Origin of the sequence: Paenibacillus chondroitinus NBRC 15376 (assembly GCF_004000765.1) — a bacterium.
GTDB classification, from domain to species: domain Bacteria; phylum Bacillota; class Bacilli; order Paenibacillales; family NBRC-103111; genus Paenibacillus_E; species Paenibacillus_E chondroitinus.
Genome location: NZ_BILW01000002.1, coordinates 173,014 through 403,699, shown reverse-complemented (window position 1 = coordinate 403,699; position 230,686 = coordinate 173,014). Strand labels below are relative to the sequence as shown.

At 46.9% G+C, this 230,686-nt stretch carries 202 protein-coding genes, 3 pseudogenes and 1 riboswitch (2 of these 206 running past the window's edge); of the genes and pseudogenes, 161 read left to right on the top strand and 44 right to left on the bottom strand.

Going from position 1 to position 230,686, the window contains the following annotated elements:
- The 6 genes from PCH02S_RS04265 to PCH02S_RS04240 all read left to right on the top strand — a co-directional run.
- A protein-coding gene (locus PCH02S_RS04265) for a helix-turn-helix domain-containing protein (protein WP_127450387.1) crosses the window boundary here: on the top strand, positions 1–100 show its 3' end. 782 nt of this gene lie to the left of the window's left edge; only the last 100 of its 882 coding nucleotides appear in the window; the start codon falls outside the window, past its left edge; it ends in the stop codon at positions 98–100.
- Positions 101–155: 55 nt separating this feature from the next.
- Positions 156–1,892, top strand: a complete 1,737-nt coding sequence (locus PCH02S_RS04260; RefSeq protein ID WP_127450551.1) for a sensor histidine kinase — start codon at positions 156–158, stop codon at positions 1,890–1,892.
- Complete coding sequence (locus PCH02S_RS04255; RefSeq protein WP_127450385.1) at positions 1,885–2,988, top strand: response regulator; 1,104 nt, start codon at positions 1,885–1,887, stop codon at positions 2,986–2,988. The genes PCH02S_RS04260 and PCH02S_RS04255 overlap by 8 nt, the downstream gene beginning before the upstream one ends.
- 160 nt (positions 2,989–3,148) lie before the next feature.
- The gene (locus PCH02S_RS04250; RefSeq protein WP_127450383.1) at positions 3,149–4,858 is read left to right on the top strand and encodes an extracellular solute-binding protein; all 1,710 of its coding nucleotides are present in this window, start codon (positions 3,149–3,151) and stop codon (positions 4,856–4,858) included.
- 75 nt (positions 4,859–4,933) lie between these two features.
- A complete protein-coding gene (locus tag PCH02S_RS04245; protein ID WP_127450381.1) occupies positions 4,934–5,824 on the top strand; it encodes an ABC transporter permease in 891 nt (296 codons plus the stop codon).
- A 17-nt stretch (positions 5,825–5,841) separates the two neighbouring features.
- Positions 5,842–6,726, top strand: a complete 885-nt coding sequence (locus PCH02S_RS04240) for a carbohydrate ABC transporter permease (RefSeq protein WP_127450379.1) — start codon at positions 5,842–5,844, stop codon at positions 6,724–6,726.
- 66 nt (positions 6,727–6,792) lie between these two features.
- On the opposite strand, the gene PCH02S_RS04235 is transcribed toward PCH02S_RS04240, so the two are convergent.
- Positions 6,793–7,779: a LacI family DNA-binding transcriptional regulator gene (locus PCH02S_RS04235; RefSeq protein WP_164819434.1), complete on the bottom strand. Its 987-nt coding sequence runs from the start codon at positions 7,777–7,779 to the stop codon at positions 6,793–6,795.
- Between the two features lie 173 nt (positions 7,780–7,952).
- On the opposite strand from PCH02S_RS04235, the gene PCH02S_RS04230 reads away from it, so the two are divergent.
- The 5 genes from PCH02S_RS04230 to PCH02S_RS04210 all read left to right on the top strand — a co-directional run bounded on the left by PCH02S_RS04230 (position 7,953) and on the right by PCH02S_RS04210 (position 14,829).
- Positions 7,953–9,440: an ABC transporter substrate-binding protein gene (locus tag PCH02S_RS04230; protein ID WP_127450375.1), complete on the top strand. Its 1,488-nt coding sequence runs from the start codon at positions 7,953–7,955 to the stop codon at positions 9,438–9,440.
- Between the two features lie 73 nt (positions 9,441–9,513).
- Complete coding sequence (locus tag PCH02S_RS04225) at positions 9,514–10,407, top strand: carbohydrate ABC transporter permease (RefSeq protein ID WP_218033140.1); 894 nt, start codon at positions 9,514–9,516, stop codon at positions 10,405–10,407.
- Between the two features lie 17 nt (positions 10,408–10,424).
- The gene (locus PCH02S_RS04220) at positions 10,425–11,303 is read left to right on the top strand and encodes a carbohydrate ABC transporter permease (protein WP_127450373.1); all 879 of its coding nucleotides are present in this window, start codon (positions 10,425–10,427) and stop codon (positions 11,301–11,303) included.
- A gap of 51 nt (positions 11,304–11,354) precedes the next feature.
- A complete protein-coding gene (locus tag PCH02S_RS04215; protein ID WP_127450371.1) occupies positions 11,355–13,970 on the top strand; it encodes a GH116 family glycosyl-hydrolase in 2,616 nt (871 codons plus the stop codon).
- Between the two features lie 22 nt (positions 13,971–13,992).
- Positions 13,993–14,829, top strand: coding sequence for a nucleotidyltransferase domain-containing protein (locus tag PCH02S_RS04210; protein WP_127450369.1), 837 nt, complete (start codon positions 13,993–13,995; stop codon positions 14,827–14,829).
- Positions 14,830–15,879: 1,050 nt separating this feature from the next.
- Here the strand turns inward: PCH02S_RS04210 and PCH02S_RS35570 are convergent.
- On the bottom strand, positions 15,880–16,140 hold the full coding sequence (locus tag PCH02S_RS35570; protein ID WP_164819433.1) for a hypothetical protein: 261 nt from the start codon (positions 16,138–16,140) through the stop codon (positions 15,880–15,882).
- Between the two features lie 160 nt (positions 16,141–16,300).
- Between PCH02S_RS35570 and PCH02S_RS04200 the strand changes: the two genes are divergently transcribed.
- Entirely contained in the window at positions 16,301–16,756 is a 456-nt protein-coding gene (locus PCH02S_RS04200) for a GNAT family N-acetyltransferase (RefSeq protein WP_127450547.1), read from the top strand.
- 59 nt (positions 16,757–16,815) lie between these two features.
- Here the strand turns inward: PCH02S_RS04200 and PCH02S_RS04195 are convergent, their stop codons facing one another.
- Positions 16,816–17,232: a GNAT family N-acetyltransferase gene (locus PCH02S_RS04195; RefSeq protein ID WP_127450367.1), complete on the bottom strand. Its 417-nt coding sequence runs from the start codon at positions 17,230–17,232 to the stop codon at positions 16,816–16,818.
- Positions 17,233–17,377: 145 nt separating this feature from the next.
- On the opposite strand from PCH02S_RS04195, the gene PCH02S_RS04190 reads away from it, so the two are divergent.
- The 8 genes from PCH02S_RS04190 to PCH02S_RS04155 all read left to right on the top strand — a co-directional run bounded on the left by PCH02S_RS04190 (position 17,378) and on the right by PCH02S_RS04155 (position 27,394).
- Positions 17,378–19,525: an ABC transporter transmembrane domain-containing protein gene (locus PCH02S_RS04190; RefSeq protein WP_164819432.1), complete on the top strand. Its 2,148-nt coding sequence runs from the start codon at positions 17,378–17,380 to the stop codon at positions 19,523–19,525.
- A gap of 34 nt (positions 19,526–19,559) precedes the next feature.
- Positions 19,560–20,081: a hypothetical protein gene (locus PCH02S_RS04185; protein WP_127450364.1), complete on the top strand. Its 522-nt coding sequence runs from the start codon at positions 19,560–19,562 to the stop codon at positions 20,079–20,081.
- A 142-nt stretch (positions 20,082–20,223) separates the two neighbouring features.
- Complete coding sequence (locus tag PCH02S_RS04180) at positions 20,224–20,754, top strand: hypothetical protein (RefSeq protein WP_127450362.1); 531 nt, start codon at positions 20,224–20,226, stop codon at positions 20,752–20,754.
- A 58-nt stretch (positions 20,755–20,812) separates the two neighbouring features.
- Positions 20,813–20,891: riboswitch (ZMP/ZTP riboswitch) on the top strand.
- 56 nt (positions 20,892–20,947) lie between these two features.
- Entirely contained in the window at positions 20,948–21,799 is an 852-nt protein-coding gene (locus tag PCH02S_RS04175) for a bifunctional 5,10-methylenetetrahydrofolate dehydrogenase/5,10-methenyltetrahydrofolate cyclohydrolase (RefSeq protein ID WP_127450360.1), read from the top strand.
- Positions 21,800–21,893: 94 nt separating this feature from the next.
- A complete protein-coding gene (locus PCH02S_RS04170) occupies positions 21,894–22,349 on the top strand; it encodes a CBO0543 family protein (protein ID WP_127450358.1) in 456 nt (151 codons plus the stop codon).
- A 132-nt stretch (positions 22,350–22,481) separates the two neighbouring features.
- Entirely contained in the window at positions 22,482–23,720 is a 1,239-nt protein-coding gene (locus PCH02S_RS04165) for a TolB family protein (protein WP_127450356.1), read from the top strand.
- Positions 23,721–23,839: 119 nt separating this feature from the next.
- Positions 23,840–25,438 (top strand): sensor domain-containing diguanylate cyclase, encoded by a 1,599-nt coding sequence (locus PCH02S_RS04160; RefSeq protein ID WP_164819431.1) that lies wholly within the window; start codon positions 23,840–23,842, stop codon positions 25,436–25,438.
- Positions 25,439–25,705: 267 nt separating this feature from the next.
- Positions 25,706–27,394 (top strand): methyl-accepting chemotaxis protein, encoded by a 1,689-nt coding sequence (locus tag PCH02S_RS04155; protein WP_127450352.1) that lies wholly within the window; start codon positions 25,706–25,708, stop codon positions 27,392–27,394.
- Positions 27,395–27,443: 49 nt separating this feature from the next.
- On the opposite strand, the gene PCH02S_RS04150 is transcribed toward PCH02S_RS04155, so the two are convergent.
- Entirely contained in the window at positions 27,444–28,025 is a 582-nt protein-coding gene (locus PCH02S_RS04150; protein WP_127450350.1) for a TetR/AcrR family transcriptional regulator, read from the bottom strand.
- A gap of 175 nt (positions 28,026–28,200) precedes the next feature.
- On the opposite strand from PCH02S_RS04150, the gene PCH02S_RS04145 reads away from it, so the two are divergent.
- Complete coding sequence (locus tag PCH02S_RS04145) at positions 28,201–28,941, top strand: SDR family oxidoreductase (RefSeq protein WP_127450349.1); 741 nt, start codon at positions 28,201–28,203, stop codon at positions 28,939–28,941.
- A 59-nt stretch (positions 28,942–29,000) separates the two neighbouring features.
- Here PCH02S_RS04145 and PCH02S_RS04140 read toward each other — a convergent pair whose 3' ends face one another.
- A complete protein-coding gene (locus PCH02S_RS04140) occupies positions 29,001–29,636 on the bottom strand; it encodes an NAD(P)-dependent oxidoreductase (protein WP_127450347.1) in 636 nt (211 codons plus the stop codon).
- A 73-nt stretch (positions 29,637–29,709) separates the two neighbouring features.
- Positions 29,710–30,114, bottom strand: a complete 405-nt coding sequence (locus PCH02S_RS04135) for an Rrf2 family transcriptional regulator (protein ID WP_127450345.1) — start codon at positions 30,112–30,114, stop codon at positions 29,710–29,712.
- Positions 30,115–30,472: 358 nt separating this feature from the next.
- Here PCH02S_RS04135 and PCH02S_RS04130 point away from each other — a divergent pair, with 358 nt between their 5' ends.
- From PCH02S_RS04130 to PCH02S_RS35560, 9 genes and pseudogenes are all read left to right on the top strand, one after another.
- On the top strand, positions 30,473–31,165 hold the full coding sequence (locus PCH02S_RS04130) for a response regulator transcription factor (RefSeq protein ID WP_127450343.1): 693 nt from the start codon (positions 30,473–30,475) through the stop codon (positions 31,163–31,165).
- Positions 31,158–32,246, top strand: coding sequence for a HAMP domain-containing sensor histidine kinase (locus PCH02S_RS04125; protein WP_127450340.1), 1,089 nt, complete (start codon positions 31,158–31,160; stop codon positions 32,244–32,246). Before PCH02S_RS04130 ends, PCH02S_RS04125 begins: the two co-directional genes overlap by 8 nt.
- 116 nt (positions 32,247–32,362) lie before the next feature.
- A complete protein-coding gene (locus PCH02S_RS04120; RefSeq protein WP_127450338.1) occupies positions 32,363–33,226 on the top strand; it encodes a carbohydrate ABC transporter permease in 864 nt (287 codons plus the stop codon).
- A gap of 12 nt (positions 33,227–33,238) precedes the next feature.
- Positions 33,239–34,099, top strand: a complete 861-nt coding sequence (locus tag PCH02S_RS04115) for a carbohydrate ABC transporter permease (RefSeq protein ID WP_127450336.1) — start codon at positions 33,239–33,241, stop codon at positions 34,097–34,099.
- Between the two features lie 42 nt (positions 34,100–34,141).
- On the top strand, positions 34,142–35,296 hold the full coding sequence (locus tag PCH02S_RS04110) for an efflux RND transporter periplasmic adaptor subunit (protein ID WP_246068938.1): 1,155 nt from the start codon (positions 34,142–34,144) through the stop codon (positions 35,294–35,296).
- A gap of 42 nt (positions 35,297–35,338) precedes the next feature.
- Entirely contained in the window at positions 35,339–36,637 is a 1,299-nt protein-coding gene (locus PCH02S_RS04105; protein ID WP_127450334.1) for an ABC transporter substrate-binding protein, read from the top strand.
- A 188-nt stretch (positions 36,638–36,825) separates the two neighbouring features.
- Positions 36,826–37,485, top strand: a complete 660-nt coding sequence (locus tag PCH02S_RS04100) for a hypothetical protein (RefSeq protein ID WP_127450332.1) — start codon at positions 36,826–36,828, stop codon at positions 37,483–37,485.
- Between the two features lie 65 nt (positions 37,486–37,550).
- Positions 37,551–38,750, top strand: a pseudogene (locus tag PCH02S_RS35565) (MFS transporter); the annotation flags it as partial.
- A gap of 51 nt (positions 38,751–38,801) precedes the next feature.
- Entirely contained in the window at positions 38,802–39,770 is a 969-nt protein-coding gene (locus PCH02S_RS35560) for a 2-hydroxyacid dehydrogenase (protein ID WP_164819443.1), read from the top strand.
- 42 nt (positions 39,771–39,812) lie between these two features.
- On the opposite strand, the gene PCH02S_RS04090 is transcribed toward PCH02S_RS35560, so the two are convergent.
- From PCH02S_RS04090 to PCH02S_RS04070, 5 genes are read right to left on the bottom strand one after another with little or no spacing between them, the layout of a single operon-like run.
- Positions 39,813–40,910 (bottom strand): GerAB/ArcD/ProY family transporter, encoded by a 1,098-nt coding sequence (locus tag PCH02S_RS04090; RefSeq protein ID WP_127450330.1) that lies wholly within the window; start codon positions 40,908–40,910, stop codon positions 39,813–39,815.
- A 16-nt stretch (positions 40,911–40,926) separates the two neighbouring features.
- Positions 40,927–42,030, bottom strand: coding sequence for a GerAB/ArcD/ProY family transporter (locus tag PCH02S_RS04085; protein WP_127450328.1), 1,104 nt, complete (start codon positions 42,028–42,030; stop codon positions 40,927–40,929).
- A 27-nt stretch (positions 42,031–42,057) separates the two neighbouring features.
- The gene (locus PCH02S_RS04080; RefSeq protein ID WP_127450326.1) at positions 42,058–42,297 is read right to left on the bottom strand and encodes a hypothetical protein; all 240 of its coding nucleotides are present in this window, start codon (positions 42,295–42,297) and stop codon (positions 42,058–42,060) included.
- A gap of 5 nt (positions 42,298–42,302) precedes the next feature.
- Positions 42,303–43,496: a Ger(x)C family spore germination protein gene (locus PCH02S_RS04075; protein WP_127450324.1), complete on the bottom strand. Its 1,194-nt coding sequence runs from the start codon at positions 43,494–43,496 to the stop codon at positions 42,303–42,305.
- A 17-nt stretch (positions 43,497–43,513) separates the two neighbouring features.
- On the bottom strand, positions 43,514–45,073 hold the full coding sequence (locus PCH02S_RS04070; protein WP_127450322.1) for a spore germination protein: 1,560 nt from the start codon (positions 45,071–45,073) through the stop codon (positions 43,514–43,516).
- A gap of 170 nt (positions 45,074–45,243) precedes the next feature.
- On the opposite strand from PCH02S_RS04070, the gene PCH02S_RS04065 reads away from it, so the two are divergent.
- A complete protein-coding gene (locus PCH02S_RS04065; protein WP_164819430.1) occupies positions 45,244–45,666 on the top strand; it encodes a universal stress protein in 423 nt (140 codons plus the stop codon).
- Positions 45,667–45,959: 293 nt separating this feature from the next.
- Here PCH02S_RS04065 and PCH02S_RS04060 read toward each other — a convergent pair whose 3' ends face one another.
- Complete coding sequence (locus PCH02S_RS04060; protein WP_174806724.1) at positions 45,960–47,009, bottom strand: LacI family DNA-binding transcriptional regulator; 1,050 nt, start codon at positions 47,007–47,009, stop codon at positions 45,960–45,962.
- A gap of 273 nt (positions 47,010–47,282) precedes the next feature.
- On the opposite strand from PCH02S_RS04060, the gene PCH02S_RS04055 reads away from it, so the two are divergent.
- The 5 genes from PCH02S_RS04055 to PCH02S_RS04035 are packed head-to-tail and all read left to right on the top strand — an operon-like array spanning position 47,283 to position 52,976.
- On the top strand, positions 47,283–48,716 hold the full coding sequence (locus PCH02S_RS04055; protein WP_127450316.1) for an L-fucose/L-arabinose isomerase family protein: 1,434 nt from the start codon (positions 47,283–47,285) through the stop codon (positions 48,714–48,716).
- Between the two features lie 13 nt (positions 48,717–48,729).
- Positions 48,730–49,575 (top strand): transketolase, encoded by an 846-nt coding sequence (locus PCH02S_RS04050; RefSeq protein WP_127450314.1) that lies wholly within the window; start codon positions 48,730–48,732, stop codon positions 49,573–49,575.
- 1 nt (position 49,576) lies between these two features.
- Positions 49,577–50,518 (top strand): transketolase family protein, encoded by a 942-nt coding sequence (locus PCH02S_RS04045; protein ID WP_127450312.1) that lies wholly within the window; start codon positions 49,577–49,579, stop codon positions 50,516–50,518.
- On the top strand, positions 50,518–52,023 hold the full coding sequence (glpK, locus tag PCH02S_RS04040; protein WP_127450310.1) for a glycerol kinase GlpK: 1,506 nt from the start codon (positions 50,518–50,520) through the stop codon (positions 52,021–52,023). Before PCH02S_RS04045 ends, glpK begins: the two co-directional genes overlap by 1 nt.
- 23 nt (positions 52,024–52,046) lie before the next feature.
- Entirely contained in the window at positions 52,047–52,976 is a 930-nt protein-coding gene (locus tag PCH02S_RS04035; RefSeq protein ID WP_246068937.1) for a nucleoside hydrolase, read from the top strand.
- 374 nt (positions 52,977–53,350) lie between these two features.
- On the opposite strand, the gene PCH02S_RS36670 is transcribed toward PCH02S_RS04035, so the two are convergent.
- On the bottom strand, positions 53,351–53,485 hold the full coding sequence (locus PCH02S_RS36670) for a hypothetical protein (RefSeq protein WP_268597382.1): 135 nt from the start codon (positions 53,483–53,485) through the stop codon (positions 53,351–53,353).
- 352 nt (positions 53,486–53,837) lie between these two features.
- Here PCH02S_RS36670 and PCH02S_RS04030 point away from each other — a divergent pair, with 352 nt between their 5' ends.
- The 27 genes from PCH02S_RS04030 to PCH02S_RS03900 all read left to right on the top strand — a co-directional run bounded on the left by PCH02S_RS04030 (position 53,838) and on the right by PCH02S_RS03900 (position 86,283).
- On the top strand, positions 53,838–54,281 hold the full coding sequence (locus PCH02S_RS04030; RefSeq protein ID WP_127450308.1) for a MarR family winged helix-turn-helix transcriptional regulator: 444 nt from the start codon (positions 53,838–53,840) through the stop codon (positions 54,279–54,281).
- Complete coding sequence (locus PCH02S_RS04025) at positions 54,278–54,937, top strand: HlyD family secretion protein (RefSeq protein ID WP_127450306.1); 660 nt, start codon at positions 54,278–54,280, stop codon at positions 54,935–54,937. The genes PCH02S_RS04030 and PCH02S_RS04025 overlap by 4 nt, the downstream gene beginning before the upstream one ends.
- Positions 54,938–54,946: 9 nt before the next feature.
- Complete coding sequence (locus PCH02S_RS04020; protein ID WP_127450304.1) at positions 54,947–56,263, top strand: efflux RND transporter periplasmic adaptor subunit; 1,317 nt, start codon at positions 54,947–54,949, stop codon at positions 56,261–56,263.
- Between the two features lie 14 nt (positions 56,264–56,277).
- Positions 56,278–57,906: a DHA2 family efflux MFS transporter permease subunit gene (locus PCH02S_RS04015; RefSeq protein WP_127450302.1), complete on the top strand. Its 1,629-nt coding sequence runs from the start codon at positions 56,278–56,280 to the stop codon at positions 57,904–57,906.
- A 33-nt stretch (positions 57,907–57,939) separates the two neighbouring features.
- Positions 57,940–59,688, top strand: a complete 1,749-nt coding sequence (locus tag PCH02S_RS04010) for a hypothetical protein (protein ID WP_127450300.1) — start codon at positions 57,940–57,942, stop codon at positions 59,686–59,688.
- Positions 59,689–59,899: 211 nt separating this feature from the next.
- Positions 59,900–60,685 (top strand): DeoR/GlpR family DNA-binding transcription regulator, encoded by a 786-nt coding sequence (locus PCH02S_RS04005; protein ID WP_127450298.1) that lies wholly within the window; start codon positions 59,900–59,902, stop codon positions 60,683–60,685.
- Positions 60,686–60,877: 192 nt separating this feature from the next.
- A complete protein-coding gene (locus tag PCH02S_RS04000) occupies positions 60,878–62,356 on the top strand; it encodes a sugar ABC transporter ATP-binding protein (protein WP_127450539.1) in 1,479 nt (492 codons plus the stop codon).
- 16 nt (positions 62,357–62,372) lie between these two features.
- Positions 62,373–63,371, top strand: coding sequence for an ABC transporter permease (locus PCH02S_RS03995; RefSeq protein ID WP_127450296.1), 999 nt, complete (start codon positions 62,373–62,375; stop codon positions 63,369–63,371).
- A 67-nt stretch (positions 63,372–63,438) separates the two neighbouring features.
- The gene (locus PCH02S_RS03990; protein WP_218033139.1) at positions 63,439–64,446 is read left to right on the top strand and encodes an ABC transporter substrate-binding protein; all 1,008 of its coding nucleotides are present in this window, start codon (positions 63,439–63,441) and stop codon (positions 64,444–64,446) included.
- 128 nt (positions 64,447–64,574) lie between these two features.
- The gene (locus tag PCH02S_RS03985) at positions 64,575–66,188 is read left to right on the top strand and encodes a response regulator (protein ID WP_127450294.1); all 1,614 of its coding nucleotides are present in this window, start codon (positions 64,575–64,577) and stop codon (positions 66,186–66,188) included.
- On the top strand, positions 66,181–67,974 hold the full coding sequence (locus PCH02S_RS03980; protein ID WP_127450292.1) for a sensor histidine kinase: 1,794 nt from the start codon (positions 66,181–66,183) through the stop codon (positions 67,972–67,974). The genes PCH02S_RS03985 and PCH02S_RS03980 overlap by 8 nt, the downstream gene beginning before the upstream one ends.
- Positions 67,971–68,945: a substrate-binding domain-containing protein gene (locus tag PCH02S_RS03975; protein ID WP_127450290.1), complete on the top strand. Its 975-nt coding sequence runs from the start codon at positions 67,971–67,973 to the stop codon at positions 68,943–68,945. Before PCH02S_RS03980 ends, PCH02S_RS03975 begins: the two co-directional genes overlap by 4 nt.
- 392 nt (positions 68,946–69,337) lie before the next feature.
- On the top strand, positions 69,338–71,311 hold the full coding sequence (locus tag PCH02S_RS03970) for an ABC transporter substrate-binding protein (RefSeq protein ID WP_246068936.1): 1,974 nt from the start codon (positions 69,338–69,340) through the stop codon (positions 71,309–71,311).
- Positions 71,312–71,399: 88 nt separating this feature from the next.
- Positions 71,400–72,398, top strand: coding sequence for an ABC transporter permease (locus PCH02S_RS03965; protein ID WP_127450288.1), 999 nt, complete (start codon positions 71,400–71,402; stop codon positions 72,396–72,398).
- 2 nt (positions 72,399–72,400) lie between these two features.
- Positions 72,401–73,546 (top strand): ABC transporter permease, encoded by a 1,146-nt coding sequence (locus tag PCH02S_RS03960; RefSeq protein ID WP_127450286.1) that lies wholly within the window; start codon positions 72,401–72,403, stop codon positions 73,544–73,546.
- Positions 73,547–73,650: 104 nt separating this feature from the next.
- Positions 73,651–74,619, top strand: a complete 969-nt coding sequence (locus PCH02S_RS03955; RefSeq protein ID WP_246068935.1) for an ABC transporter ATP-binding protein — start codon at positions 73,651–73,653, stop codon at positions 74,617–74,619.
- 2 nt (positions 74,620–74,621) lie between these two features.
- Positions 74,622–75,647 carry an ABC transporter ATP-binding protein gene (locus PCH02S_RS03950; RefSeq protein WP_127450282.1) on the top strand — a complete coding sequence of 342 codons (1,026 nt, stop codon included), beginning with the start codon at positions 74,622–74,624 and terminating at the stop codon, positions 75,645–75,647.
- Entirely contained in the window at positions 75,637–76,191 is a 555-nt protein-coding gene (locus tag PCH02S_RS03945) for an HAD family hydrolase (RefSeq protein WP_127450280.1), read from the top strand. Before PCH02S_RS03950 ends, PCH02S_RS03945 begins: the two co-directional genes overlap by 11 nt.
- A gap of 34 nt (positions 76,192–76,225) precedes the next feature.
- Entirely contained in the window at positions 76,226–77,266 is a 1,041-nt protein-coding gene (locus PCH02S_RS03940) for a LacI family DNA-binding transcriptional regulator (protein ID WP_127450278.1), read from the top strand.
- Positions 77,267–77,629: 363 nt separating this feature from the next.
- Entirely contained in the window at positions 77,630–78,724 is a 1,095-nt protein-coding gene (locus PCH02S_RS03935; protein ID WP_127450276.1) for a putative 2-aminoethylphosphonate ABC transporter substrate-binding protein, read from the top strand.
- Between the two features lie 91 nt (positions 78,725–78,815).
- Complete coding sequence (locus PCH02S_RS03930) at positions 78,816–79,853, top strand: putative 2-aminoethylphosphonate ABC transporter ATP-binding protein (RefSeq protein WP_127450274.1); 1,038 nt, start codon at positions 78,816–78,818, stop codon at positions 79,851–79,853.
- Positions 79,853–81,577: a putative 2-aminoethylphosphonate ABC transporter permease subunit gene (locus PCH02S_RS03925; RefSeq protein WP_127450272.1), complete on the top strand. Its 1,725-nt coding sequence runs from the start codon at positions 79,853–79,855 to the stop codon at positions 81,575–81,577. The genes PCH02S_RS03930 and PCH02S_RS03925 overlap by 1 nt, the downstream gene beginning before the upstream one ends.
- A 47-nt stretch (positions 81,578–81,624) precedes the next feature.
- Positions 81,625–82,410, top strand: a complete 786-nt coding sequence (locus PCH02S_RS03920; protein ID WP_127450270.1) for a DeoR/GlpR family DNA-binding transcription regulator — start codon at positions 81,625–81,627, stop codon at positions 82,408–82,410.
- Between the two features lie 32 nt (positions 82,411–82,442).
- On the top strand, positions 82,443–83,261 hold the full coding sequence (phnX, locus tag PCH02S_RS03915) for a phosphonoacetaldehyde hydrolase (RefSeq protein ID WP_127450268.1): 819 nt from the start codon (positions 82,443–82,445) through the stop codon (positions 83,259–83,261).
- A gap of 42 nt (positions 83,262–83,303) precedes the next feature.
- The gene (phnW, locus tag PCH02S_RS03910) at positions 83,304–84,404 is read left to right on the top strand and encodes a 2-aminoethylphosphonate--pyruvate transaminase (RefSeq protein ID WP_218033143.1); all 1,101 of its coding nucleotides are present in this window, start codon (positions 83,304–83,306) and stop codon (positions 84,402–84,404) included.
- Between the two features lie 19 nt (positions 84,405–84,423).
- Entirely contained in the window at positions 84,424–85,557 is a 1,134-nt protein-coding gene (gene ald / locus PCH02S_RS03905; RefSeq protein ID WP_127450264.1) for an alanine dehydrogenase, read from the top strand.
- A gap of 48 nt (positions 85,558–85,605) precedes the next feature.
- Positions 85,606–86,283 (top strand): MgtC/SapB family protein, encoded by a 678-nt coding sequence (locus PCH02S_RS03900; protein WP_127450533.1) that lies wholly within the window; start codon positions 85,606–85,608, stop codon positions 86,281–86,283.
- Between the two features lie 58 nt (positions 86,284–86,341).
- On the opposite strand, the gene PCH02S_RS03895 is transcribed toward PCH02S_RS03900, so the two are convergent.
- Positions 86,342–87,670, bottom strand: coding sequence for a UDP-glucose dehydrogenase family protein (locus PCH02S_RS03895; RefSeq protein WP_127450262.1), 1,329 nt, complete (start codon positions 87,668–87,670; stop codon positions 86,342–86,344).
- 14 nt (positions 87,671–87,684) lie between these two features.
- Positions 87,685–88,842 (bottom strand): glycosyltransferase family 4 protein, encoded by a 1,158-nt coding sequence (locus PCH02S_RS03890; protein ID WP_127450260.1) that lies wholly within the window; start codon positions 88,840–88,842, stop codon positions 87,685–87,687.
- A gap of 234 nt (positions 88,843–89,076) precedes the next feature.
- On the opposite strand from PCH02S_RS03890, the gene PCH02S_RS03885 reads away from it, so the two are divergent.
- Positions 89,077–90,276, top strand: coding sequence for an ATP-binding protein (locus PCH02S_RS03885; RefSeq protein ID WP_164819428.1), 1,200 nt, complete (start codon positions 89,077–89,079; stop codon positions 90,274–90,276).
- A 13-nt stretch (positions 90,277–90,289) separates the two neighbouring features.
- On the opposite strand, the gene PCH02S_RS03880 is transcribed toward PCH02S_RS03885, so the two are convergent.
- Positions 90,290–91,150 carry an AraC family transcriptional regulator gene (locus PCH02S_RS03880; RefSeq protein WP_127450256.1) on the bottom strand — a complete coding sequence of 287 codons (861 nt, stop codon included), beginning with the start codon at positions 91,148–91,150 and terminating at the stop codon, positions 90,290–90,292.
- A 172-nt stretch (positions 91,151–91,322) separates the two neighbouring features.
- Here PCH02S_RS03880 and PCH02S_RS03875 point away from each other — a divergent pair, with 172 nt between their 5' ends.
- The 5 genes from PCH02S_RS03875 to PCH02S_RS03855 all read left to right on the top strand — a co-directional run bounded on the left by PCH02S_RS03875 (position 91,323) and on the right by PCH02S_RS03855 (position 97,323).
- Positions 91,323–92,201: a phytanoyl-CoA dioxygenase family protein gene (locus PCH02S_RS03875; protein WP_164819427.1), complete on the top strand. Its 879-nt coding sequence runs from the start codon at positions 91,323–91,325 to the stop codon at positions 92,199–92,201.
- 226 nt (positions 92,202–92,427) lie between these two features.
- Entirely contained in the window at positions 92,428–94,269 is a 1,842-nt protein-coding gene (locus PCH02S_RS03870; protein ID WP_164819426.1) for a PAS domain-containing sensor histidine kinase, read from the top strand.
- 149 nt (positions 94,270–94,418) lie between these two features.
- On the top strand, positions 94,419–94,565 hold the full coding sequence (locus PCH02S_RS03865) for an aspartyl-phosphate phosphatase Spo0E family protein (protein ID WP_127450250.1): 147 nt from the start codon (positions 94,419–94,421) through the stop codon (positions 94,563–94,565).
- A 163-nt stretch (positions 94,566–94,728) separates the two neighbouring features.
- Positions 94,729–95,730: an aldo/keto reductase gene (locus PCH02S_RS03860; RefSeq protein WP_127450248.1), complete on the top strand. Its 1,002-nt coding sequence runs from the start codon at positions 94,729–94,731 to the stop codon at positions 95,728–95,730.
- A gap of 315 nt (positions 95,731–96,045) precedes the next feature.
- Positions 96,046–97,323 (top strand): polysaccharide lyase family 7 protein, encoded by a 1,278-nt coding sequence (locus tag PCH02S_RS03855; protein ID WP_127450246.1) that lies wholly within the window; start codon positions 96,046–96,048, stop codon positions 97,321–97,323.
- A 4-nt stretch (positions 97,324–97,327) separates the two neighbouring features.
- On the opposite strand, the gene PCH02S_RS03850 is transcribed toward PCH02S_RS03855, so the two are convergent.
- Positions 97,328–98,212 carry a helix-turn-helix domain-containing protein gene (locus tag PCH02S_RS03850; protein ID WP_127450244.1) on the bottom strand — a complete coding sequence of 295 codons (885 nt, stop codon included), beginning with the start codon at positions 98,210–98,212 and terminating at the stop codon, positions 97,328–97,330.
- 167 nt (positions 98,213–98,379) lie between these two features.
- On the opposite strand from PCH02S_RS03850, the gene PCH02S_RS03845 reads away from it, so the two are divergent.
- The 16 genes from PCH02S_RS03845 to PCH02S_RS03775 all read left to right on the top strand — a co-directional run bounded on the left by PCH02S_RS03845 (position 98,380) and on the right by PCH02S_RS03775 (position 115,997).
- Entirely contained in the window at positions 98,380–99,519 is a 1,140-nt protein-coding gene (locus PCH02S_RS03845) for a fatty acid desaturase family protein (protein WP_127450242.1), read from the top strand.
- A complete protein-coding gene (locus tag PCH02S_RS03840; RefSeq protein ID WP_127450241.1) occupies positions 99,509–99,826 on the top strand; it encodes a MocE family 2Fe-2S type ferredoxin in 318 nt (105 codons plus the stop codon). Before PCH02S_RS03845 ends, PCH02S_RS03840 begins: the two co-directional genes overlap by 11 nt.
- A gap of 42 nt (positions 99,827–99,868) precedes the next feature.
- Complete coding sequence (locus PCH02S_RS03835) at positions 99,869–100,816, top strand: aldose epimerase family protein (protein WP_127450239.1); 948 nt, start codon at positions 99,869–99,871, stop codon at positions 100,814–100,816.
- Positions 100,817–101,054: 238 nt separating this feature from the next.
- Positions 101,055–102,269 (top strand): formaldehyde dehydrogenase, glutathione-independent, encoded by a 1,215-nt coding sequence (fdhA, locus tag PCH02S_RS03830; protein ID WP_127450237.1) that lies wholly within the window; start codon positions 101,055–101,057, stop codon positions 102,267–102,269.
- Positions 102,270–102,408: 139 nt separating this feature from the next.
- Positions 102,409–103,287, top strand: a complete 879-nt coding sequence (locus PCH02S_RS03825; RefSeq protein WP_127450235.1) for a TolB family protein — start codon at positions 102,409–102,411, stop codon at positions 103,285–103,287.
- 707 nt (positions 103,288–103,994) lie between these two features.
- Positions 103,995–105,860 carry a 3D-(3,5/4)-trihydroxycyclohexane-1,2-dione acylhydrolase (decyclizing) gene (gene iolD / locus PCH02S_RS03820; RefSeq protein ID WP_127450233.1) on the top strand — a complete coding sequence of 622 codons (1,866 nt, stop codon included), beginning with the start codon at positions 103,995–103,997 and terminating at the stop codon, positions 105,858–105,860.
- Positions 105,861–105,878: 18 nt separating this feature from the next.
- Positions 105,879–106,787 (top strand): myo-inosose-2 dehydratase, encoded by a 909-nt coding sequence (gene iolE / locus PCH02S_RS03815; protein ID WP_127450232.1) that lies wholly within the window; start codon positions 105,879–105,881, stop codon positions 106,785–106,787.
- Between the two features lie 7 nt (positions 106,788–106,794).
- On the top strand, positions 106,795–107,805 hold the full coding sequence (iolC, locus tag PCH02S_RS03810) for a 5-dehydro-2-deoxygluconokinase (RefSeq protein WP_127450230.1): 1,011 nt from the start codon (positions 106,795–106,797) through the stop codon (positions 107,803–107,805).
- Between the two features lie 42 nt (positions 107,806–107,847).
- On the top strand, positions 107,848–109,293 hold the full coding sequence (locus PCH02S_RS03805) for a CoA-acylating methylmalonate-semialdehyde dehydrogenase (RefSeq protein WP_127450228.1): 1,446 nt from the start codon (positions 107,848–107,850) through the stop codon (positions 109,291–109,293).
- A 43-nt stretch (positions 109,294–109,336) separates the two neighbouring features.
- Entirely contained in the window at positions 109,337–110,215 is an 879-nt protein-coding gene (fba, locus tag PCH02S_RS03800; protein WP_127450226.1) for a class II fructose-1,6-bisphosphate aldolase, read from the top strand.
- On the top strand, positions 110,212–111,255 hold the full coding sequence (iolG, locus tag PCH02S_RS03795; RefSeq protein WP_127450225.1) for an inositol 2-dehydrogenase: 1,044 nt from the start codon (positions 110,212–110,214) through the stop codon (positions 111,253–111,255). The genes fba and iolG overlap by 4 nt, the downstream gene beginning before the upstream one ends.
- 23 nt (positions 111,256–111,278) lie before the next feature.
- A complete protein-coding gene (gene iolB, locus PCH02S_RS03790; RefSeq protein ID WP_127450223.1) occupies positions 111,279–112,097 on the top strand; it encodes a 5-deoxy-glucuronate isomerase in 819 nt (272 codons plus the stop codon).
- 83 nt (positions 112,098–112,180) lie between these two features.
- A complete protein-coding gene (locus PCH02S_RS03785; protein WP_127450221.1) occupies positions 112,181–113,191 on the top strand; it encodes a LacI family DNA-binding transcriptional regulator in 1,011 nt (336 codons plus the stop codon).
- A 116-nt stretch (positions 113,192–113,307) separates the two neighbouring features.
- Positions 113,308–114,291: a formylglycine-generating enzyme family protein gene (locus PCH02S_RS03780; RefSeq protein WP_127450220.1), complete on the top strand. Its 984-nt coding sequence runs from the start codon at positions 113,308–113,310 to the stop codon at positions 114,289–114,291.
- 34 nt (positions 114,292–114,325) lie between these two features.
- Positions 114,326–114,496 (top strand): hypothetical protein, encoded by a 171-nt coding sequence (locus tag PCH02S_RS35555; protein WP_157322049.1) that lies wholly within the window; start codon positions 114,326–114,328, stop codon positions 114,494–114,496.
- 349 nt (positions 114,497–114,845) lie between these two features.
- Complete coding sequence (locus PCH02S_RS03775; protein ID WP_127450218.1) at positions 114,846–115,997, top strand: Gfo/Idh/MocA family protein; 1,152 nt, start codon at positions 114,846–114,848, stop codon at positions 115,995–115,997.
- Between the two features lie 37 nt (positions 115,998–116,034).
- Here the strand turns inward: PCH02S_RS03775 and PCH02S_RS03770 are convergent, their stop codons facing one another.
- From PCH02S_RS03770 to PCH02S_RS03755, 5 genes are all read right to left on the bottom strand, one after another.
- Positions 116,035–116,910 carry a helix-turn-helix transcriptional regulator gene (locus tag PCH02S_RS03770; RefSeq protein WP_127450216.1) on the bottom strand — a complete coding sequence of 292 codons (876 nt, stop codon included), beginning with the start codon at positions 116,908–116,910 and terminating at the stop codon, positions 116,035–116,037.
- 89 nt (positions 116,911–116,999) lie between these two features.
- Positions 117,000–117,749 carry a hypothetical protein gene (locus PCH02S_RS03765; RefSeq protein WP_127450214.1) on the bottom strand — a complete coding sequence of 250 codons (750 nt, stop codon included), beginning with the start codon at positions 117,747–117,749 and terminating at the stop codon, positions 117,000–117,002.
- A gap of 41 nt (positions 117,750–117,790) precedes the next feature.
- Positions 117,791–117,967, bottom strand: coding sequence for a hypothetical protein (locus tag PCH02S_RS35550; protein WP_164819425.1), 177 nt, complete (start codon positions 117,965–117,967; stop codon positions 117,791–117,793).
- Positions 117,968–118,124: 157 nt separating this feature from the next.
- Entirely contained in the window at positions 118,125–118,457 is a 333-nt protein-coding gene (locus PCH02S_RS03760; RefSeq protein ID WP_127450213.1) for an S-Ena type endospore appendage, read from the bottom strand.
- A gap of 131 nt (positions 118,458–118,588) precedes the next feature.
- The gene (locus tag PCH02S_RS03755; RefSeq protein WP_127450211.1) at positions 118,589–119,146 is read right to left on the bottom strand and encodes an S-Ena type endospore appendage; all 558 of its coding nucleotides are present in this window, start codon (positions 119,144–119,146) and stop codon (positions 118,589–118,591) included.
- 221 nt (positions 119,147–119,367) lie between these two features.
- Between PCH02S_RS03755 and PCH02S_RS03750 the strand changes: the two genes are divergently transcribed.
- From PCH02S_RS03750 to trhA, 3 genes are all read left to right on the top strand, one after another.
- Positions 119,368–120,462: a glycosyltransferase gene (locus PCH02S_RS03750; protein ID WP_127450209.1), complete on the top strand. Its 1,095-nt coding sequence runs from the start codon at positions 119,368–119,370 to the stop codon at positions 120,460–120,462.
- Entirely contained in the window at positions 120,459–121,091 is a 633-nt protein-coding gene (locus PCH02S_RS03745; RefSeq protein ID WP_127450208.1) for a glycerol-3-phosphate acyltransferase, read from the top strand. Before PCH02S_RS03750 ends, PCH02S_RS03745 begins: the two co-directional genes overlap by 4 nt.
- Positions 121,092–121,203: 112 nt before the next feature.
- On the top strand, positions 121,204–121,848 hold the full coding sequence (gene trhA / locus PCH02S_RS03740; RefSeq protein WP_127450206.1) for a PAQR family membrane homeostasis protein TrhA: 645 nt from the start codon (positions 121,204–121,206) through the stop codon (positions 121,846–121,848).
- 25 nt (positions 121,849–121,873) lie between these two features.
- Here the strand turns inward: trhA and PCH02S_RS03735 are convergent, their stop codons facing one another.
- Positions 121,874–122,767 (bottom strand): helix-turn-helix transcriptional regulator, encoded by an 894-nt coding sequence (locus PCH02S_RS03735; protein ID WP_127450204.1) that lies wholly within the window; start codon positions 122,765–122,767, stop codon positions 121,874–121,876.
- Between the two features lie 192 nt (positions 122,768–122,959).
- On the opposite strand from PCH02S_RS03735, the gene PCH02S_RS36815 reads away from it, so the two are divergent.
- Complete coding sequence (locus PCH02S_RS36815; protein WP_307719922.1) at positions 122,960–124,192, top strand: HAD-IA family hydrolase; 1,233 nt, start codon at positions 122,960–122,962, stop codon at positions 124,190–124,192.
- A gap of 118 nt (positions 124,193–124,310) precedes the next feature.
- Entirely contained in the window at positions 124,311–125,720 is a 1,410-nt protein-coding gene (locus PCH02S_RS03725; RefSeq protein ID WP_127450203.1) for a HEAT repeat domain-containing protein, read from the top strand.
- 87 nt (positions 125,721–125,807) lie between these two features.
- Here the strand turns inward: PCH02S_RS03725 and PCH02S_RS03720 are convergent, their stop codons facing one another.
- The 4 genes from PCH02S_RS03720 to PCH02S_RS03705 form a co-directional block, all read right to left on the bottom strand.
- Positions 125,808–126,665, bottom strand: a complete 858-nt coding sequence (locus tag PCH02S_RS03720) for an AraC family transcriptional regulator (protein WP_127450201.1) — start codon at positions 126,663–126,665, stop codon at positions 125,808–125,810.
- A gap of 67 nt (positions 126,666–126,732) precedes the next feature.
- The gene (uraA, locus tag PCH02S_RS03715) at positions 126,733–128,001 is read right to left on the bottom strand and encodes a uracil permease (RefSeq protein WP_246068934.1); all 1,269 of its coding nucleotides are present in this window, start codon (positions 127,999–128,001) and stop codon (positions 126,733–126,735) included.
- Positions 128,002–128,068: 67 nt separating this feature from the next.
- Positions 128,069–130,981, bottom strand: a complete 2,913-nt coding sequence (locus PCH02S_RS03710; RefSeq protein WP_127450197.1) for a DEAD/DEAH box helicase — start codon at positions 130,979–130,981, stop codon at positions 128,069–128,071.
- Entirely contained in the window at positions 130,978–132,546 is a 1,569-nt protein-coding gene (locus PCH02S_RS03705; protein ID WP_127450195.1) for an SWIM zinc finger family protein, read from the bottom strand. The genes PCH02S_RS03710 and PCH02S_RS03705 overlap by 4 nt, the downstream gene beginning before the upstream one ends.
- Positions 132,547–132,668: 122 nt before the next feature.
- On the opposite strand from PCH02S_RS03705, the pseudogene PCH02S_RS03700 reads away from it, so the two are divergent.
- A pseudogene (locus PCH02S_RS03700) lies at positions 132,669–133,208 on the top strand (polysaccharide deacetylase family protein).
- 99 nt (positions 133,209–133,307) lie between these two features.
- A complete protein-coding gene (locus tag PCH02S_RS03695; RefSeq protein ID WP_127450193.1) occupies positions 133,308–133,685 on the top strand; it encodes a hypothetical protein in 378 nt (125 codons plus the stop codon).
- 296 nt (positions 133,686–133,981) lie between these two features.
- On the opposite strand, the gene PCH02S_RS03690 is transcribed toward PCH02S_RS03695, so the two are convergent.
- Positions 133,982–134,761, bottom strand: a complete 780-nt coding sequence (locus tag PCH02S_RS03690; RefSeq protein ID WP_127450191.1) for a 3'-5' exonuclease — start codon at positions 134,759–134,761, stop codon at positions 133,982–133,984.
- A 48-nt stretch (positions 134,762–134,809) separates the two neighbouring features.
- On the bottom strand, positions 134,810–135,961 hold the full coding sequence (locus tag PCH02S_RS03685) for an MFS transporter (protein WP_246068933.1): 1,152 nt from the start codon (positions 135,959–135,961) through the stop codon (positions 134,810–134,812).
- 510 nt (positions 135,962–136,471) lie between these two features.
- Here PCH02S_RS03685 and PCH02S_RS03680 point away from each other — a divergent pair.
- The 25 genes from PCH02S_RS03680 (at position 136,472) to PCH02S_RS03565 (ending at position 164,702) form a co-directional block, all read left to right on the top strand.
- Positions 136,472–140,374 carry a polysaccharide lyase family 8 super-sandwich domain-containing protein gene (locus PCH02S_RS03680; protein WP_246068946.1) on the top strand — a complete coding sequence of 1,301 codons (3,903 nt, stop codon included), beginning with the start codon at positions 136,472–136,474 and terminating at the stop codon, positions 140,372–140,374.
- 136 nt (positions 140,375–140,510) lie between these two features.
- The gene (locus tag PCH02S_RS36665; RefSeq protein WP_281282246.1) at positions 140,511–140,786 is read left to right on the top strand and encodes an SMP-30/gluconolactonase/LRE family protein; all 276 of its coding nucleotides are present in this window, start codon (positions 140,511–140,513) and stop codon (positions 140,784–140,786) included.
- A gap of 13 nt (positions 140,787–140,799) precedes the next feature.
- Positions 140,800–141,414 carry an SMP-30/gluconolactonase/LRE family protein gene (locus PCH02S_RS03675; RefSeq protein ID WP_281282245.1) on the top strand — a complete coding sequence of 205 codons (615 nt, stop codon included), beginning with the start codon at positions 140,800–140,802 and terminating at the stop codon, positions 141,412–141,414.
- 4 nt (positions 141,415–141,418) lie between these two features.
- The gene (locus PCH02S_RS03670) at positions 141,419–142,231 is read left to right on the top strand and encodes an MBL fold metallo-hydrolase (protein WP_164819424.1); all 813 of its coding nucleotides are present in this window, start codon (positions 141,419–141,421) and stop codon (positions 142,229–142,231) included.
- A gap of 221 nt (positions 142,232–142,452) precedes the next feature.
- Positions 142,453–143,313, top strand: a complete 861-nt coding sequence (locus tag PCH02S_RS03665) for an AraC family transcriptional regulator (protein ID WP_127450184.1) — start codon at positions 142,453–142,455, stop codon at positions 143,311–143,313.
- Between the two features lie 839 nt (positions 143,314–144,152).
- Positions 144,153–146,114: an ABC transporter substrate-binding protein gene (locus PCH02S_RS03660; protein ID WP_127450182.1), complete on the top strand. Its 1,962-nt coding sequence runs from the start codon at positions 144,153–144,155 to the stop codon at positions 146,112–146,114.
- 100 nt (positions 146,115–146,214) lie between these two features.
- Positions 146,215–147,213 (top strand): ABC transporter permease, encoded by a 999-nt coding sequence (locus PCH02S_RS03655; protein ID WP_127450180.1) that lies wholly within the window; start codon positions 146,215–146,217, stop codon positions 147,211–147,213.
- Complete coding sequence (locus tag PCH02S_RS03650; RefSeq protein ID WP_127450179.1) at positions 147,210–148,370, top strand: ABC transporter permease; 1,161 nt, start codon at positions 147,210–147,212, stop codon at positions 148,368–148,370. Before PCH02S_RS03655 ends, PCH02S_RS03650 begins: the two co-directional genes overlap by 4 nt.
- A 12-nt stretch (positions 148,371–148,382) precedes the next feature.
- Entirely contained in the window at positions 148,383–149,417 is a 1,035-nt protein-coding gene (locus PCH02S_RS03645; RefSeq protein WP_127450177.1) for an ABC transporter ATP-binding protein, read from the top strand.
- Entirely contained in the window at positions 149,414–150,439 is a 1,026-nt protein-coding gene (locus tag PCH02S_RS03640; protein ID WP_127450174.1) for an ABC transporter ATP-binding protein, read from the top strand. Before PCH02S_RS03645 ends, PCH02S_RS03640 begins: the two co-directional genes overlap by 4 nt.
- Complete coding sequence (locus PCH02S_RS03635) at positions 150,436–150,834, top strand: hypothetical protein (RefSeq protein WP_127450172.1); 399 nt, start codon at positions 150,436–150,438, stop codon at positions 150,832–150,834. The genes PCH02S_RS03640 and PCH02S_RS03635 overlap by 4 nt, the downstream gene beginning before the upstream one ends.
- Positions 150,818–151,273, top strand: a complete 456-nt coding sequence (locus PCH02S_RS03630) for a hypothetical protein (RefSeq protein WP_127450170.1) — start codon at positions 150,818–150,820, stop codon at positions 151,271–151,273. Before PCH02S_RS03635 ends, PCH02S_RS03630 begins: the two co-directional genes overlap by 17 nt.
- Before the next feature lie 27 nt (positions 151,274–151,300).
- Positions 151,301–152,122 carry a sugar phosphate isomerase/epimerase family protein gene (locus PCH02S_RS03625; RefSeq protein ID WP_127450168.1) on the top strand — a complete coding sequence of 274 codons (822 nt, stop codon included), beginning with the start codon at positions 151,301–151,303 and terminating at the stop codon, positions 152,120–152,122.
- Between the two features lie 50 nt (positions 152,123–152,172).
- Positions 152,173–152,931, top strand: coding sequence for a DeoR/GlpR family DNA-binding transcription regulator (locus PCH02S_RS03620; protein ID WP_127450529.1), 759 nt, complete (start codon positions 152,173–152,175; stop codon positions 152,929–152,931).
- A 71-nt stretch (positions 152,932–153,002) separates the two neighbouring features.
- Entirely contained in the window at positions 153,003–153,962 is a 960-nt protein-coding gene (locus PCH02S_RS03615; protein WP_127450166.1) for an AraC family transcriptional regulator, read from the top strand.
- A gap of 21 nt (positions 153,963–153,983) precedes the next feature.
- Complete coding sequence (locus PCH02S_RS03610) at positions 153,984–154,973, top strand: Gfo/Idh/MocA family protein (RefSeq protein ID WP_127450165.1); 990 nt, start codon at positions 153,984–153,986, stop codon at positions 154,971–154,973.
- Positions 154,974–154,992: 19 nt separating this feature from the next.
- Positions 154,993–155,793 carry a sugar phosphate isomerase/epimerase family protein gene (locus PCH02S_RS03605; RefSeq protein WP_127450163.1) on the top strand — a complete coding sequence of 267 codons (801 nt, stop codon included), beginning with the start codon at positions 154,993–154,995 and terminating at the stop codon, positions 155,791–155,793.
- Positions 155,794–155,824: 31 nt separating this feature from the next.
- Positions 155,825–157,273: a sulfatase gene (locus PCH02S_RS03600; protein ID WP_127450161.1), complete on the top strand. Its 1,449-nt coding sequence runs from the start codon at positions 155,825–155,827 to the stop codon at positions 157,271–157,273.
- Positions 157,267–158,262, top strand: coding sequence for a Gfo/Idh/MocA family protein (locus tag PCH02S_RS03595; RefSeq protein ID WP_127450159.1), 996 nt, complete (start codon positions 157,267–157,269; stop codon positions 158,260–158,262). The genes PCH02S_RS03600 and PCH02S_RS03595 overlap by 7 nt, the downstream gene beginning before the upstream one ends.
- A gap of 24 nt (positions 158,263–158,286) precedes the next feature.
- Positions 158,287–158,826 (top strand): adenylyl-sulfate kinase, encoded by a 540-nt coding sequence (gene cysC / locus PCH02S_RS03590; protein ID WP_127450158.1) that lies wholly within the window; start codon positions 158,287–158,289, stop codon positions 158,824–158,826.
- Positions 158,823–160,214 (top strand): sulfatase family protein, encoded by a 1,392-nt coding sequence (locus PCH02S_RS03585; RefSeq protein WP_127450156.1) that lies wholly within the window; start codon positions 158,823–158,825, stop codon positions 160,212–160,214. Before cysC ends, PCH02S_RS03585 begins: the two co-directional genes overlap by 4 nt.
- Before the next feature lie 14 nt (positions 160,215–160,228).
- Entirely contained in the window at positions 160,229–161,635 is a 1,407-nt protein-coding gene (locus PCH02S_RS03580; protein WP_246068945.1) for a sulfatase-like hydrolase/transferase, read from the top strand.
- Between the two features lie 1,343 nt (positions 161,636–162,978).
- Entirely contained in the window at positions 162,979–163,425 is a 447-nt protein-coding gene (locus tag PCH02S_RS03575; protein ID WP_127450153.1) for an oxidoreductase, read from the top strand.
- A gap of 107 nt (positions 163,426–163,532) precedes the next feature.
- Positions 163,533–164,087: a hypothetical protein gene (locus PCH02S_RS03570; RefSeq protein ID WP_127450151.1), complete on the top strand. Its 555-nt coding sequence runs from the start codon at positions 163,533–163,535 to the stop codon at positions 164,085–164,087.
- Positions 164,088–164,141: 54 nt separating this feature from the next.
- Positions 164,142–164,702: a suppressor of fused domain protein gene (locus tag PCH02S_RS03565; protein ID WP_127450149.1), complete on the top strand. Its 561-nt coding sequence runs from the start codon at positions 164,142–164,144 to the stop codon at positions 164,700–164,702.
- 253 nt (positions 164,703–164,955) lie between these two features.
- Here the strand turns inward: PCH02S_RS03565 and PCH02S_RS03560 are convergent, their stop codons facing one another.
- The gene (locus PCH02S_RS03560; protein WP_164819423.1) at positions 164,956–165,888 is read right to left on the bottom strand and encodes an NHL repeat-containing protein; all 933 of its coding nucleotides are present in this window, start codon (positions 165,886–165,888) and stop codon (positions 164,956–164,958) included.
- A 185-nt stretch (positions 165,889–166,073) separates the two neighbouring features.
- On the opposite strand from PCH02S_RS03560, the gene PCH02S_RS03555 reads away from it, so the two are divergent.
- Positions 166,074–166,886, top strand: coding sequence for a phytanoyl-CoA dioxygenase family protein (locus tag PCH02S_RS03555; protein WP_127450145.1), 813 nt, complete (start codon positions 166,074–166,076; stop codon positions 166,884–166,886).
- Between the two features lie 76 nt (positions 166,887–166,962).
- Complete coding sequence (locus tag PCH02S_RS03550; protein ID WP_164819422.1) at positions 166,963–167,697, top strand: nucleotidyltransferase domain-containing protein; 735 nt, start codon at positions 166,963–166,965, stop codon at positions 167,695–167,697.
- Positions 167,698–167,746: 49 nt separating this feature from the next.
- On the opposite strand, the gene PCH02S_RS03545 is transcribed toward PCH02S_RS03550, so the two are convergent.
- Positions 167,747–169,477, bottom strand: a complete 1,731-nt coding sequence (locus tag PCH02S_RS03545; RefSeq protein WP_127450141.1) for a sigma-54 interaction domain-containing protein — start codon at positions 169,475–169,477, stop codon at positions 167,747–167,749.
- 230 nt (positions 169,478–169,707) lie between these two features.
- On the opposite strand from PCH02S_RS03545, the gene PCH02S_RS03540 reads away from it, so the two are divergent.
- The 8 genes from PCH02S_RS03540 to murI all read left to right on the top strand — a co-directional run bounded on the left by PCH02S_RS03540 (position 169,708) and on the right by murI (position 178,272).
- Entirely contained in the window at positions 169,708–170,622 is a 915-nt protein-coding gene (locus tag PCH02S_RS03540) for a proline dehydrogenase family protein (RefSeq protein ID WP_127450140.1), read from the top strand.
- Between the two features lie 27 nt (positions 170,623–170,649).
- Entirely contained in the window at positions 170,650–172,218 is a 1,569-nt protein-coding gene (gene pruA / locus PCH02S_RS03535) for an L-glutamate gamma-semialdehyde dehydrogenase (RefSeq protein ID WP_127450138.1), read from the top strand.
- A gap of 171 nt (positions 172,219–172,389) precedes the next feature.
- Positions 172,390–173,472 carry a lactonase family protein gene (locus PCH02S_RS03530; RefSeq protein WP_127450136.1) on the top strand — a complete coding sequence of 361 codons (1,083 nt, stop codon included), beginning with the start codon at positions 172,390–172,392 and terminating at the stop codon, positions 173,470–173,472.
- Between the two features lies 1 nt (position 173,473).
- Positions 173,474–173,791 (top strand): MGMT family protein, encoded by a 318-nt coding sequence (locus PCH02S_RS03525; protein ID WP_127450135.1) that lies wholly within the window; start codon positions 173,474–173,476, stop codon positions 173,789–173,791.
- A 94-nt stretch (positions 173,792–173,885) separates the two neighbouring features.
- Positions 173,886–175,886 (top strand): MASE4 domain-containing protein, encoded by a 2,001-nt coding sequence (locus PCH02S_RS03520; RefSeq protein ID WP_127450133.1) that lies wholly within the window; start codon positions 173,886–173,888, stop codon positions 175,884–175,886.
- A gap of 151 nt (positions 175,887–176,037) precedes the next feature.
- A complete protein-coding gene (locus PCH02S_RS03515) occupies positions 176,038–176,568 on the top strand; it encodes an ATP-dependent Clp protease proteolytic subunit (RefSeq protein ID WP_127450131.1) in 531 nt (176 codons plus the stop codon).
- A 125-nt stretch (positions 176,569–176,693) separates the two neighbouring features.
- Positions 176,694–177,464, top strand: coding sequence for a Cof-type HAD-IIB family hydrolase (locus PCH02S_RS03510; protein WP_127450129.1), 771 nt, complete (start codon positions 176,694–176,696; stop codon positions 177,462–177,464).
- A 31-nt stretch (positions 177,465–177,495) separates the two neighbouring features.
- Positions 177,496–178,272 (top strand): glutamate racemase, encoded by a 777-nt coding sequence (murI, locus tag PCH02S_RS03505; protein ID WP_127450127.1) that lies wholly within the window; start codon positions 177,496–177,498, stop codon positions 178,270–178,272.
- 79 nt (positions 178,273–178,351) lie between these two features.
- Here murI and greA read toward each other — a convergent pair whose 3' ends face one another.
- Positions 178,352–178,822, bottom strand: a complete 471-nt coding sequence (greA, locus tag PCH02S_RS03500) for a transcription elongation factor GreA (protein ID WP_127450125.1) — start codon at positions 178,820–178,822, stop codon at positions 178,352–178,354.
- A 153-nt stretch (positions 178,823–178,975) separates the two neighbouring features.
- On the opposite strand from greA, the gene PCH02S_RS03495 reads away from it, so the two are divergent.
- Positions 178,976–180,961, top strand: a complete 1,986-nt coding sequence (locus PCH02S_RS03495; protein WP_127450123.1) for a stalk domain-containing protein — start codon at positions 178,976–178,978, stop codon at positions 180,959–180,961.
- 483 nt (positions 180,962–181,444) lie between these two features.
- Positions 181,445–183,196, top strand: a complete 1,752-nt coding sequence (locus PCH02S_RS03490) for a sensor histidine kinase (protein ID WP_127450121.1) — start codon at positions 181,445–181,447, stop codon at positions 183,194–183,196.
- A 51-nt stretch (positions 183,197–183,247) separates the two neighbouring features.
- Here the strand turns inward: PCH02S_RS03490 and PCH02S_RS03485 are convergent, their stop codons facing one another.
- Positions 183,248–183,757 (bottom strand): metal-dependent hydrolase, encoded by a 510-nt coding sequence (locus PCH02S_RS03485; protein WP_127450119.1) that lies wholly within the window; start codon positions 183,755–183,757, stop codon positions 183,248–183,250.
- 300 nt (positions 183,758–184,057) lie between these two features.
- Here PCH02S_RS03485 and PCH02S_RS03480 point away from each other — a divergent pair, with 300 nt between their 5' ends.
- The 7 genes from PCH02S_RS03480 (at position 184,058) to PCH02S_RS03450 (ending at position 190,567) form a co-directional block, all read left to right on the top strand.
- A complete protein-coding gene (locus tag PCH02S_RS03480) occupies positions 184,058–184,327 on the top strand; it encodes a late competence development ComFB family protein (RefSeq protein WP_127450117.1) in 270 nt (89 codons plus the stop codon).
- Positions 184,328–184,555: 228 nt separating this feature from the next.
- Positions 184,556–185,587, top strand: a complete 1,032-nt coding sequence (locus PCH02S_RS03475; RefSeq protein ID WP_127450115.1) for a BMP family lipoprotein — start codon at positions 184,556–184,558, stop codon at positions 185,585–185,587.
- A 90-nt stretch (positions 185,588–185,677) separates the two neighbouring features.
- Positions 185,678–187,177 carry an ABC transporter ATP-binding protein gene (locus tag PCH02S_RS03470; RefSeq protein ID WP_127450113.1) on the top strand — a complete coding sequence of 500 codons (1,500 nt, stop codon included), beginning with the start codon at positions 185,678–185,680 and terminating at the stop codon, positions 187,175–187,177.
- Complete coding sequence (locus PCH02S_RS03465) at positions 187,170–188,237, top strand: ABC transporter permease (protein WP_127450111.1); 1,068 nt, start codon at positions 187,170–187,172, stop codon at positions 188,235–188,237. Before PCH02S_RS03470 ends, PCH02S_RS03465 begins: the two co-directional genes overlap by 8 nt.
- Positions 188,221–189,144 (top strand): ABC transporter permease, encoded by a 924-nt coding sequence (locus tag PCH02S_RS03460; RefSeq protein WP_127450109.1) that lies wholly within the window; start codon positions 188,221–188,223, stop codon positions 189,142–189,144. Before PCH02S_RS03465 ends, PCH02S_RS03460 begins: the two co-directional genes overlap by 17 nt.
- A gap of 21 nt (positions 189,145–189,165) precedes the next feature.
- The gene (locus tag PCH02S_RS03455) at positions 189,166–189,843 is read left to right on the top strand and encodes a sulfite oxidase-like oxidoreductase (RefSeq protein ID WP_127450107.1); all 678 of its coding nucleotides are present in this window, start codon (positions 189,166–189,168) and stop codon (positions 189,841–189,843) included.
- A 1-nt stretch (position 189,844) separates the two neighbouring features.
- Positions 189,845–190,567 carry a nucleoside phosphorylase gene (locus PCH02S_RS03450; protein ID WP_127450105.1) on the top strand — a complete coding sequence of 241 codons (723 nt, stop codon included), beginning with the start codon at positions 189,845–189,847 and terminating at the stop codon, positions 190,565–190,567.
- Positions 190,568–190,676: 109 nt separating this feature from the next.
- On the opposite strand, the gene PCH02S_RS03445 is transcribed toward PCH02S_RS03450, so the two are convergent.
- Complete coding sequence (locus PCH02S_RS03445) at positions 190,677–191,324, bottom strand: response regulator transcription factor (protein WP_127450103.1); 648 nt, start codon at positions 191,322–191,324, stop codon at positions 190,677–190,679.
- Complete coding sequence (locus PCH02S_RS03440; protein ID WP_127450101.1) at positions 191,321–193,645, bottom strand: sensor histidine kinase; 2,325 nt, start codon at positions 193,643–193,645, stop codon at positions 191,321–191,323. The genes PCH02S_RS03445 and PCH02S_RS03440 overlap by 4 nt, the downstream gene beginning before the upstream one ends.
- A gap of 74 nt (positions 193,646–193,719) precedes the next feature.
- Between PCH02S_RS03440 and PCH02S_RS03435 the strand changes: the two genes are divergently transcribed.
- The 4 genes from PCH02S_RS03435 (at position 193,720) to PCH02S_RS03425 (ending at position 196,597) form a co-directional block, all read left to right on the top strand.
- Entirely contained in the window at positions 193,720–193,905 is a 186-nt protein-coding gene (locus tag PCH02S_RS03435; protein WP_127450099.1) for a hypothetical protein, read from the top strand.
- Positions 193,906–194,129: 224 nt separating this feature from the next.
- The gene (locus PCH02S_RS35545) at positions 194,130–194,300 is read left to right on the top strand and encodes a hypothetical protein (protein WP_157321945.1); all 171 of its coding nucleotides are present in this window, start codon (positions 194,130–194,132) and stop codon (positions 194,298–194,300) included.
- Entirely contained in the window at positions 194,290–194,664 is a 375-nt protein-coding gene (locus PCH02S_RS03430; RefSeq protein ID WP_127450097.1) for a hypothetical protein, read from the top strand. The genes PCH02S_RS35545 and PCH02S_RS03430 overlap by 11 nt, the downstream gene beginning before the upstream one ends.
- 166 nt (positions 194,665–194,830) lie before the next feature.
- Positions 194,831–196,597 (top strand): methyl-accepting chemotaxis protein, encoded by a 1,767-nt coding sequence (locus PCH02S_RS03425; protein ID WP_127450095.1) that lies wholly within the window; start codon positions 194,831–194,833, stop codon positions 196,595–196,597.
- 55 nt (positions 196,598–196,652) lie between these two features.
- Here PCH02S_RS03425 and PCH02S_RS03420 read toward each other — a convergent pair whose 3' ends face one another.
- Positions 196,653–197,870, bottom strand: a complete 1,218-nt coding sequence (locus PCH02S_RS03420) for a PASTA domain-containing protein (RefSeq protein WP_164819421.1) — start codon at positions 197,868–197,870, stop codon at positions 196,653–196,655.
- Positions 197,871–198,336: 466 nt separating this feature from the next.
- On the opposite strand from PCH02S_RS03420, the gene PCH02S_RS03415 reads away from it, so the two are divergent.
- From PCH02S_RS03415 to PCH02S_RS36915, 3 genes and pseudogenes are all read left to right on the top strand, one after another.
- Positions 198,337–199,989 carry a hydroxysqualene dehydroxylase gene (locus tag PCH02S_RS03415; protein ID WP_127450091.1) on the top strand — a complete coding sequence of 551 codons (1,653 nt, stop codon included), beginning with the start codon at positions 198,337–198,339 and terminating at the stop codon, positions 199,987–199,989.
- Positions 199,990–200,092: 103 nt separating this feature from the next.
- A pseudogene (locus PCH02S_RS03410) lies at positions 200,093–204,781 on the top strand (AAA family ATPase); the annotation flags it as partial.
- Between the two features lie 54 nt (positions 204,782–204,835).
- Complete coding sequence (locus tag PCH02S_RS36915) at positions 204,836–205,288, top strand: sensor histidine kinase (protein ID WP_397369258.1); 453 nt, start codon at positions 204,836–204,838, stop codon at positions 205,286–205,288.
- A gap of 73 nt (positions 205,289–205,361) precedes the next feature.
- Here the strand turns inward: PCH02S_RS36915 and PCH02S_RS03405 are convergent, their stop codons facing one another.
- Positions 205,362–205,700, bottom strand: a complete 339-nt coding sequence (locus PCH02S_RS03405; RefSeq protein WP_127450087.1) for a L,D-transpeptidase — start codon at positions 205,698–205,700, stop codon at positions 205,362–205,364.
- A 138-nt stretch (positions 205,701–205,838) separates the two neighbouring features.
- Here PCH02S_RS03405 and PCH02S_RS03400 point away from each other — a divergent pair, with 138 nt between their 5' ends.
- The 7 genes from PCH02S_RS03400 to PCH02S_RS03370 all read left to right on the top strand — a co-directional run bounded on the left by PCH02S_RS03400 (position 205,839) and on the right by PCH02S_RS03370 (position 212,267).
- Entirely contained in the window at positions 205,839–207,005 is a 1,167-nt protein-coding gene (locus tag PCH02S_RS03400; RefSeq protein ID WP_127450085.1) for an iron-containing alcohol dehydrogenase, read from the top strand.
- Positions 207,002–207,925, top strand: coding sequence for an EamA family transporter (locus PCH02S_RS03395; protein WP_127450082.1), 924 nt, complete (start codon positions 207,002–207,004; stop codon positions 207,923–207,925). Before PCH02S_RS03400 ends, PCH02S_RS03395 begins: the two co-directional genes overlap by 4 nt.
- 250 nt (positions 207,926–208,175) lie before the next feature.
- Positions 208,176–208,949, top strand: coding sequence for an SDR family NAD(P)-dependent oxidoreductase (locus PCH02S_RS03390; protein ID WP_127450080.1), 774 nt, complete (start codon positions 208,176–208,178; stop codon positions 208,947–208,949).
- A 28-nt stretch (positions 208,950–208,977) separates the two neighbouring features.
- Positions 208,978–210,180: an enolase C-terminal domain-like protein gene (locus tag PCH02S_RS03385; protein WP_127450078.1), complete on the top strand. Its 1,203-nt coding sequence runs from the start codon at positions 208,978–208,980 to the stop codon at positions 210,178–210,180.
- Positions 210,181–210,271: 91 nt separating this feature from the next.
- The gene (locus PCH02S_RS03380; protein ID WP_246068932.1) at positions 210,272–210,688 is read left to right on the top strand and encodes a pentapeptide repeat-containing protein; all 417 of its coding nucleotides are present in this window, start codon (positions 210,272–210,274) and stop codon (positions 210,686–210,688) included.
- A 23-nt stretch (positions 210,689–210,711) separates the two neighbouring features.
- Entirely contained in the window at positions 210,712–211,470 is a 759-nt protein-coding gene (locus PCH02S_RS03375; RefSeq protein WP_127450076.1) for an AAA family ATPase, read from the top strand.
- Positions 211,471–211,472: 2 nt separating this feature from the next.
- Entirely contained in the window at positions 211,473–212,267 is a 795-nt protein-coding gene (locus PCH02S_RS03370) for a sporulation protein (protein ID WP_127450074.1), read from the top strand.
- 36 nt (positions 212,268–212,303) lie between these two features.
- On the opposite strand, the gene PCH02S_RS03365 is transcribed toward PCH02S_RS03370, so the two are convergent.
- Together PCH02S_RS03365 and PCH02S_RS03360 are read right to left on the bottom strand one after the other, a co-directional pair.
- On the bottom strand, positions 212,304–214,118 hold the full coding sequence (locus PCH02S_RS03365) for a cache domain-containing sensor histidine kinase (RefSeq protein WP_127450072.1): 1,815 nt from the start codon (positions 214,116–214,118) through the stop codon (positions 212,304–212,306).
- A complete protein-coding gene (locus tag PCH02S_RS03360) occupies positions 214,119–215,762 on the bottom strand; it encodes a response regulator (protein ID WP_127450070.1) in 1,644 nt (547 codons plus the stop codon).
- A 220-nt stretch (positions 215,763–215,982) separates the two neighbouring features.
- Between PCH02S_RS03360 and PCH02S_RS03355 the strand changes: the two genes are divergently transcribed.
- The 6 genes from PCH02S_RS03355 (at position 215,983) to PCH02S_RS03330 (ending at position 221,873) form a co-directional block, all read left to right on the top strand.
- Positions 215,983–217,368, top strand: a complete 1,386-nt coding sequence (locus tag PCH02S_RS03355) for an ABC transporter substrate-binding protein (protein WP_127450068.1) — start codon at positions 215,983–215,985, stop codon at positions 217,366–217,368.
- A 75-nt stretch (positions 217,369–217,443) separates the two neighbouring features.
- Positions 217,444–218,340: a carbohydrate ABC transporter permease gene (locus PCH02S_RS03350; protein WP_127450066.1), complete on the top strand. Its 897-nt coding sequence runs from the start codon at positions 217,444–217,446 to the stop codon at positions 218,338–218,340.
- Positions 218,341–218,349: 9 nt separating this feature from the next.
- Complete coding sequence (locus PCH02S_RS03345) at positions 218,350–219,243, top strand: carbohydrate ABC transporter permease (RefSeq protein WP_127450064.1); 894 nt, start codon at positions 218,350–218,352, stop codon at positions 219,241–219,243.
- Between the two features lie 29 nt (positions 219,244–219,272).
- Positions 219,273–220,199 (top strand): dihydrodipicolinate synthase family protein, encoded by a 927-nt coding sequence (locus PCH02S_RS03340; protein WP_127450062.1) that lies wholly within the window; start codon positions 219,273–219,275, stop codon positions 220,197–220,199.
- Positions 220,196–220,879: an N-acetylmannosamine-6-phosphate 2-epimerase gene (locus PCH02S_RS03335; protein WP_246068931.1), complete on the top strand. Its 684-nt coding sequence runs from the start codon at positions 220,196–220,198 to the stop codon at positions 220,877–220,879. The genes PCH02S_RS03340 and PCH02S_RS03335 overlap by 4 nt, the downstream gene beginning before the upstream one ends.
- A 16-nt stretch (positions 220,880–220,895) precedes the next feature.
- The gene (locus PCH02S_RS03330; protein ID WP_127450060.1) at positions 220,896–221,873 is read left to right on the top strand and encodes an ROK family protein; all 978 of its coding nucleotides are present in this window, start codon (positions 220,896–220,898) and stop codon (positions 221,871–221,873) included.
- Positions 221,874–222,144: 271 nt separating this feature from the next.
- Here the strand turns inward: PCH02S_RS03330 and PCH02S_RS36180 are convergent, their stop codons facing one another.
- Both PCH02S_RS36180 and PCH02S_RS03320 read right to left on the bottom strand, forming a co-directional pair.
- Positions 222,145–223,569, bottom strand: coding sequence for a discoidin domain-containing protein (locus PCH02S_RS36180; protein WP_164819420.1), 1,425 nt, complete (start codon positions 223,567–223,569; stop codon positions 222,145–222,147).
- A 179-nt stretch (positions 223,570–223,748) separates the two neighbouring features.
- Positions 223,749–224,156 (bottom strand): hypothetical protein, encoded by a 408-nt coding sequence (locus PCH02S_RS03320; protein WP_164819419.1) that lies wholly within the window; start codon positions 224,154–224,156, stop codon positions 223,749–223,751.
- A gap of 289 nt (positions 224,157–224,445) precedes the next feature.
- Between PCH02S_RS03320 and PCH02S_RS03315 the strand changes: the two genes are divergently transcribed.
- Positions 224,446–225,777, top strand: coding sequence for an APC family permease (locus PCH02S_RS03315; RefSeq protein ID WP_164819418.1), 1,332 nt, complete (start codon positions 224,446–224,448; stop codon positions 225,775–225,777).
- Here PCH02S_RS03315 and PCH02S_RS03310 read toward each other — a convergent pair.
- From PCH02S_RS03310 to PCH02S_RS03300, 3 genes are all read right to left on the bottom strand, one after another.
- Positions 225,761–226,648, bottom strand: a complete 888-nt coding sequence (locus PCH02S_RS03310) for a LysR family transcriptional regulator (protein WP_127450054.1) — start codon at positions 226,646–226,648, stop codon at positions 225,761–225,763. The two genes, PCH02S_RS03315 and PCH02S_RS03310, sit on opposite strands and share 17 nt — an antisense overlap.
- An 81-nt stretch (positions 226,649–226,729) precedes the next feature.
- Positions 226,730–227,488 (bottom strand): twin-arginine translocase subunit TatC, encoded by a 759-nt coding sequence (gene tatC / locus PCH02S_RS03305; RefSeq protein WP_127450052.1) that lies wholly within the window; start codon positions 227,486–227,488, stop codon positions 226,730–226,732.
- Positions 227,489–227,516: 28 nt separating this feature from the next.
- Positions 227,517–227,744: a MerR family transcriptional regulator gene (locus PCH02S_RS03300; protein ID WP_127450523.1), complete on the bottom strand. Its 228-nt coding sequence runs from the start codon at positions 227,742–227,744 to the stop codon at positions 227,517–227,519.
- A 231-nt stretch (positions 227,745–227,975) separates the two neighbouring features.
- On the opposite strand from PCH02S_RS03300, the gene PCH02S_RS03295 reads away from it, so the two are divergent.
- The 4 genes from PCH02S_RS03295 to PCH02S_RS03280 all read left to right on the top strand — a co-directional run.
- Positions 227,976–229,583 (top strand): flavin monoamine oxidase family protein, encoded by a 1,608-nt coding sequence (locus tag PCH02S_RS03295; RefSeq protein WP_127450050.1) that lies wholly within the window; start codon positions 227,976–227,978, stop codon positions 229,581–229,583.
- Between the two features lie 20 nt (positions 229,584–229,603).
- A complete protein-coding gene (locus PCH02S_RS03290) occupies positions 229,604–230,164 on the top strand; it encodes a RidA family protein (protein WP_127450048.1) in 561 nt (186 codons plus the stop codon).
- Between the two features lie 20 nt (positions 230,165–230,184).
- Positions 230,185–230,397 (top strand): twin-arginine translocase TatA/TatE family subunit, encoded by a 213-nt coding sequence (gene tatA, locus PCH02S_RS03285; protein WP_127450046.1) that lies wholly within the window; start codon positions 230,185–230,187, stop codon positions 230,395–230,397.
- A 190-nt stretch (positions 230,398–230,587) separates the two neighbouring features.
- Positions 230,588–230,686 carry the 5' portion of a helix-turn-helix domain-containing protein gene (locus PCH02S_RS03280; RefSeq protein ID WP_127450044.1) on the top strand. The gene runs 747 nt beyond the window's last position, so the window shows 99 of its 846 coding nt (coding positions 1–99); it begins with the start codon at positions 230,588–230,590; its stop codon lies beyond the right edge, outside the window.

Below are 230,686 nucleotides of genomic sequence, written 5' to 3'. Positions count from 1 at the left end.
GCTGGATGTGGGGTTTAATACGCTAAGTTATTTTATTGGTGTGTTCAAAGCGCATTTTGGTTGCACGCCTTCCGAATATCGCAGAAAAGCCCATGCATAAGGAATGGAAACAGAATCAGGGGTGAAGTCATGTGTTTGCTAAGCTAAGAGATTATATGAAGTCGTGGATGTACGATTATTTAACTTTAAAAAAGCGGATATTTATCATCTTTCTCTGCAGTACGCTGATACCGTTTATTTGTATCGTTCTCATCTCTTATTACACGATTTACTCCATCCTGACGAATAAAATTCAGAACGGGATACAGAGCAATCTGAAGCAAGTCGAGCTCTCCTTGGAAAGCACGATCAGCAATTTAAATCACGTTTCTCAGCAGCTTGCTTTTCCAGGAAGCGTAGGGAAAAAGCTGGATCAGATGTTATCGCTTCCGCCTAGCCAAACCTATGAACGATCACAAATGATCAGCAATTTAAGAGATGAATTAAGCTTAGTTACCTTTACGAATCCAAATATCGGTCTAACCTTGTATTATTTTCAAAAGGATAATACCTATGATCTCGAAAATGTAGGGGTCAAAGATAATTTCTCTCCTGAAAAGCTGCCGTTGCTGGCGGAATACTCAGGAATTTCGTATTATGGCCCTCATATCAGCAACAACCGGTTCGATAACAACTTTGTTTTTTCGGCACTGAGGAAGGTGGATTTGCCCATGCGCGATGACGTGTATGTCTACATTGAATCGGGGTTCCATCTGACGCAAAACATTCTGAACAATGATCAATTCGGCGGCGGGAATTATCATATTTTTCTCGACAATAATGGTCGAATCGCCTATACGGAGCTGCCCAATGCGTTCGTGAAGGATACGATCTTCCCGAATTTTTCCAGTGAGAGCACGCACGGCAAGCTGAATGAATTTATTTGGTTTCGGCAGGCGAGCAATCAAGGTTGGAGTATCGTATCCGTCATTCCGAAAGCTGATTACAATAAGGAAATGAATCGGTGGTTTCTGCAAATTTTAATGTTTGCGCTTATTTTTCTGGGGATTAGCCTGCTGATGGCATGGCTTTTATGGAAAATGGTTTATGTTCCTTTGAATGGATTTAATCGAGAAATCAAGCTGATGGCGCAAAATCGCGCGCAAACGCTTAACGTAAAAACCAAAATACCGGAGTTTGACTTCCTTTTGAACCAATTTAGACAGATGAGGGGGCAGATTTGGGAGTTGTTCGCCGAGGTTGAACATAAGGAGAAGCGGCGAGTGGATCTTGAAGTTGAGAAGCTGCTGTATCAAATAAATCCTCATTTTCTGATGAATACGCTCGATACGGTGCACTGGTTAGCCCTTATGAATGGTCAAACTGAGATCGATCGTCTTGTTTCTTCCCTTAATAAGCTGCTGCATTACAATTTAGGCAAGCTGGGAACGGCTTCTACGATTAATGAAGAAATTGAGGCCTTGAAGCAATATTTGACACTGCAGCAAATCCGTTATGATTTTAAGTTTGATGTCCAAATGCACGTTGATGAAGATGTTTGGAGCATGCCGGTGCCACGGTTTATCCTCCAACCGCTGGTGGAAAACTCTCTTTATCATGGGCTCAGCGACGATGGGTATATTCGGGTAGATGTGAATCTAACGAATACCATTCTCATTTCTATTCAGGATAACGGTTCAGGGATGTCGGAAGAAACGATTCAAAACCTCCTGCATAACCCGGAAATCGAGAACAAAAAAGTCGGCATGGGGATTGGGCTGAATTATGTGAAGCGGATGCTCGAATCGCAATATGGCGATAAGGCGGAGCTGCGTATACAGAGTGTGATCGGCAAAGGGACAACGATATTTGTAACGATACCTATTAGGGAGGGGAACCGCCGTCATGATTAAAGTGATGATTGTCGATGACGATAAGTTGGTGCGTAAAGGGCTGATATCTGCCATGCCTTGGAGCGAGTTTGATATGGAGGTTGTCGGAGAAGCGAGCAACGGCGAGAAGGCGTTGGAATTCATGGCTGACCATGCCGTCGATTTACTGCTCACGGATTTAGCGATGCCCGTCATGTCGGGGATTGAGCTATTGAAGATTGTGCGCAAGCAATATCCGGCTATGTATACCGTTGTGCTCACTTTCCACCAGGATTTTGAATATATCCAAGAGGCGCTGAGGCTTGGCGCTATTGATTATATTGCCAAGGTGCAGCTGGAAAAGGAGCGCTTTGAAGAAGTATTGGGGAGAATTCATAAACGGATTCTGGAGGAACAAAAGCCTGCTCTGCCAGCACCGGACGTCTTCTACGAGGGGGTTGGCTCACAAGACGAAACCGTTCCGCAAGTGGACAAGGCTGTGCCGGATCTAGATCAGGTGAAGGAACAATGGTCGGGGCACGAATGGATTCATCAAGATCCGTTATTCGCTGATCAGGTCAAACAGTTAAAATATTTGCGTTTGCCGCAAACGAAGCTAATCGGGCTTTTATATACGTTAACGGATAAATGGAATCTCTTATTCCACCCTGTTCATATGGCGAAAATTGCGCTGCCGGACGCTTTTGAGAACTGGCCGGAGGTTGAAGCGTGGTTAACCGATACGCGTGACATGATCCGCAAGGCGATGGACAAACCGGCGTTCTCGCAAGAGGTCGTCGAATGCGTGATGAAAGCCGTTCACATCGTCAGCGAAGAGATGCAGGAGCAGATTACTGCGGCCATCATTGCGAAGCGGGTGAATATGAGCAGAAGCTACTTCAGCCAGTGTTTCAAAGAAATTATCGGCATTAATTTTAGCGAGTTTTTGCGCAATAACCGAATCGACAAGGCGAAGGAGTATTTGCTCTATACGAATAAGACGATTTTGTGGATTGCTGAGCATGTAGGCTATATGGATGAGAAGTATTTTAGCCGCAGCTTCCGGGAGCAAACCGGACTATTGCCAAGCGAGTATCGGCAGAGGCATGCATCAGGTAGAGAAATGTCCGAAAGTTAGGGGGTCAAATGCCGGAAATTCCGATGATGGGATGTGAATGCCAGTAAAATCTCGGTCAATTACCCATCTAAGGTGTAACCGTTTTCTCTCCTTGCAGGGGCATAATTCATGTTATTTTTATCGTGTAGACAAATTATATAAACGAAAGAAGGGGATTTATATGAGCAAGCCTAAAAAAAGCATGCTGCTTTTACTTGCAGGAATGCTAGTTGTCTTATCTGCCTGTTCGGAAGCGAATACGGCTAAGGAATCACCTAAAGCTTCAACAGCGGCTACACAAACTGCGGGTGCACAAACAGCAGCAGCAGGCCCTTTCACCAAATCAGAGAAACCGATTACGATTAAAATCGGGAAAGATGTTGACGCAGCGGACAAAAGCTTGCCAGCCGGAGATTCGCCGGAAAGCAACCAGTATACCCGCTATATTAAAGACAATTTGAATATTGATACCAAAATTGTTTGGCAAGCGGCAAGCGGGAAGGATTACGATCAAAAAGTTAACCTATCTATTGCCAGCAATGATTTGCCGGACGCTCTTGTTGTGAAAGACACGCAGTTCAGACAAATGGTGAAAAGCGGTCAGCTGGCAGATTTGACAGAGGTTTATAACAAATATGCCTCACCGGCGCTCAAAAGCATCATTGATAGTACAAAAGGTCTTGCGCTTAAATCCGTTACTGTAGATGGAAAAATGTATGCCCTTCCAAACGTAACGACGGAATCGGATATGGTTCATATGATGTGGATTCGCAAGGATTGGCTGGATAAATTAGGCTTGCAGCCGCCGAAAACGATGGATGAACTGGAGAAGGTAGCCAAAGCCTTTGTCGAACAAGATCCAGACGGAAACGGCAAAGCGGATACGATCGGGATTTCAGGCCCGCAATTAGGCGGCTTGTTGAATGCAGATTTTATCAACCCTAACAATAATAACTATGGTTTCGATCCGATTTTCGCTTCCTACCATTCTTATCCAGGATTTTGGCTAAAAGGTGCTGACGGTAAAACAACGTACGGTTCCCTTCAGCCAGAAACGAAGCAAGCGCTCTCTAAGCTGCGTGATCTGTATTCCAAAGGCTTGATTGACAAGGAAATGACCATTCGTAAGGATGCGCAAGAGTTGATCAAAAATGGAACTTCCGGTATTTACTTCGGTCTATGGTGGGCTGGCGGATACGGTCCATTGGCGGATGCCATCAAAAATAACCCGAAAGCGAACTGGCAGGCTTATGCGGCACCTCTGGATGTAAATGGCGAATTTACGCCACACATGGGGAACCCGACGAATCAGTATCTCGTTGTTCGGAAAGGGTATGAGCACCCGGAAGCTGCTATTCAAATGGAAAACTTGTTGCTGCGTGACGAGTCCAAATTCGATGTGAAAGTAGCCATTGGCAACTATCCATTACGTATCGTATATGCTCCAATGGATGAGATGGACGTTACGTACAAAATGATGAAAGAAGTGCTTGCCGGTACCAAAAAACCGGAGGATTTGGATCTCCCAGGATACAAATTGCTGAAATCCGATGCGGAAAAAGTGAAAAAAGTGAAGTTGGAGCCTTACGATAAATACGATATTCAGTATTGGGATCCGAATGCGGATTTAGGAACATGGAAACGGATGTATTCAACACTTGTAGGGATCTCCGCGCTCCAGCTGCCGTATAAGAAAACCTACAGCGTAACGTACTCCCAGACGAAAACGATGGAAAGCCGATGGGCTGCGCTGGATAAATTGGAAAAAGAAACGTTCCTCAAAATTATTATGGGCGCTGCGCCGTTGGAATCCTTCGACAAGTTCGTCGAGGACTGGAAAAAGCAGGGCGGAGATCAGATTATTAGTGAAATTGAAGCGAACTTGAAATAGTCGCAAGGGCACACCAGGCGCCAGACTACTCTGGCGCCTTTCCCTTAACAATAAAGAATGGAAGTGATTGATAGGATGGTTACGAAGGGTTTTGCCAAACATTACTATCTCATGCTTCTTCCTGGCTTTATATGGTTGACGCTGTTTAGTATCGTGCCTATGTTCGGCATTGTCATTGCTTTTCAGGATTTTAATCCAGGTTTAGGCATTTTTCATTCCGAGTGGGTCGGGCTGGAAAATTTCAAGTACATGTTTTCATTGAACGACAGTAAAACGGTGTTTTTCAATACCTTGTTCATTGCTGTTATGAAAATTATTGCGAATATGATTGTTCCGTTGGTCTTCGCGTTATTGTTGAATGAATTGCGCATTGCGGTGTTGAAGAAATGGGTTCAGACGATTGTTTATTTACCACACTTTTTATCTTGGGTTATTCTTTCCGGTATTTTGCTTGATATCTTGTCCTATAAAGGACCTGTTAACGGGTTGCTGGGGTTCTTCGGCATCAGTCCTACGCTGTTTTTCGGCAAGGCGGAGTTGTTTCCTTTTATCATCGTTGGAAGTGATGTTTGGAAGGAATTTGGTTTTAACACCATTATTTTTTTGGCGGCTTTAACGGGGATTAATCCGGCACTGTACGAAGCGGCTGCGATTGACGGCGCTACGCGCTGGCAGCGATTGCTTCACGTCACGCTTCCCGGCATGATGACAACGGTCATTTTACTTTCGGTGCTTAGCTTAGGGAATGTCTTAAATGCGGGTTTTGACCAAATTTTTAACTTGTACAATCCACTTGTGTATTCAAGCGGTGATATTATTGACACTTGGGTCTATCGGACAGGTTTATTGAATCTGCAGTATGGATTGGCTACGGCAATGGGGCTTTTGAAATCCATCATTAGTTTTGCGTTAATTACGACTTCCTATGTGCTAGCCGCTAAGTTTGCAAATTATCGTATTTTTTAATATAAAGGAGCAGGATTATGGTCAGAGAAACAACAATAGGCTCCAGAGTGTTCGATCTTTTCCTTATCGTGCTGCTGGTTGGCATCGCTCTTTTGTGTGTGCTTCCTCTCTGGTACACGCTGGCTGTTTCGTTAAGCGACAATGCGGCAGCGTCCTCGGGGCAGGTCAGTTTCTGGCCGGTGGGATTTAACTTGAATTCCTATCATGAAATTATGGGCGATAGCAAATTTTTCAATTCCTTTTGGATCTCGATTCAACGTGTTGTTCTGGGATCGACCCTGAACTTTGTTATTATAGTGTTGATGGGGTATCCTTTATCGAAAAATACAAAAGATTTGCCGTTTCGCAATGTCTTGATGTGGATTTTGGTATTCACGATGTTATTTAACGGCGGCTTGATTCCTTGGTATCAAACGGTTAAATCACTAGGTCTGATTAATAATATTTGGGCGTTAGTCCTCGGGAACAGCGTTCCGATCTTCAGCGTTATTCTGGTCATTAACTATTTCCGGAATTTGCCGAAGGAGCTGGAGGAAGCGGCACTCGTCGACGGTGCAGGTCCTTGGTATATGCTTGTAAAAATATTCATTCCGCTGGCTGTTCCTGTACTCGCGACTGTGACTTTGTTCAGTATCGTTTATCACTGGAATGAGTTCTTTAACGGTCTGGTGTTGATGTCGAATGCGGATCATTATCCACTGCAGACCTACATTCAACAGCTGGTGGTCATTGTGGATGCCAATACCATGACTGCGGAGCAAATTCAGAAGATGAGCGAGCTGTCCAACCAGACGTTGAATGCGGCGAAAATCTTTATTGCGATGATCCCGGTGCTTGTCATCTACCCGTTCTTGCAGCGCTTTTTCATTCATGGGATTACGCTTGGTTCTGTGAAAGAGTAATGAGAAAAATGGCTGGCTCTGTGTAAACAGAGCAGCCGTTTTGTGTTATATGGGGGTGGCGGTGTCTCAGACGGACTCCCCTTGCAGTACATGATGGTCGATCAATGTCTCGGGCGGCACTTCCTCATCGTTAATGCGGCGAATTAATAAATCAGCGAGTTTGGTACCGATTTCGTTCACATTATAATCCACCGTCGTGAGGGAGGGATTCATATATTTTAGAAACTCAATATTATCGAACCCCATGAGTCCGACTTGGTCGGGTACGCGGATTTTACGTGCTTTCAGCCATTTCAAGACTTCCAATGCGTACACATCGCTGGAGCATAGAATGGCGCATTTGCTGTCGATTGTTTCCATTAGTGTTTCTAATTCCGCCAAATATTGCTTCTGAGCAATGATGTTAAACCGCATATCCGGAATTTGCGCACAGGCTTGTACGAAACCTTGATATCGCTGCTCAGGCACATAAATATTTTCTTTGCCTTTGCGCATCAAGGGAGGGCTTAAGTAGATGAGATGGCGATAGCCCTGTTCGGCAAGAAAGGCAACAGAATCACAGATCGCCTGTTTATCGTTAATCCAAATATAGGGAAACGGGCCGGCCAGCCGGTTGCCAAATGTTACAATCGGTGTGCGTGAGCGAAGAAGAAAAGACTCGAATTTTTTGTTGTCATTTGCCGGCAGCAGGGCAATGCCGTCGACACGACGATCCAATAAATTGTTGAGATATTCCATTTCGAGCTCCTTGTCGCGATTGGAAAGTACCAAATAGACGATATAACCTCGTTTCCGAGCTTCAGCCTCGAAAGCATGGAAGAGCTGGGAGAAAATTTGGTTATGGATGTCGAATAACACGATGCCAAGTGTTTTCGTATGTCCTTTGACAAGGCTCTGAGCCAAGAAATGCGGTCGGTAGCCAAGCTCTTCAGCGACGCGCATGATCTTATCGCGTGTGTCCGGATGAATGCCGGGACGGTTGTTCAATGCGCGATCTACGGTCCCTCGGGTAACGCCGCACAATTCGGCGATTTGTTTGCTGGTAACGTTCATAGGCATGGACCTCCGTGAAAGGCTCTAGTGGTCTAATCGTAGCGTATCTCGGCGTGTAGGTCAAGATCCGTGCTCGTGAACGTAAAGGAGATGCGTGCATATAGGCACTAGGAACGAATTTTGTATAAAGCGTTTACAAAATAAAGCTTATTTGTTAAGATGAGTTCGTTCACGTGCACGATGCAGGTGAGTGGAGCTCCGATGCAGGATTAGCCGAAGCGGGGGACGCCCCGGATGGCGCAGTTGCTTTGTTGCAAATTTTTTTAGCCTTTACCGTGCACGTGCACGGAATGGACGTGGACCATGAATCGCAACGTAGAAAGGCATCAGGCCGCACCGGTTATGCCAACCCGGGAGCGCGGCGTCACATTCTGTTAAGGATGGTGTCCTGTATGAGAAAGGTTTGGGTCTTCTTATTAATTTTTGCACTCGGGTGGTCACTGGTTGCATGCAGCTCCAATTCAACACCGGCGTCATCGAAATCAGGCAAAGCCGAATTAACGTTAGTATGGAGTAAAAATGAAGCCTCTGATGAGCAGTTAACGAATATTTTGGCCGAATTCAATAAGCAAAACCCGGATATCACGGTCAAAAGGGTGGAAGTCGTCAGCAGCGGTTGGGCCGACTATTTCAATAAAATTCAGACGATGATTGCCGGCGGCAATTCGCCTGACGTCATTCGCGTTGCTATCGAAGGCATCCAGATGTTTGCGAAGCAGGATTTGCTTCTCCCGTTGGATACCTACATGAAAGCCGATCCGGCTGCACTGGACAATTACAATGATTTGCATCCGAAGCTTCAGTCTCCTTTTGTCATCGACAAAAAAACGTACGGTTTTGTCTGGGACTGGAACAATGTCGTGATGCATTTTAATACGGATATGCTCAAGCAAGCAGGCTTGTCGATGCCGAATAAAGACTGGACGAAGGACGACTTTCTCCAGTATGCGCAAAAGCTGACTACGGAAAAAGACGGCAAAAAACAATACGGATTTGCGATTCCGAATTATTATTTTGGCGCCTCTGCTTGGTTGTTTAACAATAACGCAAGCGTTCTGAATGATGACATGACAACCAGTAAATTAGACGATCCGAATGCCATCGAAATGATGCAGTTTTTCCAGGATCTCATTTACAAATATAAAGTGGCCCCGGTTCCAGGACCGAAGGATGATCAAATCCAGATGCTCATGAATGGTCAGGTAGCGATGATATCTGCTGGCAAATGGCCATTCGGCACGTATGACAAAAATAAGTTTACGAATATCGATGTGCAGTTCTTGCCGACGTTCAAGACGAACAAAGTGATTTTTGGTTCCGGAGCGTTCCCTGTCCTTAAATCCACCAAATATCCGGAAGCCGCCTACAAGCTTTCAGCTTTCTTGAGCGGTGTCTACTCGCAGAAAACGACGCTTTCCAATACTTCAATTCCGACACGCATATCGGTTATGAACGAAGTGCTGCCAAAAACACCGGCTCAAAACTGGAAAGTATACGCAGAAAGCGCCGATGTCGCCAAAGCGGTAGAAGCGCCTATGCAATATGGCGAAATTCAAGGCGTATTCGACCGTCACGTATCGGAGATCCTGTCTAATCAATCCGATGCGGCGACAGCCATGAAAAAGGCCAAACAAGAAATCGACGCTATCCTGAAAAAATGACGCCGAATCGTTGGCAGTCCGTCGGCGATCCGGAGGGATCGCCCGGCTCCACGGTTCATGGGAGGAGTCTAGCGTGGGAACCTATCGCAAGATGTCTAATACAGTTGTCGGCTTGTTATTTCTGGCGCCAGCCTTGCTATTTTTTGTACTCTTCATTGGCGAACCGGTTGTAGCGACTCTATATTTAAGCTTTACCAAATACAACGTGATCACGTCGGCCAAATGGATCGGTTTTGACAATATCAAGCATTTGTTCGCGGATGATCGTTTATGGCTGACGTATGGAAATACGCTCAAGTATGTATTGATTTTAACCCCTATGCATGCGATTCTCGGTTTATTGATTGCTTTGGCGGTCAATCGGAATATCGGCAAAGGGTGGAAATATTTGTACCGTACGATTTTTTATTTCCCCGTACTTGCGACTTCGGCGGCGGTTGCGGTTGCTTGGCAGTTCATCTTCAGCAAGGATTTCGGCATCCTGAATTTCTTGTTAGGCAAATTTGGTGTCAGTCCTATTGCCTGGATGCAGTCCCCGCAGTGGGTTTACGTGGCTGTAGCGATCTATAGCTTCTGGAAATTTATCGGTAATGCGTTCTTGTATTACTTAATCGGGCTTCAAAGCATACCTGCTGCACTGTATGAAGCCGCCGAAATTGACGGAGCGAATAAGACACAGCGCTTTTTCTCTATCACGCTGCCTATGCTTTCGCCGACGATTTTCTTTGTCTTGGTGACGACTCTGATTGGGGCGACCCAAATCTTTGATGAGCCGTACCTCATTACGTCGGGCGGACCAGGAGACGCCTCCCGTTCCGTGAATATGTATATTTATGAAGTGGCGTTCCAGCATCATGAGATGGGATATGCCTCTACACTCTCGCTCAGCTTGTTCTTAATCATACTTTGTGTAACGGTGTTTCAATTTTCCATTAGTAAGAAATGGGTCAACTATGACAGGGATTAAAAGAGGAGTTGATACAAGTGGAGGCTTCCAATCTTCAAGCAGCAGGGACCGGGGCTAAAATCGGCGCCATGCGGGGGTTAGGGCCGGGACGCATTCTGCTGGACGGCGTGCTGCTGCTCTTATCCTTTCTTATGCTGACCCCGTTCCTGTGGATATTCTCCACCTCGCTGCGGCTGCCAAAGGATTCGTTTTCACTGCCGCCTGCCATCTTTCCGACAGCGTGGCATATTGGCAACTACGCCGAGGTGTTTGCGAAGGTACCGTTTTTCGATTTTATTTCCAACAGCTTGAAAATTTGCTTGATCATCGTGCTGGGACATATTTTTATCTCCAGCATGGCGGCCTTTGCCTTTTCCCGCATCGCTTTTCCGGGACGCAACGCGCTATTTCTCATTTTTCTATCCGGGCTTATGATTCCGGGGCAAGTAACGATCATCCCGCAGTTTATTCTGATGTCGAAGCTGGGGCTTGTTGATACGCATCTGGCGCTTATTTTGCCGGGACTTATTAATCCGTTCGGTATTTTCATGATTCGGCAGACGATGATGTCGATCTCCAGCGCGTATGATGAAGCCGCCTATATGGATGGAGCCAGCCGGATTTGGGTGTTTCTGAAGGTCATTCTCCCGATGTCCTACCCAGCTGTCGCCGTTACTTCGGTCATTAGCTTCATCGGACATTGGAACGATTTTTTCCGACCGCTTATTTTTCTGAATTCATTTGAGAAAATGACGCTGCCGATCGGGATGACCGCATTAACCGGAGCTTTTGGAACCGGGAATCTTTCCGCCATTCTAGCAGGGGTGACATTGTCGCTTTTCGTGCCACTGCTTTTTTACATATTCGGACAAAAATATTTGCTCGATGGCATCACTGCGGGTGGACTTAAAATGTAAGTGAGCACAACGAACGATTTTATATCATGAGGAGTTTGAGGAGGGCGTTCTATGGGTACGAATCAGTCAAATGCGCAATTTGGTATGGAGAAAAATTTTGAATATACAGGTGCCAAAACGAATCAAATCTCGTTTCCGCTTGGTGGTATCGGGACGGGCAGCATTGGTCTGGCCGGGAATGGCCGGCTAATTGATTGGGAGATTTTCAATCGTCCGAATAAGCTAAGCTTTAACGGATTTTCTTTTTTTGCTGTAAAAGCAGAGCGTCAAGGCGAGGTGATCCTGACCAAAGTGTTGAACGGGGATTTGCAGACACCTTATACCGGCGAAGGAAAAGGGAAATTTGAGGGCTACGGCTACGGTCCTAGACGGGAGAATATGTCGGGATTTCCACATTTTAAAAATACCTCGTTTCGTGGAGAATTTCCGTTTGCGGAAATGACGTTCGATGACCACGATGATCCCATCCATGTCAAGTTGACGGCATTCAATCCGTTCATCCCGCTGAACGATCGGGATTCGTCGATCCCGTGTGCGATTTTCGAATATGAAGTGACGAATCGTTCCAAGGATGAATTAGATCTTAGCGTGGTAGGCAACTTGACGAACCCACTTCGCAAAGGAGCCATAAACGAAGCAACAGAGGTAGATGGCAGACGAGCGATTCGGCTTTCTTCTGTACAGTATAAGGAGGATGAAGCGGATTTCGGCGATTTGACGCTGCTTGCCGATCATGATGACGTCAGTTATCAGTCTTATTGGTTCCGTGGGAATTGGTTCGATAACTTGACCGTGTTCTGGAAAGATTTCCGTCGGCCAGGCCGCTTTCAGGAGCGAAATTATGAAACTGCAAGTGAATTAGATCCGAGAAGAGTGCATGAAAAGCACCAGGATGTCGGCTTGCTGAGCGGGCATCGTACGGTACCGGCTGGCGGTAAAGCGACATTTCGCTTCATCCTTACATGGAGTTTTCCGAATTATGTAAACTTCTGGAACCCGGGCGGTGATCAACTGCCTTCATGGAAAAATTATTATTCAACGTTATTCGAGGATTCGACGGCTACGGCTAAATATGTGATGACGAACTACGAGCGGCTTTATGCGGAATCACAACTGTTTAAGGATACGTTGTTTGGGTCTACGCTGCCTGATACGGTCGTTGATGCTATTAGCAGCAATATTTCTATTTTAAAATCGCCTACTGTACTGCGTTTAACCGATGGGACTTTGTACGGGTTTGAAGGCGTGCATACGAACGAAGGCTCATGCGAAGGCTCTTGCACCCACGTATGGAATTACGAGCAAGCGACAGCTTTCCTATTCCCGGCGCTGGCACGTTCGATGCGGAAGATCGACTATACGTATGCCCAGTTTGAAAATGGGAAAATGGCGTTCCGCCTCATGCTGCCTGCAGAGCGGACAACACGCGATAACAAGTTCAGAGCTGCTGCCGATGGTCAAATGGGCGGCATCATTAAGTCTTATCGCGAATGGAAGATATCCGGCGATACAGCGTGGCTGCGCTCACTGTGGCCTAACATTCGCAAAGCGCTCGAGTTTGCCTGGGAGCCGACCAACGAGGATCAGTGGGATGCTGACAAAGACGGCGTGATGGAAGGGCGGCAGCACCATACGCTCGATATGGAGCTGTTCGGCCCGAACTCCTGGCTGACAAGTATGTATTTGGCTGCTTTGAAAGCTGCAGCTGAGATGGCGAATGCGCTGGGAGAGCCTGAGACAGCGGCGGAATACGATGCGATCAGGCTCAAAGGATCGGCTTGGACGAATGAGCATTTGTTCAATGGGCGTTATTTTCATCAAATGGTAGACCTCAAAGACCGTTCTGTGCTTGAAAAGTATGGTGCAGAAGAGGTGTACTGGAATGAGGAGGCAGGGGAGCATAAATATCAGATTGGCGAGGGCTGCGGCATCGATCAGGTGCTCGGACAGTGGTTTGCTCATCTGGTTGGTTTAGGGTACGTACTGGATTCAGAGAAAGTAAAATGTGCGGTTCATTCCATCTATGAGAACAACTTTATTGAACAATTAGGCGACCACCCGAATGCTTGCCGCATTTATGGGTTGAACGACGAGGCGGGTCTCGTCATCTGCTCATGGCCTGATGCGAACTCTCCAATTGTGCCAGTTCCTTATGCGGAAGAGTGCATGAATGGCTTTGAATACCAGGCTGCTTGCCATATGATTTATGAGGGATATGTAACGGAAGGGCTGCGTGTGGTGAAAGCGATTCGCGACCGGTATGACGGCGAACGCCGGAATCCGTGGAATGAATTCGAATGCGGCAGCAATTATGCTCGCTCTATGGCTTCCTTCGGATTACTGCTGGCGCTAAGCGGATTCGAGTATGATATGGTCGAAGGACATATTGGTTTTAGTCCGAAATGGCAGGTAGATGAGTTCAGCAGTTTCTGGAGCTTGAATGACGGATGGGGTGAGTTCCGCAGCGCGGATGGACAGCTGGAGCTGGAGGTTAAAATGGGGACACTGACGTTATCCAGCTTTGGCAGCGAATTGTTGAAGGGGCGCGACATTCGGAGCGTCTTGCTTGGAGGGAACGAAGTAGCCGTAGACCATGCGGAGGGAAAAGTATTTTTTAAAGAAAAGATCACTCTTGATCCGTTATCTACTCTCATCGTAAAGTTTTAGTATCAAGGTAGGTGATACGTCTATGGAAGCAAATCAAGTTATTCAATCAGCTGTAGAGCAACTGCAAAAAGTAGAAGGAATCGCTGCTATCGTGTTAGGCGGTTCACGTGCCTGCGGCACCGAAACACCGGAGTCTGATATTGACATCGGCGTCTACTACCGCCCTGAGCGGCCGGTTGACATTGCCGCTTTGGAGAAAGCTGCGGAGTCATTGGATGATCAGCACCGCAGCGGTCTTATCACGCCGATTTGCGGATGGGGGCCGTGGATCAATGGCGGCGGCTGGCTTAGCAGCGGCGGCTTTCCCTTGGATGTGCTGTATCGGGATGCTGCGAAAGTGTCCGGCATCATCGAGGATTGCCGGCACGGCCGGATCGATATTCATTATCAGCCGGGCCATCCGCATGGCTTCTGCACATCAATCTACATGGGAGAAGTCGCGCGCTGCCGGCCGCTCTGGGATCCGGAGGGTCTCGTCGCTGAAATGAAGGCGAAGACATGGCCGTACCCGGAAGCGCTGCGGCAAGCGACCCTCGCGAAATTTATGTGGGAAGCGGATTTTTCCATCGCTAACGCTAAAAAGGCTTTGGGGCGTAAAGATGTTTCTTACGCAGCAGGGCATTTGTTTCGAACGGTAAGCTGCCTCGTTCAAGTATTGTTCGCGTGCAATGGGCAGTATTTGCTGAACGAAAAAGGAGCCGTCGCCCAGTGCAGCCAATTTGCAGCAGCACCTGCTGATTTCGAGAGGCGAATCCAGGAGGGATTCGCTTGCCTGACGGCCGATCGCGTGGATTTAACGAGGGCGATTGCTTCTTTTACAGCGCTTGCCGGTGAGGTACAGGCGATTGCTAGGCTTTAACGCCGATTCCTCCTGCTATTAATTATGCCAAGTATAACCAATTCTCTTCTCCTATTGATTTAGCTGGAGCTTCTACCGTTAATTCGTTCCCTGCTGCTGAGCAGGGAAGATTAACGGTAGTTTTTCCATCTACCGCAGCTTGGGGCGGCTTAGTGGATCGTCCGCACGAAGCAATGGCAGCGTTTTCGGTCAAAGTGAAGAGGGGCTGCTCACCATACTGACTGTTTGCTTCACATAGCAGTACCTGGGGGCGCTATTTCTGCCCTATTGTTCCATTTCAAATTCTTGGGGAACGACTCCTTGGTGCCACACAGCACTATATTGCAGTTTGTACAACCAGATGGGCGTCTATCTGGCTTTTTACTCGTCTATGTTGTAGTTTATACAACCATTTGGCATGAAATGGGCACTTTTTTGTCATCTCGGGTTCAAATGATTGTATTTTGTGCAATGAAGATGAGATTGCAGCGTAAAAAGCGTCTGTATGTTGTAAAAAATACAATGGGGGAGTTGGCTTTTATTGTATGACGGCCGATCGCGCGAATTTAACGAGGGCGATTGCTTCTTATGTGGCGTTTGCCGGTGAGGTACAAGCAAGCGATTGCTAAGCTTTAACGCTGATTCCTCCTGCTAATTGCTGCAATTGTTCCACTTTTTCCTAAGTAGCTGGATTTATTGGCGTTAATTATGCCAAGGATAACCAATTCTCGCTACTGAGTAGGGAAGATTAACGGTCGTTTTTCCATCTACCGCAGCTTGGGGGCGGATTAGTGGATTGTCGCTGCACGCCATACATTACATAGCGGAACCTGAGGGCGCTATTTCTGCCCTATCGGTCCATTTCAAATTCTTGGGGAACTGCAGGGCTTTATTTCAACGTTTTTGGCTGTGTTTCAGCCTAATCCGTTGAAATAAGGGACGGTAGTTCCCCTCCCGTGCGTAAAAGGGCCCATTTCGCAGAAATAGCGCCCCGTAGTTCCCCTCGGCCGAGTCTCAACCGAGGCAACAGGCTCTGGTCCCGAGGTGGAGCTACACCCTCGGCCTCGAGCCCTAATCGCGCGGCAGCTCCGCCGTCCCCGCCAGCTCCGTCCGCTCCGCCGTCCCCGCCAGCTCCGTCCGCTCCGTCGTCTCCGCCAGCTTCACCAGCTCCGTCCGCTTTGTCGCTCCGCCGTCCCCGTCCGCTCCGCCGTCTCCGCCAGCTCCGCCAGCTTCGCCAGCTCCGGCCGCTCCAGTATAATTTGTCTTTGGCAGGTGAGGAGGAGTTGCAGATCTGATGAGTACTATGATGGGACGGAGCGACGAGTCTAACATCAAGCCTGCCGGTGTTTAGCCTGTTAGGTTTTCGGTATTTAATCGGTTAGGTTTTCACTTAAATTTCCTTTACAAAAAAGGTTTTGACCTTATGCGAATTCATGTAAAATATAACTTAGAAATAGAGAGTAATGAGAAGGAGAGATTCACGATGGCTTTGTTGGACATTAAGGTTGATGACTTAACGGGTGCTGAGGTAAGGGCATTAATTCTGGAGCATCTGAAAGGAATGTCAGAGCTTTCTCCACCGGAAAGCATGCATGCCCTGAATATTGATGGGCTCAAAAAACCGGAAGTTACCTTCTGGAGTGCGTGGGACCAAGGAGAATTAGCCGGCTGCGGCGCAATGAAAGAACTTGACCCCGGGCACGGTGAGATAAAATCCATGCGAACCTCTTCTGACCATCTAAGAAAAGGGGTTGCCAAACAGCTTCTTGAGCACATTATCGCGGAAGCCAAGCGACGTGGCTATCAGCGTTTAAGTCTGGAAACTGGCTCCTTTGAAGCCTTCGAGCCGGCAAGAAAGCTGTATGAGAAATCGGGTTTCGAGTATTGCCAACCGTTTGCGGATTACACCGAAGACCCGCTTAGCTCATTTATGACGTTGAAATTATAGAAAAAAGGCTGCTGGACCCATGGATTGAACAGGTCTGGACAGCCTTTTTTTTCGCCGGTTTAAGGCGTTTTCGAATAAACAAAAAAACCGCTTCTTTTTTCCCAACCTGCAGCCGTCCAGAAAGAATGGCCCAAATCATTATTTTCGAGTACAAAAATGTGACATTTCTCAATGCCTATCTCTCTTAACTGAGCAAGACTCGCTTCTACAAGACGATGCCCGATCCTTTGTTTGCGATATTCCGGATTCACAGCTAGATGATAGATAAATCCTCTTTTGCCATCGTGCCCAGCCAAAATAGTTCCAACCACCTGATTGTCCGCTTCGCAAACGAAACAAAATCCTTTATTTCTAGCTAAATAACTCGCGATATTTGGTTTAGAATCCGCCTCACTTAATACAAGACCTTCAATCTGATCCCAGAGTAAAAAGGCTTGCTCATAATCTTCGATTGTCATTTCTCGAATAAGGGACATCGATGCATCCTCCTTTGAATAGTGCATGTATGAAACTCTATTTTATTATCAGAGATTTTACTCTTTTATTTGCAGGATTGCTAGAACGATTTACAGTCTAAAGGATCTAAGGTAATCTATGAATAGCAGGAGGTGGCGATATTCATTGCCTTTCATCAAGACAATATTGCGTCATTTTGCACAGTATAAATTATTAACTGCTATATTCATAGGCAGTATTTTCATCGAAATTGCGTATTCTATTGCCTCACCCTTAAGTTTGAAATATTTGGTAGATGACGCTTTCATGCCTAAGGATCTCCACGCATTTATTTTCATACTTTCGGTGTTGCTCAGCGGAGGGTTATTGAACATTTGTGCTAGCGCTTTTGGCGACTACTCGTTAGGCAAGCTCAGCGGGGAAATGATCCGGAAGATGCGCAGTGAGCTTTTCGACCATATGCAAAAGCAGTCGCTCCCTTTTTATGAACGGTTCAAGGTTGGTGATTTGGTTACTCGGTTTGCGGCCGATATGGGTGCAATGGAGAGAGTTGTACGTATATCGTATCCTTTCCTGTTGAAGGAAACGTTAAGTGTGACGCTCGGACTTGTTATGCTTTTTTCAATCAATTGGAAGTTAACCCTTGCTATGCTGGCTGGTTCTTCGCTCATGTTTATCGGGCCGAAATTGCTGCAGGGGCGTGCGGAGGCTGCCAACACAGGATACAAGGAAGCGCAGGAGCACTTTGCAAATACGATTGATGAGATGGTCAAAGGGCATAAAACGATCAAAGGCCTTCACTTGCGGGCGAGTATCCGGGATCGCGCGCGCAAACAGATGAACGACTTGTTCACTTTCGGATTCAAGCTGCATATGGCAGGGGCCTTGATCGAACGGCTGCCGCTCACGGCGCTGTTGATTCTAAACGGTATCATGATCGGTTTCGGTGGGTATTTCATATTTCATGACGAAATTACGGTTGGCGGTTTTATGGCGTTTTTTACGTTGTTTTTATCCGTAGGTCAATCAGTTACAAATTTGTCGGTCCTTATTCCAAATCTAATTGATTCGAGTATCAGTTTCCGCCGGGTGAAGGAGATATTGGAGCAGCAGCCGGACGTTCCTGACGCGGAGAATCCTGTGCCCTTATCATCATCTTTTACTTCAATTCAGATGAATCGGGTAACGTTTGGATATAACGGTGAAGCGGAGCAATTGAAGGAAGTGAGCATGCGCATTACGGAAGGCATGTATGTGGCTTTTGTTGGGCCAAGCGGATCGGGCAAAAGTACGGCTTTACAGCTGCTTTCACGGTTTTATGACCCGAACCAAGGGGCAATCTTAATTAATGACTGCGATTTGCGCCAAGTAAGTGAAGCGTCGCTAAGAAAGCTGACTACGCTTGTTGCGCAGGATACATTTCTGTTTAACGCTTCAATTCGTGATAATTTGCTGATAAATAATGAAGCTGCGACGGAAGCAGAAATGATAGAAGCGGCGAAGCAGGCGCGGATCCACGATACCATTGTCAACTGGTCAGATGGATACGACACGCTGATTCACCACGAAGGGGGCTCTCTGTCGGGTGGAGAGCGGCAGCGACTGTCCATAGCGAGAGCGCTTCTGCGGAAGCCGAAGTTGTTGCTGCTCGATGAAGTCACATCGGCGCTAGACCCGGCGACAGAGGCCGATATTAATGAGTTAATCGTACAAAGTCGGAAAGACAAAACGATTATTTCCGTTACACATAGACTGTCTTCAGTCGTGCATGCCGATGTCATTTATGTATTCAAAGACGGACGGATCATCGAAAGCGGCACCCATCATGAGCTTCTGGATCAGAAGGGGGAGTATGCGAATCTTTGGGAGAAACAGATCGGGTTTCATCTATCTCACGACGGTCTACATGCGACTGTGGATGTAAATCGGCTTGCTAAACTGCCATTCTTCCAAGGCATAGAGCCAGCGCTTTTAAGTGATATCGCTACCTTGTTCTCAACAGAAACGTGTAAGGAAGGCGAAGTAATTGTTCGTGAGGGCGAAGAGGGTAATAAATGCTACATTATCGTTCGAGGCAAATTTGAAATAGTGAAAAATATACCGGACAAAGGCGAAATACGTGTTGCCGTTCTGCAGGATGGCGATCATTTCGGGGAAATTGCTCTGCTCCGCAACACGCTAAGGAACGCAACAGTGAAGGCACTGAGTCCTGCGGTATTGCTATCGGTCAGACGAGAGGCTTTTCACCGGTTGACGGCAGAGTATCCACAAATTTTACAAACATTGCAGATGACATTATTGAGTCGAATGTAGAGGCTTCGTTACGGAAGGTGTGAAGGTTAACGTTATGACAGCAAGTATTTACAAACGGTGCGTCACTGATGATGATTTGGCTAAAGTGAGTTTGTTCATTCTGGAAAACCGGCGGGATATGCATCCATCGTATTCGGCCACAGACACGATAGCGATGTTGTATTCGTTCATCAAGTATGGTCAGTTGATTCAGGTGGTGGATCATAACGCACAACGTATTATTGCGGCAAGTGCTTATTACCTTGGGACACCAGAGTGCGACTACGAAGATAAACACATCGCTTTTATAGAGATGGCCATAGCCGACCGTGCTTATCGAGGATCAAGGCTCTTCATTAAGGGCTTGCGCTTCCTGGTAAGCGAGATTATATCCGACAATCCGGACGTCCAAGAGGTGAGATTCGCAGCACTTGCAGAAAATGTATATTTATGCAAATTGTACGCGAAATTTGCCGACAGAAGCCATGAAGAGGATAGCATACTTGGAAAACAAATGAAATTTGGTGTCAAAATTAACAATCTGAGGGCTTTCTTAGATAAATTCGTGAAGGTATAATATACATATGACAGACAACTATCCTTGATAAGGAGGCGTTATGCATGATTGTAATTCCACCAAGCATTAAAAAAGATACGAACAAAGGCGGTTTCGGTAAAATCGTCAAAGACAACGAGAACTTGCGAGCTAATCCGGTATAATGGGTTTCGAATTCCGTACTTGTAAGTTCGAGATGGATTTCGAAGCTTACATCCGTTTTTTGATTCAGCAACAAGCCTTTTTAAACTTGCCGTACCCTTTTGCGATGAAGCTCGCTTTCATGGGCAGTCCGCTGCAGTTCGGGCAAGCCATGCTGATTTTCAACGAAGAGACTTACGATATCGTAGGTTCGGCAGGTTTCGTGTACGGCACAGGGGCAAATGATTACGAAGATCGAGAGATTTGTCAGGTTGAGATTGCCTTTATTTTGGAACAATATCGGCGTACACCGTTATTTCTACGCGGTCTTGAAGCGTTATTGAGTCTTATTAAAGCTGGTAACCCCGACGTAAAGCAGCTCCAGTTCTGGAGTTCTTCTGACAATAAGGAGATACAACCAATTGTTTCTAGGTGGAGCAGCTTGCCGGGATTTCACTCATCGGTTGTGAAAGATTTAACCTTCTACAAGTTTTCATTCGATGAGTTGGAAGCTTATTGCAGGCGAATTGGAACGGCAGTAAGGTCTCCGTAGTCTTTTTTCCATACGCATTGAAAACTATGGCTTTAATTGTTATTATGATTGCATACAAAAAACTGTGTGTGACTGGCGGAACATGGGGAACCATGAGGGAGCACATGGATAATCAGCCGTACGCCTGGGCAGAGGTAAGGGGAATTCCCCTTACCTTTTTGCGTTTCAAATTTACTCAAAAGGGATGATTAAAATGTCAGCAGAAACATTAATCTTGGATGGTAACCGGGTCGCAGACGCCATGAAGGCATCGCTGAGCAACAGAATCAAAAACTTGTCCGATCAAGACATCGTTCCTTGTTTAGCGACCGTGTTGGTCGGCGACGATCCTGCTTCAGCGACTTACGTACGGATGAAAGGAAACGCGTGCAAGCGGCTTGGAATTCAATCTATTCGTGTTGTTCTTCCTGAGCACACAACTACGGAGGAGTTAATTGCAGCCATTCACAAGCTTAATGATGACAGCAGTGTGCATGGGATCTTGCTGCAGCACCCAGTTCCGAGGCATATTGATGAAAGGGCAGCTTTTGAGGCGATTCATATCGATAAAGATGTCGATGGCGTCACGACGTTGGGATTTGCTCAAAATGCTTTTGGATTTGCCGAGTTCCCTTCCTGTACGCCGGCGGCAATCATGGCCATTTTGGACTATTATAAAATTCCGGTCGAAGGCAAACACGCGGTTGTAATTGGAAGAAGTCCAATTCTCGGTAAACCGGTCTCTCTGATGCTGCTAAATAAGAACGCAACCGTTACGACCTGCCACTCGAAAACAGCGAATTTGGCCGATATCGTGCGTCTGGGAGATATTGTAGTAGCTGCTGTGGGTAAACCTCGATTTGTTCAAGGTGATTGGCTAAAACCAGGCGCTATTGTCTTAGATGCAGGTTACAATCCCGGAAACGTTGGCGATGTTGATTATGACGCTTGTTGTGAGGTGGCTTCGGCCATTACACCGGTTCCTGCCGGGGTTGGTCCAGTGACCATTGCAACCTTGCTCAAGCATACGGTCGATGCGGCTGAAAACATAGCAAACAAGCGATAAGTGTAGAGCACCTGTGCCTGCAACGTTTTGTAAACATCATATTTTCACCGACAAATGGTCATACTAGGGGATCTAGAGTAAAGAGGTGAACATCATGTTATTTAACATTATTGCAGGCTTTCTCATCCCCTGGGTGTTTGGGATTTATCTGTACAGGAAGTCTCGAGTTATTGTGGTTCTAATCTTTCCAATAACGGTCACGATATCTAGCTTAATCAATGATACAGGGTATCATTTGGATTTTTGGGATTTTACCCCATTGATTGAGAATGATGAGACACTTTCAGCACTGCCGCTTGATATTGGGCTTTATCCCATTATGGCCGGCTATATGATTTATTGGATTCGAAAAAATAATCAGTTTGCGCTTTGGAAAATAAGCTGTTTTTGCTTGGCTACGACTGCGCTGGAATATTTGGCGTTTATTTTTGGGAAAGTAGAATACAGCAATCATTGGAATATAGGTTGGACCTTTGTATCTTATATACTTGCTTATAGCCTAGTCTATTTGTATTACAGGCTTTTGGTAAGATACGGTTATTGGAAATGAAAAACGCTTAATTACTCTTCTGGCCAGTGGTCATAGGCAGTTGTTAGGCGTTTTTTTGTTGTTATTCCTAGAGGAATAATTTGGATCAACCTGCTAAAAATATTTCTGAACGATTTGAAAAGGGGGCAACCAATGAAAATTAAAATGTTGTTCATTAGCCTGGTGCTTTCAGTTTTATGCGCTAATGTCGGATTTGCTGAACCAAGGCAATCTATACAAGCTGCGTTCGTTCGCGGCGGCGATCTATGGGTCAAAAAAGACGATAAAGAGCTGCAAGTTACGCTACATCAAAAGGTAAGCGAACCCAAATGGTCGGCAGACGGGAAGTTCATTGCCTACTCACTTGCTCTTGGCGAACAGCAGCATGAGATATGGGTGTACAGCTTGGAGGCGAAAAAACATAATCGCGTCTATCCAGGCGGCGACAATTTTCAGTGGTCTCCCAATAGGAATGATCTTGCTTTTAAAATAGATGGCGTTCTGAATACCGCAAAGATTGGCCGCGATAAAGTGGAACCCTTTAAGAATGTAACTCTGGGTGTGGATAACTACTCATGGGTACCTGATGGCAGTGGATTTCTGGTATCATCACCTGCTCAGCTGCGGCCATCCGGTTGGACGAATGTGGAGTTGTATATGGTTCCGGCCGACGCCAAAATGGACCCCAATAAGAGTAAGCATTTTTATACGCTTCCTACGGAGTCTCCTGGCTTTTTCGCTGTTGGCACAAGCTTATTCAAATGGTCCAGTGATAAAAAGTGGATCTCGTTTACTGCGCATCCAACGGCATCTTTGTCGGCGGACGGCAATGCGTTGTGCGTATTGTCTTCGGATGGCGAACAGTTCCAGCAATTGGATAACATGCTTCACTACCCGCAATGGTTTGCCTGGTCGCCAACGAAGGCAAGGCTCGCCTATATTGCAGGGGAAGGCCGAGTGGCGGTGCAGAATAAGCATTTGAAGCTCAAGGATCTGCCCGCTCTGAAGCCGGCTTCTTATACGCCTCAAGGATATGCGGATCGTGATTTTACATGGGAAAACGACCGTTTGATCATTGTTTCCAGGTCGAAGGAATCCAAAGAGGATGCTGTATGGCCGCTTCCCGCTTTATATCAGCTGAGCCTTTCAAATAAAGAGCAAAAGCAGCTCACACATCCTCCGGAAAAAAACGGAGACTTCGGTCCGTACATGCTAAGGAAGAGCAATAGACTAACCTGGATCCGTTCAGACGGAAGCCATGCGGAAGTATGGAGCTCGAATCCGGATGGAAGCAAAGCGGAGATCTGGATTTCCGAGTTAGATGTAGGCGTTCCTTATTATGGATGGAGTAACTGGAGCACTGTTTTAGCTTGGTATGACCCTCATCGATAGCGTTAATTTACATGCTGCCCGTTCGCTTTTCTAGCGTTCGGGTTGTTGTATTTTTATGAGATTTGGAATAACATTAAACGATAAATGATATGGTTAATCTCCATGAAAAGGACTTCCAGATGAACGAAATATCGCTTGATTTTCTGACGATTTTATTACCCTCCTACATGTTTTTTTATATGGCTATTTCAATGTATGCCCGGAATAAACAAAACCTGGTGAACCGCGTGGCCTCGCTGCTTATGCTTTCATTACTCTTTTATTTTCTAGGTGAATATATCAAAACAGCGCTTTTCCCAAGATATGAGAGTTTGATTGTGCTTTTTTGGAATGCTCCTATGCTGCTATTAACGATTAGCAACCTTGTGCATCTTAGCGTGCTTGTTGCGGGTAAGACGAGTTCGAAAATAAGACAATTTGTCTTATGGATATATTTGACTCCGCTGCTTTCGTTGGCGTTGATGCTGCTGATCTTTGGTCCTCAACATCTCTATCAGCCAAGGGTAGATGGACCTAGTCCCTTAAGTCCGCTTATGCTTGGTTTAGCGGTTTTTTTTGTAGGAAGTTATATTTTATTATCCGTAGGTATTTTGTTAATTGCCTGGCTGACTACCCAACTTGTGAAACGTAAAAAGATGCTCATAAGGCTTTTAGCGGGATTACTATCGCTTTTTGCCTGGATACTTATTGTGACTTTCCTTCTTTCTCTAGCAGTTATTACGAGTTCAGTTTCTATTGCTCTTTATTTTTCCGGAACTCTTCTGTGGGTGGTGTCGCTAAGAAGGCTCATTACGAAATACGACTTTTTGCCCAGTTACCGCGATCTGTTTCACACCTTGTTCCAATCCGCTCCGACCGCAATCTTCCTTCTGGATCTAGTGGGGATTGTCAAAGAAATGAATCCGCGCGCGAAGAGTTTGTTTGGCCTACTTACGGAAGACATGGAACGCATCGATGTGATCTCAAGTCTATCGTTTTACGATGATACGAGTTTCAAAGATCGGTGGAACGAGTTTCAGACGAATGAAACCAAGAATAGGCAGTGGGAAATGAAACTGAATATTCAAGATCAGGCGCAGCTGGATATGATCGTCAGCATGGAGAATATCGAAGGGGCGGAGGAAGGAATGGTCATCCTGAATATGACGGACATCACCTCCCTGAAAGCTACGGAACGCCAGCTGGTTGAGTCGGAAAGGAAGTATCGCCATTTGGCTTACCATGATCCCCTCACGGGTCTCTTGAATCGGGCTGCCGTGCAGGAGCATGCGAACGTTAAAATAGCTGCGGGCGAGCCGTTTGCACTCATTTTAATAGACTTGGATAATTTCAAAACCGTGAATGATACGCATGGGCACTTGATTGGCGATGACTATTTAAAGCATATCGCGGATTTGTTGAAACTGCATGCAAGGCCCGGAGATCTAGCGGGAAGAATCGGCGGGGACGAATTTGTCCTGTTGATGCCTTTCGATTCGGCTCAAATGCAAGTGTACGAGGAAGCACATTCGCGCTTATTCCCGCTTTCTGCCAATCCTTTTCGCATCCATCAGAAGTCGATTCCCGTTTCTTTTAGCGCTGGGGTGAGCCTATACGCCGACCATGCTTCAGATCTTACAGGGCTGCTGCAAAAGGCGGACGAGGCCATGTATGAGGTGAAGAGAAGCGGGAAGAATGCGATTTCTGTAGCGAGTAACGGAGTAAGTCATACGAAATAAAGAGAGGTTGTCTCACAAGGTAAATTACCTTCTGGACAGCCTTTTTGTTTTTGTAAATAAGATGCTAGCGACGCTTCTCAAAGCAATGGAAAATAAAAAAAAAATATTTTGCAACGATCGCTCCAAGGTTTCCAGGAACCAGGAGCGATCGTTTTTCATGAAAGAATGGATCACCGCAGATTGAAAAAGTAGTTTATCTTTAATGGTAAAAGATGTATCATATAATCTGTCGTATATATAATACAAAATAGTGATGGAGAGCTGACAATGAAGAAATTGAAGAGTTTACGTCTTAAAATTTTACTTGGTTTCTCGGCTGTTTTGGTGTTGTTCGTTGTAATGTCTGTTTTTATTTACATGCAAGTAAACGTTTTCAATGGGAGTGTCAAACAAATCGTAACGAGTGATGTCACGAAGTTGGTTATTGATGAAAAGCTAAGCGGAAATATACAAAAACGTATAGCCTTGGTAAGGGGTTATATCATATTCGGGGACCCGGATTATAAAAAAAGGTTCTTGGAAACTACGGAAGAGAGCAAGGCGTTCCAGGAGCAACTTTTAGCCATAACGAATTCGCAAGAAGCGAAAGATCTAGTAGCAAAAAGTGTGCAGTGGAGGCAGGTCATTGAACAAAAGTTATTTCCTGCTTACGACAGCGGCAATAAGGAATTGGCGATCCAAATTTTAAAAGATGAAGTTACTACTACAGGGCGTGAAATTGACGAAGGCTTTAACAAACTAGCGCTGACCAGAGAATCGGAGATTCATGAACTGGGAAGTATTTTGTTATCTAGCGGAAACCGTTTGGAGTTGAACATTGGAACTCTTTCTATCATCGCGATAATCATAGGAGTAATACTGGCTCTTTTCATTGCCAATCAAATTGTATCCCCGATTATTAAAGTTGTTTCCAGAATGAAATCCATTTCTGCAGGCAATTTAACGGAGGATAAAATGATAACGAATGTGAAGGACGAAATCGGCCAATTAGTCCACGCTTTGAATCATATGGCGGAAAGCTTGCGTGACATTATTGTGCAAGTGAGAATAAATTCTGAGCAAGTGGCTGCAGCAGCGGAAGAGTTAACAACAAGTGCTGAACAAACGAGTCATGCCACAGAGATGATCTCCATCACAATGCAAGATATTGCGTCGAGTACGGAAAAAGAAGTTCAAAGTGCGGAGGAAACTTTAGAAACGGTGAGTGAAATATCCGATCGTGTGCAGCAAATTGCGAGAAATGCGCACTCTGTCACAGATGCGGCTATGGAAGCGGCTGAGAAGGCAGCTCAAGGAGGGGGCGCCATAGAGACGGTTGGTAAACAGATGAGTGCCATTCATCAGACCGTTAATGGTTTATCGAAAAATATCAAAGGTCTAGGCGAACGTTCCCAAGAAATAGGGCAAATTATTGAAGTTATGGCCGGCATCTCCATGCAGACGAATCTACTGGCCTTGAATGCAGCGATTGAAGCAGCTAGAGCAGGAGAGCAAGGACGCGGATTTTCGATTGTTGCGAATGAGGTTCGTAAGTTAGCGGAACAATCGGGCAATTCCGCTGAGCGTATTTCTCAATTAATCGGTATGATTCAGGAGGAGGCAGCTAAGGCTGTTCAATCCGTGGAATTTACAACGAAGGAAGTAGCTGTAGGCATCGAAGTGGTTAATACGGCAGGAGAGTCGTTCGAGCATATTGAGACTGCTATCCATGAAGTGTCAACTCAAATCCAAGAAGTTTCTTCTGCGGTTCTTCATGCAGCCTCGGGCACAGAACAATTGGTTCACGCTATGCAGTTCATTTCCGAAGCGTCGGGAAATATTGCTGCAGGTACGCAAGAGGCATCCGCATCAGCCGAGGAGCAATTAGCATCCATGGAGGATATTTCGTCCTCAGCTGCAAATTTATCTACGATTGCTGAAGAATTACATGTCATAATTAGACAGTTTAACGTTTAAATCATGATGGTGTCCTAAACCCAAGATGTTGGCGTGAGGGGCACTTTTTTTATTTATTAGCCAGGTAGACTTGATTATTTTCAAATAAACTCTTGACTTGGTCGGCCATGAATTGAGTGGAATGCGGCATTTGATGGCGTATCCACCACTCCACAATGCCAATGAAAGCAGAGGCCATGAATTGCGCTTTCAGCTCAAGATCGATGTCGGGCTGATCGTCCGGCTTTTTCATTTTAACCATCAGATTGACAGAAATAAAATTCAGCAGTTGTTCCCGGAAAAGAAAAACTCTTTGATTGGAAAACATGGCGGAGAAGAAGGGAAAGTTATCGCGAAAATAATCAAAAATCGGCTTGGGCTCCTGCACCATGCCTTGCGAAACCGAAGGATTCTCCTGCTTCGTGCAGAGCGAAATCAATTCGTTGATATGATCTTCGATGCATTTGTCCAAAAGGTCGTATTTGTCACTGTAGTGCAGATAAATGGTGCCGCGGTTCACATTGGCACGCTCGGCGATCTCGTTGATGGTGATCTGTTCAAAATCTTTTTCCGAAAAAAGTTCCAGAAACGACTTGGTGATGGCTTGCTTCGTTCTGAGAATGCGGCGGTCGGTTTTAACTACGTTCTCCAAACTTATTGTTACCTCCTTTCAGATAATCAACAATCGTAAGCGTGATGTTGGATATCTAACAAATCCGCATCAATCAACCATTGAGTAATCCGAGCTTCTGTCTATAATATTAATCAACGGCCGTTAAATATTCAACACGTGTTAAATATATTCAACATTGAAGGAGTGTTTAACGATGGAAAATGTACAAGGTAAAGTGGTCATTATTACAGGAGCATCCAGTGGAATAGGTGAAGCTGCAGCGAAAATGTTGGCGCAACATGGGGCAAAGGTGGTATTGGCCGCCAGACGAGAGGAACGCTTGCACACGATTGTGGATGAAATCAAACAGGCTGGTGGCGAGGCTGTTTCTGCAAAAGCCGACGTCGCTTCAGCTGAAGATATGCAGCAGTTGGCCAAGTTTGCTTTGCGTTTATATGGCCGAATTGATGTGCTGGTGAACAATGCAGGCGTCATGCCGAGTTCCAGGATGAATGAATTAAGAGTAACCGAGTGGGATCAAATGATCGATGTGAATATCAAAGGCGTTTTATATGGTATCGCCGCGGTACTGCCTGCCATGAGGGAGCAGCGGTCTGGACATATCATCAACCTGTCCTCTACGTCGGGTTATCAGGTGTCACCAACATCAGCTGTATACGCAGCTACCAAGTTCGCGGTAAGAGCCATCTCGGAAGGACTGCGGCTTGAAGAATCCGCGGCTTCGAATATCCGATCGACCGTGATTGCTCCGGGTCTGACGAAAACCGAATTGTTTGATAGCATTACGAGCCCTGAAGTGCAGGCGATAGCCGGTCAAATAAGCGGGTTGGGGATTTCCCCTGATCGCATTGCCAGAGCCATTGCATTCGCCATTAACGAACCGGATGACACGCTAATCAGTGAAATTATGGTTAGACCCACCGCTTTAGCTTAACCAAAAAGAGGCTGCCGATAACATACGATCGGCAGCCTCATCCCTTTTTATAGAAATGCTTATTTCGATCCAACCGTAAATCTTTGGTTGACATGCTTAGGATTTTCGATTTCATCGAGTAGCGCAATTGCGTAATCAGCATAGCTGATATAGCTTTGTCCTTGCGAATTGACAAGTAAATGATCTTTTCCTGCTGTATATTCTCCAGTCCGAATGCCCTCTGAATCAAAAAAGGCGGAAGGGCTGATATAGGTCCATACGATGTTAGCCGCGCTTAGCAGTTCGTTAAGGTTTTCTCCCATATTTTTGGCGGTACTCAGGTATAAAGCCGGGAAATTTTCCGTATCGAAAAGTCGTGTTGTTTTCTCCTGGTCAACGAATAAACTGCCTGCTCCGCCCACCACGACTAATTTGGTATGCGTGTTAGCTTGTAAGGCTTGAATCAACACTTTACCAGCCTCCACATGCTGATGCTCAAGCCCTGGCGCGGCGTTGAAGGCATTTACAACAACATCATATGGCTTCAAATCGTCAGCTGTGAGATCAAAAATATTCTTTTCTACAGCGTGTACATTGCTTTCTTGTACTTTGGACACACTTCTAACAAAGGCCGTTACTTCATGCCCTCTTGAAAGGGCTTCTTGCATAATGACTTTACCCGCTTTTCCTGTTGCTCCGATGATGGCGATTTTCATTGTTTTTCCTCCTAAAATGTTTTGGTGATTCTGTAATAATTATTGTTACAACATGGACGAAAAAAAGCCCGTACTACTTGAAGATATGATAAATAACATCTTGTAGTGTTTTATTTCTAAGCTCGTTTTCCATGGCTGCTTTTACACTTTCAAAGGTCACATCCAAAGTTTGTTGGATTTCCCTGCCGACCGTACAATTCGGATTCGGATTATCATGGATATTGAAAATCTCAGACTCCAATTGGACGGATTTATAGATATCATATAAGGTGATTTCGCTTGGACTTTTGGTCAAGGCAAACCCCGCAACGCCTACTCTTGAAGATAGTAAGCCGGATTTTTTCAACATGCTGGTAATTCTGCGAATAACAACTGGATTCGTTGAGACGCTTCCTGCAATCATATCGGAAGAAGCCTTAGGGTTCGTATGAACTAGAGCCATTATATGAATGGCAACGGAAAGACGTGTGTTAACCATGACTATCACCTCACGAAGGAAGTGTCTTGATGAAAGGATGAAGTTTCTTTCCATTCGACACGTTTACCCCATTATAGCAGATAAATGAGCTTCTAGCTTCTCCATGGTCATGGCAATGCCGGCAATTTTAAAATACACTACATAAATATTCACTCCCTTTTGTTAATCATGCCCTACATGTAACAATAATAGTTACATGATTCATTTTTGTCAACCACCCCCGCTATCCTTAATAATTTAAGAAAGTTTTAATTTTTACACGCATATCTTTTTAAATATTTTTCCTTATCCTTGAGTGAGCGGCTGGCTATAGCTGCAATTGGACTAGTGAAAAAGTTTATAGAGGTGGGAAAGAAGGATGTCAATGACCATTTTGATAGCTGATGATGAGACGGAGATTGCCGATCTTATCGAACTTCATTTAGAGAAAGAGGGCTATCGATGCTTGAAAGCAGCTGACGGTCAGGATGCTATAGCTGTCTGTGACGCGCATGTCATTGATTTGGCGATTTTGGATATTATGATGCCTAAACACGATGGTTATGAAGTAACCAGACAGATACGAGAGAAGCATCAATTTCCTATCATTTTTTTAAGCGCCAAAACGTCCGATCTCGACAAGATTGCGGGTTTGGTAAGAGGGGCGGATGATTATGTGACCAAGCCATTCAATCCGATGGAGTTGGTAGCGCGAGTCAACGCGCAGTTGAGGCGATCTAAGCAATTCAATCAGTCGACGCAAACAGCTAGACCCGTTTTGGAGGCTGGTGGATTGTTCATCTATCCCGAAGAACGTACTGTTTTTTTATACGGCCAACCCATTGAATTAACTCCGAAAGAGTTTGATATCTTACACCTGCTGGCCAGACATCCCAAGAAAGTGTTTAGCTCGGAACATATTTTTGAACAAGTGTGGCGTGAGACTTACTATGAGGGCAGCAATACGGTCATGGTGCATATTCGCTCTCTGCGGAAAAAGCTGGAGGAAGACGTGCATAAAACCAAACGGATAAAAACCGTCTGGGGGGTGGGGTACTCATTCCATGGCTAGCATGTTCCGCAGTTTTCGATTTAGAATGATTTTATGGTTTGGCTTAAGTATGTCTATTTCAGCGGTGATCACTTACATCCTTTTTAAAGTCCTTCAATCTTACTACTACACGACCAGGTATGAAAATCCCTTAACGAAAGTACGTTATTTCATAAGAGATATCGGGGATATCAATTTCTTTCTGCTCATCTTCCTTCCTCTCTCCTTTTATTTCTTCTATCACTTCACAAAACGATATGCGGCCTATTTTCATGTCATATCCAATGGAATTAACCAGCTCTCGAAAGGTGATTTCAACAGTCGTATTCGCCTGTCCTCCAATGATGAATTCGGTGATGTCGCGAGAAACATTAATCGGGCAAGCGAGAAGCTGCAACAAGCGATGGAAAGGGGCGATTTTGCGGAAACCAGCAAGGAGCAATTGGTACTGAATTTGGCTCATGATTTGCGTACTCCTCTGACTTCTGTGATTGGTTATTTGGATTTCATCCTTCAATCGGATGGACTAACGGGCGATCAAACGAATCACTATACACGCATCGCCCACACCAAAGCACAACGGTTGGAAAGGCTGATTGACGAGCTTTTTGAAATCGCTCGAATGAACTATGGCACGCTTCCTCTCGAAACAAGAACGATCGATCTCAATGAGCTTCTCATCCAATTAACTGAGGAATTATTTCCTGTCATAACTAAAAAAAACTTATTGACCAGATTGAAAATGACACCGCATATGCTCGTTTGGGGTGACGGAGATCTGCTTGCACGCGTATTTGAGAATCTTCTGACGAATGCCATTCGCTATGGTGCAGACGGGCTGTTTATCGATATTATTGGCCATTCGGACGGTCGAGAGGCTGTGATCCAAGTGGTCAACTATGGAGATTGTATTCCGCAGGAGGAGCTGCCGCATCTCTTTGATATGTTTTTTACAGGGGATATGGCCCGAACGCATGAAGAAGGCGGCTCCGGTTTAGGCCTGTTCATCGTAAAGAATATTGTAGAGCAGCATCATGGCACAATTACAGTTCAAAGCAATTTAATTCGTACACTATTTGAAGTCCGTATACCCCAAGGTTGACATCGCCTTCCAAGGCGGTGTTTTTTTTCTGCATAGACTTTAGAAAAACTTTAAGTTTTACCCTGCTTTTTTTTAAAAAGTTCATCTTAGTCTACATGTAAGAGAGGAGGGAGTAGATGAAAGGTTTACGTAAGGATGCTTCAGTAGCATGGATGTTTCTTGCGCCGAGCGGTATCGGATTTGCGCTATTCTACCTGATTCCGTTTGCTATGGTTTTGTACAATTCCTTCATGGACGGTACGATAGATAGCCGCTTTGTGGGATTGGATAATTACCGTGCGCTGCTTGCAAGCGACTCCTTCCGGAAGGCAGCTTTCAATACGTTTTACTTCAGTGTTGTTAGTGTTCCGCTCATGCTTGTGCTTTCGCTTAGCTTGGCGCTGTTGTTAAACCAAAATATTTATTTTCGTAACTGGCTTCGTATGGCATATGTGCTGCCGCTTGTCGTTCCTGTCGCTTCCATACTGCTTGTCTGGCAGATTTTATTGGACTGGAACGGCTCTTTGAATGCCTGGTTGAGCAGCTACGGGATTGCACGTGTGGATTGGATGAAAACGGATGATGCCCGAACGGTCATCATTGTTGTGTATATATGGAAGAACATCGGCTATAACGTGATTCTTTTCTTAGCGGGACTTCAGCAAATTCCGAAGGATTATTACGAAACCGCCAAAATCGAAGGCGCTGGGCGATTACGGCAGTTTGGCAGTATTACGATGGTCTATCTAACATCCACCATGTTTTTTGTAGTCATCATGTCGATTATTAATTCGTTTAAAGTGTTCCGGGAAACGTACCTGATTGCGGGTGATTATCCGCATGACAGTATTTATATGCTGCAGCATTATATGAACAACATGTTTACGTCGTTGGATATTCAAAAGCTGACTGCATCGGCGATTTTGATGGCCGGCTGTATTCTTCTGATTGTCATAGGCATGTTTATACTAGAGCGCCGGTATCGGCAGTTTATGGAGTAGGGGGAAGGAGTCGTGTTTGTTGCTAGTATCCTGAGAAAAATTGCGTTAACGATGGTTATGGGCGTCATAGCCTTCGTGTTGTTATTTCCTATTGTTATTACTTTTACCAATTCATTAATGACTGCCCAAGAAATCGGCATCAACTACAGTCCTATTGGGCAGATGAATAAAGCGGCTCGTTTCGTGAACATCAAATTACTCCCGGATCAAGTGACCTTGGAACAGTATGGCAAGGTGTTAGTAGGCAGTCCTAGATATTTGAAAATGTTCTGGAATTCGGCTTTTATGGTCATACCGATTATCGCAGGCCAGACCTTGGTAGCATCGCTTGCTGCTTATGCCTTCTCCAAGCTGCGATTTCCCGGGCGAGAGCCCTTGTTTCTCGTATATGTTTTTACGATGCTGATGCCGTTTCAAGTGACTCTGGTGCCCAATTATATGATGGCGGATAAGCTGGGGCTTTTGAATAGTCCGATTGCGATCATTTTACCAGGTATTTTCGCAGCTTTCGGCGTGTTCATGCTTAGACAGTTCATGCTGGAAATTCCCTATGCTTATATGGAAGCGGCCAAGATGGATGGAGCCAGTCATTTGCGGATTTTCTACACTATCATTGTCCCCATGATTATGCCGGGTTTGGCAGCCCTAATTCTTCTTCTATTCGTTGACTATTGGAACATGGTGGAGCAGCCGATTGTTTTTCTGGACGATCCGTTCAAGCAGCCCTTGTCTGTGTATTTATCCAGGATAAACGGCGAGCCAGGGATCGCTTTTGCTGCATCCGTGCTCTATATGGCTCCGATGGTGCTGCTGTTTCTGTACGCAGAATCGTACTTCATAGAAGGTATTCAATTGTCTGGTCTCAAGGGTTAGTCTTGCGAAAAGATTATTCGAGAGAAGAAAGGGGGAACGGGGTTGGAAAAGGAGCCGGCTGTATTTGGCCGAAAGAAAAGCATTCAAGTTGTATTCCTTGTTTTTATGGGATTACTTGTGTTCTTTTCGCTATTCAGCAATACCTTGCAGTCGTTAGCATTACCGAAAGTGAGAACGGAAAAGCCGGTGAAAGGGAGTCTTTTATTTTCAATTGAAGGCAGCGGCAGCCTACAACCGTTCTATGAGGCTAAACTGTCGAATACGGCCGGGTGGAAAGTGCAGGAGATTCTCGTTAAAGGAGGTGATCATGTGAAAAAGGGGCAACCGCTCATCCGTTATCACAGCAAAGTGGCGGAACATGAGTTGGAAGACGCTATAACCAACCTGGACAAGCAAAACATCGAACTTCAGAATGTGCAGGACCAGTTCATCCAGTCGACCATGGACGGGGACGACATCAAGATTCGAACGGCAAGGCGTGATCTTGAGACAAGAAAGCTCGATCTGGCTGCGCAGGAGCGCAAAATTAACGAATTGAGAGATGGGCTGGCAACCCATAAGGAAATGACGGCTCCGTTCGATGGCCTGATAACGAAGGTAAATGCTACGGAAGGGCTGGTTTCAGCGGGAGGACCGGAGATCCTTATCACGAACAGCAGCCTTGGCTACCGCTTCGATCTATCCGTTGATTCAACTCTTCTGTCCAGCTTAGGGATGTCGACGGGAGAGAAGGTAGAGGTCGAAGTACACGCGAGTCAGGAACCCTATACGCGTATCATCAACGGCACAATTGATGAAATGGCGGATGCAGAACCTCGAGCCGTAAGCTCCTCTGATGGAGAGGCAGGCAAGACGATAACAGTGCCTCAGAAGGTTCTTAGCGTGAAGGTCGTTGATGCTGAAGTGAAGGGGGGTGAGCAGGTTCGAATCAAGCTCGAGAAGCGATCGCGTGAAGAGGGTTGGATGATATCGAATGAAGCGATTCATCAGGATCGAGACGGTATGTTTGTTTATAAATTGGAAGAGATGAGAAATGCGTTGGGCAACGAATTCATAGTCCGTAAAGTCAGGTTGCAATACAGCGAAAGAAATAGCAAAGAAACGATGGTTCAATCCGATAGCCTTTATGAGGAAGACATGGTGATCTTGGAGAGCAGTGAGCCTTTACAAGATGGAAACCGAGTACGTCTGGAGTAATTAAACATGCAGATGAGAGAGAATGATAGGAGGATTCATACGATGAAGAAGTGTCAATCAATCATAATTATGAGTTTTTTAATGGCGGTAGCGACCGCGTGCAGCTCAGGAAGCCGTGATGACTCAGCGGCAAGCAAGGAGGTCACAGGATCAGGGTCGGCAAAGGGGAAAACCGTCGTTACGATGTCTTTACAAGCGGCAAATCCTTATTACCAGACAGTAGAGAAGAAGTTTGAGGAAAAATATCCTGACATCGACCTTCAAATTCAGTTTACGAATGAGTATGAGAAATACCAGAAGACGACGAATGCAGCTCTGCTATCAGGAAAAGGGCCTGATATCTTCGAAATCAGTTCACTGCCGATCGGCGATTATTTGGACAAAAAGCTTCTGCTGAACATGAATGACAACATGCAACAAGACCAAACAGTGAATAAAAGTGATTTGCAAACAAATGTGTTGGATGCCTTAAAGTTAAATGGAGGTTTGTATACGATTCCTTCCGGTTTTTTCCTGCGGGCTTTCGTCGGTGATGGAGACATTCTTGATAAAATGAAGGTTGACGATAAGAATTGGACCTGGAAGCAGTTTGCGGAGACCTCGAAGAAAATGGGGCAAAGCGGCACGGAGCGACGTTACGCGTTAGCTAATGATCCGCCAGAAATTCTACTGCAAGAAATGATGGTCGATCATTACGCACAATTTGTTGATCATACAGCGAAAAAGGCAACATTTGACTCCCCTTTATTCATTGAAGCGATGCAGCAAATTAAGAAAATGTATAGTGACAAAGTCATGACCTCGGAACCTGCGGATGTAGGCAAGCAAATGTTCTATTCTACTGTTTTGCGATCACCCGTAGATTTTGTAGATGGTTTGCATCAGTTTTTCGCCAATCCGAAGCTGCTGCAAAAACCCGAGCAAACAAGTGGAACCCGGATTGTTACCTCGACCCAGCTTGCGATTCAAGCCAAGTCTCAAGTGAAAGAGGAGGCTTGGAAAGTAATTACCTACTTGTTATCGGAAGAGGGGCAGTCTCTACAAGAGAGAGAGGGCTTTTCGCTGCTTAAGTCTGTGAATGAGAAGAAATTAAACAGCATTCAGGAGCAGGTGAAAAGCGGTACGTACAAGCTGAAGGACGGGAAAGTGCCTAAGGTATCGGATGAAGAATTCAAAAAGTTCAAACAGCTCCTAAGTACTGCGGATAATTATCCCATGGTAGACGGCAGTGTAATTGCCATGATAGGGGATGAGGCTAGAGCTTTCTTTGGTGAGCAGAAGACTGCGCTCGAAGTAGCAAAGCTGATCCAGAGTAAGGCAACAACTTTCTTGAACGAGTAGGGTACATGACAGAGCAGTACCTGTATATAAAAGGTCATCACAATCAATGGAAATTGAATGTCATGGCTTTTTTAAAAGATCCTCAGCACCTCGGTGTGGAGCTTTTTTTGTCGCGCCGCACCTTGGTGAACAGTGGTATAATCAGTTTTGTTGATCATGTTCTCATAGAAAGTTGAGGCAGAGTTTAAATGATTACAAGAATGATTTATCGAGCGGAATTTCAAGCGGGGCAAGTATCAACGGGTGTAAAAGCGTTAGAAAGTAGTGAGCAAGCCGAGCAACGCGTCATACAAGGTGAGTTGATGACCGCTGCAGCTTATGTGTGGAGAAATAGTCTATTCCTCTATTATGAGTGCATAGACGGCCAGTTAAGTCCTGATGGAATCGCCGGTGCAGCCGTGCCCTATCTGAAGGACTGGCCTGGTCAATCGGAACCGCGCAAGTGGATTCCAATGATTGACGTGTTTCACTTTAATGAGCCGGCTGATCGTGAGCACTGGCTGCGCAAGAAGCGGGTAGAGAAACGTGTCGGGCGAGTTGCGCATTTGAAACCTGAAATGATCAGCAGTTATATCTATTATCATTATCAGCTTCAGGAAGAGCGATCGTTCACAGGGGACAAATACGAAATCATAGCGATGCACGAGAACCTGCTGTTTGGTTATCAAGAATTTCCAAAGGTTATCGAAGAGCCGGTTGTGCCCGGTCGTTTGAAGACGAAAGGAACTCCCGAGAACTGGCAGGATTCGCGCATGGATCTGCACTTCCAGCCTTGGGAAGAAGACGGCTATCTGTACTTCAAACCGATTGAACCTATCTTTGCGTATTACATTGGCGACTACAAATGAATTAAGCTGCATGGAGGAATAACAACGTGGAACAACGTTTGGAACAGTCCAAAAAGGTCTACGCCATGCAACTGGCTACGATTTTTCTAGGCTTTATTGTGTTTGGCTTTTCAGAAAATATTAAGGGACCCGCGATCCCGCGCATTCAATTCGATTTTATGCTGAATGAATCGCAGCTTGGGACATTGCTGTCTCTCAATGCGCTGGGTTATCTTATCGCTTGCTCCTTCACGGCTTTTTTAACCCGTCTATGGGGGATCAAAATCGTCAGTATCGCAGCCTTTGGCGTGATGATCCTTTCAGGTATGTGTATCTATTTATCCAATAGTTTTCCAATGTTTTCCTCGTCTTATTTTCTCATGTATATCGGCAACGGGATGCTGGAGATTGCACTCGCGATTCTGGGGGCGAGAATTTTTGTGAAAAATACGGGGACGATGATGAATCTTACGCACGGCTTCTATGGACTCAGCTCCACGGTTGCCCCGTTGATTGCAACAGGACTTATGTCTGTAAGCGTATTCGGGCATATACTCGATTGGCGCGGCATGTATGTGGCCATGCTTTCGTTGTCCATACTTCCCATCCTTTTTGCAATGCGCAGCTCGTTTCCTTCCGACGAAGTTGCCCATGAAGACCGGGTTCCTTTGAAATCACTGATGCGTGATCGCGTTCTGTGGTTCATGGTCCTGATTCTTTCATTTGGCGTTGTATCGGAGCTCGCGGTAGGCGGGTGGTTAGTCAATTTCTTGGAGAAAGCGTACAAGTGGGAAGATGTGAAGGCTTCCGGCATGCTTTCTGCCTTTTTTCTCTGTTTTACACTTGCAAGGCTGATTTTGGGTCCTGTTACGGATAAAATCGGATTCATTTTGTCACTGATTATTTTCTCTGGATTTTCTGCTCTATGCACGTTTGGTGCCATCGTAGGTGGGGAACCGCTTGCCTTCCTATTCGCTGCTGCGGGAATCGGTATCGCGATGATTTATCCGACCGTTATGGCCTTTATTGCCAAAAGATACCCGAACGGAACCGATACGGCAATTACATTCACGGTTACGCTCATGGGCGTCGGCAGTGTCATTGGCAACTATCTCATTGGCGGCGTTATCGAATTGGTCAAAAACGGGGTTGGATCGGACACCCAAATAGGCTTGATTCGCGGCCTCCAGACCGGATATGGGTTCATTGGACTATGCGCGGCAATCTGCGCCGTGTGCAGTTTCATTTTGTACCTCATTTTAAAAAAGCAAAAGAACTTATCTGAATCTAGCAATTTGTGGTACGATTCTTACATAGTATGGAGAGGAGTTTTGAAGATGAGACCGAAAGTTTTTCTTGCAAAGCGAGTTCCAAGTGAAGTAGAAGCGTATATTGCACAGCACTGCGATTATCGAAAATGGGACAGGGAAGAAGAAATTCCTCGTCAACAGCTTTTAGAGGAGCTGTCCGATATGGACGGACTCTTAATCTCCGGCGGAAGCATCGATCAAGAATTACTGGATCATGCGCCGAAGCTCAAAATTGTAAGCAATGTGTCAGTAGGCTACAACAATTTAGATACGGCGGCCATGAAAGCCAGAGGCGTCATGGGAACGCATACACCGGGCGTATTGGATGAAACGGTGGCCGATACGGTTTTCGGCCTTATTCTAGGCGCAGCAAGGCGAATACCGGAGCTTGACGCTTACGTGAAAGCCGGCAAGTGGAAAAAAGGAAGCGATGACCACATTTTCGGCATCGATGTTCATCACGCCAAACTCGGGATTATTGGCATGGGGCGCATCGGGGAGGCCATAGCCAGACGGGCGAAGTTTGGTTTTAATATGGAGGTTATGTACTACAATCGCAGCCGGAAAGAAGAAGCTGAACAGAAGCTGGGTGTGGTTTACCGGTCACTGCAGGAGCTGCTTCAGGAGTCTGACTTTGTCGTGTTAATGACGCCGCTAACAGCTGAAACGACCCGTTTAATCGGCCGCGAAGAGCTGGCGCTTATGAAGAAGACCGCCATCTTTATCAACACGTCCCGCGGTCAAACCGTGGATGAAGAAGCACTCATTGACGCATTGGAAAAAGGGCAGATTCGCGGAGCGGGTCTGGATGTTTTCGAGCAAGAACCGGTAGATCCGGAGAACAAGCTATTGAAAATGCCGAATGTCGTCACCTTGCCGCACATCGGCTCGGCCACGCATCAAACACGTGCTGATATGGCGATGCTTGCCGCAACGAATTTGGTGAAGGGTGTTCAAGGGGAAGTGCCGCCGAATCTTGTGGCGGAGTTGAAGTAATGAATGCCTGACGGGGCCGATTTAAACTCCGTCAGGCTTTTTTTATTTTGTGGCCAACCGACCTCTCACCCAACCCATCAGTAAAACACATAGCGGATAAACAATGCCTATGAGGAGGGCGAGAGGAATGTAAGTGTGGTTATCCCATTTTTGTTCGAATGCGCCATTTGGGTATACAACAAGTGCAAGGACGGTAACAATTAGCCCGATGGGCGTACAGAGAGATTTGTAGTCGCGTAGTTGGAAGGCGTGCGCTAAACCTCGAAGTGTTGTATGAAAGTACATCGATGTTTTGAAAAAAATCGAAACCAGCCATAAAAAGGCTACGACAACTTCGATGCGCTGCAAGAAATTGCCGATGCTGATTCTTTGCGCCAAGGCATAACTGGGGAACGATTCCATGGCGGTCGTGTCTGGCCCTAACACCAACACACTGGATACCACGAGCAAGAGTAAGACCAGTCCGCTAATCACAACACCAACAAGATACCCCTTTGCAGCTCTTTTTACATTTGAAACTTGATTGATAATAGGGCCAATCGTAATAAATAAAGGAATATACGTAAAACAAAGGATTCTGATCACACACCTGGTAATCGGAATGGAGGTTGCCTCTCCAATCGGCAAGAGATTGTTCGTGTCCATATTCGGGATATTCATGGTCATAAATAAGGCAAACAACAGGATGAGCCAAGGAAAGAAAATTTCAGCCGTTCTCAGAAAAACAACCAGTCCCAGCTTGGCTCCCATCATGACTACCAGCATGAACAGGATATTAATCGCCTGGATCGGTGTTGAAGGCATAATTTGATTGCTCATGAAATGGCCGACGTAAAAAACGTCCTGAGCGCCAAAAATAAGCGTCAGAAAGGTCAGGCCCAAGGTGATCATACGGCCCAGCCACTTGCCAAAAACGAGGTCGTTGATCTCGAAGAGAGAGGAGACCGCATATTTTTTCGCCACTGCTGTATAAAGGAGGGTCAAGATTGCGCCCAGACCTATGCACAGCACAAGCGGGATCCAGGCATCCTGTTTGGCATCCGCGGCTATCGACGCTGGTATGACCAGGATAGCTGTACCTATGGAATAAAGGATGACGATGATCATGAGTTGCCGTGGTGTGATGGACTCTTTGCCCATGCAAGCACATCCTTGTTTAGCTGTTTTTAACTTTTTTTCTGCGCATGTAGCCGATGATGATGAGCAGACCGGGATGCAGGCAGCCGAAGCATAAGCCCAGAGGTACCCAAGTATGTTGGTCCCATTCGTGGATGTAAGCTACATTGGGGTATACCATTAAAGAAAGCACGATCACGATGAGACCTGTAGGCGTTGCAAGTGATTTATAATCTTGGAGTTGAAAAAGGGAGGCAACGGCTTTGAGCACTACGTGAAAATAGAGCGTCAGCTTGAAATAAATGGATATAAACCATAGGAAAGCGACCGTAACCTCAATCCGTTGCAGAAAATTCCCAACGCTAATTTTTTTGGCTAGCGCATAGGTGGCATATACATGCCGTGATGATTGGTCCGCCCCCATCACCAGAATGCCAAGTAATGTGACGATGATCATCATGACGCCGCTTGTTATCCCCCCGTAGAAGAAGGATTTGGCGAACCTTGCAGGGAATCTGGCCTCTTTGGAGGTTAAACAGAGCGTGAAAACAATTGGGAAAAACGAGTACACGATCATAAACATAGCCGAACGAGCAATGGACATGAAGCTTGCTTCACCAATTGGAAGCAGATTTTTAATATTGGACTGGGGAGCTACAAAGATCACCAATAAGAAAAACAGCAAGACCATCCATGGAAAAAAGATTTCCCCGGTTCTCGCTAGGATGACCACACCCAGCTTTGCGCCAATAACAGTGAAAGTGATCATGAGTAAATGAATGGATTGAATAGGTGTCGTAGGCATGATCTGGGTCGTCATGAAGGCACCAATATAGAAAAGCACCTGCGCACTTATAATGAACATGATGTAGATGTAGAGAAGCGTTACCGCTTTGCCCAGCCATTTGCCTAATACGTACTCATTCATATCAAATAAGGTCATATCCGGATACATCCGGGCTAACTTAACATACATCCAAATGAAGAGCATCCCTGCGCATACTGCCGTAATTCCGGAGATCCAGGCATCCTGTTTGGATTGTGCAGCCAAAATGGAGGGGACGACAAGGATCGTTGTCCCCAGCGAAATCAAGAAAATAAATATCATGAGCTGCCGAGCGGTTAAAGTACTCTCGTTGTTCATGCTCTGCCTCCCTATGCCGAGCCCAACTTATTTGATTAACCCCATCTGCAATAACAGCTTGCTTAATGGAGCCATAAGAAACGTAATGCCATCGCCTGGATTTGGCAGTATTTTGCCCATTCCTTTGAGCGTAGCAAGCGCATTGCCGATCAGCATGAGAATAACGTACAACCAAACCGTCTTCCTGCATCCTTGCGACCACAAACGCGGAAGTTCATACCACGCAATCAGGATGGAAATCAAAAGTATACTGAGGCCAATTAACATGACGGCTACTCCTTTGCATCATTGACTACAGAATCTCCCAAGGTACCTGTACCTCTCACTTTGGCATCCACATTCATATGGGGATCGATCTGCTTAAAGACCTGTTCCCAATTATCCTTGACTTTGTTCCAATAGGTCGGATCAGCCCGATGGACAGCTTCCCCGAAACCATAAATATCCGTCCCTAACTGCTGCGTCTTCTTAATGGTTCTCTCCATATTGGATTTAAAAAAATCAGCGTATTGTGCATCCAAATAGGCGATCGTTTCTGTTTTGAATAGATTAATTTTACACTCTACATCAGAGACATTCCCTTCCGTCCGGGTATTGATGAAAATTTCAGGTTTATCGTTTTTGACGACAGCGTGTATCTTGCTTTTGACGCGGGCGATATCGATCCCAATGTTCCCGCCGTCGGGACAGCGTAGATGGATCGAAGAGCGCATGGATTGATTCGTAATGACGGAGTAAGCGCGCGACTCTCTCTCATTCAACCATCCAACGAGTTTATCTTTTTTAAAGACCGCATTGCCCGAATATTGCAGCTTCACGCGAGGGGACGTGTAGTCGATATTGTTATTACTTTTGCCCGTCGTAGGATCACCTACAATTTCTATGCCGGAGACAACGGAACTTTTTCCTGGGGTTACGAGACCGCTCGATAATTGATCGAGTTTGATGGTGACCGCAGAAGTCCACTCTTTTTTAGCTGCTTCGAGAGAATTGAAGATATAGTTGGCCGGAACTTTCTCTAGCGGTGTCATGACGCTTAATAAGTCCTTGGCTGTGCTTTCTCTGGCAATGACAACGTCGAAATCCGTGCGGAATTCGCTTCCTCGCATTAGATAATCCATCGCTTTGACGATGCCTTTGGAGGCCAGATCTTCTGAAATGACAAGAATTCGTATATGGGCGAAATAAATATTCCTTGAGATCGAAGATGTCAATCTTCTGACGGCTTCATTCAAGGTCACGCCTTTCGAAGAATAGACGATAATGGGAACTTCGGCATTCCCTTTTTCCTTTGTCACACTCCTCGGGTTCACAATTTGAACGGTTAATTCAAACTGACCATCTGAGATATCGATGCCGACCCCCTCTGCGATCGCGATATCGTTCAGTTCTCTGCGGCTCCAACAACCGCTTAATAGGAAAATGATGAGGAGTAAGCAGGCGGTTAGCCGCATCCGGGATATCAAATGACCTCGTGCCTCCCTTAAGGTCGGAATGGTTTTCTTTTTGCTTTCTTCACAACGTTATTGGTATGGATCGTACGAACTCGGGAAAATAACGACTGAAAAGGCATACGAAACAAGGCATCCTTTTGTTTGTTTAGTTCCAGAGGAGCAAAAGGGCTTAGATAAGGTACACCAAATGATTGTAAACTGTTCAAATGTAAAATTAACCCAAGAAGTCCCGCCAGTATCCCGAAAAATCCGAAGGAAGCCGCTAAAGCCATCAAGGGAAACCGCAAGATGCGAATGGCGTTCGATAAGTCATAAGAAGGAAAAACGAAGCTGGCTATCGCGGTAATGGATACCACGATCACCATCGCCGCTGAAACAATGCCGGCTTCGACCGCTGCTTGCCCAATGACCAATGTCCCGACGAAGGACAGCGCCGAACCGATGCTTCGCGGCATACGCAAGGCGGCCTCCCGCAGTACTTCGAAGGTGATTTCCATCAGCAGCGCTTCGATGAAAGCCGGGAAGGGAATGCCTTCTCGCTGCGCAGCAAGGGATATGAGCAGCTGCGTCGGGAGCATTTCCTGATGAAACGTCGTGATTGCCACATAAAAGGATGGTGCTAATAAAGCGATAAGAAACCCGGCATAACGGAGTATCCGGACCAACGTGCTGATATCCACGCGATGATAGTAATCCTCGGAAGCTTTGAGGAAGGTTTCAAACAAGGCGGGAGCGATCAGCACGAAGGGTGTGCCGTCGACGAGAATGGCGACTTTGCCTTGAATCAATTCAAGCGCGACAACGTCCGGACGTTCCGAGTTATAAACGGTTGGAAAAGGCGTGATGACTTCATCCTGGATAAGCTCCTCGATATTGCTGCTTTCGAAGATTCCGTCAATTTGGATCTGATTCAGCCGATTGCGCGCTTCGATAATAAGCGAGTCCTGGGCGATGCCGTGGAGATACATCAGCACGACGTCGGTTTGGGTCACATTGCCGATTTGAAAAGTTTCCACCCATAAATTCGGATCTTTAATTTTTCGGCGGATGAGTGCCGTATTCGTTCGAATCGATTCCGAGAAAGATTCGCGCGGTCCGCGGACAACAGTTTCAACATTTGTCTCCGTTACACCACGGTCTTTCCAGCCTTTCGTGCTTGCTGCAAGACCTGTCGTGTAACCGTTCATCAGGATGACTGAATCGCCGGACAGGATATGATGAAACAATTTTTTCATATCGGAAACTTTCTGAATTTCACCAATCGTCAACGTATGTAATTCCAAGACGTCAAAAGGGTTTTGAGCAGGATCAATGTCCATGGTATCTGTCATCATAGCTCGCATAACGAAATCGTTAATGACATTCCCATCCACAAGGCCATCAGTGTATAAAATAGCGACGTCCTCTGTTATCGAGTTATAGGTAAACTCTCTAATCACAATATCCGTGCTGTTTCCGAGAGCTTGCCTGACATAATCCGTATTTTCCTGGATGGTTGCGAATAAAGGCATGGAAGCCGACGGTTCTACGATGGTGTTTGGTTGAGGAAGACTCGGATGTTTTTTGGAGCTCAGCCAACGAGCGAACATATGGTATTTTCTCCAAGCTCTAGGATGTTGTGCTAGTAGCTTTTCCTTAAGTTTCCTGAGGTATGCGTGAGAGCAAAAAAGCGCGGCGTGAATATGTGGGTTTCAAGGAACACGGATTCGGGTATGTATGCTTAGGATGGTTCAGGCAACGATCAAAGGAGGAAAAACCTATGTACAACCATATTCTTGTTCCTATCGACGGTTCGCAGCAATCCGATCGGGCATTGGATCATGCGATTAAACTTTCCATGCACGGATATCCGAATGCGCGTATAACGATTATTCATGTGAGTCCTCAGATCATCTTGAACGAACCACTGATGAGTGTTCCGCTTAGCGACACACTGGCCGAAGAAGGACAGAAGATTATTGAACCTGCTTCGGCGAAATTGATGGAGAATAGGGTAGCTTTCAAAAGTGTGACGTTGACCGGTGACCCGTCAACGACCATCTGCCATCAGGCAGATACAGATGGCCACGACTTGATCGTGATGGGCTGCCGGGGTGTTGGCCTCATGTCGGAAATTCTCCTCGGCAGTGTAAGCCACGGTGTGATCAAACATGCGAACTGCCCGGTCTTGATCATAAAATGAAGAAAAGCTGCACCTTCGGTTTGATGGCCGAAAGGTGCAGCTTTTTTGTGCTAGATGCCGAAGAATAGGTGGAGAGAGCAGTAGGAAGAGAACTAGGAGCCTCTATTCTCTATGAAATCAGTGATTCGTGTTGGTTTGGGGAACTACGGTCCTTTATTTTGCCAGTATCGGCTCACATTTCGGCTTCCTAAGGGGAATAAGACCCTGTAGTTCTCTCGAATTGCATAAATCGCGCATTTCGTGTCAAATAACGGCGTTTAGTTCCCCTAAATCGCCGGGGGCACAATCCAGCATCAATTTGCGCTCCTGCGCGGCGGGTGAGAGGAGTGCCGCTCAACAAAACGGGTATCCACCCTGATTTTGGAGGTGGCCTCGACACCTTGCTCGATGGATTCGATCAGCAGATCAACAGCCAATTGAGCCATGCGTTTTTTCTCGACGTGAACAGTGGTTAACTCCGGTGAAATGATTCGTGACTCCGAAATGTTGTCAAACCCAACGACGGATACTTGCTCGGGCACACGGATGCCTAGCTCCGATAACGTCTTCATAGCGCTAATGGCGATGTAATCACATTCGCAGAAGATAGCGGTCGGCAGCTCTCGGCCCGTTTCCATATACGCCTTGATTTGTTTCTTAAGATCTTCCTGAGACGATAACATGGTTGGCGCTACAGCAAAGATATGATCGGGATGGATTTCGAGTCCCTGTTCATGCAAAGCCTCATAAAAGCCAACTTTACGCTCCTCAAAGTTCTGAATCCGAACATTGGAAGCTATATAGCCAATTTCTGTATGTCCGATGCTGCATAGATGAGCACCCGCTTGATAGGCTCCCATGAAGTTATTCATGCTTACAAAATGAACAGGCAGCTTATCAAAGCAATTGTCAAGCACCACGAGGTGAGGTCCCAGGCGATTTGAAATATCCAGAATCTCCTCCGGACTAAGGTTATTGCCAAGTAAAATAATGCCGTCGCTTTGATTATCCTCCGCAAGCATCTTAATTTCGCGTTCAAAATACTCCATATCTACCGAAGAGAAAAGCAAGGAATAACCTTTGGAGCGGCAGCGATCCTCAATATAATGAATCAGCTCTCTAAAAAAGGGCTGCTGGTAATACGCTTCAAGCACGATACCCGAGTTGGTGAAAACGAGAAATGAGAGTGATTTCACGGCGTTTTCGACAGCGGATGCCCGAGGCTTCGGAGAATAACCGCTTTCTCTGGCAATTTCAAGTACACGGTCGCGAGTCTCCGAGCTAATCCCCGTTTTCCCGTTTAGAGCCAGTGATACCGCAGATTTGGAAACCCCGGCCATTTTCGCAATGTCTTCCATTTTCAAATCAAACATTCCCCATTTACTAAATTAGTTGAGTGAGTTTAGTTTATATTTAACGACGTGAAAATGCAACAATCCATTTAAATTTCACTAAACTTTTTACATAAAAATAACTAAACTTTCGTAAAAAACAGCATTGACGTCTCAATTTTGGCATGTTAGATTAAGTTTATTCATAAAATCAACTAAACGTAGATGAGAAAAAGTATATGCATTTTAGTTTTGTTATTACTCAAAAATTTAGTTGTTTAGCTAAACTAATCAGGAGGCACATCCATGAAAAAATTAAAGCTGGGCTACGCACCAACTCGCCGATTCGTTTTTAGCGCGGAAGATGCGTTTAAGTACAAAGTGCTCATTAGGGAAAAAATTCAAAACTTCGGATTGGACATCGATATTGTCGATCTGGAGGGGATCAATTCAGAAGGTCTTCTCTATGACGATAACATTAACGCGGATCTCATCATCAATCGGTTCAAGCAAGAGGAAGTAGATGCGGTATTTTTCCCGCACTGTAACTTCGGTACCGAAGACACCGTTGCACGGGTAGGCAAAGCGCTGGGCAAGCCTGTACTGCTATGGGGGCCGCGTGATGAAGCTCCGCTTGAGGATGGCATGCGGCTTCGAGATACACAGTGCGGACTATTTGCAACAGGTAAGGTGCTTAGGCGCTTTAACGTGCCATTTTCCTATGTGACGAATACGCGTGTGAATGATCCTGTTTTTGAAAGGGGTTTCTCAAATTTCATCTCGGCGGCGAATGTGGTTCGCCAGTTCCGTTCGCTGCGCATCTTGCAAATCGGGCCGAGACCGTCGTCGTTTTGGACGATGATGTGTAATGAAGGGGAATTGCTGGAGCGATTCGGTATTGAACTGCACCCGATTACGCTCGTTGACATCCAGCGTGCTACCAAGCGCATCGAAAACGGCAAATCCTCAGAATTGGCGCAAGCGATGGACTACATCAAGGAGAAGCTGGACTGGTCGGAAGTGACGGAGGAGGACGTAAGACGGATTGCCGCACTGAAAGTAGCCATGAAGCAGTACGCACAGCAAACAGGCAGCACGGCGATTGCCATTCAATGCTGGTCAGCGCTGCAGGAAGCGATGGGCATTATGCCTTGTCTGGCGAACGCGATTTTGACGGATGAACAGATCCCGGTAACGTGCGAGACCGACATCCATGGCGCGATTACCTCCGTTATGGTTCAAGCTGCTGCGATGAATGAGGCGCCGACCTTTTTTGCCGATTTAACGGTACGCCATCCGGAGAACGCCAATGGTGAATTGTTGTTCCATTGCGGGAACTTTCCAGTTTCTCTCTCCATTGAAAATAAGCCTAAGCTGCGCAAGCATTTCTTGTTCGATGATCATGCGCCTGGCACTCACGAAGGTGAGATTAAAGGAGGCGGCATGACGTTGGCCCGTTTTGACGGCGATCATGGCGATTATCAATTATTCCTTGGGAAAGCCAAGGGAATTCAAGGGCCTTATACACGTGGATCTTATGTATGGGTTGAAGTGAACGATTGGCCGCTATGGGAAGAGAAGCTTGTGAAGGGGCCGTATGTGCATCATTCCGTAGGCATTCATGCCAATGTCATTCCTGCTTTATATGAAGCATGCTCCTATATCCCGGGACTATCCCCTGATCCTGTTGATCCGACGGAAAGCGAAATTCAGGCTTGGCTGCGAGGCAAAGGCCTGTAAATAAGGAGGATTTATGGAAATCTCAGCGCTTCAAGCGAAAGCAACGCAAATCAGGATGGATTTATTGCAAATGATTGCGCAGGCTCAAACCGGCCACACGGGCGGTTCACTTAGCAATACAGATATTTTAACCGCACTCTATTATCGTGTGATGAATATTGATCCTGCGAAGCCAAAGGCGGCAGATCGCGACAGATTTATTTTGAGCAAGGGGCATTCGGTGGAATCGCTATGGTCAATCCTTGCTGACCGTGGTTTTTTTCCGAAAGAGGAGCTGGCTACCTTCAGTAAATTCGGCACGAAGCTCATCGGACACCCGAACAATAAGGTGCCGGGCATCGAGATGAATACAGGTGCGCTTGGCCATGGACTTGCGGTGGCTGTAGGTATGGCGCTTGCCGCGAAAAAGGACGGCGCTGCCTATCGAACTTACTGCCTTATGGGAGACGGCGAGCAGGCGGAAGGTTCGGTATGGGAGGCCGCGATGGCAGGATCTCACTACAAGCTAGATAATTTGATTGGGATCATCGACCGCAATCGCCTTCAGATCAGCGGCTCAACGGAAGACGTTATGGGCTTGGATCCCCTCGAGGATAAATGGGCGGCTTTTGGCTGGCATGTTGTTTCGATTGACGGCAACGACATGCAGGCTTTGATCGAGGCTTTTGAGGCCGTACCTGCAATAAATGGCAAACCGACGCTTGTCATGGCAAATACGGTGAAGGGCAAAGGTGTTTCTTTTGCCGAAAATGTTCCACACTGGCATCATCATGTGCCTAACCAGGTTGAGTTGGAGAAAGCTCTGGCAGAGCTCGCCGCCACATTCGACAACTACGAGCAGAAAGGGCAGGTGGGTTAAGATGAACACCATTCCAAATCGGCAGGTCATATGCGAGACATTGCTCGAAAAGGCGCAGCATGACCGCTCTATTATGGTGCTTGCCAGCGATTCGCGGGGTTCGGCGGCGATGGGGCCTTTCGCCAAAGCGTTTCCGGAGCAATTCGTTGAGGTGGGCATCGCCGAGCAAAATATCGTCGGGATTTCCGCCGGGCTTGCCCACAGCGGCAAAAAGCCGTTCGTTACCTCGCCGGCCTGTTTCCTTAGCATGCGCAGCATTGAGCAAATCAAAGTGGACGTAGCGTACTCGGCAACGAACGTGAAGCTGGTGGGAATTAGTGGCGGCATCAGCTACGGCGCGCTTGGCATGTCCCACCATTCCGTACAGGACGTAGCCGTTATGCGGGCGATACCGGGCATCGCAGTGATAATGCCGGCTGATCGGCATGAAACGAAGCGGATGACGGAAGCGCTTGTGCAGCACGAAGGCGGCGTTTATGTGCGAATTGGCCGCAACGCAGTAGAAGATGTTTATGATTCGGACGATTATGAATTCATCATCGGCAAATCCGTGCAAATGCGCGAAGGCAGCGACATAACGATCATTGCGGCAGGTGAAACGGTACGCGTGGCTCTGGATGCGCATCAAGCCCTGAAGGAAGCGGGCGTATCTTGCCGAGTGATCAATATGCACACGATAAAACCTCTGGATGTGGAGGCCATTATTCAGGCGGCGAAGGAAACCGGGCACATCATCACAGTGGAAGAGCACAGCATTCATGGCGGGCTTGGCGCAGCTGTGTCGGAAGTGGTCGTTCAACATCAGCCCGTACCGATGCGGATTATCGGCATCCCGGACGAACCGGCGATTGCCGGGAAAACGGCTGAGGTTTTTGGCCATTATGGCATTAGCAGCAGCAATCTTAAGCGTGTGGCGCTTGACATGCTCGGCAGACAGGAGTAATGACGATGGAAAAATCCTATCTGCTCGCGATTGATCAAAGCACATCAGGAACGAAAGCGCTCATTATTGACCGCGCAGGACAGATAACGGCTCAAAGCGCGATTCCGCATCGCCAGTATTATCCCCGTCCGGGTTGGGTCGAGCACGATCCTATGGAAATTTACGCAAATTGCATTCGCGCTGCGCAAGAAGTTTTGGCGATAGCCGAAGTCGGGCCGGAGTCTTTAGCTGCCTTAACGATCACGAATCAACGGGAGACAGCCGTGTTGTGGGATGTAACGACAGGGCTTCCCGTGCATGCCGCGATCGTGTGGCAGTGCCAGCGAACGGCTGACCAGTGCGCCGCCTATCAGCAGGCTGGACACGAGGAGAGTGTGCGCAGCAAAACGGGCTTGATGCTCGATCCGTATTTCTCCGCTGCGAAATGGGGCTGGATCCTGGAGCATGCCGAGGGTGTGCGCGAAAAGCTGGCCGACGGCAAGCTGCTCGCAGGCACAATCGACAGCTGGCTGCTGTGGAAGCTTAGCGGGGGTAAGGCGCATGCAACGGATTACACGAACGCCAGCCGCACCTCGCTTTTTAATATCCACACGTTACAGTGGGATGAGGAGTTATGCGGCCTCTTTGGCGTGCCGCTGCAGCTTCTTCCCGAGGTCAAGGGCTCGGATGAGATTTTTGGCTACACGGAAGATAGCGAATTATTCGGCGATTGCCGTGTTCCCATCACGGGGGTCATCGGCGACTCGCAGGGAGCGTTATTCGGCAACCAGTGTTTTGAGAGCGGCATGGCGAAAGCCACCTACGGCACAGGTACTTCCGTGCTGATGAATGTCGGCGAGAGTCCGATTTCATCGGGCAACGGTCTTGTGAGCGCTATTGCCTGGGGCAGAGGCGGCAAAGTGACTTATGCCGTTGAAGCTGTTATCCGCACTTCAGGTGACAGTTTGACCTGGGTTCGGGATAATTTGGGCTTGTTTCGTACGTTCGAGGAGATGGAGATGATGCTTGAGCACACGCCGGATAGTGAAGGCGTATATTTGGTGCCGGCATTCGTCGGGCTTGGCGCGCCTTACTGGGACTCTTATGCCAGAGCATCCATCACGGGCATGAATCGGGGGACGACGAAAGCGCACATCATTCGGGCTGCCATTGAAAGCATTGCTTTTCAAGTACACGACGCTGTTAAACTGATGGAAAATGAAACGGCCGTTGCGCTGCAAGAACTGCGGGCAGACGGCGGTGCTTCTGATAATGTAAAGTTAATGCAATTCCAAGCTGATTTGTTAGGTAAAAGGGTCGTGAAATCGGAAATTGCGGAATTGTCCGCGCTAGGCTCCGCTTATTTGGGCGGTGTCGGAATCGGCTTTTGGCCTTCACTAGAAGCGATAGGTACAGCCCGAGAAGGAGCTATATCGTATCAGCCGAAAATGCGGCCGGAACTGCGCGAAGCCCATTGTTCAGGCTGGCAAAAGGCCGTTTCCTCGGTATTAACCCGGAATGCTTAGTTGCAAAAAAGGAGAGAACATAAATGCCGCATCATTTTATGCCGTATGAGGTTCCAGAGCAAAAGCAGGTTCGTGTCATTATCAATACCGATGCCAAATGTGAAGCGGACGATCAATACGCGATTGTGCATGCGATTTTATCACAACGCTTACAAATCAAAGGCTTTATCGGTGCCCACTTCGGTCCAAGAAGCGCCGCTCCGATGGAAGAATCCTATGAGGAAGTGGAGCACGTGCTCCAGCTCATGGGGATGAGAGAGCAATATGGCGTCTATCGGGGTGCTCCGCACAAAATTCCTGACGTGCATACACCCGTGCCTTCGGAAGGCAGTCAACTCATTATTGACGAAGCGATGAAGGACGATCCGAGGCCTTTATTCGTCACTTTTCAAGGGCCGTTAACCGATCTGGCCAGCGCTTATTTGCAGGAGCCGCGCATTGCGGATCGGCTTATCGCCGTTTGGATCGGCGGAGGTGCGTATCCTGAGGGACATGATGAATTTAATTTATCCAATGATGTCGACGCAGTGAATGTCGTTTTCAATTCGCCGATTCCGCTATGGCAGGTTCCTAAAAATGTGTACGAAATGGTGCGCGTTAGCCTCGCCGAGCTTGCTGTAAAGGTTCGTCCTCATGGCCGCATCGGCAGCTATTTGTATGATTATCTCGTCAATCACAATATGAACAACGGGCATCGCCCGCAGTGGCCGAAAGGGGAGACTTGGGTGCTCGGCGATTCGCCGGCCGTTTCTCTGCTGCTCGAGGAGCAAAGGTTCGATTATGAGTTGATCGAAGCGCCGAATGTAGACGCCGAAATGCGCTATATCGCGAAGCCGGGCAACCGTAAAATCCGTGTCTATCGGAGTGTGGATTCCCGATTTATTTTGGAGGATTTTTACGCGAAATTGGCGTTGTTTGCTCTCTTTGAGAAGGGGCGGGATTCACAGGAGTAGCGCGAGGGGGGCTATTTACGTGGCTAATGTAACCACTCCCCCCCCCGACTCTAGCTGAGAAAGCTAAATAGGCCGTCTCGCAGTCGTAAAATCTCCTATTCCCAAATGAGAGTACTAAAAAGGCCGTCTCGCATTGCAATATAGGCATAATTCCGCCATATCTCTGGCGAGAAGGTCAAAAAATTCGTCTCGTAGTCGTAAAATCCGGCAATTCATTGCGAGAAAGCCTATTAGGCTTTCTCGCACCTTCAAAAGTACCTAGAACCTGCTTAAGTGCTCGCCGCAGCTGCCTTCCACCACAAAGACATGCTGTAACGTTGTTTTATGTCGCTAACGTAGCTACAAACTGCACTCGTTAGCATTGTAGAACAAGCTTAAATTCTGCGAGAAACCCCAATCCACGCCCACGACACGCCGTAACGTTTTTTGTCGCCGCTAAAGTAGCAAAGCTTCCCCCGCACAACCATAAAATCTTTTACCCCTTCCGAGAAAGCCTGCCAGGCTGTCACGTATTCCACATTCCTTTACTCAAGGATCCACAGTTCCATCAAATCGCAATTTCCACTTCAAACGATTCTAACCGCGTTGAAATGCCAGGATTGGCAGAGTGAAAATGAAAGCGTTTCAGCGAAAATTACTTCAAGCTGAGCTTTTGCTATTTTCAAGCAGATAATGTGAAATACTTCAAATCTCCATTCGTTTTCCTCCCTCATAAGCTTTAAAACATAGGTTTTTAGCTCCTAGAAGGGGTTTTTATAAATTGCAATTCTACATATATCCAGTTTCATAAAAGCGTGGTATGATGTGTGATGTCACAATATTTCGTATACGAAAGATTTTGGTGTGTAGGGGGGGCGCGTTTTGGAAGAGGTTAAAGAACTTGTGGCTGAACTTACGAGGCTGCATAAAGTACGGGCTTCTTTACTGTATCGAGAACTTCAGCGGGAAGAGCTTACAGGACCTCAGTTATTTATCTTGCGTGAATTGTTTCAGAAGCAACCTAGAAAGCTTGGTGACCTTGCCCAGTCTGTGCAACTTAGCAATAGCACTGTGTCGGGTATTGTCGACAGGCTTGAACGTGATGGGATGGTGGAACGCAAAAGAGATGAACAAGATCGCAGGGTGGTCTGGATCGGTACGACGGATTTCTGCCAACAAATGAAGAAATCGAAGGTCGAGACGATGAATAATGAGTTTTATGCAGGTCTAGAAAACGTCTTTACACCCGAGCAGATTGCGACTTGCAAAGAAGTAGTGGGTACACTGATTAAACATTTGGAGAAAAAGCTGGAGGGAACGGAATGAAACGTAAATTAATTTTAATTGTTATTCTGGCTGTTATTGTGCTTAGCGGAGCCTTTATCGGCAGTTATTACTGGTATCAAGGCGCTAACTATGTAGCGACGGACAATGCCCGTATCTCTGCGGATATTTACCGTGTCATGCCTCGAATTTCCGGCAAAATCAATACGCTGGGCATTAAGATGGGCGATACGGTTGTGGCGGACCAAATCGTTGGGCAGCAGGATATTACGAACTTATCCAATAGCTTATTAGATCAAGCATCACTGCGTGCTCCGATTAGCGGAACGGTCATTCAAACTTCTGCCAAGGTCGGCGAAGTCGTGGCTCCTGGGCAATCGGTAGCCATGATTGTGGATAAAAATGCGCTTTTCGTATCCGCAGATATCGATGAAACGAAGATCAAAAAAGTCCATGTGGGGCAAGTGGTAACATTTGATGTCGATACATATGGCAAAACGGAATTTCAAGGGAAAGTAATGGAGATTGGTCAAGCGACAGCGTCCACGTTCTCTTTGCTTCCAACAACAAGTTCAAGCGGGAATTTCACCAAAGTAACACAAAGAATGAGTGTAAAAATTTCTATAGACGATAATAAAGGATTGGATCTAGCGCCAGGAATGAATGCTTCGATCAAAATCCATATCAAAGGGGAGTAAGGATTGCCCATGAAAAAACATCTTAACGTCGTTATATCTTTAAGTGTTCTGGCCGGTTCCATGATACTTGCGAGCGGTTGTACATCCTCGTCGGCTACTACTGTGCAGTCATCCGTACCTTCTGTCAAGGTGATTACGATCAACAGCGCGAATGCCGTAGGCGCAAGCGGTAAACTGGCATCGGATCAAACCGTTCAAGTCGTGTCCAAAATTGGCGGTAAAATTGCCGCAGTTTCCGTTGAAGAAGGCGCAAAAGTGAAAAAGGGCGATCTGCTTGTGCAGCTTGATACGGAAGATTTGCTCCAGCAGTTGGATCAAGCGCAAGCAGGACTAACGGCTTCGCAAGCCAAATTGGCTGATACGGAAGCCGGTGCCCGCTCGCAGGATGTGCAGGCGGCAATGTCAGGCGTTGATCAAGCCAAAGCAGCAGTTAACCAAGCGAAAGCAGGGGTAGCGCAAGCGCAAGCAGCCTATGATCTTGTGACCAAAGGCTACAATCATGCTAAGAACTTTTATGACCAAGGCGATGTAACTTCGGATGAATTGGATAAAGTAACGCTTGATTATGAAAAGGCCAAGTCAGCCAATGATGCTGCCCTTTCACAACAACAGGCTGCGAATGCGCAATTGACTGCGGCTGAAGCGAAACTTGGTTTGCTCAGAGAAGGTGCAACAGCAAATACGTTAGAACAATTAAAAGCCGATGTTACTGCTAAACAAGCTGCACTAAATCTCGTTCAGATTGCAGTGAAAAATGCGGGAGTCGTATCTCCCATCGATGGCGTCATTGTTAAAAAGAACGTAAACGCAGGAGAAATGGCGCAAGCGGGCGCTGCTTTATTGACCGTTGTAAATGTAGACAAAGTGAAAGTTGAAGTTAGCGTACCTGAAGGAATGATCAATTCGATCAAGGAAGGTGGCAAAGGTAACGTTGTTGTCCCTAGTGTTCCTGGTAAAACATTTGAAGGAACGGTTTCCTTTGTAAGCCCGGTATCTGACACGAATAATAATACATTTCCGGTTAAGTTGACAGTAAACAACCCGGATGGAACGTTGCATGCAGGTGCTGTAGCAAGTGTTGATTTCGGAGGCAGCAGCAGCGAAAGTCGCGTTGAAGTGCCTAAAGTAGCGCTAGTTCAAAAAGATGGGAAATCCGTCGCTTTCAAACTTAACGGTGACGCCGTGCAATCCGTTGTTCTTCAGACCGAAGACAAGAATCAGGATTGGGTATACCTTAAAGGAGACTCGGCTCTGAAACCGGGAGATAAAATCGTCTTGAACCCGGGTGACAAGCTGACAGACGGAGCTAAGGTTCATGCCGAGTAAAGGAGGCTGCTACAATGTCAACAACAACGGCAGATACAGCTACTCCGGCAGTTGAGCAAAAAGAGGAGCAGATTACAGTCTACCAGTGGTTAGCACTGTTAGTACTCATTCTAGGCACATTTCTAGCCATTTTGGACAATAGTTTAATGAACGTTGCGATACCGAAACTGATGGCTGTATTCGGTTCAACATCTACGGAAATCGAATGGGTTGTTACGGGATATATGCTCGCTTCAGCTGTCGTTGTTCCGATGGGTGGCTTCTTGGCGGACCGATTCGGTTACAAAACAACGTTTCTGACCACGGTGAGCGCGTTTATCGTCGGTTCGGTATTATGCGGGATCGCTTGGAGCGACACGAGTCTTATTATTTTCCGAATTATTCAAGGACTTGGCGGCGGCTTTATTATGCCGGTCGGGATGGCCATGCTTTACCAGATCATGCCTCGCAGCAAAATCCAAGTAGCGATGGGGATCTGGGGGATTTCGGCGATGGCTGCTCCTGCGATGGGGCCAACGTTAAGCGGATATTTAATTGATAATTTCAGCTGGCGCTATTTATTTTACATCAACGTTCCCATTGGGATTGTTGCCGTAGGTCTTGGTTTGATTATCTTGAAAGAGACGCCTAAACGTGCAGGGCTGAAATTTGATTACGTTGGCAGTATCTTATGTATGATTGTTTTCAGCACGCTGCTTCTTGCATTAACGGACGGTCAAGCAGACGGGTGGACTTCCTTCTATATCGTTAGTTTGTTCTTCATCTCTATTTCCTGTTTTATTCTATTAGTTTATATCGAGTTGGGTAAAGATAATCCGATTATGGATTTTCGCTTGTTTAAAAACTCCGTCTTTACGATCAGCTTGGCAGCTTCAAGTTTCGTTATGATTTCCATGCAGGGCGGGATCTATATGATGCCAATTTTTCTGCAAAATGTAACGGGGCTGACGCCTATGCAGACAGGGTTAGTCATGATGCCGCAGTCGATCGCCATGGCTTTCATGATGCCAGTTGCAGGGAAACTTGTTTCCAAATACGGCGTCGTACCTCTAAGTATCGTAGGTTTGGCTATTATTGGTTTTACAACGCTGGAAATGCATGTTCTTTCGCAGCAAACGTCTACACATTGGATTAGCGGTTTGCTTGTTATCCGTGGGATTGGTATCGGTTTGTGTATGATGCCGCTGTCTTCAGCCGGGATGAATACGTTGCCCAATCATTTGATCGGCAGAGCTTCCTCCGTATCCAACGTTGTGCGTAACGTAATGGCATCGCTTGGTATCGCCTTGCTGACCAGTATTATGAATAACAAATCTACGCAGTTTGGAGTAAGATTCAATGAATCCATTTCTACGAATACGCCTGCGTATGCTGATTTTCAGACAAATGTCGTTCATCGTTACTTAGAACTCGGAACGGACGCGAGTTCAGCTTCCGGCGGTGTTATCGGCGTTTTATATGGACTCGTACAGAAAGAGGCTTTGACAAGAGCGATTGCTGACACCTTAATGGTATCTGCGGTTCCTGCTTTCATTGCGATCGTCTTGGTCATTTTTATGCGGAAGAAAAAGAAAAGTGAGGCAGCCGAGCAGCAATCCGCCAAAGATTCTGATGCTCAGCACCATGTGATGATTGAAATGTAATCGCAAAACTCACTCTTGGGAGGAACGGGAAAAATGAAAATTCAATTTAAACAAGCAGCAATGACGCTCGTTCTGTCATCAGCACTGCTGATGACGGGACTTCCGGCATTTGCAGAAGGAACAGATGCTGCTGTTGCTCAAACAGTCGCAGCTCCGGTCTATCAAATAAGCGACAGCCTGCAAGTTGTCATCGAAGGCGTCTCTAGCGAGAAAACAGCAAACGGCGTGCGTCTTGGTTCTGTCATAAGAATCATAAACACCAGCAATCAGACCCTGCGCATCCCAGACTATGAGCTTAAAGTAAAAACGACGGATGGTACCATCTACACGCTGCGTCCAAGCAGCAGCAATGCACACGGGGTGCAGCCGGAGTCGGAAGTCGAATTGACTTATTTGAAAGTCATTAACCGTCAAACAGAAGTGGATTTAAGCAATCTATCACTGATTGATGTGAATTATGATGTGTATCCGAAACAAGAGACTTTGCTTCTTTCTGCTCCAATCGATGGGGTAGTATGGAACGGAAATCGCGGAGAGTTTAAGAAGGCTCCAGGTTCCATTAAGTGGGGAGAAACGTTCAGCATCCCAACTGTGGCATCGCCACTGCAATACAAAACAGTGGATATTACCAGAAGCAACAGCAATGAAGGTGCTGTGTATGTTGTGAAACTTTTGGTAACCAATCCGAATGATCAAGCCGAAACTTTGCCAGCTATTGAATTGGATGGCAAGTCCAAAACGAATCTGTATGCGGGCAAACAGGTTGAATCAGATCCTGTCGTGCTGGATGCAGGGCAAAGTAAATATGTTCATTATGCAATTCATGCCGATATGGATACTGTGCTGAGCAGCATCAATGTGCTGACATCCGAAAGCTTCACGCAAGCAGATGCAGCAGGCAATGTAAAAACTTCAGCATTCACGATCGGGAAACTGAATGTGGAGATGCCAGGCGCTGCTGGTGCTACAGGCAGTTATACGTACGGAACGCCGATTACTTTTGAGAAATGGAATGACGTTATTAATCAGGATCTTGATGTAGCCCTGGTAGAACTGCATGTTACGGACAACAAAGATCAAGGCAGCAAAGTCGCTTTTGCTAAGTTTACTTTGACGAACAAGGGCGTAAGTGACATTCCTGTTCCAGCTTTCCAAACGATGTTGTCTAGTCCGACCGGCTATGATTACACAGGTTCCCGACAAAATGATGCGCAGAAGTCGATCGCGCCAGGAACTTCAACGGTTGTCAGCTATGCATTTGTACTGCCTGTGTCTGAGACAAGCGATACATACACGATGAAGGTGCAAAACGAAATCAAAGGACAAACGGGCGGAGAATCCAAACCAGCGTTCAAGTCAACGATTGCTTCTTACCAGGTAGCTGTACAGGAGCCAGAGGATAGACACGAAATCTCTTTGTATCCTTATAAGGTTAATTTGAAAGACTATATGTTGTCTCAAATTACAGTGCCTGGACAAACGATTGCTCTCAATTACACCTACAAATTGCAGCTGTATATGGATCTCGTTCGTGATCCTAAGGTGTTGGTAGATAACAGCTTCTCCAAATTGAAATTTGAGCTGGTTGATCGATCGGGCACGATTCTGGGCTCTAAAATCTTCCCGTTCACCGGCACTGACCGCTTGGTTAATGGCAAACAAACGTTAACTTTCAGCAACTTAACGACAGATCAACTTCAAAATAATGTACTGGTTAATGTATATGAAGTGTTGAACACACCTTCAGGCGAAGTAGATCGACTGATTGCAGAGTTGAAATAAATAATAGAAGAGGGTGTCTCAATAGCCATGTACATGGTGAGGGCACCTTCTTTGTTTTAAATGCTTGGATTATCTGATAGAATGTCTGATATCATGTCTGGAGGGTTACCGCTTACCCTTCCTGTTATTTTTTTAAATACAGATAGGCAAACGATTCGTAAAGCCATATAATGAGGAAGGACAATCAAAGTTATTCAGGAGGAAGGGAATCATGTCATTAATTGGAGAAGAACGCAAAGACTATATACTGAACCTGCTTAACCTTGAAGGTAAAGTAAAAACGACAGACCTGGTTGACAATCTGAATGTATCTTCTGAAACGATTCGCAGATATCTGGAGGAATTGGAAGAAGAAAACAAATTGAAGCGGGTATATGGCGGCGCTGTGAAAATCAATCTCTCCCGTGAGGAACCCTCCCATCTGAAGAGAGAAGTTTTGCATGCGGAAGAAAAACGAATCATCGGCCGTTCTGCAGCTACTTTAGTGGAAGATAACGAGGTCATTTTCATCGATGATGGATCAACGACTTTGCACATCATTGATTATTTGCTTAATAAGAAAAATATAACAGTACTTACAAATTCAGTTCCTGCTCTTTACCTGCTTATTGATTACAAGAACAAGGAACTCCTTTCCGGCGACATCTTCTTCATCGGAGGGAAAGTAAGTTCATTACAGTCTCGTGTTGTCGGCTCTATGGCTGAAAAAATGATCGAGAACTTTTATGTGGATAAAGCTTTTATTTCGATTGACGGCATTATGTTGGACAAGGGGATCACAGCTTTTGATGAAGATCGCGGACAATTTGCCAGAAAATTAATTGACCAATCGAAGATTAGCGTTGTGGTAACGGACGATTCGAAATTTGGGCAAGTGCAATTTTACAAAATTGCGGACTTGAACAAGATTGATATTATCGTCAGCAATGTGGACGCTCCTAAAGAGTGGAAAGAACAGTTAGTACAAAAAGATATTACCTGGATTCAGGCAGAATAAAAAATAGGTAGTAAGAGAAGCATCTGAGGCAGCGGCCTTGGGTGCTTTTTTGTATTGCTTACAACCATTTATCGGTAATTTTTCGACTTTTATATGAAAATACTCCACTCTCAAGTGAAGCGTTTACAGCTAAGATGAAAGCAGTAAACGATATTGAGGTGAACAACCAAAGTGATACATCCACTTGTACAAATGGAAGGTATTGATAAGCATTTCCCCGGCGTACAGGCGCTTTCCGGCTGCCAATTTGAACTAATGCCAGGTGAGGTCCATGCCTTGGTTGGTGAGAATGGTGCAGGCAAGTCGACCATGATGAAGATCCTGACCGGCATTTATCAGAAAGACGGCGGACGCCTCCTGTTGAAAGGGAAGGAGGTTCAGATTCCGGATACCAAAACCGCTCAACAACTAGGCATCAGCATCATTCATCAAGAGCTCAATTTGATACCCGATTTGACGATCGCTCAGAATATGTTCATTGGGCGGGAGCCGCGGAAAAAACTGCGATTTCTTTTAGATGAAAAGAAAATGAATGATGACACGAAGGCGCTTCTGGAACAGCTGAACCTGAACTTGGATCCTCGAATGAAAATATCGGAGCTGAGTGTCGCCAAACAGCAAATGATTGAGATCGCCAAGGCGTTGTCTTTCCATTCCGAGGTGCTCATCATGGATGAACCGACTGCGGCGCTGACGGAAGCGGAAATAAACGAGCTGTTCCGGATGATTGAGAAGCTGCGGCATAACGGTGTAGGTATTGTGTATATTTCCCATCGCATGGAAGAGTTAAGAAGAATTAGCAACCGAATTACGGTCATGCGGGACGGGCGTTACATTACGACTGTGAAGACGCAAGAAACATCCATGAATGCGATCATTTCAATGATGGTTGGAAGGGAAATCGTCGTTGAGAAACGGCCAAGCTTGCAAGTCGGATCGCAGGATACGGTCTTGAAAGTCGATAATCTGAGCCGAGGGAATGCCTTCAAGGATATTCATTTCACTGTGAATGCCGGTGAGATCGTGGGCGTTGCCGGTTTAATGGGAGCAGGCCGAACGGAGATGGCGCGAGCGATTTTTGGAGCCGATCGTATGGATACTGGCGAAGTCTATGTGCACGGGGAAAAAGTGAAAATTCGCGGAACGCATGACGCGGTGAAACACGGCATCGGGTATCTCTCCGAAGATCGCAAGCGATATGGACTTGTCGTGGATATGGAGCTGGGTGCCAACATTGCACTGCCCTCTTTGAAGAAATTCCGCAACCGCTTCGGGTGGATGAAAGATGGTCGCATTGAACAAGTATCGGGCCAATATGTGGAATCTTTGAAAATAAAAACGCCGAGTGTGCAGCAGAAAGCGAAATTTCTGTCAGGAGGCAATCAGCAAAAGGTCGTCATCGGGAAATGGTTGCATCGCGATTGCCAGATTCTTATCTTTGATGAGCCGACAAGAGGGATTGATGTGGGGGCAAAATCGGAGATTTATGCGCTGCTAGAGGATTTAGCCAAGCAAGGAAAGGCGATTTTGATGATTTCCTCCGAGCTTCCCGAAATTTTGCGATTAAGCCATCGTGTGCTGGTGATGTGTGAAGGCCGAATTACCGGTGAGCTTCCAGGGGATCTGGCCAACCAAGAAGAGATTATGAAATTAGCAACAAGCCGCAATTAAGAAAGGATGGAATTTCATGCAATTAAGCAGCTTGAAATCTTCAAAGCCTATGCTTCCAAAGACAGCCGCTACACAGAAATTATTAGCTTTCGCCAGCTTAGCGCTTTTAGTTATTATTTTCTCGCTCTCCTCCAGCAATTTCTTGCAATTCACGAATATCGTCGGGATTCTTCTATCAACGGCTGTCATAGGTGTCCTGGCGCTAGGCTCAACGTTCGTAATTATTGCAGGCGGCATTGATCTCAGCGTCGGCACGGTCATGACTTTCTCGGCGGTGATGACCGGCGTGTTCATTACAAACTGGCATTTGCCGATCCCGATTGGGATTCTGGCAGGAATTTTGACAGGCGTCCTATGCGGATTATTCAGCGGTTTTGCGGTAGCGAAGATGAATATTCCACCGTTTATTGCGACACTGGCCGTCATGATGATGACAAAAGGTTTGTCACTTGTGATCTCGCATGCGAAACCGATTTATTTCAATGAAACGCCTGCATTTCGTGAAATTGTGATGGGCACCGCGCTGGAGAAGGTGATTCCCGGCTTTGCGGTTCCGAATGCGATTCTGATCTTTTTCGGTCTTGCCATTGTTTCAAGCCTGGTGCTGACGAAAACGGTGATTGGGCGCTATAACTTTGCATTAGGCAGCAATGAGGAAGCAACGCGGCTATCCGGTGTAAACATCCGTTTCTGGAAAATCTCCATCTATGTATTAACCGGTTTATTTAGTGGAATTGCGGGTGTCATGATTGCTTCGAGACTTGATTCCGCTCAACCGGCGCTTGGGATGGGGTATGAATTGGAAGCGATCGCAGCCGTCGTCATCGGAGGCACTTCGTTAAGCGGAGGCCAGGGTTCTATTCTCGGAACCGTGATCGGGGCTTTGATTATGAGTGTGATGACCAACGGGTTAAGGATCTTGTCCGTTCCTCAAGAATGGCAAACGGTTATCGTAGGTATTGTGGTTTTACTTGCGGTGTATGCAGACATTCTGCGTCGGCGCAAGGCGAGGTAATGACTTCAGGTGTTCCTTCTTTGTAAGAATTCCTATACCAAATTCCATGTAAAAGGGAGACGACAAAATGAAAAACAAAATGAGTAAAGTTGTCATGGTCACCGTTGCGCTTACACTTTCTGCATCTCTTCTCGCTGCTTGCGGCTCAAGCTCAACCTCCAGTACAACAACATCATCTTCAGCCAAGCCTGCTTCTTCGAACGCTTCCAAACCTTACATTCCTGTAATTTCCAAAGGTTTCCAGCATCAATTCTGGCAAGCGGTGAAGCAAGGCGCTGAAAAGGCGGCCAAAGAATTCGACGTGAATATTACGTTCGAAGGCCCGGAAACCGAAGCGCAGGTCGATAAACAGATAGAAATGCTGCAAGCTGCGCTGGATAAAAAACCAACGGCCATCGCCTTCGCAGCGCTGGACAGCAAAGCATCCGTTTCGCTTCTGCAGAAAGCGAAGTCCGCGAATATACCGGTTATCGGCTTCGATTCCGGCGTAGACAGCGACATCCCCGTCACGACAGCGGCGACGGATAACAAGAAAGCCGCAGCGCTCGCCGCTGACAAAATGGCGGAGAAGATTGGCGATGCCGGTGAAGTTGCGCTTGTTGTGCATGACCAAACGAGCCGCACCGGCGTTGATCGCAGAGACGGCTTCGTTGATCAGATGAAAGCGAAGCATCCCAACATCAAAATCGTTGATATTCAATATGGCGGCGGCGACCAATTGAAATCAACCGATTTGGCCAAGGCGATCATTCAAGGGCACCCGAACTTGAAAGGTATTTTTGGAGCCAATGAAGGCTCGGCGATTGGTGTCGTTAATGCGGTGACGGAACTCAAAAACGATAAGATTGTCATTATCGGCTATGACTCGGGCAAAGCGCAAATTGACGCCATCAAGAGCGGCAAAATGGCTGGGGCTATTACCCAAGACCCGATCGGAATCGGCTATTGGTCCGTCAAAGCGGCGGTAATGGCGAGCAAAGGCGAAAAAGTAGAGAAAACCATCGATACTGGCTTCCACTGGTATGATAAAACAAACATTGACTCTGCTGAAATTAAGGCGCTGCTGTATAACTAAGATTAGATGAGGTTGCTCTTAAGTGGGCAACCTCTTTCCCAAAAAGAAATTCCAGACCACTACAGGAAATGTAAGCGCTATTCTCGAATAAAGTTGAGGTTCAGATTTGTAAAACCTGAGGTGGTAAGGTGTATACCCTGATCATAGTTGATGACGAAGAAGCAGTACGGGAAAGTATTCGTGAAAAAATAGATTGGGAGGCCTATGGCTTTGAGTTAATTGGTTCTTATGGTGATGGGAGAGAGGCCTTGGATTCCCTCGAAATCCGTGTGCCGGATGTGATTATTACGGATATTTCGATGCCTCACATGGATGGACTGGCGCTTGCCGCAGCCATTGCTGATCGTTACCGGGATATTACCGTCATTATTATGACGGGGTTCGGTGAATTCGAATACGCCAAGCAGGCCGTGAAACTGAAGGTTTATGAATATGTGATGAAACCCGTTGGCCATCACGAATTTACGGGCATTTTGCAGCATTTGAGAAAAGAGCTGGATGAGAAGCGGTTAAGGAATGAAGATCTGTCCAGGCTCCAAAGCCAATTAAATATGAGCATGCCTTTATTGCGCGAGCAATTTTTAGAACGCATGGTCACCAGTGAAGTGAAGAAAGAGCAGATTCTGAATAAATTTGCTCTGTTTCATTTGTCACTCCCTGGGCCGCACTATATGGCGGCAACGTTAGATGTGGAAGAGTTTATGTATCCAATGGCTGCGAAAATAAGCTCGGAGACCGAATTGCTGCGGTTTGCCGTGTATAATATTGTTCACGAAATTTTTGAGTTAGAGCAAGGCGGTATTGTCTTTCGAACGAGAGACGAGCGAATCGGCATCATTTTCTCAGGGGAAATGCCTTATTTGATTCTGGCTGTCCAGAAATACGCCGAGCAAGCCCTGCAGTGCATAGAAAAGTATGTGAGAGTTCGCGTTTCGATTGGGATTGGCAGACCGTACCGAACGATGGAGGAGCTGTCCAAATCGTATTCCGAAGCGGGATCGGCGCTCGATTATCGATTTATGGTCGGCAAAAATAAGATTATTTCCATTGAAGATATCGTGCATGGGAAAGGCAAATTGCAGGTGCATCATGCAGAATGGGAGCGCAAGCTGATCGCGGCGTTGAAAACAGGGAATAAAGAGCTTTTTGCCAGGCTCTTGAATGACTGGATGCATGAGCTGCGCGCTTCGCAATCCTCGGTAGACCGCTGCTACATTTATGTGCAAAGGCTTCTTGTCGCCATCATTCAAGTATTTGAGGACTCCGGCCATGACGCCCTGGAGGCTGCGGATATTCTCGGACAGGTTCGAGCCTACAAAACCTTAGATGAAATAAAAGGGTGGCTGGAGTTGATATGCCTGCAGTTGTTTGAACAGGTCATGATGAAAATGGCGCAAGATGTAGACTCTTTGTTGATCCGGTCTGAAATGTATATTCTCGAAAACTATCATAATGAGAACTTATCGCTGAATGAAGTGGCCCAACACGTCTACATGAGCATGAATTATTTCAGCGGGCTGTTCAAGCAAAAGAAAGGCCAGTCCTTCATTGAATATGTCACATGGATACGCCTTGCCAAAGCAAAGGAACTGTTAACCGAGACGAATTTGAAAGCCTATGAAATTGCCGCGAAAATTGGATACAGTGACCCGCAGTATTTCAGCGTGATTTTTAAGCGGCATCATGGGATGACGCCCAAAGAATATAGATCAGCAAGCAGAGAGGGGAGCTCTCTTGAATAAAAGGCGTTTCTTTCGATTTAAAAGCATTCACACAAGCATAGCTGTCGCTTTCTCCTGTTTGATCATAGGCACTACGCTTATCCTGAGCTACAACACATACCGCCAGTCGTCGGACTCCGTTACCGAAAACTCGGTACAGTATACGAATGAGCTGATCAATCAGGTTGGAACAACGATTGAGACGTATATTGACAATATGAAGAGTATTTCGTCCCTGCTATATAACAATGGGCAAATCAGACAATATCTGACGATGACGGACCCACATTCAGAAGTCGGACAAAGCCTGGTCAACGCGATTGAAAGCTCCCTGCAAGTTATCGTTCAATCCAGAAATGACATTAGCGCAATTCTTTTTATAGGCTCCAATGGGGCTGTCATCTCCGACCGGGAGCAGAGCGCCCTGAAGAGTTATCCGGAGTTAATTGCGCAGGATTGGTATACGAAAGCGAAAAATGACGCCATCTATATTTCTTCCTCAGAAGTTGAACACGTCTATCACAACGAATATCCCTGGGTCATCTCCATGAGCCAGCAGTTTCGGGGCGACGATCGAATCAACAAGACCGGCGTGCTGCTGATCGATTTGAATTACACGATTATTAATGACCTCTGCAGCCATATTCAACTAGGCAAGAGAGGGTATGTGTTTATTGTCAATTCCGAAGGAGACCTCGTTTATCACCCTCAGCAGCAGATCATCCATACGAATTTGAAAAGTGAACCTATTAAAGCGATTCTGGCCTCGGGAGACGGGCAGTTATCCTTGAAAGAAAATGAGCATGAAAAAATCTTATCGATTCGAACGACGAATTTTGGTTGGAAAATTGTTGGTGTCACGTATCCCGAAGAGCTGGTTGGCAATAAAAAAAAGATGCAGCTGTCAACGGTTCTGTGGGGCAGCGTGTGTTTGATCATCGCGCTCGGCATTTCGATCGTGCTATCGTTTACACTCAGCCGGCCGATCAAGAAGCTGGAAGCGAATATGAAACAGGTGGAACAGGGCAACTTTGACATTCGGGCTGATATTACGCAAGCCGATGAGATTGGGAAATTAGCAAGGAGCTTCAATGTCATGCTGGTCAAAATAAAGGACCTCATGAAGCAAATTGTTCATGAAGAGGCGCTGCTCCGGACAAGTGAAATCAAAGCGCTCCAATCCCAGATCAACCCGCATTTCTTGTATAACACGCTGGAATCGATCATTTGGATGGCCGAAACGAACAAAATGAGAGAAGTCGTGAAAATGACCATGGCCCTCTCCAAAATGCTGCGTTACAGTATAGGCAAAGGGGAACAAGAAGTTTCCGTATCCATGGAAATGGAGCACTTGGCTAACTATCTAACGGTGCAATCCATGCGATACACCAATAAATTTTCGTACGCGATTGAGGTTGAACCCGAACTGCAAGGCTGCCGTATGCTAAGGATAATGCTTCAACCGCTCGTGGAAAATGCGATATACCATGGCATCAGGCGTATGGAAGAACGGGGGCATATCCGCATCGTAGGGCGGATGGTTGACGGCGTCATCCAAATTACGGTAAGTGATAACGGGTTAGGGATGGATAAAGCCAAGCTGCAAGGCTTGCTTGGAGCGGGACCAGGACAAGGACCAGATTCGGAATCTTCCAAGGATCAGGGGCTAGGTGTTTGGAATGTGCATCATCGTATTCAGCTGTTCTATGGTACAGCGTATGGCTTGTCTTTCGAAAGCGAACCGGAAGAAGGGACGACAGTCACATTGCGAATTCCTTGCTCCGAGTTGGAGGTGAAAGACGAATGAAGCGCTGGTTACTTTTAATTGTCATAGCGATCCTATCAATGGTTGTTTATGTGTTTGGTTTAAAAGCGGCAGGTAAAAATAATCAGCCCATCGTTTTTGTGCCCAAGACGATTGATAAGCAAATTGAGTTTTGGCAGGTCGTCGAGCAAGGCGTCAATGCCGCTGGCGCAGAGATGGGGAGCACAGTGAAGGTTGTCGGCACAGACACGGAAAAAGATGTCGATGGTCAAATTCGGTTGCTGCGTGAAGTCATAGCGATGAAGCCGAAGGCGATTGTCTTGTCGGCTTTAGATTTCGAGCGAACGGTGCCTATTGCGCACGAGATTGTAAAAGCCGGTATTCCCTTAATTACCGTGGATTCCGGTCTTAAGGGAGGCATTTCCAAGTCGTTTATCGCTACGGATAATGTGGAAGCGGGGAAAAAAGCGGGTGAAGCGCTGATCCAGACGCTGCCGAATCGCGGGCAAGTAGCCATTATAAATTTCATTAAAGGGTCATCTACTTCCATTGAAAGAGAAAACGGGCTTCGCTCTGCCATTCAGAGGGACACGGGCTTCCAAATCCTGAATACCTACTACAGCGAGGGATCTTCGGAGAAAGCGTACGACATTACGATGCAGCTGCTGAAGGATTACCCGAATCTGCAAGGAATAGTCGGATTAAATGAGCCTTCGACCCTTGGCGCGGCCAAAGCGCTTCACGATTGGAAGAAGCCAGGAGAGATCAAGCTGATTGGCTTCGACAGTTCTATGGAAGAAATCGGTTTCCTGGAAGAGGAAATCATCCAGGCCATGGTCGTCCAGAAGCCGTTCAATATGGGCTATGTGGCATTGAAGACGGCAGTTCAACTGAGCAGTGGGCAGAAGGTGGAAGGAAGGATCGATACGGGGTCGGAGGTTATCTGGAAAACGAACATGTATACGAAACCGAATCAGAAGCTGCTTTTTCCAATCCTGGATAAGCGTCCTTAGTGGACGCTTTCAGGATTTTTTCTTTTCGACAACATTTGACACCAAATTTTCCCAAAAAAAGTTGTTGCATTTTCCAATATTACACGGTACGATACAGATAATAGTTAAGCGCTTACATAATGAGCGAGCACGATTAAATCAGTTTAACATAATCCATACCATACGTTTAATTCCACTCAAAAGAGGAGATTACCCGATTGTTATGTACGTTGTTAAACCGGTTTAATATGTTGTTTATCGTTTTTTATTGCTTTGTTAGGAAAGCGCTTTCCCTAGTCCCCGCATACTTAAACCGGTTTAAGCTTGAATCTATCTAGGGGGTGGATAGGAATCAATTTCCAGCTCGTGATGAGGAAGATTGAAATACCAGATGAATGATGGAGGGGATAGCTTTGAAAACGAATCGCCTATTTTTGGGCATAATGCTGATGGTGTTCGCTGTTGTTTTTGCTGCCTGCGAGAGTGCAAGTGAAGTTAGTCCAACGGCAAGCTCATCTGTTAAAGAGGCAACGGCGGCTCCCGTAGCACCCGCTCCTGCAAAGACAGACGGATTCAAAGAAGCTCCTATGCTGACTAAGCTAGTAAGCGCAGGTACGTTAAAGCCGGTGGCTGAGCGTATGCCTGCCAAGGAAGATATTATGGTTGAAACCGTATCCGAGGAAATTGGTAAATACGGTGGAGATTGGAAGTTGCCATGGACCGGACCGAATGACCGGTGGACAGTAGGTCAGCCTACGGAGGAAGCTCTGTTCCGTTTTAAAAAAGATGGAAGCACGATTGAACCTAATGTGGCCAAAAGTTATGAGGTCAACAAAGATTCTACAGAATTTACGATTCATTTAAGAAAGGGTATGAAATGGTCGGACGGGGTGCCGTTTACCGCCGATGACGTGCTGTTTTACTGGGAGCACATGCTGACCAAAGAAACGTTTGGTAAAAAAATATATGACGCTTATTATTCCGTAGACCCTGTATCGGGGGAGAAGGCTTTGGCGACGGTTACGAAGATAGATGACTACACCTTTAAGGTTGTACATAAGTATCCAAGCGTACAATTCCTGGAACGTGTTGCGATAGACAACAAATGGTTCTTCGCGCCGGCGCACTTCCAAAAAACGATACTCCCTGAATTTGTAGGTCAAGAGAAGGCACTTGAGATTGCGAAAAAATGGGGCTTCGAAGACGTAAAAACATTCTTAGTCGCAACAGGCTACTATTATTGGGTTAATCCGCAAATCCCGACATTGCGGGCTTGGGTGGCCAAAAATGACCCCAACAGCGATCAGTTTATTATGGAACGTAACCCCTATTACTGGAAAACGGACAAAGAGGGTAATCAGCTTCCGTATATGGATCGTATCGTTGCAACCAAAGTACAGGATCCTGCTCAACGTATTCTAGGTGCGCTCGCTGGAGATTACAATTTGCTTGACTTCGATTTTAAAGACTTCACTGTGCTCAAGGAAAATGAGAAAAAAGCAGGGTTTCGCGTTTTGTCTTGGACGACGCCCAATTGGTCGAGCGCTGGCCTGCAGTTGAATCAGACGATTGCAGATCCGAATCTGCGCAAGCTGTTTCAGGATATTAGATTTAGAGAGGCCCTGTCGGTTGCTGTAGATCGGAAAGAAATTTCGGAAATCGTAACGAATGGCTTGGGTGCTCCTCAGCAGGCATCGGTTCCTGAAGGGCTGGTTGGCTATCAAGCAGGATGGGCAGATCAATGGAGTAAGTTCGATGTGAATCGAGCTAATCAGCTGCTGGATGAGATTGGCTTGACCAAACGCGATAAGAATAATTTCCGGCTCAATGCAGATGGTTCTGATCTAACCATTACGATCATTGAAGGCAGTACGAGTACAGCAAGCTTCCTTGAACTTGTCAAAAAGTATTATGAAGCAGTGGGCATTAAAGTAGACCTTAAAGTTGTGGATCAAGGAACTCATCAGGAACTCAAATATGCTAACAAAATTCCTGCGACGACTGAAAATATCTCACTGGTTAACGTAGCTTTCCGTCCGGATACGCTCGTTCCTCTGAGGGTGCTGACGCCTTGGTATGGACATTACGGGTTGTACTCGTCTTCCAATGGCAAAGAAGGGGTCAAACCGGAAGGCGATGTAGCTTTAATTCTCGACTACTGGAACAAAGTTAAAGCGTCAACAAGTAAAGAGGAGATCGAGAAGTGGAGCAATGAGATTGTGAAGCTGCATCAGAAAAATCAATGGATTATCGGTTACGCCGGTCCTACACCGCGCCTTGTAGTAGCTTCCAATAAAATGGGCAACGTACCCAAAGACTTAGTCTATTCCGATGAATTCCGCAGCTTGGGGCACGGTCATCCCGCGCAATTTTTTATCAAACCATAAGTAAGCTTTGGGCGAAAATAGGGGGATCCCGAATCCCCCTGTATCGTTTAGCGGTATTCTTGAATTAAACGGAGAGGATAGGGTAGAGATGCTTCACTATATTTTAAAAAGAATCGTCTTGGTTATACCGGTTATTTTCTTTATCTCCATGATTGTCTTCTACATTATTCAGCTTCCCCCAGGTGACTACGTGTCGACTTATGCGGCTAAAATGTCGGTTGCCGGTGATGTCATGTCAGACGCTGATATAGCTGCAATGCGCGCAAGTCTGAAATTGGATCAGCCCTGGTTTTTTCAATATCTGGCTTGGATGAGCAATATGATAACGAACTTCGACTTCGGCTATTCTTTCAGCTATAACAAGCCGGTTACGACGGTTATCTCGCAATATATGGGGTTAACGATTGTCGTCTCTTTGGTCACGATGGCATTCACATACGCAGTGGCGGTTCCGATCGGCATTTACTGCGCCGTAAAGCAATATTCGATTGGTGATTATATTTTTTCGGCTGTTGGCTTTCTTGGCATGGCAACGCCGCATTTCTTGATGGCCATCATCTTAATGTATTTGTCGTATGTTTACTTTGGCGATCCCTTATTAGGTCTCTTTTCAAGTGAGTTCGTTCATGCAGGCTGGTCGTTCGATAAGGTATTGGATTTACTCAAGCATATGATCATTCCTGTTATCGTCATTGGGCTAGCGAATACGGCAGAATTGATTCGAGTTATGAGAGGCCAGATGCTGGACGAATTGAATAAGCCGAATGTGGTGACGGCGAGAGCAAAGGGCTTATCGGAAACAAAAATATTAATCAAATATCCGACACGCGCAGCTATGAATCCGATCGTGAGCACAATTGGTTGGTCACTCACCTCTATATTTACAGGTTCTACTATTACGGCGATTGTTCTCAATCTTCCCATCCAAGGGCCGGTCATGTATAACGCTCTCTTAGCGCAGGATATGTACTTGGCGGGTACATGGCTGTTGTTTATGGCTGTTTTGACGGTTCTGGGTACATTGATTTCAGATATTTTATTGGCATGGCTCGATCCAAAAATTCGCACAGAGTTCAGAGGTATGTGACCATGAAAACGATTCCAATTGTCGGAAGACAGAAGATAGCGCCAGTAAAAGAAGCTCCCAAAAGTGATCTTTCCCACAGCTCACAATGGCGGCTCATGTATCGTCGTTTAAAAAAGCATAAATTGGCCCGGATTAGCCTGGCGATTCTTGCGTGCTTTTATGTAGCGGCCCTATTTGCACAGTTTATTGCGCCTTATGGCTTGCAAAGTTATGACAGTAAATACGTGAACGCTCCACCAGTGAAAGTGAGCTTTAAGGACGCAGATGGCCAGTTCCATTTGAGACCGTTTGTGAATGAGCTGAAATCAGGAAGAGATCCTGTGACACTCCGTAAAATATTTGTGCAGGACGAGAACGTTCGTCACCCTGTTCGTTTCTTTGTAGAAGGTGAAACCTACAGGTTTTTAGGACTGTTTTCTACAAATATTCATCTATTTGGCGTCGATGCTCCGGGACGTATCTTTTTATTCGGTACGGATGGTATGGGCAGGGATTTACTTTCCCGTGTATTTCTGGGGAGCCAAGTTTCATTAAGCATTCCTCTCATCGGCGTATCAATAAGCTTCGTTTTGGGATTATTTATCGGAGGGGTGTCCGGTTATTTCGGAGGTTGGTTAGACTCGATTATACAGCGGAGTATTGAAATTATTAGGTCTTTTCCGACGCTGCCTCTCTGGATGGCATTGTCAGCCGCCATTCCTGCCAGAGTTCCTATCGTTACGATGTATCTGTATATTGTTATCATTTTCGCCTTTATCGGGTGGACGGAATTAGCCAGGGTTGCGAGAGGAAAGTTCATCTCTTTGAAAAATGAGGAGTATGTGTTGGCAGCCAAAATTGCCGGCGTGAGTGACGCGAAAATCATTATTAGACATTTATTGCCTGGTTTTATTTCCTATTTGGTTGTGGCAACAACCTTAGCCATACCTGGCATGATTCTTGGTGAAACCGCAATGAGCTTCCTGGGGCTCGGAATACGCTCGCCTGCTACGAGTTGGGGCGTTCTGCTCCAAGAAGCACAACAGATCGAGAATGTTGCTTTGTATCCCTGGAAACTGATTCCTTTAGGTTTTGTCATTGTGACGGTTTTAACCTTTAACTTTCTCGGCGACGGATTGCGCGATGCTGCCGATCCATACAAGAAGTAATACACTCTAGTCCAAAGTGAGGGGATAATATGACATCGCAAGCCACCGTTTCACAATCTGAACACCCCCTTCTGTCAGTCCAAGACCTCAGGATTCGCATTCAAATGGATAATGGAGAAATGAAGGCTGTTGATGGCGTTGACTTTGACATAAAAAAGGGGAAGACGCTGGGCCTTGTTGGCGAGTCTGGCTGTGGGAAAAGCTTGACGAGCAGAGCGATTATTAGCATTAATCCCAAAGAGTGCGAAACCACCGGAAAGATCGTGTATCACTCCGAATCGGAGAAGGCTTTAAATCAGTTGGATTTGTTATCGTTACCTGCACGGAGTAAACAAATACGTTCCATTCGTGGCAGGAAAATAGCGATGATTTTTCAAGAGCCGATGACTGCTTTTTCACCGATGTACACGATTGGAAATCAGATTATGGAAGCTATATTAATTCACCGAACGAAGAACAAAAAAGAGGCTAAAAAAATAGCGCTTGAAATGCTTGGCAAAGTCGGAATCTCGGATCAGGAGAAACGTTTTGACCAATTTCCGCATGAATTCTCCGGGGGGATGCGTCAACGGGCGATGATTTCAATGGCCTTGTCCTGCAACCCGGAATTGCTAATTGCCGACGAGCCTACTACTGCGCTCGATGTCACGATTCAAGCACAAGTGTTGGAGCTTATGAAAGAGCTTCAACGTGAATTTGGTATGGCGATCCTGCTGGTCACTCATGATCTTGGGATTATTGCCGAAATGTGTGATGAAGTAGCTGTCATGTACTTGGGGAAAATAGTCGAACAGTCTACAGTGAAGGAGATTTTCAATAACCCTAAACATCCTTACACCAAAGGGTTGCTCAAATCCATGCCCAAATTATCCGGAAACAGGCATGCAAGGTTGGAATCCATCGATGGAACAGTTCCCATGGCAACCAATATGCCGCCGATGTGTGGTTTCTACGAGCGCTGTTCAGATCGAATCGAGGGTGTATGTAATAGGCAGAACGTTCCCAAAACGTATATCTCCGATAACCATATGGTGAGATGTTTTCTCTACAAGGCTGAGGGTGAGGGAGAATAAGGATGTCTAAACCAATATTACAAGTAAATCAATTGAACAAGGATTTTCAGGTGAAATCCAAAAATAAGCTGTTTAGCAAACCTTCCTCCATCCGCGTGCTGAATAATGTTTCTTTTGAGCTTTTGGAAGGAGAGACATTAAGCATTGTTGGTGAGTCGGGCTGCGGTAAAACGACATTAGGACGTTGTATTGTGAGAGGGATGGATGCAACATCCGGGCAAGTTCTCTATCGTCCGGAGGGAGAAGAGCAAGTCGACTTTTTGGGATTAAGGGGAAAAGCATTCAAGAAATATCGGAAAGATATTCAAATGATTTTTCAGGACCCTTTTTCGTCTCTTAGTCCTAGAATGAGCGTGTATGACATTATATCCGAACCACTTTTGGCCAATTTCAAGTTGTCGAAATCGCAATTGGATGAGAAAGTGACGTTCATCGCTGAAAAAACGGGTTTAAATGTCAGTTATCTCAAACGTTATCCTCACGCCTTCTCTGGGGGACAAAGGCAGCGGATAGCGATTGCGCGATCTCTCATTTCCCAGCCAAGACTCATTGTCTGCGACGAAGCGGTGTCGGCCTTGGATGTCTCGATTAAAGCGCAAATTATTAATTTGCTGAAGGATTTGCAAGAGCAGCTTCAAATTACGTATATCTTCATTTCTCATGACTTATCTATCGTACAAAACATATCCGATCGGGTCGCGGTCATGCACCTGGGTAAAATTGTAGAGCTGGCGCCTGTTGATTCGTTATTTACCCATCCGATGCACCCGTATACCGAAGCGCTTTTGTCAGCCGTACCAGAGCCAGATCCCGATACAAAGAAGGATCGGATTATTCTGGAAGGAGAAGTTCCTAATCCGGCTAATCCTCCAAGCGGTTGTCATTTTCACCCAAGATGCAGGTATAAAACGGACAAATGCGTGCAGCAGGAACCTGAGCTGCAAACTGTGGACAATGACAATAACCATTTTGCTGCGTGTCACTACGCAAACCAATTAAATTTGAGAGGTGTCATTCATGAATCCTAATACGACCAATAGTTCAGCACCAAAGAAATTGATTGTTTTTCTGGATTGCGGCGACACCATTATCGATGAAGGCACGGAAATTAGAGATGATCACGATATTGTCATTCAAGCTAATGTGATTCCAGGAGCCGATGTCATGGTAAAAACGCTGGCTGAACGAGGGTATACTTTAGCTATTGTAGCCGACGGCAATGCGCAATCCTTCAAAAATATTTTGACGCAAAATGGTTTGTACGATTATTTTACAACGATGGTGTATTCGGAAACGGTTAAAGCCTCCAAGCCGAGTCCTCGGATGTTCAAAGCAGCGATTGGCGCATTGGATCTCAGCGAGCAGGATTGCTACCGAATTGTCATGGTCGGCAACAACTTGAGCAGGGATGTCAAAGGGGCTAACCAAATGGGAATCACAAGCGTCTTCTTGAGCTGGACGCCACGTTATCCGAAGCTGCACGCAGACGAAAGCGAAATCCCTCAATATACAATTAGTCATCCACTGGAGTTAATTGAATTAGTCGAGCAGCTCAATGACAAATTAGCATAAATGGATGGTTTTCTGAAGGGATGTTAATAAGGATATGGCTAAAATAGATGACGTTGCCAAATTAGCTCGAGTTTCGAAGGGAACTGTTTCCAATGTTTTTAGCCAAAAGAGGCCTACAAGTAATGAAGTGAAAGAGCGGGTATTACGTATTTCCAAGCAGCTGAATTATGTGCCGAATCATATCGCACGCAGCTTGGTGACGAAGAAAACGATGGCGATCGGGTTAACCATTCCGCATGGTAACTTCTTTTTTAGCGCATTTCATACGCAATTTATCAATGGGGTCATACTCGAAGCCTCTTATTACGGATACCGGGTGCTGCTTGATATGATTCCTTTGCAAAAGGTTCAAACCCCTTTCTTGTCTAGTTATCCAATCGATGGGGCTGTTGTCATGCGACCAACTACCAATGACGAGCGAATACATCTGTTGGCTTCGGAAAATATTCCATTTGTTACGGTTGGCAGGGTAATGAATCCAACGGTACTTAATGCTTATAGTGTGGATAACGACAATCAAGCGGTTAGTTATCATATTTGTAAATATTTGATTGAAAAAGGTCACCGGAATATCATGTTTTTAAATGCCAACGAGTTAATGACGGTATCCATTGATAGAAAAGAGGGCTTCATCAAAGCGATGGAAGATCACGATCTTCACGTAGAAGAGCACATGATCCATCATAAGCCCGATTTAAGTTCAAACGTATACATGGATTATGGCTACGAGGAAACGATGACTACTTTAGGTAAGCTTGGGAAAGGGGTAACCGCGATCATTGCGGATGATGACCACGCGGCCTTCAGTGCCATCAATGCAATGAAAGATCTTAATCTCAAAGTCGCTGAAGATGTTTCAGTCTTCGTTATCTGTGGTGATCTTTCCATGATGGTTCAATCAAACCCGTCTCTAACCAGTATGGATTTGCAGCCTTCGGAATTAGGTGCTCAATCCGTCAGATTGTTAATGAAACAATTAGGCGTGCTGCCCAATGACTTCCAAAGAAATGTCATTATTCAAAGTAAAATAGTTGAAAGAAATTCTTGCTCCACGCCGGGGAACTTGGTTAAATGAATAAAAGGTCTGCTCCGAAACGGGGGCAGACCTTTTATTCATTCGTAGGGAATCTTCCAGCTAGTCCGTATAGTTCAGTGGCTTTGCGTGATGTTAATGTTATATTTCGTGACATTAAAGTATTGACACATTCGCAGAGGAAAGATTATAATTCTATTATAAAAACAACCAAAAACAATTAAAATCAATTAATTAAAGTTGTTTTTATGTTTGTTAATGAAGCAAACGATGTGGGGGGGATCTTTGATCGATTGCCGATCAGCGAAAACAACGTTTTGCATCCAGAGCATACAAAATTAAAGCAGAGAGAAGCGTGTGTATTATCGGAAGGAACAGATTATAACCAGGAGAGGAATCGGAACAATGAAAAAATTAACTAGAGGTTTAGTCGTTGCGGTGACATTTGTTTCTATATTATCGGCATGTGGCAAATCCGCAACCATCAATCAGTCGACACCTGGAGCAGTCACAAGTCCTGCTGGAACAGGCAGCGTAGATTCAGCCAGTAAGGAATTGACGGTATATACGGCACTGGAAGATGATGCGATCAAGAGCTATCTAGCTAGTTACAAGAAGAAATATCCTGATATTAAACTTAACATTGTCCGAGATTCGACGGGGGTAATCACGGCCAAGCTGCTGGCCGAGAAAGACAATCCGCAAGCAGATATCGTGTGGGGATTAGCGGCAACAAGCTTGTTGGTGCTCGATCAGAACAATCAGTTAGAACCTTATGCTCCGCAAGGGATAGAACGCATACTGCCTGAATTTAAAGATAAAAATGTACCGGCGCATTGGGTGGGTATCGATGCTTGGGAAACAGCCTTCATCGTCAACAAAACAGAGATGGATAAACGTAAATTGCCAATTCCTGAATCCTATGCTGATTTGATTAAACCGGAGTATAAAGGGCTTATTACCATGCCTAACCCATCCTCCTCAGGCACAGGTTTCTTGACGGTATCCGGATTGATTCAATTGGAGGGCCAAGACAAAGCATGGAACTATATGAACAAACTGCATGATAATGTTGCCATGTATGTCCACTCCGGGTCGAAGCCGGCCAAGTTGGCGGGTACGGGCGAGTACCCAATCGGCATTTCTTTTGGATATCGCGGCTTGCAGGAGAAGAAAAACGGTTCCCCGGTCGAGGTTGTGTTCCCGAAAGAGGGCTCCGGCTGGGATGTAGAAGCCAATGCACTGATTAAGAAGAAAACGATTAAACAAGTGTCTCAGCAGTTCCTGGACTGGGCAATTACAGATGAAGCTATGAAAGAATACAACAAAAATTATGCGATTTTGGCAATCAAAACCGACAATTCGCAGCTTCCTGAAGGCTACAAAGTGGACCCGATAAAACAATTGATCAAAAATGATCTCAATGAAATTGCGAAGAATCGGGCAAGCATTCTGGCTGAGTGGGATCAACGTTATAACACGAAGAGCGAACCGAAATAACTCGCCATCAAGTTAATAAAACGGCTGCTGTCCGGATCTGCCAAGGTCAGCAGTCGCTTCCTTCTCAAATCTAAGTTCAAGGAGGCAGCTTATGCCAGAAGCCTATTTATCCATTCAAGGTGTGAACAAAACATTTGACTCCTTTACAGCGCTTAGAGAAATAAATATTGATATTAAAAAGAATGAATTCATTTGCTTGCTTGGCCCAAGCGGCTGTGGCAAAACAACCTTGCTGCGCATTATCGCCGGTCTTGAGAAACCGACGCGCGGGCGAATCACGGTTGGAGGCAAGGACATCACAGATTTGCCGCCATCCAAACGAAACTTCGGCATGGTCTTTCAATCTTATGCTTTATTTCCAAATTTAACGGCTGCTCAGAATTTGGCTTATGGCTTGCAGGGGAGGAAACTTACGAAAAAGGAAATTAGCGACAAAGTAAACGAGGCGCTTTCACTAGTCGATTTACTACATTTGAAAGAACGTTATCCAGCCCAGCTTTCAGGAGGCCAACAGCAACGGGTTGCACTTGCCAGGGCTGTTGTTTTATCGCCTGATTTTCTCTTGCTGGATGAACCATTATCAGCGTTAGATGCCAAAGTGAGGACCAAACTGCGTGAAGAAATTTGCAGTTTGCAAGAAAAGTTGGGCATTACAACCATCATGGTAACGCATGATCAAGAAGAGGCATTGACCATGGCGGATCGGATTGTCGTTATGAATAATGCTGAAATTATGCAAGTGGGAAGCCCTCAGCAAGTGTATGATCAACCGGAATCGCCTTTTGTAGCGGATTTTATAGGTTCCATTAATTTCTTGGCCTATGGGCCTCGCAAAGGAAACTTGCCGCTCACCAATTTTGCTGTCAGACCCGAACATATTCGTATATCTTCTTCAGGTTCAGGATACCAGGCTGTCGTTAAGCATATGGAGTTTAGGGGGCCGTTTTATAGATTGATTTTGCAGCCCATTCGTGAGCTGAAAGATCTGCTAGGAAATCAGCTGCTTTCCGTGGATGTCTCTGCACAACATGCGCACAAATTGAACTTGATGAAGTTTGCTGAAGTATCGGTTGAGTTTCCGCAAGATAGAGTCATTACCTTTACGCCGGATGATGTGGTGACTGCGTGATGGAGAAGCAAAGCGCTGCCTGGACACCGTCTGTTCGCCGAAACTGGGGAGAAATCCTCAATTTGCAAAATTTCCTTATTGTCTTACTCGTCATCACTTTATCGTTCACGATTTTAGTGCCGCTCTGTTTACTGTTTAGCAAAGCTTTTTTTAATACGAATGCAGAATTCATCGGGCTCCAGAATTTCATCAAGTATTTTACGACACCTTCCTTGGCGCAATCCTTGTGGAATACAGTGTGGGTTTCCTTGCTTTCCACTAGTATTGCCGTCACCCTGGCTTTCCTGTATGCGTATGGGATTAGCCGGACGGCGATTCGAGGCAAAGCCTACTTGCATTATGTCGCCATGCTGCCGCTTTTTGAGCCGACCATGATGCACGGAATTGCTTTAACGTATCTTTTTGGCAATCAAGGGATTTTGACATCCGGTTTTTTCGGATTATTGCCCAGCGGTATTCGTATCCCGATTTACGGGCCTGTGGGGATTGTAATTTCTGAGGTCATTTATTTGTTCCCGCAAGCGTTCCTCATTTTTATTACCGCATTATCCATCACGGATCAGCGGCTGTATGAAGCGGCAGAGACTTTAGGGGCAAGTAAGCTGAGAATGTTCCTGACAGTTACATTGCCTTCTGTCAAATATGGATTAATCAGTGCAATCTTCGTTTGTTTCACGGCTTGTTTTACGGATTTCGGGGCCCCACAAGCCATTGGCGGTAAATTCAACGTACTTGCCACGGATATTTATAAGCAAGTCATCGGACAGCAAAATATGTCAATGGGCGCTACAGTGGGCATTTTGTTAACCATTCCGGCAATCATCGCTTTTGTTGTTGACCGAATGGTCGAGAGAAAACAGCGTTCCATGCTTTCTTCCAAATCAACTCCCTATCGGATAGCCGGGGGGAAAGTTCGAGACACCATCTTTCAATTGTTCGGAGTAGTCATTTCGATTTTAATTCTCATTCCTTTAATAACAATCGCATGTGCTTCGTTAATTAAAGTTTGGCCTTATAACTTAAATTTCAGCTTCAAACATTATGATTTTTCCGGTGTCGCAGGCTCAGGACTTGATCCGTTCTGGACCAGTTTGCAGGTGTCATTTTTTACAGCAATCGTCGGGACCATCGTCACGTTTTTATTCGCCTATCTCATTGAGAAATCGCGTCATTTGAACGGACTTAGGCAGATTGGTTATTTTCTGTCGGTATTACCGCTAGCGCTGCCAGGGATGGTCATTGGTTTAGCTTACATTTTCTTCTTTAATAATCCGAACAATCCCATGAACTGGATTTATGGATCGATGATTATCCTTGTACTCGCCAATATCACTCACTTCTATGGCGTGCCGTTCATCACGGCGACGACAGCCTTGAAGAAGCTGGATAAAGAATTCGAGCTCGTTTCTGAATCGATGCGCGTGCCATTTTACAAAACATTGCTGAGAGTCACGGTTCCTATGTGTCTACCGGCAATTATAGAAATTGCCATGTACCTCTTTGTCAACTCCATGGTTACGGTTTCTGCTGTAGTATTTCTGCGGTCAGCGGATTTGAACTTAGCGGCAGTAGCGCTGGTGAGTATGGAGGATGCAGGTGATGTAGCAGCAGCTGCAGCTATGGCGGTGCTCATCGTGATTACGAATATTATCGTAAGGCTGCTTTACACGCTCCTTTCCAAAAAAGTTAGAAAGAAAACGGAAGCTTGGCAAATTCGAAAGTAGCCGCTATGAGCAAACAATGAGGCAATTGTGCAAGGAGGTTCACGTTCGTGTCACTTATCGGGGAAGAACGTAAGGAGTATATCCTTAATCAGATCAATGCCGAAGGCAAAGTGATTACCAATGAGCTTGTCGAGGTGCTCCAGGTTTCTTCGGAGACTGTACGCAGGTATTTGGAGGACCTTGAAGAGGCTAACAAGCTGAAACGGGTCTACGGCGGAGCGGTGAAAGTGAATCGTTCCCGGGAAGAACCCTCCCATTTGAACAGAAAAGTACTGAATGTGGAGGAGAAACGTAAAATAGGCAAATGGGCCGCAGCTCTTGTCCAGGACAATGAAGTGATTTTTATCGATGATGGCTCAACGACAATGCAGATAATCGAACACTTGCTTGATAAGCAAAATCTCACGATCTTGACTAACTCCATTCCAGCGTTACATTTGCTAATTGAGTATAAGAACAGGGAATTGTACGCCGGGGAAATATTTTTTATCGGAGGCAAAGTAAGCTCTCTGCAATCCAGGGTTGTTGGCTCATTGGCGGAGAAAATGGTGGAGTACTTCTACGCGGACAAAGCGTTTATCTCCATCGATGGGATGATGATTGACAAAGGGATCACCTCTTTTGATGAAAAACGCGGTCAATTAGCGAAGAAGATGATGGAACATGCCAAAGTGAGCATTGTGGTCTCCGATCACTCCAAAATAGGCATGGTGCAATTTTATAAAATGGCGGATTTGCGGGATATCGATGTCATCGTCAGCAATGTTCCTGCACCGGAAGAATGGGAAGTTGAATTGGAACAAATGCATGTCGAGTGGATGACATCAGAATGAATATCGATTTACGAACTATGAGAGGAATGGTTATGTTGCCGAAAAATTATGAAGGTCATATTCAAGCTGTTATTTTTGATTGGGCAGGTACGATGGTTGATTATGGATGTTTTGCGCCACTGGACGTATTTCTGCGGATATTTGAGAAACGGGGTATTGCCATTACAGCTGAAGAAGCACGCGGTCCGATGGGACTATTGAAATGGGATCATATCCATACCTTATGCAGCATTCCGAGAATCGCTCAGTTGTGGAAAGATAAATTCGGGGCTTTGCCGACGAATGCGGATGTGGATGATCTGTATGCCGATTTCGAACCTTTGTTATTTGAAATTTTACCGAATTATACGGATCCGATCCCTGGCGCGCTGGACTTAGTGAAGGAACTGCGAAACAGAGGACTGAAAATTGGCTCTACAACTGGATATACGGCGGAAATGATGGAAGTGGTGAGCCGGGAGGCCAAGTTGAAAGGGTATGAGCCGGATTCCTTGGTTACTCCTTCCGAAGTGAAAGCCGGACGGCCGTATCCGTGGATGTGTTACGCGAATGCTGCGAATTTAGGGGTTTATCCGTTCCAGGCGATTGTCAAAGTAGGCGATACGGTCAGCGATATTCAAGAGGGTGTTAATGCCGGGGCTTGGAGTGTAGGGGTTGTAAAAGGAGGAAGCGAGCTCGGTCTTACCGAGGAGGAAGTCAACACGATGCCAGCTGCGGAGTTGGCAGCGAAAATGGCCGTTGTAGAAGAACGGTTCCGTCAAGCCGGGGCTGATTATGTGATTCCGACGATCGGCGATCTTGTGAAAGTCATTGACGATATTAACGCCCGGTTAACAAAATCCGGTCAATAGATGAATAAAACGAAGGAGGACGTAACGATGAATATTGATTTGATTGAGGATAACCCGTATTTGCTTTTGACGCCTGGCCCCCTCTCGACGAGCAAAAGGGTAAAAGCGGCGATGCTGAAAGACTGGTGTACATGGGATGATGATTATAATCGAATTGTGCAGGATATTCGCACTAAACTTGTCCAATTAGCGACCAAGGAGACTTCGCTTTATACCTCCGTTCTTATGCAGGGCAGCGGTTCATTTTGTGTAGAATCGGTGATCGGAAGCGTTATTCCACAGGATGGCAATATTCTGGTTATGGCAAATGGCGCTTATGGCCAACGGATGGCCCAAATGGCGAAAATGCTGAATATACCGCTCGTTCTCTTGGATAACGGGGAGGTTCATCCTCCAGACTTGGATCAACTTGAATATACGCTTCGCAAAGAAACGGATATCACACATGTGGCTGTTGTTCATTGCGAGACGACGACAGGCATGTTGAACCCGATAGAAGCTGTTGGCCGCATTGTCAAAAAATATAACAAAACTTATATCGTAGATGCCATGAGCTCCTTCGGCGGAATTCCAATGGATATCGCGGAACTGCAGATCGATTTCTTGATCAGCAGCGCTAACAAATGTATCCAGGGTGTTCCCGGATTTGGTTTTATTATCGCCAAAATTGATGAAATGAAAAAGTGCGCCGGATGGGCGCGTTCCCATTCCCTCGATTTGTTTGACCAATGGGATAAAATGGAGAATTACAATGGAAAATGGCGTTTTACATCGCCAACTCACGTTGTCCGTGCTTTCTATGAAGCATTGAAAGAACTGGCGGATGAAGGTGGCGTTGTCGCCAGATACAATCGTTACAAAACAAGCCAGCGGGCACTCGTCAAAGGAATGAAGGTCCTCGGTTTTGAGACCTTGCTGCCGGAGGCGCTGCAATCGCCGATCATCACTTCCTTCCTGTATCCGGAAAGCGATCAGTTCCAGTTCCAAACGTTATATGAGAAGTTGAAGCGCAGAGGTTTTGTGATTTATCCGGGGAAAATTACGAACGCCAACACGTTCCGAATCGGCAACATCGGTGAAGTGGAAGCGGTTGATATGATTCGTCTTGTTGATGCCATACAGCAAGAACAATTTTGGACATAGGCGAAGGAGAGGTGAGAATATGATTATTGGTGTGCCGAAAGAAATTAAAAACAATGAAAATCGAGTTGGGATTACACCTGCGGGTGTGGCCACTTTTAAACATTACGGACATGAGGTTTGGATTGAAGCCGGCGCTGGTTTGGGGAGCGGCTTCGAGGATGAGGAATATTTGACGGCAGGCGCCATAATCGTACCTACGGCTGCGGATGCTTGGTCGGCGGATATGGTGCTTAAAGTAAAAGAACCACTGGCAGAGGAGTATGGGTTTTTCCGGGAAGGTTTGATTCTGTTCACTTATCTGCATCTAGCGGCAGAGTCCGAGTTGACCCGGGCGTTAACGGACAAGAAAGTCGTCGCAATCGCATATGAAACGATTCAACTAAATAACGGTTCCCTTCCGCTTCTGACCCCGATGAGTGAAGTAGCCGGCAGAATGTCTATACAAATCGGCGCACAATTTTTGGAAAAGTCCAAGGGTGGAAAAGGTATTCTTCTTGGCGGAGTTCCAGGGGTAGCGCCAGCTGAAGTCGTCATTATCGGTGGGGGCGTGGTGGGTACGCAAGCGGCGAAAATGGCGGTGGGTCTAGGAGCGAGCGTTACGCTGCTGGATGTAAATCCAGAGCGGCTGCGCCAATTGGATGATCAGTTCCAAGGACGGCTGCGCACGTTGATGTCGCATGGCAGCAATATTGCCGAGGCGGTTAAGAAAGCGGATCTGCTGATCGGCGCCGTGTTGATCCCGGGCAGCAGAGCACCGCGCCTGGTAACCGAAGCCGCCGTCAAAACGATGAAACCGGGTTCCGTTATTGTGGACGTAGCCATTGATCAAGGCGGCTCGATAGAGACTATCGACCGGATTACGACACACAGCAATCCGACCTACGTGAAACATGGTGTTGTGCATTATGCAGTTGCCAATATGCCTGGCGCGGTCGCACAGACATCGACGGTTGCTTTAACGAACGTGACCGTAGGTTATGGCTTGCAAATTGCCAATAAAGGCTATCGCGAAGCCGGGTTGCAGCATCAAGATTTAGCCAAAGGATTTAATACAATTGAAGGGAAAGTCACGTATAAAGCTGTTGCTGAAGCGCATGGTTATCCTTACGTTGAAATTGACGCGGTATTAAACGGTCTTCCCGTATCTGTATAACAAGTCCCGCACTATAGACGGGGGCATGTTGAGAGGAGAAACACAGTGTTGATATCTCCCTTTGTTATTAAGTTAGGCATTGCTTTATTTCTTGGCATGTTAATCGGTATTGATCGCCAATTGAAACATAAGCCAGTAGGCATGAAAACAAACATGGTTATTGCTGTTGCCAGCTGCTTAATTACGATGGTTTCGATTGAATCCGTAAGCCGATTTTCTATTCCAGGTCATACCAACATGGACCCCATGCGGCTTGCTGCACAAATTATCAGCGGCGTCGGTTTCTTGGGCGCAGGCGTCATTTTAAGAAAAAACAATGATGAAATTTCCGGTTTAACGACAGCCTCAATGGTGTGGTCAGCATCTGCGCTTGGCATTGCAACCGGTGCTGGATATTATATGCAGGCACTCGTAGCCGTCATTTTCATCATTTTTTCTGTCAATTTTTTCCCAATTATAATTAAGTGGATCGGCCCCCGCTCTCTCAAACAACGTTATTTGGAAGTACGAATCATCTGTCATGAAAGTCAGGATCCCAACCGGATTTTCAAAAGGCTAAAAGAACTAAATATTCAGATTGAACGCGTGAAAGTAAAGGATGTAGAAGGCAGCTCTAATCAAATGGAATTAAAGCTGCTGACGTACGAAAAAGTGCAGGCAACAGATATCTATGCTTCGTTGAAATCTGTTGAGCATGTTACTTTTGTGGAAGTTGAAAGCAGATAGCCGTATGGCGGAGCGGAAAAACCCCAGTCCTATTTCGGAGGACTGGGGTTTATTTCGTTTATTCCGGCGAGGAGACTCCTGCCCAAGGGTTGGGGCTGCACTCCATTGACCTTCCTACCGGCATATAGATAGCCCCATCAACTTCAACTATTTGTGAGATGATTTGGCTTGGCAAGAGATTCCGACCGTCAAGCACATAAGGCCGACGCATAAGGTGAAGCAGGTAAGGCCAATCGAGTTCAGCGAACTGCGGCCATTCCGTCATGATCATAATAGCATCAGCCTGAGCGGCTGCAGCATAAGGGGAATCCATCACGTGAACGGTTTTGGCTCCAACTTGTCTGACGACAGGATCGAAAGCTTGAACCTCGATGCCATGGCGCTCACACTGAGCTAATAAGGTGAGAAATGGCGCGTCGCGAACATCATTGGTATTTGGCTTGAATGAGATGCCTAATACGCAGAGACGTTTGCCTAAAGGATTGCCCCAAAGCGAGATAAGTTTGGCGATCATCCTTGGAATGCGCTGGTCATTGACTTTGGCGACTGCTTCCAAAATCGGAAGCGAGCTGCCGATCAGCTTCCCGGTCGTCAGCAGGGACTGCAAATCTTTGGAGAAGCAGGAGCCTCCATAACCAACGCCTGCGGACAGGAATTCAAGCCCGATGCGCTGATCGGCGCCAACTCCGCTCATCACATGGCGGATATCTGCGCCATAGCCCTCACACACATCGGACATCATGTTCGCGAATGAGATTTTCATCGCAAGAAAGGCGTTCGATGCATATTTGATGAGTTCGGCGCTTCGCCTGTCGCAGACATGAACAGGAGCCTCGATCCCCTCATATAATTGGCGAAGCAGGGATTCGGCTTGCGGCGTTTTACAACCGAATACGATGCGATCGGGTTCCATGAAGTCTTTGAAGGCGCTGCCTTGCCTTAAAAATTCAGGGTTAAAGGCGACTTCTGTATGAAGGCCAGCCGCCAGCAAAGTAGCTTCCAGTTCATCGCAGGTGCCTACGGGAACGGTACTTTTTATGATCACAAGAGGAGGACAGGTGCCGGCTTGCATCAAGTGAGACAGCACTTCATGCACATGACCCAGATCCGCATGACCGTCTGATCGCGTAGGCGTGCCTACGGCAATCATCAAAGCGTCCGTGTCCGATGAGGCTCGGACCAGATCTGTTTCGAAGCTCAATAACCTTTTTGCATAGACATCGGCCAGCTCTGGCTCCAGCTGAGGTTCCCATACAGTCAGCTTATTTTCCTTCAGCCCGCGAATGACGGGCTCACGGTCAACGGCAATGACTTCGTGCCCCAGTTTCGCAAAGCACACAGCAGCAACCAAGCCCACATATCCTGTTCCGACTAATGTTATTCGCATGGATGTCCCCTCCTTTAAGCTGTATAGAATCCCAGTTTACTTCCAATTCGGCGAGCATCGATAATTTGTTCGTAATCCTCCAGCAATCTGTCGAAGATAGCGTCCCATGAGCGTCCAAGGGCAAATCCTCTTGCTGCTTTTCGAAAATCTGCCCATTGTTCCGGGGCATTGATGAAAGCATCAATAGCTTGAATGAAAGATTCCGGCTGGCGGGGCTCACATAAAGTTCCCGTCTGTCCGGGAACAATCATATCCCGCACGCCACCGCTATTTGCGGCAATAACAGGAAGGCCGGAGGCCATCGCTTCTTGGACGACATTGCCAAATGTTTCGGTACTGGAAGGGAAGAAGAAGAGATCGGATGAGGCATAGATTTCTGCAAGCTCTTCCCCTTGCTTGTAACCGGCAAATGTCACATTGTTCGGAGCTTGCTCGCGCAGTTCCTCCAGTTGCGGTCCGTCTCCTACGATGAGCCAGTGAACACGCTCTTTCAGTGAATCAGGCAAAGTACGCATGACGGCCGATAAGGTATCTATATCTTTCTCCGGGGCGATGCGCCCCACATAGAGGAGGAGGTAAGGGGCTGTAATTCCGTAACGCTCACGAACTGCGATCGTGTGCTTATCGGGGGTATAGAGCGCACAATCAACACCTCTGGACCACAAAAGCATGCGGTCAAAGCCTTGGGCATGCAGGTGCTGCATCGTATCGGTCGAAGGGACGAAAGTGGCGTCACAAGATTGGTGAAACCATTTCATGTATGTCCAATACAACGGAACGGCTCTTTTCATTCGATAGTAGGTTAAATAGCGATCAAAGTGGGTGTGATAGGAGGCTACGTGCGAAATCCGATGCTTGCGGGCATAGTGGAGACCGCACAAACCAATGTTAAACGGAGTTGCCATATGGAGCAGATGGGGCCGGAAGCGGTCAAGCTCAGAACGCAGAGAAATAATGTTGGGCAAGGCAATCCGGCATTCGGGGTAGAGAAAAAAAGGAACGGAAGGTACGGGGCGAATCAGTTCGGAGTAAGCCATTTCATCGGTGCATTTCGGCGTGAACACGAGGTGCTCAACACCACGGCGATTTAAATAATCCGTAAGACGTCCTAACGTGAGTGCAACGCCATTCATTTGAGGAACGTAGGTATCGGTAAACAACGCGAGGCGCATAAGAATCCCTCCTGTAGTTCCTAGATACCTTAAGGGTAACATTCGATTATTCGTGGAACGTTAACCGTGTGTTAATTCTTTTTTAAAACAGCAAGGGCTTGACTACAGGCGTAGAATCCTCATTTTGTCGAAAATCAATGGTGAAAGGGTTGCAGAAATCGACATACAGCAATGAGAGATTTGGAATATGATAGAAAGGAAGGCAGAGTTCACTCGTAGAAGGGGCTGATCGTTGTGGGCAAAATACAAATATCCTCAAAAGGGATCGAAAAAACGCTTCGTAAATTTGATTATTTGCAGGCGATTTCCGAATATATTTGGAACGGCTTCGATGCGCAAGCTACAGTGGTAGACGTTAAGCTTCATTTAAATGTGCTCGGCGGTGTTGATCATATCGTGATCTCGGATAATGGTTACGGAATTGATCGGCGTGAATTGGAACGGAAATTCACACCTTTTTTTGAGTCGGAGAAGCAGATAGATCCCGAGAAGCGGACAAGAACAACATCGGCGATGCACGGTAAAAATGGAATCGGCCGATTAACCTTTCATCGCTTTGCTTCCGATGCGACATGGAAAACGACCTATACAGACGGCTTATTGAAAAATACGTATACCATTCAAATTGGCGCGAACCATTTGGATGACTATAAGGTTTCGAGCATCAAATTGACGGATGGAGAGCCAGGAACGAGTGTAACTTTTCATAATATTATGCAGGACTTCATCCTTGAGGATTTGTCGGCTTATCTCTGCAAGGAATTTGGCTGGTTTCTGGAGCTTCATGCAGACAAAGATTTCGATCTTCGCCTGGATGGACAATCTCTGGATTATTCAAGTCTGATTGGGGAAAAAGAGTGCTTCGACCTCGTTCATGCTGGCAGCCAAACAGCCTTTCAAGTTAAATTCATTCGTTGGCAGGACCGGATCAACCACGAATATTCCAAGCTGTATTTCATCGACTCCCATTTGGAAGAAAAATATAAACAACCGACCACCTTTAATAATAAAGGGGACTCCTTTTACCATAGTGTCTACATTCAAAGCAAACTGTTCGACTACTTTGATTTTGAAAGTGATGATCAAAGCGGCCAACTCGAAGCAGCTTTTGGCGTGAGCAAGAAAAGCGACGCTTTCCAATTTTTGCTGGAAGAAATCAATGCGTTTATTAAGCAGAAAAGAAAGCCTTATTTAGAAATACTGTCTGACCATGTCATTCAAGAATTTGCGGAAGCGAAGGCTTTTCCGGATTTCACGGACGGCCCTGAGGACTCGATGAAGAAAAATGAGCTGGAATCCGTCATCCGGGAGCTCTGTCAGCTGGAACCCCGAGTGTTCGCTAGATTAAATGTGGAACAGAAGAAATTGATGGCGCATCTGATTCATTTGGCGATGGGCTCGGCAGAACGGAAGCGCTTGTTGGAGGCGTTATAAGAGCTTCGCTGGTTTATGACCGCTGCCGATTCCGGTACTCCGAAGGAGAGATGCCATAATACAGCGTGAATTGCTTGCTGAAATGGTGGATAGACGAATACCCCAGATCTTCGGCGATGTCAGTGACCGATCGTGCGCTCTCTTTTAATGCGGCAGCGGCTTGCTTCATGATAACGGAAGTCCAGTAGGCCTTGGGCGACATGCCTGTGGCCTGTTTGAACAGCTGATGGAATTGTGTTTTCTTCAGCTTGCATTGTTCCAGCCAGGCTTCATAACTGGCCCCCATATAGGCTTTCTGGTGAATATTATCGAGCAGAGGCTTGATACGGAAATCAATGAACGGCAGATAGGTATGCAGTTGAACAATTTTTAGCAGCAAGGCTTGGAGAAGGCTTTTGCCGATAGCGTCTGAGTAGGGGGCAGCATTCTGATGCTGCTCTACAACTAGGGCGAACAGGTCGGTAATGGCGCTTTGATGTTGGAAATGGAGCAGATTAGGCAAGTTGTCCAAGTCGGAATTCGGCTCCATAGCTGTCAACAGGTGAGGATCGAAGTCGGCTTCTTTCCAAACAAGATGCTTCTGCCCAGCGTCCGGGCGCGTAGCCCATATGTCGCAATAAAGGTTATAGGTCGATAGCGCATGTGCAGCATCAGAATGGAAGGAATGCTGGAGCTTAGGCGGAAAATAGAGCAGATCACCTTTGGCAATGGGGAATGTTCCTGTTGGGAGGGTAACGGTTCCTTTGCCGCCGGTCACTAGGTGGAAGGCATAACAATATCCTAATCGGAAAGATTCGCTGCCATTTTTCTCATAAGGAAAGCGGTAGTGGTGAGCGGTTCTTACGGATGGATTCATTGCTGTCAAAATTGGCATCGGACAGTCTCCCTTTGCTGGCAGGTTATCATCTAATTGTATGTCATAATGTTCTGGCTGAAAAGAAATAACCGGAAGTATTGATCAATCCTTGAACAGCCGGATAAATACGTTTTAACTCAAAGGTGCTAAATTTATAAGTGTAGATCAACTTTGAGGAGGAATGAACACAATGAACGTGAACCAAATCGGCGGAAGTTTGAGCAAAGAGCAAGTCGACTTTTATAACACGGAAGGCTATCTCGTAATTCCCAATTTGCTTCAGGAAGAAGATCTCGCGCAGGCGATTGAAGCGATGACGACGAAGGTCTCGGCCATTGCGGAGGAGCTTATGCAGGCTGGGCTCATTCAGGACAAATTAGAAGATCGCCCTTTTAAATATCGCTTGGCGGAATTGTTCAAAGATTTGACGGCTGAGCATTTCCTGAAATATGGGCGCAGCTGGCGGGACAGGATTCCAGGATATTTTCAATTAATGAGCAATCCCAAAATTTTGGATGCGGTTGAATCGCTAATCGGCGGCGAGCTGTTTTCCAATCCGGTCTATAACACGCGACCCAAAATACCAAAGGTTGCCGCAGGCGCAGTACCTTGGCACCAAGATAAATCCTATTGGCCCGATGCCAATTCCAATCCCGTGATTACGGTTTGGATTCCGCTTGTTGATGCAAATGAGATTAACGGTTGTCTGCATATTAAACCGCGCACGCACCGTAAGCGCTTACTGAAATGGCACCGGGAAGAGGATACAGGAACAGGATATACGGCTTTGCATGAAAGCCAATTGGGCAAAACAGAGACTGTCGTTCTACCGGTCTCTGCAGGAAGCGCAATCCTGTTTAATGACCGTTGTCTGCACATGTCAACGCCTAATTTATCCGATGAGGTGCGTTGGAGTGTAGACCTGCGCTATCAGCCCACGGACCAAGACCCGATGCCGGGACATGGAGCGGGATTCCTGGCGAGAAGTTACAAATATCCCGATCGCGTTGCGAACTTGGAGGATTGGCTGGAGAATCGGATGGAGCATATCCCCGTCACACCGGCCTAATCTGTTGGGCGGGATCGATTTTATCTGGGAATATATGCTCGTTATTTATACGATTCTGTCCCTAAAAAAGGAGTTGGCTCTTGCTGAGCCGCTCCTTTTTGTGCATTCGACATTATCCATGAAATGGAAAATCACTTTTTACCCTTTTATGGAAAGGAAAATGCTTAAGAACATAGAATTGTTACTAAAAACACATGCGTTTATTGATAGGGTGAGGACTAACAACATGGATAATAGGGTAGAGAGTAAACCAATACCGACAAATTGGATGCAGCAAATTAACCAACTATTCGACCTTTGCTTTCACCATACAAATGCCAGCATTGCGGTTATTGATCTTCAACATCATATTTTGCAGGTGAACAAAGCGTATGAAGAGATGTATGGTTGGACGAATGATGAGGTTTTTGAAAAGTGCTTAAAGACAGTTCCCTCATACGAAGTCGACCGAGTAAGAAATATCCATTCCCGTGTGATTTATCATGACCAGGCTGAATGTTATGAGACGCATAAACTTCGCAAAAATGGCGATTCTTTTTTTGCCAGCATGACCATATCCCCGCTGAAGGATAGCGAAGGCCGCATTTTTGCGCTGGTGGAAGTAGCGAGAGACATTTCCAGACGTAAAATGGAAGCGGTGAAGCTGAAAGAAAGCGAAGAACGCTATCGCAATTTGGTCGAACACTCACCGGAGCCGATTATTGTATACACGGAATCTGTTATCGTATATGCAAATCCTGCCGCATTAAAACTCGTAGGTGCTGAAAGTGAACATCAGCTGCGAGGGAAGTTAGCCATAGCATTTATTCATCCGGATGAAAGAGACGAGCTTCAAGCGCAGGTAGAGGATTTAATGAAAGCTGAGAAGCCTACGGATATTATTGAGAAGAAGTTGGTAAGGCTGGATCATCAACTGATCAATGTTGAAATCAGAGCCGTTCCGGTTGAATATTTGGGCAAACCATCGGTTCAATTATTGTGCAGAGATATTACACATAAAAAAGTGATGGAAAACATCGTTCGCGAACGGGATGAAGAGTACAGGCGTATGATTAAACTGCTCCCTGAGCCGATTGTTGTGCATCAGGAAGGCATTATTTGTTATATCAATGATATCGGCTTGAAGCTTTTAGGGGCGGTAACGCAGAATGAGGTTATAGGTAAAAGCGTGATTGAGTTCATCCACCCTGATTTTCATGAGATTTTTAAAGAGAGAGTCAAATCCGTTGAGTTCGTCGATCAATATATCCCATTTATTGAATTGAATTTGTTAGGTCTGCACGGAGACCGCATCGCCATTGAGGCATCATCTGTCGTACTTCATAAATATTTGGATCGTCCTGTTATCCAGACTGTGCTTAGAGATATCACCGAACGCAAGACAGCGGAGGAGATGCTGCTCCAATCGGAAAAACTCTCCGTAGTCGGACAATTAGCGGCAGGAATCGCGCATGAGATTCGAAATCCCTTAACCTCGCTTGTAGGGTTTTTAAAGCTTATCAAGTGTGCTCCTACCCAAAAAATTGTCGAGTATACAGACATCATGTTGGTAGAATTAAATCGAATCAACAGCATTGTAAACGAATTCATGCTCATTTCGAAGCCGCAAAGAAGCCGATTTGAAGATAAAAATATTTGCGAGATTATTGAGAACGTGGTCTCTCTGCTCCAACCCCAGGCGCTTCTGCATAATGTTGAGATTGATTTTAATAGGATGAACGGTGGCGTACATATGGTTAAAAGCGATGAAGGCCAGTTGAAACAGGTCTTTATCAATTTATTGAAAAATTCCGTGGAAGCCATGCCAGGCGGCGGAATGATTCATATCGCTATTCAACGTTTAGGAAATAAGAAGATGTTGATTAAGCTCAAAGACAATGGGATTGGGATCGCTGAGGAGCTAATACCTAGACTGGGTGACCCCTTTTTTACAACAAAAGAAGAAGGTACCGGGCTCGGACTGATGGTTTGTTATCGGATTATTCAAGCGCACCATGGGAATATGCAGATTCAAAGTAAACTGGGAGTAGGAACAGTCATCGATATTGAACTCCCTTTTGTGCTATAAAAAGAGTGCTTTCAACGTCTTTTTCATCTTGAAATAAAATTTCACAAATTCTTCAAAGCATGTCGACAAAGTTTTACAAACTTCTGCGGAATCATGATTTATAATAAAGACACTAACGATACTGAACAGAATTGGTGTGAATTGTTGAGATGGAACTATTGTTGCAGAAAATTGAAGCATTACGCATGAAGATGATAGAGGAAGCCGAGCGTCACGGCTGTTTTACCCATGAAAAGGTCGTTGCGATTAGCCAACAATTGGATGAATATATTATCCGATATCACGTGCTGAAATAACGAATCGGCAGGTTGACGATTAGACATCGTGGTGATAATATGGGATTAATCCAAGTGGTTAACTTGGTTTAAGTAAAGCAGTTTGACCGACCGTAAAAAACGGAGGCGATCCTTTGAGGGATTGCTCTTTTTTTTTAATACCAACAGACAGGGAGATGTGGATATGAGTATTGGACAAAGACGTCTTGGCCGAACAGGCTTGCGCGTTTCAGAGGTAAGTCTGGGCACGATGGCTTTCGGCAGATGGATCGGGGAGAAGGAATCTGCAGAAGTGCTGGATACGGCGCTTGACGCGGGAATTACCCTGATTGATACAGCTGATGTGTATGGCTCCGGGATGGACAAGGATAACCCGCTTGAAACCGGCGAGTCCGAAACGATTCTCGGCAATTTGCTTGGCGCGCGCCGCCATGAAATCGTGCTTGCGACCAAAGTTCACGGACGTGTCGGACTAGGCCCAAATGATGCTGGTCAAAGCCGATACCATATTTACCGTGCTGTTGAAAATAGTCTTAAACGATTGAAAACCGACTATATCGATTTGTACCAAGTACATAGATTCGACGAACAAACACCGCTGGAAGAAACATTGCGCGCTCTGGACGACCTTGTTCGCCAAGGAAAAGTTCGCTACATCGGCGCATCGAACTATGCGGCGTGGCAGATCGCCAAAGCGCATGGCATCTCTGCGCTGCAGCGGCTTGAACGCTTCGAAAGCGTTCAGCCGGAATACAGCCTGATTGCCCGAGGAATCGAGCAGGAGCTGCTGCCGTTCGCCATCTCGGAAGGCGTAGGCGTTATCGTGTACAGCCCGCTGGGGCGCGGCCTTTTGACGGGGAAATACGCCTACGGCCAGCAACCGCCAGCAGGAACTCGCGGCGCTGCCAATGAGAAACGGCTGCAAGTGCTGCTGGAGCAAGAGCGGCATTTCCACATTGTGGAGCAGTTGAAACCAATCGCAGCACGCAAGGGCTGGACGCTTGCTCAGCTTGCGCTAAGCTGGGTTCTGAGCACTCAGGGAGTTACATCTGCGATTCTGGGTGTATCCAAACCGCATCACATCACGGATATTTTGGCAACGGTTGCTGAGAAGTTGACTCAGGAGGAACTGAAAGAGCTTGATGCGGTGACGAAAAACCCCCAAGCGAATCTAGTTAGGAATTAAGACGGTGAATAGGGCTGCTCCAGGAAGATGATCTTCTGAGGGGCGGCCCTTTTTGTGCTGACTCTAGGAATAACACAAGTGGATCTAAAAAAAACGCCACAGGGGCAGGAAAAATTTAACTATAATGAACATTGTTAAGCGCTTACACGGAAATAAAAGTTAGTATTCAAACATGAAAGGAGGTCGCCACAGGTCAACTGCACCAAAGATTCCGTTCACCTTCAGCACGCCTCACGACTGTTTATCTGATGAACCGCATTGCGTACTGCTTCGAACACAGAACACAAAAGTTAATCATTCACTAGGAGGATTATTATGCGAAAAAAGATGCTAAAACCCATTCATTACTTAGTCATGCTTTCCTTGCTGTTGTCGACCGCACTCATTTTCAGCAATGTGACATCGGTAACAGCCGCATCCATTGCGATCACTAATCCTGGCTTTGAAAGCGACGCAACCGGATGGACGAAAGTCGGCTCCGCTGCGATCTCAACGAGCGATCATCACTCGGGTACTCGTTCGGCCAAATCCACAGCTAACGGCGGCGGTTATACGCAAACCATATCCGGTCTTACGGCAAACACCGATTATACGCTGAAAGCCTGGATTCTCGGCCAAGGGGTGATTGGCGCTAATACCTTTGGCGGCAGTGAAGTTACGGTTGGCGGCAATACCTCAACTTGGACGCAATTTACTGTCAACTTTACGACAGGGGCGACGAATACCAGCGCCGTCATTTTCACTAGAAGCACGGGCTCTTCCGATGTACGCTTTGATGACTTTACCCTTGACAGCGGCACTAGCTCGACGCCAACGCCTACCGCAACGCCAACAACGACTCCAACACCAACGCCACCTACAACTCCAACACTTCCATCTGATGTCCTATACTTGAAAAATTGGAAAATCACTTTGCCGATTCCGAAGCAATCCGGCTCCACTAGTCCATTAGAAGTTTTACAACCAGCGTTAAATACGTATTCCATCGACCCTTGGTTTAAAGTTGTGCATGATGCGGATGGCTATGCCGTTCAATTTCGCGCGAACCATGGCGCTGTGTCAACATCAGGGTCCAGCAACCCTAGAAGTGAGCTGCGCGAGATGAAGGATAACTATACGACTGGAGACTCCAGCAATCTGATGTCTTGGGGCAGTAATGACGGGAAAACACATACGATGTACATTAAGCAAAAAGTGACGCATCTGACAACGGTGAAACCGCAAACGGTCGTTGGCCAAATTCACGATGCCGATGATGATGTGACTGTCTTCCGTGTCGAAGGCAATAATCCTGGCGGCGTTTCTACGACGGCCAAAATTTACATTACAGACGGGAACAATACGCATGGTTATTTGCTCGACAGCAACTATACGCTGGGAACTTTATTTACGGTTAAAATCATTGTAGCCAATGGCGTCATTTCCTATGAATACAATGGTCAAACTGTACCATACACGCAAACGAAAAATGTAACAGGCTGTTTCTTCAAAATTGGAAACTATACGCAATCCAATGATTCAACTGCTCCTGGCGAAAGTCCGGACGCCTACGCAGAGAACTGGGTGTACGACTATTCGGTCACACACCAATAAGCTGCTATTGATCCGGTGTGTCTTTGAAAAGCGTAGCGCAAAATTGACTAAGACTCATACCTGTTTTTCGCTTGAAAATTTTCCCGAATGCATGGATATTCGTGTAGCCGACTCTATTTGCGATTTCGCCAAATGATTGCCCGGATTGAAGCGCCAGTTCCTTGGCCTTCTCCAATCGGACCCAGACCAAATATTGCACGGGTGACATGCCGAATGCCGTGCGAAATTGCGTAATGATGTAGTTCCGACTCCAACCGGTCAGTTTCTCCAGATCTTGATGCGTAAATCCGGCCTGCAAGTGGTTGGAGATATAGTTGCGTATCAGAATGAGCTTCGCCTTGTTAGCATCTTCTTTTTTCGAAGGGCTGACAGCGAGCTCTTTTTTTTGTCTGGATATCTGAAGCAAAACCTGTGTCAGCAGACTTTGACAGAGGAAGTGGTCCGTTACCTCCGGCATCCGGTAATGATGTACAAGTTCAGTCAGCTTATGCTCGATAGTGTGATTTTGGTAATTTCCCATGTAATGAGGGCCGATTTCACTGGAGTTATCCAGGATTTGTTGGATGGGGAAACCGGATTCGCCGAAATGGAAAACAAGTGAGATGCAGACATAAGGCTCGTTCGGGCGTGTTGTGACATAATGGGGCTCGTTTGGTCTGTGATAGATCAAATCCCCGCGCTCCGTTACATAATCGTGCCCGCTAATATGATAATCTGCGACTCCTTCAACCACATACTGAAGTTGATATTGCTTCAATGAGCGCGGTTTCAATTTCCAGCCGTTAGGAGCATGGAACATATGTGCAAGCGTAATATACGGCGGAAAATAATACTGCTTTAACTGTTCAAGCGTTTCGCTTGGCTCCATAAAATAAAGCTTGGTCGTCATCGTTCGCCTCCGCATGATCCGTCCGAGTGCCTATTTCCATTATACAAATTTATGGGAATCTACCATAGTGTGATTTTGGTAACCATTTTGTTACTTTGGGATAAATACTTCCGCAGGGCGGGTCTGTACAATGAAAGCATAATCATCACGGAGAAGGAGGCGCTCAGATGTCTTCAGCCAATGGAGGAAGAGATTACAGCCTTACAGGCAAGGAGAACCAGCGAGCCCAAGAGAGAGGCCTTGTGACCACCGAATGGTACACATCTCCTATTCCTCGTCAGAGGATGAAGGAATTAATGAAGCGTAAAGACGGGCCGGCGATACGGGATACCCTTATTTTATTCGCGCTTCTCATAGGCACAGGCATCCTTGCGTATTATTCGTGGGGAACGTGGTGGGCTGTTCCAGCATTTTTTATCTATGGCACCTTGTACGCCTCCCCGGGAGATTCACGTTGGCATGAGTGCGGGCATGGAACGGCTTTTAAAACACCTTGGATGAATGAAGTGATGTATCAGATTGCCTCCTTCATGGTGCTGCGGTCTGCAACACCTTGGCGCTGGAGCCACACGCGACATCATAGCGATACGTATATTGTGGGGCGTGATCCCGAGATTTTTATGGAAAGACCACCGATATGGCGCATTCTTGTTATGGAGATTTTTCATCTGTACGGCGGACCGAAGGAAATAAAACGCTTTTTTCTGCATTGCGCAGGGAAAGTGGATCGTACTGAAAATGAGTACATTCCCCTGTCAGAGCGCCCCAAAGCATATCTGGAAGCACGCATATACCTGCTTATTTTAGCTACTGTTATCGGACTTGCGATTTATAAAATGAGCTTTCTACCGCTAATGTTTATCGGCCTGCCGACGTTCTACGGTACCTTGCTGATGCTGCTATTTGGATTATCGCAGCATTTGGGACTGCATGAAGATGTCTTGGATCATCGTTTGAATACCCGCACGGTATATCTGAATCCCGTGTTTAGATTTCTCTACTGGAATATGAATTATCACGTTGAGCATCATATGTTTCCGATGGTGCCTTATCATGCCCTTCCTGCGCTTCATAAAGAAATGCAGGGAGATTGTCCGAAGCCGTGCAGCAGTCTGGGCGCTGCGCTCAAAGAAGTCATGATCGCGCTCATCAAACAGGGCAAAGATCCGTCGTATACGATTGAGAAGCCGCTGCCCAGCACGGCGCGTCCTTATTATTATGGACCGGCGGCTACTTCCGACCCCAATAAACGGAAAAGCACGGACACGAAACCTGCAATGACCGGAGGAATGACACATGGCGCCTGAGGAATGGATTGAAGCATGCAGAACGGACGAGATTGAACAGGAAGACGTGATTCGGTTTGATTATAGCGAGCGTTCCTTCGCGATATACCGAACGGATCGAAATGACTACTATGCGACGGATGGGTTTTGTACCCATGGGAAGTTTCACCTGTCAGAGGGGCTTGTCATGGGAAACATCATCGAATGTCCGAAGCATAACGGGAGATTCGATGTGATTACCGGGCAAGCGAAGCGGGCGCCGGTATGTATTGATTTGAAAACATATCCCGTAAAAGTAGAAGCGGGGAAAGTTTTCATTAGGCTCTGAGAGAGTAAGGGAGCATCGGGTAGTTTTGGGAGGAGAATGCGTGTGAAGGACAAAGATGCAGCGAAGGTTCAGGCAGGAACATATAAAGGGCACTTCTCTCTTGCCATTGAAAATGAACAGCTCAAAATAGAACTAGTCCCGCAGCTCGGAGGGAAGCTGGTCTCCATGCTGTATAAGCCAACGGGAAAAGAGTGGCTGCTTGATTCAGGTACACGTCCTCTCAGGCAGCCGGAGTTTGGCTCCACCTTCACGGATTGGGACATGAGCGGGTGGGACGAGTGTTTTCCAACCATTATTGCCTGTCCTTCCGGCGGAGATGACCCTATTCTCCTGCCGGATCATGGAGAGCTTTGGTCGCTTCCAGGAAGCTGTCAGATCGAAGAGGGGACGGTTAACTGTGTCATTAAGAGTCCGCAGTGGCCCTACCATTTTTCAAGACGAATATCCATAATGGACATTAACAAAATTAAGCTGGCATATCGCGTAGAAAATGAGGGGGATAAGCCGCTCCCCTTCCTGTGGGTCCCGCATCCTCAGTTTGCGATTACAGAACGGACACGCCTGCTTCTTCCAGACTCTATGGAGCGTATGTTGTGTGTTTTTGGAGGTGAAAAACTTACAGCCGGCAATTCCTATTCCTGGGAGGAGGTCTCACGGCTTATACCCGAGGCTACTGGAGATGCGCGCAAGTTTTATTACGAAGGGAAAATAACTGCTGGATGGTCAGGTTTGTATGAGGAAGTAAGCGGTAATTATTTCATTATGTCTGTATCGGCTGACCAAGTTCCCTATATCGGCATTTGGATTGACGAAGGTTTGATTAATGATCGTGTAACGTGTGCATTGGAGCCAAGTATCGGCTATTATGATTCACTGGAGAAAGCGATAAGTAATGGAACGGCACAGGTCATTCCGGCAAAAGGTTGTTTCGAATGGGAAATGGAGCTTTCTTTCGGTGTCGGTGAGTGGTTAAAGGCAGTTCAACCGTAGATTTATGGACAAAATGCCTACAGAAGGAGCAGATGTAAGTGTGGATACAACTTTGTTGCGCGATGCGGTATACTTCACTGGGCTTGTCTCATATAATGGAAATAGATGGAATGGGAGTTTGGTCAGCCTATTTATACATTTGTGAAATGAAAGCGTTTCCCCTATGCAAAAAATGATGAATGTTCCACGGATGTTCGAATGACGAAAGTGACATTTCAATTTTGGGAGGAATACGAAGATGACAGGAAACAGAGCGGTCGTTTACAACAAACCAGGCAGTGTTGAAATCCGGGATACGGCTTATCCGGATCTGATTTTACGCGATGGTCCGGGCGTGAATCCGTTGAACGTTGGACGTAAATGTGAACATGGCGTCATTCTGAAAGTTGTCACGACGAACATTTGCGGCAGCGACCAGCATATGGTCAGGGGCAGAACGACAGCGCCGTCAGGGCTTATTTTGGGACATGAAATCACGGGTGAAGTTATTGAGGTTGGTCGGGATGTGGAATTTATCCAAAAAGGGGACCTGGTCTCTGTTCCGTTCAATATTGCCTGCGGACGCTGCCGCAATTGCAAAGAGCGCCATACGAATGTATGTCTGAATGTGAATCCGGATCGTCCAGGCTCTGCTTATGGCTATGTGGATATGGGCGGTTGGGTAGGCGGTCAGTCCGAATACGTCATGGTGCCCTATGCAGATTTTCAACTGCTGAAATTTCCAGACAAAGCGCAAGCGATGGAAAAAATTCTGGATCTAACGATGTTATCCGATATTTTTCCAACGGGCTACCATGGTGCAGTTAGCGCCGGTGTCCGTCCTGGCTCGACCGTATACGTTGCCGGTGCGGGTCCAGTCGGTTTGGCGGCAGCGCATTCCGCACAACTGCTGGGCGCAGCGGTCGTTATTGTCGGCGATTTGAACGCCGAACGGTTAGCTCAAGCGAAAAGCTTCGGCTGCGAGACCGTCAATTTGCGTGAGCATGCCAATTTGGCCGAGCAGATCGAGCAAATTTTGGGCACACCGGAAGTGGATTGCGCGATTGACTGTGTCGGCTTCGAAGCCCACGGACATGGCAAGGCGCATGGCGAGGCGCCGGCGACTGTGCTCAATTCCATCATGGAGGTTACGCGTGCGGGCGGCAGTCTGGGTATTCCAGGGTTATATGTGACAGGCGATCCTGGTGCTGTAGATGAGGACTCCAAAATCGGTACGCTAAAAATCCGGTTTGGGCTTGGCTGGGCCAAATCGCATACGTTTGTCACCGGCCAAACGCCGGTCATGAAATACCATCGTGACTTGATGATGGCGATCCTCAGCGGTCGCGCGCAAATCGCGAAAGCAGTGAACGCGACGAAAATCTCTTTAGAGGATGCGCATAGCGCGTATCAGGAATTCGATCGCGGAGTTTCACGGAAATTCGTGATCGATCCGCATGGGCTTGTGAGATAGAAGGTTTTGGTTAAGACATCCTCAGTCGTTGGACTGGGGATGTCTTTTTGGGCTGCGGAAAATCAGGCAGGTTTAAACGTGCCAACATCGAAGTATTTAAGAGATGAAGTTGCATCCTATAGACTACGGAGGAAAGCAAATGAATACATTAAAAGAACCGCTGACGAATAAAGGCCGCAACGTGAGGAGCATCCTTGAAGTCGTCGATATCTATACGGGTGAGCGCACGCAGCTGGCTTATTACGATTACCTGATCGAAGCTCCGAATTGGACGAGTGACGGTAACCGACTCATTTATAATAGTTTGGGCCGCCTCTATTCTTTTGATATCTTGGAAAGTGAAAGCACGTTAATTGATTCGGGATACATTGATCATTGTAATAACGATCACGTGCTATCGCCCGATCAAACGCAAATTGCCGTAAGTCATCATACGCAGGAAGACGGCCAGTCTCGCATTTACATCGTACCGCTGGAGGAAGGACATCCGGTTCTCGTTACCCCTATGGCGCCGAGTTATTTGCACGGGTGGTCACCAGACGGCAGTGAGCTAGCCTACTGTGCAGAACGGAACGGACAATATGACATTTATACAATTCCTGCTGCCGGTGGTGTGGAAAGACAGCTAACGGATAGTCCGGGTCTGAATGACGGTCCTGAATATTCGCCGGATGGCAAGCATATCTGGTTTAATTCCGTGCGATCGGGTCTGATGCAAGTATGGCGCATGAACGTAGATGGCAGCGAGCAGACGCAGATGACGTTTGATGAAAGTAACAACTGGTTTCCGCATGTGTCCCCCGACGGCGAGCTTGTTGCTTATATCTCTTACAAAAAAGGCGATGTTGAACCCGGCGATCATCCCCCGAACAAGCAGGTGGAAATACGCTTGATGCCAAGCGGTGGCGGCGAAGCTAGAACACTGGTTCAACTGTTTGGAGGACAAGGCACGATTAATGTCAACTCTTGGTCTCCGGATAGCAGCAAGCTGGCGTTTGTCAGCTACGCATTGATTTGACCCTGATTTTGTATAACCATAATCCAATTAATCCCGTAATCACCATGCTAAACACTCCATCGGGACTTGGCATCATCAGAAATGAATAACCCTCTTGAATTACGATAAATTTTTTAAAAATTAAAGTATCGAAAAAAGCATTACCTATGGTATGCATGACTACGGCTGGTCAGACACTATTCGTCAACAGCCGTATTTCGCCATATACAACGGACAAGATGACGACGCCTCTCCATGTAAATGAAGCTGGGCAAGATCGCCATTCCAACCGCAGAGAAAAATAGGGGAGACAAGGGTGTTGTATCCAACAGTGTGCCATGGCCAATTAGAAAGCGGGGTGACAATCCAGATGAGCTGTCCCAGGCTGCCGTTGGCATCCGTGTCTGTTTTCAAATCGACAAGCCGACCTACCCACCCGCAGCTAGTTGCAAGGAATGAAAAAGTAGAATGTTCCTGAACCTTTTATCGGAAATGAACTTCATCATCGCTTCTCCATAGCTTGAATATATATGTAAAAACTTATTTTCTCATGGAGACAATTAGACTTTTTTTAGCTGTAAAAATGACGTTGGAAAATAATTGTTGAAGCATTTGAAATCCTGTAGTAATATCAAATTAAGCGCTTAACCTCGATGAGGATTAAGTGCTTAAAACAGGAGAGATTAAGCGCTTAATCCCTCGGGATAGCAAAGGAGATCGAGATACCCATGAGCACAATCCGTTTAACGATGGCACAGGCTTTGCTTCGATTCTTGGACAGTCAGTACATATCGGTTGATGGTAGAGAGCAGAAGTTTGTTGAAGGTGTTTTCGGTATTTTTGGGCATGGCAACGTGACGGGCATCGGCGAAGCGTTGGAACGAAGCGCGGGCAGTCTTACTTATCGGCAAGGTAAAAATGAACAAGGCATGGTACATTCTGCAATCGCTTTCGCCAAACAGCGGAATCGGCAGCAAATCTATGCCTGCACGAGCTCGATCGGCCCGGGTGCGTTGAATATGGTCACAGCCGCAGCAACAGCGACGGTTAACCGCATTCCGGTGCTGCTGCTGCCCGGAGACAACTTTGCCTCCAGACAGCCAGACCCCGTGCTGCAGCAATTGGAATCTATTCAGGATTACACCATATCGGCTACGGATGCTTTCAAAACAGTAAGCAAATATTGGGACCGGATCGTCAGACCGGAACAATTGATGACAGCTGCCGTTCAGGCTATCCGTGTTTTAACAGATCCGGCTGAGACCGGAGCAGTCACTTTGGCTCTGCCGCAGGATGTACAGGCGGAGGCCTATGATTATCCTTTAGCTTTCTTTGATAAGAAAGTCCATTATATCGATCGTCGGCCAGCCGCAGAGGGCGCGATCAAACGTGCAGCGGAGCTGCTGAAAGGCAAGCGCAAGCCGCTCATCATCGCCGGCGGAGGCGTGCTGTACGCTTCCGCTTCGCAGGAGCTTGCTGCGTTCGCCGAAGCTTTCGGCATTCCCGTAGCCGAAACGCAAGCCGGCAAAAGCGCGCTGCCTTGGAACCATCCGCTGCAGGTCGGTGCAATCGGCGTCACAGGGTCGCTGGCAGCCAACCGGCTCGCGCAAGAGGCGGACGTCATTATCGGCGTCGGAACGCGATATTCCGATTTTACAACATCGTCGAAATCGGCTTTTACGCATCCTGACGTGCAGTTCGTCAACATTAATGTCAGCGGATTTGATGCGGCGAAGTTAAATGGCGTGGGGATTACCGCAGATGCGAGAGAAGGTCTTATCGCCTTGAAGGAAGCGCTTACACAGTTTGCTTATAGAACCGCATACGAAAGCGGGGAAATTGACGGGCTCAGACAGCAATGGATAGCTGAAGTGGACCGCTTATACGCAGCTGAGCATGAGGCTGGACTGGCACAAACGCGTGCATTGGGTGTCATTAACGCGGCAATTGACCCATCCTCGGTGATCGTTTGTGCGGCAGGCAGCCTGCCGGGTGATTTGCATCGATTGTGGCGGCCGGTGGAGCCCAAAACCTATCACATGGAGTATGGCTTCTCCTGTATGGGGTACGAAATTGCCGGAGCCTTCGGGGCTGCCCTGGCAGAACCTGAACGTGACGTATACGCCATGGTAGGCGACGGCAGTTACCTGATGATGCATTCCGAGATGGTCACCAGCTTGCAAGAAGGACGCAAAATTACGGTTTTGCTATTTGACAACCACGGCTTTCAATGTATTCATAACCTTCAAAGAAGCCAAGGCAGTGATGGTTTCGGTAACGAATTCCGCTACCGCACCGAAGCAACAGGCGGTTTGACGGGTGCCTATATGCCTATTGATTTTGCCGCGCATGCTCGCAGTTTGGGGGCTAAGGCTTATAAGGCAAATACGGCTGAGGAGCTTCAGACAGCGCTGCAGCAGGCCAAACAGGAGAGTGTAACTACACTCATTGAAATTTCTGTTGTTCCAGGCACGAATACCGATGGGTATGAATCCTGGTGGAATGTGGGCGTACCAGAGGTTTCCGTCTCAAGCAAGGTGGTTCAAGCGCACGAAAACATGAAGGCCCGCATTCAGGCGGTCACGATTATTTAGCGAGAGGGGATACGCTGCATGGGAAAACAACCTTTTAAACTTGGCATACATCCAATTAACTGGGTTGGCGAAGATGTGAAAGAGCACGGCGCTGATACTACATTTGAGCAAATTGTTGACGACATCCAGGCTTTAGGGTTGACGGGAACCGAGATGGGACGGAAATATCCGACAGATCCGACCGTTCTAAAGGCTGAGCTTGCGAAGCGCGGCATTCAGCTGACATCGCAGTGGAAATCGGTGCTTTTTTCCGACCCGGCTTACCGCGAGGCGGAACTTGAAGCGTACCGCAAACATGTGGAGTTTCTTCATGAGATGGGAAGCACCGTCATCTCCACGTGCGAAGTGGGAGGTTCCCTGCACTTTGATCCGCGGCGTACGCCTAACGAGAAGGAAGTGCTGCGTTTCGATGAAGCAGCCTGGCATTCGCTGGCAGAAGGTCTGAATGCAGCCGGAGCCATCGCTCAGGAGTACGGTCTCAAACTGACGTATCATCATCACGGTGGAACGGCTGTCGAACAGCCGGAAGAAATCGATCGCTTAATGGAGCTGACCGATCCGAATCTGGTGTATTTATTGTTTGATACAGGCCACGCGTATTATGGCGGAGCCGACCCGCTTGCAGTTTTGCGTAAGCATTACGATCGTATCGCATATATTCATTTAAAGGACATTCGGCAAGAAATACTCGACCAAGCTCGCGCGTCGAACGCCGATTTCGTGACTTGCATTCGGCAAGGCGTGTTCACGGTACCGGGTGACGGATGTCTGGATTTTGCCCCGATTTTCAGGGAGCTGCTAGAGCGCAACTACAGTGGTTGGGCGATGCTCGAAGGCGAGCAAGATCCCGCTGAACATCCAGCATACGAATACGCGAAGAAATCACTTGATTTTATCCAAACGTTCATATCCCAAGAAAGCAGGTAGAGAAGCCATGACTTATGTATCTTTTCCGACGAATAAGCCGCTTGATTTTGTAGCTATTGGACGCTTGTGCATCGATTTGAATGCGAATGAAATTCATCGCCCCATGGAAGAAACGATGACGTTTACGAAATATGTCGGCGGATCGCCTGCGAATATCACGATTGGAATGTCGCGTTTAGGTCTGAATACGGCTTTCATCGGGAAAGTGGCCAACGATCAAATGGGCCGATTTATTACCGATTATTTACAGCGCAACAAGATTGACACCGCCGGTGTTGTAACGGATACAACCGGAGCGGTGACGGGGCTTGCTTTTACAGAGATTAAAAGTCCTACCGATTGCAGCATTCTGATGTACCGTGACAACGCAGCCGACCTGAAATTGACGCCTAACGAGGTGCAAGAAGAGCTGATCGGCCAGGCTAAAGTGCTGCTAATTTCCGGGACGGCGCTTGCCAAAAGCCCATCGCGAGAAGCCGTATTCCAGGCATTGAATTATGCGAAAAAGCACGGCGCCGTCATCGTTTTCGATCTGGATTATCGCCCTTATACATGGACATCACCGGAAGAAACGGCGGTTTATTACAATCTTGCCGCTGAAAAATGCGACATCATCCTCGGAACGCGTGAAGAGTTCGATATGATGGAATGCTTCGAAAATAATGAGTCCTCCGACGATAAAGTTACGGCTTCCAAGTGGTTTAACCATTCGGCGAAAATCGTCATCATCAAGCATGGGAAAGAAGGCTCCATCGCTTATACACAGGATGATGAGGGGCACCGGGCGAAAAGCTTCCCGGCCAAAGTCGTCAAAACCTTCGGGGCGGGTGATTCCTATGCTGCAGGATTCCTGTATGGCGTTATGCAAGGCTGGACGCTTGAGAAAAGCATGGAATTCGGAAGCGCTGCCGCATGTATCGTTATTTCCAGCCATAGCTGCTCGGATGCGATGCCTACCGTTAATCAAGTAGAAGATTATATTGAGCGCTGCAATCGCAATGAAATTACTGCCTCATAGGCGATATTTAGATACCAGGCAATTTTGAAAGGGGAAACCACAATGACACAAGTATTGAAAAACTTGATTGGCGGAGCATGGGTAGAATCCGCTGCAACGCAGAACGAAGCCGTGATGAATCCGGCAACCGAAGAAATCATTGCTTATGTGCCGTTTTCAACAAAAGAGGATGTAAATCAAGCTGTTCAAGCGGCAAACGCTGCTTTTAAAACATGGAGCGCTACACCTGTTCCGCGCAGAGCCCGCGTTCTTTTCAAGTACCAGCAGCTCCTGGTTGATCATTGGGAAGAGCTGGCGCGCCTCGTAACCAAAGAAAACGGCAAAAGCTACACGGAAGCTTACGGTGAAGTGCTTCGCGGGATCGAATGCGTCGAGTTCGCAGCGGGTGCGCCGAATCTGATGATGGGCAAGCAGCTTCCGGATATCGCAACGGGGCTCGAGTCCGGCATGTATCGCTATCCGGTTGGCGTTGTTGGCGGCATCACGCCTTTCAACTTCCCGATGATGGTGCCTTGCTGGATGTTCCCGCTGGCGATTGCTTGCGGCAATACGTTTGTTTTGAAGCCGTCCGAGCGGACGCCGCTGCTGGCTAATCGTCTGGCTGAGCTATTTATGGAAGCCGGCTTGCCGGAAGGTGTGCTCAACATCGTTCATGGCGCGCATGATGTGGTGAACGGCATTTTGGAGCATAAAGACATTAAGGCGGTTTCGTTCGTAGGGTCACAGCCTGTTGCAGAATATGTGTATAAAACGGCTTCCGCGCACGGGAAACGCGTGCAGGCGCTGGCTGGCGCCAAAAACCATTCCATCGTCCTGCCGGATGCGAATTTGGACCTAGCGGTGAAAGAAATTATTAATGCTTCCTTCGGTTCTGCCGGCGAGCGTTGTATGGCTTGTTCGGTAGTTGTCGCTGTGGGAGATGTAGGCGATAAGCTCGTAGAGAAGCTAGTGGAAGCTGCGGATAAAATTACGATCGGCAACGGCAACGAAGAAGGCATCTTCCTTGGTCCTGTCATTCGCGGGCCGCATAAGGAGCGCACACTGCAATATATTCAGACCGGAGAGCAAGAGGGAGCTTTGCTGCTGCGCGATGGACGTAAAGATGCGGCTGCGGGCGGTGAAGGCTATTTCGTTGGACCAACGATTTTTGACAACGTGCAATGTGATATGAAAATTTGGAAAGACGAAATTTTTGCTCCTGTGCTTTCTATTGTGCGGGTAGACTCTCTGGAAGAAGCGATTGATTTGGCCAATCGTTCGGATTTTGCGAATGGCGCTTGTATCTTCACCGATAGCGGAAGCGCTGTAAGACAATTCCGGGATACGATTGATGCCGGCATGCTTGGTGTCAACCTTGGCGTACCTGCGCCAATGGCGTTCTTCCCTTTCTCGGGATGGAAGAAATCTTTCTACGGAGATCTGCATGCGAACGGCACGGATGGCGTTGAATTTTATACACGGAAGAAAATGGTGACCGCACGCTGGTAATGTAAGAAGAAAACGTGATGGAGACAGAGAAGGAGTGGAAGGTATGGCGCTGGTTTCGATGAAAGACATGCTGCAAAAGGCCCTTGAAGAACAGTATGCCGTTGGACAGTTTAATTTGAACAACCTGGAATTTACTCAGGCAATTCTGCAAGCGGCCCAGGAAGAGAAGGCACCCGTCATTCTCGGTGTCAGCGAGCCTTATATTCCTTACATGGGCGGGCTTCCCTGCATTGTAGGAATGGTCAATGCGCTCATCGAGCATTACGGAATTACGGTGCCGGTTGCTCTTCACCTGGATCATGGCACAACGTATGAGGTGTGTGTACGGGCCATTCATGCCGGGTTTACCTCTGTGATGATCGATGCTTCACACCACACTTTGGAGGCGAACATTGAAGTGACGCAGCGGGTCACTCAGATGGCTCATGTCCTTGGGGCAACCGTTGAAGCAGAGCTTGGAAGAATCACGGGACGTGAGGACGACTTGGTAGTGGACGAAGCCGAGGGGATGTATGCCGTGCCGGAGGATTGCGTCAAGCTGGTGTACGAGACCGGGATTGACTGCTTGGCACCTGCGTTAGGTTCCGTGCATGGGCCCTACAGGGGGCAGCCGAAATTAGGCTTTGACCGCATGGGCGAAATTCAGCGAATCACGGGCTTGCCGCTTGTTCTGCACGGCGGCAGCGGCCTGCCGGAGAGCGAAATTCGGCAAGCGATTGCTTTGGGGACTTCTAAAATCAATGTCAATACAGATAACCAATCGGCCTGTACAGCAGCGATTCGCAGCTATTTGCAAGAGCATCCGGAAGCTTACGATCCGCGCAATTATTTGATCCCGGCGCGGGAAGCGATCAAGGCTTCTGTGAAGGCGAAAATTCGTTTGTTTGGCAGCGATGGAAAAGCGGGAGGACATGCACAATGAAGAAGATCAGAGTTGGCATCATCGGAGCGGGACGAATCGGAAAAATCCATACCGATAATCTGTTGAAACTGCCGCAAGTAGAAGTTGTTGCGGTGAGTGATTTATTTGCCGGAGAGGAGCTTACAGCTTGGGCAGCGGAAAGAGGCATCGACCAAGTCGTACAGGATAGCCAGGTGCTAATCGCCAATCCCGACATTGACGCTGTGTTTATTTGCTCGTCAACGGATACGCACGTACCTTTGATTAAGCAAGCGGCGAAAGCCGGCAAACACATTTTCTGCGAGAAGCCGGTTTCCATGGACATTACGCAAACGGAAGAAGCGCTGGAAGTGGTGCGTCAAGCCGGCGTTCAGCTGCAAATCGGATTTAACCGCCGGTTCGATCATAACTTTAAACGTGTGCGCGAGCACGTGCAGAACGGAACGATCGGAGATCCTCACATCGTGAAAATTACATCGCGCGATCCGAATCCTCCGCATCCGGATTACATCAAAGTGTCCGGCGGCATTTTCATGGATATGATGATCCACGACTTTGATATGGCCAGGTTCGTAACCGGCAGCGAAGTGGAAGAGGTATATGCACAGGGGAATGTGCTGATCAATCCGGTTTTCGCTGAGCATGGCGATGTTGATACGGCGATTGTGACGCTTCGTTTCGCAAACGGTGCGCTTGGCGTCATCGATAACAGCCGCCAGGCTGTGTACGGTTACGATCAGCGAGTGGAAGTATTCGGTTCCAAAGGCAGTGTCGCTGTGACCAATGATCACCCGAATACGGCGGAGATTTCCACAGCCGAAGGCATTATGCGGGATAAACCGCTGCATTTCTTCTTGGAACGCTACAATGCAGCGTATATCCTTGAGACACAAATGTTCATCGATAGCCTTGTGAAGGGCCATGCCCTCCCGGTTGAAGGCTTTGACGGGCTGCAAGCAGAACGGATTGCGCTGGCTGCGAAATTCTCGCGAGAGCTGCAGCGTCCGGTAAAAATCAGCGAAATCAGCCAGCTGTTGTCGCAGCAGTCAGTAGCTCAATAATGCAGTAGGGAGGCAGGGATAACATGTCGGATTCCAATCTAATCGTTAAAGCCCATGAGGCAGATAAAGAGGGTGTCGTCCTTACCGTCACTCCCGAATCTGCAGGGTGGGAGTATGTAGGGTTTCAAGTCGTCAAGCTGGCGGAAGGCCAGGTTCTGCATCGTGAAACAGGCAGCCATGAAGTTTGCCTGGTCCTTTTAAGCGGGAAAGCGGACGTGTCCACCAAGCTCCAATCGTGGCAAGGAATCGGGGAACGGATGAGCGTTTTTGAGAAAATCGCCCCTTATTCCGTGTATGTGCCGAATGACGACGTGTACGAAGTTAAAGCTCTAACGGACGTGGAGTTGGCGGTTTGCGCCGCTCCCTGCTTAGGCACCTACCCGGCCCGTTTGATTGAACCGGCGCAGGTTGGCATCGAGACTCGCGGATATGGCAATATCGAGCGTCGGATTCATAATATCCTCCCCGAACAGGAGTCAGCAGACAGCTTACTCGTTGTTGAGGTTTTTACCCCGGATGGACATTGGTCCAGCTACCCGCCTCATAAGCATGACCGGGATTCACTGCCCGATGAGTCACTGCTGGAGGAGACCTATTACTTCCATGTTCAGCCTGAGCAGGGCTTCGCAATTCAACGCGTGTATACGGATGACCGATCTTTGGATGAGACGCTCGTTGTTCGTGACGGTCAAACGGTGCTGGTGCCGAGAGGTTATCATCCGGTGTGTGCGCCGCCTGGGTACGAAGTGTATTACTTGAACGTCATGGCAGGGCCAACGCGGACGTGGAAGTTCCATAATGATCCCGATCATGCTTGGCTCATGACCAAACCTCGCGAATAACGGCTGTACGACCGGGTTGCAACTTGGATGCCTTCTAAGCATAATAGAGACTAATGTGGAAGAAACAACGATGGGAGAAGCAAATGAAGGCAACCATATATGATGTAGCCCGTGAAGCCGGTGTATCGATTGCAGCCGTTTCGCAGGTAATCAACGGAAAAGGTAAAATCAGCGAGGAGCGCCGCAACGAAATTTTTCTCGTGATGGAACGGTTAAATTATCGACCGAGCGTTATTGCTGCGGCTTTGACCGGCAAAAAGACATACACTCTCGGGCTGTTGGTCCCCGATATTTCAAATCCTTTTTTTGCTGAAATCGCGCATGCGGTTGAAGATCAAGGACATAAGCTCGGTTATAGCATTGTCATTTGCTCAACGCATAACGAAGACGAGCGAATTGAGCGGTATTTAACGCTGCTGCAGCAAAAAAGCGTGGACGGCATGATCATCGGTACTGGCATGGACAATTTGGAACTTTTATCGCCCTTGGTCGATAAGTCGATTCCCATTGTTTCCATAGCCAGGGAGATGGCAAGTCCCTATGTACAAACCGTGCATGTAGGCGACTTCGAAGGAGGCAAATTAGCAGCGCAGCATTTGCTTGAGCTCGGACATACCCGGATTGCCGTGTTGGCCGAGCATCTGAAGGTCAGTTCCTCCCGGGAGCGCATTCGCGGGTTCCGTGAAGCGCTGGCGGGCGCGGGGCTCGAACTGCCGGAAGCCTCGGTGAAGTCCGGCGGCTACGATCTGCTTCGCGACGGCAAGCGCCAAACGATGGAGCTGCTCCAGCAGGAGGGGCGACCTTCGGCGCTCTTCTGCTGTAACGATCTGCTCGCCATTGGCGCGCTGCAAGCGGCCAAAGCTTTGGGTCTGCGCGTGCCGGAAGACGTATCGATCGTCGGTTTCGACGATACGATTTTGGCCTCGGTCACAGACCCGCCTTTGACCACGATCGCCCAGCCGATCGAGGCGATGGGGAAGCTGGCGGTTGATCTTGTGATCGCGCAGCTCGCGAACAAGGCGGACGCCAAGCCGGAGCAAGTGCTTAAACCGGAGCTCGTCGTGCGCAAGTCTACCGGAGCGATAAGCAAGTAAACAGGCAGGGACCAGTCGACGATTGTCGAATGGTCCTTTCTTGTTTACCTGGAAGGTGATATTCTTGTCTTATAACGTTGTTTTGGCATTCATGATAAAATGGGGGGGAGATTTTTATGGAAGCTAATAAGTCCTGTTGTTCAGCAAGTCGAGATTCAGCTACACAAGCTCACTCCGACGCTCCGACACCTGTTCAGGCTCAAGCTCAAACGGTTGACCTTAACGATCGTCAAGTTTCGGACAAGTCGGGTATGATCTATCTGGAGGGAGGCACGTTCCTGATGGGAACGGACGACCAAGAGGGTTTCCCGGCCGATGGTGAAGGACCGGTACGTGAGGTAACCATCAAGCCTTTTTACATAGATCCATGTACGGTAACCAATGCGGAATTTAAGCAATTCGTTGATCAAACGGGGTATCGCACCGAAGCGGAATCGTTTGGTTGGTCGTTTGTTTTTCATTTATTTGTCTCCGAAGCGACAGCTCAAAAGGTGAAATCCGCCGTGCAGCAAACGCCGTGGTGGTGGGTTGTCGAGGGTGCCGATTGGCAGCATCCGGAAGGACCGGACTCCCATGTGGAAGACAGATGGGATCATCCGGTCATCCACGTGTCCTATCAAGATGCGCTGGCTTATTGCAAATGGTCAGGCAAACGTCTTCCTACTGAAGCCGAATGGGAGTATGCCGCTCGAGGCGGTTTGGTGCAAAAGCGCTATCCCTGGGGCGATGAACTGAAGCCGGGAGGACAGCATAGATGCAACATTTGGCAGGGGAAATTCCCGATTAAGAATAACGCTAGCGACGGTTATGCAGGCACAGCGCCGGTTCGAGCATTCGAGCCTAATGGCTACGGATTGTATAATGTTTCGGGCAACGTTTGGGAGTGGTGCTCGGACTGGTTCAGCCCGGATTATCATGTGAAAGCCAAACGAGTGAACCCGGTTGGACCTCCGTCCGGTCAAGCCCGTGTGATGCGTGGCGGCTCCTATTTGTGCCACAAATCGTATTGCAACCGGTACCGCGTAGCTGCGCGAAGCAAAAACACACCGGACAGCTCGACAGGAAATATTGGATTCCGCTGCGCTTCGGATGCTGAATAGAGACGATGCTTCACGATAGGAGGTTCGGCTTACTGTGATCAAGTGTAGACATTGTTTCAAAATGACAGATCTTCAATTGCAGAAATGTACGCATTGCGGCGTGGTGCTCGGTTATTCCGTTGCTGAGAAATTCGATCTAATGGCTGAATCGGTTGAGCATGCACTGAAAAAGGAATTGGAAGCGAGAAGAAAGCTGAAGCATTGAAGCGTTTAAAGGAAATAGTCACATGAAAGGTCGCCTACAGGGCGGCCTTTTTTTGATTTGCATGTAGTTAGTTATAAGCGCTGATTACTCCAGTTATTTCATGCGAACAATCCATTTTTCAACCTAATAACTGGAAAATCATCCGCTAATTTCACGTGTGTATCAGTTTTCGGGCAATCATCGACGATTTAGCTGGAGCTTCCACCGTTATTTATCCATTTGTATTAAATCAGAAGGCTGTTGGCTGCTATTCAACCGCAAAATAGTCGTATTTTTGCACAAGATGTGTGCACATTTCGCAGGCGAATATTGGTAAGCTTGTACCAATAAGCTGAAGGAGGAAATAAGCATGCTCAAAGTAGCTATTATTGGTGCAGGAGCTATATCGAACGCACATATCGAAGCCTATTTGAAATTTCCGGAGCGCTGCCAAATTGTGGCGATTAGTGATATCTATGTAGACAAGGCGCAGGAACGTATTGACCAGCATGGGCTGAATGCCAAGGCTGTCAAGGATTATAAAGAATTGCTCACGGGGGAGATTGACCTCGTTTCCATTTGTACACCACCGTATACGCATGCTTCATTGGCTGTTGAATTTATGGAGGCTAACACGCATGTCATGGTGGAGAAGCCGATGGCATCTTCGCTCGAAGAGTGCGATACGATGAATGAAGTGTCGCAGCGCACAGGCAAGCTGTTGTCCGTTGTGGCTCAAAATCGGTTCAAAACGCCGATGATGAAAATGAAGTCTGTCCTGGAAAGCGGACTCATGGGGAATATTTTGCACGTGCAGGTCGATTCGTTCTGGTGGCGCGGCCATTCGTATTATGATCTCTGGTGGCGCGGCACATGGGAAAAAGAAGGCGGCGGCCCGACACTGAACCACGCCGTGCATCATATCGATGCGCTGCTGTGGATGATGGGCAGCCCGAGTGAAGTGCAGGCATTCATGAGCAATGTTGCGCATGATAATGCCGAAGTGGAGGATCTTTCGATCGGTATGCTGCGTTACGCCAACGGATCGCTCGGTCAATTGACCTCCTCTGTTGTTCATCACGGGGAGGAGCAGCAGTTGATTTTCCAAGGCGCTAAAGCACGCGTCTCCACACCTTGGAAGGTGAAAGCATCCAACTCAAAAGCGAACGGTTTCCCTGAGCCGAACCCAGCATTGGAGTCACAGCTGCAGGCTTTCTATGATGCCCTGCCAGACGTTGTGCATGAAGGCCATGCGGGCCAAATTGATAATGTGCTTACCGCCATTGAGACAGGAGCGCCTCTCTTAATTGATGGGAGCAGCGGCAGACAAACACTTGAATTAATTACAGCTATTTATAAATCGGCGAGCACTGGACAATTGGTAAAATTCCCGATCGGCCCTGAGGATGCTTTCTATACCCGTGAAGGTGTTCAGGCGAATGCAACCCATTTCTATGAGAAAAATAAGTCGATCGAGAATTTTGCAACGACTGCCATCTCGACTGGAAGCAGCTACAAATAAGAAGCAGCTACAAATAAGAAGCTGCTTGCCATGGCTGTCAGCGCTGCTTCTGCCATTGCAGGCGAAATTGATGGGGCGTGCTGCCCATACGGCTTTTAAACATTTTACAGAAGTAGGAACTGTTCGTAATCCCGATATTTTCGGCGATTTGTGCGATCGACTGCTCGGTTGAAGTTAAAAGCATAACAGCTTGCTGCATTCTGCGCGCGGTCACATAATCGGAAATGCTGCTGCCTGTACATTCCTTGAACAGATGAGAGAGATGGTAAGGGGACAGGTGGAGCTCGCTAGCCATGTGCTCAAGTCGAAGCGGTTCCGTGTAATGCCCTTCGAGCCAGCCGAGAATGCGCTCGGCCTGATGCTTATGGCGCTTGTGGCCGGAGTCGAACTGCACATCGCTTCGTTCCCATATTTGCCGCAAAGCTCGGAAAAAAGCAACGAGGAATAACGAGAATTCCTCCAGCTCGTCTTTCTTGGCTAACGTCGGAATTTTCTCTTCCAGGCTTGGAAAAAGCGAAAGCAGCGGCTCCGGCTCGCCGACATGGTAAATGCATGGCGCAGGCAGCTTGCTGGTGTGCATTTGCTTGAAAAACGTAAGCAGCTTCGGCCATCTCTCAAAATAAGATTCATAGAGATAGGGCTCGAAGTGCACAATCGAGCGGATGAAAGGCGTGTCGGGACTCACTTGGATATGGTGCAGCTGATAGGGTTGGAAAACGCAGAGCATGCCGGCGGTAACCTCATAGCTTTGTTGATCCACAATCAGCGTGCCTTGCCCTTCGTGTACAAACAAAATCTCTACGCCTTGATGAGCATGAAACGTGCCATGAAACTGTTCGTTGCCGATCGTTTGCCGGCGGTACGCAAAGTAAAGCGGGCTTTCGCTGAAGCTAAGATTCTGAATATACGTCATCTGAAGCACGTCCCTCTGCTGCCGCGGCAGCGTTAAAAGAGCTTAATCCCAGCTTGCTGAGGCTGAAGGATTAAGCTTTTTTGGTCTTCTTATTCCGCCGTTACCTTTTGCATTTTGGCAGGGTTGTTGATTTTGTAAGCTACAGGATGCTTGCTAAGCTTCTTGGCTACGATTTTGCACTCGAAGGTGACGGTATCTCCGACTTCAAGCTCCAGCTTTTTGAGCGTGTTGCTGTGACTGGACCAAGCTGTGCCGATCTCCATAGCGGGATCCGTGATGGAAACAGCCTCATAAATAATAACTTCATCATCATTATCGGAGAAGTTGTTAGGGACGGTTGTAAATTCCTGCACCGTAGCGATCATTTTAACTTTATCTTCAGGCAGCTCCAGCTTCGGCGCCTTTTCTTTTTTTGGTGCTTTTTCTTTCGGCTGCTTTGCTTTCGGAGCTTTCGCTTGTTCAGCTTCCTGCTCGACAGGAGCGGCGTTGTCTTCTACAGCAACGGGAGCTTCGGCTTCAGACTCTGCCGCGTCAGTTCCAGTCGTCTCGTCTGCAGCAGTCGTCAATCTTTGGCTGTAATTGGCCGCCTGCATCTCCTTCAGATAGGAGGGGTGAATGCAGTGCAGCTGTTTATTGTCGAATGCAATGACAGCGGTCATTTTATCTACCAGGCCAACGATGTCGCAAGACAAGTTCATGCCATTGTTTTTGTAGTAAAAGGTTTTCGTTTTGGCCGCTTTCTCAGAAAGCAAGCCCCATTCCTTACACTGCTCCAATTGTTCGGTTTCATCCTCGAAGGTTGTGTAGGTTTCGGGCTGAATGGTGAATGCATGTACCATGTTCGTGCCGCCTTTCTATGTATTTATGGTAGAAGGTTCTTTTATTGTTCTAATCGGAAGTCATCCGTTTTCTCGCCGTCTTCCCAAATTTCCACAAACAGAGCTTCGCTATTATCGAAATCAGCGGGCGTGAACGACAGCGCTTTCTCCTCGTCTGTGCCTACATAAACATTTTCCATTTCTTCGCCGTCGAAAGAGAGGATGACGTAAATTTTCATGTCAAAATGCCTCCAAATAAGTTGATATGGCTTATTATAACACAATCGTTCAAAAGTTCGCATGAGATGGCTTTTTAGGTTGACATAAAAAACAAGCTGCCTCCAGGCAACTTGTTTTTGGTCGCAGTTATCCGAAGAGATGAAGTGTATGGCGAAACTAGTAGTGAAGAGAAAGACCGTATTCTCCTGCAGCTGAAGACGTGTTATTCAGGAGAGCTACAAAACCAATGTCGCCGTAAGTTCTTGTAAATGTACTGCCCACTGGCACCGTAAATGAATCAATTGACGCTCCAATGGAGTTGCGAACGGTCACATCTACGTTCCCTCCACTTATAGCTCTCACAATAACAGAACCGCTAATTGGCAGTGGGGGAATTGCTGGAGCTGAAGAATCAATCGCGTAGACGGTTAATGACATGCCGGCAGTCAATAAAAACGTTCCGCAAATATCGTCATTGAAAGACTCCCTGTTGTTGCATAGACAAGGCATACAATCATCTCCTACGGGTCTGAGTTTTGAAAGTCATTACCTTACTATTAATGCAACAGGTTTATTATTGGTATAGATACTAACATAGCAACTTGTCTATATTCAGAAATATGTTCATATACCTACTAATTTTATGATGTACAGGTGATTTGTTCTGTTTCTTCTTTTACTAGATAAATTTCATCTTTAGGCGGGGTATCACAAATGATTTGCGGTCGAGGCTTAACGACGGTTATTTTCTTCTTAGGACGCTTACGTTTTTTTATCGTATAAAAATAATGTGCGGTGATAGAGTATTGGCCAACGCTTTTAATCTCTGCTGAACTTGAAGCGCTTATTTCCAAGCCTGCGACAGCTCCTAATGTAATGGATTTCGTTTGATTCAGCTCCGAAAGTGTAAACAAAGTGGTGTCGGAAATCCCGTCCCCTGTTGTATCTGCTTTAACCGTTAACGTACAATGCGGACTCTGGTTCCGTACCGTAATCGTTCCAAATGGCAGGCGGCGTCCTGTGTTGGCCGTCCGCCAGTATTGCACGCTTTCGCCGTTGCTTTCTTGTGAAATACTGCCGCAAATTTCATCCGTGACGAGTCGTTTTTGAAGCGGAGGTGCTTTCCTCTTTCTACAGATGAATTTTTTAGTTCGACAAATTTTGCATGATTTTCTAACACATCTTATATGACCTGGCAAAGAAACCACCTCCTATCCTATACACCAATCTATGGATAAAGCCCCGGAGATGGTTGGACGACTTGACTAATGAATACATCCATGTTTGTTTCCAGTACCTTTCGCACTGGCTTAAAATCGCGCCAAAGTTCATATACATCAATACAAGCTCGAACGCCAGAGTAGAGCAGGGAGTTACTTAGCAAACGGCTGCGGGGAATCGGATTGAGGGGGTTACTGGGATGTTGGTTGCGGTTATTTGCGTAGTCGGGTGTCTTTGCGGGTTTATACTGTTCAGGAAAAATGTGCTTCGGCCAGGTTATGTGCCAGGTGCAGATCAAGTGAAGCTGTCCGTCATTATTCCAGCTAGAAACGAAGCGTGCAATTTACCTCATCTGCTCCATGCGCTCAAAATACAAACACTGGAACCCTTTGAAATTATCGTCGTAGACGATTTTTCGGAGGATGACACGAGGGAGATCGCGGAGAGCTACGGAGTTACCGTTATCTCCAATCCCAGCCTTCCAGAGGGGTGGACCGGCAAAAATTGGGCTGTATGGAACGGCTACTTACAGTCCTCTGGGGATATGATCGTCTTTCTTGACGCCGACATTCGATTAGTGCCACGCGCACTGGAAATATTAATCATGGCCAGACAGCAAGCCGGAGGCGTCATCTCGGTCGTGCCATTTCACTATACGGTAAGTTTCGGTGAAAGGCTGGCTCTCATTTTTAACTTCTTAGGTGTGTTTGCTTTCACCTCACCCTTTGAGAAAGACAGTCCGAATAAGGGGCTGTATGGTTCCTGTATTTTAACAACTAGAGCAGATTACGAAGCCATTAAAGGTCACGAGAGCGTCAAAGGGGAAATGCTGGACGACTTGAACCTCGGAGCCGCCTTTCGCAAATCAGGTATCCAAGTGACGAATTTCATTGGTTATGGTCTCGTATCCTTCCGTATGTATGCGCAGGGGATGAAAAGTCGAATTCAAGGCTTTGGTAAAGGGGCCGCCCTTGGAACATCCAAACTGAAAGGCGGGACTATCGCGCTTATTGCCCTGTGGGTAATCGGTCTCGTTGCTTCCGAAACGTTCTTTTTATTTTTGAACACGTCCTGGTGGCTCCCTTTATTTATGGGTTATTTGATCTACATGATGCAGCTATTTTATTTTGTCAGGTATGTGGGGAAGTTTGGTGTCATCATGCCTATTTTGCATATTTTCTCAACGATATTTATGATTGTTGTCATGCTGTATTCTGTTTATCAAGTGGTGTTTCTGGGTCATGTAGCGTGGAAAGGAAGGAATGTCAAAGTAGGAAGCAGGCGGGAGCTATGACCATCGTATGGACGGCTTGCGCTTTTTTATCAGGCGCTCTGATGTTTTCTTATTGGCTTGGACTGTTGGCCAGACACAATCTCAATCACGTTGGCGATGGCAATCCAGGGGCATTAAACTTGTGGAGAGCAGCGGGGTATCGGACCGGGCTTGCGGGCATTATTCTTGACTTTTTAAAAGGGTACCTGGTGCTAGTTTGGATCCTGGGATTTAGCTTGGAGAATACGCGTATTCAAGGTCATGCATTGATTCCTGTTGCGCTGGCACCGATCGTAGGGCATGCCTTTTCGCCATTTCTGAAAGGGAGAGGCGGCAAAGCGATTGCCGTTACTTTCGGTGTTTGGAGCGCGCTGACGAAGTTTGAGGCTTCCCTTGCCTTAGCGATCATCTTGGCAGTTAGCATGGCCGTAACGAAGCTGGCGACAAGAGGAAAGTCCATTTCCTCCTCGGCGGATGGCTTACAGGTGGTATTAGGCACGCTGCTTTTAGGCGTGTATTTGTATATTGGCGGTTATGTGGGAGCCATAATGTGGGTGTGGTTGGGGAATGTTATGCTGATTGCGTATAAGCATCGAAAGGAGCTTGCCTTTTATTTGACAAAAAAGCAGCCCAAGCCAGGCGGTGAATAAATGCTGTCAGAAGACAGCCGATAAGGAAAAAGGGGTCACGACGATCTGATTACATACTAGTCCCGACTAAGGGTAAAACTAGGAAACAATCAGAAAGGAGTGACCCCTTCGCATGGATGAAAGCTTTCGTTTAAAAGAGGAACGCCTAAACGCTTTAAGCCACGGGATTGGCGCGGCGCTAAGCGCCTTCGGTCTCGTGCTGCTTCTTCAGCGAGCCGCCTTGTTTGAGGATTTTGCTTATACAATTAGCAATGCGGTTTACGGCTTATCCTTTTGCATGGTATATCTGTCCTCAACGCTCCTGCATTGCTCACGTTCGCGCAAATGGGCGGAGCGTTTCGAAATGCTGGATCATGCGGCTATTTTCATCGCCATTGCGGGTTCTTACACGCCATTTTTGATGATTACTCTTCAGGGCACGTTAGGCTACTCTATGCTGCTGCTGGTCTGGCTCCTAGCTTTGGGAGGCGTTCGCTACATCAAGTTCATCATTCGGCGATTTATTCCCTGGGGTCTGCTCCTCTACTTGCTGCTCGCCGGTTTCATGGCTTCGTTGATTGCTCCACTGCAGGAAAGGCTTCCTCTAATGGCTATTACTTGGATCGTCACCGGCGTTATTCTGTACAGTATCGGATTATTATTTTTTCTATGGCGGAAATTGCGTTATCATCATCTGGTCTGGCATGTGTTCGTTGTTGCGGGCAGCAGCTGCCATTTCATTGCCGTCTACGCGTACGTGATGCCCGCTGTACTTTAATTTACGGATGATGTGCCTTGAAAAATCAAGTAGACAACAGTCTCCTCCGAACTTCCGAAGGCGGGTAACTCTTATATTTTTTATAAAGCTTTGTAAAATAGTTCGCGTTCCCGCAGCCGATGCTTTCGGCAATCTCGGTTACGGTCCATTCCGTTTCACGCAGCAAACGATCCGCTTCGTTAATGCGCAGCCAATTGACAAAATCCACAAAGGTTCGTCCGGTCAGCTTTTTAAACGTTTTGCAGAAATGGTACGGATTGAGGTTGACCATCCTCGCAGCCTGTTCAACGGAGAGCGGTTCCGCAAGATGAGCCTCAATATGCTGGATTAACGGCTTAAATGACTCAGAATGCCGCAGTGGAGCCGGTTTATCCACGAACTTGTCCGGTAGAAATTGTCTGGAGAGCAACGCGAAAAGCAGATGAAAATTATGCTTAATGATAAGCTCGTAGGCCGCGGCAGCGTGCTCAAACTCATAGGTTGATTCACGAAGGAGCCGCCGGAATGGGGCTCCTTGTTCGTCGTTTGCCCCAATTCTGGCAGGCAGTTGCGCGCGTCCGTCCAAGAAAGGCAGCATGTACCGCTCGTAGACAGGATCGGGATGCAGCATGCGCAGCAGAGAAGCGTTGAAGACAACGGCTACGAACTCCACATCTTCGTCGGAGGCATTATAGCCGACATGCAGCGCCCCGGCAGGGACGAACAGCAGGTCGCCGGCGCTCGCCTCGTAAGGGCGGCTATCGATATGAAACTGTGCTTTGCCTGCCTGCATATCAATGATTTCGAAGTGCTCATGCCAATGGAGATATAAAATATTATCGTCCTTTTTGGCCGCGCGAGATCGATTTCGGTAAAACCGAATCGGATAGTTGCTGTCCCAGAGAGGTGTTTTCTCCCTTAAATCTTGGGGATAAGTCATGCGCAGCCTCACTTTCTAGTTGTCGGAGAAATAAGGTTACTTGAGCAAGATCAGATAGATTTATAGAATAAATTGCTGATTGGAGGAGATTGTGCCTTCATTTTAGAGCAAGATTGGTGTGGTTTCAATAGTAGAAAGGATTTGGGTCTATCTGAGAGAATAAGTACTCATCAAGGTACTTAGGAGGTAAATATGACCAATCTATTGGATGTTGAGAAACAGCTGGAGCTTTCTTGGCTGAATAAGCCAGAGCAGTGGGGGTTTACAGATGACGGGGGATTGATCGTTACGGCTCCTCCAGGCGCCGATTATTTTTGCGATCCCGCTGGAAAGCATATTTGTGCGTCGGCTCCTTTTTTGTACACATCAGTGAAGCAATCGTTTGAAATGACAACACAGCTGACTGTTGAAATGAAAAATAAATATGACTCAGGATGCTTAATGCTCCTGGTAGACGAAAACAATTGGTGTAAACTGTGTTTTGAATATAACGGTAAAGTGCCAACGATTGTTTCTGTCGTGACAAAAGATGGCATTTCTGATGACTGTAATTCAGAAATCGTTCATGTGGCTAACCCGTATCTGAGAATCCGTAAAGAGGACGATTGTGTATCCTTTTTTTACTCGCAGGATGGCGAAGAATGGACGTTAGTTCGTTATTTCGGGATGCGCACGCCAAGTGAATGTAAGGCTGGACTTGTCGCACAATCCCCACAAGGAACAGGGAGCACTACGCACTTTATGAACTTAATGGTTACAGAGGCTAAACCCGAGAGCAGATTTGGCCTTAAAGCCATTATCTTTGATTTTGACGGGTTGATTATGGACACGGAATCTCCTTGGTACCACGCTTTTAAAGACATCTACCAGGAACATGGAGTCGAACTTTCGCTTGAACTTTGGTGTAAAAATGTAGGAACTACTTTTGATGAGTTTAATCCTTATGTTTATCTGGAGACCTCCATCCAAAAGCCTTTGGATCATGGATATATCAAACAGTTGTCTCACGAAAAGTATGCCGTCTATCTAGGAGAAGCGAAGCTGCTTCCCGGTGTGCTTCATTTATTGGAAGCAGCCAAGTCGAGAGGTCTGCGAATAGGATTGGCGTCCAGTTCAACACGTGATTGGGTTCACAAATACTTGAAGCAACAAGGTATTTTCTCCTATTTTGATGTGATTCACACAGCTGATGATGTCAAGCGGGTGAAGCCTGATCCTGAGTTGTATACATTAACGCTGGAAAAGCTTGGCGTAGCAGCCGGGGAGGCTCTCGTCTTTGAGGATTCCCCTAATGGGTTGAAAGCCGCCAAGGCAGCCGGTATCCGATGCGTGATCGTGCCGAATGATGTTACGCGGAACTTGGAGTTTATCGCACACGATTTGAGAGTTGCCTCACTGGATGAAATCGATTTGGGTGCATTTTAAGTGGCTATCTTAGTTTTGTGCTAGCTCTGATTAAGAATGTCTATTAAGTATCTCATTTGATTTTTCTATAATAAGGGTAAGGTTACAGCATTCAAAACACGCCAAGGAGGCAGGAACAATGCAGGAGAAACAACCTTTACTATTGACGGATGAGCAAATGAGAGAGTTTATTACGAATGGGTGTCTAATTCTTAAAACGGATTTTTCCCATGCGTTTCATGACAATCTGCTTGAGCAATTAAATACGGTGTACGCGGAGGAGGGGAATCCTGGCAATAACTTGCTGCCGCGTATCCGAGAGCTGCAAAAAGTATTTGACCATCCCGTTGTTACTGGCGCATTAACAAGTGTGTTAGGGCCAAATTATATGATGCATGCGCACAGACATGGACATTTCAATGCGCTGCCTACGGCAGGCGGCTGGCATAAAGACAGCTATTGGGGTTATGACCGCGTACGCAATCATCACCCGAACTGGGCAATGATTATGTATTTCCCGCAGGATACACCGGTAGATTTGGGGCCGACAGGCATTATGCCAGGCACGCAAAATCACCAGAAGCGGGCATTCGAAGCGAATGAGCATCCGGCTGAAGTTTTGGCAAGCGGCGAGGCAGGCACTTTTGCGTTGATCCATTATGATATCTGGCATCGTTCCACTCCGAACATTCTTGGAAAACCGCGTTATATGCTGAAGTTTGAGTTCATGCGTACTGAGCTGCCTACAAAGCCAAGCTGGAATAATCAAGAGCGCGAATGGAAGAAGCCGGCGAACCTGCTTGCACCGCTTGCTGCGCACGACTTGATGTGGGAAGAGACATGGAACTGGTTATCCGGTGAACTCTGCTCTTTGGCGGGAACGGCTTCGTCCGATCCGCAGGAAGTTCAGGAACTGGCGGGGAAATTGAGCGGTGATGAGACAATCGCCATTAATGCGTCATATGATCTTGCACGTAGAGGGCAGGCCGGCGTGAATGCTCTGCTGGACGGACTTCGCAGCGATGATGTTCATGTATCGCGAATCTCCGCGTATGGTTTGGCTGTTGCAGGAAGCGAAGCGGTTGACGGGTTGATCGCTGCCCTGAACCATGAGAATGTAAATACAGTAACACATGCTGTGTTTGCGCTGGGTGAGTTGAGCAGCCTAGCGGCCAAAGCGGTTCCAGCGCTGACCGAGCTGCTTGACCACCCGGAGGATAAAATTCGCAGCGCCGTTGTTGATGCGCTTGGTTTTATGAACTCGCCTGTAGAGGACGTCGTTGCCAGCTTAACTCGCGGTCTTCAAGATCAGAACGCACAAGTTCGCTTCATGTCCAGCCTATCCTTGTCCCGCTTGGGCGCTTCGGCAGAATCCGCTGTTCCGCAATTGGAAATTGCGCTCGATGACGAGAATCGTTACGTTCGTGCACATGCTGCGGAAACGTTGAATTACATCGGCACAGATCGGGCCAAAAATTCGCTGATCCGTTTCCTGCTGAACAACCGCTGGTGCTCCACGACGACAAAAGCGAATGCTTTTTATCCGTAAGCTGCAAGAAATTGTATAGGCACGTTGATATACGACGAGGCCGTCTCTCAACCATATTCATGGTTTGGAGACGGCCTTGTCTTTTATTTATGGGCTATTTTCAATCGTTTTTGGTCTCAAATCACGGAAAGCCGTAGGCTTAAAACCGGTCTGCTCTCGGAACATACGGGAAAAATACGATAATTCCATCCCTAACACGTCAGCGATTTGGGAAACGTTCAATTCCGTCGTCATAAGCAAATCTTTGGCTTTTTCGGAACGCAGATGATTCATGTATTGGATAGGCGAGTAGCCCGTGAATTGCTTGAATGCATTGATAAAATAATTAGGATGGTAATGCGCCATGCGAGAAAGTGTATCCACGGACACATTTTCGGCAATATGCTGTTCCATGTACAGCAAAACTTTGTTCATTTTTTCAAACGTAGGCGTGGAGGTGAGGTTCAGCTTGACGGATTGATTTTGCTCAATAAAATCAGCAATAAACGTCATCAGAATCGAGTAGGCTCGAAACTCTGAGGTGATGCTGTCGCTCTGGCTATAAGCAATCAATTGCTCGAAAGCTTTCACGAGCTCTTCCGGATTCTGAACTTTCAAGCAAGGCGAGGTTTGCAAAATTTGAAACAAATCCAAATCTCCGATTTTGGCCGAAAAATGGCACCAATACTTGCCGAACGTATTGTCGCTTATCGTGCCATAGGCTTGGTCGCTCCCGGCTGGCAGCAAATACAGCTCCCCGGGTTTTGGGTAGTAAGTCTGCCCCCCGATCCTGACATAGCCTTCACCTTCGCGGATAAAATAAAGTCGGTTAAACGGACAGGCGGGATTCTCATCTGTCCAGGATTTTTGGACTTTGGTGTAGGCCGCGTAGGATAGATCCAGCTTCGCCTTGGCGAGATACTTCTTCCAGAACGTGCGTTCGCTATCGTTCATTCCGTTTTTCATAGCCTATATTCCTTTCACGAATATTCGGGCATCATATGAAATCCTCTTATGCAGCTCAACAGCTCAATTACTCGTTCGTTAATTTTAGCTTATCCAGCAGTTTGAAAAACAAGCTAAGCACAATAGCAACAATCGTCGCCAACGCCATGCCCTTCAATTCAAAATTCCCGAGCTTCAACGTTGCACCGCTAAGACCGATGACCAGAACTGCCGTTGTCAGAATCAGATTCATCGGTTTGGAATAATCCACTTTCGTCTCTACGAGCATCCGAATACCGGAAGCGGCGATGATGCCGAACAGCAGCAAGGAAACGCCTCCCATGACAGCTGTAGGAATCGTTTGAATCAAGGCCGAGATTTTCCCCACAAAAGAGAGCACAATCGCCAGGATCGCAGCTCCGCCAATGACCCAAACCGAGTACACACGGCTAATCGCCATGACGCCGATGTTTTCACCGTACGTTGTATTTGGCGTGGACCCAACCAAGGAAGACAACATCGTTGAGATCCCGTTTCCAAGCAAAGATCTGCTTAGACCCGGTTCTTTGGATAAATCTTTGCCCACCATATTGCTGGTTACGATTAAGTGGCCGATATGCTCTGCAATGACAACAAGTGCCGCAGGGGCAATAATTATTATACTTGCTAAATCAAACGTTGGTGAGTAGAAAGTAGGAAGCTGAAGCCATTGAGCGGCATTTAAAGTTTCTTGAATATGTACTAAGCCAAGCAATGCGGCAAGCACGTACCCCAGGACGATTGCTACTAGAATAGGGATGACTTTCAATAACCCTCGAAATACGATGGAACCAACCACGCCTACTAAAAAGGTAAAAATAGAAACCGTGATCACGGTCATATCGGGAACCCAGGCTTCCTTGGCATCGGCAGGGGCAATGATGCCTGCCATCGAAGCGGCTGTAGGCACTAGCTCCAGCCCGATAACGGATACGATAGCGCCCATCGCGGCAGGCGGGAAGACAACGTCAATCCAGCGTGTTCCTACGAAGCGAATCAATAAAGCAATAATCGTAAAGATCAGTCCCACGACGAGAAAACCGCCGAGTGCCGCACTATAGCCTTTTTGACCGAGGACAACGAAAACAGGCGATAGGAAGGCGAAGCTGGACCCCAGGAAAGCGGGGATTTTGCCTTTTGTGATAAAAATATAAAGCAGGGTGCCGATTCCATTCATCAACAATATCGTAGCCGGATCGACATGGAAGAGAATTGGTACAAGCACAGTGGAGCCAAACATCGCAAATAAATGCTGTAAACTAAGGGGAATGCTTTCGCCTATGGAGGGGCGTTCATCAACTTGAATGATACGAGACACGGTAGTAACACCCTTTCTGTTTCTTCTCGTTCGATATCTTATCACAAAACGTGCTCGTAGGTAAGCCTTACCAATCTTTTCGCAGGGCAAATAAATCATGCAGCTCTTCATTGGAGAGCTCGGTAATCCAGGCTTCGGAGGTGGAAATCACATTTTCGCTCAAACTCATTTTACTTTCGAGCATTTCGTCGATTTTTTCCTCAAGCGTGCCCAAAGAAATAAACTTATGCACTTGTACATTCCGTTTCTGACCCATCCGATACGCGCGGTCTGTCGCTTGGTTTTCGACGGCTGGATTCCACCAGCGGTCAAAGTGGAACACGTGGTTGGCAGCGGTCAAGTTGAGACCGACGCCGCCGGCTTTGAGCGACAGAATAAAGATGCCAGGTCCATCCGCAGCTTGGAACTTGTCAATCATCTTATCGCGTTCCTGCTTCGGCGTGCTGCCGTTCAAGTACAACACGGGTTCGTCCCGTTGTGCCTGCAAAATATCGGCCAGCAGCTTGCCCATGCTGACATACTGCGTGAAGATCAGGCAGGAATCGCCTTCATCCCTCAGCTCGCCAACCATCGCAACAAGCCTTTCCAGCTTGGCTGAACGCAGGATGAAGCCTTCGCGGCTGTCTTCGTTCAGCAGGCTCTCCTCGGAGAGGGGAGCTTCCTTGGTCAGCAGAACCGGGTGATCGCAAAGCTGCTTCAGCTGCGTTAACGCAGAGAGGATAGCGCCCTTGCGCTCCATACCTTCAAGCTTTTGCATGCGCTCCATGAGGTTTTTGACCGCTTGTTCATATAGCGCGCCCTGCTCAGCAGTCAAGTTCAAGTAGACCTTCATCTCCTGCTTATCCGGCAAATCGAGCTGGATGGCGGGATCTTTCTTTTTCCGCCGGAGCATAAAAGGTTTCACGAGCTTCTGGAGCTGTATCGTCCGCTCCTCGTCCTGGTGCTTCTCGATCGGATTCGCGAAACGATGCTGAAAGCCGCGCTGATTTCCCAAATAGCCGGGATTCAGAAAGTCATAGATCGACCACAGCTCGGATAACCGGTTTTCGATTGGTGTGCCTGTCAGGGCGATCCGATGTTTGGCTTTCAGTGAACGCACAGCGGAGGACTGCTTGTTTTGGGCATTCTTAATATTTTGCGCTTCGTCCAGACATAGAGAGCTCCAAACTGTCTCCTGCAGCGTTTCTTGCTCCATAAGAGCAGTGGTGTAAGACGTCAGCACGATATCGGTGTCCTTCAAAGCTTCAGCAAGCGCTTCGCCGCTTAGACGGCCTTTGCCGTAATAAAGCAACACCTTGAGATCCGGGGCAAAACGGACGAGTTCCTTCTGCCAATTGCCGAGTACAGAGGTGGGGCAAATCAGCAGAGCAGGCTGCTCGGACTCTGGCTGGTGATGGAGCAAATAGGTGATGAATTGAATGGTCTTTCCAAGCCCCATATCATCGGCAAGGCAAGCGCCAAGGCCGAATTTTCTTAAATACGTTAACCACGTAAAACCTTCATGTTGATAGCTGCGCAGTTCAGCATGCAAGCCTGCTGGAACAGGAATCTCCTGCAGTTCCGACGGCTGTGCAAGCTGACGCAAAAGGCCCATCAGATGCGCGTTTAGCTCAACTTCCAGTTTGATGCGTTCTTCGTTCTCAGCGTCATCCTCAGGCGATGAACTTCCCTTAGGCGCATTCTCTTTCTCTGCTTCATTCAGCAGGTGAAGCTGGAAAATATCCAGCAAGGATAGACCTTCTTGCGGGTCAACGCTGGCCATCAGCCTGCGAATTTGCTCCAGCAGCGCCGGGTCCAGGTAGACCCACTGGCCGCGGAAGCGGATGAGGCGCTCATTACGCGAAAGCAGCGCAGCGAATTCCGCTTCGCTTAGATCCGCTTCGCCAATGGCAATCCGCCAGTCGAAGTCGACCAAGGCGTTCAGCCCGAAGAGCGACTGCCCTTTGCCGCCAGCTTCGGAGGATACCTTCGCGCGCAGCCGCGGCTTTCGCTTGGAGGCAGCTTCCCACCAGCCGGGAAGCATCACATTCCAACCGCCGTCCAGCAGATGCCGGCTGTCTGTCGTTAGAAACGTCCAGGCCGATTCATCGCTTAGCGGCCTGGACAAGAGCGCCAAGCCGCTGCTCCCGCTGGGCAGGCTTTCGGCCAGGCTTGCTGCCCAGCCGGGCGACCGCTCCAGCACATAGGGACTCCAGCTGCTGTCCCAGGTTCCAGCTGCGGTTCCGTCCGCAGCAAGACGAATCGGCGCGAGCACGGATCGATCCTGCTTGTCCTGCAGGACAAGACGGAGGCGCCACGTGTCGTCCTCTTCGTCAGGTTCCAGCAGCTGCAGCGCAGGGCGGAACGGCGCCGTGTCAGGGCGCCATCCTAAGGAGGCTAGCCATTCTTCCTCCGTCAAGGTGACTGGCGAAGCTGAGCGTTGGAACAACGCGGGGTAGTCGCGGCGAAGATCGGAGATCGCCGCTTCGCTTGCATAGTGCTCCGCGGTGACAACGGCGGAGAACGCTGCGCGCAGCCCGGCCAGACCTTGACCAAGGGCATCGAGGTTTTGAGCTGCTGCCCAATTAAACGATTTCAGCGCATCGGATTCGGCATCCCAAGTCCACCCTAGAGTCCCTTTGCGGAAATCGTGCAAGCTTGGTACATAACGGCCAGCTTGTGCTTCTTGGTACAGGAGCGGTGCTAGCTCACGCATGGCCTTCATGCCTTCATTGCCATCCTCAAAGTGCAGGATTTCCATGAAATCTGGTTCCGTGAAGTAGGGAAGCACCATATCCGCAGGGAGCACGACGACAGAGATGTCACCAGCCTGCTGCAGGTCCAACACAGTGCCGTAATAGGAGGATTCGTGCCAAGCGAACATGAGATTTCGCAGCTTCTCGCCAGGCACATCGCGGTCGTCCAGAAATCCCCAGAATAAAGCGTCGCCGCTTTCTGTTAAGGTCATGCTCACTTGTAAATTGTGCAATATTGCGTTCATCCGAGCAGCTTTCCTTTCCTAAGTTCCTCTTGCAGCGCCCTCAATCGGCTGTGTCGTTCAACGAAACCGGCAAAAAATGCTTCCCAACGAACGGGCTGCTTCATTTTCTTGTACACTTTTTCGAGTCTTTTCAAAAGTCTAACAGCAGCTTTATAGTCGTGGCGGTTTTTTAAAGCAACGTAATGGTTCACGGCTTGATGATAATAGGGTAATAGCAGCTGTGGCGCTTCTTTTTCGATTGGCTGAAGCACGCTGACCCGGTGAAAAAGCGGGTCATGGCCTTGAAGGATCTGCATTTCAAGCCAAGCCTTCCATTTGCCTTGCTCGTAAAGGACATTTTCAATGAGAAAGTAAGAACGCGGCAGAAGACTCTCAAATGCTTGCCACATCAGCTCCTCGGCTTCAGGAAAATGAGCGACCGCTTTTTGCCAATAATTCGCGTAGGTATCGAGTTCACGTGTTCGCGGATTGTTGAAGAAGACGGCCGTTTCGGTCAGCCAGTCTACAAGCTCCTTCCAGTTTGCGTTATGCTGCAGATGGTCGAAGAACGTAACGAAAAGGTAGGCAGGTGTGTCTTTGAAGGTTGGCCCCTCTGCGAGTGCTGCCCAAGCGATCTTCGGTTGTGACATCAGCAGGTGCAGGTAGGCTTTCGCGGCTGAAACCGATGGCGTAGCGGCAGAGTCATCTGCAATCGATGTCTTAAGAGCTTCAATTTCCTTCGGGGCGTAGGATAAAGCCGCTGTGATTCCTGAAGCCATCCATTCGTCCCAAAGCGCGCAGTAGACGCCAAAATCTTGATAACTGTGCCCTTTCTGAGCGGCCATCTGCGTTCTGATATAAGCGAATGTTGTCTCAAGGCGCTCGCTGGACTCGGAAAGAGCTAATCGGCTACCCTTCTCTTTTAACCAGTCCATAATCTCATCGTAAATCTTGTAGGCTGCAGATGACGTAAAGAAGCTCGTCCCGCCTTGTGTGCTTTGCCCTTTTACTTTTCTTAGCAGGAATAACGCTTGATGCAGCTCGAAAAAGCCCCGATCCTGTTCAGAAAAAGGAATGGCAACGTTCATTAAGGCGCTTAAATGGCTGCGCAACTGCTGAGCGTAAATGCCTTGATCGTAGGTCGGTTTTATGGAGAGGGTGTATTGGTCCAAAAACTGCTGCCATTCGCTAACAGACATTGCAGGCAATTTCATCATGGCGGATTCCGATGTAGCTTGAGAAGCCGCGCGTTTGAGCTGCATTTTTGCATTCATAATCTGGGTCGCCGGGTATCCGAGACGGTCCGCCAGTTCCATCATGACAGCAGCTTGGTGCTTGCAAGCGCCATGAACGGGGCATGTACAGCTGCTTTCTTTCAACTTATTTAGATTAAGCGAAACCCGATAGGCTTCAGATCCATCGACTTTGGCTTGTACCAAACGAGTGTCAGAGATGCTAAGGGAAATAACTTGTCCTTGCTTAAAATAGGTAAACCCTCTGGAAAGGGTTACGTCCGTATAGGTTTCAGCCACATATTCGAGCAGCTTCAACCACTCTTCATCATTTAAAACAGTAGAAGTGCTCATAGGAAGGCTCCTTGCTAATGAATAGAGTATCTAATAACCTTCTTAGTATAAATAGTGCAGCTAATATTGTAAATTTTGTTTCTTGTTTAAAATGTTTTTTTGAAATAGGGAAGGTAAGGTGAATAAATGAGAAAAAGAATAGTCATAATTGGAATAGACCTATTTATGTGCAGACGAATGAAAAAGTTGTAGCGTTAACGTTTGAGGATGGACCGTCGGAACAAACAGCTTCAATTGTTGCCCTATTGGGTAAATATCAAGCAAAGGCTACTGTTTTTCTAATAGGAAGCGAGCTTGAGAAAAATAGAGAAGCCGGCTTATCCGCGAAGAAATTGAAAAAACGAATCAACTGATCCGCGAGACGGGTTATGAAGGTAAAAGTGATTTTCGGCCGCCAAATGGAAAAAAAGTTGATTGGTTTACCTTATTATTTACATAAGCAGCAGATTCAAACGATTATGTGGAATTTGGAGCAGGACACGAATTTTCGTACTCCTTCCGACAAGGTAAATGAAGTCGTTCAGCATTTGAAGCCAGGCTCTATCATTTTGCTGCATCCTAAGTACGATAAAACGGAGCTTCTTGCGATAGAAGGCATTCTGGATGCTTTGACGAAAGCGGGCTACACCTTTGTGACTGTCAATGACCTACAAAATAGATAATGTTCATTCAGCATGAGCCACATTGACAAAAGATACTGTAACATTTATAATTACAGTATAGCTAGTGAGTGATAAAAATAACGCTAAAGGCGGTGCTGGATGATGAACTATCAAATCAGTGATTGGGTTACAGCCACTACGAATCAAGATGAAATGTTGCATGGGTATGTAGAATCCATGGATGTGCTTGGAGGTTTGACTCGCATTTACGTGATTGCATCCGACCGTGAATCAACGATTGGGAAAGTCATGGAAGTCAGCAACCAAGACGTTAAAAAATTGCCGCCAAGTTCTTTGGATATAGAAGAGCAAGTGAGAAGCTTGATCGATGTCTCCCTCGCGGTGAGAGACGAAATGTGGTTCCTAGAATTGACGGGCAAACTGCTGGCGATTCAACAAAATGAATCCAAGCGCAGCGAGCGCGATCAGCTTCCGTCCCTAACTTTCAAAAACCGCTTAGGTGTTGATCAGCTATAATGAAAAGCCAATCCATGACATGTGAGACATGTCGAGTGGATTGGCTTTTTTTGGTGCCTTCGCTTGACCGGTTCCTCTTTGGCAAAGGGAACTACAGGGCGCTATTTCAATGAAATCAGCTCTTTTTCGCGCGGAGGGGACCTGTGGTCCTCTATTTGTCCGTTTTCTTAAAGAAAACGGGATCAGCGGTTAAATAAGGCCCTGTAGTTCCGCTTGAACGTGGAAAATAGCTGAAAGTACTGGAATAACGGACTGTAGTTCCTCAAGGGGGTTAGAAGGGAGCTCGCGTCCCCGCATTACTGCACAGGCGCCTTTTTCACAACCTGCGGCCCTTTTACCATTTCGGCTTCAAACAAGGCTTGCAGCTCGGTAATTTTCCTTGGATCGGTAAGCGCCATTTTATCTTTAAAATACTGTTCCACAACGAGCTCCCATGTAGGCACGATTTTCTGAGCCGTAATGGAGCGGATGGCTGTCTTCAGAAGCCGGCGTTCCTTTGCATTGCTGTAGACATCGACATATTGCTGCGTCCGTTCAAAATCAAGCTCCTGAAAGATCGCTTTGAACACAAGCGATGTCATCCGCGCATCATCCAGCGCTCTGTGCGCGGAGCCTTCCGCCTCGATCTGCAAATCAAGCAAGGCGGCCTCGACGCTGACGTCATTCGTTACATTTTTATAGCGGATAAACCCTTTTAATAAGTCAAAATAGTTGGCATTCATCCAGTATGCATCATCCAATTTGTGCATTCTTGTATCGAATACAATGCGTTTCAAATCTTCCCCGCCCCATGTAACAAGCAGAAAAGTTTCACTCCGGTTCAGCCAGCTGATGAAATCCGCAATGACACTGCGAAAGCCCGCGGCGCCGTCAATGTCTTCTTGCGGAATGCCGGTTTTCTTTTTAATAAACCCGTTCAATTTGGAGAAATAAACCGGCTTGATCAGAGAGGAGAACTCATCGACCGGCTGAAGGGAGTTATTAAGGCGAACAGCCCCAATCTCGATGACCTCCATGGGTAAATCGCTCGCAAATTTGCGGCCGTTAAATTCGATATCCAAAATAATGTAGTCCATGCTGCTTGCCCCCGTTCTTTCTATTCCTATCATTTTAGCAGAAAATGTTTAGGCTGCCATCTTGGCTTTTCCGTAGATTGCGCTTAGGACCAGGCTGAACAGCAGTCCGATAAAGGACATGCCGGAAATCCATAAGTAAAGTGATTGACCCCCAAAGCTTTCATAGAACCACCCGCCCAGATAAGAGGCAACAATACCGGATACGCCGAAGAACAGCAAAGCAAGAACGGTTTGACCGGTGGCTCTCCATTCCTCAGGTACAATACGGTATAAATATTGAATCGCCGCGGAATAAAAGATTGGAAACGTGAAGGTTTGCAGAAGCTGTAAGTAAACAAGTACATGAGGTTCTGTAATCCAAGAGGATAATAGAAAGCGAATGAAGTAAAAGAACGCAGAAAATGCGATGATTTGGAGTTCCTTCCCTTTACGCAGCCACCAGAAACTTAAAGCAAAGACAAGAATTTCACTTCCTGCGGCTAAAAACCATGCTTGTCCGACCAGCTCAGGACTGCCGCCTAATTTTCGTATATATACGCCTAAAAAGGTATCATTAATCCGTTGCGGAACGGCAACAATAAAGATTAACACCATAAACCAAATTGTCTCTTTATTTCCTAGGAAATTACGCAAGCTTTTTAATGTGATGGGCTTGCCAGTAACTGGAGCATCTGGGAGTGTTAAACAGATAAGAAGACTGATGACACCGATCGCTCCGAAAAGATAGCCTAAGCTGTTCAAGCCCAAATATTGAATCGCGTATCCAACGGCCAAGGACATGACGGCATAACCAATCGCACCGAAAGTCCGTATGGAGCCATAACTGACTCCGTTCGCTTCCGCTGTTTGAAAGTTCAAGCTTTCCGTTAATGGATCGAGCGGCATAAGGAAAAAGTACAAAAACATCGTAAACAGCAGCAGTACAATGAAGCTGTTGGAGGTATACAAAAAATACCCTACAAGACTTGAACACACTAATAGAAGCAGCATAACCTTCTTTATGGTTCTGGTCTTATCACTGATCATGCCCCAAAGCGGCTGTGAGAAGATCGTAATGATTCCTCCTGTACCGATGATCAGGCCGATTTTGGTCGCTGGAAGCCCTTGGGCATCCAGATAAACAGGGAGAAAAGAAACGAACATGGCAAGCAGGGCAAAGTACAAAAAATTAAATGAACGTAAAAGATTTGAAGAGCTCATTATGACCGTAACCTTCCTAGTTGAAATAACTTAAGTTTGTTGTAAAACTACATTCTAACATGATGCGCGAAAGATTCCAAAAAGAAAAATGTCTCAATTGCAAATGAGGCGCGAACTTCTTACGGACACAGGAGCCGTTATTTTGCTAAATTCAGCGGAAATTTGGTGCTAACGGACTGAGGGGACGTTATTTATGGAACTTTTCACTGTTTGGGGTGTTTCTATGACTAATAGCGACTCTGGAGTCCGTTAGATGCGAATCTTAATGCAAAAACAGCAAATAGCGTCATCTCAGTCCGTTAAGCGTCGTTAGGCGACGAAATAGGCTTTTTTTGCTGAGTCGGCTTTTTTTATGATCATGAATCGGCGTTTTTTATTTAACCAATTGCAAGAATTGAAGATTGCTTAGGAAGTTCGGTGTCTTTTATGCTAGAAAAGCTGGTATTAAGCATTCTCCAGAACTTCTTTTCTCGCATGAAAAAATGTCGATGAGGTGATCGTTTGGGAACAATGACAAAACTGCTATCTGTCAGTATGGTGTCGAGTCTTCTAGTATCTTTTGTACCCTTTTATGAAAGCGCTTATCCTAAAGCAGAGGCCGCCGCAGTCAACCTGCTCAGCAACGGCAGCTTCGAACAAACAACGACGACGCTGGATGCGAGCTGGAACGGCATTACAAGTCCTGCACCGGTCGGTTGGGGCTTATGGATTCCGACAGGAAGCGGGAAAGCACCGAATCAAACGGTGAATGTCTCCCTAGATTCAACTGTTTTTCATGAAGGGAGCAAATCGATTTTGTTTGACGCTTTTGCAACCAGCAGAGTTTCTGTCAATCAAAGCGTGTTGACGGTTACGCCAGGCAAATCCTATCGGCTGAAAGTATGGGTGAAAACCGATAATGTCACGGGGACTGGTGCTTATTTTAGAACACAGTACTATAATACAAGCAAAGTAGGTGACGGCCCTGCATCCGCGAAATTGCTCGGTACGAAGGATTGGACGATGCAGCAGGTTTTTATGACAATTCCGGCAAATGTGACGAAGCTGGTGATCGAGCCGTTTCTGGAAACAGGCAAAGGGAAGGTATGGTTTGATGATATGAGTTTGGAGGAATATAACGGAGTTACAGGAATTACCTTGGATCAAAGTGCGTTTTCTATGGCTCAGGGGGCGTCAGTGGCGTTAGCGCCAACGTTTGTTCCAGCGAATGCGGCGGACAAAACGGTGATTTGGAGTTCATCGAACCCCAATGCGGCAGTTGTAGATAATAACGGAAAAGTAACCGCTGTAGGGCTGGGCTCCACGACGATAACGGTATCGACACCAGACGGCACAATCAAGGCAGAATGTCTCGTAAACGTTGAATCTGCAGAGCTTTTTCAATCCTATGCGCAGATGCGGGCCAAATGGTTCAACAAGCTGACAGGCGGTACAAATTATGATGCCGCTGATCCAGATATTTCAGCGAACTTGGCCAAAATTGCCGATAGCGTTACGAATGCCGATGCGACCGGTATCTGGGATACGCTTAATAAATCCGCAGACCGAACGCTGGTCTGGAATGATCTGGCCAGCACGACAGATTCGGCGCAAGTCACGACTTCGTACAGCAGATTGAGGACGATGGCGCTCGCCTATACGCTCAAGGGATCGAGCTTATATCATAATGAGGCGCTTAAAATCGACATTTTGAACACATTGGACTGGCTGAACGCTAACCGTTACAACGAGTCCAAAACCGAGTACGGCAATTGGTGGGACTGGGAAATCGGCGCTCCGCAAATTATGAATGATATCCTCGTGCTGATGTATGAGCATTTGACACCTGCTCAAATTACGAAACATATGAAAGCGATCGATCGATTTGTCCCTGACCCGAAAAAGCGCACGCTGAATAACGTCGTTGAAACCGGCGCCAATCTGCTGGACAAAGCGCTTGTTGTTACAATGCGGGGCATCATCGGCAATAACAGTGCGAAAATTACGCAAGGCCGCGACCCGATTGGTCCCGAATTTGTTTATGCCAATCATGGAGACGGCGTATACGTAGATGGTTCATTAGTGCAGCATACGAATATTGCGTATACAGCTGGTTATGGCGCTGTTTGGTTAAGCCGAGCGGCTGACATGACGTATGTCCTTAATGGCTCTCCATGGCCTGTAACGGATCCTAACGTTAACAACGTCTACAAATGGGTTACGGACACGTTCGAACCTGTTATTTACAAAGGACTTTACATGGATATGGTGAATGGCCGGGGTATTTCCAGACAAGCTACAGGCAGCGCTAGAAGTACAATTACCACTTTGCTTCGTTTAGCGGAAGGAGCGCCGGCAGACGTTGCGCTTTCGATTAAGCGGATGGCGAAGGAATGGATTTTGAGCGATACGACCTACGCTAATTATGTGGATGGGCTGCCGATTTATGAGTTGGCGTTGATTAAAGAGCTAATGAGCGACTCCACGATTCAGCGCAGAGGAGAATTAGAGCGGAATCAAGTATTTGCCGGCATGGATCGTGTCGTTCATTTGCGTGACGGATATGGCTTTGGATTAAGCCTTTTCTCCAACCGGATTTCCGCATTTGAAAAAGGAAATAACGAAAATCTCAAAGGCTGGTACACGGGAATCGGCATGACGTTCCTGTATGATCAGGATCTTAACCAGTACCGCAATGACTTCTGGCCGACTGTGGATTCCTTCCGTTTGCCAGGCACGACGACAGATCAGTCGGGGAAAGGCGTAACCCCTGGCGAGTGGACCTCGTATATGAACGCTAAAAACTGGGTGGGCGGCTCCTCCATCGACGGCTTATATGGTGCCGCAGGGATGGACTTTTCGATGGATAAAGTGACGGGCAGCACGCTGCAAGGCAAAAAATCGTGGTTCATGTTCGATGATGAAATCGTCGCTTTAGGAGCAGGAATATCGAAAAGCTCAGCAGCGAACGCGCCGGTTGAAACGATCATCGATAACCGGAAACTAAATGACGCGGGAGACAATGTACTAACGGTTAACGGCTCAGCGCAACCGAATCAATTGGGCTGGTCAGGAACGCTAAATCAAGTGAACTGGGCACACATAGCCGGTAATGTGGCGAATTCGGATATCGGTTATTATTTCCCAGGGTCAGCAACCGTCTATGGCTTGCGTGAAGCGAGAACGGGGAGCTGGCAAGAGATTAACAGCGGCCAATCGAATACGCCGATTACGCGTAATTATGTAAGCTTGGCTTTCGAACACGGGCAAAATCCGACGAATGCCTCCTACGCATATGTCATGCTGCCACACAAGGATGCTGCGGCTACAGCGGCGTACAGCCAATCGCCGAACGTTGAGATTTTAAGTAATACAGCCGATGTGCATGCAGTAAAAGAAAAGCAGTTGGGCATTACGGCGGCAAATTTCTGGAACCCTGGTTCCGTGGCAGGCATTACCGCCAGCAAACCAGCATCTGTGATGGTGAAGGAATCGGAGTCCGAGCTTTCCATCGCGGTATCCGATCCAACACAAGCGCAGAGCATGATTTCACTTGAACTGAATAAAACGGGCCTACAGCTTGTTAGCAGCGACAGCACAATTTCTGTGCAGCAAACGGCTCCTAGCTTGAAGCTTGATATTCAGGTAGCGGGTTCGTATGGAAAAACGCATGTCATTACTTTCAAGAAAGACAGCGCAGCTCCTGTAACGACAGATGACGCGAAATCAGGGTGGCAGCGCACGGCGCAAACGGTGACCTTAACGGCTAGCGACGCAGGCAGCGGCGTACAAACAACGATGTACAGCCTAGATAACGGTGCATTCGCAGAAGGAAACACGGTATCCGTTACGGAGGATGGCGTGCATCAAATTCGTTATTACAGTGTTGATCAAGCCGGTAACCAAGAGTTAATCAAAACGGCTGAAGTCAAAATCGATACCAAGGCGCCGGTCATCTCGCCTTCGGTCACGATGGATGTTTATTGGACGGATGGCGGCAATTTGACCTTCAACGTGAGCGATGAAATAAGCGGAGTGGCTGCCAAGACAGTTAGCATTGACGGCGCTAACGTCAGCGATCCCTATACGTACAAACCTTTTTCACTCCGTATTGGTGAGCATCAAGTTAACGTAACGGCAACGGATGCTGCCGGGAATGAAGCGGCCGTGAGCTATGTACTTAAGGTGCATATGGACGTCATGCATTTGGATGAAGCGGTTCGTTATGCTTACCAACAAGGCTGGATTTCGAACCAAGGCATTTATAACAGCTTGTTAGTGATGGTTGAGGCGTTGCAAAAGCACTTGGATGACAAAGGTGTCAAGACGGCATTGAACGCTCTCGAACAGCATGTTCGAGCGCAATCAGGCAAAAAAATCGACAGCAATTTTGCAGCATTTTTCCTGGATGCCATTTCATTTCTGAAGGCATAAACAAGATCATCGGGTTTTCCCAAAAGTCATGAAGATGACGGAGGGAAAGCCCTTTCTTTTTTTGTGGAAAGGCATTCCTGCTTCTTCCAATTCGTACGAGGACGGTTTACAATAACGGAAGAGGAGTTGATGTCTAATGGATTCGAAGAACGTACAGCTGGTTCTGGACGCTAAAGCCACTCTAGGTGAAGGCCCGAGCTGGAATGAGGAAGAGAAAGTGCTTTATTGGGTTGATATTGTAGGAGAGAAGTTTTGCAGGTTTGATCTGGAGACCGGTCAAAATGAGTCTTTTCCTATTGGCGAATTTGTCGGTGCAGTTGTTTGCGCCGGGAAAGATGAGGTCGTATTGGCGACACAATCCGGTTTTCAATCCTATCACATGAAGCACCGTACTTTAACGCCCTCTCGTTGATCCAGAAGATCACTTGCCTTTCAATCGGTTTAACGATGGAAAATGTGATAGCCATGGCCGGTTCTGGGCGGGAACGATGGAAATCATTGAAAAAGTGGCGACAGGCTCCCTCTATGTACTTGAACCAGATGGCAGCTGCCGCAAAGTTCACGAAGACGTGGGTGTATCGAACGGGATCGCCTGGAGTCTAGACGAAAAAGAGATGTACTATATTGATTCGATGAGAAAACATGTGTTAGCTTTTGATTTTGACGCGGAAAAAGGAGAAATTAGCCGTCCAAGACTATTAATCGATTTCGCTGGCGAGCAAGGATTTCCAGACGGTATGACGATTGATACAGAAGGCATGCTTTGGATTGCTCACTGGGATGGTTGGCAGGTGTCACGCTGGAATCCCCGCACAGGCATGAAACTGGAGAGCATCGCGGTCCCCGCAGCGAAAGTAACCTCGTGTATTTTTGGCGGAGATGAGCTGGACACTTTATACATAACGAGCGCTCGAAAAGGGCTGGAGGAAGACAAAGCAGGAGATCAGCCTCACGCCGGTGGTATTTTTGCAGTCAAACCTGGCGTTAAAGGAACGAAAACACATGCATTTGGAACATCATATATCCAACAAAAGGAGTAGTTTTATGTCAGTAGAATCTAATCAATTAACCATTCAGTATATTGGACAGGTTGGCGTTATTTTGCGGAAAAACGACATTGCCATAGCGATTGACCCATATTTGACGGATTCTGTCGATCAACTCGGAGGATCTCCCGAAGGGTTCTGGGTGAGAAGATATGCACCACCGGTGAAGCCCGAAACTTTGACGGATCTGGATCTGGTCCTTTGTACGCACGAACATATGGATCATATGGATCCGGCGACGCTGCGGGTTATTGCGGAGGCATCTCCGGATTGCCGCTTCGGCGCTCCCAAGGTTTGCTTGCCGGCACTGGAGGCAATGGGAATTGCACCTAATCGGCTGCAGGCGCTTGGTGTTCAAGAGGCTTGGCCGTTCGCTGAAGGGCTGAACATTCAGCCGATACCGGCGTGGCATGAAGAGCGTGTGCAGGATGAAGCGGGCTGGGACCATTATTTGGGCTACATGCTCGAGTGGGACAACTTATGTCTGTATCATGCAGGCGATACGCTTTTGACGGATGAATTAGTGAACACGCTGTCGGGTTACACCATTGATGTAGGCTTCCTGCCGATTAATGGCCGGGATATTTTCCGCAACAGAGTTGGCGTCGTGGGCAATATGAATGCTTTGGAAGCGGCGGATCTGGCGGCGCATCTTCGTTTTGACATTGTCGTGCCAGTTCATTTCGATATGTATCCTAATAATAGTGAAGGCATTGCGCCGTTCGTTGACCGGCTGTATCAGAAGCATCTGGGGCAAAAATTTCATATTTTTCAACCGGGTGAGACGCTTTTGTATAATAAAGTTAGATAGATTTCCATTAGTAATTAAGGCCTCTTAGTGTCCGAGTTCAATGCGAAGGGGCCTTTGTTTCGGATCATTCGACATTGCCGTGCGTTGAAAATAGGCCATTAGGCTATTGCAATTAAGCACATCTTCATCTTCAGGTGTCCCATGTTATGTGATATGCTGAAGAGGCTGGTACGCACCTAAACAGCTGCTAACATGACCATTATGAATGGAGTGTTGTTCAGATGAAAATGTACCAATCTGTTGACTATATCCAGCAGGCTGAGAAAATCGCGCTTTACAAGCTTCATCAACAGGCGAATGAGCCGGAACATACGCACAATTTCATCGAGCTGGTTTATATCTGGCAGGGTGCCGGGTACCATCAAGTGAATGGGAAGTCATTTGCCGTGCAGCGCGGGGATTTTTTGTTCATGGATGTTGGGGATCGGCATGCGTTTGAAATTCAGAAGAACATGCAGTATATGAACATTTTGCTGGATCCTGAGTTCCTAAGCAATCGATTGCAGGTTACCGAAAGCGCTTCCGAGTTTCTTCCGCTCAAGTTGTTTCAGGAGTTCAAGTCCTCACTTGCGAATCCTTCGCCTCACGTCACGTTCAGAGGGAAAAACATGATTGAGGTCGAGCAGCTGCTCGAAACGATGTATGCGGAATATTGCGGCAAAAAGAGTGGTTATTTAGCTATGCTTCACGGCTATGCTACACTGTTATTGACGCGTATGCTCAGATCGATGCAAGAAAATCTACATAACTCCGAATTGCGCACGGCATATCACATGCTTCCTCAGCTGCTATCCTATATCGAGGAGCATTATGCGGGGCATATTACGCTGAATGATTTGGCGCGCGAGAGCTTTTATTCCCCCTATTATTTGAGCAAAATGTTTAAAGATTGCCTGGGGTTCACCTTCACGGAATACGTTCACGACGTCAGGCTGCGCGAAGCGAAGCGAATGCTGCTGGAAACGAAGGATTCTGTCGAATCCATCGGACGAAGCGTCGGTTACGAGGATAAAACGCAGTTTTTCCGCCTGTTTAAGCAGACCATAGGGATGACGCCTCAGCAGCTTAGGAAGCAGATGTGAAAGTATGCTGGAAGAGCGGCGACGAGGGATAAGTGTATAAAAGTAGTTACAAGCAATTAGATTTGTAAACGCTTAATATGGATGGTAGGCCTGCTCCGGTTTTGGGGGCGGGCTTTTTGTGTTTGGGGTTAGAGGTGGGGCAAGCAGGTATGAGCAGCACCCAGGCGAGAGTTAGCATGTTTAAAGCGCTAGAAGCTGTGCAGCCTCCTTGGACGAAATCCAATGAAAAGCACTAAAACACCTCTAAATTGCCCATTAAATTGGACAAAATCCAATAGAACAGCAATATCCAGCGCTATAGCGGCACAATTCACCGATGTCATTGGATTTCATCCAATAGAATGGGCAATCGAGCCCTCAAATTACTAGGTTCATTGGATTTTGTCCAACGAACCAACCAACCAGCCAACTAACCCGTAAAAAGCTGCGTTGGGATTGCGCACAGTCCATGCACTTGGCCACAGGCTTGAACCTCGTAGCTTCACGGCGGCAGCCTGCCGTCAAATCCCATGCCCTGTTGTGACTTTGTGGGACTTTCTTTGCGTTTGCCTGACTTAACCTTCGAGTACAGCATATGTGTCTCTAGGCTGGCTTCATGATGAGGCCACATTTTTTCATTTTCATAGCCGTAAATGATGTCGAGAAGGTGTTGGTAGCGGTTACATTTTATGCAAAAAGAGCCGAATCGGTCTAATCTTGTCGAATCTTAACGATGAGTAGTGTGTTTAGTGAAGATAGTGAATTTTCAGAAAATAAGGTTGATTATTAGGGGCAATCTCCATAACAATTAGGATGAGTCCACAAACTCAAAAACATTTTAGGAAATCGGAGGGTTGCAAATGAAGTCAAGGAGGAAGTCGATTATTTTACTCCTGGTTTCAGCACTCATGTTGACGCTTGTACTTGGGGGGTGTCAAGACAGTCCAGCTTCGACGACTCCAGCGCCAACGACAGCTGCAGTACAAGCAACGAAAGCGCCGGATCCAACAAAAGCACCTGCCGGTGGAGGCGGACAACCTGCGCAATTGACAGAGTTCAAGGATTCGCCGGTTTTGGCGTCAAAAGGACTGCCACCCGTGAAAGATCGCTTGCCGAGCGATTATAAATTCACGAATGAATTACCGGAGAGCCAAATGAAATACGAAATCGGTACGTATGGCGGTGTTTTGAGAACGGTTACATCCGCTCCGGACTGGGATGCTGACGTTTTCGTTATGAACAACGAACCGCTGCTGAACACGCCGGGTATTCTCGGTGATCAAATCACTGGTAACGTGCTCAAAGATTACAAAGTCAGCGATGATCAAAAAACATTCACATTCTCCATGCGCAAAGGGCTGAAATGGTCTGACGGTCAGCCGGTTACAACGGAAGACGTCAGATTTACGGTTGAGGATATTTTGAACAATACGGAGCTGACGCCAATCTTCCCTGTATGGCTGCGTGGCGGCGGTGAAGCCGATGCGGCTCCGATGAAGCTGGAAGTGATCGACGATTTGAACTTCAAGCTGACGTTCGACCGTCCGTACGGCGGTATCCTGATCCGCTTCGCTATTCAGGGCTGGCGCGGATATACAGAGCTCATCCGTCCTGCGCACTATCTCAAACAGTTCCACAAAAAATACACGCCATTGGATAAACTGGAACCGCTGATTAAACAAGCAGGCTTCCAACCTGGCGAATGGTTCAATCTTTTTAACGATAAAGACATTACGAACTGGGAACTTGCGAATAAGAAAGCTGTTGGTTTCCCTGTGCTTTACCCATGGATGATGACCAAATCGACGGAATCTGTTACGACGTATGAACGCAATCCGTACTATTTCAAAGTTGATACAGCAGGCAATCAATTGCCTTATATCGACAGCATTCAGAGTACGCTCGTACAGGACATTGAGATGGTTGGTTTGAAAACGATTGCCGGTGAAGTCGACTTCTCCAGGGAATCAGCAGCTCTGATCAAAATGCCGCTTTATCGGGAAAATGAGAAAAACGGCTACAAAGCATTGCTGGCCAACATGCACGTGACGCCAACGGATATTTTCTTGAACGAAACGTTCAATGACCCGAACTGGCAAAAAGTTGTTCAGGATGTGCGCTTCCGCAAGGCGCTCAGCTTGGCGCTGAACCGCAAAGAGATTATTGACACGATCTACTATGGCTTTGCGAAACCGGGCAGCATTGAAGATCCGACGTTTGATCTGGCTGCTGCGAACAAATTGCTGGATGAAATGGGCCTCACCAGAGGGGCTGACGGCAAACGTCTTGGGCCGGATGGCAAGGTGTTCACGATTCCGTTCGAAGTCGGAGCACAAGCGCCGGATATCGTACCGTTAACCCAATTAATCGTGGAGATGTGGAAACAGCTTGGTCTGAACGTCACGATGAAAACAATCGACCAAACGCTTTGGACGACGCGGAATACGAACAATGAGCTGCAAGCGACCATGATCTGGACGCATACGCCGCTCTGGTACATGGGCGATTGGGGCACGCAGCTTTGGGGAGCGCAATGGGATCTCTGGCGTACTTCAGGCGGTAAGAAAGGTCAAGAACCGCCTGCAGACATCAAAAACCTATACAAAATGATCAATGACGCTGCAGCTGCGAACCCAGAGGATGCGAAGAAAAAAGTAGCTGAAATTAAACAAGTCATGAAAGACAAGGTCTACTATTTCATTCCGATTTCGGAAGTGAAGCAGCCTCTAATTGTCAATGCAAAGCTGCACAACATTCCGAATGACACCAGCTTTGCGATTGGCGCGAACTTCAGCGGCGAGCAGTTCTTTTATAGCAAATAATTGAACAGGAACCAGTAGGAGCCCGGACGGCGGCAGGTCGTTTGATCCGGGCTCCACGGTTCGTTCAGAGACAGGGTACATTTTTGGAAGGAGGAATTACATGCTGAATTATATCTCCTATCGGCTTTTGCAGCTAATCCCGCTGCTGATTGCCATCAGTATTATTGTTTTTGTGATCATTCAGCTTCCACCTGGGGATTTCCTAACACAATATATTGCCACATTAAAGCAGTCCGGATCTGCGGTTTCAGAAAGTACGGTCATAAATCTTCAACAGCTTTACGGGTTAGATAAATCATTAATCGTTCAATACATCATTTGGATCAAAAATATTATTCTTCACGGTGACCTAGGTCGCTCCTTTCAATGGAATCAGCCTGTGACAGAAGTTATTGGTCCAAGACTGGCGTTGACAGTTATCATATCGCTCATTTGCTTAGTTTTTGTGTGGCTGATCGCGATTCCAATCGGCATTTATTCAGCGACGCATCAATATTCGGCACTTGACTATGTGTTTACGTTTATAGGCTTTATTGGTCTGGCCATGCCCGGATTTCTTATTGCTTTGATTATCGTGTATGTCATTTTCGCGCAAACAGGCGTTTCGATCACAGGCTTGTTTTCAGCGCAATATGTAGATGCCCCTTGGACGATGGACAAAATCTTGAATATGCTGCCAAGGCTCATTATTCCTGTTGTGGTTATCGGTATGTCGGGGACAGCATCGCTGATCCGGATTACACGAGGGATGCTGCTGGATGAGTTGTCGAAGCAGTACGTCATTACCGCTAGAGCCAAAGGTGTTCCTGAGGGTAAGCTGTTGTTCAAATATCCGGTTCGATTGGCCATTAATCCGTTGATTTCGACCATCGGTTGGACACTTCCGGCGCTTATTTCAGGAGAAGCTATCGTCTCGATCGTGCTGAATTTGCAGACAACGGGGCCGATGCTGCTCAAAGCTTTGATGTTCCAGGACGTGTACTTAACGGGAAGCTTCCTGTTGATTCTAAGCGTGATGACGGTTATCGGGACACTGTTATCCGATATTTTGCTAGCGTTCGTTGACCCGAGAATACGCTTCGGGGGTGTTGCGGAATGAGTGCGATAACGACGATTGCGAATCGATTTCGGAGGACCAAGGTGAATAGCCGAAACCGAGTCGGTGCCGATAATCAATACGAAGTCGCTTCCCAGTGGCAGCTGATGTGGTGGAAATTCATCAAACACAAAATGGCTGTTTTCTCTGCGGTTGTATTGATTTTATTTTATCTGGTGGCGATCTTCTGTGAATTTTTGGCGCCCACGCTGCAGGATGCGAGGTACTCCGATTATAAGAACGCAGCACCGCAAAAAATTCATTTTGTCGATCCGAATAACGGATTTCAGCTTCGGCCTTTTGTTTACGGGATGAGCGAGAAAGTCGATCCACAAACGTTCAAACGCACATTCTCCGAAGATCCGGCGAAGAAGTATGAGATCTATTTTTTCACAAAAGGCGAGCCGTATAAGCTGTGGGGGCTCATCCCCATGGAACGCCACTTGTTTGGCTTGAAAAATCCAAAGGATGCGCTCATTTTGATGGGGACGGATAAGCTGGGGCATGATCTGTTGTCCAGAATCATTTACGGAGCCAGAATTTCGCTCTCCTTCGGACTGCTGGGCATCGTGGTAACCCTCATTCTGGGATTGGTGTTGGGTGGAATATCCGGTTATCTGGGCGGCGTTTCGGACACCATCATTCAACGGACCATTGATTTGCTCATCTGTATTCCAACGATTCCGCTTTGGATGGCGCTTACAGCTGCGTTGCCAAGAGATTGGACGGCGCTGCAAACGTACTTCGGGCTGATTCTCATCTTCTCCATCATTGGCTGGACAGGGCTTGCTCGCGTTGTAAGGGGGAAAATATTGTCTCTTCGTGAAGAGGATTTCACCATGGCGGCCAGACTTGCGGGGGCAAGTGATTTCCGCATCATTCGCAAACATTTGCTGCCGTCTTTCGCAAGCTACATCATCGTAAACGTGACGCTTTCGATTCCCGGCACGATTCTGGGAGAGACTGCATTAAGCTTCCTTGGGATCGGGCTTCAGGCGCCGGTTGTCAGCTGGGGAGTGCTGCTGCAGGATGCGCAAAACCTGGAAACACTAGCCCATCACCCTTGGCTGCTGTGGCCGGCGGCATTCATTATTTTGACGGTCTTAATGTTTAATTTCCTTGGGGACGGATTGCGCGATGCGGCAGATCCATACAAATAGGAGGTGAAGTGAATGTCAAATAGGGATAACGTCATATTGGAAATGAAGGACGTGAAAGTTCACTTCCATCTGGATGAAGGCGTATTGAAAGCAGTGGACGGCGTTGATCTGCAAATCAAACGGGGCATGACGCTGGGCATCGTCGGCGAAAGCGGCTGCGGCAAAAGCGTCACCTCGCAGGCGCTCTTGCGCATTGTGCCCAAGCCGGGCCAAGTGGAAGGCGAGATTAAGCTGCAGCGAAACGGTGCCGGGAGCAAGGAATCGGTGGATCTGGTGAAGCTGGATCCGAGAGGGAAGGAAATTCGGGATATCCGGGGCGATGAAATCGCGATGATTTTCCAGGAGCCCATGAAGGCATTCTCTCCGATTCATACCGTAGGCAATCAGATTATGGAAGCAATCTTATTGCATGTGACACAGGATAAAAAAGAAGCATACCGCTTGGCGGTGGACATCCTGCGCAAGGTCGGCATGTCCAATCCCGAGCAGCGGCTTGCCGAATACCCGCACCAGCTGTCGGGCGGGATGAGGCAGCGGGCCATGATTGCCATGGCATTGTCCTGTAACCCCTCGATTCTCATCGCAGATGAGCCGACCACGGCCTTGGATGTTACGGTCCAAGCGCAAGTGCTGCAGCTGATTAATGAACTGAAAGCGAATCATGATACATCCGTCATTTTCATCACGCATGACCTTGGGGTTATTGCCGAAATGTCGGACGAAGTAGCGGTCATGTATCTGGGCAAAGTCGTCGAATACACAGATGTGGATTCCTTATTTCATAATCCGAAACATCCGTATACGAAGGCGCTGTTGAATTCGATACCTGCGATCGGCAGGGAGAACAAGAGGCTGGAATCCATTGAGGGGACTGTGCCGTTCCCGATGAATTTGCCGAAGGGCTGCGGCTTTTATACGCGCTGCAAAATGGCCATCGACGGCGTGTGCAACGTAGCGGACGTGCCGCTAGTCGAGGTGAAAAAAGATCATAAAGTTCGCTGCTTATTGGTTGAAACGGAGCTTAAAGAAGCCGAGGTGGTCTCATGACGGTACAAACAGACGAACTCATTCTTGATGTGAGCTATATGCGAAAATATTTCCCGATTAAAAAGGGGTTCTTGCAAAAAAATGTCGGTTATGTCAAAGCGGTCGACGATGTTCAGTTTCATATCCGTCCCGGTGAAACGTTCGGTCTTGTCGGCGAATCCGGCTGCGGCAAAACAACACTTGGACGCTGTATTCTGCGCGCTATCGAACCGACCTCGGGCTCAGTGCGCTTTCGCGACCGCCAAGGTCAGATGCAGGAGGTGCTGCAGCTCGACGCCAAGGAACTGCGATCGATTCGGCGTGACATGCAGCTCATCTTCCAAGACCCGTACTCCTCGCTCAATCCTCGGATGACGGTGCTCAATATTATTGCCGAGCCGCTCGTCTGCAACGGCATGGCGCACGGCGCCGAGCTCAAAGAGCGCGTGGCACAGCTCATGGAGATGGTGGGCCTCAACAGCCGCCATCTGGAGCGGTACCCGCATGCATTCAGCGGGGGGCAACGCCAACGGATTGGTATTGCGCGAGCTTTGGCGACGAATCCCAAGTTCATCGTTTGCGATGAAGCCGTGTCGGCACTAGACGTATCCGTGCAGGCGCAGATTATTAATCTGCTGCAGGATTTACAGGAAAAACTGAACTTGTCCTATTTGTTTATTTCTCATGATCTCGGGGTTATCCAGCATATATCTAACCGTGTCGGGGTTATGTATGTTGGCAAAATGGTAGAGACAGCGGCAACGAAGGATTTGTTTGCAGCTCCCAAACATCCTTACACCGAAGCGCTGCTCTCTGCGAAGCCGGTACCTGACCCCCGGAAGAAGTCGAACCGCATTATTTTGCAAGGGGAAGTCGCCAACCCGGCGAATCCGCCTTCCGGCTGCTATTTCCATCCGAGATGTGCCTATGCCCAAGACATTTGCAAAAAGCAGGCTCCAGAAATGAAGCAGGTTGGTGATGGGCATTACGCAGCCTGTCATTTTGCCGGAGAGCTTGACCTTAGGGGGGCCACGTCGATATGACGTATATTCTGCTTACGCTGCTTGTTTTCTTCGTCTGCCTCAGTCTCATTATGGTAGGCTCGTTATGGTATATGAGGGTGTTATTGGAGAAAATGGTCGGAGGCAAGCTGCGCGACTTGGAGACACTGACAGCGACGGGTACAATTCCTGAAGCATGGTCGGTCAAATTTAACGAGCGCATGATTCAACATCAAAAGCAGGGCAATACCAAACAAGTGGACCGTATTGAACGATTGGCACGGAAGTCCTATTTAAATAAAATCGGTAAACTGATTGCCTTTGTAAAAAAATCGACACTGGTAGAAAGTGAAGAAGCGCGAAAAGCTACGCTGCGTATCCTGCAAAGAGTGGAGCGGGAATGGAGGGATGCTAACTCGTATGGATCCTTTTCTTGAATTAAAACAACGTGACCCGTCGGCCGGGTATAAATCGGTGGGGATTACCGTTATTACTGCGGCGCTAGGCATTGTAAATTGGTTCGAATTAAGGAGCTTACTGCTGGTTTTGCTGACCTTTTTTGGCGTTAAACGTTCCTCTTGGCAGGGGATTGATAATCTCTCATTTCTGCTGATGGGTGTCGTTTGGCTAGCGTACGTATTCTACTGCCAATACTATTTGAAAAAGAAGGCGGAAGCCAAGCAGGTGCTGCAAGCTTCAGCGATGCTGCTGGCCATACAGCTGGGGATCTTATTTGTATGCAATCTCCTTTCGCACGTTTTGCTTGGCGTACCGTTTGAAACGTACATGTTGCTTTTTTTAATAATTGAAGGCGTTTTGACTGTCATATTGGGCTGGTTTGCCAGACGTGCGGCTCGCAAGAGAGTCTTACTATAATTTGTAGATAAAGGTGGGTATGCTCTTATGGATGTTGGTGTGGTTTCGCGCAGTTTTCCGCAATTATCAAATGAAGAGGTGGCGGCGCTGCTGGCTGAGCGCGGGTTCAGATGGACAGAGCTTTGCTTCTCCCAAACGGATTCTAACTATTGGCGTTACAACGGGCGGAGTGATCTTAGTGATCTAACGGATAAAAGAAGTCAAGAAATCGTAGAGACCTATCGCAAACATGGCATTGAAGTTGCCTCGATTGGCGTATTTACGAATTTGTTGGAAACGGATGAGCAGGAAATGGAGGCAAATTTGCAATATTTTGAACGGCATATGCAGATTGCTGCCGGGACCGGCGTGCCGATTGTTGCAACGGAGTGCGGATTCATTCCGGGAAAAAGAGGCATTCAAGCGGATTCGTATGAGAAGGACTTCGAACGTCTCAAACAGCAGATAAGCTGGCTTGGCGAGCGTGCAGGACATTACGGGATTAAGCTTGCGCTTGAACCCTGCGTCCTGGATGTTGTGCCCAGCGCCAAACGCACAGCGGATTTCCTGGCGCAGGTCGGATCGCCGCACGTTCAAGTGCTCCTGGATCCGGCGAATTTAATCGCGAACAGCTCGGAAGAGGAGATGTTCCAGTATTTAGCGCCGCATCTGGCCTACTTTCACGGGAAAGACCGCAAAGTCAATGATACCTACGGGCGCTGCGTTGGAGACGGGGATATTGACTGGAGAAAGCTGCTGAATTTGTATCATGAGCATGCGGAAGGTGTTCCTTTTATTTTGGAATATGTCAATATCCATAATTTCTGTGAAATTCGTGATCGGGTGATCGCGTTTGACCAAGCCCGCTAATAATCCTCTACAACGAATCGGAAATCTGAAGCTCAGGGAGGTGTTTGATGATGCTAGTCGCGGAAAGGGTTCAGCACATTCTACGGCTGGTTAACGAGCGGGGAAGCATGCGCGTCACTGAACTTAGCCAGATATGCCGGGTTACGGAAGAAACGATCCGCCGGGACTTGGACCGTTTGGAGAACGAAGGCCGGCTGCTGCGCAGCTACGGCGGCGCGATTCGTCTGCAGCCGCAAACGTCCGAAACGTCGTATGAGCTGCGGGAAACGGTGCATGTGACGGAAAAACAGCGTATTTCGGCTCAAGCTGCCAAATTTGTGGAACCGCATGATCGCATTGTCCTCGATGCGAGCTCCACGACATGGCATTTGGCAGAGCTGCTGCCCGACATTCCACTCACCGTCATCACCAACTCCTTGAAGGTGGCTTTGGTTCTAAGCGAGAAAAAGAATATCAGCGTCATCAGCACAGGAGGCATCCTTGTGCCAAATTCACTTTCTTTCGTTGGACCGCTGACGGAGCAGGCCTTGGAAGAGTATCATGTAAATAAAGCGTTCGTTTCTTGCAAAGGCGTACATATGGAGCGGGGCATCAGCGAGTCGAATGAAATGCAAGCCAGGGTGAAACGGAAAATGATCGGCATGGCCGAACAAGTATTTGTCCTCGCGGATTATAGCAAATTTGATATGCAGGCTTTTACGATGATCGGGGCCTGGAACCAGATTCATCATCTCATTACGGATGAACAAACGCCTCTTGATCACGTTCAGCTGCTCCAGCGGAAGTTCATTAATGTCATTCAAGTTTAAGACAAATCGAAATGGCGCAATCCCCTTGTAAGATGGCTGAAACCGCAATGAAAGCGTGAGTTGGATGCCTTATGATGAAGACAGAAGCAAAGAAAGGAATTGTACATATGGTTAATCTCCTGCGACAAAGTCAATTCATGAAAGACAAGCAAATTCCGTTTTATATTAACCGCTGCTTCCATCATCAAGATAATACGCCGTTGGTTCATTCACATGACTTTATTGAACTTGTTTATGTGGTTAGCGGTCAAGCGGATCATGTATTTGAAGGAGAATCCTACCAGATCCAAACGGGCGATGTTTTTATTATTAATCCCGGGGAAGTTCATACGTATCGTACGAAGCCGGGAGAGAACATCGAGATCATTAATTGTCTCTTCACGCCAGAATTAATTCATGAGTCTCTGCTGAAGGAATTGGGCGTGTCACAGTCCATGGATTACTATTATGTGCATCCTTTCTTAAATCCAAGAGAACGCTTTCATCACAGGTTGAATTTGATGGGGCAAGCATCAAATCATGTTCTTATATTACTTGAAACGATGATTTCAGAATGGGAGCATCACCGGCCGGGCTATTTAACGCTCATTAAACTGCAAATGCTCCAGCTGCTCATCCTGTTATCTCGCTGCTATGCGGATTCCGCAAGCAAGGAGAAAAAGAGCTCAAGATCAGCGAATCATACCATACTTGTGCGCCGGATCACCGGGTTTCTGGAGCGTCATTTTGATAAAAAAATGACCATCCCCGATTTGTGCGAGTTGTTTAATGTGAGCAGCAGGCAGCTTAACAGGGTGTTTAAGCAGGAAACGAATCAAACCGTAACGGAGCGTATTCATGACATTCGAATTGAACGGGCGAAGCAGTATTTGATAGAAGGCGATGACAAAGTGATTCATGTCGCCCAGCGTGTTGGCTATGAAGACCCGGCCTTTTTCACACAATTGTTCAGACGGAGGGTTGGATGCTCGCCAGGGCAGTATCGTGATTTGCATGGGGAACTGCTGGAGAATGCGCAGGAAATTCAGTAGAAGAAACGGGAGGAATAGGCGATGACGTTAAAGGTTGCGGTTGTAGGAGTTGGCAATATCGGTTCAATCCATGCGGGTGTGTACCATGAACATGCGAAAACAGAGCTTGTTGCTGTATGTGACATCAATAAGGAGAAAGCAGATGCGGCTGCGGCCAAATTCGGTTGCAGAGCTTTCTATAGCGTGCAGGAAATGCTGGCTAGCGGCATTCATTTGGATGCTTGCTCGATGGCGACCAAAGGGGAAGAGAATGGCGGCGAGCATTATCAGCCTACGATGGAACTGCTCGAGGCGGGCATTCCTGTTCTTGGGGAAAAGCCGATTTCCAACCGGATTGACGAAGGAGAGCGGATGGTGGCGCTTGCCAAAGAGAAGCAGATTCCTTATGCCGTCAACTTGAATCATCGTTTTACACCTGCTGCGCTACGTGCCAAAGAATGGGTAGAGGAAGGCCGTCTTGGCCAATTACATATGATTAATATGAAAATGTGGATCAACAACCCGGTCGAAACTTCGCCTTGGTTCCATTTGCGCGCGCTTCATCCGCACTCCTTCGATGTGATTCGTTACTTCTGCGGGGATGTGAAACGGGTAGCTGCCTTCATGATGAAAGGCGAAAATAGGAAAATTTGGTCCAATACGCAGGTGATGCTTGAGTTTGAAAATGGCGCCATCGGGAACCTCGTCGGCAGCTACGATGCTGGAGCCAGCTACGGTTTGGAGCGCTGCGAGGTTGTTGGTTCCAAAGGCCGATTCGTACTGGACGACGCTTGTGAGCACTTAACCTTTTATCCCCGTCATAGCATTGCAACGGAAAGTTACAGCTATTTGGGCGGCATGCGCCATTTCAACGAAACGTTTAAAAGCCGTATCAGCGACTGGATTGAGCAGCTGGATGCCAAGGTGCCTTACGATCAAATCAATGGCTCGGGCCAAGAGGCGCTAAAGGCGCAGACGATTATTGAAGCGGCTATTCGTTCATTTGAAACGTCAAGCATTGTTGAACTTTAACTTAGGGAGGCAGTAAACCATGATGCAATTAGGGATAAATTCCGTATTGTTCAAAGATTTCGATTTCGCTACGGCGGCGCAGCACATTAAGCTTTGCGGCTATGACGGTGTGGAGCTCTCGGCAATCAAAGGCATGTGCGAGCACCTCGAGCTTGACAACTGGCGGGAGCAGGCGCCGGAGATTCGTAGAATCGCCGAGGAGGTTGGGCTGAAGCTTCTGTCAATGGAAGTGGCTGAGCTGAATGAAACGAGGCTTCCGCTTGCTTTTGAAGCGGCGGCAGAACTCGGAATCCCGGTTGTCAATGTGGGGCCGGGCGGAAAATCGGACGTCGAAGAGGACTTGCAATTCACAATTGAAAAGTTGACAAGAATGTCAAAGCTTGCAAGTGAATACGGGGTTACACTTTGCGTAAAAGCGCATGTCGGCGGTTCCATTTATAATACGCCTACTTCATTAAGAGCAATCGAGGCAATTGAGAATCCATCTTTTGGCATCGATATGGATCCCAGCCATATTTATCGGGCAGGAGAAAATCCGGAAGCGGCTTTGCCGGCTGTGATTTCACGCGTGAAGCATATTCATATTCGCGACTGCAGTGGCAGACAAGCGGGACCAGGTACGATCGACAAACAGGCGTGCGGGCGTGGCGATATTGATTTAATCGGCTACTGCAAAGTGCTTGCGGATAATGGTTATGAAGGTCCTGTGTGTCTAGAAGTCATTGGCGCCAATGGGCACTCTCTCGCACAGGTTTCTATTGTAGCGGCTGAAAGCTATGGCTATTTGAATGCGGTACTGCGCTCTTTTGGAGCCAGATAAGTTGATTATAAACGGAGAAGGAGTAATTCCCATGACATCTAAAATGCCGAATTTACTGCTGCTTGGTATAGATAGCTTACGTCGAGATCATATGAGCGGATATGGTTATCACCGGCTGACAACGCCGCATATCGACCAATATAGCCAAGGGGGCGTACTGTTTGAACAGCATTTCTCCCCGAGTATTCCAACGACGCCAGGATATGCCTCCATGCTCACGGGTATGGATTGCTTCGGAACGGACGTTGTCGCGCTGCGGCACGGCGGACCTGTTGGCGACCACGTCAAGATGCTTTCCGAGCTGCTGGAAGAGAACGGTTACAATACAACGTGTATCGGCTTCACAGGCAACCCTTCGGCACGCGGCTTTCAGAAATATATCGATTTCGAAGGCTGGGGACCTGACGAAACGGGAAGAAGCCCGAAAGCGGACAACTTGAACCGTGTCGCCATTCCGGAAATGAAACGCCTTAAGGAAGAGGGTAAGCCATTTTTCCTCTTCTTGCGCCATATGGATCCGCATTCGCCTTATTTGCCGCCTAAGCCGTTTGAGCGGATGTTTTATGACGGCAATGAGTGCGATCCCGACAACCACTCTTTGGATGAGCTTTACGATTTTAAACCATTCGCGGACTACTTCAGCTCCTGGTTCCCTGAGGGATGTACCGACAGCAAATATATTGACGCACAGTATGATGGTGCAATTGCTTACATGGATGCGGGCATTCAGTCGATTTTCACGGCGCTTGAGTCCCTTGGCATCGAAGATGAGACGCTTGTTGTCATCACCTCCGATCACGGTGAAACCTTAAATGAGCATGATTGTTATTACGATCATCATGGCCTGTATGAAACGAATTTGCGTATCCCGCTTATTCTGCGTTTCCCGGGTAAGCTCCCGGCAGGTAAGCGAGTATCCAGTTCCTCGCAAATTAAAGATGTGATGCCGACCATTGTGGAACTTTTGGGTATACCATGTGAGATTCCATTTGATGGCCGCAGCTTGATTCCGCTTGTGAAAGGCGAGGAGCGGGTGCCGGAAAGCGAGATGTACATTACGGAATGTACATGGATGCGCAAACATGGCTGGCGGACGCCGGAATGGAAGCTGATTGTAGCGCTTGAGCCGGATCTGCATTTCAAACCTCCGGTAGAGCTGTACAATTTGGTTCGCGATCCTGAGGAGCTGCATAACCTGATTGATGAAGAGCCGGAAGTGGCGGCCCATCTCATGAGCCGATTAAATGCGCATATTGCGAAGCGGGAGCAAGAAACAGGGCGTGAGAATCCGATCTATACGAACTTGAACTGGCATGGATTGGGATGCGGTCCGTTCAAAACCTCGCAGCAGGCTTTTGACTCCATGCACATCGGTTCCCCGAGGACGGCACGATCCCTGCAAACGAAAGAGAAGGAAGCCGAGCCAGTGGCAGAAGCGGAAGGTGAACCTGCAGAAGTGGAAGCCGATACGACATGCTGAGAATAGCCGTTGTAGGCGTTAATCACATTGGACGTATCCATTGTCGTTGTTACAAGGAACACGCAGATAGCGAACTCATCGCTATCTGCGATTTGAACAAAGAGCTGGCGGATTCCGTTGCTGCACAGTTTGGCGTGAAAGCCTATTATGATCTGGATACTATGCTTGAAGCGGAACAGCTCGATATTATTAGCGTAGCTACTGGAGGAATCGATAACGGCTCTCATCACCGAGAGCCTGTTATGAAAGCCATTGCGGCCGGCAAGGACGTACTGGTCGAAAAACCCATTTCCAATTCGCTGGAAGAAGCCCGGGAAATGGTTCAATTTGCGAAAGAAAAAGGCGTTCGTTTCGCTTGTAATCTTAATCATCGATTCACGCCGGCTGCCAAGAAGGCGAAGCAGTGGATGATGAATGGCGATATCGGCCACCCGCTTTTTGTCAATATGAAGCTGACAATCGGCAATCCGAATGAATCCAGTCCCTGGATCCATTTGCGCGCGCTGCATCCGCATTCGCTCGATGTGATGCGTTATTTCGCAGGCGAGGTTCGCCGTGTTCAAGCTTTTTTGACGAAGGCTCCTGGTCGTGCGGTGTGGTCAACGGCTTCCATTAATTTAGAATTTGCCTCTGGCGCGGTAGGCCATCTGCTGGGCAGCTACGATATGTTCGGCATTCATCCGATTGAAGCTTGTGAGGTCGCAGGCGATCAAGGCAGATTTGTGTTGGATAATGTTTATGAATCGCTTACGTACTATCCGCATCGTCAGGAAGACCTGCGGGTTTACCGGAATTCCATCATGAGCGGCATGCGCGGTTTCGAGGATACGTTTCGTCTTCGGCTGGATGCCTTCATACAGGAAGTGAAGGAGGGAGTTCCTCCTGAGCAAATCACAGCTTCCGGTGCGGACGCCTTGGCTGTTCAAGAAATCATTGAAGCGGCGATCCGTTCCCATCTGGCGAATGGTGCCGTTATCCCCATTTCCTAAAGACCGATCCGAAGGAGGAAGGTTATGAGTAAAGATGGAGAGGTACTGTGGTTCACCGGTCTCTCAGGCTCAGGCAAATCAACGACGGCTCGTGCCTTGGTTGAGCCACTTCGCGTCAGCGGCAGGAAAGTAGAGCTGCTCGATGGAGACGAGCTTAGGCAGACGATTTCCCAGGGGCTCGGCTTTAGCAGAAAGGACCGCATCACGAACGTTGAGCGTATCGTTTTTCTTTGTAAGCTGTTATCGCGTAACGGTGTTACGGTCATCGTATCCGCTATTACGCCCTATGAAGAAATGAGAGCGCATGCCCGTGCCGAGCTGCCCGGTTATGTTGAAATTTTCGTGGATTGCCCCCTTGAAGAATGTGAGCGACGAGATGTGAAAGGGTTGTATGCCAAAGCCAGAAATGATGAGATTAAGCAATTTACAGGCATTGGCGATCCGTATGAAATGCCGGAGCAGCCGGACATCGTGATTCAAACGCATGTGGACGAAGTAGAGAGCAATGTCGCTTTAATCATGGACTATCTGATGACAAAAACAGGACGGAGTGAGGCCGTATGAACATTGTTTTCATCTCCATGGACACGATGCGCGCCTCCCGGCTGGGCTGTTATGGCTATCAGAAGCCGACTTCGCCCTATATGGATCAGATTGCGGAGCAAGGTGTACTGTTCGAAAGAGCATATGCAGCAGATATACCAACGGAAGTGGCCCACACCGGTATATTTACGGGAAAAGTAGGGCTGCGAACAGGTGTCGTTTCACACGGTTCACCGCTCACGCAGCTGCCCAAGAAAGAGTCGTGGCTGCCTTCTCTCTTGCAAAATCAAGGTTTTACGACGGCTGCTGTCGATAATTTGTATCAGTTAAAGGAATGGTTCGCGAGAGGTTACCGGTATTACATCAATTCGGTTCAAAAGACGCGCAGTATCGACGGGAAATCGGTGAATGAGCTTGCTTTCAAGTGGATTCGCGAGCATAAGGAAGATGATTTCTTCCTGTTCCTGCATTATTGGGATCCGCATACGCCATACCAGCCTCCGTCGAGTTATGTGCCGGCTTTCTATGATCAGGGCCGGGATCCTTATGATCCGGCCAACCGCAGTATGGATGCCGCATATAATCATGCGGCTTATCCGTTTTTTAAGCATCATCATTATGACTTGCTTGGCCCTATAACGGATGCTGCGTACGTCAATGCGCTTTATGATGCGGAAGTGCGTTATCTCGATGATCGTCTGCGTGAGCTTGATGAGCTGCTTATTGCGGAAGGGGTCTATGACGACACCTTGTTGATTTTGTTCGGCGATCATGGAGAAAGCTTGACGGAGCACGATATTTACTGGGATCACTGCGGTTTGTACGAAACCTCGGTGCAAGTGCCGATGATCATGAGATGGCCTGGACGAATTCCGGAAGGACGCCGAGTTAAAGGTTTAGTTCAGCAGGTCGATATGCTGCCGACCATCTTGGAAGCAGCCGGTATCCTGACACCGACGAACATTGACGGGCGCAGCTTGTGGCCGAGTATACGCGGGGAAGCGGATGGGACACATGATGCCATCTATTTAAGCGAGTGCGCTTGGCAAGCGAGCAGAGGGATTGTGACGAAGGATTATAAATTTATTCGCACACTGGATGCAGGACCTTTCGTTCGTCCGCCAAGGGAACTGTTCGATTTGCGTGTTGATCCGGATGAAACAGTGAATATCGCCGAAAGTTCTCCGGCCATTGCCGATGAGTTGGCTTATCAGTTAGACGATTGGACGGAAAAAATGCTGAATGGGCGGGCGGATCCCATGCTGAAACAGATCGAAGCGGGCCTCCCGTTTCGCAATCGCATCCATGAGATTTTGCTGCAGTATGGCTTGACATGGGACGAATGGATACAGGATCCTCGGCGAGACAGGTTCGATGAAGCTTCCGCAGCCAGACATGCGGGGAGGTAATCACTTTGACGGAGATGGTTCAAAAGCCTAATTTGCTTATTATCATGGTCGATCAGTTGCGCTATGATTGTCTTGGCTATAGTCATCAGGCGCCTGTTTTGACGCCCAATCTCGATAAGCTCGCATCCGAGGGCATGTGGTTCGACCGTGCCTATAATCATATTCCCATCTGTGGTCCCGCGAGGCAGTCTTTCGTCTGTGGCAGGAGGGCTGAAGCCTTCGGCGGACTTTGGAACTTCTCTTTGGGGATGCGGATCGGCGCACTCGAGCCCACGAGCTACTCGTGGGCCCGTTCTTTGCAAGGGGCGGGGTACAGGAACGGCTATATCGGCAAATGGGATGTCCATCCGACCTATGATCCGACACATTATGGGTATGATCTATTCGTTTCCAGTGATGAGAAGTACCGGGAGCGGACAAAGGCACGGTACCCGGAGCTGGCGTATACGGGAGGGTTCTTTGGCGAAATCGACCCTTTGCCGCTGGAGGATACGCGCACACACCAGACAGCCGCAATGGCCACGGCTTTGATGAAGCAGCTGTCGGAGGAGAGTGCGGGCTCACCTTGGCAGCTGCGGGTTAATTTCCAGGAGCCACATCTGCCCTGCCGCCCGGTTGCCGAATTCGCCGCTATGTATCCGCCGGAGAGTATTCCTGAATGGGGAAGCTTCCGTGAAACGTTCGCGAATAAACCCTATATCCAGAGCCAGCAGCTTAGGAATTGGGAGATCGAGCATTACGACTGGGCGGATTGGGCGCCGATCGTCGCTCGTTATTATGCGATCATCTCGCAGTTAGACGATGCGGTTGGGAAGCTGCTCGCGGGGTTAGACGCGCTCGGACAAAGTGAGAATACGGTTGTCATTTTCACAACCGACCATGGCGACATGTGCGGCGGGCACCGCATGCTGGATAAACATTACGTCCTGTACGAGGACGTCGTAAAGGTTCCACTCATTGTTAGATGGCCTGGAGTTATTGCCCCAGGCAGCCGCTGTGAGCAATTCGTCCAGACCTTGCTGGATTTGCCGCCGACACTGCTGGCCATCAGCGAAACGGAACCGTTAGTGGAACACCGGCTTCATGGGGAATCCTTGCTGCCGCTGCTTCTGGGAGCTGAACCTGCGGGGTGGCGCGAAGAAGTTGTCGCCTCTTTCAATGGCGCACAATTCGGCCTTTACACGCAGCGAATGATTCGCACCCGGGAGTGGAAATACATCTGGAATTGTACGGATGTCGATGAACTTTACGATATGCGTCATGACCCGCATGAGCTTCATAACGTGATTCATCATCCCGTGAACAAGACGGTTCTGGCCGAGCTGCGGAAGCGACTCTATCATATTTTGTACGAGGATGGCGATGGCATCGTGCAAAATGATTGGATGCGGGATCAACTGCTGGAGGGGCGGAAGGGGTAGCAGGGAGGATATGCCCAGCTTGCTTATCTTTCATGGATCTTATGGAGTTTTCATTGGATGAAATCCAATTAGGATGCCCTCCGTCGAGGGAAATTTTACTTGTCATTGGACGAAATCCAATGAGATACGAAGAAATCGCTTTATTTAACTCGAATTCCAGCCTCTCGTTGGATTTACTCCAACGAAAAGTACATTTGCACGTCCAATTTTGACATCTCGTTGGATTTCATCCAATGAATTGCCCAGGTTCATCTCTAAGATGAACCTATTTCGTCATGTTAACAGAGCTTAGTCCCCTTTTGCGACAAAAAAGCGAAGTTTCGGTTCCCGAGCTGATTTCGGTAAGTAGCTGCCTTTTATATCCTTTTGCAAAAGGAATAGAGTACAGTGAAAATAAAGTAGACTGAAAAATAAAGTATTAGACCGAAAATAAAGTTGTAGACTGGCTGTAGGCATTAAGCTAATGGGTAGATTAATTCCAATATGTGGTAAAATAAAAATAAAGGCATACAGGAGGCGTTTACCGGTAACTTTTTAATTTTCTCCATCCTTGCCAAAGCAACATTGTAACTGAAACTATTATAGTAATAAGCATGCTTTCGCTGTGAAGGTAATTAAAAAAATCATTTCGAACTGTTTCAGGAGTAACAACTATTCTGTATAAAGTATTAAAAAGTACCCATATCCAAAATAACATTAAAAATGCAAGGAAGTACTTTGTTAAAAAGCACTTTATAAATATCTTGTAGACGTTTAAATGGTAGTAATACTAATATAATTACCAACGCAATAATCAAGTAAATCAATATGTTTTTTATAAAAAAGTCCACTTTGCCCCTCCCACTAGATAGAATGCAGTAGTATTTTATTTCTTTATTCTGTTTCCTTTTTATGTTTGTTACAGGAATGATCCAAAAGTAATTAAAAAAATTGAATGCAGAATTTGTACAATTATAAATTCTCTTGTATATTTACCCGTGGATAAGATTGAAAAAGGACATAAAGCGATATGTGTATTACAATTTAACCCAACGACTAAAGAAAGATTTCAACTTCCTGTGATTGATGGGTTTCATATGAATAAAAATGGCAATGAAGTAATTATGTTCAATAAATAGCTGGATTTGTAAAGACAACTCGTTTTTTTTAGGGCATTGAACTAACGGGAGAACTATAGTTTAACAATCAGTGAGCAGATTGTCGGTCGGCAGCGGCTCTCTTTTTCATTTAAGAAAAGGGTAGTTGAATTACTTCGTGAATAAATTAAGTCAAGACGAATTTATGAAGTTTACAAAAAAATGTAGGTAAAATCCCAATAAATATTGTAAAGGAATAAGAATTATATGAAAATCTTAAATTACTTAGAGGCTAGACCTGCAAGTCGATATGATGAGTTTGACCCGAATCAAAATGGGGATAAAAACACTAAATTTGCTGATTTAATTATCGATGGTAGATCGCTATACCAAATGCTTAGAAAGCATGATATGGTTCCATCTCTAGGGTGGGGGAGTGAAGAACATCAAAGAAACATGATAGATTATTTTCTGTTAAATAAACAACATGACTATTTATACTTTCGATATCCCATACTTGTTTGTCCATGGTGCGGGGACGAGGAGTGTGGATTCATTTCTGTTTATATCCAGAGGGCTGACGATATTATCATATGGCAAGATTTTAAAGTGGAGCCCAGTGCTAAAAATATAAATATTGGCCCCTTTTATTTCAAGTGGGATAACTATAAGAGAGTGATAAATAATACTTTCGGAACAGCAGGAATTCAATGATTTCTTGATTACAAGGAGCATTCGCTCGCCGCAAGTAGCGATATCGGGGTTAAAGGGCTCTCGGAGACAGCTAACAACAACAACAGTAAAAATTAGGAGTAAGACCTATGACAATGTTAGATTACATTAAGAAATTTAAATTACTAATAAGAGGCTCTTACATCAACCGAGCTAATGAGCTTGATGAAAATAAAGGAGTATTTCTAAAGGAGATTACATTCGAAGTTAAAGCCAATAAAGAGGATTTAGATACTTTCCCTAATGGACTAATCCCTTGGATCAGTATAGAATCACCAGAAGATGAACTTGCACGATTGAGGAAAAAGAACGAAGTAGTTTTAAATTATAGAAGTATCTATATAGTCATAGACTACCCATTAAAAAAGCCCAAAGTGTTTGAAATAAATAATTCCAGATTATTAAGATCAGACTTAATCAATCAGATCAGTAAAATATATCATAATATTTATCAGGAAGAAGAAGATACAACCAGTATTAAAATAATTCCAGTGAAGGAGAGAGGCAAGCTTAAAAACAGGAATGAAACAAACGGCAAATACGGTATCTGGGGTCATGATCTTCGAGATCTAGATTTAGGTTCAGTCAATGTCGTTAAGAAACATAATGGAGAAATTTATTTATACCTTAATATTGAATCTTAAAGAAAAAATAAACTTTAGTGAGAATCGTAGTTGAGTAATATCTTAGGAGGAAAGATGATTAAAGCAAATGTTGAATTATTCTTAGAGTACATTGAAGAGATCTTTGGTACCGATTATAAAATCAGTAAGTTTAATGCCAGGGATAATGGAAAACCTATATACCTATTCACATATAAAAATATTCCTGAGAGAGGAATGCTTACTTTTATTACGTACGGGCTTTCAGAAGGTGAGCATCCCGAATGGTCAGAGGGCAAACCGGAATTAATATTAAGTCTTGAGACAAGTGATCCCACTTGGGGAGAGGCTATTGCATATCTTGCCTCGGAAAGAAGAGGCATAAAAAGATTTTCATACGGAGATTTTTTCACCTTTGAAGAACCTATAAGTGTGGAATCTAAAATGGGAGGATTCTTAGTTTTTTCCCCATCAATACTAGATAAAGATAGAATAGAAATTAAAACAAACGGTAAATCAATATTTTTAACTGGAATGTATCCAATTTATATCGAAGAAGTTCAATTAATTCAGGAAATAGGAATAAAGCAATTTTGGTTTACTCCCGGATTTGATTTATATAAAGTTGATAGAATGAATCTTGTGCTTTATGTTTAGATACATTGTGGTGAAACGTACAAAGATGACAGGTCAGGATTACTCTAACGGATACGATAGTTGAACAAAGACAGCGACAGTCTAAGACTTTATTTTTCAAGTCTCGGGCCGCCGCTGTTTCATTTTTTAGTCAGTCTAAAACTTTATTTTCACTGGACAAATAGAGCGTTGCAGCCAGATTGTGTGCTTGCGTCAATAAAGAAGAACTATCCACAAAGTCATCAATGATGACCTTGTAGATAGTCCCTTTTGTTTACCGCTGTCTGACCAGCTTCGTTACCCGGCCATCGGAAATCCACTCAGCCAAATAGACGTTGCCCACGGAATCTACACAGATGCCGTGCGGGGAGCTGAATCGATCCGCTCGGTAATAGCTCTTGGGAAGATTCGGCCAACCTTGCTGTTTGTAGGCTTGTTGATCCTCGCCCAAGTGCGTGATCAAGCGGTCGTTTGCGTCCAAAATGGTCACCCGGCTATGCAGATCGGGCAGATAGACCTCATCGCCGAAGAAGTAGAAAGAGCATGGAAGATCCAGATTATGCTCAACGAAACGTAGATGCTCCCCCTCTAGAGTGAAAACTTGAATACGGTTGTTACTGCGGTCAGCTATGTAGATTTCCGGTTGTTCTCCGCGCAGATTGATGGAGATGCCATGAGGCGAATTAAGCTTGCCTGGCTCAGATCCTTTTCCGCCCCATGAACGGATGTATGTGCCCTCTGCATTGTAATGATGGACGTAGGATTGGCCATAACCATCGGAAACATAAATGTCACCGTTAGGAGCGACACAGACATCCGTTGGCACATATTTGCGCTCGGCATCATACAAATCAGGCCGATCCGGCGGCGTAATCCGCAGGAGTACTTCACCGGATAACGTCGTTTTGACAATCATGGAACGTCTGGTGTCTGCAAAATAAAGGTACTGCTGTCCATCCGGGTCGCGATGCAAGTAAAAGCCATGGGCCCCGCCTTCAAATTCACTTCCCCAGGAGGTGAGAAAGGTGCCGTTTTTGTCAAATACAACAACGGATTCTTTGCCAGTGTGATGGACATACACACGATCTTCATCGTCTACGACGATCCCATGGGTGTAACCATACTGGATATCTGCCGGCAGTTGGCCCCAGCCTTCTTGTACGGCATAAAGATGTGAAGCGTTTCCAATAATAAGCTGCTCAGACATATGAAACCTCCTTAGTGGTTGACAAGCTTCTTTACCATCATACACCATGCCTTTCCAAAATAGGCCGGTTAATTTCCAATAGCTGATATATCTGTGAAAAGTGCAATTTCAGGTTGGAAATATCTAACGACTCGGAGGCTTGCTGACCTTACAATAAAGGTATATCAAGCGAGGAGGAATCAATCATGCTAACACAAGAGCAGATCAAACAATTCGATGAATTGGGATTTCTGAAAGGCGATGTCGTTTTATCCGATGAAGAAGTGGAGCAACTGCGTGAAGAACTGGAAAACGTGATGGAAGGGAAATCTGTCAAAAAGCCAATCCTCAACCGAAATATGCTCGATAACTCCCATTACGGGATGACGATAACGAAGAAGGAAACGGTTGTCCAAATCGTGAATATATGGATGGCAAGCGACGTGTATTTACAGCATGCGTCCAACCGTAGAATATGTGAAGATGTGGCGCAGCTATGCCGTACGGATACGCTTCGGATCTGGCACGATCAAATTCAGTACAAACCGCCGGTCATGGGAGGACCAACTCACTGGCATCAAGATCATCCGCTATGGCCTGTGATTCAACCCGCTGATCTCATCAGCGCCTGGGTTGCGTTGGATGATGCCGTCATAGAAAACGGCTGTATGTGGATGGTGCCGGGCTCCCATAAATGGGGCAACCATCAAAAATATTTAGGCTCGAACGATGAATTCATGCCGGTTCACAAACAACCGGATTTGCTTCCGGAAGGAGCAAAGGTGGAAGCGGTCCCTTTTGAAATTAAAAAAGGTCAAGTCGGCTATCACCACTCTCTGACATGGCACGGCAGTCCGAATAACCGTTCAGAATTGAAACGCAGGGCGATTGCGGTTCACTATATGCCAGGTCATACGTATTATGCTCCGACAGGCGGCCATCCGATGGAACCACATATTCATGTGGCGCCAGGCGAAATCATGTCAGGAGAAAGTTTCCCGGCGGTGTACCAAAGATAAAGATAGCCCTTCGTTAAGAAAGGGGAACTGTTTTATCCCTAACCAGAAACCTACGCCTTTTCCAGATATCAATGAAATGTTAGTGCAACTTGTTCTTGGCATCCTACGTGTGCTCGATCAGGACGTTGTTGCTGTCTATGTTCACGGTTCCTTGGCGCTGGGGGACTTCAATCGTGAAACGAGCGATGTTGATTTTCTAGTGGCAACCCGAACTGAACTGCCTGCGGAAAAGCTTCCAGCTTTGGAAAAGATGCATGCCGAGCTGCGGGACCGGGGGTTCACATGGGCTTGCAACATGGAAGGCTCATACATTTCGCAGAAATTGCTCAAGCGCTATGATCCTGAGCGGTGTTGGCATCCGTCATTACGCTGTGACGGCAGCTTTGGTTTAGACGGGCATGGGAGCGATTGGATCATTCAGCGTGCCATCCTTCGTGAATATGGCATTACGTTGTTTGGCCCAGCACCGGAGGACCTGATTGAACCTGTTGCGCCGGTTGAGCTTAAAAAAGCTGCGCAGGCGATTTTAACCGAATGGTGGAGCCCGTTATTCGAGGATGCGTCACGTCTTGATTCGAGTGAATATCAGGCGTATGCGATTCTTACGATGTGCAGATGCTTGTACACGATCGAAGAGGGGCTTGTCGCCTCCAAACCTGCCGCAGCCCAGTGGGTGCTAGACACAACACATGGAAGCAAGTGGGAGCCGCTGATTCGGCAAGCCCTGGCATGGCGCAAGGGAGATGAGCTGAACGCAATCGATGAAACGTTGGCTTTTGTCAGGTATACCCTTGAGCAGGCTGGTAAGTAAAAAAATCCCTTTTCCATCTGGCTATGGAAGGGGATTTTTACTTTTATTTTTACTCCATATGAAATTCCTTCATTTTGTTATAAAGGGTGCCTCGGGAAATGCCGAGCAGCTTGGCGGCTGCGCTTTTATTTCCTGCTGTCTTGGCTAGCGCTTCCTCAATGAGCATGATTTCTTCCTCGTCCGATACTTTCGTTTTCAACAATACGGCTGCGGAATCTCCTTCAAAAGAGGCGAGACTAGGTTGACCTTCTTGCAAAGCTGTAGGCAGATGCTCAAGCTGGATGATATCCTCATCACTTAAAATGACGCAGCGCTCAATGACATTTTTTAATTCCTGGATATTTCCTGGCCAAGCATAGTTCGTGAGCGCCAAAATAACTTCCGGTGAAAGCACGGGAACCGGCTTTTGATAATTCAAAGAAAATTGCTTCAAATACATATGGACCATGGCGGGAATGTCTTCCGTTCGATCGCGTAAAGGCGGAATCCGGATGGAAATCACATTAAGCGCATAGTACAGATCAGAGCGGAACTCCTGGGTAGCCAGTTTAGCTGCCAAATCTTGCGTAGTTGCAATAATAATCCGCGTCCGAATCCGGATAGGCTGACTTCCGCCCAAACGGACGATGGTGTGCTGCGTGATAGAGTGGTAGAGTTTGGCTTGAAGATCCAGTGGAAGCTTTTCGATTTCATTAATAAATAGAGTGCCGTCTTTGGCTTGTTCCAGCTTCCCGGCTTCCCCTGTTTCACTTCCTGTAAAAGCCCCGCCTTGATAGCCGAATAATTCAGCCTCAAGCAGTCCCGCGGGTACAATGCCGCAATTGAGCGTCAAGAAAGGATGCTCGGATCGCGCGCTGGACTGATGAATAATATGAGCAAGCTGCTCTTTGCCAACACCCGATTCTCCGATGAGGAGGACGGGTGTTTCTGTTGCAGCCACTTTTTTGGCCCACTGAATCACTTTGCCGATAGCAGGGCCTTTGCCTTTGATTAACGTAAATAAATCTTCCGTTTGTTCTTTATTAGGAATTCCGAAAGAGTCCGCTGCCGTTAACTGTTCATTTAACCTCACCAACTGTGTAATATCCTGTTCAGTCGCAATACCGCCAATGATCAGCCCTTGGGCGTCCCGAATCGGCGAGGCGTTGATAAGGACATGTGTGTCTGGGCGTGGTCGGTGATACGTATTACGAATCATGCGGCCTTCGTCCAAAATTTTGAGCACCATCAGTGTTTCCACGTCAAAATGCTCACCAATCCGCTTTCCTAAAATGTCTGCGCTAGGAAGCTGATAAAGCTCTTCGGCAACCGTATTCCAGTAGATCACAGAGCCGTCTCGATCAACGACCGTGACAGCATCGGTAACGGTGTCAGCAAGGGCAGCGAAATAAGACGCCGATTTTTGCTGTTCAAGCGTTGCAGCACGCAGCAAGTCTGATAAGGAAGAGTATCCCCGAATGTTCCCTTCTTTATCCTTGATCAGAAGAGGCCGGTTCGATGACAACGTCAGTGGAATGTGGCTTGCCAGGTTTTCGTTGTCGTCCCATTGCACAGATTCAGCAAGGAAAAAAGGACTCTTTTCCAATAAATCCTGGATGTTCGCAGCCGATAATGCAGGTAAAAGCGCGGCGTCCTCCGGTGTAAATAAACAGGTGTGGCTATCCGAATGCGTAATAACACCCGTGCCTTTATTTAAATAGAAGGAAACTTCCTCAAGCGTTGTTTCTAATGGAACAGTAACAATTGCGGTGTTTAACAGAAAGTGTTCATTTTTGAACATAGTCGACCTCATTTATGGAGCGTTGATTTGCTATAAATTTACCACGAAGCTAATGGCGATTCAACACGTTCTGGAAGGGCGGCGAGTATGATAGGAGTATAGTTGATAATGTGTTCAAAATTATGAAAAATATACACATAAACAAATAGTGTTCAAAATATAATTTATAGTGTACAATTAAAGCATAAATTAAACACTATTGTACAAATTCCTTTGGAGGAATAACACAGATGGAACTCATGATGAGAAACATGTTTCAATCTTTAGGGAAGAGCCGGACCGCGAATCGCTTAGCGAAGCGATATGGTTTACGCTTTGGCGCCGCACGTTTCGTTGCCGGTGAAACCATTCAGCAATCAATCGAAGCTGTGCGCGGACTCAATCAGGATGGCCGAATTGCCACATTGGATCATTTAGGGGAGTTTGTTTTCAGTGAAGCGGAAGCCGTGGAATCGGCGGATATGTGTATCCAAACGTTGGATGCCATCGCTCAAGCAGGCGTCACCTCCAATCTATCTCTCAAAATGACCTCACTTGGTCTGGACATAAGCAGAGAATTGTGTGTAAGCAACATGAGACGGATTCTTGACCGCGCTCGGATGCACGGCAATTTTGTCCGGATTGATATGGAAGACTATGCGCACTGCCAAGTATCGCTCGACATCTACCGCGAACTTCGAAAAGACTACGATAATGTAGGCATCGTGATTCAAGCTTATTTGTTCCGTACGATGCAGGATATCGATGATTTGCATGAGCTTGGCGCCAACTTGCGTCTTGTGAAAGGGGCATACAAAGAATCCCCGCAGGTTGCTTTTCCAGAAAAAAGCGCTGTTGATGAGAACTATAAAAAAATAATTCAAAAACATTTGTTAAACGGCCATTATACGGCGATCGCCAGTCATGATGAAGCAATTATCAATTTTACGAAGCATTTTGTTAAGGCAAACGGAATCTCGGGCGATCAGTTTGAGTTCCAGATGCTGTATGGAATTTGTGAAGACCTGCAGAAGCAATTAGTGAAAGAAGGATACCGGGTACGCATCTATGTTCCTTATGGTGTGGATTGGTTCGGTTATTTCATGAGAAGGCTAGCAGAACGTCCAGCCAATGTCTGGTTTGTTCTTAAAAATATGTTCAAATAAACTTCCCACTCGGAGAGGAGAAATAACATGACAACATTTACAAAGGTGAGCCCTTACGCGAACGAGCCATTTACGGATTTTAGCTTAGAGGAAAATAAAAAGGCCATGCAGGCAGCTATTTCGAAAGTAAAAGAGGAATTAGGCCGCGAGTATCCGCTTTATATTGGGACGGAGAAAGTAACGACGGAAGCGAAAATTACGTCCATTAACCCAGGTAACGTGGATGAAATTATCGGGTATGTCAGCAAAGCGGACCAAGCACTTGCTGAGAAAGCGATGAACGTTGCGCTTGAAACTTTTGAATCTTGGAAAAAAGTTCCGGCAAGAGAGCGTGCCGAATACTTGTTCAAAGCTGCGGCGCTGATGCGCGCTCGCAAGCATGAATTCTCAGCGCTGATGCTGCTGGAATCCGGCAAAAACTACGTGGAAGCCGATGTCGATACGGCAGAAGCGATCGATTTCATCGAGTTCTATGCGCGTGAAATGATTCGCCTGAGTGAAATCAACGAGACGCAGCCACTGGTCAAAATTCCTGGCGAAAATAACAAGCTTACGTATATCCCGCTAGGCGTTGGCGTTATTATTCCTCCATGGAATTTTCCGCTCGCCATTTGTGTTGGGATGACGATGGCGGCCGTTGTTTCCGGTAACACCGTTTTGCTTAAACCAGCTTCCACGACGCCGGTCATTGCGCATAAATTTGTTGCCCTCATGGAAGAAGTGGGTCTGCCAGCAGGCGTCATCAACTTCATTCCAGGCAGCGGCGCAGAGGTTGGGGACTATTTAACGACGCATCCGAAAACGCGTTTTATTTCCTTCACAGGCTCCAAAGAAGTAGGATTACGCATCAACAAACTTGCTGCTGACACCGTTCCAGGGCAAATTTGGATCAAGCGTGTCGTGGCTGAAATGGGTGGAAAAGACGGTATCGTCGTGGACGAAACAGCTGATCTTAACGCGGCTGCAGCGGCAATCGTGGCTTCGGCTTTCGGCTTCCAAGGGCAAAAGTGCTCCGCGGGTTCCCGGGCCATCATTGTAGAGTCCGTATATGACGAAGTGGTCGAAAAAGTAGTTGCCTTAACGAACCAGCTGCAAAGCGGTTTGCCTGAGCTTAATTATGCGGCAGGTCCGGTTATCGATAAGACATCCTACGAGCGGATTCTTGATTACATCGAAGTTGGCAAAAGCGAAGGAACACTTCTTGCTGGCGGCGGCAAGGCGGAAGGGAACGGCTATTACATTCAGCCTACCGTATTCGGCGATGTGAGCGGTAAAGCTCGCATTATGCAGGAAGAAATCTTCGGGCCGGTACTCGCCATCGCCAAAGCGAAGGATTGGAAAGAAGCTATCGTAATGTACAACGATACCGAGTTTGGTTTGACGGGTTCGTACTTCTCGACAAACGAAGAGCGTATCTCCGAAGCGCTTGACACTGTACATTGCGGCAACTTGTACATCAACCGCAAATGCACGGGCGCGCTTGTCGGTGTTCATCCTTTTGGCGGCTTTAACATGTCGGGAACGGACTCCAAAGCAGGCGGCTACGATTACCTCCTGCTCTTCACGCAAGCGAAGCTGACATCTCGCAAGGTTTAATAATGGGAAAGACGGACGATGTGTCCGTCTTTTTTTTGTTTGTGGCGGTGTGCTTTCCTATGGAACCAGCCCCACTACCCGTCCAACGTATCCTAATCCCCCACATATTGCTCCTGAGGACTGGATTTGAGATAATGCACATAGGAAATTTATAGATAGGAGATGGTTATTATGTCTAAATCCCAAAAAACGTTAGCATTTATTGGTTCCTATGCGGATTCAAGCAATCCAGGCGTGTATACATGTCAATTTGGAGAAGGGAATGGAAGTCTGGAAGTCCTTCATGAAGTGGATGGCTTGCAAAATCCAACGTTTCTCTCCGTTGATAAAGAAAATTGGAGGCTTTACGCGATATCGGAAGGAACGGATGCAAACGGTCAACGCTGCGGAGCAGCAAGTTCCTATGATATTGACACGGTCTCGGGGAAATTAGCTTTTTTGAATAATGAGATTACGCTTCCAGCGACGACTTGCCATATCCAGCTTGATCATTCGAATCAAGTCGTTATGGTTTCGAGCTATCACGGGGGCATGGTGGGCTTGTCGCCTGTGCTGGCGGACGGACGAATTGGCGAGAATGCAGATATTCAGCAGCATGAAGGCTCCAGTCTTTTGGAGGTGCAGGATAGACCGCGTGCTCATTCCGTTTTCTTGGATCGTACGAATACCTATGTAGGCGTTTGTGATTTAGGATTGGATAAAATAAAGCTGTACAAGCTGGATCTTGCTGCGAAAAAGCTGCATCCTCACAGTGAAGTGTCCGTCGCTCCAGGCTCAGGCCCGCGTCATTTTGCCTTTCACCCATCCTATACATATGGTTATGTCATCAATGAGTTAGGCTCAACTGTGACAGCTTTCAGCTACAGAGAGGAGCAGGGCGAACTTACTGAAATTCAAACGATTTCTACGCTGCCTGAGGCGTTCGAAGGTGAAAATGCTTGCGCGGATATTCACGTTTCTCCGGACGGCAAGTATCTTTACGGTTCGAATCGCGGGCATGACAGCATCGTTGTGTACGCCATTGATGCGGATACAGGTAAATTGTCTCCTGTTGAATATGCACCTACGTTAGGGAAGCATCCACGCAATTTTGCCCTTTCACCGGACGGGGCACATCTTTTAGTCGCAAACAAAGACTCCGATAACATTGTATCGTTCGCAAGAAATGCAGCAACTGGGAAGCTGTTGCCAACGGGAAGCGTGCTGACGCTGTCCAAACCGGTATGCATCAAATTTGCCACCATTGTAGGCTAACATGACACCGTACACGGAGCGAGTGATCGAAATTATCCGATCCATCCCGGAAGGCCAAGTGATGACCTACGGGCAGATTTCGCGCCTTGCGGGAAGCCCTAGAGGAGCCCGTCAGGTCGTGCGGATCTTGCATGCCATGAGCAAAAAGTACAAGCTGCCTTGGCATAGAGTCGTGAATGCGAAAGGTGAAATTGCAATTGCAGATGACGAAGGCGCCTCGCTGCAAAGCTTCCTGCTTCAATCAGAGGACATTGAACTCATTGAGGATCGCTTAGTCTCGCTGGAGCGCTACCAAGCTCACATGGAAGAAAATACGTAAGCTTTATCATAAGGAGCCTCATTTCTTGCCACAATAAGAAGTGAGGCTTTCGTACCGTGTAAAGCACAAAGCTAAGCATTATCGGGGGTTAATCATGAGTCAACATCAAGCGCTGCCTTCGGCGGTATATAATTTAATAACGATGCCGTCTAATCGTGCGCAGCGGCGGTTTGCTTATATCATTGGGGCTTTAGTAACCCTGATCTCTTTATTTTCCGTCCCCTTTGTCCGCGTTCAACTAGGAGAAATGCCGGCCTTCCAGCCGGCTATTTTTTCTACGGTTGTTTGCTTTGAACTCATTACGGCTTATGTGATATATAGTCAGTTTAAAATCTCCCGCCAACCCGCCGTGCTTGCTCTTTTTGCGGGCTATTTGTACTCGGCGGGCATGAGCTTGGTTTACATCCTCGCCTTCCCCCGTGTTTTTGCTGATAATGGGTTGTTCAACTCGGGACCACAGACCTCTGTGTGGCTGTATGCGCTTTGGCATATCGGCTTTCCGCTGGCCGTCCTGATTTATTTGCGGCTTGACGCCAAACACCAAAATGTGCGGTACAGTGCTCGCAAGGCTAAGATTGCCGGTTGGTGTACATTTGTAGGTACAATTGTAGCGATGACCGTATGTACGTTGTTCACGACGCATTACGTTGAGCAGCTGCCAACCGTTTTGTCACAAGGACAGCTGTCTCCCTCATTTGTTAAGTTTGTTGGGATACCGATCGTTATACTTACGTTCATCACATTGCTCATCTTTTACATCCGGACTAAAGCTAGTACGGTAACCTCAACATGGCTTTGCGTAGCGATTCTAGCGATGATGCTGGATGTAATCATTGTTCTTTGCGGGGGCGGACGTTTCAGTCTAGGTTGGTATGTGGCGAAGTTGAACTCCTTTGTCTGCTCGAATGTCGTGCTGGCCGGCATGATCTATGAATTTACGAAAATGTATTTGAACATGGCGGATCTTTATAGAAAAGTCAAAGAGAGCGAGTTTAGCTATAAAGTGCTCCTTGGGGAAAGCCAGCAAGCGGAAAGGACGATCTCCGAACAGAACACGATTATCGAGCAAATGCTGGAGTCCAGTCATGAAGCTATCATCATGTGTGATACCGTTGGCAGGGTTATTTTTGCAAACCGCCGTGTGGAGCTTTTTTTTGAAAATCCGATTCGCAAAGGGGACTGTTTGTCCACGTATTGCGAAGGCATGCGAACGTCAGACACTACTTTTAAATCCCTCGTTGAGGCCTATTTCAACCAAAGTATACCGCCTTTTTTGAAAAGGATCTCAAGAGTATCGCTTTCCGGTGAAATGAAGCATTATGAATGTTATGTCAATCCCATTGTGAACGAGGGGGCTGACACGCTCAGAGGTCATTTGTTCGGATTCAGGGACCGGACCGAAGAGGAGCGGATCGATGAGATGAAAAATGAATTTGTCTCCATCATTTCCCATGAAATCCGAACTCCGCTATCTTCCATTATGGGATTTAGTGAGATTTTGGCGACTCGGAACGTTACGGAGGACAAGCGAGTCAAGTACGTAGAGACGATTCATAAGGAATCTATGCGGCTGTCCAATCTAATCAACGATTTTTTGGACTTGCAGCGATTGGATTCAGGACGGCAGGTCTTTCATTTTCAAACGCTCAACGCAGCACATTTGGTAGGTGAAATCGTGGAGCAATGGCAGGGTAGAGACAATCATGAGATTGAACTGCATGTCCTTCATGATTTCCCTTTTATTCACGGGGACGAAGAACGTCTCAAACAGGTATTTCATAATTTGATCTCCAATAGCATCAAGTACTCTCCTGATCGATCGAAGATAGATGTGTATGTGGAACGTGAGAATGGCCGTGTGCTCATCAAAATTCAAGACTATGGACTCGGCATTCCGGCCGATGCGTTGGATAAATTGTTTGCGAGATTTTACAGGGTAGACAATTCGGATCGCAGGAAAATCGGGGGAACGGGACTCGGGCTGTCTATTGTTAAAGAGATTGTAGAAGCTCATCACGGTAGGGTGTTGGTGGAGTCCGAGTTAAGCAGGGGTTCGATTTTTACGGTTCAATTTGATGAGCACATAGATAGGTAGCCTGCTTATAAAAACCTAAATGAATCTGGCCCCGTGCCAGGTTCTTTTCTTTTTCGCCCAAAAATAAGCAAAAACAATCAAAAGTGTTACAAAGTCCTTCTGTCGGGAATAGACTAACTGTATCATAGGCCATAGGACAGGAGGCATTTCGATGAATGAAAGAACCTTATATCTATTCGATGGCATTAATAAAAGCTCTGTGAAAACGATTGTCGAGCAAATCATGAAAATAAACCAATTTGATGATGACAAAGATAAGAAGGAAAAAGATTTTAAACGCATTCCCATTGACGTCATTATTAATAGCAACGGGGGGAGCGTCTACGATGGTCTAGGCCTCATTAATGTGATCGAAAATAGCAAGACGCCTGTACACACCTACGTGTATGGACTAGCTGCCAGCATGAGCTTGCTGATCGCTGTGAGTGGCCACAAAAGGTATGCCGGCAGGCTCAGCACCTTTATGTATCATGCTGTTTCTACGCATATTGACGGTCATCTGGAGTATTTGAAGAATAGAGTGGATGAAACGCAGAGGCTGCAAAATATTTATGATGAATACCTTTTATCTAAAACAAAGCTAACCCAAGATGAGATCCTTCGTGTTCAGGAGCATCAGCGAAACTGGTATCTGAGTCCTGAGGAGGCTTTATCCTACGGTGTGATTGATGAAATTGTATAGAAATTGGGGAGAGAAGCCTGGGGGATTCTCTTTTTCTTTGTTTTTTATCTCTTTTTGGTGTTTAATGAGAGAAAGAGAGAAGGCTGGCAGCGACAGCTGCCGCCAAGTGCAAAGGAGACCCAACTGTGTATAAAATTGTGTTTTTTGATATCGACGGTACGCTTGTCAATGAGGAAAAGCAGGTTCCAGCTTCCACAGTAACCGCTATTCACCAATTAAAGCAGCAAGGCATTGAACCGGTGATTGCTACCGGACGAGCCCCATACTTCATTAAGCCCTTGGCTGAGCAGCTCGGGATCGATTCCTATGTTTGTTTGAACGGCGGATATGCCGTGTATCGTGGGGAGCCACTGTACAGACGCATCATTGCCAAAAGCAGCATTGAAGCTTTGGTCAAACTTGCCGCGAAGTACAAACATTCTCTCGTATTCGAGGGGGAGCATCAGTTTTTTACGGACACGGAAGATCATCCATTCGTAACAGGATCCGTTTCATCGTTGAAGGTGGATTTGCCAGGGTATGACCCGGATTTCTGGAAAACGAACGATATTTATCAGATTTTCCTGCACTGTGAAGATACGGATGAACATTTGTATGAAGAGCTTCAAACGGAATTTAAGCTGATTCGCTGGCATCAGCACGCGATTGATGTTTTACCGGCTGGAGGTTCCAAAGCACAAGGGATTGCAGCACTGCTTGAGCTTGTAGGCATTAAACCGGAAGAAGCAGTTGCATTTGGCGATGGCTTGAATGATATGGAAATGCTTTCCTTTGTTGGGATGGGCATCGCGATGGGGAACTCCCACAAGGATTTGCTTCCTTATGCCGATCATGTGACGACGCATGTGGATGAAGATGGCGTTCGCAATGGACTTATAACAGCAGGATTGCTCTAACATCGAAAGAACGAGATCAGGGTGAAAACAAATGAGAATAGCTTTTTTTGATTCAGGAATAGGCGGAATTTCCGTCTTACACGAAGCCATGAAGCAATTGCCTCATGAAGACTTTCTTTATTTTGCAGATACGCTGCACGTGCCATACGGAACGAAATCGAAGGATGAAGTCCTTTCTTTTGTGAAACAAGCGGTGGAAACCATCAGCAAGGAAGAGGTTAGTGCACTCGTTATTGCTTGTAACACGGCAACGAGCATTGCGATCGCAGAACTTCGCAACATCTACGAAATGCCGATTATCGGCATGGAACCTGCGGTGAAGCCGGCGCTTGCCATGAACCGTTCTTCGGGAAAAAGAGTGCTTGTGCTCGCTACACCTTTAACGCTCAAAGAGTCCAAATACAGGGAGCTTGTTTCCCGTATCGATGACATGCACATGGTGGATTCGCTGCCAATGCCGGAATTAGTTCAATTTTGTGAGCAATTAAACGTGGATAGCCAGCTAATTATTGATTATTTTCATACCCAGTTTGCTTCGTTCGACCTGAGTATGTATGGTACGTTAGTCCTTGGATGTACGCATTTTCCCTTTTTCCGAAGCGTATTGAAAAAGATTCTGCCGGATCATATCCAGATTGTTGATGGAAGCGCAGGCACAGTGAACCGGCTGACTCAGCTGCTAAGTGATCGAGACCAGCTTCTTGGCAAAGGACATTCCAATCTGAAATGGATGTGCTCGGATGGTAATCCTGAGTACTTGGAGAAGATGCGGAAAGCACTGGAGCTTTTTGAAGTCGTTGGGGTATAAGAGTTGAAGGAGAATACCAAATAGGGCTGTCTTCCGGTAGATATATCTACAAGGAGACAGCCCTTTTTTGTTACCCAGACTATACGCGAATCTCAAGCAGTTCGTAGGAGATAACACCCATTGGCGCATTGACGCTGATCGTATCGCCAACTTTTTTGCCCATGAGCGAGACGCCAAGCGGGCTTTCGTAGGAGATTTTATTTTCATTGACATTTGCTTCAGAGGTACCTACAATCTTGTATTCAATTTTCTCGGCGAATTCCACATCATTAAGGACCACCGTCGATCCTACTTGAACGGTAGATGTATCCAGATTCGTTACAACGCGCGCCTTTTTTAACATTCTTTCGATGGTTAAAACTCTCGTTTCCATGAAGCCTTGCTCTTCTTTGGCCGAATGGTATTCGCTGTTCTCTTTCAAGTCACCGTAACTAATGGCTGTCTTAATCCGGCTTGCCAATTCTTTGCGTTTAACGGTTTTCAATTCCTCAAGCTCAAGTTCTAAACTGCGCAATCCTTCGGGAGTTAGGATGATTTCATCATTGGACATTTTTACAGCTCCTCATGTATTCGATACTTGTTATAGTACTAAAGTAGCGAGGTCAAGTAAAGTAATCGTAAAAAAGCAACTTATTAACCAGGAGAACGTCTAAGTTGTGGAAGTATTTTCCTTTAAATAAAATGCGGAAGCGGTGAGTTTACGATGATGAAAATAAAGCTGTACACATTCACGGTTATTGCAGCAGCGATGGGTTTGGCTGGCTATGTGTCCCAAGCGGCTGCGGATACAATCTATGGAGGTTCTTTTGCTCCAGAGGGGCTTCGATTCCCGGCCGAGATAGAACTGCTAGCTGACACACCTTATTACGCTGCGGCGGATACGTACAACACGAATCCTGAAGGAACATTTGCTCCGCAGACCGTGCATGTACTGGAAACCGAAAGCGGCTGGTCGATCGGCGAGGCGACTTGGAAAATCGAAACCATGTTCGGACCTCGTTGGATCAGGCCAAAACCTTGGGAAATTGAGATTGCACCGCCTAAGCGGATCACGCTTTTAGATGAAACACCGCTTTATCGCAGTCCAAGCACGAAAAGTGATCCTGTCGCCGCTTTATCTCCCCAAGAGGTGGAAGTGACAGATGCTGAAAAGATGTGGTTCTATACCAACGATCCCAACCGCAAATCTTGGATTAAGGTGCATACAAATTGGTTAGGCGATCTTTGGGCGTTTATTCCAATTAATCAAATTGGCACTGTTCACGACGTTCAGAGCAAAGCACATTATAATAATCTTCCCGTAAAAAGCGACCTTGGCGCGGCAATGGGTATAGATCAGCAGTTGATGGACTGGTCTTCGACGACAGCCGGAGATTTCACGATTATCCATGAATTTACAACGATATATGATCGCGCTTTCGAAGTTCAAACCGATCAAGGGACAGTCTGGACGCGGGACAAAGGTGTGACCATTCTTCCGGCAGATGAAACACTGAAAATTGCGCGAGAGACGCCGTTATTCCCTACTGTTTTCGCGGGGTTGGCGAAAGTTGATGCGGTGCTTAAAGACGAGACGGTCATTGCTTTTGAGAAAATCGTAGAACCTTTATGGACGGGTAGAGGTCCATACGAAATTTGGCATAACAGCACCTGGTATCATGTGCGTTCCTCGAAGGGAACAGGATGGATTAACAAGCTGGTCGGAGACCCGGATTCTGCCGTACCTGTGCACTGGAAGATGTTGGTTAAGGATGCAAGAGAACTGTCGCAATATCCGGAAGTGCCGTTTAACGACACGACATTGCTGCTGCGCAATCAGACAGTGGAAGTGACAGAGGCTTGGAATCCGCCGAATGGCGGATCTATGTGGCTGAAAGTACACGTTGATAACCGATCGGGGTGGATTCCATTTTGGAACGGTACGCAGGATACACTGTGGGATGAGGATTCTCAAACGATAGCTCATGTTGCCAAGACGGAGACCAATGGTGTGAATATTCTATCGACTGGCACTGGAGATTTACAGCTTAACACGGGTGTAAGGATAGGCTACACGGACAAAGGCCAATCTTATTTAAACGTGAACCAGCTGGCCGATCTGTATCACTATGAAGTAAGCACCGCTTCGGGTAAGAATGAGATTACGCTTACCAAGGGCGATTACTCCTTCGATTTGCAAGCAAATCAAGCCAGTGCTGTTGTGCATTGGCAAGAAGAGGCAGGCGGGAACGTGCCTCTGGATAAGCCTGCTCAGCTTATAGAGGGAGGCTGGTATATAAATTTAAAAGATGTGCTGGCGCTCTTTGGGTTAACGCAAGTAGTTGCCGGAAATGAGTACAGTTTGTTTGAGAAAAATTATACCGTAATTGCCGAAAACATTCCGCCAAGTGTGAAGAGCGGACGGCTGGAACTACAGGCATTCGTGAATGACTGGACCAGCAGGGAAGATTACGATGCCGGGCAAATGCCGCTTCAACTGAGCATCGAAGAGGGAGAAGACCGCGGAGGAATCGAGCATAATTCCGTGAACAAAGGAATTGTGAATCAGCCGGATCAAAGTTCAAGTGTTGCCCTGTTTAGCTTGAAAACATCACGTCCGTTAGCTATGGGGACACATCAAGTCGATGTTGTCTTGCGCATAGGCGAAAGAATCATTTGGAAGAAAAGTGCTGAGATAGCGGCTAAGTAACCTAAACATGCAACCTAGTTCCTGAGGGTTGCATTCTCTTTTTGGCAGCTTGAGAGGAACTACAGTCAGCTATTTCGGAGAAAAGCGGTGTTTTGGCGGCGCGAGAGGAACTACAGGGCAACTATTTCTTTGCGTTTGGCTGTTTTATAGCCAAAAGAGAAGAAATAGCGTCCCCTGGTTCCCCGGCGCAAGTGAGAAGGTGCTTTTTCAAAGAAGTAGCGCCCTGTAGTTCCGTTTCCGTGAGGAAGAAACCAACGAGAAATCCCCCCTCTAGTTCCCATCCTGTTTCTTGGTAATTTTCCCTATCTTACCAACGGTTTATAAACCGCAATATTAATTGATAGACAAGGCTTTCCTATCCTACTATACTACTGAAAGGGACAACTAATTTCGGATAGTGTCGAAAAAAGTTTTACATAAGTTTTACATAGTGTCGACTTTGTAATATTCATTTTACAAAATATAGAAAGTGTGAACATCTTCATGAGAATAAACTCCAAAGTCATCTACATCACCTTAATTATCGTTATTCTGTTGCTGGTGACGAATAATACCTCTTATTACTGGTATACGAAATCACTGTTAACGGAAGCCTTATCGATGAGGATGGAGTCGACGGCCAACCAAATCCGCACATCCATTGAACTGTCAGAGGAAGGATCCTTCTTCGTGGAAGATTTAGTTGGAGAAAAGCTGCGCGCTGTCGCACTTTTCGCCGCGAGCAAGCTTGATCCGGATGCCGATAAAGTATCCAATGAACAACTGGTTCAACTCGCCAAACAAGCGGGGGTCGACGGCTTCTCGCTGATGAAGCGCAGTGGTGTTGGAAACGATATCATGGTCGCCAAATCATCGGAACCCAAAGAACTTCAAATCAAAAGCACAATCCCTTTCGGCTATTGGTTTACGGCCTTTGATCAATTAATGACAAATTACCAGGTCTCGATTCCTGAAGGTCAGAAACTGCCGAATTTCTGGTCCGGCATTTACGAGGTTCCTGCTTCGGGCTCCAGCAATGTAAGTAAATTTGGGTACTATTACGACGGTTCGACCAATTATATTATTTGTGTGTTTGTGAACGCCGATAAAATTCAGCGGTTTAAAGAAATCGTCGGTGCAGACACTGTTGTAAAGAAAACGCTTGCGGCTAATCAGGATATTTTGGAGATTTCGGGCCTGCATGGGGTTACGTTCGGCTCTAAGCCAATTGAGTACAAAGGCAATGACGGCACATCTTTCATTTCGGTGTATGATCGGCCGCTGCTGTTCGGTTCGTACAACATTACGAATGACAAAGATTTGAAGTATTACAAAGAGGCCATCCAAAATAATAAACCGGTTAGCGTTGTAGAGAGTTGGAATGGGAAACCGATTCTCAAAACGTTTATGTACGTCCCTGTCAAGAACAAACTGACCGAAATTCAGCGAGAAGTTCCTTATGTCATTTCCATTACGTCGGATTATCAATCGATTCAAGAGACTTTAAACAAACAGCTCGTTCAGCTTATGCTTGTCGTTGTTCTGTTTACGGTTTGCAGCTGCATCTTTATTTATTTTGTCTTCCGATTTATTACCAAAAGCCGTGAAACCGCGGTTCAATCCACACAAGAAATGTACATTCAAAATGTGGATTTGATGTTTGCTACGATTCGCAGCCAGCGGCATGACTTCTTAAATCATGTGCAGACTATGTACGCGCTGCTTGCAAATGGCAAAAAAGAAGACCAGATGAAGTACATGAAAGAGTTGCTGGAAGAAATCAATGAAGTGAACGATATTATTCGTATTGGCCATCCGGCGATCGCCGCTTTGATTCAAGCGAAGTTTGCGCTTGCTATGCGGACGAAAATTGATTTTACTTATGAGTTTACAGGCCTTGATGGCTTAGCTTTAGGGGTAAAATCCGTTGATCTCGTGAAAATTATCGGAAATTTGATTGATAATGCTTTTGACGAGGTGAATAAATTCCCGCCAGGTGAACGGGAGGTCATTGTGAACGGATGGTCGGAGTCGAATCAAGTGACGATCTCTGTTTCCAACCCTGTGCTGCCGGATTTCCAAGTAGAGGACTACAATCAAATGTTTTCGATCGGCTACAGTACCAAAGGTGACGGCGAGCATCAAGGATTAGGCTTGTCGGTCGTGAAGGAGCGGATTGAGCACTACAAAGGGACAATCGAAGTATGTGTGGAGGATGGCTGGATTTGCTTTAAGATATCCATTCCTATGCAGTAAATGTAAAGCCCCTTCCTTTTCTGTTTCAAGCAGAGAAGAAGGGGCTTTTATTTATTTTAGTAGCATGGGATATACATAAAGCATAAAAGGGATCAGTAGGGTGACGGCCAAAAGCAGCCAACGGAATACGGTTTCGCTAGTAGATCCCGTATCAATTGCGATGAATTTCGGCAATAAACGAATTTTCATCGGGAGCGGCCAGAATAGTTGAATGCCTCGTTCGTTGAGCAAATCAATAAGCGGATGCGATGCATAAGCGACGATGAAAACCCAGAAGTACAAGGGCGACATCGGCAATGAGATCATCATTAGCAGGAGGATAAAGACAATCGAATGGGTTAGCGTCCGATGCTTGACCTTCAGAATGCGAAGCAGGGCAGATAACGGGAATAGAACCTTGGCCATCGTCGAGCCTGGCTTGTCGACATCGGCCAGTGTTCCTGCCAAGCAGCCCAACAGAAGAGCTCCTGCCGTGTCCCATGAGAAAAAGCTTACATGTTGCGAAGCGAGTACGAGTTCTGCCGAGATGAAACCGGCAATACTGTGTGTTTTTTGCAGCATAAGTTAACCCCTAAGTCTAATTTATTTATAACTGTATAGCATTCGAAGCAGGAACGTATTTTCAGTCGGAATCCGCTCACACCAAGCATATGCAACAAACAGCGTATCACATTCTAGTGAATGTTGTGGTCATTTCTTTGAAATTGGGATGAGAAATAGGGGATTAGGGTGCTTGGAACTAGGAGAAGTTACCTACCAAGAGTCAATAATGATGGGTTAACTAGTCTATAAGCACTTTTTGAATATAGGTTTATACGTTATAATAGACATATAGTTGAAATAGTGAAGGAGCTAACTCCGATGCCAGTCTTTAATGCGATGGAAACGATCGTCGTCAATATGTTTGATGAGTTTCAGAAAAATTACGAATTGAAATGCGATTGTAATAAGTGTAAAGATGATATGCTAGCACTTGCTTTAAACAAAATCCCGCCTAGATACACGTCAAGTGAAAAGGGCGCATTGTTTGTTAAAGGCATATACATTAACCCGCAATTGCAATCCGATGTTATGCGTGAATTAATGGAAGCTGCGAATATTGTGGCCGATCATCAGCATCACGAAGTCTAGTTACATACAAAATTTGAACAGAGCTAGTCTCCATCTGAGGAGGCTGGCTTTTTTATATAGCATGTCATTCGACAATATAGTATAATTATCGACGAGTTTCGTATATTTCTAACATAATTCGTTAACATTTGTCGAGCAAAAAAATACTTTGACTAAATCCGAGTTATTTAGTAGGATATACAAAAGAATGTTGTACATAAAATTTCATCATTAAGGGGAGAGATACACATGAAAAAAGCTTTAATTTCTATGTTTGCTGTTACAATATTGCTAACTGGCTGCGCAACTGCAAAAACAGACACAGCAGCACCGGCTGCGGAAGCAACGAAAGCTGCTACAGCTAAGTCAGATAAGAAAGTCATTCTGATCACACCGGAGAAAATTGGTTTGAACCCATTTTTCGCCCAAGAGGATGAAGGGGTTAAGAAAGCTGGACAAGAGTTTGGCATTACGGTTAAAACAGTAGAATCCACAGATGCAAGCGCCATTGAACAAAATTTACGCGCTGCCGTTGCCGATAACTATGATCTCATCATCACCAGCTCTTTCGAGTCCGAAGATGCTCTTAAGAAAGTAGCTGCTGAGAATCCGAAGAAATCCTTTGCCATTATTGATACGGTTGTCGATCTTCCGAACGTTCGCAGTGTAGTTTTCCGTGAGCATGAAGCTTCCTACTTGCTGGGTGCGGCAGCTGGTCTTGCTACTAAGAAAAATGTCGTAGGTATGGTTGCGGCACTTGATATCCCACTGATCAAGAAGTACACCGTTGGCTTCCAAGAAGGTTTGAAAGCAACGAATCCTAATGCTAAATTCATCGTTAACTACGTAGGCAGCTTCACGGATCCAGCCAAAGCAAAAGAATTAGCATTAACGCAATTCTCACAAGGTGCTGATTTCATCGCTGCCGCTTCTGCTGTTGGTGACCTGGGCGTATTCGAGGCTGCGAAAGAAAAAGGCTTCTTCACATCGGGACAAGATATTGACCGTACAGTAACGGATCCACAGCATATCGTCCTTTCACAACTAAAAGGAACAGATGCCGTAGCTTACCAAACGGTGAAAGACTTCGTAAACGGCTCGTTTAAATTCGGTTCCGTCGATTACGGTTTGAAAGAAGACGGCGTTGGTCTTACTTTCGTAACCAAAGACAGCAAATCTACGCTTAGTCCTTTCATTGGACAAGACGTTGTTACGAAAGTTAAAGCGATCCGCGATGATATCGTTTCCGGCAAAGTGAAAGTTGAAAATCCAGTTAAATAATTAGCACGATCATTTCATATCGACCATGGGAACTGTTTACGGAGACGTAAACAGTTTCCTCATGTCTAGACAGAGGAGCGAAAAACCGTTATGCTGCTTCAAATGCGTCAAATTACGAAAACGTATGGCAATTTAACAGCGAATTCAAATGTTGATTTTTCGCTGCGTCAAGGTGAGATTCATGCATTAGTCGGGGAAAATGGAGCTGGAAAAACAACGCTAATGCGTATTTTGTACGGCATGGAGCAGCCAACGGCAGGCGACATTCTTTTGAATGGCAAAGAAGTGGCCTTCTCGAATCCTACGGATGCGATCCGTCATCGAATCGGCATGGTGCATCAACATTTCATGCTTTTTCCCTCTTTTACAGTGGCTGAAAATATTGTTATTGGGAATGAACCTAAGTCAGGGCTCAAATTTGACCGAAAAAAAGCCGTCAAGCAAGTTGAGGCATTGTGCGCGCAATATCGGCTGCCGATTGACCCGAACAAGAAAGTGGCGGATATTCCGCTTGGCATGCAGCAGCGTGTGGAAATTTTGAAGGTACTGTATCAGGGTGCTGACGTTATTATTTTGGATGAGCCTACAGGGGTATTGACGCCGCTTGAGGCGAAGGAACTCCTCGTTATTATGAGAAACTTGGCCAACCAAGGGAAAAGCTTTATTATCATCACGCACAAGCTGCATGAAGTGATGGAAATTGCTGACCGGGTTACGGTGCTGCGTGATGGGAAAGTAACAGGAGAGCTGGATGCAGGAGCAACCAATGTCGAGGAGTTATCCAAGCTAATGGTGGGCAGAGATCTGCTTCCTACGAACAAAAGTGATGTGAGACTTGGTGAAACCGTTCTACAGGTCAAGGATGTCTCGATCATGGGGGGCAAAGGCAAACCCGTCCTGGATAAAGTCAGCTTTCATGTCAAAGCTGGAGAAATCGTGGGTATCGCAGGTATTTCAGGGAATGGTCAATCCGAGCTGATTCAAGCTATTTCCGGTCTGCAATTTATTGACCATGGGGAGATTCGATTGCTTGGCGACAATCTGAAAGGACGTTCTGTGCGGGAAATCAGAGACATTGGTCTTTCCCATGTTCCGGAGGATCGTTATCAATGGGGAGCAGCGAAAGAGGGCACCGTCTTGGAAAATGGCACGATGGGCCATCACAGAACCACCAGCCGTAAAGGGTTTTTACAGGGGAAAGAATTGCGGCAAATGGTGGACGGCTTCATTCAGCAATTTCAGATTAAAGCAGGCTCGCAGGATGCGAAAGTGAAGTATCTGTCTGGCGGTAATCTGCAGAAGCTGATCGTAGCCAGAGAAATTGCGCAGAAGCAACCCTTTCTTATTGCAGCAGAGCCCACTCGTGGCGTCGATATTGGCGCGATGGAGCTTATTCACGAAGAATTGCTTCGCAAACGTGACGAGCAAGGCGCAATATTATTAGTTTCCTCGGAGCTAACAGAAATTCTCAAGCTTTCAGATCGTATTATCGTCATGTATGAAGGACGAATCGCAGGTGAGATTTCTGCCGAGAACGCAACGGAGGAGCAGATTAGCTTGTGGATGGCGGGAGGAGTTTCTCATGCTTAAAAGTCGTTTCCCAATAAGCGCTTGGGTCCAACCGCTGCTTGCCGTCATCATCGGCTTAATCGGCGGTGCGATTGCCATCTCATTGATTGGCGGATCCGTTATTGATACTTATGCACAGATGTGGAAGGGTGCTTTCGGCAATTTCTTTTTCATAACGAATACGCTGACCCGAGCCACACCGCTGATTCTCGTAGGTTTAGGCGTATCGATTGCTTTCCGTGCAGGTTTTTTCAACATGGGATCGGAAGGTCAAATGATTCTGGGCGCATTATCCAGCGCAATGATCGCTATTTATTTGCCTGGGCCAGCCTTATTTAAATTGTTGGCAGCTATACTCGGCGGAATTATTGCCGGCGGCATTTGGTCGGCTTTTGCAGGTTGGCTGGACGCCAAGTTCAGAATGAACTTGATCATTACAACACTGCTGATGAATTACATAGCTGCTTTATTTGCAGGCTATATGGTTGCCTATCCTTTTAAGGATAAAACAGGATCAGCCGCTCTGGCTCAAACGATGATGATTGAGAAAGGGGTCTGGCTGCCCAAACTATTTCAAGGGATGAGCATTCACGGCGGATTTATTATTGCGATTGCGCTCGCGGTTCTCCTGTATCTGTTTGTTAAATATACGGTTGCCGGTTATGAAATTCGGATGTTAGGATATAATCCGCTTTTTGCCGGATATGGAGGCGTCAACAGAGGGAAAGTCATGCTGGCCAGTATGTTTGCCAGTGGCGGGTTTGCCGGGTTAGCCGGCGCAATCGAAGTTCTTGGCATGCAATATCGATACACAGATGGGATGATAACGAACCCTGGTTACGCCTGGTCCGGCATCATGGCAACACTGCTTTCAGGAGCTCATCCGCTAGGTACGGCAATTGCGGCCGTTCTGCTTGCAGCTTTGCAAACTGGAGGTATGGGGGTTGAACGGAACACGAGCATCCCTTTAGAGATTTCAAGTGTTATTCAGTCTTTGCTTATCTTGTTCGTGACTGCGAAATTCAGCTACACCCTTTGGAAACGACGGAAAGGAGGCAAGGGCGATGCAGCATCTTCTTGATGTATCCTTATTCAGTTCAATGATTCGGATGGTGGCTCCGATTCTGCTTGCGGCACTCGGCGGGGCGATTTGTTCCAGAGTCGGCTTGTTTAACGTAGGTTTGGAAGGTTTCGTGTTAGTCGGCGCATTCTCGGCGATTGTGGGCAATTTTTACACAGGAAATGTATGGGCTGCTGTTCTTATTGCCGTTGCGGTTACGATGCTCTTTTCCTTGATATTTGCTTATATCAGTATTCATTTGCAAGCGAATGTCATCGTTGTCGGTATCTCGTTTAACTTCCTGGCGTTGGGTTTGACTGCGTTTAGCTTACGAGCAATTTTTCACGTCAAAGGCGCTTTCTATGATAAAAATATGATTGGATTGCCGAAATGGGATATTCCGTTTATTAAAGATATTCCCGTCGTTGGCGACATTATTTCCGGTCATTCGCCGCTTGTATATTTGGCCTTTATCCTTGTATTTGTCCTTCAGTATTTTCTGTTCAAGTCTGTTCTGGGATTCCGATTGGTCGCGGTTGGCGAAAATCCGGTTGCCAGCAAAAGCATCGGAATCAAGGTAAATCGGATGCAGTACTTGGCGGTTCTTATCTGCGGAGTGCTCTGTGGACTCGCTGGCGCTCAGCTTTCGCTGGGGCAGGTGACGATGTTTACGGAAGGCATGACGGCGGGAAGAGGATTTATTGCTCTGGTCGCAACGATGTTAGGCCAAGCGAATCCAATCGGTGTCATGGCATCAAGTTTGCTTTTTGGATTGATGGATGCGTTCAGTATCCGATTGCAGGGCTTCTCCCTGCCTACTCATTTTACACAAATGCTGCCTTACGTCGTGACTTTGCTGGCGATGCTTTTCTTCCGGAGAAGCAATTATTTGGCTGATGCACAGAAAGCGAATGGCAGTTCCCGATAAGGAAGAAAAGGAGGATGACAGATGAACAAAGATAGCAAAGCAGAGCGCATCAAGCGAATGAATATTCCAGCTGTAGATGTTCCGCAGGAGATTGCAGACAGAGTTCCACCTGGACAGGCTGTCACAGAGAGATTTCCGATTCTTCACGAAGGTGAAGTGCCGAAATACGATATGTCCACATGGTCGCTGCGTGTGTTCGGTGAGGTTGCGGAGGAGAAGTCGTTTAGCTATGAAGAATTGCTTGCATTACCTCGGACACAAGTCGTCTGCGACATTCATTGCGTGACGCGTTGGTCTAAGCTGGATACGGTTTGGGAAGGCGTGCTCTTCCGAGATTTCCTTAAGCTTATCAACGTTAAGCCAGAAGGTAAGTATGTTATGCTGCATGCTGATAATGAATATGAAACGAACGTTCCGCTCACAGACCTTATGGGAGATCACATTTTGCTGGCCATGAGCTATGACGGCAAACCGCTTACGCCTAAGCATGGTTGGCCGCTTCGTCTGCTCGTACCGCATTTATATTTCTGGAAAAGCGCCAAATGGATTCAGGGTATCGAATTCATGAAGGAAGACCGTGAAGGATTCTGGGAGCGCAATGGTTTCCATAATGTTGCAGACCCGTTTCAAGAGCAACGATTCTCTGGGGAAGCGATTCCGATTCCGGAAGACGAGTGGGTTAGAAAGGAGTTCGATTAAATTGAAATTATCCATTTTACAGGTAAATATAGAGGATTTGAGTCCATACGCGATTGTTTGCGGGGATCCTTTCCGAGCAGAAGCTATCGCGCGCAAGTTGGACAATGTTCGCGAGCTGGCTTTTAGCAGAGAATACCGGACTTTCGTTGGTGAAGCGTCTGGCGTAGCGATTACCGTTGTCAGCCATGGCGTTGGATCGCCAGGAGCTGCTGTATGCTTTGAAGAGTTGATCAAAGGCGGCGTAAAGACGTTGATTCGTGTTGGAACCGCAGGCTCTTACTCGGCAGAAGTCCCTCCGGGGAGCTTGGTCGTGAGCACGGCGGCGGTTCGGGAAGATGGCTTGACCCGTCAGTTAGTACCGCTAGGCTTCCCGGCAGTAGCCGACTCAGATGTTGTACGGGCACTATTTGAAGCTGCAAGCGAGACAGATGGTCTTGTGAAAAAGGGAATTACCGTCACGTTGGATGCCTTTTTCCAAGGCGTGGAGGAATTCCCCCATCGGAAATACAAGCAGGCGGGCGCCTTGGCTGTTGAGATGGAAATCTCTGCGTTATACGTCATTGCAGCACTCCGCGGAGTGCGGGCAGGCGCGATAGTCGCATTGGATGGTTACGCAGATGCGGATCTTAGAGAAGTATATGACCCACATACAGATGTGGTTTCTGGTGCTGTTGAGCGGGAGATTAATGCTGCTATACGTGCTATAGTCAAATTGAACCAGTAAGATGTACAAAATAGAAAAGAGGTCAATCAGCGTTAGCTGTTTGACCTCTTTTTGCTACTGCGTCTGACTTATCTGTGCTGTCAGCCGCTCGGCGGAAGCATCCCTTTCCTTACCTGCGGTTAACATCGAAAATGTGCTTGAACTGATTGAATTTATCCACCGCTTGCGCACGGGATTTGACGCCTAATTTCTCGTAGATTTTGCGAACATAATTATCGACCGTACGTTTGCTCATATGTACTTCATCCGCCATTTGTTCATTGGTTAAGCCTTGAACAATCATTGTCATCATATTCACTTCATCATCGTCCAATAAATCCGTCTGGTGCAAATTCCCGCTCGATACTCTCATCTTGTGGAACACAGGAACAGGTACAACTGTAAAGTTCTCCATCAACAGAGTGACCAAGCTCTTGATGAGCGTCCCGCTGGACTCCTTAGAGATGACCGCGCTAACCTCCAGCCCTATCAAATGGTTATAGAGATGTGATAATTCGATACCGGAGAAGATAACGAGATGTGTCGTTGGATATTTACCTTTAATGATTTTGGCAACTTCATCTCCGTACTGATCCGGCAAATTAAAATCCAGAAATACAATATCCGGCACATGCAAGTCCACGAGTTCCAAGCATTGTTTGGCATTGCCTGCAATCCCGACAATTTGCACGCCGTCAATTTGTTTGAGCGTACTGGAAGTTGCCTCAGCCATTAATGGGTGATCATCTACGATTAAAATTTTTGATTGCTTGTTCATGCAGTACTTCCTTCCTGAGTAGGTATGGGTATCCGAATGGTGAGTTCAACGCCGCTTCCCCGATCGGAGAGAAGCTCAAGATGTCCACTCAAATGTAAGACACGGCTTTTCATCTGTTCTAGTCCAAAGCTGGTGTTGGCAATAGTTCGTAGTCTTTTGTCCTTAGCGACTGCCTGCGGGTCAATGCCAACCCCATCATCCCGATAAAATAAACACAAGTTATTATCAGCGACAGCCAATTTAATGATGACTTTGGAGGCGTTTGAGTGTTTCTTGGCATTGTGCATAAGTTCTTGAAAGATACGGAATATATGCTTTTTAATATCAATATCGAGCCTTTCAATGATCAACGCGCCATCCACGTGGAATTGCGTTTCATATTCGTTTAAGCCAATATCCAGATCCAATGTTGCTTGTATGGTTTGAATTAACCCAATATTTTGAAGCAAATGAGGATTTAATTCAAAGCAGCTTTGACGCAAGCTTTCATTAACCAGATCCAGGTGTTTGATCGCTTGAACCACTTGTTGTTGATCTTCGTTATTATTGATAAAGGAAATTAATCTTCTACGTACTAATAAAATGTCCTGCATCGTCGTGTCATGCAGATCCGTAGCAAGCCTGTATCGTTCTTGTTCCTGTAGTTCAAAAAGCGATTTGCGAAGCCAAACAACGTCCTGTCCGGCCTCCTCATTCGGAATTTGCGAAGCCAGATCATGCAATTTAACCGTTAATTTACGGATCAGATAGATGTTTTCCAAGCTTACCGCCAAATAAGAAATGATCAGGCTTAACCACTGGCGTTCCTCCAGACTTAGCAGTGTGTTGGTTTTTTTTCTTGCTGTGACTAAGTAGCAGGAGTACTCTTCGTTTTGATTAATAACAAAAATAGAATACTTCGAGTCATCCAATCGATTTTCACGCAAGTACTGTTCGATTTCGTTTAAATCCAAAACGCCCTCGCCAATGGTTTCCATGGAATGCGGGTATTGAAAAACGATGGCCCCACCGTAGACGTTGAGAGTACTTACGATATCTACCAGAATAATATCTTTTAATTCGCGAAAACTCGTAATGGTCCGCAAGTTTCTTGCAATTTTCTTAAGGGCAAGCTGCAAGTAAAACTTTTTGGGAAACATGATGGCATCCAGCTTTGTGACAAAATATTCAAGTACATAAAGCAAAAAGGAAATGGTTGTTAAAATAAATAAGAAGCTTAACGACATGTTTTTCACAGTGACTTCATTGCTAAAGATCAAAGCGATCATGAGCACGATTAATGTGGTTGGCACCATCGAAATAAGCGACGTGTATAGAATGCGGCGAAGCAAGATATGAATATCAAACAATTGCTTGGTGACGATGATATAAGTAAACGATAATGGAAAGAACACGACAAAGTATCCTGTATAAAGCGATTTAACGAGCGGCGCTCCTGTGAACAAAATGGGCAGGAAAGATAGAAAAGCTAACGGCGCAGTCGAAATAAAGAGGGCGAACCAGACAAGCTTGATAATGGCCTGTATGGAAGAATTCTCCCGTCGATATTTGAAAAACACATAAAATAATAATCCGATATTCAGTAAGAATCCGCACAAAAATAAAAGTAGGACACAGCGATAGTCTAATATATAAAACTTATATGTGTCCAGCGGCGTGAAATAGATGCATCTTCCAATAAAAGTGAGAAACATGAAGCTATAGACATATTTCAAATACGCGGTTGGCAGTGAGACACCGCTTTTTTCTTTGAAAAATAAAGTTAGAAAATGAACGAAGACAAATGGCATGATCATCACAAGATTACTGATCAGCACTTTCGCCAAACTATCTCCGCGAGCGGAAGGGGGGATGCACATGAAAATGATGCCTACAATGAGAAAAACAAGCGATAGCAGACGAGCTGATTTGGAATGGGGAATTTTCCACAAGATCATAAAGGAAACACAAAGACAAATAATTTCTCCGAACAAAGAGATAAAGTCGAAAGCAGGTTGAACAATCTGTTCTAATGAAATCGTTATTTGCCGGTCATTCCTGGCGATGGTAATCGTATCCGCTTGCTCGATCGTGGCCCATTTTTGGACAATGTTGTTTTCGTTAGGGGCTTTTCCGTTTACAGCAATAATTTTGTCGCCAACTTGAAGTTCCAGCTCCAGTCGGATGTTGTCATCTTGAAACGATTTGATATGCCATTCCATAAGTTCATTTCGTTGTAGTTGAATTCCGAAGAATGTGTACTGAAAGGTGACGAATAAAAACCAGATCTGCAAGCCTACTAAACAAAAAGATAGAAGAATTTTAAATAATTTGTGATTCAATCACTATATCTTCCTCTCATTCACTGCTATAATAGCAGTTGTTACTTAATTTGGGTGAATTAGGGGGTATGTGTATGATCAGTGCAACATGGTCACCGGATTTATCAACAACCATTGCTTCTTTGAAAAAGTTGGGTTTGAGCGAAAGATTGTCCGCACTTCAAGGTCTGACTGGTGTTTCGGGTAACGAAAAACAGGCAATTATGAAAACGTTTACCAATTCTAGAAAAAATGAACCGAAAGAAGAATTTTGGTTCTAGTTCATGAACATCGTTACTTAATTTTACCAAATCTCTCAAAAAGATTGCAATTAGATTTTTAAAATCTAGCTGCTATCTTTTTTTTTGCGCAAAAAAATGTGCGTTTATTTGAGAAACGGAGGTGTATTTACGAAAATAATTATTGCGCTGATATTTAGAGCGCTTCGATATATGATGTAAGTAGATGATTTTCCAAAATCATGTAAATAAGGAGGGATTTCATAATGAATAACGAACAGTTTGAATTTATGTTTGATACGGTGTTAACGGATGTTGTTAAACAAACTTACAGCACGCTTTCCCTGCCCTCAAAAGAACAAATCCAAATTTCCATGAAAAAGATGATGGATATGATCGAAGCGAATCACCGGTGGAATACTGGGAATGAGCGATAAGAAGATGAATCGGTGGAGTACTTACGAACCTTTGGCTGCTGAGCTTGGCGGTAAACAAATCGCCGATCTCGTCGTAACCGGTCATGCTCATTCCCGATTTGGCGAGCGTGTTACGCATGAAAAAGCGAATCTCGAAGAGGTTAACTTATTTGTACGGAAGAAGCTTGAAGATGAGCGAATTAAGCCTAGTAACCGCAACGAACCGACGATGTTTATCATTGATGATGATGTAGAGATGGTGGCTGAATTTGAGCTGATGGAAGAAAATGAGTTTCGAGCGGGCCATTCGCGGTATAAAATGATTGTCGTTACCTTCCTAGGACGCTTGTCTGATAACAGTGAATATACGGATTTACAATCTTAATATAAATTTCAAAATGGTTGGACAGAGCAATTCTGTCTGATCATTTTTATTTTATAAGGACCTTTGAACTAAAATCGTGTTCATAGAAGAAGGATTTTCCATGTCATTGTCGAAAATCATTGTCGAAAACAATCGAAATAGATGTTGAGGATAAGGGGAATATCATATGTTACATAGTGTTCGATGGTTCAGAAAACACCTGGCAGTTCGTATTGTAGCCGCTGTTATGATAGTTGTTTTGGCACTGTCCGCCGGCTATATCACCATGGAATTCCGCAATGCCAAACATGCGGGGAAGGAAGCGATATCCAGTTACGGTATTCGGCTTTCAGATAGCTATACCAAAGGAATGGATATTGGCCAAATCGAACAATTTTTGAAAGACCCCAAGGAAGATGATCTCTATTGGCAGATAAGACAGCAGCTGGATACATACCGTACGCAAATCGGAGCGCTATATGTCTATTTGGTTCGTTTCGATGACCAGCACAAACCTCTCATTATGATCGATGGACAGCCTAAGGGGTCGGACGTCGCATCTCCCATCAATGAGGAGACGGACATCGCGGCAACGGAAGTTGAAACACTGTTGAAAGGCTTTTCGGCAAGCTCGGCGATTATCGATAATCCGAAATACGGGAAATACATTTCAACCTATACGCCTGTGAAAAATGCCGAGGGCAAAGTGATTGCTGTTCTTGGCATTGATACGGAGGCGGGCGTAACGGAGCAAATTTCCTCCAGTGTTATCAAAAGCAATCTGCCGATTTATGGATTGATGCTTGTTCTCACCATACTTGGACTTGGACTTGTTACGCTCGTAGTCACCCGTGCCCTTCGTCCTTTGCAGTGGATTGGGGCAGGTGCGGAGAGCATAGCAAAAGGAGACTTCTTAAGCGCAAGGAAGCAACTAGCTGCTAATCCGGTTCGCTCTATCGATGAAATCGGAGCGGTATACCGCGCAATGATGAAGATGTCCAACGACATTAATGATATGCTGCGAACGATTGTATCGCAGGTCTCGCATACGTCGGAGCAGTTTGTAGTGACCACGCAGCATTTCAATGTGCAAGCTCACCGTTTGCTGGAGATGAATACGAATGTGAATACATCCCTCCAAGTGGTGGCTGACGGCGCTAATACCGTACAGTTCAGCACCAACGAGAGCGCTCGGTCCATGGAAGAAATGGCGACGGCTATTCACCGCATATCCGAGGCTTCCTTGACCGTTGCCGATGCATCCAACAACGCGCTGCAAAGCGCGCAATCGGGGCAATCGATCGTTCAGAACATGAACGGGCAATTCGTGACGATTACGACAGCTACGCAAGAAGCGCTCGATCGTGCGGCCTCCCTTCGCGGCCACTCGAAAGAGATCGGTATTGCCTTATCCGCCATTTCCGATATCTCGGAGCAAACGAAATTGTTGGCCTTGAACGCGTCGATCGAAGCCGCAAGAGCTGGCGAACATGGAGCGGGCTTCGCGGTCGTAGCCGGAGAAGTGCGTAAACTGGCGGATCATGCTGCGGAGTCGGCGAAGCTGATCGCGTCCTTATTGCAAAATATTCATCGCGAGACTGAGCGTATGGGAGAGGCGATGGAAGCAGGTCGGAGCGAAATTCAAACGGGCGCTGATCTTTCCAGAAAAGCCGAAGACTTTTTCCGTCACATTGTGGAACAATTCCGCTTTGTTTCCCACCAGATCCAGGAGATATCTTCGGTAACGGAAGAAATGTCTGCGGGTTCTGAGGAAGTTGCAGCTTCCGTTGTCGATATTGCGCATATTGCGAAATCATCATCGGACGGCACAACGAACATCCATAAGCTGACCCATGAGCAGCTCAAAATAGCGCAAGAAATTGCTGATTCGGCAGATGCGTTAAGTGGGCTTACAGATGAAATGCGTAAATCTATCGATCAAATCAAGGTATAGTTGAATGAGAAACAGCCTCTCTGGATGAGAGGCTGTTTTTATTTCTTCCTACCTTTTACTGGCTTTGCTTGCTCACCCAGAACGTTACACTATCGCCCTGGAATCCTTTGGTCCCAGGCTGAGGGTCTTGCTTAAAGACCGTGCCGTCGGGAGAAGTGCTTGCTTCAATGACAAAATTATAACGCAGTCTTAAAGCTAGGGCTTCTTGTTCAGCATCAGCAAGAGCTTTCCCAAGCAGATTGGGGATCTCTACCTCCACTGGCTGCTTATTGGCATCCCCAACAGTTTTCGTTGGTACAGGCGTGGGGGTTGGGGTACTTGCCTGTGGAGTTGGCGTAGCGGTCTGCACAGGCGTATTAACAACAGGCTGCTTCTTCTCTGAAGAAGGCCAAAGGATCCAACCAGCAATAGCCACAACGAACACGGCAGATGCTCCGATACCAACTTTACGTAGCCGGTTCTTTGTGTAACTTTGCTCGGTTTCTTCTTCTTCCTCGACATCCTCTTCCTCGTGGGCGACCACCTGCGCCTTCTGGGATCGGGATGGGCGATGAATGGGTGCAGCGAAAGCTTCTTCCTTGAAGCTGGAAGGCTGTAAGCTGCGCAAACCAAATACGAAGGAGGATAGGGAAGCTTGGCCTTGACAGATGAGCTTCACAAGCTTGATAAGGGCAGCTTTCTGCTCGGGAGTAGCCGAAGGGATAGGTGTACGCTCTAACTGCGTATGGATCACTTCAAATGGGGTTGTACTCGGCTGCGTGCCGCTAAAGAGCTGAAGCATCAAGCGGCAGAGCCCAATCGCGCCTTGTGCCTGCGCATCCCCCTCGTCCCAATAATTGATAACAGTAAGCTTAAGATGATCATCTAGCCACAGGTTTTCGGCGGCTACGGAGAATCCGGTAATCCGTTCCTCCAAAGCATCAAGCAAGGAGACTCCCAGATCTGCGATCATCGTAATGATTTGATGGAATGTCCACGGTTGTTTATGGATGACGCGAGAAAATAATGCTCCTGGCTTAGCTTGTAAAATAATGGTTACAGAATCTTCTTCTACGGAAGTGTCCAGAATATGCTGAAAACCGTCATGGATGAAAGCAGCCTTGTGATGAAGAGTTCGCATATAATCTGCGCCAATCTGTCCGGGAACAAGCTTTATGTTATAAAGAAGAACTTTACGAGTCAGAAATACATCTTCTCCATCATGAAGAGTGCCCTGAGGTAAACTGATGATCCGGGTTCCCGGTATGTATCGTGTACCCATCTTGTTATGCATGGAATATCCATCCTCTCTTGATGGCATCATATGAGCATTGCCTATATTATATATGATTCGGTGAGATATAGGAATTTTGGTATCTTGTTTGCTTCAATAACAATAGAAAAGCGAATTTTTTAGTTAAAGATTATGATGATCGTTCGGAATAGGCGGGGTGAAAATAGGAGTAAAGTCGAGTTAAGATCCAGAGGTGAAGCTAATTCCTTCATAGACTTTACTGTACACCTTTTTGCTTGGTTTTGGAACAAGGCTTTAGCAAATTAAACGAGATTTTTATATTTCATAGCTTATCTAGGCTACAATACATGCCAAAATAATAACAAGACCCAATTTTTCTGAAAAACGGTAACGTTTTTCAGTTTTTTTCTGTTTCTATTGAACTAAAAGTCTATGATTCGAATTGCCTAGATGGTATGATAGTTTACAGATAATTTTACAATATGATCCAAATCGAGGGGGAATTATGGTGAAAAAAGTCGCAATTTTGGGTGGCGGCGTCGCTGGAATGAGCGCAGCGCATGAATTAATCACAAGAGGTTATGAGGTATCGGTCTATGAATTTAAGACTATACCCGGCGGGAAAGCAAGAAGCATGCCTTATGTAGGCAGCGGAACTGACGGGAGAAGAGATCTCCCAGGCGAACATGGCTTCCGATTGTTTCCACGTTTTTACAGACATGTGATTGATACTTTACAACATATTCCCTATGAAAATGGAACCGTGTATGATAATTTAATGGAAGTGACGAGACTCGATATTGCGACTTTCACGGCACCTTTGCTCCCATTGCTCGCGAAGATTGAGTTCAGCCTTGATAACTTCCTGGTTGTTATCCGCGATCTTTTCGATAATAATCTGGGTTTGACGATGGACGACATGGAGCAGTATGGACGTAAGTTATGGCAAGTTATGACCTCCTGCGAGGAGCGTATCCGCGAGGAATATAACCTGATCGATTGGTGGACATTCATCGAGGCCGAGCAGCAATCCCCTGCTTTCCAGAAAATATTTGCAGGTTTTACCAAAACCCTTGTGGCCTGCCAGTCCAAGATTGCCAACACGCAAACCGTAGGTCCAGTAGCTACTCAGATGACACTGGACATTACAACGCCAGGGACGAGCTTTGTCCGACTTCTGAACGGTCCCACGAATGACAAATGGGTGAACCCGTGGTTATCCTTTTTAACAGAAAAAGGCGTTGACTATCACTTGGCTGCAAAAGTAGAGAGCATCGAGTGTGTTGACGGAGTCATTCGCAGCGCGAAAGTAACGGAGAACGGACAAACGTTTGACGTTGAAGCGGATTACTACATCGCTGCATTCCCGGTAGAGGTGATGGGGAAATTCATCACTGGCGCTATGCTAGAAGCAGATCCGAAGCTTGCCGGCGTTCAAAAGTTGGTTGATTCTGTGGCGTGGATGAACGGGATCCAGTATTATTTGAAAGAGGATGTTACAATTACGCACGGCCATGTTATTTACTTGGATGCACCTTGGTCGCTCACATCCGTTTCGCAGAAACAATTCTGGCCTGATGTTCATCTGAGCGAGTATGGCGATGGTACGGTTAAAGGTATACTGTCCGTTGATATTTCCGATTGGGATACGCCAGGGATTCTATATGGTAAACCAGCTACACATTGTACGGCTGAAGAAATTAAAGAGGAAGTCTGGGCACAGATGAAGAAAAGCTTGAATGTGGACGGCGCCGTCATTTTGGCGGATGAAGTTCTGCACTCTTGGTTCCTGGATACCGATATCCAATTTGATAATCCTGATCACGCCTGCACGAATATGGAGCCGCTGCTGATTAATCGCGTAGGAACTTGGGATTACCGTCCAGAGGCTTATACAGCTATTCCGAATTTGTTCCTGGCGGCAGACTACGTTCGTACGAATACGAACCTGGCCACGATGGAAGGCGCCAATGAAGCGGCGCGCCGTGCGGTGAATGCAATTCTTGAACGAGACGGTTCGAAGGAAAAGCCATGTAAGATATGGGAAATGTACACCTTTGAGCTGGGGCACCTCGACATATTGAAGCCGTATCATATCCATGATAAGCACCGTTTTGAGAAGGGACTTCCTTGGGACGGCAAGATTTTAGGTTGGTAATACATAGCAGATCACATATCATTCCAGGCCAACACGCTCCTTGATTGTTAAGGGGCGTTTGTCTGTGAAAGTACCTGGCAGCAAGTTTTACTAGGAGGATTTTATGTTAATTTTGCCGGAATATGAATTGATCAGACAGATTTATCAGGGCGACCGGACCGTGCTGTTCCGAGCCATCCATAAGCCGACTATGGAAAAAGTCATTATCAAAACCCTTCGGTCGGATTTTCCGGTTTCTGCGGATGTAGCACGACTGAAGCGAGAATACGAAATTGGCAAAATGCTCGACATAACCGGCATTGTGAAACCGCTGGGGCTGCCTAAATATCAGAACAGCATCGCGCTTGTTTTGGAGGACTTTGACGGCGACACCTTATCCGCTTACTTTCCTTTGTTTCGCCAGTCGCTTCAGGCTTTCTTAACGGCTGCGATTCAGTTGGTCAAAATCGTCGGGAATATTCATCAGCGATATGTGATACACAAAGATATTAAGCCAAGCAACATTATTACTAATCCTGATAAAAAGATTATGAAACTGGCAGATTTCAGCATCTCCTCCTTTACCAGAGAGCGTCAGGAAATGTTAGAACCACATCAGCTTGAAGGAACACTGAGTTATATGTCCCCGGAACAAACAGGCCGCATGAATCGGATTATCGATTATCGCTCGGACTATTATTCGTTAGGGGTTACTTTTTACGAAATGCTCACGGGCCGGCTTCCTTTTCAAACCGAAGATCCGGTGGAGCTGATTCATTGCCATTTTGCCGTGACGCCGATTTCTCCTGACAACATTAGGATGGACATTCCGAAGCCGCTTGCCGAGATTGTCATGAAACTCTTGGCTAAGAACGCCGAAGACCGCTATCAAAGTGCTTACGGGATCATTCAGGACCTTGAGCATTGTCTGATGATGGTCAATGCGCCGGACGAAATCCAAGACTTCACCATTGGTCTCTACGATATGACCGATATGTTTCAAATCCCGCAAGGGTTATACGGGCGTTCCCAGGAAATTGAAAAGCTGCTGCATGTCTATTCGCGCGCTATTCATGGTTCTGTAGAAGCCGTGTGGGTGACGGGGGAGTCCGGTTACGGCAAATCGTTCCTCATCGCGGAGACGATGAAGACGGTGATGAAGGACAATAGCTGGTTCTTGGCCGGGCGTTTTGAACCCGGCAAACAGCATGTTTCCTACCATGCGCTATCGAGAGCGCTTCGGCAGCTGGTTCGTCAGCTTCTGACGGAGAAGGATCAACAAATCGAAGAGTACCGAGGACAGCTGCTCAAAGTGCTGGGAACGAGCGGTAAAGTATTAACCGATCTCATTCCAGAGCTGGATCTGCTGATCGGTGAACAGCCTAACGCGAAGCAGCTCCCGCCGCAAGAAACGCAAAACCGCTTGCATTTCTTATTACAGCAATTTTTGCTTATCTTTTGCTCGAAAGACAGGCCTATCGTCTTGTTCCTTGATGACTTGCAATGGGCGGATGCAGCCTCCTTGCAGTTTATCGATCTGCTTTTAAACGATTCACAGATGAGGCATTTCCTATTTATAGGGGCCTACCGAAGTGAACACGATACCAATTGGTTATCCTCCACACATGTTCAACTGCTCGATAAGCTGCCGGAGCGGCTGGTTGCGGAACGCATTGTGCTGAAAGCACTGGAAATCGGCGATGTCAAGCAGCTGGTTGCGGAGTCATTAAAGACGGAAAACCATCAAGTAGCCGAGTTGGCTCAGCTGATCCTGCAGAAAACTGGAGGCAATCCCTTCTTCGTCAAACAATTCCTAACAGCCTTATACGAGCAAAATCTGCTTACCTACAGTTACGAAGCCAATCGGTGGATTTGGGATATGAATGAAATTCAAAAGTTGCGAATTACAGACAATCTTATGTTCCTTTTGGCGGAAAAATTGCTGCGCATGCCGTCCAGGACGCAATATTTATTGCGTCAGGCAGCCTGTTTAGGTGCAACCTTTGATCTGGAGGCGCTTGGCATCATTGCGATGACGTCATTCGAGGAAGTTTTACAGGAATTGGAAGTTTCTATTCAGACAGGTTTGATCATCCCTGTAGGTACGGATTATAAATTTTATACGGATTCACAAGGCGATTCCGCCGCTCAAGACATTCGCTTTATGTTCGTGCATGATTCCATTCAGGAAGCTGTATACGGTTCGATCGAACAAGCCGATCTGCCTGAGACCCATTTGCATATTGCACGCAAGCTGCTGGAGTTTTTGCCAGAAGCACAAATTGAGCAGCGCTTATTCGATATCATCAACCATATGAACTTAGGTTCCGAGTTGTTGAAAGAGCGCCAGGAGCTTGTCGATCTGCTTGAGTTTAACTTGCGAGCTGGCAGGAAAGCCAAATCTTCAAATGCCTATCGTTCTGCGCTGCAATATTACAACAAAGCTTTGACGTTATTGAATCTGGTAGAAAATAAGGAGCTTGAGGATCTCAGCTTCTCGATTCGGCTGGAAAAGTCCGAAGTCCTGTATTTGAACGGACAAGCGGATGAAGCGGAAACTTCCTATGAGCAGCTGCTCCTGGATGCCCGAACGAATGAGTTGAAGCTGGAAGTGTATAACTTACAGGTTATTTTGTACACCAACGTTGGAAAGCAGCGTAAAAGTGTCGAGGTTGGCTTAAAAGCCTTGGCGGAACAAGGGATTCGGATTCCGAGCGAACCGACGAGCGCGAATATTTTTCTGGCTTATCTTAACCTCAAAGCAAAGATTGGGCGCAAAAATACGCTGCAGTTGTATGATCTGCCCATCATGGAGGATGAATACCGCTACAAATTGATGAGTTTGATGATGAGTATTGCGGTTTCGGCTTATTTTGTTAATACGAACTTATTCGTGCTTTTCATGTTCATCATGACCAAACACGCGCTAAAATACGGCAATACACCGGTTATGGCATACGTATACGGTTCCTATGGCTTAATCCTTGGCTCAGGTTTCGGTGATTATCAGTTAGGCTACCAGTACGGTCAGCTTGGCGAGAGATTGAATGCCCGTTTCCAATCCCATCAATACCGCAGTAAAAGCCACTTTTCCTTCGGGTTGTTTGTTACACCGTGGGTCAAACCGCTGCAAGTTAGCTTGGAGCATTTGAATGAGTCGTTCAAAAGCGGAATCGAAGACGGAGATCTGGTTTTCGCAGGCTACGCACTGACCTACCAGGTGTTGGTTAAGGATTTTCAAGGCGTGGCGCTTCCGGAAGTGCAAGAAGATCTGAATAAGCACTATCGCATCCTGGAGCAAACCAACCATCATGACACTTTACTTATGTTAGAAATGCTGCGCATGGTGATTCAGAATCTGGAAGGAAAAGCCGGAAACCCCTTGATCATCGGTACGGACGAAGCAGAGGAGGAACGGTTTGTCCAAAAGCTGATTATCCACCCGAATCAAGTCATTTTACATGAGTATAAGGTAAAAAAAATGATGCTGTATTTTTTGTTCGGTCAATACGACGCTGCTCTAAAGACCGGCAAAGAAGCAGAGCCGATGCAGTCTGTCTCTTTCGGATTGTTCCACATTCCCGAGAACTATTTCTATTATGTTTTATCCCTTGCCGCTGTGTATAAGGATGCAACCATCTTTGAGCAGAAGCTTTATGCCAAGCAGATAGGTAAAATGCTGCGCAAAATGGACAAGTGGGCGGCTCACTGTCCGGAAAACTTCTTGCATCTCAGCTCCTTGATGCGTGCCGAGTGGAGCCGTGTCACGGGGAATTTCCAGAAAGCCGAGCAGGACTATGAGCTGTCCATCCGGCAAGCAAGGGAGCAGGGCTTCATCCAACATGAAGCGATCGCCTGCGAGTTGGCGGGAAGGCTCTACAAAGATGCCGGCCGCGAGAAGATCGCTAAGACCTACTTCATTGATGCTTATTATGGCTATTTAAGCTGGGGAGCTAAATCGAAAGCCGATGAATTGAAGCTGCGTTATCCGAATTATTTGACCTCCCTGAAGGAGCAGCAGGACTGGAGTACGACGAATATCAGCGACTATTCGCTGCAGGCGCTGGATTTTATGACGATTATGAATACGTCAAGGTCCTTATCCAGTGAAGTCAATCTGGAGCAGCTCATTAAACGGTTGATGGAAATCGTTACTTATTCATCAGGCGCAGAGCGAAGCATCCTTGTACTGAAGGAGAAAGAAAGCCTGTATGTCGAGGCGGAAATGCTTGCGACGGAAGGCAAAGATTCCTGCACGGTGAGCTCGGTCGCTCTGGAAACACGGGAAGATCTTCCGGCCGCTGTGATTCATTTCGTTGCCCGGACCAAGGAAGGCGTCGTGCTGGATGATGCCGCGAATAAAGGAATCTTCACGCATGATCCTTACATTCGCGCCGCTGATGGTAAATCGATTTTCTGCGAACCGATTCTGCATCAGGGCAATCTCGTCGGCGTCTTTTATCTGGAAAATAATTTGATTCGCAACGCGTTCACGTCGGATCGCCTCGATATTATCAAGCTGCTGTCCGCACAGGCGGCGATTTCCATTGAAAATGCCAGACTGTATAACGATTTGGAGTCCAAAGTAAAAGAGCGTACGAATGAATTGATCCTGATGGAGACTTCGCGACGCGATTTGCTCTCGAATATTTCTCACGATTTGGGTACGCCGCTGACTTCCATTCAGGGCTACGTCGAGGCGATTCTGGACGGCGTGATTCAGGAGCCCGAAGAACAAAGAAAGTACCTTTCGGTTGTTCATATGCGCATTGTCGGTATCCAACGATTGATTACAGATCTTTACCAGCTGAGCCGCTTGGAAACCAAGCAGTTCCATTTCCAGCTCGCGCCTACTTCCTGTCAGACGATGGTGCGCCAGCTTTTTGCCAAATATGAGCTGGACTGTGCCAATGCAGGTATCACCTACACGCTCGATATGGCGAAGTCGGAAGATGAAGAGATGCTCTTAACCGTTGATACGGATCGGATCGAGCAGGTGTATGCCAATATTATTTACAATGCCATTAAGTTTTCAGCCAAAGGCGGCTTCATTCATGTGCATGTGGACATCAAAGGCGATCCGCGCCAGCTTGTGATTCGGGTAACCGACACAGGCGTGGGGATTAGCGAAGAGGATCTGCCGCACATCTTTGAACGGTTCTATAAGGTTTCCAAATCACGCAGCACATCTGGCGGAAGCGGGCTTGGCCTTGCGATTGCCAAAGAGATTGTCCAATATCATGGCGGACAGATCTGGGCGGAGAGCCGTCTAGGCAAAGGCTGCAGTATCTCGTTCTCTTTACCTGTACACCGAATTTAATGAGGCTGATGTCCCGAAAAAAATCAAAAAGAGGCTGTCCCTCGGTCATTCTGATGACTGCCGGGACAGCCTCTTAGGGTCGTATCGTTACACGGGTATGAATGGGCACGAGTGCGGCCAGCTCAAGCACGTCTTCGTTGTACATACGGATACATCCGTGAGAGGTACGTTTGCCAATGGAGGAGGGGTCGTTGGTGCCATGAATACCGTAATGCGGCCTGCTCAGCCCCATCCAGAAAACGCCAAAGGGACCGCCGGGATCTGGCTGCTTATTGATAATCGTATATTCGCCTACGGGTGTTCTGGTGACCATTTTGCCAATCCCTACGGGGAAACCGCGCACAACGCGATTAACATCAAGCAAATATAATTGGAAATCGGACAGGTCTATAATAATGCGGTAATTAGGCATGGATATTCACCTCGGTTTATCTTATGTAGGTACATGAGAAAGGAACAGGGCGCCAAACCTTTTTCGAAATTAAAACGGACTTGTGGTATACTGCTTTAGTTAGATATCAGATATCAGTCATCCAAGGGAGCTACAATCATGCAATCTTTTTTACAATTCAATCCAACGAAATTATGGTTCGGCAAAGGGCAAATTGAGCAGCTGGCGCAGGAACTTGGTACGCCTGGCAAGAAGGTGCTGCTTGTATTTGGCGGCGGAAGCATTAAGAAAAATGGCGTTTACGAGGCTGTTAAACAGCAGCTTGACCATATGCAAGCGGACGTGTATGAAATGTCAGGCGTTGAGCCGAACCCGCGGCTTACGACAGTGAAGAAAGGAATCGAGCTGTGTCGGGAGCACGGTATTGAGCTGATTCTAGCTGTAGGCGGCGGTAGTGTAATTGACTGTGCCAAAGCGATTTCAGTCGGCGTTTATTATGAGGGAGATGTTTGGGATATTATTACACGCAAGGCTGTCCCTGCTAAAGCACTGCCGTTCGGAACGGTGCTAACGCTGGCGGCTACGGGTTCCGAGATGAACAACATTTCAGTCATTACTCACTGGGACAAAAACGAGAAGCGCGGTTGGAGCAGCCCATTGGCTTATCCGGCTTTCTCCATTCTGGACCCGGAGTTTACGTATTCGGTGCCTTTGGACCAAACGGTATACGGCATTGTGGATATGATGTCTCATGTGCTTGAACAATATTTCCATCTTACCGAAAATACGCCAATGATGGATCGTTTCATGGAATCGGTTCTCTTGACGATCATCGAAGCTGCGCCTAAATTGCTTGAGAACCTGCACAGTTATGAGCATCGCGCAACGATCATGTATGCGGGAACTACTGCCTTTAACGGGTTATTATCAAGCGGGACCGATGGCGGAGACTGGGCATCTCACCAGATCGAGCACGGCTTGTCCGCGGTGTATGATATTCCGCACGGCGGAGGTCTCGCCATCATTTATCCGAACTGGATGAGACATTGCGCCGAAGATGATCCTTCACGGATGACCAAGCTGGCGCTGGCTGTGTTCGGTGTTGATCCTACAGGCAAAACCGATCACGAAATTGCATATGAAGGCATTGAAGCACTGCGTCAATTCTGGAATTCCCTGGGCGCTCCGAATTGTTTAGCGGACTACGGCATTAGTGATGCCAGACTTGAGGAATTAATTCATAAGTCCTTCATGAAGGAGCAAGTGGGAAGTTACAAAATCATGACGCGTGATACGGTCAGAGATATTCTGACGAAATCGCTATGATGAAATATTATTTGTTCGTGCTGGCTGGCGCGTGCAGCTTCGGATTGTTATCCACATTTGTCAAAAAAGCGTATGAGTCGGGCTTCCATGTGGGGGAAGTCGTTGGCAGCCAAAATTTGTTCGGCGTGCTGATGATTTGGACCCTGGTTCTTGTTACTGCCAAATCCAATCGAGGCGGCAGCGCTGAGACCAAGAAGTATAAAGTGGCGCCGCGCCAAGCCTTGTCGCTCATGGCCGTCGGAACAACCTCAGGCTTAACGGGCATTTTTTATTACGCAGCTTTGCAGTATATCTCGGCTTCCTTTGCCATTATTCTTTTGTTTCAATTTACCTGGATTGGTATTTTACTTGAGGCGATAACAGAACGGAAACGGCCTGGGAAAGATAAAATATTTGCGCTCATCATCCTGTTTGTCGGAATTATTATGGCAAGCGGATATTTGGGTGGCGGGCAAGAAGCGCCGTCATGGATTGGCATCAGTCTGGGGCTTCTCTCTGCGCTAACTTATGCCTTATTCATTATGTTTAGCGGCAAAGTTTCCAACGAGGTTGCGCCAATTACTCGCAGCGCGATCATGCAGTCAGGATCGTTAATCCTGGTTATGCTGGTGTATCCGCCGCATTTTCTGTTTAACGGCTCTTTACATGAAGAACTTCTGCCTTGGGCGCTGCTGCTTGCATTCTTCGGCGTCGTCATACCGCCGTTGTTTTTCGCGATTGGCGTTCCTCGGATCGGTGGGGGTATCGCCACCATTATGAGCGCGGCTGAATTGCCGACCGCCGTCATCATGTCCTTTGTCGTGCTTCATGAAACCGTCCATAGCATACAATGGATCGGTGTTATTATTACAATGGTTGGTATTGCTTTGCCAGAATTGATGAAGCTGTGGAAGCGGCGGAGTCAAATGGGTGTAAACTAGAATCAGGTGAACTCTGCATCGTGATGATGAGGGAGTTCACCTTTTTGTTATGTCGGAGGATTGGATAGGCAGATGGAATAAAAACATAACTCCAAGCCCGTGACGGACTATATGAAAGAAGTTAAAATAAAGAAAGCTGCTGAAATGCTGGGAGGTAGCGAAAGGCTCATTTCTGAAATTTCAAGATAAACAGGATTTGACAGCACGAGCTACTTCGGGAAAGTGTTTAAGAAGATGGAGGCGATGACGAATGATATCGCAATCGGGTGCAGACATCATACGCAAAACAGCGCTTGTCACAGGCGGCAGCCGTGGAATTGGCAGAGGCATTGCTTTCGTGCTCGCAGAGCGTGGGTACGATCTGGTAATCAGTCATTGGCAGGACGAAGTGAATGCGAAAGAGACCTCGGAGCTGATCTGGCATACATTTGGCCGAACCTGTGAGGTGTTTGAAGGAAACCTGGAGGAGGAGAACGAGCCGATTAAGCTTGCAGAGCAAGCGATTCATGTTCTGGGTCGCATCGATGTTCTGGTGAACAATGCAGGGATCACGCTTTTTAAATCCATCGAACATATTGATATTCTGCACACGAACCGGCTTCTTCATCTGAATTTTCGAGCGCCGGTTCTTCTTATGCAGGCCATTAGCCAACACATGATAAAACAGGGCATTCAAGGAAATATCGTGAACATTACCTCAACTCGTGCAGAACGTGCTTATGCGCAAGATGCTGTTTACGGCGGTGTGAAAGCTGCGTTGGCGAGGGCGACGGCATCTGCTGCTATTGATCTTGCGCCTCACGGCATCCGCGTCAATTGCATCGGGCCGGGAGCGATAGACACTAGAGACGGCAGCTTGGAACCGCTTCATGTCGCCAATCCGGGTGTACCGCTTCATCGCTCCGGAACACCCAAAGATATCGGCCGAGCCGTCGCTTGGGTGGTGTCTCCGGAAGCATCATACATGACAGGCACGACGCTGCGTGTGGACGGCGGACTTATTCTGCCTGGCACCCCTCACTAGCTTAATAACTTAAGGGAGATGAATGAGAGTGTCGCATTTACAAATTCGCGATGTACGCGTAATCTTGACCGCTCCGGATGGTATTAATCTTGTTGTTGTAAAAGTAGAAACGACCGAACCAGGCTTGTATGGCATCGGCTGTGCTACGTTCACGCAGCGGCATCTGACTGTTGCTAATGCTGTGGAGCAATACTTGAAGCCGTTTCTTGTGGGTAAAGATCCGCGCCGTATCGAAGACATATGGCAAACCTCCATGGTCAGTTCCTATTGGCGCAACGGACCTGTACTGAATAATGCCATCGCCGGCGTCGATATGGCGCTGTGGGACATTAAGGGCAAGCTGGCGAATATGCCCGTGTATGATCTGCTTGGCGGCAAATGCCGCGAAGCGGCGGCGGTCTACCGCCATGCAGATGGACGCGATCCGCAGGAAGTCGAACATCATGTTCGCGCTTTCATCGAGCAGGGCTACCGCTACTTGCGCTGCCAGATGGGCGGTTACGGCGGTCGCGGCCATCAACTGCATTCGCCGGAGAACGCACAGCCCGGCGTTTATTTTGACCCGCAGGCTTATTCGCGCAGCGTGGTTCAGCTCTTCGAGCATATGCGCCTGCAGCTGGGCGGCGAGATCGAGCTGCTTCATGACATCCATGAGCGGCTTGTGCCAATTGAGGCTGTCCGGTTGGCGAAGCAGCTCGAGCCGTACAGGCTTTTCTTCCTCGAAGATGCGCTGCCTCCTGAGCAGCTCGATTGGTTTGAAAATCTGCGCAGCCAGTGTGCCACACCGCTTGCGATGGGGGAGCTGTTCGTCCATCCGGCGGAATGGATGCCGCTTATTTCACGGCGGCTCATTGATTTTATCCGCTGCCACATCAGTGCCATCGGCGGCTTGACGCCGGCTAGAAAGCTGGCCACGCTTTGCGAAGCTTTTGGCGTGCGGACGGCGTGGCACGGACCGGGGGATCTTTCTCCCGTAGGTGCAGCAGCTAATATTCATCTGGATTTGGCCAGTCCGAATTTCGGCATACAGGAATGGACCGAATATTCCGAGCAGGCGAGAGAAGTATTTCCCGGATCTCCGGAAGTTCGGAACGGCTATGTCTACATAAACGATAAGCCAGGACTTGGCATTGACCTAGACGAGAGCAAAGCTGCACGGTATCCTTGTCATGACAAGCTGCCGGCTTGGACACTGGCTCGAATCCCGGATGGAACGGCCATTCGGCCGTAAGAGTTTGCCTGAGAACCATTTTCGTGTAAAGTTAAATGTGAGCACTCTATTAGATGTCCATGTATATGAATCTGCTGAAAAGGTGAGGTTGATGAGCTTGAATTTGAAAACGGAGAAATTGAATCTGCAGATGGCGGATATCACGGGTTCAAAATTTGAAAAAGTGAAAGCGGAGGAGCTTGTTTTTGACGATGTGAATCTTGCCAACACAAAGATTCATAATGCGAATATGAGCGGCATGGTATTAGATGACATCAATATGCAGAAAACAAAGTTTTCGAACATCAACCTTTCGAATACGAGCATTCAGAATGCCAATTTCAACAACGCTCAGATCGAACATGTTCATCTGGTTGACACCTCATTTACAAAATGCAAACTAGCCAATACCAAGATAGCCAACTGTGATTTGACGGATGCCGAGCTTACAGATTGTGAACTCAGGGGCATGAAAATCAATGGCATTCTTGTTGAAGATTTACTCAAGAACTATTCAGCAAATCAATAAGTCATGTGCAGCAGGAGGCACGAATGCCATTTTTACAGCGAATTACCTTGAATTGGTCCGAGTTGTCCGAAGCGGATCAAGCGGCATTTCCGTTTAACATTAGGCCCATTCGCCAAATCGATGAACTCAGATTCCGCTCGAATGTCACCTTTTTTATCGGAAATAATGGTTCGGGGAAGTCAACGCTGCTGGAGGCGATCGGAGTCTCCTGCGGCTTTAGTGTGGTCGGAGGCCGGGATTTAACGATCAAGAAAGAAAAAGATGATGAATCGCTGGCGAATATCATGAGATTATCGTGGCTGCCCAAAGTCAGCCATGGACTCTTTTTCCGTGCGGAAACCTTTGATACGTTTGCCGGATATATCGATGAGCTGGCGAAAGATCCGTATATTGGATTTCAAGCTTACGCCCCATATGGCGGCAAATCCCTGAATGAGCAGTCGCATGGCCAAGCTTTTTTGACCTTTTTCCGGAACCGGTTCGGGCGAAAAGGTTTATATCTGCTGGATGAGCCCGAGTCGGCGCTTTCGCCGCAGAATCAACTGGCTTTTCTCAGTATGATTCGGGAATTGGAGAAATCAGGTCAGGCGCAATTTATTATAGCTACGCATTCCCCGATCATCATGGCGTATCCAGGCGCGCAAATTTTGCAGTTTACTGAAACCGCCATCGAGCCAATCTCGTATGAAGATACGGATCATTTCAATTTAACGAGAGATTTCTTGAATCATCGGGAGCGGTATTTTCGGGCGCTTTTTGATGAGGATGAAGCGGAGGAATAATTATGTCTTTTTTTAAGAAAATGATGGCTAAAGTAGGAATTGGCAACATTGAAATCGATACGCAATTCCATACGGAGACTTTCGTTCCCGGGGAGCTTGTAGAAGGAGTCATCGTTGCCAAAGGCGGCAGTGTTGAGCAGAAAGTGGATAGAATTTATTTTCAGATCATGACGGAATACCTCAAGCCGGCGAATAACGATGCGAATCGGATGAACAGAGAAACGGTTGTGATCGCCAATATTCTGTTAGGTGAAAGCTTTGTTTTTGAACCCGGAGAATCGGTGGAAATTCCTTTTCATTTCGTGCTGCCGCATGAGACGCCTATTTCAATTGGCGTGAGCCCGATATGGATCCGTACAGGTATGGATGTGGACAACGCGGTTGATCCTTCCGATCGTGATCTTATCGAAGTGTTGGCTCACCCGTACACGTCGGTTATTTTTGAAGCGTTGGAGGAACTCGGTTTTCATTTGCATAAAGCAGAGAACGAATATTATCCGCAGCGCAATTATCATCTGCCATTTATCCAAAATTTCGAATTTGTACCATATCAAAATGGGGAATACCGCAGCTCAGTGGATGAGCTGGAGCTTGTTTTCTACCCGGATGAGAACGGGGTCGAAGTCCTCCTGGAATTTGACCGCAGAACGCGTGGTTTTGGCGGCCTTTTATCGGATATGCTGGATACGGATGAGTCCCATCACCGTTTCTTCTTCAGCGTAGATGAGCTTGAGGAAGGTGCTGAATCCATGGCGGATCAGTTCCGGGGCATTTTTGACGATTTGCTGGATCGGTAACACGCACGCATGCACGAAAGGGACTGTCTCAAAAGATCATGTGATCTTTCGAAACAGTCCCTTTTGTTTCATCGGAAGGCGAATGATCACCGTCGTACCTTGCCCTGTTTGGCTGTACAAGGTCAGGCCGTATTGTTCGCCGAAGTAGAAACAGATACGATCATGAACATTTTTAATTCCGATATGAGCCTCGTCTAACGGACTGGAAGGCTGCGCGAGTCTTAATTGCAGCTGTTGCAGCTTTTCTTCGTCCATGCCAACACCATTGTCTTTGATCATGATGAGCATATCATTGCCGGATTTGACCGTGGACACTTCAAGCAAACCTGGCCCGCTTAACCGCTCCAGCCCGTGCACGATCGCATTTTCGACGAGCGGCTGGAGGGAGAAGTGAATGACTTGCAGTTCGGCGCTCTCTTCCGCAAGCTTCTCGGAATACTGGATTTTATCACCGAAGCGGAGCTGCTGAATTTTCACATATAACCGTATATGCTCAAGCTCTTCACGCAAGGATACGGTTTCTTTGCCAGTCTGGATCTGAATGCGGAACAGACGGCCGATCATGCCGACCATCTCACTAATTTCCCGCTGTCCGTTAATGACGGCTTTCATTTGGATGGACTCGAGCACATTGGCGAGAAAATGGGGATTAATTTGGCTTTTTAACGCGCCGAATTGAGCAATTTTTTGCTGTACCATCGCCGTGGCCGAGCGCTCGATATAGTTTTGCAGATCTTCCACCATTTTACGGATGCCCTGATACAGCACACCGAATTCATCCTGACGGTCGCTGCTTAAATCAACGTCGAATTTCCCTAACCCGACCAATTTAACTTGCCTGCTAAGCAGAATGATCGGTTTGGTCACACGCGCGGACAGGATAAACATGAAGAGAAGCGCTGTGCCCAGGGAGAGGAAGGCTAAGGTCAGAACTATTTTAATCAAAATATCGGCTTGCTTGGTCATTTCTTTCTCATCGATATATTGAATGACTTTCCAACCGGAGTACGAAGAAGTTACAAAGTTAATATACGAGTCAACGCCAGAGAAATTGGCATAAAAACTCCCCGTTTCGTTACCCAGCACGGATTGAATGGCTTGCTCCTTGAGCGTTGCCGACAAATCGCTTATCGACTGATTGCGGTTGGAATTGTAAATCACGCCGCCTTTATCATCAATAATGATGAAATTCCGCTTCCGATCCTCCGATAGCTTCAAAATTTCCCTTAGAGAATCCAGACGAATGTCAATGAGCATGACACCGATAGGCTGTTTGCTGCCTACTTTGTTAATGACTCTGGCGATGGAAATAACCGATTCTTTGGCGTTGACCCGATGAAAAGGAAGATGCGCGCCGAAAAGTACGATTCCGCCTGCTTTCTGCTGTGTCTGGATATACCAGTCTTCATGCGTAAAATCCTTCACATCGTAGTCGGAACGATTGAAATTCATCGAGTAAAACATTCTTGATCCTGCGTAAATTTGAACGCTGTCCACGTTTTTGATCGTCATCTCGATAGAGCTGATAAAATGCTCGATAATGTTGCCGTATACAATCATCTGATCGTTGCCGCTGTCCTCGCCAGCTAGGGTCCAATGCTCCAACGCTCCTTGCAGCTGTCCGTCCATTTGTGCGTTCAGCGTGCCTTTTTCGATACTTTGCAAGTACTGATCAATGTTGAAGGACAAATTCGTAAGAATTAAGTTGGAGCTGCTTTGATATTCGTTTTTGACGGCTTGTATGGAAAATAAGTAGATGATAACGGAAATGATTAACAAAGGAATTGTAATAATCAGGATCATCAGCACAAAAATTTGCTGGTTGACGTGCTTCATCCGCCATTTCAACATTTAGGACCAACCCCATTTTTTTCGGTATTCGGTGGGTGTCATTTGGGCGATGATCCCAAAGGTTTTGACGAAATGTTTGTAGCTTTTGTACCCGCACATCGTACAGATGTCCGTTACTAATAAGTCAGGCCTCTTTAACAGCTCCTGAGCATAGGTTATTCGGATTTCCGTGACAAACCGCATGTAATTTTTATCTAATTTTCTTTTAAACAGGCGGCTTAAGTAGGAAGGGTTGTAGAAAAAGCGGTCGGCGACCATTTGCAGCGTCACATCTTCCGCAATGTTCTGTCTAATGAAAGAGGCGATGTGCTCAAAAATAAGCACGTCCTGCTGCTGGTCCGATAGCGAGCCATCCCGTGATAAGGTTCCGAGCTGCGCCATCCAATCGCCGAGCCATTCAAAAAGAGCCTCGAATGTTGAGAAATCATCCACAAAGGCAAGGCTTAACAGCTTGTCACTGTAGACGCTTTCAAACGGGATGCTGTTTTTGTTGGCAAACGGTATGCAAACGCCGATGAGTTCCTGCAAAAAGGCCAGCCAACGTGCAGGCGCCATCTGCGGCATATGTGCTAGATTGTCCTTCTCAAATCGGTGCAAGAGTTTTTTGATTTCCTCTGCATTAGCGCTTTCCAAGCAGGCATAGAGCTGTTTTTTATCTTGATCATCCAAATGAATGGCGGATGATTTGCTTGCATGTGCCGTCTCGCCAACGGCTGCAAGAAACACGTGCCGGCCCGTTTCATAATAACGCTGCCATAATGCTTTATCCGTCTGGTGCAGCAAATGGCCTAATTCAGGCAGCTTGTCTGTTGGTTCCCCGATGGCCATAAATATAGAAGTTTGACTCTCATCTCCGGCCTGCTTCAACAAACGCTCCTGTTGTTGAATAGCAAGTCTTTGATCGACCTCCGCATAGGGGTTATTTAAAATTGCAATCCCGTATATCTTCGATCTATACATATAGGTAATAATTTGACGTGCCGTTTCAGTCGAATACAGCGACGAAATCGTATCATCGATCCAAGTGGCCGCCATCTGCTTGATGCTATTTTTGGCAAGAGGAGCAGCTGTTTTCATAGGTAACCACGAGATAACAAAAGGGGCATACCCATAGTGGTCGCTTTGAAATTCAAAGAGCTGCTGCAGCTTTCCCTCTTGGGCCACAGCGAGATCAGGTTCCTCCAGCAAAAGCTGAACCCATTCGCTGCCCTTGGACAGCTTGCTTTCATGGATGAGCTCGGAGTGGGTTTCCCGCTTCTTCTGCCTAGCTACAATTTCTTGTAGACAGCTTTGGATTGTGGCCAGACTTTTTTCATATTCGAGCGGTTTAAGCAAAAAGGCATGAACGCCGCCCAACCGTATGGCTTGCTGCGCATAGGCAAATTCATTGAATCCTGTCAAAATGACAAACACCGTATCCGGGAGCTGGGGGCGCAATTGCTCAATCATCTCAAGCCCATCCATCTCCGGCATGCGGATATCCGTAATGATGAGATGAGGTTTCTCTTGCAAGGCCATTGTTAGGCCAGTTTTGCCGTTGTCCGCTTCTACAATATGGGAGACCTCAAGATCCTGCCAGTTAAAATAATGCTTGATGCCTGTGCGAATGAGTGGCTCATCCTCGACAATGAGTAGTTTATACATAAGATCCCCCGAAAGATTATGGCCTGCTCTGTTCTTTTTCTAAATTATATACTAAAATCGCTACAAAACGTGTTTGAAAAAGATCGAAAAGCAAATAGGTCAGAATACGACCATAGATGTAAAACCAGTGGGATTTTGCCATGGATGGATATGTTTTATGCTTAAAGCAAGGAATGAAAGCGAAATCATTCGTTCCTATAACGATAATGGGGGTACTTAGATGAGAGCAATGAAAAAAGGGCTGATGACCGTTTTAGGCGTAGCGCTAGTAGGATCCCAATTGGTTGCATGCACCAGTAATTCCGAGGTAAGTAAACCGGCCTCAACGCCGGACGCGTCAAAGCCTGCAGCGACTCAAGCGGCAGCTAAGCCTGTCGAAATTACATGGTGGAACTTTCCCAACTTCCAAACGTTGGATGGTGAAGTCGGCAAATACGAGAAACAAATCATTGCTGCATTTAATCAAAAGTATCCGGAAATAAAAGTTAATCTGGAAATGATTACGTTCGATGGAGGACCGCAAAAGCTGAATGTTGCGATTGCGTCCAACACGGCGCCTGACGTTATCTATGATGCTCCAGGACGCATTATCGATTGGGGCAAAAAGAAATTGCTCGCGCCATTAAACGACATGGTGACCCCGGAAGTTAAAAATGACATTGCACCGGCTTTCTGGAAGCAATCGACCGTCGGCGATCAGATCGTCATGTATCCGCTGAATACGGGGCCGTTCATGATGGCTGTGAACAAAACCGTATTTGAGAAAATCGGCGCGCTCGATCTGCTTCCACTAAACAGACCGGACAGAACGTGGACGGTAGCGGAATACGAAAAGGCACTGCAGGCTGTGAAAGAGAAAGCGCCAGATATGATTCCAACGGGCTTCTTCGCAAAAAGCACAGCAGGTGATCAGGGCACTCGCGCCTATTTGGCTAACATGGGGGTTTCAAGATTCCTGTCTGAGGATAACTCGAAAGTTGCCATCAATACCGAAAATGCCGGCAAGGCGCTGGATTGGGTGGTCAAAGCCACCAAAGACAAGATCAGCGTAGCGGGAGCAGCCTCGCTGGCGGCGTCTGACGTCAATGACTTGTTTTTACAAGGAAAGCTGGCCTTTACCCTGAACTATTCGCCGGTATTGAAAGCGCAAAATGTAGCGAATAAAAAAGTGCCGTTCGAGGATATTTTGCTTCCATTCCCGACGTTGGATGGTTCGAAACCTAAGCTTGAGCCGTTCCTTGGGGGGCTCGCGATTTTCAACAACGGTAATGCTGACAAAATTGCAGCTTCCAAGAAATTTATCGATTTCGTTGTCAATGATCCCGTTTGGGGCAAAAAGAACGTCATTCAGACCGGTGGTCTGTCCGCACGTACGTCGGTAACCGGCTTGTATGACGACCCTGAGTATAAATACGCGGACTTGGCGCGTCAATTTATCACAGATCCTCCGACTATTGCAGACGGTTATGCGGAAATCCGCACGTTCTGGTTCCCTGAGCTGCAGCGCGCATTGACAGGAACGGCAACGGGGAAAGAGGCGCTGGACGCCTTTGCGGCCAAAGCCAATGAGGCCATTGCCAAAGCGAAAGCGCAAGTTCAAAAATAAGCAGCAATAAGCAGGAGGGGCAGCGCAGCAAGCGGCGCTGCTCCTCCACTAAACACGAGAAATGGGGAAAAAGGAATGGAAGCAACGGTTAGCAAATCGAGAAATATGGTCCTGCGCGACTGGCTGATGAGCTATCTCTTTTTACTTCCAGCGTTTGGATTTTTTCTGATTTTTGTCGCATATCCGATGCTAAAAGGTATTTACATCAGCTTTTTCGATTATTCTTTGAGAACTTTTGATTTTATTGGCTTAGATAACTACGTTTCCTTGATGCATAACGAAACATTTCTTAAGTCCATGCGAAATACGATTTTGTTGGTTGTTATTGCGGTGCCGATCGTCATCGTATTTTCCATTTTTGTAGCCGTCAATATTTATAAAATGAAAGAGTTTTCCAGGTCGTTTTTCCGTGGTGTATTTTACTTGCCTGCCGTATCCTCGGTTGTCAGTATTACAGTCGTATGGGGCTGGATTTATCATCCCAACTACGGAATTTTGAATTATATCATCGGTTTATTCGGTTTCGATCCGATATCGTGGTTAGGCGATACAAGAACTGCGCTGCTCGCGATCATTGCTGTTTTGATTACAACGTCTGTCGGACAGCCCATCATTTTGTATGTCGCTTCGTTGGGTAACATTCCTACCTCCTATATTGAAGCAGCGGAGATTGATCGTGCAACTCCGTGGCAAATTTTCTCCAAAATCGTATGGCCGATGCTCATGCCGACGAATCTATATGTGATTGTCATTACGACGATTAACACATTCCAGTGTTTCGCTTTAATTCAATTGCTAACCTCGGGAGGTCCCGTTTACAGCACATCGACGGTTATGTATGGCGTGTACGAGCAAGCTTTTATGCTCGGGCATTTCGGCCTTGCTTCCGCCATGGGCATTATATTGGCGATCGTAATTGGCATCATATCCGTGATTCAATTCAAATATTTTGGCAGCGATGTTGAGTACTAGGAGGTCATCATGACAGCAAATACACATGTGCACGCACACACCGGCAGTGTCAGAAAACAACGATACACCGGAAAAAAACGTACATGGACGCCGACGAAAGTGGTCTCCACCGTGCTTTTAATTCTTTCTACGATTGTGTTCATTTTTCCCTTCTATTGGATCATGACCGGCGCATTCAAAATTCAGACGGTCGCCACAGCGATACCTCCTGAATGGTTTCCGCTTCAACCGACGCTCAGCAATTGGCTTGAATTGTTTAAGAACCCGATTTGGCGTTGGACGCTGAACAGCTTCATCATCACTATCGTGGAAATGATTGCGGTTTGCCTCGTTTCTTCGACGGCCGGCTACGTGCTTGCGAAGAAGCTTTTCCCTGGACGGAGAATCATTTTTACGCTGTTCATCGCGGCGATGGCGCTGCCGAAGCAAGTTATTCTCGTTCCGCTTTTTACGATGTTGGCGGATTTTGGTTGGGTTAATACTTATTATGGGCTTATTTTGCCGGCGATCGGCTGGCCATTCGGTGTGTTCCTAATGAAGCAGTTCGCTCAGACCATTCCAGGAGAATTGATGGAAGCGGCCAAGATGGACGGTTGTTCGGAAATCCGCTTGTTCTCCACGATTATTTTACCCTTGCTCAAACCCGCACTCGGTGCGCTTGCCATCTTCACATTCATAGCATCATGGAACGATTATTTCAGCCAGCTCATTATGATCCGCTCGACGACGATGATGACATTGCCGTTAGGTGTCTCTATGATGACGACGCAGAGCGAGTTTATGACGAATTACGGTGTACTTATGGCCGGGGCTGCACTTGCCTCCGTTCCTATGATTGCCATTTTCCTGGTGTTCCAAAAAGCATTCACACAGGGCATTACAATGGGTGCCGTAAAAGGATAAATAAAGACAAAACCGGAGGTAAATGCAGCATGAAATCCTACAATTTAGATAGTTTTAGAGGGATTATAATTGCGATGTATTCTTGTTACGATGTTTCGGGTGAAATTGATTTGGCAGCAGCTCGCCGTTTAGCGAGGTATTACGCCGATTCAGGCGTCAAAGGCTTGTATGTAGGCGGCAGTTCCGGCGAAGGTATGCTGCAATCTGTGATTGAACGCAAGCTGATGCTGGAAGCTGTTATCAGCGAAGTCGGGGATGAACTGACAGTCATCGCGCATGTCGGTGCACCTGCTACGCGTGATAGCGTGGAGCTTGCCATTCATGCGGAGACAATTGGAGCGCACGCGGTTTCCGCTGTTCCGGCCATTTATTACCGATTGTCGGCACCAAGCGTAGAGGCGCATTGGCAGGCGATCATCGACAGCACGGATCTGCCTTTTATCATCTATCATATCCCGCAAACGACGGGCTTTCAGCTATCCGTAGGCCTGCTGTCCAAAATGGCAGCCCAAGAAAAAGTCATCGGCGTCAAAATCTCCGCAGAGAGTACATTCGAGCTGCAGCAGTTCAAAGCGGCCGGGGGCGAAGATTTCCTTGTTCTTAACGGACCGGATGAACAATATTTGGCCGGCAGAAGCATTGGCGCAGACGGTGGGATTGGCGGAACATACGGCGTAATGCCGGAGCTTTTCCTCCACATTGAGAATTGTTATGCGCAAGGAAAGATGGCGGAGGCATTGAAATGGCAGTTTATTGTGAATGCACTGATCGTGGAGTTATTGTCATTCCCATCCTTGTATGGCGCCTGCAAAGCGATTTTGAAGCTGCGTGGCTATGACACAGGTGAGCCGAGAATGCCGCTGCTGCCGGTTGCGGAAACGGATTTGCCCCGTATTCATGCCTTGAACGAGCGAATTCTAGGTTTTGCTGCGCAAGTGAAAGGAGAAGGGCTGTGACACAGAGATCAGGTGAGCTGTTCCCTGCAAAAGGCTTGATCGTATCTTGCCAGGCGCTGCCTCATGAACCGCTGCGGGGTGGAGATACGATGGCCAAGATGGCCAGAGCAGCTGTGGAAGCAGGCGCTGTCGGCATCCGGACGAATGGCGTGTTTGACATTTTGGCCATTAAGCAGGAAGTGTCTGTGCCGGTTATTGGCCTTATCAAACGCGATATCGCCGGCTCGGATATTTTTATTACGCCTACAATAAATGAAGTGCAAGCAATTGTCTTGGCCGGTGCGGACGTCGTGGCGCTTGATGTGACGGATCGCGAGGGCCGTCTGGAAGCCGTGAAACCATTGATTGCTCTAGCCCACAAGATGGGTGCTGCGGTCATGGCGGATATTTCCACGCTGGAAGAGGGAATTGCTGCAGAGCGTCTTGGTGTGGATTTGATCGGCACCACGCTTTCGGGGTATACCTCTTACAGCCGGCAGTCGGATGAACCGGATTTTGAGCTGCTGCGGCAGCTAAGCGAGGCGGTCAAGATTCCTGTTGTCGCTGAAGGGCGGATTTGGACGCCGGAAGAGGCGGTGAAAGCGCTGGAATGCGGAGCGGCCAACGTCGTTGTCGGCAGCGCGATTACCCGGCCACAACTGATTACGGCTCGTTATATCAAGGCGATGAGCCGGCGATAGGGCAGGGGGAGAAGTTATGGAATCAGTCCTATTTGATCCCCATTCGGACTATGCCATCGGCGTTGACATCGGCGGCACGAAAATGAATGCGGGCGTGGTCAGCTCTAGTGGCGAGGTGTTGTTTACAGTTAGTTTGCCAACGTTGGCAGGGCGTTTGAATACGATGACCCGTGTTACGCAGACGATTCAGCGCTTGCTCACCGAGGTTGAGGCTGTCAAACCTGGCTGCCGATATAAAGGAATCGGTGTTGGCAGCGCAGGACAAATCGACTGGGCGTCCGGGCAAGTTCGGTCCGCCTCCGAACTGCTCCCGGGCTACGCCGGGACACCGCTCAAGGTGCTGCTGCAGGCGCGGTTTCAGCTGCCCGTCACAGTGGACAACGACGTGAATGTCTTGGCTTTGACGGAGAAACACCTTGGCGCAGGCAAAGGAGTTCGTCATTTCCTATGCTTGGCGCTGGGGACGGGAGTCGGCGGCGCCGTTGTTGTTGATGGCCATCTTGTGCATGGCTGCTGGGGTGCAGGCGGGGAATTAGGCCATCTCTCGGTGGATTGGAACGGAGCCCCTTGCTTATGCGGGGGAAGAGGGTGCCTGGAGCAATATGCGTCAGGTACCAATATTGCTAACAGAATGATGCAGAAGCTGGTTGCAGCGGGTGAGGCTCCGGTTGCGATTGATTCGCGGGAGGTTTTCTCGCGCTGGCAGTCTGGCGACTGTGTGGCATCGGAAGTCATGGAGGAAACGATTGCAGTCCTCGGCTCGGCGCTGGCGTCGCTTGTTCATATCTTTAACCCGGAGTTGATCATTATTGGCGGCGGCGTTGCTGAAGCTGGCGATAGATTCCTGGATGCCATAAGGAAAGAGGTGGCTGCCAGAACCATGCCGTCCATGCATGATGGGGTCAGGATCCAGAGGGCTTATCGTGGGAACTGGAGCGGGATGATTGGGGCTGCTTTGCAGGTGTGGGAGTATTCGGATCCTGCGACTTCATAGGATTGAATGCCGTTGATTATTTAGTCCTCCACACGAAATAGATGGAATTGCTAACGCTAATCTGTGCCGTTCCGTGGCTGGAAATAGTTTAGCGGTAGACACTTCATCTAAATCGTCGATAGTTGGGCCAACCCTGCTACTTTCAGCTCAAACAACGGGAGCAACTCCCGTTATTTGAGCATAAGCGGCTTTCTCGCGCTGAATAGCTGTAAGCATCGGCGTTAAAGAACTCCGTTTAAGAACTACGATCCGAGACGGCTTTTTGAGTTACCTAATTACCGTAAAAATCAACTTCCGTTATGGAGTTCCACCCGTTGCCGGATGAATTGCCGTGACCGACGATGCGGATATAGCGACCCGCCGTATCCGTGAAGTCATAGGTCACTTGCGATAGGGTTGTGGTGCTGATTTTATTCGTTAGCAGCGATGTCCAATTCGTATTGTCCGATGAAATCTGGACATCGAAGGTTGTCGTGCGAATGTCGCCTTGATGAAAGGCGATTGAAGCATAGGCGACGGTTTTGCTGGCGCCCAAATCGTATTTAATCCATTGACCATCACCTTGCGAGGACCAGCGTGTGCTTAAGTTGTTGTCCAGCGTATTCGTGGGGACATTCCCGTCATTGCCGCTATCGCTAACGGTTGAAACCGTCAGAAGGGATGGCGTCGGCGACCCGCCCGTGCAGGATGTATAAGTTGTAACGCCGGCGGTATACATGTTCCCCGCAGGCGTGCGGGTATTATTGCAGGCTTTTGCAGAACCGCCATTCACCAGCACGACATTAGGAGTAGCATTATCCAAATTGGCTGTATTGTTGTAAAAGTCATTGTTATAACCCCAACCTGGTGAACGTTCATGCACCTGAAAGGCGTCGACGATAATGGCGTTGCCATTGCGGTTTACGACGTTATTGCGAATGATGGAATTATTGCCCTTGACATCCATGAAGCTGTCGGCCGCATTGGCACCGCTGATACCAGTACCGTTGAAGGTGCTGTTCTCTACGATGGTGCCCGTCGTGCCTTCTTTGATGTCAACGGATTCCGCTGTTACGTTCGGCCCAATCGTTACATTCGTAATGCGATTGTTATCCGCTTCCTTGACGTACGTTTCCCATTTACCGACATCAGAACCCACATAAAGGCCTTCGCCATAATCGGCAGTAACTTGTCCGGTATCATGCACGCTTGAGTTTTGAATGACGTTATTGGAGCTTCCATCGCGGTAATGAACGCCTTCTTCGCCAATATTATACACTTCGACGCCATCGATTAAGCCGTAGTTGGCATTGTCGATCATAATGCCTTTTTTGGCGTTGGTAATCTTCAAGTTTTTCACTTGGGTGTAATCACCAGTCAGATAAAGCGTGTAGCCACTGGAAGTTCCTCCGCCATTCAATACAGCTTTGTTAGTGGCGCTGGCGCTTTCAATGGTGATCGGATTCGCTGCCGTGCCGTTTACACCTGACACAAAATTGCCTGTGTAAGTGCCTGCGGCAAGAATGATCCTGTCGCCGGGGGCGGCATTCGCCAGTGCGGTTGTCAGGCACGAAGCTGAACTGCAGTTAACTGTTGCCGCACCAGCTTGTGCCGGCAGTGCAAACGCAGCTACTAGCGTTGAAACGAGCAGCAGTCGGGACGATCTCCTTCTCAGAACGTTGGATAGGTTGGTTGTCCTCATTGAAAAATAAGTCATTATTTCATACCACCTTTCAACTATATGTAATCGCTTACAACAAAAAAGATAGCATATCGCCTTGGTTTTATCAAACATTTTCGTACATAAACAATAAAAAAAGAACATTTCGTTTGATAAAAGGTAGCATGGCGGAATTTAGCTATCAAAAAAAGAGGCCCTAGGGCCTCTTTTTCGTGTTAAGCATGTGCAGCTTGTTTAATCTCAAGCCTTGTCGTAGTTAAATATGTAAGCTCCGGCGTCGAAAACCTTTCCGCTAACTGCCGAAGACGCATATAAATGGTTCTTAAAAGTACGCAATCCATCTGAGTAATCAGACAGCGATTTGCGATGAAATCGTCCATGCTTACTTTGATCAGGTCGTCACTGCTGCGAAGATCGGTGACCTTTTGTTTGGTTGGATGGCCGAGGTGAGCGACATATTGCGTTTGGAGGATGGCCTTTTGAAACAAGTCGACGCAACGTTTGGATACGTGTACCTGTCTTTTGGCTCCGAAGGCGTCCGTGACAGTAAGCAGCTGCTTTTTAGCGTCTAAGGAGCTCTTTTTTAAATAAACGATTTCGTGCGCCTCAATGCCCTCGACCAACAGGCGAATAATGATGGCGTCCTGCGGATTTGTACAGCCAACCTCAATGTGTTCGATTTTCTCAAGTGTAAGAATACGAAATCAACTTCCCTTCCCAAGTAAAAATAATTTTCTGTAAAAGTTTCATGCGGCTTTCAGTAATAAGCAACTATATAAACTATGCAGGGGCAGGGAAGATTTATGCCGGATTACAAAAAATATAAATATTCAGAAAATAAGCAGGGAATGTCGGCTGCATGAAGAATTGGGTTGTTAACTTTGTGAATACAGTTGTGAGGGGGTTGTCATTGTGGCGAATGAAGCAGCGGATTTAAAAAAGGTATTAGGGTTAAAAGACGCAATTGGCATTGCAATTGGCCAAATCATTGGAGCAGGCATTATGTCCATTACCGGGATCGCCATTGGCTTAACCGGGACGGGGGTGCCGCTTGCATTCCTGCTTTCCTCGATTTTTATGCTCATTATTACGATTCCACTTGCGGTACTAGGATCTGTTCTGCCAACAACAGGAGGTATGTACACGTACACAAGCCGTCTGCTGTCACCGAATGCAGGGTTTGTTTATCTGCTTTTATTCACTTTCGGCCATTTGACGATAGCGGTGTATGCGATCTCATTTGCTCAATATTTACAAGGACTTATGCCAGAGGCGCCAATTATGCTGGTTGCCTTCATTATTCTCACGTTTTTCTATCTGATTAATTTGTTCGGCGTGAAATTCATGTCATCTTTGGGCAAATGGCTGGTTGTAATCAAGCTGCTTTCGCTGCTTGTTTTCATTGTGTGGGGAGTGACGGAAGTCGATTACTCGGTGTTTCATCCGAAGGAGATGATGCCAGGTGGCTGGACGGGGCTGCTAACGGCTGTAGGGATGACCTCCTTCGCTTCCGGCGGCGCTTATGCGGTTGTTGAAATGGGAGGGGAGATGAAACGCCCTCATCGGGATATTCCGCTTGCCATACTGATTAGCAGTGGTATCGTTGCTCTGTTGTACATTGGCATTGGCATTGTGGCGACTGGTGTTTTGCCGGTGAGCGAGGTTGCGGGAGAGTCGCTTGCTGATGTGGCCAGAACAATATTGCCCCATCCGTTGTTTTTGTTTTTTATCGTTGGGGGAGCCATGTTCGCGCTAGCTTCAACCCTGAATGTGACCTTCTCTTGGGTGACGAGAGGAATGCTGGTCGCCTGCCGGGACGGTTGGCTTCCTGCCGCATTCGGCGCCGTCAATCGCAGATTCGGCACGCCGCATTGGCTGCTGACGTTCTACTATTTACTCGGCGTCATACCGATCGTGACGGGCGTATCCTTAACGACGATTTCTCAGCTTGGTGTCGGCATCTTGCTTTTTTCCAGCATTTTCCCTGTCCTCTCGGCACTTCAACTGCCACGCAAACATACGGAGCTTTACCGTAAAGCTCCATTCACCATGAAACCAACCTTGCTATATATCATTGTCTCCATAGCTGTTATTTTACTAGTGTACCAAGGGTATTTACTGCTAAGCCGGTTGTCCACGCCATTAATTATTGGGAATGTCCTGCTGTTCAACGCTTCGATCCTATATGTGAAAATGGTTGGCAGACGAAAAGATGACCGCTTAGAAATTAATTTAACGCAATAATCGCTTTTAATTCTTTGGCAAATTCTCTGGAGGCGATGGATTGGTGCCGATTTCTTAATCGTATGGAGCAGAAGGTGACATCCATGTCTTCTCCGGTGATCTCCAGGGCAATCGTGTTGCCTGTAAGAATATAGGGGTCATATTTCAAGCCGAGTTCGGTATAAAAGCCAATCGCAATTCCCTCGGCGATCACGCGCTTTGCTGCTTCCGAGTTTCCGAGTTTGAATAAAATATTCGGTTCCCCGTATTTTCTCAGCTTTTCAATTAAGTGTTCAGAATTGAGCAGAATAGGTTGATTCGCCAGTTCCTCAATGGAAATGCTTGTCCGATGAGCGAATGGTGAATTTTTGCCTACACACGCCATGACTCGGTTATCCATCAGCTTTTCGACCGTTAATTGTTTATTGTTTTCTTCGTGTTCTTTGGACAAAGCGATTAACCCCATGTCAACGTTGCCCGAAAGAACCTCTTGTTTGATCTGCTGGTAATCCAGTTCAAGCATCTCTAACTCAACCTCAGGGTGTTTTTCTTTAAAAACCGCTAACGCTCCTGGGAGAACGCTTAAGCATAGGCTGGGTATGGACGCAATGGAGAGGAGTCCAGAGAGTTCCTTGTCATGATGACTGACAGACTCCCGAAGCTCCTCTACTTTGCTAATGATTTCTTCTGCTTTACTGATGATTAGCTTGCCTTCTACGGTAGGTGCAGCACCAAAACGGGATCGATTAAAAAGTTTCACGCCAAGTTCCTCCTCTAAAGAGACGATGGCTTGTGAAATATTAGGTTGGGAAACATGCAGCTTCTCAGCTGCAAGTGATATAGAACCTGTTTGGTTGATTTCAATCATATACAGCAGTTGTTCGATACGCATAATTCACCCTGCCCCTGTAGGATATCTTGGTGTAAATATATCCCATACATCAAGGGAAGGCAATGATAATGAAGGCCTATTTTAATAAGAAGGAAGTTCTGCGCTTAGTTTGCTGCTTTCGCGGATTTGCGCGTTAAACACGAAGCGGGAAAGCACGACACTGATTTCATATAAAGCAAACAAGGGCACGGCAACCATCAGGTGTGAAATAAGATCAGGCGGTGAAATGAGGCTGGCCGTGATGACGAGAACGAGGTAGGCGTACCGGCGAAATTTGTGCAGCAGCTTCGGATTGAGCAGCTTAATTCGCGTCAGGAACATCACGACGATCGGCAATTCGAATGCAATGGATAAAGGGAGCACGATGTTCAGCATAAAGCCGAAATATTGAGCGACGCCATACGTTTGAGTTAAACCAAGGTTTTCCGTGATGCGCACAGTAAATGTCATACACATGGGGAAAACGACAAAGTAAGCAAAGGAAAGGCCGATGATAAAGCAGAGAAACGTATAAGGGATATAGCGAAGCGTTGCGCTTTGTTCTTCCTTCGTAAGACCTGCTTTCACGAAGCCCCATAATTGAAAAAGGATGAAAGGCAGCGTGATCGTAAGCGAAATGACGAAAGCGATCATCATATAGATACGAATGCCGTCCATGGGAGAGAACACATGCCAACTCATCGTAGATGCTGGTGGTGTTTCTTTGAAGTAAAGGAGAATTTTCTGTGCTGCGAAAAAGCCACCGATCATTGTAAGAACCAGTACGACCAAAATTCGAATGATGCGGGTTCGCAGTTCGGATAAATGGTCAACCAATGACATCATTTCTTTTAGTTGCATAGAAGGCGCCTCCAACTCTCAGTTTGCCTTACGAACCTGCCAGCATGCGCTTGAGCTCAAGGGTGTGGAAGCCGTCCGACATTTTCGTATGAATGTCCATAATCATTTGAATATCCTCAAATGAATATTTGCGAACGCCGCCTTTGCTTCTCTCCGGAAAAATAAGCTTCCGATCCTCGTAATAGCGAATTTGTCTTTCTGATAATCCGGTTAATTCACTGACCACTCCGATTTGTATCACTTTCTTTTGCGTCATCTTCGTTATCATCGTTATCCAACCTCCGATTATGTAAGTTAAACTAACATGTAAGTGACGTAAACATAAGTAAACTCTATCATTTCGGCAAAAACAGATCAAATAATCCCTTTTTATCCTAGTATAAGTTTAATTTATGTAATGTTATCTTACACAAACTAATGACGAAACCATTTTCCGTTGGTATGTTAAAGGTGCGGTTTATCCAAACACGAACGAGGAGATGGGAGCATGGAGAAGACACCGATCAAAGAAGATCAAATTACACGTAGACAATTTTTGACCACAGTCGGAAAAGTAGGAGGGTCAGCCGCACTTTTCAGTGTAATGGGTACATTAGGTTTGTTATCCCCAGAGACAATGAAAGCAGCCGACTATACGCCTCCTTCAGGCTGGGATCTCACATCTACCAATCGCAATGGTAAGAAAGTCATCATTTTAGGCGGAGGGATTGCAGGTTTAACAGCTGCCTATGAACTAGGGAATGCGGGGTATCAATGCACCATTCTAGAAGCTAGAGCTCGTGCGGGTGGTAGAGCATGGTCGGTTCGCAGAGGAACGTCGGTCACGGAAATTGGCGGTACCAAGCAAGTGGCGCGCTTTGATAACGGGATGTATTTTAATGCAGGACCAATGCGGATTCCACAGTTTCATGTAACTTTGGATTATGCCCGTAAATTTGGCGTAGCGATCGAGCCTTTTAATAATGTGAATGAAAGTGGTTACTATTACAATGAAAATGTTGGCGAATTATCGGGTGTGAAAATTCCTAAGCGCCAGGCCAAAGCGGATGTAAGAGGGTATGTTGCCGAAATGTTGGCGAAAGCAGTGAATCAGAAGGCGCTGGATCTCCCTCTAACAACAGAAGAGAAAGCGAAACTTGTCGCCTACTTGAAATCCGAAGGGGATCTGAATGCGGATCTGTTCTACAAAGGCTCGGAGCGGGCTGGCTACACCGAGGAACCGGGCGGTAAATTCGACTCCGGCGTTCGGAAAGACCCTTTTAGCTTAAAGGCCATCATTAATTCCGGTTTTGGGCAATTTTTTAGCAGTGAATATTCCTATGATCAACAAATGATGATGTTCCACCCGGTTGGCGGGATGGATATGATTGCCAAAGCTTTTGAAAAGCGTGTCAGCGACAAAATTGTCTTCCATTCCGAAGTGCAAGAAATTAAACAATCGTCTGACGGCGTAACCATTCTGTACAAGGATTTGAACACGGGTGCCGGTAAAGAGATTTCAGGAGACTACTGTATCTGTACCATTCCGCTTCCTGTTCTCACTAATATTAAGGCTGATTTCTCTGCTGAAATGAGGACGGCGATTTCCAAGATTGCTTACGCATCTGCTGGTAAAATCGGTCTTCAATTCAAACGCCGTTTCTGGGAGGAAGATGAATTCATCTACGGCGGAAGTACATTGACGAATATGGATATTTCCAGCATTTATTACCCGCCTACCGACTATTTTGCGAAAAAAGGGCTACTGCTCGGTTACTACGCCTTCGGCGGAAATGCAGATAAACTCGGCAAAATGACGCCGGCCCAGCGCGAAGATTATGCATTAAGCCAAGGTGCTAAAATCCATCCGCAATATTATAAAGAGTTCGAAGCTTCGTTCTCCATCGACTGGAAGAAGATCAAGTATAATTTGGGCGGATGGGCGTCCTATACGGCAGATGACCGTAAGAATTACTATCCGACGTTATGTAAACCGGACGGCCGTATTTATTTGGCGGGAGAGCATATCAGCTATATTACCGCTTGGCAAGCAGGGGCTATCGAGTCTGCAAGAAAAGTGGTCACCGAGATTCATGAGCGCGTCATGAAAGAGTAGACAAAGAGGAGCGATGAACGATGATCTTAACTAAAAAAGTGAAAACCATAGCAGCTGCCACCATAGGTTCATGCCTCATTTGTGTTAGCGCTTATGCAGCAGGAGCTGAGAAGACCAATAAATATGCGGCGGAGCCTATTAATGAAGTCGAGTTCTATGGCAATCCGAGCTCTTCGATTTCTGCGGGCGTATCCGTCCCGGCTGGCTCTTCCTATTTGTTTACAAGCGGTACGGTGCCGCCGGTTATTAATAAGGATGGCAAAACCGTTTATGAGCGTTACGGGGATACCAAAACGCAAGGTATCGGAATTTTGAAGGAAATTGAAAAACAATTGAAGGAGAAAGGCTTAACGCTTGCCGATGTCGCTTATCTGCGTGTCTATGTGACAGCCGATGCTGCCAAAGAGAACAAGTTTGATTATCAAGGCTGGTTTGATGCTTATGCTCAATTTTTTGGGACGGAAGCCAATCCTGTGAAACCGGCGCGTTCCACAGTTGGCGTAGCAGGCCTCGTCAGCTCTGACTGGTTGATCGAAATCGAAGCGGTAGCGGTATATCCGAAACATCATAACCAAGACTAATGAAACGGAGTTGATGATCTATGCTGCAAAATATCGGGTTTCCAGGTCTTATGTTAATCTTAGTTGTTGTGCTGGTGCTTTTCGGGCCTTCCAAGCTTCCGGAGCTGGGACGCGCTGTTGGACGTACGCTGCATGAGTTTAAGAGTTCGGCGAGGGAGCTTGTTTCCGAAGGTAAAGAAACAGCTGACCATATTGAGAAGGATGATAAGCTGCTGGATAAAGCAAAAGCTTAATTTGACGACGTGAATAAAAGAAACCTGTACCTGCGATCCTCCTCATGTGCGAGGGAGCAAGTGCAGGTTTTTTTGCCTATAAAAAACACTGGCAAACCTAGGTTTTACACAATTGCAGGAAGGCTGGATGTGATATAGTGTGCTCACGCAAAAAGCTGCCATTTCATTCCATCAGTTGGAGGGATCGCGATTGAAGCTAAGCACGAATGTCGATGTGAGAAAAGAACCGTTTCACCTGAACCATTACAAGATCAGCCGAAAGCCCGCGTGGGAAATTTACCATGCTCAT

Excerpts from the sequence above, each read along its gene's own strand:
- PCH02S_RS03445 (WP_127450103.1), bottom strand. The coding sequence starts at position 191,324 with ATGAACAAGCAATCAAAAATTTTAATCGTAGATGATCACCCATTAATG.
- PCH02S_RS03490 (WP_127450121.1), top strand. The coding sequence starts at position 181,445 with ATGAGAATAAACTCCAAAGTCATCTACATCACCTTAATTATCGTTATT.
- PCH02S_RS35570 (WP_164819433.1), bottom strand. The coding sequence starts at position 16,140 with ATGTTAGACTCGTCGCTCCGTCCCATCATAGTACTCATCAGATCTGCA.
- PCH02S_RS03875 (WP_164819427.1), top strand. The coding sequence starts at position 91,323 with ATGAACGTGAACCAAATCGGCGGAAGTTTGAGCAAAGAGCAAGTCGAC.
- PCH02S_RS03870 (WP_164819426.1), top strand. The coding sequence starts at position 92,428 with ATGGATAATAGGGTAGAGAGTAAACCAATACCGACAAATTGGATGCAG.
- PCH02S_RS03300 (WP_127450523.1), bottom strand. The coding sequence starts at position 227,744 with ATGACGCAAAAGAAAGTGATACAAATCGGAGTGGTCAGTGAATTAACC.
- PCH02S_RS04065 (WP_164819430.1), top strand. The coding sequence starts at position 45,244 with ATGTACAACCATATTCTTGTTCCTATCGACGGTTCGCAGCAATCCGAT.
- PCH02S_RS03330 (WP_127450060.1), top strand. The coding sequence starts at position 220,896 with ATGGAATCAGTCCTATTTGATCCCCATTCGGACTATGCCATCGGCGTT.
- PCH02S_RS04035 (WP_246068937.1), top strand. The coding sequence starts at position 52,047 with ATGCCGCATCATTTTATGCCGTATGAGGTTCCAGAGCAAAAGCAGGTT.
- PCH02S_RS03460 (WP_127450109.1), top strand. The coding sequence starts at position 188,221 with ATGCAGCATCTTCTTGATGTATCCTTATTCAGTTCAATGATTCGGATG.
- pruA (WP_127450138.1), top strand. The coding sequence starts at position 170,650 with ATGACAACATTTACAAAGGTGAGCCCTTACGCGAACGAGCCATTTACG.
- PCH02S_RS03365 (WP_127450072.1), bottom strand. The coding sequence starts at position 214,118 with ATGTTGAAATGGCGGATGAAGCACGTCAACCAGCAAATTTTTGTGCTG.
- PCH02S_RS03480 (WP_127450117.1), top strand. The coding sequence starts at position 184,058 with ATGCCAGTCTTTAATGCGATGGAAACGATCGTCGTCAATATGTTTGAT.
- murI (WP_127450127.1), top strand. The coding sequence starts at position 177,496 with ATGAGAATAGCTTTTTTTGATTCAGGAATAGGCGGAATTTCCGTCTTA.
- PCH02S_RS03545 (WP_127450141.1), bottom strand. The coding sequence starts at position 169,477 with ATGTTCAAAAATGAACACTTTCTGTTAAACACCGCAATTGTTACTGTT.
- PCH02S_RS03555 (WP_127450145.1), top strand. The coding sequence starts at position 166,074 with ATGCTAACACAAGAGCAGATCAAACAATTCGATGAATTGGGATTTCTG.
- PCH02S_RS04245 (WP_127450381.1), top strand. The coding sequence starts at position 4,934 with ATGGTTACGAAGGGTTTTGCCAAACATTACTATCTCATGCTTCTTCCT.
- PCH02S_RS03695 (WP_127450193.1), top strand. The coding sequence starts at position 133,308 with ATGATGAACTATCAAATCAGTGATTGGGTTACAGCCACTACGAATCAA.
- PCH02S_RS03750 (WP_127450209.1), top strand. The coding sequence starts at position 119,368 with ATGTTGGTTGCGGTTATTTGCGTAGTCGGGTGTCTTTGCGGGTTTATA.
- PCH02S_RS03940 (WP_127450278.1), top strand. The coding sequence starts at position 76,226 with ATGGCTAAAATAGATGACGTTGCCAAATTAGCTCGAGTTTCGAAGGGA.
- ald (WP_127450264.1), top strand. The coding sequence starts at position 84,424 with ATGATTATTGGTGTGCCGAAAGAAATTAAAAACAATGAAAATCGAGTT.
- PCH02S_RS03600 (WP_127450161.1), top strand. The coding sequence starts at position 155,825 with ATGACATCTAAAATGCCGAATTTACTGCTGCTTGGTATAGATAGCTTA.
- PCH02S_RS04050 (WP_127450314.1), top strand. The coding sequence starts at position 48,730 with ATGGAAATCTCAGCGCTTCAAGCGAAAGCAACGCAAATCAGGATGGAT.
- PCH02S_RS03710 (WP_127450197.1), bottom strand. The coding sequence starts at position 130,981 with ATGAACGCAATATTGCACAATTTACAAGTGAGCATGACCTTAACAGAA.
- PCH02S_RS03465 (WP_127450111.1), top strand. The coding sequence starts at position 187,170 with ATGCTTAAAAGTCGTTTCCCAATAAGCGCTTGGGTCCAACCGCTGCTT.
- PCH02S_RS03620 (WP_127450529.1), top strand. The coding sequence starts at position 152,173 with ATGCTAGTCGCGGAAAGGGTTCAGCACATTCTACGGCTGGTTAACGAG.
- PCH02S_RS35560 (WP_164819443.1), top strand. The coding sequence starts at position 38,802 with ATGAGACCGAAAGTTTTTCTTGCAAAGCGAGTTCCAAGTGAAGTAGAA.
- PCH02S_RS03580 (WP_246068945.1), top strand. The coding sequence starts at position 160,229 with ATGGTTCAAAAGCCTAATTTGCTTATTATCATGGTCGATCAGTTGCGC.
- PCH02S_RS04070 (WP_127450322.1), bottom strand. The coding sequence starts at position 45,073 with ATGTTCGCTCGTTGGCTGAGCTCCAAAAAACATCCGAGTCTTCCTCAA.
- PCH02S_RS03685 (WP_246068933.1), bottom strand. The coding sequence starts at position 135,961 with ATGAGCTCTTCAAATCTTTTACGTTCATTTAATTTTTTGTACTTTGCC.
- PCH02S_RS03390 (WP_127450080.1), top strand. The coding sequence starts at position 208,176 with ATGATATCGCAATCGGGTGCAGACATCATACGCAAAACAGCGCTTGTC.
- PCH02S_RS03935 (WP_127450276.1), top strand. The coding sequence starts at position 77,630 with ATGAAAAAATTAACTAGAGGTTTAGTCGTTGCGGTGACATTTGTTTCT.
- PCH02S_RS03945 (WP_127450280.1), top strand. The coding sequence starts at position 75,637 with ATGAATCCTAATACGACCAATAGTTCAGCACCAAAGAAATTGATTGTT.
- PCH02S_RS03770 (WP_127450216.1), bottom strand. The coding sequence starts at position 116,910 with ATGACGTATATTCAGAATCTTAGCTTCAGCGAAAGCCCGCTTTACTTT.
- PCH02S_RS03845 (WP_127450242.1), top strand. The coding sequence starts at position 98,380 with ATGTCTTCAGCCAATGGAGGAAGAGATTACAGCCTTACAGGCAAGGAG.
- PCH02S_RS03990 (WP_218033139.1), top strand. The coding sequence starts at position 63,439 with ATGAAAAACAAAATGAGTAAAGTTGTCATGGTCACCGTTGCGCTTACA.
- PCH02S_RS03375 (WP_127450076.1), top strand. The coding sequence starts at position 210,712 with ATGCCATTTTTACAGCGAATTACCTTGAATTGGTCCGAGTTGTCCGAA.
- PCH02S_RS04085 (WP_127450328.1), bottom strand. The coding sequence starts at position 42,030 with ATGAACAACGAGAGTACTTTAACCGCTCGGCAGCTCATGATATTTATT.
- PCH02S_RS04080 (WP_127450326.1), bottom strand. The coding sequence starts at position 42,297 with ATGTTAATTGGCCTCAGTATACTTTTGATTTCCATCCTGATTGCGTGG.
- PCH02S_RS04235 (WP_164819434.1), bottom strand. The coding sequence starts at position 7,779 with ATGAACGTTACCAGCAAACAAATCGCCGAATTGTGCGGCGTTACCCGA.
- PCH02S_RS03430 (WP_127450097.1), top strand. The coding sequence starts at position 194,290 with ATGAGCGATAAGAAGATGAATCGGTGGAGTACTTACGAACCTTTGGCT.
- PCH02S_RS04215 (WP_127450371.1), top strand. The coding sequence starts at position 11,355 with ATGGGTACGAATCAGTCAAATGCGCAATTTGGTATGGAGAAAAATTTT.
- PCH02S_RS03745 (WP_127450208.1), top strand. The coding sequence starts at position 120,459 with ATGACCATCGTATGGACGGCTTGCGCTTTTTTATCAGGCGCTCTGATG.
- PCH02S_RS03340 (WP_127450062.1), top strand. The coding sequence starts at position 219,273 with ATGAAATCCTACAATTTAGATAGTTTTAGAGGGATTATAATTGCGATG.
- PCH02S_RS03890 (WP_127450260.1), bottom strand. The coding sequence starts at position 88,842 with ATGCGCCTCGCGTTGTTTACCGATACCTACGTTCCTCAAATGAATGGC.
- PCH02S_RS03485 (WP_127450119.1), bottom strand. The coding sequence starts at position 183,757 with ATGCTGCAAAAAACACACAGTATTGCCGGTTTCATCTCGGCAGAACTC.
- PCH02S_RS03425 (WP_127450095.1), top strand. The coding sequence starts at position 194,831 with ATGTTACATAGTGTTCGATGGTTCAGAAAACACCTGGCAGTTCGTATT.
- PCH02S_RS35545 (WP_157321945.1), top strand. The coding sequence starts at position 194,130 with ATGAATAACGAACAGTTTGAATTTATGTTTGATACGGTGTTAACGGAT.
- PCH02S_RS04210 (WP_127450369.1), top strand. The coding sequence starts at position 13,993 with ATGGAAGCAAATCAAGTTATTCAATCAGCTGTAGAGCAACTGCAAAAA.
- PCH02S_RS03690 (WP_127450191.1), bottom strand. The coding sequence starts at position 134,761 with ATGGACTACATTATTTTGGATATCGAATTTAACGGCCGCAAATTTGCG.
- PCH02S_RS03380 (WP_246068932.1), top strand. The coding sequence starts at position 210,272 with ATGAGCTTGAATTTGAAAACGGAGAAATTGAATCTGCAGATGGCGGAT.
- PCH02S_RS03520 (WP_127450133.1), top strand. The coding sequence starts at position 173,886 with ATGAGTCAACATCAAGCGCTGCCTTCGGCGGTATATAATTTAATAACG.
- PCH02S_RS03585 (WP_127450156.1), top strand. The coding sequence starts at position 158,823 with ATGAACATTGTTTTCATCTCCATGGACACGATGCGCGCCTCCCGGCTG.
- PCH02S_RS04160 (WP_164819431.1), top strand. The coding sequence starts at position 23,840 with ATGAACGAAATATCGCTTGATTTTCTGACGATTTTATTACCCTCCTAC.
- PCH02S_RS04195 (WP_127450367.1), bottom strand. The coding sequence starts at position 17,232 with ATGTCCCTTATTCGAGAAATGACAATCGAAGATTATGAGCAAGCCTTT.
- PCH02S_RS03345 (WP_127450064.1), top strand. The coding sequence starts at position 218,350 with ATGACAGCAAATACACATGTGCACGCACACACCGGCAGTGTCAGAAAA.
- PCH02S_RS04000 (WP_127450539.1), top strand. The coding sequence starts at position 60,878 with ATGGAAGGTATTGATAAGCATTTCCCCGGCGTACAGGCGCTTTCCGGC.
- PCH02S_RS03290 (WP_127450048.1), top strand. The coding sequence starts at position 229,604 with ATGATCTTAACTAAAAAAGTGAAAACCATAGCAGCTGCCACCATAGGT.
- PCH02S_RS04130 (WP_127450343.1), top strand. The coding sequence starts at position 30,473 with ATGTCAATGACCATTTTGATAGCTGATGATGAGACGGAGATTGCCGAT.
- PCH02S_RS04255 (WP_127450385.1), top strand. The coding sequence starts at position 1,885 with ATGATTAAAGTGATGATTGTCGATGACGATAAGTTGGTGCGTAAAGGG.
- greA (WP_127450125.1), bottom strand. The coding sequence starts at position 178,822 with ATGTCCAATGATGAAATCATCCTAACTCCCGAAGGATTGCGCAGTTTA.
- PCH02S_RS03840 (WP_127450241.1), top strand. The coding sequence starts at position 99,509 with ATGGCGCCTGAGGAATGGATTGAAGCATGCAGAACGGACGAGATTGAA.
- PCH02S_RS03865 (WP_127450250.1), top strand. The coding sequence starts at position 94,419 with ATGGAACTATTGTTGCAGAAAATTGAAGCATTACGCATGAAGATGATA.
- PCH02S_RS03310 (WP_127450054.1), bottom strand. The coding sequence starts at position 226,648 with ATGCGTATCGAACAACTGCTGTATATGATTGAAATCAACCAAACAGGT.
- PCH02S_RS03420 (WP_164819421.1), bottom strand. The coding sequence starts at position 197,870 with ATGCATAACAAGATGGGTACACGATACATACCGGGAACCCGGATCATC.
- PCH02S_RS03475 (WP_127450115.1), top strand. The coding sequence starts at position 184,556 with ATGAAAAAAGCTTTAATTTCTATGTTTGCTGTTACAATATTGCTAACT.
- iolE (WP_127450232.1), top strand. The coding sequence starts at position 105,879 with ATGGGAAAACAACCTTTTAAACTTGGCATACATCCAATTAACTGGGTT.
- PCH02S_RS03650 (WP_127450179.1), top strand. The coding sequence starts at position 147,210 with ATGAGTGCGATAACGACGATTGCGAATCGATTTCGGAGGACCAAGGTG.
- iolC (WP_127450230.1), top strand. The coding sequence starts at position 106,795 with ATGACTTATGTATCTTTTCCGACGAATAAGCCGCTTGATTTTGTAGCT.
- PCH02S_RS03395 (WP_127450082.1), top strand. The coding sequence starts at position 207,002 with ATGATGAAATATTATTTGTTCGTGCTGGCTGGCGCGTGCAGCTTCGGA.
- PCH02S_RS03880 (WP_127450256.1), bottom strand. The coding sequence starts at position 91,150 with ATGCCAATTTTGACAGCAATGAATCCATCCGTAAGAACCGCTCACCAC.
- PCH02S_RS03550 (WP_164819422.1), top strand. The coding sequence starts at position 166,963 with ATGTTAGTGCAACTTGTTCTTGGCATCCTACGTGTGCTCGATCAGGAC.
- PCH02S_RS04135 (WP_127450345.1), bottom strand. The coding sequence starts at position 30,114 with ATGGTTAACACACGTCTTTCCGTTGCCATTCATATAATGGCTCTAGTT.
- tatC (WP_127450052.1), bottom strand. The coding sequence starts at position 227,488 with ATGCAACTAAAAGAAATGATGTCATTGGTTGACCATTTATCCGAACTG.
- PCH02S_RS03405 (WP_127450087.1), bottom strand. The coding sequence starts at position 205,700 with ATGCCTAATTACCGCATTATTATAGACCTGTCCGATTTCCAATTATAT.
- PCH02S_RS03825 (WP_127450235.1), top strand. The coding sequence starts at position 102,409 with ATGAATACATTAAAAGAACCGCTGACGAATAAAGGCCGCAACGTGAGG.
- PCH02S_RS04180 (WP_127450362.1), top strand. The coding sequence starts at position 20,224 with ATGGGTTTCGAATTCCGTACTTGTAAGTTCGAGATGGATTTCGAAGCT.
- glpK (WP_127450310.1), top strand. The coding sequence starts at position 50,518 with ATGACGATGGAAAAATCCTATCTGCTCGCGATTGATCAAAGCACATCA.
- PCH02S_RS04005 (WP_127450298.1), top strand. The coding sequence starts at position 59,900 with ATGTCATTAATTGGAGAAGAACGCAAAGACTATATACTGAACCTGCTT.
- PCH02S_RS03925 (WP_127450272.1), top strand. The coding sequence starts at position 79,853 with ATGGAGAAGCAAAGCGCTGCCTGGACACCGTCTGTTCGCCGAAACTGG.
- PCH02S_RS03655 (WP_127450180.1), top strand. The coding sequence starts at position 146,215 with ATGCTGAATTATATCTCCTATCGGCTTTTGCAGCTAATCCCGCTGCTG.
- PCH02S_RS03735 (WP_127450204.1), bottom strand. The coding sequence starts at position 122,767 with ATGACTTATCCCCAAGATTTAAGGGAGAAAACACCTCTCTGGGACAGC.
- trhA (WP_127450206.1), top strand. The coding sequence starts at position 121,204 with ATGGATGAAAGCTTTCGTTTAAAAGAGGAACGCCTAAACGCTTTAAGC.
- PCH02S_RS03760 (WP_127450213.1), bottom strand. The coding sequence starts at position 118,457 with ATGCCTTGTCTATGCAACAACAGGGAGTCTTTCAATGACGATATTTGC.
- PCH02S_RS04100 (WP_127450332.1), top strand. The coding sequence starts at position 36,826 with ATGATTACAAGAATGATTTATCGAGCGGAATTTCAAGCGGGGCAAGTA.
- PCH02S_RS03525 (WP_127450135.1), top strand. The coding sequence starts at position 173,474 with ATGACACCGTACACGGAGCGAGTGATCGAAATTATCCGATCCATCCCG.
- PCH02S_RS04175 (WP_127450360.1), top strand. The coding sequence starts at position 20,948 with ATGTCAGCAGAAACATTAATCTTGGATGGTAACCGGGTCGCAGACGCC.
- iolD (WP_127450233.1), top strand. The coding sequence starts at position 103,995 with ATGAGCACAATCCGTTTAACGATGGCACAGGCTTTGCTTCGATTCTTG.
- PCH02S_RS36915 (WP_397369258.1), top strand. The coding sequence starts at position 204,836 with ATGGTGCGCCAGCTTTTTGCCAAATATGAGCTGGACTGTGCCAATGCA.
- PCH02S_RS03540 (WP_127450140.1), top strand. The coding sequence starts at position 169,708 with ATGGAACTCATGATGAGAAACATGTTTCAATCTTTAGGGAAGAGCCGG.
- iolB (WP_127450223.1), top strand. The coding sequence starts at position 111,279 with ATGTCGGATTCCAATCTAATCGTTAAAGCCCATGAGGCAGATAAAGAG.
- PCH02S_RS04010 (WP_127450300.1), top strand. The coding sequence starts at position 57,940 with ATGAAAATTCAATTTAAACAAGCAGCAATGACGCTCGTTCTGTCATCA.
- PCH02S_RS03705 (WP_127450195.1), bottom strand. The coding sequence starts at position 132,546 with ATGAGCACTTCTACTGTTTTAAATGATGAAGAGTGGTTGAAGCTGCTC.
- PCH02S_RS03720 (WP_127450201.1), bottom strand. The coding sequence starts at position 126,665 with ATGAAAAACGGAATGAACGATAGCGAACGCACGTTCTGGAAGAAGTAT.
- PCH02S_RS03575 (WP_127450153.1), top strand. The coding sequence starts at position 162,979 with ATGAAAATCTTAAATTACTTAGAGGCTAGACCTGCAAGTCGATATGAT.
- PCH02S_RS03955 (WP_246068935.1), top strand. The coding sequence starts at position 73,651 with ATGGATAATGGAGAAATGAAGGCTGTTGATGGCGTTGACTTTGACATA.
- PCH02S_RS03370 (WP_127450074.1), top strand. The coding sequence starts at position 211,473 with ATGTCTTTTTTTAAGAAAATGATGGCTAAAGTAGGAATTGGCAACATT.
- PCH02S_RS03435 (WP_127450099.1), top strand. The coding sequence starts at position 193,720 with ATGATCAGTGCAACATGGTCACCGGATTTATCAACAACCATTGCTTCT.
- PCH02S_RS03400 (WP_127450085.1), top strand. The coding sequence starts at position 205,839 with ATGCAATCTTTTTTACAATTCAATCCAACGAAATTATGGTTCGGCAAA.
- tatA (WP_127450046.1), top strand. The coding sequence starts at position 230,185 with ATGCTGCAAAATATCGGGTTTCCAGGTCTTATGTTAATCTTAGTTGTT.
- PCH02S_RS04020 (WP_127450304.1), top strand. The coding sequence starts at position 54,947 with ATGAAAAAACATCTTAACGTCGTTATATCTTTAAGTGTTCTGGCCGGT.
- PCH02S_RS03635 (WP_127450172.1), top strand. The coding sequence starts at position 150,436 with ATGACGTATATTCTGCTTACGCTGCTTGTTTTCTTCGTCTGCCTCAGT.
- iolG (WP_127450225.1), top strand. The coding sequence starts at position 110,212 with ATGAAGAAGATCAGAGTTGGCATCATCGGAGCGGGACGAATCGGAAAA.
- PCH02S_RS04105 (WP_127450334.1), top strand. The coding sequence starts at position 35,339 with ATGAAGAAGTGTCAATCAATCATAATTATGAGTTTTTTAATGGCGGTA.
- PCH02S_RS03495 (WP_127450123.1), top strand. The coding sequence starts at position 178,976 with ATGATGAAAATAAAGCTGTACACATTCACGGTTATTGCAGCAGCGATG.
- PCH02S_RS03780 (WP_127450220.1), top strand. The coding sequence starts at position 113,308 with ATGGAAGCTAATAAGTCCTGTTGTTCAGCAAGTCGAGATTCAGCTACA.
- PCH02S_RS03615 (WP_127450166.1), top strand. The coding sequence starts at position 153,003 with ATGATGAAGACAGAAGCAAAGAAAGGAATTGTACATATGGTTAATCTC.
- PCH02S_RS03975 (WP_127450290.1), top strand. The coding sequence starts at position 67,971 with ATGAAGCGCTGGTTACTTTTAATTGTCATAGCGATCCTATCAATGGTT.
- PCH02S_RS03515 (WP_127450131.1), top strand. The coding sequence starts at position 176,038 with ATGAATGAAAGAACCTTATATCTATTCGATGGCATTAATAAAAGCTCT.
- PCH02S_RS04120 (WP_127450338.1), top strand. The coding sequence starts at position 32,363 with ATGAAAGGTTTACGTAAGGATGCTTCAGTAGCATGGATGTTTCTTGCG.
- PCH02S_RS03950 (WP_127450282.1), top strand. The coding sequence starts at position 74,622 with ATGTCTAAACCAATATTACAAGTAAATCAATTGAACAAGGATTTTCAG.
- cysC (WP_127450158.1), top strand. The coding sequence starts at position 158,287 with ATGAGTAAAGATGGAGAGGTACTGTGGTTCACCGGTCTCTCAGGCTCA.
- PCH02S_RS03560 (WP_164819423.1), bottom strand. The coding sequence starts at position 165,888 with ATGTCTGAGCAGCTTATTATTGGAAACGCTTCACATCTTTATGCCGTA.
- PCH02S_RS03625 (WP_127450168.1), top strand. The coding sequence starts at position 151,301 with ATGGATGTTGGTGTGGTTTCGCGCAGTTTTCCGCAATTATCAAATGAA.
- PCH02S_RS04015 (WP_127450302.1), top strand. The coding sequence starts at position 56,278 with ATGTCAACAACAACGGCAGATACAGCTACTCCGGCAGTTGAGCAAAAA.
- PCH02S_RS04145 (WP_127450349.1), top strand. The coding sequence starts at position 28,201 with ATGGAAAATGTACAAGGTAAAGTGGTCATTATTACAGGAGCATCCAGT.
- phnX (WP_127450268.1), top strand. The coding sequence starts at position 82,443 with ATGTTGCCGAAAAATTATGAAGGTCATATTCAAGCTGTTATTTTTGAT.
- PCH02S_RS03355 (WP_127450068.1), top strand. The coding sequence starts at position 215,983 with ATGAGAGCAATGAAAAAAGGGCTGATGACCGTTTTAGGCGTAGCGCTA.
- PCH02S_RS04025 (WP_127450306.1), top strand. The coding sequence starts at position 54,278 with ATGAAACGTAAATTAATTTTAATTGTTATTCTGGCTGTTATTGTGCTT.
- PCH02S_RS03645 (WP_127450177.1), top strand. The coding sequence starts at position 148,383 with ATGTCAAATAGGGATAACGTCATATTGGAAATGAAGGACGTGAAAGTT.
- PCH02S_RS04045 (WP_127450312.1), top strand. The coding sequence starts at position 49,577 with ATGAACACCATTCCAAATCGGCAGGTCATATGCGAGACATTGCTCGAA.
- PCH02S_RS04055 (WP_127450316.1), top strand. The coding sequence starts at position 47,283 with ATGAAAAAATTAAAGCTGGGCTACGCACCAACTCGCCGATTCGTTTTT.
- PCH02S_RS04140 (WP_127450347.1), bottom strand. The coding sequence starts at position 29,636 with ATGAAAATCGCCATCATCGGAGCAACAGGAAAAGCGGGTAAAGTCATT.
- PCH02S_RS36180 (WP_164819420.1), bottom strand. The coding sequence starts at position 223,569 with ATGACTTATTTTTCAATGAGGACAACCAACCTATCCAACGTTCTGAGA.
- PCH02S_RS03995 (WP_127450296.1), top strand. The coding sequence starts at position 62,373 with ATGCAATTAAGCAGCTTGAAATCTTCAAAGCCTATGCTTCCAAAGACA.
- PCH02S_RS03765 (WP_127450214.1), bottom strand. The coding sequence starts at position 117,749 with ATGGTACATGCATTCACCATTCAGCCCGAAACCTACACAACCTTCGAG.
- PCH02S_RS03605 (WP_127450163.1), top strand. The coding sequence starts at position 154,993 with ATGATGCAATTAGGGATAAATTCCGTATTGTTCAAAGATTTCGATTTC.
- PCH02S_RS04170 (WP_127450358.1), top strand. The coding sequence starts at position 21,894 with ATGTTATTTAACATTATTGCAGGCTTTCTCATCCCCTGGGTGTTTGGG.
- PCH02S_RS35550 (WP_164819425.1), bottom strand. The coding sequence starts at position 117,967 with ATGAAAATTTACGTCATCCTCTCTTTCGACGGCGAAGAAATGGAAAAT.
- PCH02S_RS03530 (WP_127450136.1), top strand. The coding sequence starts at position 172,390 with ATGTCTAAATCCCAAAAAACGTTAGCATTTATTGGTTCCTATGCGGAT.
- PCH02S_RS03860 (WP_127450248.1), top strand. The coding sequence starts at position 94,729 with ATGAGTATTGGACAAAGACGTCTTGGCCGAACAGGCTTGCGCGTTTCA.
- PCH02S_RS03930 (WP_127450274.1), top strand. The coding sequence starts at position 78,816 with ATGCCAGAAGCCTATTTATCCATTCAAGGTGTGAACAAAACATTTGAC.
- PCH02S_RS04260 (WP_127450551.1), top strand. The coding sequence starts at position 156 with ATGAAGTCGTGGATGTACGATTATTTAACTTTAAAAAAGCGGATATTT.
- PCH02S_RS04240 (WP_127450379.1), top strand. The coding sequence starts at position 5,842 with ATGGTCAGAGAAACAACAATAGGCTCCAGAGTGTTCGATCTTTTCCTT.
- PCH02S_RS03680 (WP_246068946.1), top strand. The coding sequence starts at position 136,472 with ATGACAAAACTGCTATCTGTCAGTATGGTGTCGAGTCTTCTAGTATCT.
- PCH02S_RS03855 (WP_127450246.1), top strand. The coding sequence starts at position 96,046 with ATGCGAAAAAAGATGCTAAAACCCATTCATTACTTAGTCATGCTTTCC.
- PCH02S_RS03595 (WP_127450159.1), top strand. The coding sequence starts at position 157,267 with ATGCTGAGAATAGCCGTTGTAGGCGTTAATCACATTGGACGTATCCAT.
- PCH02S_RS03640 (WP_127450174.1), top strand. The coding sequence starts at position 149,414 with ATGACGGTACAAACAGACGAACTCATTCTTGATGTGAGCTATATGCGA.
- PCH02S_RS04185 (WP_127450364.1), top strand. The coding sequence starts at position 19,560 with ATGACAGCAAGTATTTACAAACGGTGCGTCACTGATGATGATTTGGCT.
- PCH02S_RS04125 (WP_127450340.1), top strand. The coding sequence starts at position 31,158 with ATGGCTAGCATGTTCCGCAGTTTTCGATTTAGAATGATTTTATGGTTT.
- PCH02S_RS03895 (WP_127450262.1), bottom strand. The coding sequence starts at position 87,670 with ATGCGAATAACATTAGTCGGAACAGGATATGTGGGCTTGGTTGCTGCT.
- PCH02S_RS03565 (WP_127450149.1), top strand. The coding sequence starts at position 164,142 with ATGATTAAAGCAAATGTTGAATTATTCTTAGAGTACATTGAAGAGATC.
- PCH02S_RS03965 (WP_127450288.1), top strand. The coding sequence starts at position 71,400 with ATGCTTCACTATATTTTAAAAAGAATCGTCTTGGTTATACCGGTTATT.
- PCH02S_RS04090 (WP_127450330.1), bottom strand. The coding sequence starts at position 40,910 with ATGGGCAAAGAGTCCATCACACCACGGCAACTCATGATCATCGTCATC.
- PCH02S_RS03295 (WP_127450050.1), top strand. The coding sequence starts at position 227,976 with ATGGAGAAGACACCGATCAAAGAAGATCAAATTACACGTAGACAATTT.
- fba (WP_127450226.1), top strand. The coding sequence starts at position 109,337 with ATGGCGCTGGTTTCGATGAAAGACATGCTGCAAAAGGCCCTTGAAGAA.
- PCH02S_RS03660 (WP_127450182.1), top strand. The coding sequence starts at position 144,153 with ATGAAGTCAAGGAGGAAGTCGATTATTTTACTCCTGGTTTCAGCACTC.
- PCH02S_RS03960 (WP_127450286.1), top strand. The coding sequence starts at position 72,401 with ATGAAAACGATTCCAATTGTCGGAAGACAGAAGATAGCGCCAGTAAAA.
- PCH02S_RS03665 (WP_127450184.1), top strand. The coding sequence starts at position 142,453 with ATGAAAATGTACCAATCTGTTGACTATATCCAGCAGGCTGAGAAAATC.
- fdhA (WP_127450237.1), top strand. The coding sequence starts at position 101,055 with ATGACAGGAAACAGAGCGGTCGTTTACAACAAACCAGGCAGTGTTGAA.
- PCH02S_RS04165 (WP_127450356.1), top strand. The coding sequence starts at position 22,482 with ATGAAAATTAAAATGTTGTTCATTAGCCTGGTGCTTTCAGTTTTATGC.
- PCH02S_RS03670 (WP_164819424.1), top strand. The coding sequence starts at position 141,419 with ATGTCAGTAGAATCTAATCAATTAACCATTCAGTATATTGGACAGGTT.
- PCH02S_RS03630 (WP_127450170.1), top strand. The coding sequence starts at position 150,818 with ATGGATCCTTTTCTTGAATTAAAACAACGTGACCCGTCGGCCGGGTAT.
- PCH02S_RS03470 (WP_127450113.1), top strand. The coding sequence starts at position 185,678 with ATGCTGCTTCAAATGCGTCAAATTACGAAAACGTATGGCAATTTAACA.
- PCH02S_RS04155 (WP_127450352.1), top strand. The coding sequence starts at position 25,706 with ATGAAGAAATTGAAGAGTTTACGTCTTAAAATTTTACTTGGTTTCTCG.
- PCH02S_RS03350 (WP_127450066.1), top strand. The coding sequence starts at position 217,444 with ATGGAAGCAACGGTTAGCAAATCGAGAAATATGGTCCTGCGCGACTGG.
- PCH02S_RS03775 (WP_127450218.1), top strand. The coding sequence starts at position 114,846 with ATGCTCAAAGTAGCTATTATTGGTGCAGGAGCTATATCGAACGCACAT.
- PCH02S_RS03570 (WP_127450151.1), top strand. The coding sequence starts at position 163,533 with ATGACAATGTTAGATTACATTAAGAAATTTAAATTACTAATAAGAGGC.
- PCH02S_RS03415 (WP_127450091.1), top strand. The coding sequence starts at position 198,337 with ATGGTGAAAAAAGTCGCAATTTTGGGTGGCGGCGTCGCTGGAATGAGC.
- PCH02S_RS03805 (WP_127450228.1), top strand. The coding sequence starts at position 107,848 with ATGACACAAGTATTGAAAAACTTGATTGGCGGAGCATGGGTAGAATCC.
- PCH02S_RS03785 (WP_127450221.1), top strand. The coding sequence starts at position 112,181 with ATGAAGGCAACCATATATGATGTAGCCCGTGAAGCCGGTGTATCGATT.
- PCH02S_RS36665 (WP_281282246.1), top strand. The coding sequence starts at position 140,511 with ATGGATTCGAAGAACGTACAGCTGGTTCTGGACGCTAAAGCCACTCTA.
- PCH02S_RS03610 (WP_127450165.1), top strand. The coding sequence starts at position 153,984 with ATGACGTTAAAGGTTGCGGTTGTAGGAGTTGGCAATATCGGTTCAATC.
- PCH02S_RS03725 (WP_127450203.1), top strand. The coding sequence starts at position 124,311 with ATGCAGGAGAAACAACCTTTACTATTGACGGATGAGCAAATGAGAGAG.
- PCH02S_RS04250 (WP_127450383.1), top strand. The coding sequence starts at position 3,149 with ATGAGCAAGCCTAAAAAAAGCATGCTGCTTTTACTTGCAGGAATGCTA.
- PCH02S_RS36815 (WP_307719922.1), top strand. The coding sequence starts at position 122,960 with ATGACCAATCTATTGGATGTTGAGAAACAGCTGGAGCTTTCTTGGCTG.
- PCH02S_RS03850 (WP_127450244.1), bottom strand. The coding sequence starts at position 98,212 with ATGACGACCAAGCTTTATTTTATGGAGCCAAGCGAAACGCTTGAACAG.
- PCH02S_RS03360 (WP_127450070.1), bottom strand. The coding sequence starts at position 215,762 with ATGTATAAACTACTCATTGTCGAGGATGAGCCACTCATTCGCACAGGC.
- PCH02S_RS03455 (WP_127450107.1), top strand. The coding sequence starts at position 189,166 with ATGAACAAAGATAGCAAAGCAGAGCGCATCAAGCGAATGAATATTCCA.